Raw genomic sequence first — 230,686 nt, 5'->3', positions numbered from 1 at the left:
AAGATTTCAAGCCACCATCAGCCGTTCCATAAATGAGCGTATCAGTACCCGACAAACCTGATTTGGCATTTTTCAAGCGCGCTATTTCCCCAGGAATAAACACATCTAATGGCGCTCCGCTTTTTCCAAGCAATGAACTTTTAGTCCCGGAAATATTTGCATCGCCCGTTCCCACAAGTTCCATCAACCATCCCTTACCTCCGAATGAACAGCCATCAGTATTAGGAATGAGCGTGGAAAATATCACACGGTCATATGCCATGATTGCCTTGTTGGTAATGCGCTCACCAGGATCGAAATCCACGTACCACCCTAAATCTGTGTCTTCTTTCCACTTTGGAGCCTTTGCATCTTCACCTATATCATCAACGGTGCGCACAGCTTCAGTTTTCATGATTTTTTCATGAAGCGCCCCACTGCGATCACTCGAATAAGTTACCTTCGAACCAATATCAGCAATACCATAAAAACTTTGAGTAGACGTATTTATACTATCGGCGAGCGTCATGTAACTACCAGTACCGAAATAAACCATTACCGCATTACTTCCTCCGACCGAATCACCATTTTTATAACCCAATGTCGGGCTCGCAGTAATTGGTTGTAAATTTTTACCTTCAGCGGCAATAAATAAAGGCTCATACTTTTCTGACGAACCAAATGCAGGCGCCCACTTTGATGGTCCGCCGGATAAAGTAAACTTCCACATATTGCCTTGACGATCACCTGCATAGGCGGTCTCAACAGGCCCTGTATTTACAGCGCGGTACAAAGCAGGACCAGCCAATCCATTATCGGTTACGTCATTGGTCGGAATCGCTTTACTAAACTCCTTATTAAAAGGTTCCTCCAAATCAATCACCAGCAAATATGCTTGTCCATTTTTGCTGTTATATCCATTACCCACGACAATTTTCCAGCGCCCATCAATTGGGGCGATGTAAGGACGGCCAAATATATTTCCAACCTCTTCCATATCTAATGCTGTTACTTCGAAAAGTACGTTTTCCGTACCAAACCTATCAGGGTTAGTGACATCCAAAACAAATAGCCCTCGAGCACCTGCTCCCATAGTGCCAACTAATATATTGCGCCATTGTCGAGGTGAAGCACCCACTTTGATATAAGCATCCCCGATGGCAAGCGGACCATCCACCAAATACTCGTGTGCAATAGATTCTCCATAACCTGGCGAGGCCAATTTGGGGAATTTATGGTACACAGGGGATGGAATATAAGCGAAAACCTCTTTCCCACAATCGCCAATACTGCCACCTTTCACGCAATCGGCATTTATAGCGTGCAACATTCCATCGTTAGCACTGGCATACAATATTTTTGTACGCTTGCTTTTTACGGTATCGAGGTATGCCTTGTATTTATCGCCACCATAATCAGCACCGATCAACTTATCATGACCTTCATTTGCGCCGCCAGCAAATACTGGTGTTGAGGTAACAATATCTCCCAGTAAATTTTTGGTACCGTCCTTCAATTCGCGCTTACGATACCCAGACATACTGTCGACACCGCGAACCCAATTTATCAGTTGTTCTCGATTGGCAGCGGAGCTACCTAAATCATTTTTTTGCTGGTCACTCAGTAAATCAATGTTGCTGACATTAAATTCAAAGCTTTTCCTTGCAGCGGGATTAAAGCTATAAATTTTTCGCCCGCTTTCAGAAACAATTTTACCTTTTGTAGACCAGGCTTCCTTGAAATCTACATCTGCCTCACCTGATTCAGTAAAAGCTTTAATCTCACCAAACCAGCCCTTTGTATTAAACATGGCTTGGTAGATGTACGTTCCCTCATCCAGGCGGGTAGAGTTTGTTGCCACCCCGGAACCACTTGCGGTCTCGCTTGCTATATCGCTAAAAATGATCAATAAACTTTCTTCAAGCAATGATGGGTTTTTCATTAAAAAATAGTTGTCAGGTATCCCATCAGATCCTTTTTCACCCTTAATATTTCTTAAATCCCATTCACTATCTAACTTGAGTCCATCGTTTTTATCGTCAGGATAGCCATTGTTATTTCCGTCATTAAATTTGCCATATTTAGCGGCATAAAACAGCGGGCTTTTCAGGCCAGTCAAACTTGGCTCATCAGCAGCTTTAGCAGTATAAGTGTGTTCCCGGTGATAGTAATTCTCGCCTATATTCGAAGGCAGATCATCGGTGCCTTCGGGACGAATAGAGTTATACCAACTTAAACTCTTCAACGAAGATTCATAGCCCAAATTATGCGCATCATAGGAACCACGCGTTACCCATTGTGTGGTTTGCAGTCCGTTTGTGTCAGCCCCCTGGATGTTATAGCTCATATGCATCCTATGGGTACCTGTTGCCCAATAAGGAAGCGTATTAGTAATCTTAATTTGGTCGGTTCCAACACTGATTGCACAAGCAGAGCCGACACAAAACTCAAGCCGCTGTACCGCATCCATATCGTAATCAGATCCCCACCGCTTATCCTCCCAGAAAAACAGGTAAGAACCTGAGACAGGTTTACCATCATCGTCAACAGTAATTTTTTCTACGCGTACGCCAACCAAAGAACATGGATTGGAGTGGCTTTTTGCTGCTGTGCTATTAGTACAAACGGGCACAATAGAAACAACCTTGCCACCCACAGGTATATTAAAATTAGGCAAGCCTTCAGATAATTCGACTGCGTAAGTGGATATCGTTTGTTTTCCTGAATACCCACTGCGAATATCTTGTGTTCTCGCATAGTGTGCTAATCCGGCGATTGCATAGGTGCCCTCGCCATAAGCAAATTCAGGACATCTACCTAACAATGCAGATAGATTCAATGATTCAGATTTACATTGATTGGAGTAATCTGTTTCCCCTCGTTTTGCGCCAAAATAAAAAGGCTTGGTTACAGCACCAAACTCCTTGCTTCCTATAGCGTCCACATAATCATTAAGAATTGACTTCGTTAATCCTTCATTAATTGTCGTTAAGACCGAATCAGTTAGATCATCGCCATCATAAGAATTGGGCCCGCTGGACAAAACTACAATTGAACAATTTGCACACCATGAAGATTTTGGTACTGGGTCATCCCATTCGGTCACGCGGGTTAGCGAACTAGTCTCTGAAATTTCAGCCGCATCGAATAATGGGGATTTTGTACCCGCCAAATAACGCAAGGTTTCAGCGTAAATTTCACCAATGGGATTCTTCCAGTCAAGAGGTGGATCGCTAGGGTAACTCTTGTTGCTATCAGTAGGGGCAAAAGAGAATTGAGCAATACGGAATAAGCTCAAATTATGGATAATGCCTTTTACATTCGAATTAAATACACCTGTCGATGTAAAAAATTCATTTACAGTATCAGTGTCAGTTGTATAGCTTTGGCCGGCCAATGGTCCCGCTTTTTTTCGAAGAACACCACCATTGCCAGGCTTTCCCCATGAGCCGGTTACCAAACCGAAATTAATGCTATCGTATTTTTTTTGCAAAATGCCAATTGGTTTAAATGAATCTGCCTCATAAGAATGGCAACCTCCAGTTGGTTTGGTAATAGCATTATAAATATTACCTTCCGCATCTTTTCCAGGCACGCATACTTTAACTTTAGCAACCAGCTCTTCCAATTTAGAGCTTAACGTAGGTGATGTAGTGCGGGACACATCAAGATTTGTTTTATATGTGGCGTCAGAACGCCACTGGCATTGTTGAATCTCAGTGTGCGACCAGTTTGCCCACTTTCCAGGTGCAACACGAATAGTCGGATAACCATTAACACCAGACCGGTTAGACACATTACAAATAGTGATTCCATTTTTTATAGCCTCACCACTGTAAGGCGTATAATTGCTAATTGCCCCTGACGATCCATCATAGACTTTTGCGAACGCGTGACTTTCATTTGGTAGATATGACCGCTCAAGGATAGTAACGGCTGCAGACTTGACTCCCTTGCTGGTGGTGACAGCAGTATCCACCGCTCGCTTACCACCAAAAAGTACTTTACGTAAAATATCAATGCGTGTCATGGTGGCCCAGTTTAAAAAGTTCCCACTCCAGGCTTTAGTCACAGGCTCTTTATCTATTATCTGCTTCGGTGTTCTTTGGCTTTCCTGGTTGCAAGTGTGATTCACCGCTGCATAAATGGGATCAAAATAGCTTTCACTCATCGTACTGGCTGACTTATAAACGTAACACCAATTGGAATCATAATAACCGTAATAATTAAATGCATTACGGTAGGTAAGGTCTTCAGGGCGCAGAAGCCCTCCATCCAGGTTTGAATAATCCGGATATGCTTTGTAATAGAGTTCCTGGTCACGAGACATAGCTAACATCACTACAGGCTTCACTGCTTGCCCTACAAACAGGGGAGTTTGAGCCAGCTCAATAGAAAGCACATAAGGGCTCACACCTAATAACAATATTCCAAGCAATTTCTTTATTACTTGTGTTTTAGTCATGATCATCTGTTGAATACACATATAGTCACCTTTACTGACAATCTTTGCAGCCCAACAAATTGCTGAGGTTTACGATTAATGTTTTGCACGAAATGTGGATTGAAGAATTACCTCTGACTTTTCGCTACCACCGTAGCCACGAGCAGTAATTCGATAAATAACACTATTACCGGCCTGTTCAACATTGGCCCCGTATTCCGTAGACTCGCCCATTGCAGCAGCAGCAGGCCCCTCCACTTCAACTTTCTCAACAACATAGGCAGGCATTTTGGTTAGCTTTAAATCGATGTCAGATTTATTTATAGCGATCGAATTGGTGTCCCAAGTTGCGCCAGCCCATCTAGCAACAGGGCCAAAAGGCGCATCCTTTAAATTTTGATTTGTTAATAATCCATTTTTATTTTCAAACACCATTTTTGAACCGTTAGCAGCTACATTTAACTCCGCTGTGCGCAAAGCGGCTTCCGTTGCCTGAAATGCCTGATTTCGATCACGCATATTCCCCGCCATCGCCTCCTGGGTGTTACTGCCACGAATTGCGGCAACACCAATGATGGACATCAGTAACACCATAATTAAACCAACAATAAGCACCATTCCACGTTGCGATTGCACAGTACATACTGCCTTTCGTTTTGAAATAAATGGCTGTTTCATTATTAATTACCTGCAAATAGATTGCCCTAATCCAAACGACTACGAATACCTACCGTACTCACAAAAATCTGGCGCAAACGCAAGTCAGCAGCCTTCTTGGGATCACTACCTGCAAAACTATAAACTTGCTTTTCCGGCACAACATTATCATCTGTGCTTTGTACCAAAAGCTGCAAACGCACGCTGGAGACCGCCAACCAGGTAGTAGCGCCTGCGGAATTTATTTCTGCTGCAGTGTTATAAGTGTCTGGAACCTTGTCGCCATTAGTATCACGACCATAGGTTATAGCCATATCCTCAACACCTTCCAGAATCTCCAACGAGACCCCGCCGACATGCTGCCAAAGACTGGGACGACCAGAGCGGCCCGTTGCCAGGTAATAAATTACACGCTCCATTTTTAAAATTTGTGCCCCATCCTTGAAGTGGTCATCGGGACTTGACGCGCCCCCCCAACTAGTAGGGAAATTACCTGGTGTGCCAGAGCCGTCATGATTGATTTTGATTTCTCCTGATGCGTTATCCACTTTTGTAGCATGAAAAATACGCGCCTTTTTACAATCAGTGACCAGCAAAATGTCATTCGTGCACAACCCGTCAAGGCGAGCATCGCCATTTGGACATGCACCTGCTTCGCTAACGTTTAGTGTGGTGAAAAAATTGGCCGCTTCTTTATCTTTTGTGAGAGAAACATCGGCGTTTCGAGCGAGGGTAACAACAAATAAATCCGTATCGGGCAATGGATCCGGTGATAAATCATAACCGGCAGGCTCCGCTGTAAATCCATGTATTGCATCTAATGCAAAGACATCCGGAACCAATGTTTCATCTAGCATATCAAACTGAAAATTAGTGCCTTTAATTGTACTCTCAATACTACCAATACTACGACTGGCACAACCCATGTACCCGGCCATTCGAATATCACGAGTCATAAATTCCAATGCCAATCGCCCTGACTCTTGAACACTCGCTACTGCACGCTGGTTTGTATAGGCAGCCTTACTACCAATAAACATTTGAAGAACGCCAGCCATAAGCACAAGCCCCAGAGTAATGGCGATCATTAATTCAACGAGTGAAAAACCTTTTTGTATATTTGCCATAGTCGATTCACTAAATTCTCGTCGTATATTCAAAAGTGGCAATGTCTTCATCAGCTTCACCAGTTTGATTTTGTTCCGTCCAACGAATTGCGACAGCACAAATTCCCGCCCCGGTACACTGAATCTTTCCCAAACCTTTTGGTAAAACCTTACCAATGAGCTCACGCCACTCACGAATATCCACACTCGACAAATTAGAACCACCTGGTGTTGCTGTAGCAAAGTCCAGCGAGTATTCAGCAACACGATTACGATTAATCCGAATACGATCCAAAATATCGTAAGCAAGAATATTTGCTTGTGAGCGCAAATAAGCACTGTGATTAAATTGCAACGAACGCATTTGTAAAGCAGAAAGAGTTAGAAGTGCTGTTGCAATAATAAGTACAGTCACTAATACCTCTATAAGCCCCACACCTTTTTGTCTTTGATGAATTGTTTTCACGTATCCACCGTATACCTTATTCACACAAGATGTAATCAGTACTAATAAGCCCCGCAACCCCAATGGAAATAACACTAGTGTTAAATCCTGTACAACCTGTAATTTTTGCTTCAAAAGTGATGCTGGTATTTCCGGAAATAGCAGCCAGCAGCCCCGAGGAAGTAAAACGAACAAAATTAACTGCTGTTGTAGCTGGAATAGTCATGGCTCGCCCGGTTTTTACTTTTGCTGCCGCTACCGTTTTAGCTGGTGCAAAACCAAGAACAGCCATACGATCAGCTTGCTTCCAGTAACGAAGCACGGTATCGGTTCCTGCCGCCAATACAGGAGGTGTTGCACTATCAGTTGCTGCAGAATCGACAAACACAATCCATCCTTTGGCCCAATCAGTAGCGGTCGCACAAGTAGCTTTATCTATACTTGGACAAATAGAAACACGCCTTGCTCGCTTAATCGATTCTGTGCGTGCGTAATTCAGGGCAGATGCAAAATCGCCCCCAAAGGCTTGGGATTTATTATTGCGAATTTGTTCATTAAAACTGGGAATAGCAATACTTATTACTATGGCTAGCACAGCCAACGTAATCATGAGCTCTATTAATGTAAATCCGCGATGATAACTTCGCATAGCTAAAATCCTGCGATCCAAGCACGTCCACCAACAAATGGTAGACAGCCTTTTTATGGTTGATTATATTTTTGCAGCCTAACATGCTCTACCAAGCAAGCATGGTTAAGGTCGACATCCGGTCAGCGCCGCAGTATGAATGGCCGCGCGTGACGCGCACTTCAACATTACCAAGGACGGAAAATATGACCATGCGCGGTTATACACTTATCGAATTACTCGTTTCACTCGTCATCGTTGCCCTGCTTTTAACAATTGGACTTCCAGGCTTTAACAAAGTCATCAAACAAAATCGCACGAAAACAGCCGCCTTAACAATATTGGAAGCAATAGAAACCACACGCTCTACAGCTGTTTTTAACAATCAGCGGGCACTTATGCGCCCCATTGCAAAAGATTGGAATAATGGATGGATACTTTTCATTGATCTTAATGATGACGGAGAATTAAAGGAGCCTGAAAAAACGATCCAGAAAACCGAACGACAAGATGGGGTAACCATAAAGACTAATGCACCATTACGAGACTACATATCATTCATAGGCACAGGTGAAGGGAGAAAAACAGGCAAGCGCCATGGAGGCGCGATGCTAATTGGAACTATGGAAATTTGCCCTGATGATAAGAGCGAAGGCTATGTAATTATTTTATCTCGAGGAGGAAGGGCTAGACTTGCAACACTCTCGGCAGCCGAATGCCAAGACGACGAGGTGTGAATCAGCGTAAGAGCTAATTAAAATCGCAACGCCTTAGGCAAAGAAAAACTAATATTCTCGGGCGTGCCATCCATTTCCACCGGAACTTCTGCGCCGCAGGTTTTTAATTTATCGATAACCTGCTTAACCAGAATTTCCGGGGCGGAGGCACCCGCGGTAATGCCGATACTCGTACGATTTTTTATCCATTCCGGATTAATATCATCAGGCCCGTCAATTAAATAACTTTCTGTTCCGCAGCGCTCAGCAAGCTCACGCAAACGATTGGAATTTGACGAATTGGGTGAGCCCACAACTAAAACCAAATCACATTCCAATGCAAGTTGGCGTACGGCATCCTGGCGGTTGGTAGTTGCATAACAAATATCGTCTTTGCGAGGCCCCTGGATTTTAGGGAATTTATTGCGCAACGCTTCGATTACTTTGGCAGTGTCATCCATTGAAAGCGTTGTTTGGGTTACGTAGGCAAGATTTTCCGGATCATTAACAACCAGTGCATCAACATCGGATTCGTCCTCAACCAGATATATCGCACCGCCGCTCGCCGTATTGTATTGCCCCATAGTACCTTCTACTTCGGGATGGCCTTCATGGCCAATTAAAATACATTCTTTTCCTTCGCGACTGTAACGTGTTACTTCAATATGCACCTTGGTTACCAGCGGGCAAGTCGCATCAAAAATTTGCAGACCGCGATCTTCCGCCTCTTTACGCACTGCACGGGAAACACCATGGGCACTGAAAATTAAAATAACATCGTCGGGAACCTGATCAACTTCATCGACAAAAATGGCGCCGCGCTCGCGCAGCGAATCCACCACAAACTTGTTGTGCACAACTTCATGACGCACATAAATAGGCGCTCCAAAAACATCGAGCGCGCGATTTACAATATCAATCGCGCGATCAACACCGGCACAAAAACCACGAGGATTGGCAAGTTTGATTTGAGTCATGATTAATGCACCTGCACCGGTTCAATTTTGAGGATGGCAACTTCAAATAAAATATCGCGTCCCGCCAGCGGATGATTAAAATCGACAACAACGACCTCATCATCAAAACGTTGAACGACGCCAGGCAATTCAGTTTTTTGCGCATCGGCAAATGACAACATTAAGCCTTCACTTAACTCCAGATCCGGACTGAATTGACTGCGCGCGATTTCCTGGATGTTGTTCGGATTGCGCTGGCCAAAACCATCTTCCGGTTTAATCACTAATGTTTTGTGTTCACCTTCGAACATACCGAAAATTGCTTTCTCAAAACCGGGCAGCAAATTGCCATCGCCAACAGTAAATGTAGCAGGCGTGCGTTCGAAATTTGAATCGACTATATCGCCATTATCCAATTGCAATGAAAAATGCAAAGTGACTTTGGTTCCAGGCCCTATGGCTAACTCACGCATCGGCTTTCTTCTCTTTCACAAACAACATATCAATAATTAATACTGCCGCACCCAAGGTAATTGCCGAATCGGCAAGGTTGAAGGCCGGCCAGTAATTATCCTGGTAATGCACAACAATAAAATCCACTACGTGCCCATGCACAATGCGATCATAAAGATTGCCTACTGCACCACCCAGGATAAACGCGAGCGCAAAGGCCTCGCGCACTTTGGTTGCCGCAACACGGGCAATCCAGACAGTCAATAACACACTGGCGACTATGGCGATAATGCCGAAGAACCAGCGCTGCCAACCACCTGCATCCGCTAAAAAACTAAAAGCAGCACCCGTGTTGTATGCCAGCGTAAAATTAAAAAATGATGTAAATACTTTTGTTTCGCCATATTCAAATGCAGCTTCAATGGCATGCTTGCTCGCCTGATCCAACAGCACAATCACAATTGCCACTGCGTACCACAACCAGGCTTTTTGATAAACTTTTTCGGTCATTACATGATTACCTTAATCCCTCCCTGGCCTACCCTTTTTCAACGGGAGGAAGTTGATTGTGCGCAGACAGCATACGAACAAACAATCAATTCCTCCTTTTAAAACCAGGATGGGCAGCAGGGATTTTAATTACGCAAACGCGCGTTCTTCGCCCGCGCCATCCACATTGGTGACGCAACGCAAACAGACGGTTGGATGCATTGTATTTGCACCGACATCGGCGCGGTGATGCCAGCAGCGCTCGCACTTGGTGAACTCAGACTTTTTCACCACAACTTGCAAGCCATCCACATCTGTTACTTCTGCATTTTGCGCTGCACTCAATGGTTGTACTTTCGCAGTCGATGTAATCAAAACAAAACGCAACTCATCGCCCAGCTTTTGCAACTCAGATTGAAGTTTGTCATCAGCAAATAATGTTACTTCCGTACCAAGCGCCCCACCAACTTCACCTGCTGCACGTTTGGCTTCAATCACTTTGTTAACGGCTGTTTTTACTTGCGCGATTAATTCCCAGTAACTCTCTGGCAATGAATCCGCTGGCAACAACGGCAACGAATACCACTCAGCGATAAAGACATTGGCCTCGCGCTTGCCGGGTAATACTTGCCAGATTTCATCGGCGGTAAAACTCAGAATTGGAGCGATCCAGCGCACCAACGCTTCAATCACATAATACAACGCGGTTTGTGCAGAGCGACGTGCGCGCGCATCGGCTTTAACGGTGTACTGGCGATCTTTAATAATATCCAGATAGAAACCACCCAACTCTACTACGCAGAAATTGTGCAATTTCTGATAAATCATGTGTAATTCGTAGCTGTTGTAGTAGCTGATAATTTCCTGCTGCAATTTTGCGGTTTGACCAACAATCCAACGATCCAGTTGCACCATTTGGTCCATCGGCACCAGATCAGTTTCCGGATTAAAACCAACCAGGTTCGACAATATAAAGCGCGCGGTATTGCGAATACGACGATAGGAATCGGCTGTGCGTTTTAAGATTTCATCAGATACGCGCATGTCGTTACTGAAATCAGTTGCAGCGATCCATAAACGCAATACATCCGCGCCATATTCATTCATCACTTTTTGCGGCGGCACCACATTGCCCAGGGATTTGGACATTTTGTTGCCGTTGGCATCAACAGTGAAACCGTGAGTCAATACTGTTTTGTAAGGTGGAACTGCATTCATCGCCATAGACGTTTTCAGCGATGACTGGAACCAACCGCGATGCTGGTCAGAACCCTCCAGATACAAATCCGCAGGGAAACGTAACCCGGCGCGTTGCGCGAGCACCGCATAATGAGTAACGCCGGAATCGAACCATACATCCAGTGTGTCAGTCACTTTTTGATAAGCGTCTGCATCAGCGCCAAGCAATTCTTTTGCGTCCAGTTCAAACCATGCATCCATTCCACCCAGTTCAACTTTTTGCGCAACCGCTTCAATCAAGCGTGGCGTTTCCGGGTGCAATTCCCGGGTTTCTTTGTGCACAAATAATGCGATAGGCACGCCCCAGGTACGCTGACGGGAAATACACCAGTCAGGCGATGAGGCAAGCATGGAATCAATACGCGCTTTACCCCAATCAGGAACCCATTGCACGCTGTCTACGGCGGCAGCAACCTGGTCGCGCAAATTGTTTTTGCTCATGCTCACAAACCACTGTGGCGTTGCACGGAAAATCAATGGCGTTTTGGTTCTCCAGCAATGGGGAAAACTGTGAGTGATTTTGCCTTGCGCTAATAACGCGTGCTTTTCGATTAACAATGCGACAACTTTTTCATCCACTTTATACACGTGATCACCCGCAAAAATTTCTACGTTGGGGCGATAAGTGCCGTGGTCGTCGATGTAATTAAGAGTGCCGATACCATATTTCAAACCGACCGCAAAGTCTTCCGCACCGTGGTCCGGCGCCGTGTGTACAAAACCGGTACCCGCATCAGTTGTTACATGATCGCCGAGAATCACTGGCACCTGGCGATGATAAAAAGGATGTTGCACCAACAAGCGCTCCAGCGCTGCGCCTTTTACACGCCCAACAATTTCAGGCTCTTCCACATGCGCTCGCGACATCACACTATTCACCAGCGCTTCTGCAACCACTAAACGCTCAACGCCAACTTGCACTACAACATAGTCAACGTCAGCACCGGCAGCTACCGCCTGGTTCGCAGGTAATGTCCAGGGAGTAGTGGTCCAGATCACTACCGAAATTTTTCCGCAGCCAGTTAAACCTTCAATCACTTTTTCAACGGCATGCTGATCAACAAAAGGAAATTTTACGTCGATCGAAAAAGAGGTTTTATCGTGGTATTCCACTTCGGCTTCAGCGAGTGCGGAGCCGCCGACAACGCTCCAGTAAACAGGTTTAAAACCGCGCAACAAATGGCCGTTCTCGGCGATTTTTCCGAGTGAACGAATAATGTCGGCTTCAAATTTGTAATCCATGGTGAGATAAGGGTTTTCCCAGTCACCCAATACGCCCAAACGAATAAAATCCTTGCGCTGGCCTTCGAGTTGCGCAGCGGCATATTCGCGGCATTTTTGGCGGAAAGTTTTTACATCTACTTTATCGCCGGCTTTGCCGATTTTTTTCTCTACGTTGTGCTCAATAGGCAAACCGTGGCAATCCCAACCTGGCACATAAGGCGAGTCAAAACCACTCAGGGTTTTGCTTTTGATAATGATGTCTTTAAGGATTTTGTTAACCGCGTGACCGATATGGATATCGCCATTCGCATAGGGTGGGCCGTCGTGCAAAATAAATTGTTCACGACCTGCGCGCGCCGCGCGAATTTGTTGGTACACATTATTGGCTTGCCAGTTTTTTAACATCTCCGGCTCGCGCTGTGCGAGGTTCGCTTTCATCGCGAAATCGGTATTAGGCAGATTCAGTGTAGCTTTGTAATCGGTCATGATTCACGGTCAACTTTGTTAACAAATTAATAAGGAAATTATTTAGCGATTGCAGCAAAAAACTGTTTGGCTTGCGCAATATCCGTTTGCAGTTGCGCTTGCAATTCATCCAGTGAATTGAATTTTTTTTCATCGCGCAATTTGGTGTGGAAGGCAACATTGATCATTGCGCCATAAACGGTGCGGGCGAAATCAAATATATGCACTTCAAGTAGCGGTTTTTTAACACCGTTTACAGTCGGTCGCACACCGACATTGGCAACGCCATTATGAACACTGCCATCAGCAAAGGTTATGGTCACCGTAAACACCCCGTGCAACGGCGATTTATAACGGCGCAAATGGACATTTGCTGTCGGCACACCCAACTTGCGCCCCAATTGCTGCCCGTAAACGATACGGCCGCCAATGCTATAAGGGCGGCCCAGCAATTTTTCAACGCCAGCAAAATCACCTTGCTCCAGCAATTGGCGAATACGCGTGCTGCTCACGCGCACACCATCCACCTCCAATGTGCAGGTATCAGTGACCTCAAATCCGCGCTCAATACCTACGGATTGCAAGAGCGCAAAATTGCCGCGACGATCACAGCCAAAGCGGAAATCATCCCCGACAACCAGATGCTTGATTCCCAAACCATCGAGCAGGATTTTTTCGATGAATTCCTCGGCGGACAAACTGCGCAGCTGCTCATTGAATTGCAGGCAAAAAACCCGTTCTACGCCGGCAGCCAACAAGGCCTGGATTTTTTCGCGCAAGCGCATCAAACGTGCCGGGGCTTTATCGCCGGAAAAAAACTCGTGGGGCTGGGGTTCAAAGATGATGACAACAGCGGGCAATTGATGCTGGCGCGCAACGGCCAACAACTGGCGCAATATCGCCTGATGGCCAAGATGCACCCCGTCGAATGAACCTATGGTTGCCACACAGCCCCGGTGCCAGGGTCGCAGGTTATGTAACCCGCGAATAAACGCATGTGCCGCCGGATTCACGCTGGGTGCTGCTCCTAATCAAATCGACTGAAAAATGAGGCGGCAGTATACAGGAGCGGCGGCACCTGAGCCTAGCACGCAGGGAAAATGGCGCCGTTAGTGGTGGCCCTTGAAATCGCGCAAGCGGATACCTACAGCCAACAGGCCAAGCCCGTATGCCAGCAAGCCCGTGATACACACTACTGTAAGGCGGATAACGCGCTCCAGCAGATGCCATTCCGCCCATTGGGTCCAGAAATGTAGCAGGCCGAAAAGCACAGCGACCATAGCCAGATTAGCGGCTCCATAACGCAACCAAAGCCTGGGCCAATTGTTCGCAGGGCTATAAACACCGGCTTTGCGCAAGCCGCGATAGAGTAAATACGCGTTGACATAGGCCGCCATCGCCGTGGTGAATGCCAGGCCGACATGCCCCATTCCCCACAACATGACTAACGGGATCACCACCAGCGGTTTCATCAGGATATTGGCAAAAATAGCAATAATGCCGGTGCGCACCGGGGTTTTCATATCCTGCCGGGCAAAGAAACCGGGCACCAATACTTTAATCAACATGAAGGCAAACAACCCAAGCGCATAGGCTTTCAGGCTATAGGTGGACATTAGGATATCCTCATACTTCATCTCGCCGTGATAGAACAACGTAAACAGGATTGGCTCCGCCAGAATGACGAGCGCAAGTGTCGCTGGCAAAGCAATCAGCACCACAAAACGAATCGCCCAATCGAGCATATCGCTGAATTTTTGCGTGGATTGCCCGGCGCTAAGACGAGATAACCCCGGCATGATTACAGTGGCAATCGCCACACCGAATACCCCCAGTGGCAACTCCACCAAACGGTCCGAGTAGAACAACCAGCTCACCGCCCCATCGCCCAGCATAGTGGCGATAATGGAATCCAGCAGCAGGTTTAATTGGCTCACCGACACACCGAATAACGCCGGTGTCATCAACACCAGAATACGTTTAACGCCGGGATGCGACCAATCCAGTTTGGCCGATGGCAACAAATGAATTTGCCGCAAAAATGGCAGTTGGAACAGCAATGAGAAAACGCCGGCGGCGAGAATGCTCCAGGCCAGGGCATATGCAGGATTGGGGAAATAGTCCGCCACTAATAACGCGGCGGCGATCATAAAAATATTGAGGAATACCGGTGTCACTGCCGGTATGGCAAAGCGGTCATAACTGTTAAGGATGGCACCGGCAAAACCGGTGAGCGAGATCAACATCAGATACGGGAAAGTGATGCGCACCAAATCAACCAATAAGGAAAATTTCTCCGGTTGGTCGGCGTAACCAAACCCGAATATATAGGCAAACCCTGCAGCGCCGATAATCCCCAACACCGTAAATAACATCAGGATAGATCCCAGGCAACCCGCAACCCTATCCACCAGCTCTTTCACCGCATCGCGCCCACCCTTCTCTTTATATTCTGCCAACACCGGAATAAAGGCTTGGGAAAATGCCCCTTCGGCAAATAAACGCCGAAAGAAATTGGGAATTTTCTGCGCGATCGCAAACGCATCCATGGCGCCGCCCGCCCCTAACACAGCGGCGAGCACAATATCGCGCACCAAACCCAGCACGCGCGAGGTCATGGTCATAGAGCCGGTCAACAAGCTGGAGCGCAACAGGCTTTTGGGTTTGGCCGGCGCTTCAGGAGCTGGAGTCGAAGGAGTTTTGTTTTCGGATGGATCGGGTAAATCAGACACGGGCAAATCCTGCGCGGGCGAAAAGATGCGGCATTATCCACGGCTGATATACTCAGGCACAACACCCGTCCGCCGTTGAAACCGGGAGAATCATGATGCACACCAAATCAACCTTGTTTTTCGCCCTTGTTGCACTGGGTAGCCTGAACGCCTGTAGCCCGCGCGACACCACCGCGACAACAACAAGCCCCCCTGTTGCAATAGAACCAGCAGCAAAACCAATACATTCCAGTTGGGATGTCGATAACGACGGAATTAATGATTGCGAAAAAGATGGCAGTTGCAATCACAGCATTGATTACACCCAGCCTCGCCCTGCTCATAACCCATCATGTAACCAAGCCGAGGGCAGTATTGGGCAATTGGTGTGTACCACACCAGAGCTGGCAGCATTGGATAATCATCTCGCTGATATTTATTCCGCCGCACGCAATAAAGCAGTTAACGAGCAAGCGCCCCGACTTAACGCCGAACAACACGGCTGGCTTAAAGGCCGCGATGATTGCTGGAAAGCCGACGATAAAAAACTGTGTGTGAAAACCGAATACGAGCGCCGTATTAGCGAGCTGCAAGCCGTTTATCAATTAGTAGAGCACAACGGACCAATTCACTTTGAGTGCGATGGCTCTCCCATCAAGCAATTAACAGCCACTTTCTACCAAAGCGATACGCCCACATTAATTGCCAAATACGGCGATTCCGAATCCCTGATGTATTCAGCCGTTGCCGCCAGCGGTGCGAAATACGTGGGACGCAATGAAAGTTTTTGGGAGCACCAGGGCGAAGCCCGTGTTGTGTGGGGCTATAACACACCGGAGTTTGTGTGCAAAAAAGCAGAGTAGCAACAACGATTTTTTTAGCCGGCAGTATCGGTTTGTGCAACGTCGCACACGCTGACCAAGTACTGCTAATGAATGGCGACCACATCAGCGGCACTATCATTGAGCTCAATACTGAAACACTCAAAATCAATACAGATTATGCGGGTTTAATGACCGTGAAAGTTGGGGCGATAAAAAGTTTTCACACCCAAAAAAATGCGCAATGGCAGATCAACCTGAAAGAAAGGGACGCAACCATTCACGCCAGCAATAAACCTGGCCATGTTTTGGTCAACGAAAAAAATGTCGCTATTAACGAGCTGATTTTAAAACCGGCGCAAAAGCGCTGGAAAAAATCGGGCCTACTGGAAACATCGCTGGATGTAGATAACGATACTAATCGTAAAGAACAACTCCATATCAATACCGAATTCAACCTGGAATCCCGACATTGGCGACATGCGCTGAAAGCAGAATCAAAACGCGATAAGGAACGCAACCATGTTACTGAAGACACCCTTGAACTCAATTACTCACTGGATTATTTATTCGACACTCACTGGTTGCTGCGCGCGGATACAACTTATCGTGAAGAGGGGGCAGTAACCAACAATCAATATTGGTACCTGGGGCTTGGCCCGGGTTATCGCTTATGGGGTGAAGGCAAAGATAAGCTCGACCTGATCCTCGCATATAACCGCTTCTGGTTTAGTACCGACAAAGCGGACCTTGAATTAAGTGCCTGGGCGCTGGCGCTCGGTTACGAACAATTTTGGTTCGACGAAAAACTGGAAACTTTTTCTGATTCCCGCATCGCCTTTCCAACGGTTCCTGTCATTGATTACATAATCAATACCAGCAGCGGCTTACGTTATTACCTGGGCCACAACATCCACATTTCACTAAAATACGACTACAAGGAAACGCGTTATATACTTGGATCAATCAAGGACAGCAGTTATGTGTTGGGAGCGGGAGTTAATTTTTAATCCATTAGATATTTAATAAGCTATCATAATCCTGATCATCTGCTTCCGCGCCAAGTGCATCTATATTTTCAGGAAGCGCCGAGGATAATCCAGCCGCGAAATTTTCAATAAAAACCTGCGCAACATCCTCCTCTAACATCAATTTATCTTTGTTTCCATCTTTTTTCAGCAAAGCATAAATTTTTTCTGCGTAGGCGTTTGCATCAGATTTAATTTCGTGCAGTTCCTCTTTAATAGCTTGTAAAAGCTCGCCACCAATACTCATGTTTTGTTCAGAATCCAGGCCAATAATTGCACCAGTAATCAAATCGGTAAATACATTATTTAAATGTCCACTGTAACCGTTGCCTCGCCAGGGCAAGCGATCCGAATTACCGATTTTAATATCAGTTACATGCATAATACCCAGCGATTTTGCTGGCCCTGCCATCGTATTTTTTTCATTCCTGTTCATCGTGCCAAGCCCGGCACCGAGCGTTTCAATGTATTGCATTAATAAACATTCACCCAGCCCCTCAACCATCAACCAAATAGCGCCCGGCGTGGTAATTCCCTGGCTGGCCATTTCCTTCATTCCATTAAATTCACTTTTTCCGTCAGGTTCTTTTTTCAACATCATTTTTTTATTATCTACAGTTACCTCATACAATGGATGAGAACTTTGCTGACTACTTTTTACTCCTTTAAAAACACTCCCGTCTTTCAATTCAATCCCCGGATCTCCCAAAGTCTCTATCGTCATGCTGACCTGAAAAGTGATTTCATCAGATTCTTCTTCATAACCCAGCGAACTTAATAAAGTATCAATGTTGCTATGAGTATGCTCGCCATTTTCAATCAGAAATTTTATCTCATTAAATTTTGCTACCACACCTTTCGAGGCTTTACCAACGCCGTAAACATTTAAAAAGGTCATTACATCAGTAAATTCTTCATTTTTTTCGATAAAACCAATTTGCGCTGTACTGGGATATTTGCACATTGGACTGGCAAATTTTTTCTGTTCATGCGACCAGTATGCGCATTAGCCAGGTCGGTATTTGCCCGTAATTGCGCAGACTGCGGACTGTGCTGCAATAAATGCTTGTACCGCTGTTGCACCACCGACTCAGTGCGCAAATCAATGAACTGTGGCCGGGCAGTAACATTGTTCTGTGGCGGTAAAGAACTTTCCTGACGGTTTACATAAGTTGAGGCGATTGCGTTTTTTTTCATGTGTGATGCCTTGTATTTATTTTGTTCAGGGCGCTCAGTCATTTGAACATTACCGTTGTAATCAATAGGCAAGCCTTGGGATATAGTCAAGATTGATTATCAGCAAAGAAAGGTTGACAATCTTTATTACAACCAATACTGTATATAAAAACAGTAACAACACTTTCGAGGGTTTACCCATGGCAGTAGTCGCCGTATGGCTATGTGATCGGGATGGCAGTATGTTTGAAGATAGAAAAGTCGCAGAAGAGCACGATAAGTATCTGGAGCTGGCCGCCAATATCACTCAATTGATTGAAGAAAATATTCCCGGCATCGATGAACAACACAGTGAAGCCATAGGCTTGTTGTTAGCACAACGCCGCGAGCTTTTAGCCAAAGCCTGCAAAGGCAAGCCTGATGAATTATTACAGCCTTTTACTTACGAAAAGCCTGTAACCCTGAACAGCAAAGCCACCACCGCCAAGGAGTAGGAACGCCAGGCAGAGGTAGTTGCTGTAAGTACCGGTTCGCCCACATCAAACCGGTACAGTTAATGGCCGCCCACACAGCCATTAACACACAAACAATTGAATTCACCACCCTGTGGTAACTTCAGTGGTTTGTGACGTGTTTAAGTGGGCTTCCCGGATATTGGAATCACTTCTCCCCAGCGGTAATTCCGGCCTTCGGTTGGCTCACTTGCTTCCAATGACTCATTCTGGCCCAGGTCGTTCAGCCACACCTGATGTTGGTAATGAGCCACTTTCGCCACTGCACCTTTTCCTTATGGAACCTCAACGGGTGCAGTGGATTTTTCCCTTCCATACGACCCCATTCCTTACTTTGTTTCGCTTCTGCTTTTGCGTCTTCGATGAAACCGAAATCATTACCCCGGTGTCAGTTATTGGCGTGCAATTACCGAACTTTCAGCTAGAGTTAGGTGATTGTATACAAGTAGGTGGAACATAAAATGTCACTAATATCACCATTATTTATCTCGGTCCGCAGTACATTAATCGGCAGCTTGATTACCCTTTGTACCCTGATCCCCCTTTCCGCCCATGCGCAAACCAAGCAATTACGGGTTGTGCAAGGCAACAACAGTATTGAGGCCTATGCCAAAGGCTTGTTGCGCCTTGCCCTGAGTAAAGTGCAGGATAAATATGAACTGCAGGAAGCTATACCCAATACCAGTGAAGAACGAATGGTAAGCATGCTGATGGACAATCAGTTGGACGTTGTGTGGTATGCCACCACCAATGATCTGGAAGAGCGCTTACTCCCTGTTCGAATTTGCATCTACCGCGGCCTTCTGGGTTATCGCGCCTTAATGATCAAAAAAGGCACACAACATAAATTCGACGGCATAAAAAACCTGGAGGACTTGAAAAAAGTCTCCCTGGGCCAGGGGCGCTTCTGGGCAGATACCAACGTACTTACCGCTAACGGCCTCAACGTAGTAAAAGTACTTAAGTACGAAGGGATTTTTTATATGCTGGATGGCAATCGTTTCGATGCATTTCCGCGCGGTGTGCATGAGCCCTGGTCAGAAATAAACCGCTACCCGAAATTAGCGCTGGATGTGGAACAGAATTTATTAATTTCCTACATCAATCCATTTTATTTTTTTGTGAATAAATCCAATGCAAAACTTGCGAAAGATATTGAACGCGGCCTGCGTATTGCGCTTGAAGATGGCAGCTTTGATGAATACTTTTTTAATGATCCCACCGTCAAGGATGTCGTCGAAAAAGCCAACCTGAAAAACCGCACAATCATTCATTTGGAAAATCCGTCATTGCCGCCAAAAACGCCAGTCGACGACAAATCATTGTGGATTGATCCTTATTCAATGTAATAATCTTTCCTATCGCTACGGCCACGAAAATATTTCGTGGCCGCCTGTTTTTACCCTGCGCTTTTTAAAGGAATAGATTAAGGAGCGTACATATTGATGTATTGCACCATGCGCGGGAAGGTCGCGCGATTGGGGCTACTTCCATGCGGTAGCGCATGATGCCAGATAATTAAATCCCCCGCGCTGGCTGCAATCGGTTTTACCGGCCATTGCGTCCAATCCTGTTGCTGCACATCAATACCTTTCGGCTGCGCCATCAGCCAGTGATCAATTTTTTTATGGAAGCCAGGCACGCAGCTAAATGCCCCCTGATGCGCTGCAACATCAGTTAAATAAATTAATGCCTGGGTACCAAAAGGAATGGGAGCCTGGAGTTCCACATCCCAGTGAATGGATGGCCCGGGAAATTGCCATTGTGGTGTTTCCGGTGGGTTAAAACCGACCCTGTCAGTAGTCACAACCAAATCGTCACGTTGCCATAATTGCTGGAAAGCAGCGCGGATAAAAGGTGATTGCCGCGCAACCTCAAAGGCGGGATTCGCAAACAATTGCACCATAATTTTTTTCATTTCCCCGGCAGGTTTATACCAGCTTTCCGGATCGTCTTCGCGCATTTGCAAATAATCCCAAATCGCTGCGCGCGCGGCAGCAGTTTCCTGCGGCGATAAAACACCGGGGATAATGACATAACCATGTTCATCCCAATGAGATAATTGTGCATCACTTAAAGGCTGCTCAATATGCTCGTCCAATAATGATTTTTTATTTTCCAGGCAATCCAGCAATGCACGATTGGCACACTCGACGATTAACGGCTCCAGGGTTCCCCCGTGATTAAACTCAATCCAGCGTTCAAATTCGCTAATGTTGCGGGCGTGATACACCTGCGCTATTGCAGGCTCCAATCCCACCCCCAGCTTATCCAATAAAATACGATCCAATTGCCATTCGTTGTTCGCAAGTTGTGCGAGGCGTTCATTCGCGACAGCAGATGGAAGTTTTTTTTGCAACTGCGCTTTGTGCCAGAAACGCCGCAAGTGATAAACACCCAATGCAGATTTTTCAAGGGAGTCCGGTAACAATAATGTATCAATGTCCGCTTCGCGTTCATAAGCAAAGACAAACCGGGGATATTCACCTTGCTCATAACCATAACGCAATATACTGCCTGGTTTTATCCAGGCATTTTTTTCATAGAGCGGCAAGGTCAATTGGGATTGGCTTTCACGCAAGACGCAATCTTCAAATACACAAATTTCTGTCGTTAATTTTAAATCCTGCCAGCGACCAGGTGTTTGCGGAACCGCTAAAACCCCATGCAATATTGCGCTATCGCCATTGCCAATTTGTGTGGCACTGGTTTTATCGAGCTGAAAAATGTTGCCCAGATGCTGCAGTTTTTTCTGTGGTTCTTCAGCGTGCGTCAACCATAGGTCCAAACGAATTCTTTGCGGGATTAACCATCCATCTACCCGCAGGAATTGTTGCAGGTGCGCAAAAATACTGACTTGTGGTTCCTGTAATAATCCCTGGCGCATGGTTTCCGAAATAATCACATCGTATTGCTGCGGCGCTTGCCAATGGCAGGCATCCGCGCACACGATGTCCTCAATGATTTCACTGGAATCCAGTTGCAGCACCACGAGTAACCGCCGCAAGGATGCAAGTGATTCAGCATGGATATCAAGCAAGGTCACGCGCAATGCATCGCGGTTGAACAGCGGCAATAACGGAACCAATAGCAATGCAAACGGCCCGGTGCCGGCATAAAGGACACGCACCGGCGATACGTTTTCCTGCGCACATTTTTGCTGCAACGCCCTGTACACGCCCTGCATAAAAACGCGTGTACGCTCAACATCTTCCGCACATTGCGCTGCGGTCGTGGGTGACACCGCCTTACCTCGCGCAGTAATGCTTGCATTTTCATCCAGAAAAAATTCCGGATGCAAATCTATTCCAGTGATCGTGCACAGGTCCGCGACCAATTGATCCACAAGCGGTTTTGCCTGGCCGGCATTAGCGCAATCCAGCAAACGGGACACAAGGGCAACAACAGGATGGGGCATAGTCAAATCCTTACTATTTAAATAGGTATTTAATTCAAGCGGTTTCAGTCAGCAACATTTAATAATTCTATCAATTGCTGCCAGAGTAAATGTTTAGTGAGAGGCTTCAAGAGAATACGTGCAGGTGCGAGGGTATGCGCGATTTGCGAGTCCTGGTCAGTAATATTGGCAGTAAGGAATAAAATCGGTGTATTTTTCCAGCGCGTTGAACGCATATTTTTTGCCACTTCAAAACCATCCAGCTGCGGCATTTGCAAATCCAGGATAACCAGATCGACCAATGCTTGCTCCTGCAACATTTCCCAGGCTTTTAGACCATTATTTGCTTCCAGTAATTGTGCTCCGGTATGTTTTAGTTGTTTATATAAAATCATGCAATTAATAGTATCGTCATCGGCAAATAAAATAGTGCGCCCTTGCAAATCCGGCGCTCGCAATGGTGCCGCCGAAAGCGCGGCAGCGGCTTGCTGTTGTTCACCCGGCTCCGGTGCGGAAAGTGGAAAATTCACAATGAAGCGCGAACCTTTACCTAATGTCGATTCCACATAAATTTTGCCACCGTGTTGTTCAATTAAATAACGGGTCACTGTTAACCCGAGCCCGGTACCACCGGAACGCCGATTGGCAGAGGCCTCCAGCTGGCTGAAAGGTAAAAATAATTTCGGCATATCGTCGGGCGCGATACCTATACCGGTATCCTGCACAATTAATTGCAGTGCATCCGGTGAACGTTGGCTGATAACCGTCACATTGCCTTCATCGGAGTATTTAATACTGTTACTCACCAGATTTAATAAAATTTGTTCGAGCCGATCGGCATCAGCCCAGATACGTTCATCGGGCGTTGTACTGTTAATCAATTGCAAATGTTTGTTGGCCGCTAGTGGTTTGATGATTGAAAATACTTTTTCCACCAGGGGGTGAACCTCTACCCAGCTTTTAAACAATTCGATATTGGCTTCCACCATTTTGGTGTAATCGAGGATGTCGTTAATCAAATGGCTGAGCCGGCGCCCACTGGAAATAATCAAATCCAGTTTTTTGCGCGCATCGCCCGGCGGCAATTGCAATTCTTCCTCCAGCGCGGAGGCCAGGCCCACAATACCATTCAATGGCGTGCGCAATTCGTGCGAGGTATTTGCCAGAAACGCATCCTTCACCGCGTTAATACGCACCAGCGCGTGATTCAATTGTTTTTCTTTTTCCAACGCAACTTTTTCCCGCTGATGGCGATAAATCAAATACAAAACGCCAACAATTAATAACCCGTAAAGCACATAAGCCCACCATGTTTTCCAGGGCGCAGGCAGAATACGCACAACGATATCCAGTTGCTGGTTGCTCCACTGGCCACTGCTATTGGCAGCTTTCACCTGGAACCGATAAGTTCCGGGCGGAATGTTGGTATAGGTCGCACTGTGTTTGTTGTTGATGTAATTCCAATCCTTATCAAAACCTTGCAAGCGATATGCATATTGGTTGCGCGATGAAAAATGATAACTGAGCGCAGAAAATTCAAACGCGAACATGCTGTGCCGGTGTGTAAGCTCCAAACGATCAATAAGATTTACACTGTGCGCAATTGGTGATTCATTTTCAGCAGGCGTTACATCGCGATTGGCAATCTTTACCCGCGTGAGGCGCACCGGAAAATCGGCGTTCTGCTGGGTCATCCGTTCGGGATCAAATTGGCTCATGCCTTCCACACCACCCGCATAAATTTCACCGCTGTTGGTCACCCGTAGCGCACCGCGATTAATCGTCAATGCGGCAATGCCGTGGCTGGCATTAAACGCACTGATGGCCAGTGAATCCGGATCTACACGCGCAAGCCCTTGATGAGTTCCCAACCAGATATTGCCTGTTTTATCTTCACTTATGCCTGTCACCACCAAATCAGGCAACCCTTGTTGCAAACCTAATGAGATGAGCGGCTCACTATCATTTACCCAAATAAAAACACCGGCATCCAGGGTGCCAATCCATACACGCCCGCGCGAATCCTCAAACACATCGCGCACCATCAAGCTCGGGATATTGCGCACACCGGGATCATGGCGGCCAAAATGTACATAGGTATTGCTGGCAGGATCGTAGCGATCCAGCCCATTGGTTCCACCTATCCACAAGCGCTGCTGGCGATCGCGCAGCAAACTGTAAAGGTCGAGGCTGGAAATACCGGCAATATTTTTTTGCGGTACCTGCGCCGAAAATGTTTCACTCTTCGGGTCAAAACGATTAAGCCCTCCCTCTTGAGTTGCCAGCAATATTTCACCGTCAGCACCGGGCAAAATATCCCACACGATATTGGAATTGAGACTGCCGGGATTATTACCCGCGATAAAATGTTTCAAATTACCGTTCACATCCAAACGATAAATCCCGTCGCTCCAGGTTCCTACCCAGTAATTGCCCAGGGTGTCGCGCGCCAGTGCAGTGACCGGCTTTTCCGGCATAGGTTGCGGCAGGCCTGCGGCGGATAAATTACTGAACGACCCGGTCGCCGGATCAAATTGGTTCAACCCTTTTTCCGTACCTACCCAAATGCGCTTGTCCGGCAATTCCAGAAAACTGAGCACACCGTTGTCATTCAATTGCGGCATGGAGGGATTAATGGTTTGTTGGTAATTGTTCACCTTATCGCTGCTGCGATGATACAAGCTGATCCCGCTGGGGAAATGGGTAATCCATAAGTTGCCCTCGCGGTCTGCAAATAAACCCACGGTCTTATCGCTGGCCAGCGATTGCGAATTCCATTGTTGATGACGGTAACTGATCCAGGTTTTTTGCTTGAGGTTATAGCGCAACAAGCCGGCGCCATCGGTAGTAATCCACATATCGCCGGCGCCATCATCCAGCATTGTCCAGACAGAATTGCTCCCCACCGAATCCAGTGCGGGCAAATGGCTGAATTCACGCGAAAGCGGATTTAATAAATCGATTCCCGTCGTATGTTGCCCCAACCACAAATTACCTTCGGTATCTTCAGCGATAGCCTCAACCCGACGGCCAGCGGTACCGGTTGCATCGGCAGTATCATGGGGGAAAAAATGGAATTGGCCGGCGTGGACATCAAACTCTGCCAGGCCCGCATCACTGGTGCCGACCCAAATTCGCCCGGAGGAATCTTCATATAACGCGCGAATGCTGGTAGCAACGGCGGCAGTAGAAACACCTTCCGGCAAGATAAATTCCTGCGCGTTGGTGCGCTCGCGGTTAATGCGCACCAGGCGACCATTATCGCCAACATACAGATTACCGAGTTTATCCTCCATCAAGGCATACACAGAATTGTGTGTCCCCAGGGTTGCAGGTAAAAACGGCACAAATTCATCGCGGGCAGCGTCATAACGGCACAAGGCCTGCTCGGCACCCACCCATAGATCACCGCGGCTATCACTGAGGAGAGCCTGCACAAAACGCCCGCAAATATTTTGTGTATCAGCACCCACACCGGCATAGTTTTTCAATTCCATGCCATCGTAACGCAATAAGCCTTCGCCGCCGCCAAACCAGATAAATCCCTGGCGATCCTGGGCAATAGTGACAAGGTTATTCAATGCTTTTTGGTTAACCGGATCATCCAGCTCAACGTGTTGGAAACGAATATCTGCGGCCAATGATGGGCCTGCCGCAGTAGCAAGCAGCAGAATCAGGAGCGACAACCACACGCGGTTGATTTGTTGTTGGAATTGTGTGGACATAAAACCAATTTTAGCCCAGCACCCCGATTTTGCCCGCCATTACCACGACTTTACACATCCATTTCAATGCGCGCGAAAGGCTTCACAAATTCACCATTTATCGCCAGGCTGTCATCAAAACAGCAAATATCCTTAACAATGCGCCTATAGCGTGAGCAGGCACCTCCCCCATTTCACCATCCACTACAAAGGAGTTTCCCATGTTAAAACCTGTGCACCTGCTCGCGAGTGCCGCGCTGGCATTACTGATTCCGCTAACCGTCTTCGCCCATGGCGATAAATATGAAAACGACAGATACGATTTTCATAACAATGATAAAACCCCGAGTGTACAACTTGGCCCGCGCCCGTTTTATTTAGTCAATGATATGGATGAAAGCGCGCTCAAGAAAAAATTGCAGAGCTGCGTGAACGACACCTTTAAAAAAACCAACTTCTCGATTGGCCATCGCGGCGCGCCCTTGCAATTTCCCGAGCACACCAAAGAATCTTATGAGGCCGCCGCAAAAATGGGCGCCGGTATTTTAGAGTGCGATGTCACCTTCACCAAAGACAAACAACTCGTATGCCGTCACTCGCAATGCGATCTGCACACCACCACCAATATCCTTACCAGCCCGCTCGCCAGCAAATGCAGCCAACCATTTTCACCGTTTGATCCGGTCAGCGGCAAAGCGGCGAGTGCCACTTGCTGCACCAGCGATATTACCCTCGCTGAATTTAAAACCTTGCAAGGAAAAATGGATGCGTTCAATCCCAAAGCCACCACCGCTGCAGAATACTTGCAGGGAACAGCTAACTGGCGCACCGACCTTTACGCCAGCAAAGGCACATTGTTAACCCACGCAGAAAGTATCGATCTGTTTAAAAAGCTCGGTGTAAAAATGACACCCGAATTAAAATCCGCCAGCGTTGCCATGCCATTCAATGGCTACACCCAGGCACAGTACGCGCAACAATTGATTAACGAATACAAAGCAGCCGGCGTAAAAGCGCGCGATGTCTGGCCACAATCATTTGACATCCAGGACGTGCGTTACTGGATCAAAAATGAGCCGCAATTTGGCAAGCAAGCGGTTTATCTGGACGATGCCGATACGATCGCCGATGTTCCCACGGCGACTGATTTACAACTTTATGCAGACGAAGGCTTCAATATCGTTGCCCCGCCTATTTGGGTTCTACTCGCGCTGGATAAGAACAATAAGATTGTTCCTTCAGAGTATGCGCGCAATGCCAAAAAAGCCGGCTTGAAAATTATTACCTGGTCCTTCGAACGTTCAGGCCCACTTAAAAATGGCGGAGGTTGGTATTACCAATCCGTCAATCCAGCTATTAATAATGACGGTGACATGATGGATGCATTGCACGTGCTGGCGAAAGATGTTGGCGTAATCGGCATTTTCTCCGACTGGCCTGCGAGCGTTAGTTACTACGCAAACTGTATGGATTTGAAGTAATTGTTTGATGGCCCCGCTAATAGGCCCGGTTAATGACCGGGCTTGTTATTGGCCACTGCGTATTGATTAACACCAATTGCGAATCACACGGGGATAACACGCGCAAGGCTCAGGAATTTTCTAGCAGCCATGCTTGCGCCGCCGCCAGCGTTTGCTGCAATTCCTGTTGCAAGTGTTCCCAACCGGCAGCTGAATACTGCATTGTTTTTTGTTCCAGCAATTCGAACTCCAGGGTTCGTGCAGCATCAATAAAATCGGCAGCACCCAACATCCCGACTGTTCCGCGCAACGTGTGTAAGACGCGAGCACTGGCTTCCCAATCACCTTGTTGATACAGCTCTTGTAATTTGGCAATGGATTTTTCGGTGTTGCCCAATAAATTGGTTACGAATAAACGGGTTTTTTCCATGTGCGCACTATTAGCTGCCGACATCGCTAATAATTTTTCAATGTTAAACTTTTGCGATGCCAAACCGGCATTTGCTATTGCAATGGAATTTTCTGCAACCTGGTTCTGCTGGCGATGCGAAATTTTTTCTTCCGGTAAATAGCGTGCGATGGTCGCCATCATTATTTCTGCTTCAATCGGTTTCGCAATCAAATCGTCCATACCGGAAGCCACGCATTCATCGCGCTCAAATTCCATAACACCCGCCGTCATAGCCAGGACAGGAATGGTTAACGCCAGCTCGTTACGGATAATTCGTGTAGCTGTAAAGCCATCCATTACCGGCATTTGCACATCCATTAAAACCACATCGTAAGCCGTATTATTCTCTCGCAATCGATCTACCGCTTTTTGGCCGTTATCGACAATATCCAGCGTAATACCTGCCTGGGTTAATAAATCATGGGCAACAATCTGGTTAAACTCATTGTCCTCCACCAACAATATATGTCCGTGTAAATGCATATGCGAACTACGTAAATGCTGCGCAGAATCGGTATCGCTTGCCAACAATTCATGCAAGGTATCGAACACACTGGATGAGGTAAACGGTTTGAATAAATAAGCCGATGGGCGCTGTATTGTTGCCAGGGATTTTTCTTGTTGCATAATTTTTTCACGCCCGAAAGCATTAACCATCAGAATCATCGGTGGTGCAGCCTCGCCCAATTGCGCCCGCATTGCCTCTATAGCGTTGATGCCATTCATTCCAGGCATTTGCCAATCGACTAACATGGCATCGTAGTGTTTTTGTTTTAGTGTTGACTCACGCACGCGTTCGATAGCTTCTTTGCCAGAGGTCGCAACATCTACTTGCCAAAACCAGGTTTGCATAATTTTTTGCAAGGCTTCACGACTGGCCTGGTTATCCTCCACAATTAATAATTGCAACTTGCGCATAAATGCCGGTGAATTTTTTAATACTGCCGCCTCAGAAATCTGGAATGGAATCTGTACTACAAATTCGCTGCCCTGGCCATGGGTACTGCTCACATAAATATTGCCATTCATTAATTCCACTAAACGCCGCGAAATGGTTAACCCCAAACCGGTGCCGCCAAATTTACGGGTAGTTGATGAATCCGCCTGGGTGAATGGTGAAAATAAACGCGCAAGTTGTGCCTCAGTTAAACCTATGCCGGTATCGCGCACCAGGAATTGCAACCTGACTTCGTTAGCCCTTTCAGCCTCAACGCTTCCTTGCCTGACCACACTAACCTGCACGGAAATTTCACCTTGCTCGGTAAACTTGATCGCATTGCTCACCAGATTTACCAACACCTGTTGCAGGCGATGTGAGTCCCCCCACAAGAGGGGCGGGATTTTCTCGTCCGCACTGATAATCAATTCCAGGTTCTTATGTACGGCATTCACGCTCATTAAGTTAGCGAGCGTCGACAGAACATCATTCAATGCAAATTGTACCGGCGCAATTTCCATTTTCCCGGCTTCGATTTTGGAAAAATCCAGGATGTCATTAAGGATTCCCAGCAGGGATTTTCCTGAGGTGGAAATCATATCCAGATATTTTTTTTGTTCCGCCGAGAGAGGGGTTCTACCCAGCAATTGCGCCATCCCTAAAACGGCATTCATCGGTGTACGAATTTCATGGCTCATATTTGCCACAAAATCGCTTTTTGCCTGGTTTGCTTGTTCAGCCTGTTGTTTGGCGAGACGCAATTTTAATTCGGCGTGTTTTCGCTCACTGATATCGCGCGCAATGCCAACAAATAATGAACGTTCTCCCAGAGACATAACATTGATAGTCAGCTCCAATTGAAAAACAGATCCGTCCTTGCGCAAACCGGGTAGCTCCATACTCTGTTTTCCCGCAGCGGCTGGCTCACCATCGGCAAGAAAACGGTGCATGCCAATATTAAGCGCGTCGTGCATACTTTCCGATATCAGCAAGGTAATGTTTTTTCCAATAACATCTTCAGCGGTGTAGCCAAAAATCAGTGTGGCGGCGTGATTAAAAGATTCGATATTACCCAACTCATCCACCGTGATAATCCCTTCACCCACATTGTCCATTACGGTGCGCATACGCAATTCCTTTTCCAATGCCAGCTGTTCGGATTTGGTGATACGTGCGGTAACCGGCTTTATTTGCGAGTGCAATATCAACGCCCCGGCAATCACCAACAATAAAAATAATGGGATGCTCCAGCGGAATTGTTCGCGAATAGGATTTAACAGCGAGCGCATATCCTGTTTAACAACAATCCCCCAACCCTCACCCGGCAACGGTGCATACGCGGCTATTACATTGATTTTTTCTTCATCCAATCCCTGAAATAAACCTGAATGCCCGCGAGTGGCTAAATCCATCGGGGTCGGCTGGTTATAAACATTGGTGGTAGCCACTGGATAAAGCTGCGCGTGATTTTTATCCGGGAAACATTGCAATGCATTTTCTTGCCGTATACAGACACGTGTTTCATTGTGGTTATCCGGGTCATCGCTCAATAACTGGTGAACCAGATGCGATAAAGATTCTTCCAATTCCATAGTGCCCGGTTGCTCAAGGCCATCGCGAATTGGCAATTGCAGTTTTATCAATAACCCGTCGTCCCACGCGAGCCGGGCCGGCATATTTTCCAGCGTGATTGAAAATGATGGAGCGGTGGAAAAATTTCCCGCGTGTAGCAGCATTTCACCGGCGTTATCATAAATGGCAATTGCCTTGGTGCCAGAAATCAGGATGCCGTTGGTAATCACGGTTAATTCATTGCGCACCGCTGTATTGTCCGGCTCTTTATGCAGTGTATTGCTCAACTCATAAATGCGGATTCGACCGGCATTTAGCCGCGCCCTGGTAAGCAGTTGTTCAACCCCCAGATTAAAGGTTGCAGTTTGGGTTTTTAAGGTTTGGGTAAGGTTAATCCCCAGGTTTTTTCCAAAAGTAATTTGTTGCGCGGCAAAACCGGCCACACCAACAATCAATGTTGCGATGATTAATAAAGCAGTCCCTCCAAATACAATTTTATCGCCATCGGCTAAATGCTTGCGGTTAAGGTACCAGGGGTTTTTGCTCCAGTGACACCAAAGGCCAAAGCAAACAACTAATAAACCGACAGCCGTATGTACCGCCATGCGAGTCGCCGTAATGCCATATAAATGTTCAAGCTGGAGCAGGTGCCCGATTAGACCGCCCGCCCCCAACAAACCAATAACCAGCGTGAGAATTTGAACAACCAGGCCGCCCGCACGTGAACTCACTCGTTGTGAGAGCAATAACACCCATCCAGTGAGCCAAAATGACAGTACCGTATTAGGTGGCATGCGCCCGGGATGAGGATTTCCATCCAGCAACCAGGAATGGAAAGCGGTGAAATCCAGATGTAAATCAACACCGGTGATGTGCTCTACCAATTGCAGCGAACCCAGCACCAGTAGAAAACTGCCCGCCAGTTTTTGCACGCGTGCAGCGGTGGCTGGCGACACGAATGCCGGTGCCATCAGGGCTATACCTGTGACAGCAAAACAAATGGCGGTATTAATCACCATCGCGAGAAAATTTGAATGCAGCTGGAGCACCGCCGGATAATGCATTAACCAACCATAGATAACGATGACTGCCAACAGCACTACCAGGCCACCGGCACTTGTTTGTGCGCTTATGTGTTTAATTTGCATAGATCGAACAACCAATCCTTAAAAAAACAGATTCTCAACAAAATCGCTACTTAATGAAATACAGGGTAGCCCATGAGAGGGAAGGCACAACGGGACAGGCATGAGGAAGGCGATATAAAGATAAAAAAGCGCGCCAGGGAGCGCAGAAGTGTGACGCGGATGCGGTACGAGGAATCATCCCTGATTCCTCCGTATTTACGTGTTAGGGGAATGTGAAACCGGGGAGAGCGAGTTTTTTGTATCGTGTTTGAACACACGATTGATAATATCCAGCGCTGGCCCCGTCATGCAGGTAGTTACAATCGCCATGATCACCATCATGGTAAAGATTTCCGGGGAAATCACCCCCAGGTCATAGCCGATATTCAACACCACCAGCTCCATTAACCCGCGAGTATTCATCAGGGCACCGACGGACAAACTGTCCTTCCAGCTTTGGCCGACGGCTTTCGCGGCGAGGGCGCTGCCCGCGAACTTTCCAAGTACCGCTACAAAAATAATTAATGCAGTGATTTGCCATAGATACGGATCATTCAGCAAACCAATTTGCGTGCGCAAACCGGTAAATACAAAGAACAGTGGCAACAACAGTACCAGTGCGACATCCTGGACTTTCTCAATAAAGATTTGGCGGAATTTCTCGCTGTCCGGCATGATCGCACCGGCCATAAACGCACCGAAAAGCGCATGGATACCCACAATCTCGGCGGCGTAAGCAGAAAGAATCAACACTAAAAAGAAAATCGCCACAACCGGCCTGCTGATACTTTCCGATGTGGAATGTTTTTCACTGACGCGCTGTAAAAATGGACGTACCAATTTGATCATGATGATGACGTACACAATCGACAATCCAATCGTGTACAAACCATTAATAAAAGTGCCGGCTTTCACGAATGCAATCAGCGCGGCCAAGATACACCAGGCACTCACATCGTCTGCCGCAGCACAGGTCAAGGCTATAGTACCCAGTTTGGTTTTGTTGATGCCGCGCTCCTGCACGATACGCGCAAGCACTGGAAAGGCAGTAATACTCATCGCAACGCCGCTAAACAATGCGAACGCCGAAAAGGGAACATTCGCCGGTGCAAAATCCTGGTACAGGAAATACGCCAGGCCCACGCCGAGCGTGAACGGAAAGAAAATGCTGGCATGGCTGATGACCACCGCATCATAAGCTTTGTCTTTCAGGGTTTTTAAACTGATTTCCATTCCCACGATATACATAAATAAAATCAAACCGATCTGGCTGATGAATTGCAAGTTTCCCAATGATTGTTTAGGGAAGAGGCCCGCGAACAACTCAGGGAAATGCATTCCCAGGAATGATGGGCCAAGCATAATGCCTGCGATCATTTCACCAACCACCACCGGTTGTTTGATTTTGGTACAGACCCAGCCGAAGATCCGTGCCACCACAATAATGGTCGCAATCTGGGCCAACAATAGCGCCAGTGGATGCTGGAAGTTATGCAGGATAATACTGATGAAATCCGCCGATTGGCGAGCAGTTGCCGACGCGGCTGCTTTTGTCGCACTTTCACTTTGTTCCATTTTTGCCCCGAGGAAAATAATCCAGTACATCAAGGCAAACAGGCCGGCAGTAATCGTGAGGTAGGAGACCCCTTGTTTGAATTTGCTCATTTTTGCTCTCGCTTGCTAAATCCAATGTCGTTGTAGTAGTTAGCCCGCATCGCGGAGGTGCGTAAACTACCACGGCAAATTCCGCAACTTATAGTTGTAACAGATAGTTATTCACTATCGACTAACCGAGCAGAAAATCCTATTGCCTTAATCCACCAGCGAAAAGCGAATACCAGGCAAGGGGTTTTACACGGCTGGATTTAATGAAGTCACGGCATCATCCTTCGCCAATACTTAACAAATTTTTTTCATCATAAAAATCGCCGATCATGATCTGCTGTTGGCAACAGGCAAACGTCATATTTACCGAATAACTGATAGCGATTGAGCGCAATGCGGTCGTAACACCAATCGCGCAAGGAGCGCGGCAAAATGTTGGCGATGTAAAGCGCAGGCCAGGGAAATGGAAGCTGGCGGACAATGTCCAAAAATGCATCGCCTTTGGTGATCGCCTGGTTATCGCGGATCAACAACATAGTTTCAAAATGATCGAGCGGATAACCAAACCATTGCAGAATCGCCTGCCCTTGTGGCGATTGCACGGAACATAATTTGAATTTGTGTGCAGTATCAAAACGGATGATAAAACGGCTCCAGCGATTACAGAGTTTGCATACACCATCAAACAAAATTACCTGATCGCCATGAGTAAGGCCGGGGGGATAATTAGCGCTCATTATCGATACCTGTGTTCTGTGTGCGATCCAGATTCCATAACCATCTCAGTGGAATTACCAACATAAACACCGCAAATACATCGATCCATACATGGGGCCAGGCATCTTTTTGCAGCGAAATTACAATATCTTGCGGTACCCACCACAAGACGACCAATACCAACCCGCTCCAATAAGCGCCCCATCACTATCTGTTTATCTGCACCTGTTTTTTTAGCTTTCACTTGACCCAAGTCAATCATTTCTGTAATTTCAGAATATACTGAAAATTCAGGAATTCCAATATGCCCGAAAAACTCACACCCATGATCCAGTCCTTCATCCTTCACTTTGGTGAAATGGGCAGCCGTTGGGGGATTAACCGAACTGTAGGCCAGATGTACGCATTGCTCGTACTGAGTAAAGAACCGCTCTGTGCTGACGACATCACTGAGGCGCTGGGGATTTCCCGTTCCAATGTGAGCATGGGATTAAAAGAATTGATCTCATGGGAATTAGTGAAACTGCAACATCGTCCCGGTGAGCGCAAAGAGTTTTATTCAGCGCCGGGTGACGTGTGGGACATCGCCAAAACCCTGATCGAGCAACGCCGCAAACGCGAGATTGATCCTACACTTTCCACATTGCGCAATTTATTAATCGAAACGCCAGCAAATGATGAAGAGGCTTACGCGCAACAACGCATGCGCGAAATGCATGAACTTATTGAAATGCTGACACTCTGGACTCAAGAGATCCAGCGTCTGGACTCCGCGCAACTCGGCAAATTATTAAAGCTCGGCAACAGCATCGGCAAAGTACTTGACATGAAAGACCGCCTGCTCGGCTCCAGCAAAAAAGAATCAACAAAATGATTTGAACTAAACGTAGGTTGGGTTAGGCGCGAGTGAAACGAGCACCGTAACCCAACATGACCATGTAGCCGCACGCACAAAAAATTCTACAAGGTACATATTTTTACTAATTACCATCCAACCAAATTGACGTTTTACACAGAAAGGATTCAATACATTTTTTATCGAGGTATCTTTATGCTCGAAACACTCATGCTCTCCCGCATCCAGTTTGCGGCTAACATTTCCTTCCATATTTTATTTCCCTCTATTTCGATAGCACTTGCCTGGTTTTTGTTTTATTTCAAAGTGCGTTATAGCCGGAGTGGTGATGACGTATGGATGCGCGCGTATCGTTTCTGGGTAAAAGTATTTGCGCTCACCTTTGCGTTGGGCGTTGTCAGTGGTATCACCATGAGTTTTCAATTCGGCACCAATTGGCCGGGCTATATGGAAACTGTCGGCAATATTGCTGGCCCACTGCTAGGTTACGAAGTGTTGACGGCGTTTTTTCTGGAGGCGACATTTTTAGGCATTATGTTGTTTGGTATTAACAAAGTATCCAATCGCGTGCACACGCTCGCCACTTTTTTAGTGGCGTTTGGTACCAGTATGTCCGCGTTCTGGATTATCGCGCTCAACTCCTGGATGCAAACCCCCGTTGGTTTTGAGATGCGGCAGGTAGGCGATACCATGAAAGCATTTCCGCTGGACTGGTGGACGATAATTTTTAATCCGTCCATGCCTTATCGCCTTACACATATGCTGATTGCATCGGGATTAACCGCTGCATTTTTAATAGCGGGAATTTCTGCATATCGTATCTTAAAAGGCGATCATAAACCTGCCCCAAGGCTCACGCTCAAAAACGCCACGACTGCTGCTGCACTGTTAATTCCATTGCAAATATTTATGGGTGATATGCACGGGTTAAATACTTTGCACCATCAACCCGCAAAAATTGCCGCAATGGAAGCCGTCTGGCACACCGAAAAAAATGTTCCGCTGGTGCTATTTGCAATTCCTGATAAAGAAACCCAAAGCAATAAATTTGCAATCGAAATCCCCAACATGGCGAGCATTATTTTAACGCACACCACCGATGGTGAACTCAAAGGCCTCAATGAATTCCCCAATGCACATCCACCTGTTGCACCTTTATTTTATGGGTTTCGAATTATGGTTGGTGTAGGCATGCTGATGTTACTGGTGTCATGGATTGGTTGCTGGCAACTTTATCGCCGTAAAGAAGTGTCACCGCTGATGCTAAAAGTATTTGTTGGAATGACATTCTCCGGTTGGATTGCCACACTTGCCGGATGGTATGTCACCGAGATCGGCCGTCAACCCTGGTTAGTAACCGGCGTGCTAAAAACTGCTGATGCAGTTACCAGCACACCCGCAGGCAATGTTGGCACATCACTGGCAATTTATTTAACGCTGTATGCGGTGTTATTGACTGCCTACATACGCACACTGTTTGTGATGGCAAGAAAATCTGTGTTGGTGGATCGACCTGAACATGTTGATACATTGCAAGAAAAACTGGTCGAAAAAAATCTGTGAGGAAACATCATGACTGATATCAGCACGTTGTCCGGTGAAGCGTTTTGGTTACCCGTTATTTTTATTGGCCTGATGGGACTCGCATTATTTATTTATGCCATTCTCGATGGTTATGATTTAGGTGTGGGGATTCTATTACCCAAAGATTCCGATGCGCAACGCGATACCATGATCGCCAGTATCGGGCCATTTTGGGATGCCAACGAAACCTGGCTAGTGCTAGGCATCGGCTTATTGTTAATTGCGTTTCCGCTTGCACATAGCATGATCTTATTAAATTTATATCTCCCGGTGACCGCAATGCTTGCTGGGTTAATATTGCGCGGGGTTGCCTTCGACTTTCGCGCCAAAGCACCGGAGGATCATAAAGAAGTTTGGGATCGCGTATTTCAAGCAGGCTCCTTACTCGCCACCCTGGCACAAGGCTATATGCTCGGACTTTTTGTAATGGGATTTGAAGACACTATAGCCTCACACTTATTCGCGATTCTCAGCGCAATTTGCGTCACCGCCGGTTATACCTTTATTGGCGCCGCATGGCTGGTAATGAAAACGGAGGGTGAATTACAAAAACGCGCCGTGTGGTGGGCGCGCCGTTGCGCGTGGCTGATGCTCCTGGGAATTATTGCGGTATCCATTGTAAACCCACTGGTCAGTAGCACCATTTTTGATAAATGGTTTGGTTCACCACTGGTAATGGTGTTGTGGGTCATTCCGGTATTTTGTTTAGTGTTATTTTTTATCGCTGACCGATACTTGCGCCGCGCGCCCTACCCCAATGATTTCGGTTGCTGGATTCCCTTTGCAGCTGCCGCCATGATTTTCCTGTTAAGTTTCATTGGTTTGGCTTACAGCTTTTTTCCCAATGTAGTGCCGGGCAAGCTCGACATCTGGCAAGCCGCCAGCGCACCGGAATCGTTAAAATTTATTTTGGTAGGCACTGCAATCGTATTGCCAACCATTCTGGGTTACACATTCTTTGCGTATCGGGTTTTCCGTGGCAAGGCAACACAGCTCAAATACTATTAATCAATTTTTTTCCGATTTTTTTATGTTTTCCCGCGAAAGGATTCGCGCATAATTATTCCTGCCAATATTTAATTCCTTGTTATATTTTTCCCATCCAGCACCACCTCCCCTGCAAAAAAATTTCGCATAAATCGTCATTAATACCATTTATTAATTCTTGCCACCAAAAAACACACCTACAACTTTTTACAGTTTTCTGTACCCGCATCGCAGTACAACTGTATAACTCGGAGTATAAAAATCCCCTCGCCCGATGGCAGGTATAAAAATACAAATCCAGGCGACAAACATTTTAATAATGACAGCTTCACAGGGATCCAGCGAGAGACAGCATGACCCAGCCCCTTTTTCGTCAACAGGCAGTGCAATACCAACATCGCGGCTTACAAGGCGATATTTTGTTAACTGCATCGATGTCAACGATCCTGATCAGCAGTGCGTTGCTGATTTGGTTTATCGCTATGATCATCTGGTTATGCGTGAGCGAATATGCACGCAAGGAAACCGTGACCGGATGGCTGGAACCACCACAAGGCGTGTTGCGGGTTTACGCAAATAATAATGGTGTGATTAAAGAATTGCTGGTGCGCGAAGGCGAAGCGGTGAAGGAAGGCCAACCGCTCTTAATCATCCACGGTAATAATCTGCTCGCCAACGGCGATGGAATGGAAAATCAATTACTGCAAGAATTCGAACACCAGCAAAATTTATTACGTGAGCAACAGGTTCGCAATCAGGAACGATATGGCCAGCGCCTTGCGGAAGGATTACAACGTATTGCACGTATCCAGCAAGAATTGCAATTACTGGAACAACAGACCGACACATTACAAACCCGCCAGCAACTACTCGATAAACAACGCGAACGCCAACAACGTTTACGCGATAGCGGCCACGTTAGCGCAACAGAATTGGAAAACAGTCAAGCGCAAGCATTAACACTGAAAGCTGAACAACAAACCCTCGCACGGCAAAAATTGCAGCAGCAGCGTTTATTGGAAGATGCGCAAAGCGAGCAAGAAGAATTGCCGCAAACCCATGCGGACCAACAAACATTGCTCGCCACTGAAATTAGCGAACTCAGCCAGCAAATGACGCAATGGCAAAGCCGGCAAGCCTATGTCATCAAAGCAGCACGAGCAGGAATTGTGAGCAATTTGCGCGCGCGCGTCGGCCAGCAAGTTACCGCATCGCAACAAACACCCTTGCTAACACTGCACCCCGAACAAAGCACACTCAGTGTGCAATTATTAGTGCCCGCCCGCGCTGCCGGATTTGTCCAAATTGGCCAGCAGCTCGACATTCGCTTCGATGCATTTCCCTACCAGAAATTTGGTATTTACAGCGGCAAAGTCACACAACTTTCCGACACCGTTTTACTGCCAGGTGAATTACAACAAGTCCCTACGCCGGTAAAAGAACCGGTGTATTTGATTATCGCGCAACTTGATAGCGATAAAGTGCAAGCCTATGGCCGCGCTTTCGCACTCAAATCCGGCATGACACTGTCTGCAGATATTCGCCTTGAAGAACGCAGCCTGCTGCGCTGGTTGCTCGACCCCCTTTACAGCTTGCGCGGGAGACTCTAATGACAAGCGCAACCTCACCACAAACCAATGCGGCGCCCCCATCGCGCGCTGAAGAGCTGTTACGCTTTGGTCGCGGCCCGCAATTGCCGGTAATTTTGCAAAATGAATTGGCAGAATGTGGCCTCGCCTGTTTGGCGATGATCAGTTGTTATTACGGTTACCAGTGTGACCTCAGCAGTTTGCGTCGCCGTTTTTCAATTTCTGCACAGGGTATAAACCTCAAACAATTGCTGGATATGGCCAACCGTTTGCATTTGGCCGGGCGCGCACTGCGCGGCGACATTGATGATCTGGAGCAATTGCAATTACCCTGCATTCTCCATTGGGGCATGAATCATTTTGTCGTATTGAAAGAAATTAATCGTCGCGGTTTTCTAATCCATGACCCGGCACAAGGCGAACGGTTAATCAGCCGCGATGAAATCGGCAAGTTCTTTACCGGCGTCGCCCTGGAGCTAAACCCGACTACGGAATTTAAAAAAGCAGAAACGCGCGAACGCTTAACACTGGGACATTTCTGGTCGCGGCTGGTTGGCCTTAAACGCAATCTTGCCCACATCGTTTTCCTGTCATTGTTATTGCAAATTTTTATGCTGATAACACCGTTCTATTTGCAGACGGTAGTCGATGACGTAATCCTTCGTCACGATCAATATTTATTGCTGGTACTGGCATTGGGTTTTGGTTTGTTGTTATTGATCCAGCAAGGCACCAACGTTTTGCGCGATTGGGTTGTGCTGCATCTGTCCATGCGGTTGGGCATGCAAATGTCTGCCAATTTATTTCGCCATCTGATTCGCCTGCCGATGGATTATTTTTCCAAGCGCCATATGGGCGATATTGTTTCGCGCTTCGGCTCGCTGGACAACCTGCGCCAATTACTCACCACCGGATTAGTCACAGCATTGGTTGATGGCGTTATGGCTAGCCTCACGTTGATTGTGCTGTTTATTTACAGTGCCACACTCACGTGGGTAGTGATTGGTATTGTACTTTGCTATGCATTATTGCGCTGGTTTTTATATCGCCCACTCCATTTGCTAACCGAGGAAAGTATCGCCGCGCGCGCCAAAGAAAACAGTCACTTTATGGAATCGGTACGCGCGATACAAACCATCAAAATTTTTCATCGCGAAAGTGACCGCCAACATTACTGGCAAAATTACCTTGCCGAAGCCATGAATAAAGATATTCGCATCGCACGCTGGAATCTCGGCTATCAAACCGCGAAAGGTATTTTATTCGGCATAGAAAATATCCTGGTGATTTACCTCGCGGCCGATGCAGTGATGGGAAATATTTTTTCCATCGGCATGCTTTACGCTTTTATCAGCTACAAGGACCGGTTTGTGCGGGCGATGGATAACCTGATCACCCAGGGCATCGAATTTAAAATGCTCGGGTTGCATTTAAATCGCCTCGCGGATATTGCCTTTACCCCGACCGATCCGGTTGCAGACAACAACACCGCAACCATCACCGATCATTCAACCAGTGAAACACCTATTGCCGGTCACATCCGCGTACAAAACCTCAGCTTCCGTTACGGCGAAAGTGAAGCGCCAGTATTTAGCGGTGTTAATTTTGAAATTCAGGCTGGCGAAACCGTCGCCATTGTTGGCCCCAGTGGTTGCGGCAAAAGCACGCTGATTAAATGTTTGATGGGGCTGTTTACTCCCACCGGGGGAGAAATATTTATCGATGGGAAACCAATGCAGAAATTGCCGCAGTATCGTCGCCAGATAGCGGCGGTAATGCAGGATGATCAACTCATGAGTGGTGACATCGCCGAAAATATTGCGTGCTTTGAGCAGCCAATTGATCTCGCCCGCGTTTACCACTGCGCACAACTTGCGTGCATCCATGAAGACATTTTGAGCATGCCCATGCAATACAACACGCTGGTGGGTGATATGGGTGCAAGCTTGAGCGGTGGGCAAAAACAACGTGTGTTATTAGCACGCGCACTTTATCGCGCCCCGCGAATTTTATTTATGGACGAAGCCACCAGCCATTTGGACACCATCAATGAGCAACAAGTGAACCAACACATTCGCGAATTGATGATGACACGCGTGATAGTGGCACACCGACCGGAAACGGTCGCTTCTGCAGGACGCACAATTTACCTGGAAACTCCCAACAACATTCATTTTTAAGGAATTTTTATGCGTGAACTTAATGAGTCTGAATTAAAGGCAGTATCTGGCGGCGCAACAACAACTGAATACGCCATTTTGCTTCAACCGGCATCACCCACAGATATATCCATCGACGCAGCGATAAACCCGGCATTAAAAACAAAACACGATACCGCGAAAAATTCCATCGGAAATATTCGCTAATAAAAAGTGCGGAGCTCTGACTGGCTCCGCCTTAAAAAACTATTGCATAAATTATTTGCACACAGGCAAACAAGTACAAGGAGCCGATGATGATTCTGCTAATGGGCATTGCGGATGATCCGCAAATAATTACTGTCGCCGAAGCGCTAGCCAATTCAGGAAAATCATTCCTGGTTTTTGACAGCAGTTTATATCCCGTGCAACACCGGCTCAGTTATCGCCCACAGGATGACAGCATGCAATTGCAAATCGGCGAACATTGCCTGGCCCAAAGCGATATCCACTCACTCTATTGGCGCACACTAAGCCCGCCGCGTGAAGCACAGGAAAATCCGATTGCACTACGCGATAGCGCAAGCTTGTTGCGATCTTTTTTACATTCATTGGGCGACAAATCCAAAAACACCGCAGACGCGATAAATTTTCACCAGGAAAAACCCCGGCAATTAGCGCAAGTTGCCAAACTGGGAGTCAGTATTCCGGAAACTTATGTCGGTAACGATCCGCGCGCAGTACGCGCTTTTTGTGCGAGAAACAATGACGTTATTTTTAAACCGGTGACCGGTGGCGATTACGCGCAAATTGTAAATCAGGCCCATCTCACCGACGAACATTTAAATTCCAGCTTAAGTCAATCACCGGTAACACTGCAGGCCTACATCGAAGGCACCAACATTCGTAGCTACGTTATCGGCGATGCCGTTTTTTCAGCAGAAATTCGCAGCAGCGCCAAAGATTTTCGCACCGATGAAGGTGCTGAATTAATTCCCATCGCGATTCCAAATGAAATCACCGAACAAGCGCACGCTATTTGCCGTGTACTGGGCCTGGCCTGGAGCGGTATTGATTGGCGCCGTACACCCGCAGGAAATTATATTTTCCTGGAGGCCAATCCAAGCCCGATGTTTGTGAATTTTGAACAGCGCACGCGCTTACCGATTACACAGCATCTCGCACAATTGCTGGGTGCCTGAACCAGTTTCATCTCGATAGTTATCGAGTGAAAGCAACGCACCTTGTGTGCATTTTTTAACGCCGGTAATACTGGCATTACTAATGATAGAAGGAGTTCACAATGAATACGCAAGCTCAACACAAACATCCTTTTTCATTGCTGACCGATGACGAAATGGAACAAGTCAGCGGCGGCAAACCCGGCTGGGCAACAACCCTCGCTTTGGGTGAAGAAGGTGGTGGGTATACAACGCTCGCTGTCGGCGAAGAAGGCGGCGTGACCACACTTGCCGTTGGTGAAGAAGGTGGCGCTACTACCCTCGCGATTGGCGAAGAGGGTGGTGGCTATACTACCCTCGCTATCGGTGAAGAAGGCGGCGGCCTTGATTAATCGAAAGATTAATTACATCGATTGCGCGCAATAAATAAATTGCCGACGTCCGGGGTCGGCAATTTTTATTTTGTAAAAAAATTCCACCCGAAAATAATTCATTTTTTATATTTTCTCGTCCGGAATAAATCATCAAAACAATTTCAGTTTCACTGTTCGATGAATTTCGTTACTACAATAGCCTTCACCATAACTTCACAATGATTTTTGGTACCTTCAATTCCAATTTGCTATATCCATTTGCCAAACGAATAAAATACCTATAATCAGGTGGCGCCAAATTCATTCATGGTGTTTAATGAACATGCACACCTGAAGGTTTGCTTGTAGCAGCAAGGAAAAAGGATTAAGAGCGCTAGTGATTCACCACCTCAGCTACTCTCCCACCTCATCCTTATTTGCCAGCCCTTGCGTTAAGAAACCAGGCTCTGCATAAGCACATTCCTGTGTGTCTTTTTGATGTTATTAATATGAAATACGACAAGGACAAACGAATGAAAAATTTTATTTCAAAATTGGATCAACACCGGCATTTGAAAAAATATCGATTCATTAAATATTGTGCATTATTGGCGGGTTTTGCACTGGGGCTAACCAGCCTTTCCGCTGTAGCGCAAATTCCGCTAGCCAATGTTATTAAAGTTGAATCGGGACACACCAATGCATGCGCGTTAACCACGGCAGGAGGTGTTAAATGTTGGGGAAGCGATGCAGCAAACCCCGGCAACAACACAAATGCAGAACGAAATACTGCCGTTGATATCGCCGGATTAACCAGTGGAGTAAAAGACATCAGCATTGGTATGTCACACACCTGTGTGCTTACAGAAACTGGCGGGGTTAAATGCTGGGGAAACAATGACTATGGGCAATTAGGCAACAACACAACAATACAGCAACTGGCTCCTGTGGATGTTGCTGGATTAACGTCGGGAGTAGCCACAATCAGCGCAGGCGCCTTCCATACATGCGCGGCAACCTACACAGGAGAATTAAAATGTTGGGGACAAAATACCAAAGGGCAATTAGGCGATGGAACCACGGTTAATCAACTCATCCCGGTAAATGTGATAGGCCTTGGTGCATCCGCCATTTCGGTATCCGCCGGTCATTCACATACTTGTGCAATCACGGAGTTAAAGGGCGCAAAATGCTGGGGATGGAATTACTCTGGCCAACTGGGTGACAACACGACAGTTGATAGTCTCGCACCTGTAGATGTTTATTCATTATCAACAGGCGTTGCAAAAATTGATGCAGGCTATATTCACAGCTGTGCATTACTCACTAACGGCCAGATTAAATGCTGGGGCAACAACGCTGATGGCCGCTTGGGAAATAATTCAACATCGGCCTCTTCACCTATACCGGTTGATTTGGCGGGCACCCAACCATTATTCGTCGATGTAGAAGCTGCCGCATATAGTTCCTGCGGACTTACATACAATAGCGGCGTCATGTGTTGGGGTGCAAATGGAAGTGGTCAGCTGGCCACAGGTACAACCACACGCAGCTTGGTTCCTTTTCCAGCAGTCGGATTAACGTCGGAAGCCTCCTCGTTAAGCGTTAATTATGTAAGCGGCTGTGTGGTAAAAAATAATGGCGCACTCTGCTGGGGAAGCAACGCTAACGGCACACTTGGAGACAATACGACACTAAACAGAACTCTTCCAACCCAGGTATTGCAACCATTTTCTCCACGCATTACCAATGTAGTTGCAGGAGACTCCCAAGCTATTGTCAGCTTTATTCCACCGGTAGATGACAGCGGCCGCCCCGTCAACGGGTATACAGTAAAGCCATCCGGGCCAGGCACCGACATTTATGCAGGAACAACTTATAGCCACACTGGCCCGAATGAATTAAGCCATTTGGTTACCGGCCTGGTTAATGGTATCAGCTATACATTTACAGTCACTGCCACCAATGCGCTCGGTACCGGCTTGCCTTCACCCGCATCGACGACTGTGATACCTAGGGGAGGTAGCGTAAGCAGCAACAGCCAATTATCTTCAAGCAGCCAACAACCCGGTTCTATTTTTAGTTCAAGTATCAGCAGCATAATGCCCAGCTCCGCACACAGCAGTTCATCAGTTGCCAAAACAAGTTCACGCTCATCCAGTTCAACGAGCAGTGCAACTAACAACATCCCCTGCGATATCAACCCTGTGATATTTGGCACTACACAGTCAGGCGCATTAGCATCAACCGATTGCAGAGCTGGAGCTCGCGGCCAAAATTACTTTGTAGATCAATACGTCTTCAATGGTGTTGCAGGTCAACAAATTAATATTCAATTAGCATCCACTGCGTTTAACACTTACCTGATTCTCAAAAATGCCTCCGGTACTGTTATCGCCTCCAATGATAATAGTGGTAACAGTAACAACTCTCGTATTCCGGCATCATCCCCCACTTATACCTTGCCGGTTACCGGTAAATTCACCATTGAGGTTACGTCTTTCTCAACATTCAGCATGGGAGCGTACACCTTATTGGTAAATACGCCAGCACCTGTTAGCCCTTGCAGCCCTGTAATACCGATAACAGCGGGGATTGACACCTATGGAACACTGGAACCTGCCGATTGCACAAAAGGTGCGCGCGGCGCTGGCTATTACACAGATAGTTATTCTTTTATTGGGATCGCAGGGGCGCAAATTATTATTCACAATATAACGCCATTTAATTCCTATATTTATCTCAGGAATCCGGCCGGAAAAGTAATCGCTCACAACTTTGGTGGCGACATGTTGAATAATTCGCGCATTCCCGCCTCAGGAACTTTTACGCTACCTGAGTCCGGAATCTACGTTATTGAAACAACCTCGTATTACCTGGCTATAACAGGGGGATATCAGCTGCATTTAACATCATATTAATTCACAACGTAAAAAAACAGGCCGCTCAGAATCGGCCTGTTTTTTACGTATTCCAATAACTATTGGATCAATTAACGGTAGCGATAATCTACAAAAAAATTTCATCATGCGCAGATTAAACACTTGGTGTAAAAATTTTAATTCGCACTGTGCGCGTCGCCAAATGCACTTCACGCAAAAAGTAACCAAGCCCTACGATTAATGTCAGGGTCGATGCAGTAAATAATCCGCTGATAATCCATTTTAATTCCGCTTGCAATAACACTTGCAGAAAAATCACAGCAACAACCATACACACCAATAATGCCGAGCAGGTACACGCGGTAATGGCGGAGCTTGCATAGTGGCGGCGACGTTCAAGGCGATTTAATTCCTTGTGCAACGTATCCGCGCTTTGCAAATGTTGTGGCGGTAATGCTTGCTCTGTGAGGCTGCGCCCGCGATCAATAATTCGCGCAAGGCGCCCCGCCATTACATTCAACAAACCGGCAATTCCCGTCAACAGGAATACCGGTGCAAGCGCGAGCTGGATCGCATGGGTAATATCACCAAAACTCATAGCAACTTCGGACGTGGAACTCATTGGTTAACTCTCAAAAACAACTGGGGGGTCTGGTTAATAATCATTTGATTCTTACGCTTTATGCCGCTTGATCGCCTGCTGCAACTGGCTCAGCGTCACGCTACGCGCGAGCTCCTGGCTTTTGCGGATATGTTTGGTCATCGCTTTGCGGGCCTGGGTTTTATTTTTTTCGCGGATCAATTGGCAAATGGAAAAATGCTCATCGCAGGTTTCAATTACCGATTGTCGATCCGGAAATCCCAAACGGCGTAAAATGCGAATATTGTTATTGATATCACGCAAATAATTGGCGAGCACCGGGTTGCCGCTACCAATCGCAATACCGATATGAAATGCCTCCTCGCGCGCTTTGATTTCTTCCATATCCAATTCATCATCCAACCGCTCCGCATTCCAGTCTTCCTGTAATGCATCCAGGTCCTCATCTTCCATGTGATCGCACGCGAGTTCGACCGCGCTGGCTTCAAGCATGATACGTACATCGTAATACTGGCTTATAGTTTCAATATCCACTGAACGCACAAAACACCCTTGCTTGGGCATGATGGTAATTTGGCCTTCGGTTTCCAGGCGTTGTAACGCAGCACGTACCGGTGTGCGGCTTACCTGGAAATCCTCGGCGATCTCGGATTCAGTGATGCGCGTGCCGGGGTAGATTTCGAAATCGATGATCTTTTTCTTGAGCTGGTCGTAGACCAGTTGTGCGGCTGATTTGGGGGTAGTCAAAACACCTGCTCCATTTGCGGATTTGCGTCATTAATGCGCCTTGTTTGCATGGTAGGCGAGCCCTATTCCCTTGTAAACCAACCTCTATGCACAGGTTCAATTACCACTCACCCGCCCTTTACCGGTGCAATCAACAGTAGTGTCGCTACGTTTTGGAGCCTTCGTTAGTTATAGACACCTCGCAAATCATCCGGCCTTCCAGCTGCAAAATCCCCATTTTTCAACAAGTTAAAACCAGGAATGCAGGCTGTTTTATGCGCTGGCATAGCTTATGCAGAACTCAACGTTGTATACAACAATGTTCTAAAAAAATGACCCCTAGAGGAAGCAACCATGCCCAGCTTGAAGACCACTCCCGGATTCACCTGCAATTTGTCCCGAGGCTTATGCCGGAGCCTGATGGCCTTCGGCGCTTTTTTCCTTTTGTTTATGGCGGCAAATGTGCAGGCCGATGCGCGCTGGAGCAGCACCAATTTCCAATACCACTATGGCACTGACTACGAGCTGGGGGATGAAGAACGTACACTGATTACATTGGAGCATGCCAGCGGTTGGAAATACGGCGATAACTTTTTCTTTGTCGATATCACCAACCCGGACCGCACCGGCGAACTTACCCAAACCTCCTGGTACGGTGAAATATCCCCGCGTTTAAGCGTTGGAAAAATGACCGGCAAGGATTTATCAACCGGAATAATCCAGGATTTCCTAATCACATCCACCATGGAAATGGGCGAAGGTTTTCACACCTATCTTTACGGCCTCGCCGTGGATCTGAAACTGCCCAAATTCAATTTTTTCCAAATCAATTGGTACGCGCGCAACGAAGTTACCTTCGGCACCGATCTCGGCCAACAAATTACCCTGGCATGGGGAATGCCCTTCTCTATCGGCAAAGCCCAATTCAGCTTTGAAGGTTTTTTTGATTACGCCTGGGATATCGGCCCAAGCGAAGACAATATCGTCACCCAACCGCGTTTGCTGCTGGATGTCGGTTCACTGTTTGATTCACCCGGGGTGTTCCAGGCGGGCATCGAATACCAGATCTGGCGCAACAAATTTGGCATTGATGGTGTTGATGAAAATTTTCCCGAACTGATGGTGAAGTGGATTTTTTAACAATCAACAACGACATTGAGCGAGACATTTTTATGATCAGCCTGAGCGCACAACCCGAAGCCATTGATTTATCACTCGCGCAAACTGCGTTGATGATTATCGATATGCAACGGGATTTCCTCGAACCCGGCGGCTTCGGCGCGAGCCTTGGCAATGATGTAAGTTTGTTGCGCTCGGCAATCGCACCTTGCCAATCATTACTCGCGGCGGCGCGCGCGATTGGCATGTTGGTAATTCACACGCGTGAAGGTCACCTCCCCGATTTAAGCGATGCACCGCCCGCCAAAGTGATGCGCGGTAAACCTGAATTGCGCATCGGCAGCCTTGGTCCGATGGGACGCGTTTTAGTACGCGGTGAACCGGGCCACGGAATTATTCCGGAACTCGCGCCAATCAATGGCGAAATTATTATCGACAAACCTGGCAAGGGCGCTTTCTATCGCACTGAATTAAATGATGTGTTGAAAGATCAACGCATCGAAAATTTATTAGTGTGTGGTGTTACTACCGAAGTGTGCGTGCACACCACGGTGCGTGAAGGCAATGACCGCGGTTACCGTTGCGTTGTCGTCGGCGATGCCTGCGCATCCTATTTTCCCGAGTTCCACCGTGTCGCTCTCTCAATGGTTTCTGCGCAGGGCGGCATCTTTGGTTGGGTGAGTAATAGCACTGCTGTTGTTGCAGCGCTTTCACCCAAACGCATGTCCGCAGCAATAACGTAATTACTCACTATTCAATTTTTTAATTGTCATCCCTGCCAGCCAACCATACACCAGGAGAAGATAGGACCATGAACAGCATCGTAAATAGCAATGTAAAACTGTGGAAGCCCGGAGACTGGAATGCACTTTTTGGTTTCGGCACAAATATTCTGGTGAACTTGCTCGTGCTCACGGGACTGCTGCGTTTCGTACTGCAAATGCCTGACGATATTGTGTTTGGCCGCATTCTTCCCGCCGTGGGGTTGATGATTTGCTTGAGCACACTTTATTACGCGTATCTCGCTTACAAATTAGCGAAAGAAACCGGACGCACCAATGTGTGCGCATTGCCTTCGGGTATCAGCGTGCCGCATATGTTTGTGGTGGTGTTCGTTATCATGCTGCCAATATCGCTCACTACCGGCGATCCGATTAAAGGCTGGGAAGCCGGTTTAACCTGGGTTTTTGTGCAAAGTTTTGTGTTGATGCTCGGCGGTTATATCGCACCTTACATTCGCAAAATTACGCCGCGCGCCGCGTTGCTGGGAACACTCGCCGGCGTATCCATTGCATTTATTTCTCTGCGTCCCGCATTGGAAATGTTTATGACACCGGTGATTGGCGTCGTTTGTTTTGCGATTATTTTATTGAGCTGGTTCGGCGGCGTGCGTTATTTCAAAGGAATTCCGGCGGGCCTTGTTGCTATTGCCGTAGGCACATTAATCGCGTGGGGATCAACGGCCCTCGGATTAAACTTTGGTGGATTGAGTTTGGAAAAACTCACGCAATCGCTCACCAGTTTTGGTTTTTCTGTTCCTATTCCCGCTGTCGGCCATGTGTTTTCCGGTTTTGAATTTATCGGGATTATTTTAGTCACCGCAATTCCATTTGGTATTTACGATTTGGTAGAAGCGATGGATAACGTGGAAAGTGCAGCCGTCGCCGGTGACAATTATCCAACTACACGCGTACTCACTGCTGATGGTGTGATCAGTTTAATTGGCTGCTGCATGGGCAATCCATTTATCAACGCCGTTTATATCGGCCATCCCGGATGGAAATCCATGGGTGGGGGAATTGGTTATTCGGCGGCAACGGGAATTTCCGTATTGGTACTTTGTTGGCTCGGAATTATCGCGGTGTTTTCGTCAGCAATTCCTTTAGTCGCCATTTCTCCAATTTTACTTTACATCGGTATGTTAATCGGCTCGCAAGCATTTCAGGAAAGCCCAAAATCCCATGCGCCGGCAATTATTGTCTCGCTAATGCCGCACCTTGCAGCCTGGGGAAAATTACAAATCGATAATGTACTCGGTGCAGCCGGAACAAATGCCGCTGCGGTTGGATTGGATAAGCTCGCGCAAAACGGCGTGCTCTATGAAGGCTTATCAGTATTAGGTGGCGGTGCAATTCTGGGTGGATTGATGCTCGGCGCAATTACCGCATTTATTATTGATCGCAGTTTTAATAAAGCGGGCCTCTTTGCGTGTGCGAGTGCAGTGCTCACCTTTTTTGGATTAATGCACGGCGAAGCGATTGGAATTGCTGAATCACCGACTGTTGCATTCGCTTATCTCGCCGTTGCCGGTGTGCTGTTTGCCTGTGCGAAATTCAGTGTGGTTTCAAGCAAAGCACTGGAAGAAAATGAAAGTCACGAAGCAATAGAGCCGGCACATTAAGATTTTTTTCAAGGAGCAACCATGACAATGTATTTAAATAGTACGCCACAGTTTATTAACAGCACTCCGTATAGATGGCCCTACGATGGTGACTTGCGCGCGGAAAATACCGCGCTGCTCATCATTGATATGCAAACGGATTTTTGTGGTAAAGGCGGTTACGTGGACACCATGGGTTACGATATTAATTTAACGCGTGCCCCCATTGAGCCATTGCGAAAATTATTGCCAGCGATGCGCGCTGCCGGCTTCCATATTATCCACACCCGTGAGGGCCATCGCCCGGACCTCGCTGATTTACCCGCAAACAAGCGCTGGCGTTCGCGGCAAATTGGTGCAGGCATCGGCGACGAAGGGCCCTGTGGAAAAATATTAATTCGCGGTCAGCCGGGCTGGGAAATTATTCCCGAGCTAGCGCCGGTTGATGGCGAAGTCATTATCGACAAACCCGGTAAAGGTTCTTTTTACGCAACTGACCTGGAAATGGTGCTACACCTGCGCGGTATTAAAAATATTATCCTCACGGGTATCACTACGGATGTTTGCGTGCATACAACAATGCGTGAAGCGAATGATCGCGGTTTTGAATGTGTATTGCTTGCAGATTGCTGTGCTGCAACAGATCCCGCCAATCACCAATCAGCATTGGCAATGATCCACATGCAAGGCGGTGTATTCGGCGCAGTTGCAACATCCAGCGACGTGTTAGCAGTACTCGCGCAATAAATTCGAGCTTAAACAATGAATCAGATACAGGAGATGTATGTGGAAAAAAATCTGGTTTGGGCGGATTTGATCAACAGGAACTTTGATGATCCCGAATTACAGTGGCAGGATTTCCGCGATGGTGTTGATATCCTCCCACTGCATGGCGATCCAACACAGGGTTGTTCTGCAGCGTTACTCCGCTATCACCCCGGCGCACAAATTCCACGACACCTGCATGTTGGAATCGAGTTTTTATTAATCCTGCGTGGTAGCCAGCGCGATGAGCGCGGCGAATATCGCAAAGGGACGTTCCTAATTAATCCCGCCAACACCAGCCATGAAATTGCAAGCGAAGCAGGTTGTGTGGTGCTGGCGGTATGGGAAAAACCGGTGCGCTTTATTAGCAAAACCGATTAGAGTGGAAATAACGAAAGAATCCATTATCAGCTGGCGCGCGCCCATTTATAAATATATTCATCCAAACATGGGCGGCGTGTGAATAAACAATATTTCGTTTTTTTACAGCCATTTAATTTTACACACCCTGCGTGACCCGCATCACAACCAATAACATTTAAGATCGATAATTTTTACAGCATAACCAAATTGCACGTTTCACCCTACCCCTAACTGCCTGAACAAACACATTAAAAAATATTCCGCATATTTCTTGCTGTAAAAAGTGAACGTGCCCGTCATTACCTTTATTGTGATCTACTTTGCACAAGGACCCTACGAAACATCCCCCTATTTTTAAGGAGCGAACAATCCATGCAATTTCGAAAAATCCTGTTTACCGGCTTGCCGTTAATCGCGGCACTGGCCGCACCTGTTTCATATGCAGCAATCATCGATCTTACCATTGATGGTAGCGATGCCATTTTTCTCGCTGGTCGCACTGACCTGACTATTCCCGATGCAGACCAACCCTGGGCCGGGCCGGATGATCATCTCATTCGCCATGGCGGCGCCACACCGGAAGAAATTAAAGAGTCCCTTCCGCCAGAAATTGCGGTAACGGCAGGCGATATTATTCGTGCACTCGATCCGGCAGTTGGCGGTATCAGTTTCTTTAACGGCGTGGGCGATCCCTATTACGGACCGGGTGGCAACGGTCCTACCGGAAGTAGCCTGACATCATTGGGCGGCATCAGTGGTTACATCGGGCCACAAGGTGCTCTGGCAGGTGTATTCCTCAGCGACGCAATTCCTGTGAGCGGCGCGCCGGCAACACTGGATTTTAGCCCTGGAGGCTGGGGCATTGATTTCCTCACCATAACGCCGGAACTCGGCCAGATTTTTTATATTGGCGACGGCAAAACTGCGAGCGATATATTCCAGACATTTATCGCACCTGCGGGAGCAACACGTTTGGTTCTGGGGATTCCGGATGGTTTTGGCTTCAATGGCCCACCGGGAGCTTACGATGATAACGATGGTAGTTATCGCATACGCCTTGGCATCAATGAAATTCCAACCAAAGTACCAGAGCCAGGTAATCTCGCATTATTGCTAATCGGATTGGCAAGTATGTGGTTGGGCCGCAAACGCTCCCATTCACAGTAATATTTTTTTTGGAACAAACATTTACCAAAGCCAACTGTAGAACAGTTGGCTTTTTAATTTCCGGCAAGTGAATATTTGCAACACTAATCGCCCGTTGGCGATATGCGAAACTCGCGCACGCGCTCATGGGTACGCCATAACTCGGCAAGGCGCGATACATTTTTTGCATCTTCAGTTTTAATAATCATTCGATATTCAAAATAATTATCGTCCCTTACGCGGTAACTGATATTTAATACCTTAAAACCTTGCCGTTGTAAAAATTCATTTAATTCGTGTTCCGGCATTACCTGTTGGCGATCAAAACTGATCTGGTGATGGATATATGATTGGCTGGGCAACATTGCTTCAATAGAACGAAAGATTGATAACACACCCACCGTCAGCACCGTCGCGATTATTGCTGGTAAATAAAATTCTATTCCAATTAAAATACCAATGACCGCCGTGATCCAGATAGATGCTGCCGTGGTAAGCCCACGTACACTCAGGCCCTCCTTAAAAATAACGCCGGCACCGAGAAAACCTATCCCCGTCATAATTCCCTGAGCCATGCGCGTGGGGTCCGCACGAATAGTATCCAGCGGAACATCCGGTAACCATTTCCATTGGTAGTAGGTCACCATCATTAGTAACGTTGACGCAAGGCACACGAGTGCATGGGTACGAAACCCGGCAGGTCGCCCATGATAACTACGCTCCAACCCGATAATACCGCCGGCTACCAACGAGCCCAGGAGATGGGCAACAATTTGAATTTGATCGGCATTCATACCCTTCCCCAATAAATTCCAATACTAACGTTTAAATGCTAACGCTTATAAGTTCCTTGCTTTTCTGTCAGATATTTCCAGTAACGCCTTGGCATATGACGCAGGTGCAGTTTGGTGTTGTTGCGCTCACGAATATTCACCGCATGGAAATAATTTTCCCATAATGCCTGGTATTGTTTTTCCTTTTCATCCTGAAACGATTCATCTTGCAATAGCAGTAGATTTATCGAAAATACCGGATCATCTGCACAGGCAAACTTCATTACATCCTGATCGTAATACAAACCATAATGACGCCGGGTATCGAATATCAGCCAGGATTGATCGGCATAACGCTTTTCGAAATGCTCCCCAATTAATGGCAGCACATTAAAATCCGGATCTATGGCTGCATAAAAAAAGCCGTTGCGGCTTTTCTGGAAACGAACAAAAGCGTGCATACGATGCACTTCACGATGGATCATTTTTTCAATCTGCGCGGCTTTTAATATGTGCGGATTGGCAAAATTCTCCAATACCGTCCCATCGCCTTTTTGAATAATTGCCAGTACAAGCTGGTAGACCAGCATTTCACATAAAGGCAATTCCGATAAAAATATCTTATACATCAAACCAGATGCGCAAGAATGGGTTCGCTCATCAACCCCCTTCAACACGCGTACAGCCCATTCATCATTAGTAGTAATGCGAGTGGCAACATCCAGCAATGTAAATTGATGGTTCGCTTCAGCGTTAATTGCGATGGGCGTGATCCGGTCTTTAAAAATAGTGAAGATGCAACTGAGCAAACCTTCATAACTACCGTCGTAAACAAAAACCATAACAACATCCCGAAAAGCTAACGATCCAGCCCGCTACAATTTGACCAGCCATGTATAACGTAACCCGCCATTTAAATTTAAAAAGTCCTGCTACCCAAATAACCCCATCTGTGCAGCGGCAGGAGCCCGGTCACTTGCAATAATTGCCCGGCGCACATTTTCTACCTGGAAGTTTCCCGGCTTTACCACCAGGCCCGGACAACAGATGAAATAGCGCGCCCGCTTCAATACGACACCAATTTTTTGCAGATGATCAATATGTAAATACTGGTGACGGCGTGAACTAATAATTTTTTTTGCCGATTTGACGCCAATACCCGGAACACGCAATATCATTTCATAATCAGCGCGATTGATATCCACCGGAAATTTTTCCGGATGGCGCAGTGCATAGGCCAATTTGGGGTCGATTTCCAAATCCAGGTCGGGCGTCTTTTCATCCACAATTTCATCGACGGAAAAACCGTAAAAACGCAATAACCAGTCGGCTTGATAAATACGATTTTCACGCACCAACGGTGGTGCAGATAAATCCGGCACACGATTGTCCGTTGCGATGGGCACGTATCCTGAATAATAAACACGTTTTAATTTTTGCTTTTGGTAAAGGCTGTTAGCCAAACGCAAGATATGCCGGTCATTTTCCGGTGATGCCCCCACAATTAATTGCGTGCTTTGGCCTGCCGGTAAAAAAAGCGGTGTATTTTTGATATGGGGTTTTTCATCCACATATTTTTCTTTTTCGCTACGCAAATAATTCATCGGGGTAATAATGTCGCTGTAATTTTTTTCCGGTGCGACTTTTTGAAGGCTGGCTTCGGAGGGAATTTCAATATTTACGCTGAGCCGGTCAGCATAGAGGCCGGCCTCATGCAGCAATTCCGGGCTAGCACCGGGAATCGCTTTCACATGGATATAACCGTTGAAGTTATGCTGCGTGCGCAAGGTGCGTGCTACTCGTACCAGTCGCTCCATTGTGTAATCTGCATTTTTAAAAATGCCTGAGCTGAGAAATAAACCTTCAATATAATTGCGGCGATAAAAATTAATTGTCAGGTCAACTACATCCTCAACCGTAAAGGCCGCTCGCTTTACATCGTTACTACGTCGGCTGACGCAATAGGCGCAATCGTAAATACAATGGTTGGTAAACAGGATTTTAAGTAGCGAGACGCAGCGGCCATCTTCGGTATAACTGTGGCAAATACCCATACCCTCTGCATTGCCAAGCCCTTTTGTGGTATTAGCCCGTTTGCTTCCACTGGATGAACAGGATGCATCGTATTTGGCAGCGTCAGAAAGAATACGAAGTTTTTCAAGGATATTGCTCATGATGGAATTGCCAGAAAAAAGACAACCCAATCATACTGTATATAAATACAGCATTACAAGAATTCATAGCACCCGGGTAATAAGCAGATAAGGCAAGGCCATTGCCCGCATGCAAGCAATGGCCTCCACCCTACGGAATAGTATTTATTCGTCGCGACGGCTATTGGTCAGCAGGTAACCGGCCAGGAAGCCCAACGCCGCACCCGCCCCGATCACCGGCCATGGTTTTTCATGTACATAGTTGTTCGCTGCCGTTGCAGATTTGCTAGCGCGGTCAGAGATAGTTTCACCCCAACTTTCCAGCGATTTTTTCGCAACAGAAATGCGCTCGTTCAATTTGGCTTTTGCTTTTGCCAAATCTTCACCGGTTAAATCGGTGGTTGATCTGATCAGGCTTTCAATATCCTGCACGAAAGTACGGAAATCCTGCACCACTTCGGCGGATTTTTCCTGGATGGCTTCACCCCGGGCAGAATTAATTCCTAATTTTTTAACGATGCTGTCTTTATTGCTTGCAGTAGCTGTCATGGCAGATTCCTCTGGGTTAATAACATGCGGGTTGCTAGAAACTTGCTGATTAAAAAATGGGTGATCTGATGTATTTGAATGTAATGGATTTTCGTATTGGTCTTTATGGCTAAGCACAGAGGCATGGTTCGCCAGCTTATTGTTGCGATGCCACAACCAATCCGTTGCTAACCGATGAGGGACATACTTATGAAACATGAAAACCTCCAATCTTTTCTTCAAGATAACGGGCTTTCCTTCAATAATCTGGCGCCATTATCACGAGTATTATTGGCATCAAAAATTAAAAACATATTGACTCTTTAGCGATTAAAAATTATGGATTATTTAATTCAAATTAAAAGTCATAATGTAGTTTTTAATCATTCAGCCTGTATTATTCCAGACGTTTTGGTGAGGGGGTTAGTTCCCTTATTCATTAAAAAATCGCGAAGAATGTTGGAAAAATATCAGATGCCTACTGAATTTTTGATCATGCGTACAAATGAAATAGCCAAATGTAAAACTTACAAAAAATAATTTTCTTATAAAATAACTACATAATTCATTATTGAATTTAAAAAATTTTGGTAATGCTTTTCGGAACTATGAATTTTTAAAGGCTGGAAGGGGTGATGCACTGACCAGTACCATCACCTTTTTTAGAAATATGGGTTTGAAACATGACGGATTTACCACGAGGTGAAGCTATGAATCAGACGGTTTACCAGTATAGTTTTTTAAACCTAACCAATGGCCAATAGTATTTATGCGTCGCAGCAACAGGAATTCACATAACAACAGAGCGACAAGTGAAATAGCCATTAATGGTAAAAAGATGGCTAACGCGAACGTAATCACAATTACCGCGATACCGGAGCTGGCGGGCATAGCAGGTGGCGCACCCAATACACCATCCGGTTTTCTACGCCGCCATAAAACAAATCCGCTGACGCTGATTAAAATGAGTCCTGCACAGGTCAACACACCTAACACCAGGTTAAACCAACCAAACAAATAACCCTCGTGTGCAGCAATACCAACACCAATCGCTTTATCAATCAACTTCTTCTCCGCAAAGCCGGATTGTTTTTCGATAGAGCCATTGCTGCTTATCCAGACATCGGCACGTTGCGGGCGATTCTGGCTTTGCGATGACGCTTTCCAACTATTGTGATGGGAATTGGCGATGCTGAGCTCTACCGGTGCAGCGAGTTGTAGTGTTTCTGCGCGGGATAAAATATCTGGCGTTAAATCAAAACTGTCACTGGCTTGTGCGCGCCAGTGTTGATGTTCCTGTGCGCGACTTTGGGTCCAGTCCTGTTGTACGGGTGCAATTTCAAACGCGCGAACTTCTTTGAGTGCAGCCCCCCAAACCAGAGCCCAGGGCAAACCGGTAATTAATAAAAACAGTGCAAGCGTTGAAATCCAGATGCCGGTGACGGCGTGCAGGTCGCGCCAGAAAATGCGCTTGCCTTCGCGCAAGCGCGGATAAATTATGCCAGCCATGCCACTGGCATTGCGCGGCCACCATAAATATAAACCGGTGACAATTAATACAATGGCCCAGCACGCGGCGAGCTCCACCAGAATAGATCCGGTTGTGCCAAGCAGTAATTCACCGTGAATGGTTTTGACGATATTCATTAATTGCCAACCACTTTCTTGTTTGCCAACAACGCCGCCCGTGTAAGGATTTACAAATACTTGCCAGTTGCTTTCCGCTTGTACATTAACAAGCACAGCTTCATCAGGGTTTTGCGGGAGGCGATAGCTGAGAAATTTTCCGTTGGGAATTGAATCAATCGCCGCTTGTATTTGTTCATTAGCAGATAATCGATCACCACTCACAGGCAAATTATGGAATTGATTTTCCTGCCAACTTTCGTAATAGGGTTTGAATAAATAAATAGCGCCGGTGATGGAAAGTAAAATGACGAAGGGTATAGAAAAAATACCGGCATAGAAATGCCAGCGCCAGATGGTGCGGTAAAGGGCTCGGCTATTATTGGTGTTGGTTAACAGGGTTGATGTATTCATGTTTTCGCACCTGGAGTTGAATGTGCTTCGAATACGTTTGTCACGGGAGCAGGTCTTTTCGAAAACACATAAACCCATCCATGGGGTTCCGTGGCGGCATCCATGCCTTTACGGTTTCGAAAAGACCTGCTCCCGTGACAAACTCGCATCGTAGTAAATTTTAATTTTTATAAATCGTAAGAAAGACTCAAGTAATAACTTCTACCCGGCCATGGGTGGGCGACATAACTTTCTTCATTGGTTACGTTATCGATACCAAAACTGACTTCAAGTTCATCGGTAACATCAAAACTGGTTTTAGCGCCGAAACGTGTGTAGCCATCTTGCGCGCCCATAACTTGTTCGGCAGTGTCGGTATTATCCAGGCGACCAAAACTTTTATCGGCATATTGCACATTCGCACTCACGTCCCAACGATCACTGACATGGTAAGTTGCCATCAAGTTGCTGCGCCAGCGCGGCATGCGCGGGTAATCATTACCTTCAATGCTTTTGATATTCGCCGGGTTATTGGCTTCTACCGTGGAGTTGTCGGTGATGATTGATTTGGTGTAGGCGATATTGAAACGCAAATCCAATTGCGGAACGAATAAACCGTAGCGATTCAAAATTAATTCCACGCCATCAGTTTCCACTTCATCTACCGATGAAAACGTAGTGACCGAGGGTACAGTAGAACCGCTAGGTAAAAATGTGGTTTGTGATTCAATGGCATCCTGAATAGTTTCGGTGAAAATATTTACACGGGCATAACCGGCAGTGAATTCACGCTCAAACATTAAATTGTGATGCAAACCGTTTTCCGGTTTTAAATCCGGGCGCGCTTGTACGACAGATGAATAATTCTGGCTTTGGGTAAATAATTCTTCCACCACGGGAAAGCGATAGGCTTTAGCGAGTGAGTAGCGAACCAGCCAATTTTCACCGGGAATATAACCGACAGAAAATTTAGGTGAAAATTGATTGCGGTCTGCATCCGCCACTTTCACCAGATCAAATTCCGGTGTGATGGCTACATCTTTGCTGAAGTAACCGTTTTTACTTTCCCATTGTTCGTAACGGCCACCCAATGCGAGGTTCCAACGCTTGTTAATATCCCAATTCATTTGCGCATACGCAGCGGCAATACTGGTTTCACCGCCAGAGCGACTGGCAAAACCGGAATTATCACCTTGTTTCCAATTCGCGGAATTAAATACATCCAGATTTAATTCATAGGCTTCGTAACGAGCACCGGTAATTAATTCAATACCGTCAATGCCAAAATCGCTGAATACAAATTTGCCTTCCAGTGTTTGCCAACCGGTATCGTCGTAATCTGTTGTTTGTCCACGCCCTTTAAATAACGGATCTTGCAATGAATGACTGGATGCACGGCTGTTATCTTCCAGAATACGGAAATCACTGATGTTGGCTTCAAAGCGTGTGGATTCCGTGAGTTTGCCTTTAATGCGCAAGCCGGTGGATAAACTGCGGCGATCAAGTTCGCTTGCGCCCAAACGTGAACCGGGAATCGAGATCCATAAATTATTTTCAGTAAAGTTGCCAGACCACACTGTATTGCCCTGCGCATTTTTGATGTAGCTGTTAGGCGATGTGCGCAAGGTATTGCGATCTTCATAAGCAATATTTAATAGCGTCGACCAATCGCCAAAGTCATAACCCAATTTAATTTTGTAATTGTCAGTTGTCGCCTGCTCAACACCGGTATCGCCAAAATAATACGCGGGTTTACCGAAAACATCTTTGTCAGTAATTAAACCGGTAATGGGTGTAGCGCTGGCAAATTGTTGCTGGACTTTGGTATCGCTGTGATTTTTATCCTGATCGAAATAATAAGACTGCGGCTGGCTGTCATTTTCCAAACGGTTGTAAGAAAAATACACGCTCAAATCGCCGAGTTTGTCACCGTAGGAGAAAAATGTTTTGTAGCCGTTGAGTTGGTCGTCAAAACCGTAGCTGGAAAAATCTTGCGAGAAATAATCCAGGTCCACATGCACTTCGCGTGTTTGCGGAATGGCGGTTTCAATTAATACGACGCCGCCCATGGAGTTACCGCTGTATTCGGCGGAGAACGGACCGTACAGGATTTCTACTTGCGCAATTTCGCTGGCACTTACCATCGTCCAGCGCGGCGCGCCGCTCCAGCGGGTTTGCAGTAAATAATGCAGCGGCACACCGTCGGCAAATACCATGGAGCGCGCCGTGGCAAACATATTGGAACCGCGCAAACCGAGCGTGCCGTTGGAGTCGCCAATGTAACGTTTACGGATAACAATACTGGGTTCGTATTTCACCAGGTCTTCGGTGGTGGAGGCGTTGATCGCCACCATATCTTCTTGTGTTAATACGCTGGAGGGATTGGTATAACCAGCGCTGGCGCTATCGCGCGCCTCGCCCCATACGGTCACCACTTCAATTTGCGGATTTTTCGCGTTCTTTTTCTTCAGGACTTCGTCGTGCGCAAACGCCCCACACGAAAGATTGGCCAGTGCAATTGCCGTCGCCATTGCCGTTACTTCGGTTAACCGTCTCACCGGATCGCCCCTTCATCATTTTTAGGATTTTGGGAGCAGGGTAGGATTTTTAACGCCAGCGCAACAGTGACAAATTGTCGCAGGGGGGATGCGCCATCCCCCTTTATGACCTAATCCAGCCAGCGACGCATCGCCGGAACATGGGAGGGGTTTGCGCGCAGGTCTTCCAGATGATCGCCCACCAGCTCCGGGCAATTCGGCAATGGAGCTATGCGCAATAAGTATTCCTTGGGAGGACGGTGTTGATTGCGAATCATGGGCGTTACAAACGATTTGATGGGAATGGCGCCTATATCGCGGGCAAAACTATCAAACAATGACCAGGATACGGTGTTCTTAATAGCAATCGCCGTAACCATACGCGTGCAATGAACACTGTAGGGCTGGTCAACCAACCAATGCAGCATATGCTTGCCCAAACCGTGCTCGCGCCAGTGCGGGGCAACAACAACCTGCCACACAAATAAAGTGTGCGGCTCGCTGGGCGGGCAATAGGCGGAGACGAACCCAACCAGGTCATTATCCACGAATGCGGCAACAGAGGTTTTGGCGAAGTGACTGCATTGCAACAGAGTGCATTGCACGGAATTACCATCAAGCAAGGGGGTTGAGGCGAGCAGGCGATCCAGGTCATCGCCATCAGTGGGGAGCGGGTGGCGCAATTCAATCTTATCGAACAAAAGATCGTTTCTGGCGTTCATTCAAACCTCCATACAGCGTCTTTGTCTACACAGATGCAGACTTTCAGATCACATAGTTATCGTTCATAAATTTATAGGTGGAAAGTTCCGACCCCCGATTCTCGGCCGGGGTTCCCCATCTTTACATTTCCTGATTTCCTTCCTTCGCGAAGCCATCAAATTGGCAATCGCAGATGCCATTCATCAAAACATCACAGAAACGTCTAAATCCCGCCATGGCATCGTAACAATCATTCCCTAACCTCTGTGCTCATCAGCCATAACAGATATAGGGAGTTCTTCATGAAATTCATGTTCCGCCAGCCATTGGCTTTCGCCATTGCCAGCCTCTGCGCATTACCCGCCAGCGCCGATTTGTATTTTTCCGAATATGTTGAAGGCAGCAGCAATAACAAAGCGTTGGAAATTTATAACAGCAGCAGCTCGGCGGTTAACCTGAGCAACTATAAAGTGGAAATGTACTTCAACGGCAGCAACAGCGCTGGCTTGACGATTCCCCTCACCGGCAGCATTCCCGCCCGGGGCGTGTTCGTACTCGCACACGGCAGTGCCACTGCAACAATCCTTGCTACTGCCAACCAAACCAACAGCGCAGGCTGGTACAACGGCGACGATGCAGTCGTGTTGAAAAACGGCAATACAATTATTGATAGCATCGGCCAGGTTGGTGTGGACCCGGGCACTGAATGGGGCACAGGTTTGACCAGCACTGCTGACAACACCTTGCGCCGCAAAACATCAATCACCACCGGTGATACCAATGCCAGCAATGCATTCGACCCAAGCGCTGAATGGGAAGGTTATGCGCAAGATACCTTCGATCACCTTGGTACCTATCAAGGCAGCAGCAACGGTGGTGGTAATACTGGCGGCGGCGGTGAAACCGGTAGCTGCGGGCAAGCTGCAACCCTGATCAGCAGTATTCAAGGCGCAGGCGCTAACAGCCCGCTACTTGGCAATAGCGTCAGCATTGAAGGCGTAGTTGTTGCCGATTTCCAAAACGCCGATCAACTCGGCGGTTTTTTTGTGCAGGAAGAAGATGCACAAGCCGATAGCAATTCACAAACCTCTGAAGGTATTTATATCGCAAGCACTACTGCCGTTGCTGTGGGTGATCGTGTACGCGTGAGCGGTGCTGTTGCCGAAACCTTTGGCTTAACGCAATTATCCAGCGCAACCGTTACAGTGTGTGCGAGCGGTCAAACACTGCCAACACCGGCAACGATTTCATTGCCCGTCACTTCTCTGGATGCGTTCGAAGCGATTGAGGGAATGTCTGTTGCGATTACACAAACACTGACTGTTAACGAAACCTATCAATTGGGTCGCTACGGACAAGTGTTACTCGCCAATGGCCGCTTGCAACAACCGACCAATGTTGCCGAACCCGGCACTGCGGCCACTACACTGCAAGCACAAAATAATTTGAATAAATTAATGCTGGATGATGCCAGCAATATTCAAAACCCTGATCCGGTAATGTTCCCGGCACCGGGATTGTCTGCGGAAAACACCTTGCGCAGCGGCGACACAGTTGCAAATTTGCGCGGTGTAATTACCTATGATTTTGGTATTTATCGCATCCTGCCAACCGGCGCGCCGAATTTCGTCCACACCAATTCACGCCCGCTGGCACCCATTGCAGATTCAAACGCGAATTTAAAAATCGCCAGCTTCAACGTGCTCAACTTCTTTAACGGCAATGGCACCGGCGGTGGATTCCCGACTGCACGCGGCGCCAATACAGCAGCGGAATTCGCGCGGCAAAAAACCAAAATTGTTAGCGCCCTCGCCGGTTTGAATGCCGATGTCATCGGCGTGATTGAAATCGAAAATGATGGTTACAGTAACACCAGCGCTATTGCAGAATTAACCTCTGCATTAAATGCAGCCACCGGCACCAGTGTATGGAAATTTGTAAATCCCGGTGTGAATAAAATTGGTACCGATGAAATTGCCGTTGGCTTTATTTATCGCAGCGATAAAGCCACGGCCATCGGCAAAACGGCGATTCTGGATTCCAGTGTCGATGCACAATTTATCGATAATAAAAATCGCCCGGCATTGGCACAAAGTTTCCGCGTGAATAGCAACCGCGCGATTGCCACTGCTGTGGTAAACCATTTCAAATCCAAAGGTTCGGATTGTAATGATATCGGTGACCTGGATATCGGTGATGGTCAGGGTAATTGCAATATCACTCGCACCAAAGCCGCAACAGCATTGGTGAAATGGCTCAGCACTAACCCTACCGGCGTGAATGATCGCGACTATTTAATCATCGGCGATTTGAATGCGTACGCGAAAGAAAATCCCATCACCCAAATACTCAACGGTGGATACACCGATTTGATCCGTAAATTTGGTGGCGATGAAACTTACTCTTACGTATTTGATGGCCAGGCGGGTTATCTCGATCACGGCCTCGCCAGCGCCGCATTAACACCGCAAGTATTGTTTGCGGCGGATTGGCATATCAACGCCGATGAACCTATCAGCCTGGATTACAACACGGAATACAAATCCCCTGCGCAAATTAATGGCTTCTATTCACCGGATGCTTATCGCTCATCGGATCACGATCCACTGGTGGTTTCACTGAACCTGGTGCTGGATCTGGATGGCGACGGCGACGTGGATAAAAACGATGTGCAATTGGTGACTAACGCTCGCGGTGTAATACCAACCGCCTTTGATCAGCGCGATGTCAATGGCGATGGCCTCATCAATGCCCTCGATGCACGCGCACTCACTGCACAATGCACTCGCACCGGTTGTGCGACCAATTAAGAATATAGATGTACGTTTTTCAGGAGAAAAATATGAAACAGTTAAGAAAATTTTTAGTATCGTTGGCAGTATTATTTTCAGTGGATGCCTCTGCAATCAGCATCGATTTAATTGCGGATCACAGCAGCGTCGTTACCGGTGGCACTGTGGTAGTGCAAGCAAAAATCAGTGGCTTGGATGATAACGCTGCGCCATCACTCGGCGTTTACGATCTGGATTTTAATTTTGATAGTCGCTTATTCAGCTTTAAAAATTTGATCTGGGGCGATAGCGATAAAGGCAATCAACTGGATTTAAATGGTTTTGGCAGCTTTCAATCAGCGGGTTCGTCAACCGGTAGCATCAATTTGTTTGAGCTGTCATTCGATGACGCCGATAGTTTGAATACATGGCAAGCCGGTGGATTTACACTGTTCACCCTGGTGTTCGATGCTATCGCTACCGGCACTGGTAATTTCTTCCTGGGTATTAATAGTCTTGGCGATGCCGATGCTAACGCGTTGAGAGCAAGCGCTGGTAACACGCAAGTTGTTGTTGGCTCCGTTCCGGTGTCAGAACCATCCACTTGGTTGCTGTTATTGGGTGCACTGTCGGTTCTTATGCTGCGCGCACGTGCAGCCCAATCCACAAAATAATTACATAAAAAAAAGCCCTGTAAGATCGACACATCGTGTGGTTTTTACAGGGCCTTTCTATTTTTTGCTATCAAGTATCTACATTAATCCTGTTTCCTTGCAATCCCGTATCGTATCGTGATCCACGCCAACATCTTGCTGCACAAGAGTTGAGCAAAACCCCACCTGTTGCACCACAAATCACACCTGAAACAGCAGTAAAATTTTTCAATAATCCAACCCTGTCACACAATTTTACTTTTGTGGATAAATTCGGCGCCGCAATACCGCTTCGTAGCATTTTTATCAAACAGAGGCGCAACTCTTGCTTAAAAATTGGCGAATTTTAATCTGCGAGGGGAACAGCATGGATACCAAGCGTCTATCAGCACTGGATGGCTTACGGGGCATAGCGGCAATCGCCGTTGCGTGCTTCCATTATTTCTATCATTACCACCATGAATATGGCCACAGTTTTGAAGTGCCGGAATGGGTGAGGATTGGCTACTTTGGCGTACATTTATTTTTTCTGGTGAGCGGTTTTGTTATTTTCTGGACGCTTTCACGTAGTAACACTGCATCGACTTTTATCTGGTCGCGTTTCTCGCGTCTGTTTCCAGTGTATTGGGTGGCAGTCACCATCACTTTTCTTGTGATCAATACCATCGGCCCGGCTGACCGGCATGTTTCCGCCAGTGAATTACTGGTGAATTACACCATGTTGCAAGGCTATCTCGGTGTGCCGCATGTCGATGGGGTTTACTGGACGCTGACTCTCGAACTGTCGTTTTATTTCTGGATGCTCATGCTGATGTTATTCGGGCAGCTGCAACGCATTGAATATTGGCTATTGGGATGGATCGGGGTTGCGGTACTTGTTCAAGCCAGCGGGCTGAATGAAATGCTGCCGATGCGGGTTAAATTTGTTTTGCTATTGGATTACATCGGGCTCTTTGCGGCGGGCATTTGTTTTTATCGCATTAAATCCGGCACAGCCAATCGACTCAGTTATGCAGTGATCGCAGCATCCATTGTCAGTGCATTTGTTGCGTATCCAATGGAATTTGCTGTATTGATTGCCGGCTGGCATGCGCTGTTTTACCTGGCGGTGTCCGGCAAGTTGAATATATTTGCCAGCGCCCCGTTTGTATTTATGGGAACGATTTCCTACTCGTTTTATTTGATCCACCAGAATATCGGCTACACCATCATTAACTGGGGATATCAATTCAAAACGTCGCCGTTTATCAGTATAACGATAGCATTCGCAGTAGCGTTTTTCCTCGCCATAGCACTGACATTCCTCATTGAAAAACCGGCGATGAAATATTTGCGTAAACTGGATTTATCGTCGTTTACCGCGCAAAAAATTAGGGCAAAAGTGGGATTGCGCAGCAGCCGTTAAACGTATAACGGCTACTGCAAACAGGAAGGGATTAACTCAGTACAAGGTTATCGCGATGGATTAATTCGTTATCGTCCTGATAACCTAAAATTTCCGGAATCAAACTGCTGGGCTTACCGATAATTTTTTGCGCTTCTTCGGCGTGATAATTTACCAGGCCGCGTGCAATTTCTTTGCCGAGCGAATCTACACAAATCACCATATCACCACGGGTAAATTCACCGCGCACTTCTTTTACGCCGACAGGCAATAAACTTTTGCCTTGCTCGCGCACTACGCGCACAGCACCGTCGTCCAGCACCAAGGTGCCGCGCGTTTGTAATTGTCCGGAAATCCAGCGCTTACGCGCGGCTTGCGGTTGTTGATCGGCCCACAAAAATGTACCGATATTTTCGCCCGCCGCTATACGCAACAATGCATTGTCAATACGACCACCAACAATCACGGTATCCGCACCGGAGCGCGCAGCCACTCGTGCCGCACGCACTTTGGTAATCATTCCACCACGTCCAAGCGCACCGCCGGTTCCACCTGCCATTTGTTCGAGGCACGAATCTACCGCTGCGATTTCACTCAATAGTTGTGCATCAGGATTTGAGCGTGGATCGCTGTCGTACATCCCTTTTTGATCAGTAAGGATTACCAGCAAATCCGCCTCAATTAAATTGGCAACCAATGCACCAAGTGTATCGTTATCGCCAAAACGGATTTCTTCAGTGGTAACCGTGTCATTCTCATTAATCACCGGAACAACATTCAAACTCACCAATGTTTTTAACGTAGAACGTGCATTTAAATAGCGTTGACGCGAAGAGAGATCATCGTGATCCAGCAATACCTGTGCAGTGAGCAAACCGTAGCGCTGGAATTCTACTTCGTAGGTTTGCACCAGGCCCATCTGGCCAACCGCTGCTGCCGCTTGCAGCTGATGAATTTCTGTCGGGCGCGACGACCACCCCAAACGGCGCATACCTGCCGCTACCGCACCGGATGATACCAACACCAATTCAATGCCGCGCAAACGCAGTTCGGCCATTTGCTGCACCCAACCGGCAATCGCCGCAGTATCCAGGCCTTTACCATCGTTGGTTAATAACGCGCTACCAATTTTTACTACCCAGCGTTTCGCATGGGGAATAATGTCTCTTTTGCTCATGAAATAAATGCGCTCGAGAATAATGTGAGTTTTTATAAAGTTGTTTTGTGAAAACACCTGACCTTAATGCAACACGCCCGGAGCAGAGGCCGGGCGTGAGGTTACACTATTTTACGTCGCACCAATCATTAGGGATTAATGATTAACGTAAATAACTTCAACGTCGTAATCCTCCTCGTTGAAATTATCGTCATCGTCTTCACCGCGTGCACGACGTGCTTCGCGTTGGCGCTCACGTAATTCTTCAATGCGATCACGTGCCTCTTGCGCCATTTTTTCTTGCAACTCCAGCTCTCGCTCGCGAGCTTCAGGATTGGATTTTTCTTCTTCCCAGATTTGCTCCAGAAGGTCCATCGCCTTGCCCGCAAGCGGCATTGTGCCTTCGCGATTCAATGCGGAAATACGGAAGACCGGACCAGTCCAGCCCAACTCATCAATCACTGCCTGGCAGCGCGCTTCCACTTCATCAGGCGGCAATAAATCAATTTTATTCAACAATAACCAGCGTTCACGCTTGGCCAAGGTCGGACTAAATTTTTCCAATTCGTGGGCGATCATACGTACATTGTCGGCGGGGCTGGATTCATCAACCGGAGCCATATCCACCATATGCATCAGCACACGGCAGCGTGTCAGGTGCTTGAGGAAACGCACCCCCAGGCCTGCACCTTCGGCAGCACCTTCGATTACGCCGGGAATATCCGCGATCACAAAGCTGCGGTGTTGCTGTACTTTTACCACACCGAGATTTGGCACCAGGGTGGTAAAGGGATAATCCGCCACTTTTGGTTTTGCTGAACTCACCGCGCGGATAAAACTGGATTTACCGGCATTGGGCAAACCGAGCATGCCCACATCAGCAAGCACTTTTAATTCAAGTTTCAAATTGCGCATTTCACCTTCCGTACCGGGCGAGGTTTTGCGCGGGGTGCGGTTGGTACTGGTTTTAAAACGGGTATTGCCCAAACCGTGGAATCCGCCCTGGGCGACTTTGAGTTTTTGGCCGTGCTCCGTTAAATCGCCAAATACTTCTTCAGTATCCAGGTCGATAACCGTAGTGCCTACCGGAACCGGTAAAAATAAATCGGCACCTTTGGCGCCAGTACAATCCTTGCTGCCGCCCTTCTCGCCGTTTTCAGCGCGGTATTTGGGCACAAAACGGTAATCGATCAGCGTGTTCAGGTTTTCGTCGGCCACCAGGTAAACACTGCCGCCATCACCGCCATCACCGCCGTCCGGACCACCTTTGGAAATAAACTTTTCCCGCCGGAAGCTCATGAATCCGTTGCCACCTTTACCGGCTTCGACATGAATTGGGGCTTCATCAACAAATTTCACAACGCACTCCACAGGAAAAAAGAAAAACTGAAAAATAATCGCAAACTGCGAACAGGCTGTTATCAGCCTGAATATAAAAAAGCCCTGACGGAAACGGCAGGGCTTTTTTATTGTTCTTCATTGCCCGCTGCAAGCAGCAAGCCGGTCTATCGGTTTAGCGCAATATTAAACAGCAGGGATGATGCTGACGTATTGACGACCGAAAGCGCCTTTAATTTCGAACTTAACGGTACCGTCCACTTTCGCGAACAGGGTATGGTCTTTACCCAGACCCACGTTTACACCAGCGTGATACTTGGTACCGCGTTGACGAACAATAATGCTGCCACCAGAAATCAATTCACCACCGTAGGCTTTAACACCAAGGCGTTTCGCTTCTGAATCGCGACCGTTACGGGAACTACCTACCCCTTTCTTGTGAGCCATTTTCTAGCCTCCTCAATTAACCTTTGATTGCAGTGATTTTCACTTCAGTGAACCACTGACGGTGACCTTGACGCTTCATGTGGTGCTTACGACGACGGAATTTGATGATCTTCACTTTGTCAGCACGGCCATGGGCAACTACTTCTGCAGTTACGGTAGCGCCATCTACAACAGGAGCGCCAATCTTGACGTCTGCACCGTTGGCAACCAGGTAAACTTTGTTGAATTCAACAACGCCACCGGTGGCGAAATCGATTTTTTCGAGTTTGAGGGTTTCACCCACAACTACGCGATGCTGTTTGCCACCGCTTTCAAAAATTGCATATGCGCTCATTTAATGCTCCAAAAACAACGCTTGGACGACGCGAAGTAGCCGGGCGATATGCCTTGGCATTTGGGACTAGCGTCGTATACCTGATTTCAGGGGCGGCGATTGTATGCCAAGGGCGACTGTCACTGCAAGTCGAAACTGGATATTTTATAGGCAATTCAAGCTCTATTACCCAGCCAGCTCACCACATCTTCCGCCAACATGGGGCGGGCGATTAAATATCCCTGTAGATAATCCACCCCCATGGCAACCAGGAGGTTTTGCTGCTCTTCTGTTTCGACCCCCTCCACCACTACCTTAAACCCAAGACCGCGCGCCATGGAAAACAAGGCGAGCAGTAATTTGCGCGCCCCCTGGTCGAGGGACTGGATAAAGCAGCGGTCGATTTTGATTACGTCGACGGGTAAATAACGCAAATACGCCAGCGATGAATAACCGGTGCCGAAATCGTCAATCGCAATGCTCACACCCAAGGTGCGCACCTGCTCCAGCACGGTACAGATGGTTTCTATATCGCGTGAAAACACACTTTCGGTGATTTCTATTTCCAGTCGCTGCGGCGGCAACCCGGTCAATTCCAATACGCGACGCACATCATTCGCGAGGTCACCCGCCAGAATCTGCTGCACGGAAACATTGACGCTAACCACCGTAGCGCCCGGCCAGGACAGCGCCGCGCGACAGGATTCCAGCAATACCCAACGCCCCAATGGCAAAATCAAGCCACTTTCTTCCGCCACCGGGATAAACATGGCGGGTGATACCGTGCCAAGCTCGGGATCATCCCAGCGCAGCAAGGCTTCCATCTTGCGCGACACACGGGTCATACAAGGTTCAATTGGCTGGAACACCAGCGTTAAACTGCGCATTTCAAGTGCGGCATGTAACGCGAAGCGCAATTTCTGGCGACGACGGATTTCCACTTCCATCACCGCATCAAATAACACGACACCACCGGCACCGCGCTGGCGCAAATCCTGTTTGGCAATGGAAGCCCGGTAGTTAAGGGTTTCCAGGTCCTGCGCATCCTGATCAACCGTCGCAATACCGAGGATTACATCTACCGCAACAGGTCCAATATCCGTTTCGATAGTACTTTGCAGCGTTGCACGCAAAAACACCCCGCGGTCCTGCCAACGCTGCTCAGGATCGCAAAACACCATCGCAAACTCTGCGGTACCGGTGCGCGCCAGCAGGAGTTGGCCGCCACCAAAATCACGTAGCCGGTTGGCAATTGCTACCAACACTTGCTCGCTGGTGCGCGCCCCTTGCAATTCGATCAGATCAAAACGGCGGATTTCTACCGCGACCAGCGCAAGGGGCAAGTCCCTGGTTCGCTCCTGTAAGTGCTGGTGCAATTCGCGTTCAAAAGCGCTGCGGTTAAGCAAACCGGTAAGGCTATCAAGCGCAGCAACCCGCGCCAGTTCACGGGCGTAGCGCTCTTTAAGGGTCATCTCCTGCTCCAGGGTTTCCACCTTTTCATCAAGCTGGGATTGCAAGCTGGATTTATCCCGCTGCAAAGCCTCGCGCTGGGCGAAAACGCTGGCAATCTTGTGGTTGCGCTCCTGCGCCATCAGCAATAAGTGATTGGCGGTCTGGCTGGCTACCCGGGCAAAACCGGTAAGGCCAATAAACAAGGCAATCCCCAACGCCGCGATAACCAGCTCATCGCGCTCCCCCGTGCTGGCAAACATGACTACCAGCGGGCCGATTAATAGCGCGATAAACGCACGGCTCGCCCAGGGCGCCAACGCCAATACATTCACGCTGCCAGCGGCCACCGTCGCCATTACCAGCGCAATGACCAGCCGCTGGGAGGCAGTAGAAACTGGAAAAAAGGTGAGGGAGAAACAGGCCCAAAGTGCGCCCGTTACCAGGGATAAGGTAATGAAGATGCAGGTCGCACGCCGGGATTGCTGCAAATTATCCGCATTGCGCCAACGATAACGCCAGAAGAACCAGCTAACCAGGCGTAAACCACCTGCGCATTGCATCGCACCCCACCAGAACCAGAGTTGCTGGATTTCGCGGTAATACAGCATCAATGCCGAACTGGCAACAAAGGTAAAAACCAACACATTGGGCAGTTGGCGATACATCACCAGCGCTTTTTCATGGGTTAATTCCAGCGCCGCGCGCGATCGCCCAAGCACTGGGGATGAATTTGAGGAATTCATACATGCATCTCCCGATACCAGCTTCATCACTTCAGCAGTCTTACAACCGCAATGAAGATCCCTTGACCGATGCCACGCCTTAGGGCGCGAGCCAGCCCCGCTCACGCATCCAGGCTTCCAGGGCCAGAGGCCAACTGGAAATACTGCCTTGCCCCTGGATCATCCCCACGCCGTGAATGCTGGTTTGGTAGATGTGCAACTCGGATTGTTTATTGTGCTTTTGTACTTCGGTAAAGAAGGCGAGGCTGTTGGTGACCTTTACCGCCTGATCGCCTACGCCATGCAGCATAAACACTGGCGGCACCTTGTCGGTTACCTGAAATTGTAAGGAATTGTCATGCAGCAGCTTGGGATCGGGATTCTCCCCCAGTAATGCCTTGCGCGAACCGGCATGGGCATCAGGACCGTACAGGGCGATAACCGGGTAGCCGAGCACTGCAAAATCCGGGCGGGCACTGATATCTCCGAGGGGATCATTAAGCATATTGGTAAAGGCAGGGCGAGTGGCAATGCTGGCCGCCAGGTGACCGCCCGCAGAGAAGCCGATCACGCCGATCTTGGCGGGATCTATCCCCCAGTCTGCGGCGTTTTTGCGCACCAGACGCACCGCGCGCAAGCCATCCAGTAATGGTGCGGGGAAACCATATTCCTGCATCCGATACCTGGCGACAAATGCAGCTACGCCACGCTCCGCAAACCATTTGGCAATCTCATAACCTTCATGGTCAATCGCCAGGCGCACATACCCGCCACCAGGGAAAATCACGATCGCCGTACCATTAGGCTTTTCCGGCCAGAAAGGGGTAATGGAGGGGTTATCCACTGCATAAAGCCGCTGGTCTTTGATATGTTCGCGGTCAGGTTCAACCAAAGGCTTTTCGGCCCATAGATAAATAGGCTCAGTTGGTAACTCACTCACGGGATCGGCAACTCCAGGCAGGGGCAATAACAGCAATATCAATACACCCAAACGGGTGCGCAGGAATAAGGACATGGCTCTCTCACTTCGTATTGTTATTTGGTCAGGTGAGAGAGAGCTTAGCAAGCAGCCTGGATAAAGTCTGTATAACCCTTAGGCGATATTCACACTCAATGGAATTGGGACTCGTCATCCCCCCACCACTGATGTTCATGCCAATCAACGCGGGTAGGATCAGCGGCGGCGAGCAACAATTGGCCGGTGGCCAACTCCCAATAAACGAATTCCTGCTTCAGGTCGCTCCAGAAATGGCCGGTATCTTCTTTTACATATTCACGTGCAAGCCGCACTTCGTCCCCAAGCATTTCTTCGGCAGTGAGTTCGAGCTTGACCAAATCATCAACCTCGTGGGACAAACCTTCCCTAAATGTTCCCACCGCCCCGGTTTCTTCCGGACTAAATGGCAAATCCATCTGGTTCGTGTGATAGGGGTTGTTAGTGGTTGAAGCAGTTACGCGATCACCGGATTTCATAGAAACACCTCTCTGTTGTACATCAAGATATTTATACCCACACAAGCAATACAGCCTCTATAATCGCAACCTATTTACTTTTCGATATATTAAGTACCCATTTCCCTTTGTAATTAACCATTTATTTACTTTCCGTTATTTTTAAGTATAGGCCGCTAAATTAAATGCAAGAACAATACAATCCCGCCGAAGTCGAAGCCCAGGCCCAACAATATTGGGAAGCCAATGACAGCTTCAAAGTAATAGAAGATACCAGCAAGGAAAAGTTCTATTGCCTGGCGATGTTCCCCTACCCCAGCGGCAAACTGCACATGGGCCATGTGCGCAACTACACCATTACCGATGTAATCGCCCGCTACCAGCGTATGCAAGGCAAAAACGTACTCCATCCGATGGGTTGGGACGCCTTCGGCCTGCCTGCAGAAAACGCGGCGCTCAAGAACAACACCGCGCCAGCGAAATGGACTTACTCCAACACCGACCACATGCGTACCCAACTGAAGCAATTGGGTTTTGGTTTTGACTGGTCACGCGAACTCACCACCTGTACCCCCGAATACTACAAATGGGAACAATGGTTCTTCACCCGTTTGTATGAGAAAGGTTTGGTGTACAAGAAGATGTCCACCGTGAACTGGGACCCGATCGACCAGACCGTACTCGCTAACGAGCAGGTCATTGATGGCCGTGGCTGGCGCTCCGGCGCGCTGGTGGAGCGTAAGGAAATCCCCCAGTGGTTTATTAAAATCACCGATTACGCCGAAGAATTGCTCAATGACCTGGACAAGCTCCCCAACTGGCCAGAACAAGTAAAAACCATGCAGCGCAACTGGATTGGCAAAAGCCGCGGCCTGGAAATGCGTTTTGACCTGGCAGCACCTGTGGGTGAATTTACCGGTTTCGAAATTTATACCACTCGTCCCGATACCCTGATGGGTGTGACTTACGTAAGCCTTGCTGCAGAACATCCAATCGCCAAACATTTGGCTGAAAGCAATCCGGCACTTGCGCAATTTATTGCCGATTGCAAAGTGCAATCCGTGGCTGAAGCCGATATGGCGACCATGGAAAAGAAAGGCATGGATACCGGTATCAAAGCCCTGCACCCGATCACCGGCGAGCCGGTTGCCGTGTGGGTCGCCAACTATGTGTTGATGGATTACGGTTCAGGCGCAGTGATGGCCGTGCCGGCGCACGACCAGCGCGATTATGAATTTGCGCAAAAATATAACCTGGCGATTGAACAAGTGATCGCACCCGCGAATGGCGAAGAAATCGATCTCACCAAAGCCGCTTTCACTGAAAAAGGCGTGTTGGTTAACTCCGGTGAATACGACGGCCTGGATTTCAATGCGGCGTTTGACTCCATCGCCAGCACCCTGGAAATGGCCGATAAAGGCCGGGTAAAAACCAATTACCGTTTGCGTGACTGGGGTGTCTCCCGCCAGCGTTACTGGGGTGCACCGATTCCGATGTTTAACTTGCCCGATGGTGGTGAGATTCCGGTTCCCGCGCACAAGCTTCCGGTATTGCTGCCGGAAGATGTAGTAATGAATGGTGTGCAATCGCCGATCAAAGCGGACCTTGAGTGGAAAAAAGATGAGCTCGATGGCCAATACGTTGAGCGCGAAACCGACACCTTCGATACCTTTATGGAATCCAGCTGGTACTACGCGCGCTACACCTGCCCGAACTTTACAGAGGGCATGATCAACAAAGCCGCTGCCGATTACTGGTTGCCGGTGGATCAATACGTGGGTGGTATCGAGCACGCCATCCTGCACCTCCTCTACTCGCGCTTCTTCCATAAGTTAATGCGCGACGAAGGCCTGGTGAGCGGCGATGAACCTTTCGAGCGCTTGCTCTGCCAGGGCATGGTGAACTCTGAATCTTTCTTTATTAAAAGTGAAGGTAAGGAAAACTGGATTGAACCGGAAAACGTGGTTATCGAACGCGATGACAAAGGCCGGTTTATCGCCGCCAAACACAAAACCACCGGCGAAGCGGTGGAATTTGGTGGCGTGATTAAAATGTCCAAATCCAAAGCCAACGGTGTTGATCCGGAAAGCGTAATCAGCCAATACGGCGCCGATACCGTTCGCCTGTTCACCATGTTCGCCGCCCCGCCAGAGCAAAGCCTGGAATGGAGCGATTCCGGTGTAGACGGCGCGAGCCGTTTCTTGCGTCGCTTGTGGAAAGCGGTTGAAGGCCATGTGAACGCCGGCTCTCCGGGCACACTGGATGTTTCCAGCTTGCCGCAAGCACAGAAAGATTTGCGCCGCAAAACCCACGAGACAATCCAGAAAGTCAGCGATGATTACGGTCGCCGCCAAACGTTTAATACCGCCATCGCGGCAACAATGGAATTGCTGAACGAAACCAGCAAACTCGCCGACCGCGCCAACCCGCAAGGTTTGGCTGTTGAACGCGAAGCACTGGAAGCGGCAATTTTATTGCTCGCACCAATCGTTCCGCACATCACCCAGGCACTCTGGCAAGCACTCGGCCATATCACGATTCCGCTTAATGAGAGCTGGCCTACCCTGGACGAAAGCGCATTAGTGCGCTCAACCGTTGAAGTGGTTGTACAAGTAAATGGCAAGCTGCGCGGCAAACTGGATGTCGCCGTCGACGCGCCAAAAGAACATCTTGAACAATTGGCACTCGAACAGGAAAACGTACAACGCTTCCTTGATGGCTTGACGATCCGCAAAGTGATTGTGATTCCAAATAAATTGGTGAATGTCGTCGCCAGTTAACAAACGAATCCCCCGACGCCCCTGGCCGGGCGGGATTAAGAAACGAGAATGCTATGAAAAAAATTATCGCCAGTTTATTAATTCTTTCGCTATCCGCCTGCGGCTGGCATTTGCGCGGTTCTGCATCCGGTAGCGATAAACTGGCGATGACCCAACCGCTCAATTTAATTATTGAAAGCATCGACAATCACAGCCAACTGGTAAACGCCGTTCGCCAGGCGTTACCCGGTTATAAAATTACCGAAGTCGAAAAAAATACCGCGCAAACACTCACGCTTGATATCGGCAACGAACGCCTTGATAAACGCACCGCCGGTGTAGGCAGCGACGCATTAACCAGCGCGTATGAAATTATTTTGCAAGTGCCATATAGCGTGAGTAATAACGATGTCACTATCACGCCCAAAGATACGAGTGCCAGTATCACCCGCACATACAATTACAACGTGAACAATGCGAATAGTGCCGCACAGGAAGAGGAATTGGTATTGCGCGAAATGCGCCGTGAAGTTGCGCAAACGATTTTACGCCGCGTAAAGAACCTTGCCGCCAGGCAATCAACAACGGCAACATCTGCGCAATCATCTCCCGCTGTAGCGCAATAACATGCCCAAACTACGCGCCGAACAACTGGGGTCCGCACTCACCAAGCAATTGGCGCCGATTTATTTAGTTTCCGGTGAAGAACCATTATTAATCCAGGAATGTTGCGATCAAATTCGTGCGGCCGCACGCAAACACGGTTTTAGCGAGCGCGACCTTTATCACGCAGACACCAGTTTTGATTGGGGCCAACTGCTCGCAGCAGCAAATAGTTTGTCGCTTTTTGCCGAGAAAAAAATTATCGAATTGCGCATGCCTTCCGGCAAACCCGGCGATAAAGGCGGAAAAATTTTGCAGGAATATGCGGAATCGCCCGCGCCAGACAATGTGCTGTTAATCGTCACCGAAAAACTGGATAGCGCCACACAAAAAAGCAAATGGTTTAAAGCGATTGAAGATGCAGGCCAACACATCCAGATATGGCCAATCACCATCGCCCAATTACCGCGCTGGATTGGTTTACGCTTGCAATCAGCCGGCTTGCGTGCGGATAGCGATGCGATTGAATTATTGGTATCGCGAATTGAAGGCAACTTGCTTGCTGCTGCGCAAGAAATTGAAAAATTAAAATTACTCGCACACAACAATCACATCAGCTACGAATTGATGGCCTCCGTTGTGGCAGACAGCGCGCGTTACGATGTATTTGGCCTCGCCGATAAAGCGCTACATGGCGATGCACGTGCCGCCGTAAAAACATTGCAAGGTTTACGCAGCGAAGGCACTGAACCTATCAATGTACTCTGGGCAATCACGCGCGATATACGTACGTTAATTCAAGTTTCACAAGCGGTTGCGCAGGGTAAGCATTTTGATTGGGCAGCGAAACAAGCCGGTGTGTGGGAAAAACGCCAACCGTTAATCCAGGCAGCACTGCGCCGTTTAAAACCGGCACACCTGCAACAATTATTGCGCAAAGCCAACGGCATTGATAAGGCCGTGAAAGGCATGCGCAATGCCGAGCCGTGGGATGAACTACTGGATTTGATTCTGAATATCGCCGGGGTGCAAAGCTTGAATATGCACAATGAACGGCTAAGCTTGAAACATTAAAATCCGGCCCGTTTTTTACAAGAATATTTTTTACAACAACAAGTGCAAACCCGACTGCACAAAAAATATAAAAACACACAGCAAGCATAGATTTTCTGTTGCCGCCAAATCACGGGCAACATGTAACCTACTACAGGAATAACGACTATGACTCTGCGCCACAAAAAATTGCTTTCTGTTTTTACACCTATTGGCATTGGCTTGCTCTGCCAGACAGCTATTGCGTTTTCACCTGTTCCGCCATCTGCTACCCCTTCTGGAATTGTACCCAACAAACGTGCAGTGGATTACGATTGGATGTCGATTAAAACCTGGGACAAACAACACGCTGAAGACACACTGATTGCCACTTATGACCAAGTTGATGTGTTGTTCGTGGGCGATTCAATTACCGCGGGTTGGGATTGGCAAATCTGGGAAAAAAATTTCGCACCATTGAAAGCGGCCAACTTCGGTATCGGTGGCGATAATACCGGCAATGTACTCTGGCGCTTACAACACGGTGCCGTCGGCAATCTGCAACCCAAATTAATTGTGTTGCTAATTGGCGTAAATAATATCGGTGGACTGCAAGAATCACCCGAGCAAGCGGGCGATGGTGTTACGCGCGTAATACAACAGTTGCAATTAGCATGGCCTAACAGCAAGATTTTATTAAACGCCGTATTTCCATTTGACCAGGATGCCAAATCACCTAATCGCACCAAGGTTAAACAGCTCAATAAAATTATCGCCAAACTCGGCAACAATAAAACCATCTTCTTTAAAGATTACGGTCCATTATTGCTGGAAAAAGATGGCAGTATTTCACCTGAAATTATGAAAGACTTTTTGCATCCAACCCCAAAGGGTTACGAAGTCTGGGCCAACGCCATGACCCCGGACATAAACACTTTGCTCAAGCCTTGATGATTCCCCTGAAACGCAATACACATTGCGTTTCTGTTTTTGGAGGGATAAACACCCATGATGAAAACATTTTCTACTTTCACTTTATTGGCCACGACCATGCTTGGCTTAACCGCCTGTACCACCACGCCACCGCCTCCGCAAACCATTCATCTCACCGCCAGTGATAGCATGATTAGCCGCATGGGGCGCACACACACGAATGACGACAAGAGCCAGACTTTTGGTTTTCCCGGCGTTACTTTTGCTACCGAAGTAGAAGGTAAAAAACTGACTGCGCAATTGCAAAGCAGCGGCGGCAATTCCTGGGTTGATGTGATTGTCGATGGCGGCCCACCCAAGGCCGTCAAAATTGAACAGCAGCTAACTGACATCGAATTATTTAATTTTCCGGATGTAGCAAAGCATCGCGTTGAAATTGTGCATCGCTCGGAAAACTGGCATGGCGCGGTCACGCTTAAACAATTTTCGTTAACCAGTGGTGGTTTTTTTGTCGCACCCAAATTACCCAAACGAAAATTATTAATCCTGGGTGATTCCGTTACTTGTGGTGAAGCTATTGATAGAGTGGCGGGCGAACAAAAAAATACGCGCTGGTGGAACTCCCGTGAGTCCTACGGCATGCTCACTGCCAGGGCACTTAATGCACAGGTTAATTTGGTGTGCTGGGGCGGGCGCGGGCTAATTCGCAGCTGGAATGGCAAAACCGATGAAGCCAACCTGCCGGATTTTTATGAGTATGCCGTGGGCGATAATAACCCGGCGATGAAATGGGATCACAACCAATACCAACCGGATTTAATTGTGAGCGCCATCGGCACTAATGATTTCAGCTCCGGTATTCCCGACCGCGAAACCTACGTGACCGCGTACGTGAAATTGCTGAATAAATTATTGGCCAACCACCCGCAAGCGCATATCGCCTTGACCGAAGGCGCCATTTTAAATGGCGAAAAAAAAGCGGCGTTAATTGATTATATTCGTGAAGCTATTTCCCGCGTAAATGATTCACGCGTGCACCAGGTTACCTCCAATCATTATCCCGGCGATGCACAGGATGCACACCCCACCAAAGAGCAGCATGCAGCAATGGCAAAAGATCTGTCGCCGCAATTAAAGGCGTTGATGGATTGGTAAATGGAGAAACGTTGCCATTAAAAAGAGGCAATAAAAAAGGGCGCGATAAGTCGCGCCCTTACGAATACAACAAAATGTTAATCAGGGATTTTCGGGACCGAAAGGCTTCATGATTAAAATCAGTTTTGGCAGCAATGTCAGCGAACCAACAATTGCCATGAACATTGCAAATGCGGTCAACACACCAAAATAAATCGTTGGAATAAACTGCGACAGTACCAGAATCGAAAAGCCCACAACGATTGTGACCGAGGTGTAATACATCGCGCTGCCAATAGAAACATGGGAGCGATGCATCGCGGCAATATAATTTCTATCTACCGCAAACTCGGCGCGATAGCGATAAATATATTGGATCGACTGGTCCACACCCACACCCACAACAATGGCTGCAATTGTGGTCGTCATCATATCCAGCGGAATACCAACCAGCCCCATTGCACCCAACACAACACCAGCAGCAAGAATGTTTGGCAATATCGCGGTGAATGCAATGCTTAACGAGCGGAACAAAATCAGCATCATCACCATGATCGAAAAGAACACCAGGCCAATGGTGGAAATCTGCGAATCAAACAAGCTTTGCAACATATTGTTGTACAACACCAGCATGCCGGTGAAATGCACTTGCTCCGGTTTTATACCGAGATCTGTTGTCAGGTGCTCGCGAATACGCTCCACCAATTCCGCGCGCTTTAAATCCGGCGTCGTTTCAATCACGCGCAGTGTGATACGGGTTTGTTGCTTCTCATCCGACAAAAAAGGTTTGATCAAAAAGTTACTGATATCGGTTGAAAGCATATTGCGCAATACATTCAATTCGAAATCATTTAGTTTGCCTTTGTTAATGTCATGCGCCAATTGATAGACAGTAGCAAGCGATTGTACTTTTCCTACTTCCGGCAACGACTCCAGATAATTATGAACCTGTTTTACCTGATCAAGGCCTGCAACACTGAACCAATAACTTTGTGGGTTGCTTGCAGTTTTTGTTGATTCATCAAAAGATTCATCATCATATTCTGCAAAGGGATCATCTTCTGCTGCAGTGTCATCACCCGCAGACTCTGTAGCCGCATCAGCAACCGGCGCATCAAATGCATCGTCGGTTAACGCTTCACCATCAATTTCAACCGCGGCATTGTCATCAGCAGAAACAGTCGTTGCTGGAGCATCTTCTTTTTCTGCGTCGAGAATAATATCGAGGGTAACAGTACCGCCCAGCTCGCGGTCAATAACACTCAAGCCTTTATGGATTTCACTGTCGCTTTTGAAATAATCCACGAAGCGGTTTTCCACTTCCAAATGGCGAATACCGTAAACACTCACTGCGATTAATAAAAAAGCGACAACAAGAATTCCGCGCCCGTGATTTTCCGTCAAACGAGAAAAACGCCCGGCAATTGACAAGGAACCATCACTACTAACCTTGGGTTCACCTTTGGGCAATACCATTAACCCGGCGGGAACTACCAGGAAAGTAAGGAAGAATCCCACCACCAAACCAATGGTCATCATCCAGCCAAAATCGATTACCGGACGAATTCCGCTATCGACCAGCGACATAAAGGCAACGATGGCGGTAAGTGCAGAATAGAAACAGGGAACGACCATTGCGCGCACAGCAGCCATCACTAATTCGGATTGTTCAAGCTCGGGTGATTGCGCGTGGATTTCGCGATAGCGCACCACCAGGTAAATCGTGAATGCAAATACCAGGATTAATAATAACGCGACGAAGTTGGAAGAAATTACGGTCATCCGCCAATCAATCCAGCTTAACCAGCCGAGCATATAAATGACTGACATTAAACAAGCGGCGAGCGGTAAAATAACAAAACGCCATTGGCGGAATAAAAACGCGAGCACTGCGATAATAAAAATAATCAGCGCCCCGCCAAAAATCACCAGATCACTTTTGATGTAAGTGATCATGTCAGTGGTGATCATGCTCACACCACCTAAAAAGATCTGCGCTTTATCCTGATATTTGGCAACAATCTCGCGCACAATTTCTACACGCTGCCCGTCCCTTACTGCGGCGGCAGTGCGGTAGGCGAGGAAATCAGCGGACACTTTTTCCAATTCTGCCGCTTCCGCTGGCGTGAGTCCCTCTTGCGAATCGCGCTTCAAACGCAATGCATCGCGATGGCGAGCCATTTCAATATATTGCTCATTTAATTTCAGGTTGAGCAAAATCGCGGAGGTTTTCCCATCGTGGCTCAATAAGGTTTTACGATAGATCGGGCTATTCAGGAATTCCTGTTTGGCTTGTGCACGGTCAACACCAGGAGTCAGCAATGTGCGCGTCGATTCTTTTTGTTCCGCCAGCGAGCGCATCGGGCTGTACAACAGGGGAACATCAATCATGGAAGCTACACTGGCAACCCCATCTACCTTGGCCAACTCATCACTCAGCTGTTTGAGCGTATTGATGGATTCGTCAGAAAACATTTCTGCTTTGGGCGTGTAGGTGAGCACCAGAAAATCGCCACTTTGGTAACGCTTGGAAATTTCACGGAAAAAATCGATGGAAGTATCGTGTTCCAGCGTAAGCGAATCGGCAGAGGCATCCAGTTTCATATTCTGCATGGCGAATCCGGCCAGAACAGTGAGGATACCCAGGAAAATCAACGTGAGGCGGGGGCGATTGATAACAACGGCGAGGAATAGTTTTTCAAGTACAGCGTAAAAATTCGAGAGTAATTGCATGGAAAAATCCGGTTGGTGAATGTTCCCCGGGACCTACCTATGGCCAATTCAGGGACAGATTTGCTCAGAAGTTGCCAGCAAGGCAGGCGCTATTATGCCAGCCACCCCGGATGAATACAGTAAAAATGCCATCGGGGGGCAAAGAATGAAACGATTTGTTACAAAGGTCATGCGCTCTTTTTATGGCCCGCCACCCATGGCGACCACCTTTCGGGCCATCGCTACGCAATGTTAAAAACTCCTCCAGATCATTTTTTATGGCCATCACTATGCCCCAACGGGCGACCAGGACAAAGTAGATCGCGCACCCGTTGTTTAAGTTCCTTGGCTTCAGGGAATCCGCCATCAGCTACCCGATCCCATATGAGCTGGTCATTAAGCCAGACATGGAAAATCCCCCCCGTACCCGGATGCAGGCTGACTTCATCCAACTCTCCATCAAAAGTACTTAGTAACTCCTGTGCCAACCATGCCGAGCGAAGCATCCAGCGACACATATTGCAGTAGTGGATAACCACTTTATTGGCTGCCGGCGGCGGCGCGTGAAAACTAATATCGGTCATAAGATTGCCCTTTGGGGATTGAGTACATAGAATTCGAAATAAGGTTATTCAAACCACAGGATCTGCGCCAAAAGGCGACCAATTCAAGGTAGATAGATACAAAAAGATGAATTAAATGCCAAAATACGGAACCTGCCATGCTTAAACTTCACTTCAAGGACAATCGCCGCCCGCCATTGTGGGTGGTTGAGAAAATGTTCGCGATTGGCAGTGGAGCCGATAACCATTTAATCATTGAAGAGGGTGTGGATACCCACCACGCCAAAATTATCCAGGAAAACAATCGCTACCTACTCAAGGATAACAACAGCAGTTCCGGTTGTTTCATCAACGGCCAACGCATTACCCAGAAAGAAATCCTGCCCGGGGATATTATCAAACTCGGCACCACCGAGATTATCGTGCTTGATCCACGCAGTTTGCCGGACAAAGGGAAAGACACCTATATAGCACCCTGGCGCCTGGTGTCAGATTCCAGTTGGCTGGCTGGCAAGCATTTTATTATCTCCCCCGAACACAGCACAGTCATCGGGCGCGGCAACCAATGCGATATCGTGATCCCCGGCACTCATCTATCGCGTCGCCATGTGGAAATTACCATTGAGGGCAATCATTTACGTATCAAAGACCTGGGCTCCGCGAACGGCACTTACCTGAATGAACTGCGGGTCGATAATGCGACAGCCAATAATGGCGACCGTTTGCGCCTGGATGTCTACAGCTTCCGTGTCGTCGCCCCGGATATTGAGGATAACAAAACCCGTATTCGCAAACCTATTGATGAGCTGGCCAAACCCGTTGAACGCAAGCAAATCAGCAATGAGCCAAAACGCTGGAAAACCCGCCCCACCTCACCCGGCAATCGTATAGAACCCACGTATCATTCCGGCCGTCGCAATGCGTGGCTGGCACTGGCAGCAGCAGCACTGGTAGGCTGCGCGATTCTCGCGTTTGTGTTGTGGTAGAATCCGCCACCTGCTTTCTACACTCTTGTACTCAAACGATTTAACGCTTAATAATTTTTTAGCCAATACGTATTTAGTGACGCACTTTTTTATTAACCTACAAACTTTCAACCAATAAACCTCAGGAATGAACCATGAGTTTTGAACTTGTCCCCGCCGGCAAAAGCCTGCCTGATGATTTTTACGTTGTGATCGAAATCCCGATGAACAGCGGTATCAAGTACGAGATCGACAAAGACAGCAACAGCTTGTTTGTGGATCGCTTGGTTAGCACTGCAATGTATTACCCTTGCAACTACGGCTACATCCCCCAAACCCTGTGCGGCGATGGCGATGCAGCTGACGTACTGGTGGTGTTCCCACAGCCGGTACAAGCAGGTTCAGTAATTCGCTGCCGCCCGCTGGGTGTATTGAAGATGACCGACGAGGCCGGTGAAGATGCGAAAATCGTTGCCGTTCCGCACGATAAACTCACCACCATTTACAGCAAAGTAAAAACCCTGAGCGATTTGCCGGAAGTGACCATCAAACAAATCGAACATTTCTTTGAACACTACAAAGATCTGGAAAAGGGCAAGTGGGTAAAAGTAGCTGGCTGGGGCGACCTGGAAGAAGCACGCGCAGAAATTTTGAAAGCCGCTGAAACTTACAAAGCAGGCAAATAATTAAAAGGGGCTAACCCCTTACAACCGATAAAGCTGTATCAACCGCCTGATCAGGTGAGAGAGATCACAGAGGCCGGCTCCGGCCTCTGTTCCAAGCGGTAAACAATCAAGCAATACCGGTTTCCAATATCAAAAAAATAAGGCATGGAATAAGCCGACCATAATAAAACCAGAGGCAGTGAGTAGCGCCAGCAACCTGACCATACACGAGAGGCAGGGCGTTGCCACACACATAACAGCAAAAAAACCAAGGTATTTAGCATGAATTCTGCCCCTGATATCACTGCTGCTCCACCCAAAGTGAAACATCCCCTGCTCTGGGTGCCCACCGGTTATTTTACGATGGCCCTCACCTACAACATGCTCACTGCTGCAGCGGTGGTGATGTTCAGCAACCTCGGAATGGATAACGGCGAAGCGGCCGCCTATGCCAGCGCACTCGGCCTTGCCTACACCGTGAAGCCCTTTTTTGCCGCCTTCCTGGAAATGTACAAAACCAAAAAGTTTTTTGTACTGCTCAGCCAGGTGTTGTTAGGTATTGGTTTTATCGGCGTATCTTTCGCCATGAATATGCCCAACTACGTAACCATCATGCTCGCGTTTTTCTGGGTGCTGTCATTTATCGGCTCATCTCAGGACATCACCACTGATGGGGTGTATGTCACCGCGCTCGATGCAAAATCCCAGGCACTTTATTGTGGTTGGCAAAGCTTGAGCTGGAACCTCGGTAAACTCGCGATGATGAGTGTGATGGTAGTGCTCAGCGGCGTATTGCATGAACACTATTTCAAACACGATCCACACGTCTCCGGACCGGAATGGATTCAATCCTGGCAATTAGTCTTTGGTTTGCTCGGCATCATTATGTTGTTGATGGCCGTATGGCACTGGCGTGTTATGCCCGACGGTGCACGCGCCGAAAACACCCCAAAAAATCCGGGTGAAGCCATTTCAACCCTGATGGATGCATTCGTTACCTTTTTCCAGAAACAAGGCATCTGGTTAATGATTGGTTTCGCGTTGTTATTCCGCGTCAGCTTTGGTTTTTTAAACGCACCCAGCATGCTGTTTATGAAAGACACGGTTGAAAATGGCGGATTGAATTTAACCAACCAGGAATTTGGTTTGATCTACGGCACATTTGGTTTGGTTGCGCTATTGATCGGTTCCCTGGTCGGCGGTGCTTACGTTGCCAAAAAAGGCTTACAAAAAGCGATTTTCCCGTTGTGTTGTTGCGTCAATATTCCCAATATCACCTTTTTATTATTGGCAATTTACCAGCCGGAGAGCGCAACACTCATTAGCGTCGGCGTAATAATTGAGCAATTCTTTTTCGGTATTGGCTCGGTAGGTTTTATGATTTACCTGATGCAACAATTAGCACCGGGTAAATACGCCACCACACACTACGCCTTCGGCACCGCGTTGATGGGCCTGTGTATGATGTTGACCGGCATGGTGAGCGGACATTTGCAGGAACTCATGGGCTATACCGGATATTTTGTGTTTGTAATGGCTGCAACCATCCCTTCATTTTTAATTTGCTGGTTTGCACCTTTCCCGCATAAGCACGAATAAAACATTTTATCTGCAACAAAAAGAACGGCTTTTGGGTGAAATTCAAAAGCCGTTTTTTCCTACCCACGTAACATCAGCCTTGTGCCTGCTGGTCAAAATCCCCTGAATACCGCTCAATCCATTCCATTGCCGCCTGTTCACTTGTAAGCTGCCGCCCTTTCAACGCCAGGCGCTGGCGATAATCTTCTATCTGGCAAACCTGTTCTACCATCCGCGTACGAAAATATTCATCATCACTGGTAAAGCGCACACCCACTTCAAATTGTTTTTGCGCTTGTTCCCGTCGCCACACAATGACGCCGCGACCATGATAATCCGATTTGATTGCCGGAATTTCAAACTCCACTACAGTACCCACCTTCACCGGCTGATCCGTGACAAAACACAAACCACCTGCACTTAAATTGCGTACACGTACGCGCGATGCATCATCGCCACCGGCGCAGACCTGAATTGGAATAGAAGTCGGGTGACGGATATACGTACGCATAATTTCACTCCCATAAACATCCATGGATATAAAAAGTGTAATCCAGCACAACAAAGGGAACGGAAGCGTTTGTTATGAGCCGATAGACGCGTTAGAACAAATCATCAGGGTTTGATTAACCCTTCCGTCGCCACCGCCAAACAAACCCGGGATAATTATGTGGGCCTCGCACCATCTTTTCCTCAGCGGTAATACGTTCTACTTTTTACACTAGCGCCGCAAAGGTTGTGTTTCGCGATAAGCAAGCCAGCGCCACAAATATTCCATCGGGCCCTGATAAAAATAACGTAACCAACAATGAACCAATGCAATCTGCGCCAGCCAAAAAACTATTGCAAATAACATCAATTGCGAAAGGCTCAAATGCGCATACAACCCAGCACCGTAACCATAGAATACAAACGTACATACCAGGGTTTGCAGAATATATAAACTCATCGCCATTTTGCCAACCGGTGCCATCAAATATCGCAATGACGCCAATGAATTCGAATTAATGTAGCGAATTCCTATTAGCGCATAACCAATTGCCATCAGCATACTACCCAATAAATGCAAGGCACTGCCGGTAAGGAATGTGTAGGGTGCCGGAAAATTTTTTAGCCATCCGAGATAAACACTCATCACAACCAAACCAAAGCCAGGCAACAGTGTTACCAATAGCCACCGATTTATCGAATGGTTAACACCAGATGAAAACCAACCCAGCCGCGCCATTGCCATACCGATAAGCATCAAGCCCAAATTGCACCATCCGCTAATAATCACTGCCGCCTGCAAGCCAATATATTCACTCACGCGCGCAGAAAATTGCGCGCCCCATGGTTGTCGATATTGTTGGATCTCCTCGCTAACCAATTCAGGTGTAGCGTAAACGGCCCACTCCTCGTTAACACTTTCCGGCAGCAAAGCCATCAGCAATAACAAAATACTTTGCACACAAATTAACACCCCCCCCATTATCACCAACTGTCGCAGGGGCAACTCCCGCCATTGCCAGGCAACCCATCCCATCAACGCGTAGGTAAATAAAATATCACCGCTCCATAGCAAATAGCCGTGCAAACAACCAATGACACCAAGCCACCACAACCGACGTTCTTGTAAACCGGCTTGATCATGGCGCCGCGCAAAATATTCCAGGCTTGCACCAAAACACAGGCTAAGTAATCCAATACATTTGCCATCGACAAATATAAAAAGAAAATACCAACAGGTCGTATCAATCAGGGAAGGATCATCCAACTGCAAGGGACTCGCACGCACATCAGTTGGTAACGCGAAAGAATAGAGATTAATTAATAAAATGCCGAGCACGGCCATACCGCGCAATACATCCAGCGATAAATTCCTTTCATGGGATGAAGAAGAAAAAATCACAAACCCCCACCCTCCTAATATTTTTTTTGGCAACGCTCGCAAAAAAAAGTGCGGCGATTGGTTTTCCCCAAATACGCTTTACTATACGGAATATTGCAGCGCGGACAAATGCGCTTATTATGCGCTAACCAATGCTCTCGCAACACATAGGCTTTTTTCCATTCCAAAAATTCAAAACTGTATTCCCGCGCTTGCTCAACCATAGCGCGCAATTTGGGAGCCGGCAAATGTCCCAGCGTCGACAAAGGATGTACACGAATACGAAACAAGACTTCATTTTTTATAATATTACCCACACCGGCAAAAATACCCTGATCCAACAATGCATCACATACCAGCGTATCGGTTTGCTGACGCAATTTCTTCCGCGCAGCAGCCGGATTCCATTGATCGGACATTACATCAACACTCCAATCATAGAACTCGTCCAACTCACCCTCGATAAATTTTACCGAGCAGGCATAAAAATTTAATTCGCGCTTATCAGGAAATTGCAGGCTCAAGCGAGGCGACGCCGATTTTCGCGAATCGATGGTATAACTGCCAAACATCAAAAAGTGAATGCGCAACGCAAAGCCTGACAACTCAATCAAAAAATGCTTGCCCCAGGTACGCAAGGATTTGATTTTTTGACCAACCAGACGTTGTTTATCTATTTTGCTGTTGCCGTCGACGCCCGTGATGGTTTTACCGGAAAAATCCGCCGCCAACTCATTCAAAATAATTAAAGATGGACCTTCAGGCATAACATTCCCCTTTTCATTGGTTGCAAATTGCACCCTTTAAATAGAGACACGCTGTTGAAGGAAAAGTATGCAGCAATAAAAAACCCCGAAGTTCTTGCGAATTTCGGGTCAGAGGCATCTTGGTAAGATTCAGCAAAACCCAATAACAGCAAGGCTTTCGCTGGTTTGATTTTTTGATGTACCCCGAAATGTACCCCAATTAATCGAAACTGCCCCCTAATTTTGATATGCAGGCTACCACCACAACCCCCTATAGGCGATCAGCTTTGACGATTTAGTGCGAGGCAGTGCTCCGTGTGATTTAAATTGCCGGGAAGAACCTAAAGGGTGGGGGTGACTACCTCCCATGGAACTTAACCCCCCCTTATATTTTTATCCAGTATAAAAAAGCGATTGAGGGTGCGGTGTCCAGATGGCGCCCTTTAAAGTTTTAACTACCCCCTCCCTTACAGGTAATTCATGTGGTGAATTTGTATGAATTGGGTGTTTTTCCTTTTAATTCATCATCCGTAAAAATTTCATTGAAGGGGCGGTGTCCGGCCTGCCACCCCCAAGGTTTAAACCTACCCCCTAGCATTGGGGCTTTTTCAATTAATTCGGAATGCTCACGCACCAAGGAAGGAAGCCTATATATCACGGAGCTACACAGAAGATACGGCTCACTTCTCCACAACCAATGAGAGAACAGAAAGAACCTGCTAGCGTCCCACCAGATGCAAAGAAGCTATCCCATATAAACCTGAAAGCAATAATTCGCATGCTAATACCGTGGAACATGGCGCACTATTAGCACCACTTTAGGGGCGAGGGGAATGGCTATATTAGACACATATACCAGCTACCCTCTTTTTTGAGTGGGGAACGCGGGGAAAGTGGGGAACGATTTTTAACTGATTGATTTCATTAATATTAAATTACTAAAAGTTCCCCAAACACCGTGCCCCACTGGTTTACCAAAGTGGGGACTAAAGCCTAATAAAGACCATTGGCGAACTATTATTTAGGGGTATCACCAAACACGCATGCTCACCCCCAACATTACACAACCGTTGGGAAAGCCGTGGAACATAAAGCAAAACACTTTACCCCTGTACGCTCTAGGCGTACACTCTGCCAATGTATACGATTATCGAAACCCCAACCTTCCAGAAGTATGCAGCCGATATTTGGCAAGACGACGAACGGGAAGCCTTCATTGCATGGATAGCGGAAAACCCGCTGGCCGGTGACGTTATTCCAGGTACACACGGATTGCGCAAAATACGCTGGTCACGATCTGGAATGGGTAAGCGCGGAGGAACACGGGTGATTTACTACAACATGCTGGATGACGGACATATCTGATTATTGATCGCATACACCAAAGCCAAGTACGACAACCTGTCGACAGAGTTTTTAAATCAGTTAAGAGAGGCCATTGATCATGGATAAAGAATTAGCCCAGTTTCAGGCTGACTTGCTTCAATCCGTGAAGGAAATGAAAGCAGGCAAAGCAGCACGTGTTACCCAGGTACAAGTACCTACCGCTGTAGAAGCGCGTAACAAAGTAGGGCTTTCCCAGTCGGCATTTGCAGAGCTTTTGGGGGTGAGTAAACGCACCCTGCAAGAGTGGGAACAAGGCCGCAAGCAACCATCAGGCGCAGCGAAAACACTGCTGCAAATAGCCCTGAATCATCCTGAGACATTACGCGAACTGCGCCCGGCTTAATCACTGCCGGGCTTACTCCACCACCACCAAATAAACCCCATCAAGCCCATCAAAGCGAACCTTGCCGGTATCGGTAAACGCCTTGGCTATCGCCTGTAGTGTTCCTACTTGGGCACTGACTGGCACATTATCAACGGCCTCAAGCCTTTTGACTGTGGACAATCCCACGTCCGCACGTTCAGCAAGCTGTTGAACACTCCAACACAACAAACCTCTAGCCATTCGGCATTGAGCACCTGACAACATAACACCCCCAAATGATCTAAAAAAGCTCTCAAAAGAACAAATAATTATTGATTTATTTCTTTAATGATCTATATTAGTTCATGAGAGAGCAATAAAAAAGCCCAAGGGTGCGGCAACACCCTCGGGCTTCATCATTAACCGATTGAATGGGCATCAGCTAATGAGCAACAGCACTTTATCACAAGCCACTTTAACCACGCACCAAGCCGTTTTTACTATCCATACCGATGTTATTACCGACTGGCGCCGGAAGGTGCGGGACGTGCAGTTAATCGCCCGTGAATTCAGCAGCCAGGTAGAAGCACTCGCAACACTTGAGCGCGTGCGTAAAACCAACCCGAAAGCATTTATTAAAACCCGTGTTATTCACTGAATAATCTTTGAGGTAACTGAAATGCAACTTAAAAAATGCAAGACAAAGCAATACGACAATACTCGTCACGCTCTCCAAGCACCGATTTCACAAACAAAACTGAAGGTGATGTGGCTTGTAAATGGAAAAGAAAAACAATCGCCTTGGTTGTACAAAAGAGAACATGCACAAAGACTCCTATCGCTTATACAAACAAAGTACGGAGAAAAAAACGCAATTATTTTTCGAGATTAAATTTTCACCCCACCAAATAGGAAACCATCATGAGCCAATCTACCCAACAAAATGATTACTTGGACACATCAGAAGAGTTCATCACTCTACCCGACACTGAACGATTTCCAATCGATTCAATTAATTGTGCAAAGCTCAGAGCTAGCGCGATCTTAAGTATGCTAATTAATGAGTTCGGCTGTAATGAAGAACAGACATTAGGAACAAAAACGGTGGCTAATGCCCTATGGGCAATAGACGGCTATTTAAATCAAATAGAAATAATGATTAACCACAGCTATAAAACAATGCACCCCTATATTTACCTAAAACAACCAACTAACTAAAAACAAAAAGCCGGTGCAAAAAACACCGGCTTTTTTATCACTCACCCCAACTAAAACCCCGCTGCATCCTGATAGTTATTTTCCGGTTCTTCCTTCTCAGCCATTAATGCAGATAGCGTGATTTTGTAGCACCAAACCCGCTTATTTCCCATTTTGGGCAGCTTCTCTTTTCTGTCCATACGCTCCTTACCATTACCCTCAATTGTTGGCTGTAAGGCTCCCAAGGTGCGTAGTATTTTTGCTATGCGGTTATGGTCATAACCTTTGCAAATATCGCTTTTAAATGCGTCCTTAAACACATAAAAAATCACATCCGATGAATCGCCCTCTAAATAATCCTTGGTGCGTGACTCACGCCTAAAGCCCCAGCATTCAGCTGTAATAGCAACGTGAGAATCGATAACCGCATTTTTACTTTCTTCGGGATCATCCCAGCGTTTAAAGCGTGATTCACCGTATTTGGTAAATTGCTGGCGTATGTGCTCCAACATTTGCCGCTCTTCAAAATTACCATCGCCCCCACGGGCTCGACGCCAGGTACTAAAACAAATGGCCGCCGCACTAATCGCCTGCCCTTGTTGCCAACCGGTAATTTTCCAGTGGGTGGCCAGCTCACCAGCCCACCCCACTAACGCGAACTTAATCGCGGCCCTGTGCACTTGCCCGCTAGCATTATCAGTTAAACGTTCCTTCCCGAATTTTTCTAACCGCGACAACATGGACGCAATAAATTTACCTCGCTTGTCGCCTTCCAGCTCACGCACCAGCGCATTTAAAAACGAGGGAAAGGCTGAGCCGTGGTATTGCCCCATAGCGCCTTTAAGCAGCTCTGTAAGCACAGCCCCACCCATCAACCCATACGCATTGTTAAACACTCCCATGCGCTTAATATCAGCCTCAGAATCGTGCAACGTTGCGCGGATTTCCAAAAAGCGCATTTCCATTCCTGCCGTTTGGGTTTTACCGGCTTCCCCCATGTATTGCTCTAATGTTTTTTCACCATTGGATAAAAACGTAAAACGCCAGCGGTGCGAATCATCACGCGCACCGCCACGATCATTCGCACGGGTTTTACCGCTGCCATTACCCAACATATAAACCGCATCACCCAACTTGCGCGGGTCAAACTGGTTAATCTCATCCAGCGCTAACAACATTTCAGAATGCGAAGCGGCGAGGCTTTCCATTCCGTTATCGGTAGAACGCCACGCTTTTTTGTAATCATCCGGCTTACCAAATACCGAGCACGCAATATTTAACAATGTGGATTTGCCCCAAGAGCTATCACCATAAAAGTGAAAGCCCATTGTTTCTACACCGAGTAAATCTACCAAGGGCGCAGAGAAAGCCGCACTGACAGCAAACAATGCCAGGGGATTATCTACACAATACCGACTTACATTTTCTTGCCATTCCACCAAGGTGCCGCGCTCGGATAATTTGCACAGGGTTGCGCCTTCGCTATAAAACAAAAGCTGTTCATCGGTAGTACCAATAATGCGATCAGGCAACACAAACGCGCTTTTGTGCCAACCGGTTTTGTGCACCAGCCCGATACGTTCTTGGGTTTTATGGCCTTGCAAATACTCCAATACTTTGCGCTTGCTCTCGCGATGTGCGTCGTATTCCAACCCCATGCTTAATAAGCGTTTGGTTACTTCGGTTCCACCATCACTGCCAAATAATTCCAACGGAAAATTAAGCTGTTTTTCTTTGCCATCACGGTTTTTAAACCGAACCAATATCCCCCAGTTATCTCCGGCATCATTCGCATCACGGCAATAGGCCACCACATGCAAGCGCGAACAAATGCGGCGATGCTTTTCCGCTTTAGCGTCATAAGCCCACACGCCGGAATCATCGACTTTAAAGCCGTAGGGGATAGTGCTTGGTTTATCGCTGGTGACAGATTCAGCATTGGGGGTGATGTCAGGTGCTGGCGCTGGTGCATCGCCTTCCATCGGCTGCAAAAGTGCACCTTGTGTTTCCAGTGTGGCGAAGTGCTGCGCATTCCATCCCATTACTACTGCATCAAACGCATCGGCTTTTTCTGGCCATGTTGCGGGCCCATTGATTAATTGCCCGGATTCACCAGGTGATAAGCGAGAGAACACATTCAAATCAACTACGCGAAACGATTTAACACCTATCGCATTCAGCACAGGACGCAGCGCATCGATAGTTTTATCGCCGGCCAAATCATTATCCGGCCACAACCACACATCACGGCCAGCCAAAGGCGAGAAATCAGTTTTGCCAATCGCCTTACTGCCACCACTCCAGGTAGTGCAGGGATATGTATTAAATAATCCACGCGCCGCATCACATGCTTTTTCGCCCTCCACCAATATCACAGGGGCAGATACCGGCGCAGCGGCCAAATAATCCAAACCATAAAGCGGCCGGTTATTCGGTAATTGCCTCCAGTGCCAGCCGGTGCGCTCTTTGCCTTTAGCAGTACCTATGCCGTACACAACCGGACGGTATTCCTTGGCTCGCTCGCCTGCGCTTGTAGTGCGATCAAAACGACAAACACGCATCAGCAAATCACCAGAAGCACTTTTGTAATCCCAATAGTGCGATGCCTTACCGAATTGCGGAAAATTAACAGGGCAGCTTTTAGCGGCTTCTGGTGGGGGTGGAAATATCGCTTTGAAAGCGGGCTCTTTAGGTGACTTTGGTATTGTCGGTACCGCAGTGTTTACTTGTTCAAATTCCTGCAAGGGTTCAGCACTCACCCCCAGGTAATGTGCCAGCGTTTTAAATGCATCTCCCTGGCTTATGCGCAGCACATAGGCCACATAGCTAACCAAATCCCCGCCTTTGTCATCGGTAGCAAAATCGCACCATACGCCGGTATCCACGTTGATAGAAAACGAACCAGCCTTGCTATCGTTTCTGTTGGGATTGCGAGCTACCCACTCACGGCCATTTAATTTTCCATCTGGCGCATAGTGGCTAACGATGGATTCAGCTTGCGCCAAAGCCAGTGAATTTATTTTCTTGAAATCCAGTTTTTTACCCATTCTAAAAAACTCATTAGTTCAAATTTAAAAATTGATCCCCACACCCGATAGGGCAGCATTCAGCTAGCGGACTAAGCCAATACAAGGCGATGTTTGTGGAGGCGATCCAAATCAATTACACAAGGTGACCCAACGCAAACCGTCATATCCTCTTCACAAAGTGCCAATATTTGCATCAGTTCATAATCGCTAAAGTTGCACAGGGAAAATTTGGAATAACTAACCAACAAGACAAAATGGCAATCATCAAAAGCAGCAAAGGCTAAGTGTTTTTCTCTATACCAATTGTCATAAAGTGCTCGCAAAAATTCGCGCTTTATTGATTGAGAAAAGCCAGGTAAATCCATCATGCAGGGCGTCACTTCATGAAAGTAAAATCTGGCGTTTTGTAGTGGTATGCGCTCACCGATAAGTAAAGAATCATCGTTCATAGGCTACCTTTAGCGATGCAAAATCAGATCGCGAGCGGTATCAGTTTCAAGGTGATAAAAGTGCTTTGTTTCATCACGACTGGCGTAGTAGCCATTTTGAAATTGTCCGGGAGCAATTGGTGCTTCGCGATACACATAATCGTGAAAGCAAGCCCAATTACCATCCGGCCATACCGCGAGAATAGCGGTAAATGGCTTGCCTGATTGGAACCATCGATAAGCACAATCACACCCCGCTTTTTGCTGGCGATCCAAAAAAATATTTGATTGGCGTAAGCAATGAACTAATTCACTAACAGTGGCACAGATATACGGCCTACATATTTCCTCATCACTGATAGGGGCGTTGAAAAGCGGCAAGCTATGCGACATGACCAACACCTCCAAGATCACGATAAATCAGCCCGCCGCCACGCACCGCATAGTGATAAGCGGCAGTAATTGTGTCTGGCGATAATTGCGCAAACTCGCGAGCACTGTGACTAATCACCAGCACCAAGGAACCATCCGGCCACTCCAATAAATGCGCGCCACAATCGTAGGCAGTAGCGTTATTAATAAAGCTGGCGAGGCGTTTAAACATGGGGTTGCGTGAGTTGGCACCACGGGACAAAAGATCATCCAGGGTGATGCAGGTGCAGCGCTCAATGATTTGGTTTGGAGTGTATTGGGGGTCAGTGCGGGAGGTCATTTAAGCAGCCTCCGGTGGAGTAGTGGATTCACCCGGAGCAACGCTTTCACAAAATGCATGGATATCTGAACGCTTCCAAACCGTCACATTGCGAGCCAGTTTGTGTCCCTTCGGGGCTTTGCCATTCTGTACCCAAAGCCACCAGGTGCTTTTGGATATGCCAAGAAGCTCAATGATTTGATCAACGCGGTAAAAGCCAACGCTTGCGCTTTCAATGGGGGTGGGATTAGCCATCTAGTCGGACTCCTTTAGTCTTGTTTAGATTGGCTATGTATTTAATAGGCGTTAAATCGATTTAAAAACCTGAAAAAAACGCACAAAAATCTATTTTTTGCGGGTTGTTTTTTTATTATTTTTATGATTTTGACCTAAATAAATCAGCTACCCGCTTTGCATCAAGATCATAGGTATCAAAAAACACGTTAGCAATTTCCGCAATCTGAGCATCTTTTCTGGATCCGTAATGTTCTTCCATGAATTTGGCCATAACTCTAATAAAATAGCGCAACCTGCCAGACTCACTATTATTAGTCGTTATGGAATTAAAATTTGAACTTCTTAATCTACGCCCAACCCTTTTAAGTAGATCACCAAGAGAGGGATTCTTTCTCGAAAAATACAGATCACCATAATCACTAGATAGCGATTCGGCATGATCTTCTATTTTCAATAAAAAATAACTCGGGACTTTAGAGCGCATGTCTTGAAGAACATGCCGAAGAAATCTGTCCCTAAGCACCTTTAGTTCATCTGCATTAAACTCATCCAAAACACACTCAGAAACAGGAAACTCATCTAATACAGTTGAAAGTTTTTCGATTAGGCAAACAATCTCATCGAGCTTCTTTTCCCCTTGTTTTTGCGTCAATGAATTCCAGCTGTTCATTCCATGAAAGGCATGAAATAAGCACTTAGAAAATCGATATGCCAACACATCAAAATTAGGGATGGAGTCACTTTTCTGAAAATTTTTACCCAACCATATCCATATAGTCCTCATTCGATCATTAGTGCATAACAGCTCCAACACCTTTACATATTCACTCTGCCCGAGATTATCCCCAAGCTCTCCATCCAATATAGAGAGGCGATTCAAAAGAGATTGTGGCGCCCAATTGGGATAGTCATTTTTATTATCAGAAAAGCGATGCTCAGGTTTAGACAAGGAATGCCTAAGCTCATCTAAATAGTCAGCCTTCCACTCTTGCTGATTACGTTTTTCAAATGCTTCAGCTGCGCGCAACTGGCGACGTAGTTTTCTAAGGTCTTTGTCGCAACTTTTTTCAAGATACGCCGAAGCCTCATTAAGAAATTGATCTTCATCACTGCCCATGAAACTGCCATTGCCTTGTAATTAAGTTTGCGCAACGGGCATTTTTCATTCGAATGCTTATCATTATTGGAGTCTCGCCCGTTGCCGCAAAGCCGCCAATTGTTCCCCACATGCCCCACTCTTAAAAAAGTAAGTGGGGAACGATAAACACTCATATAACTATCTATAACTCTTTAGTTTTCTTACGTGAGAGAGTAACCGTTCCCCAGTGTCCCCACGTTCCCCACTGCAAAACCGCCGTAGCCGAAACGTTTTAACTCGCTTTACCGAAATTCGCGGTGATCACGTTAGGTGATTGGGCTTGCAGGCGCAGGGCATCAAGGTAATCGGCCCAGCGTTGCATCATTTCTTTGCGTTGGGGTAAATGAGTGGTGCGGTTATAGGCACGGCCCAATGCATCACGCACGGCGTGTGCAAGCTGGTGCTCGATCCATTCCACACGGAAGCCCAGCACTTCATCCAAAATCGTGCGAGCAGTGGAGCGAAAGCCGTGGGCGCAGTGAGCTTTATTGGTGTCGTATCCCATGATCTGCAAAGCCTTGTTGATTGTGCCTGCACTGGCGTGGCCGCCTTGCCTGCGCTCACTTGGGAATACATAAACACCATGGCCGGTTAACGGCTGCAATTCCCGTAGAACGCCCAGTGCTTGTTTGCTAAGTGGTACTGTGTGGGGTATGCCATCCGGGCAAGTGGTTTTCTTGATGGTTTTTGGTGGGATGTATCGCCATTCACCTAAATCAAAATCGATATCCTCCCAACGCATGGCAATCATTTCACCTGGTCGCTGGAATAACAGCGGGCATAGGGCAAGCAATGCACGAACGATATAGCTGCCGTTGTAGATTTCGATTTTTACCAGCATGCGGCCCAGATCGGCGGGCTCAGTAATAGCGGGCCGGTGATTTGCCAGCTTGGGAGCAAGGGCGCCTTTTAAATCTTGCACCGGGTCATTGCTGGTGCGTTGGGTAACGCGCGCATAGCGAAATATTTGCGATAACACTTGGCGAGCATTGTGGGCTGTGTCTTTGGCTCCACGGTTTTCAATCCGCTGCAAGCCTTCCAATAAATCCCGCGAAGTGAGTTCATCTATTTGACGCGCGCCTATCCACGGGAATAAATCATTTTCCAGCAGGGCAAGGCGCTTTTTCGCGGTAGCCGGTGCCCACGTAGGTAATTGTTTGTCGTACCACTCGCGAGCGATCACCGCAAAACTATTCACGCCTTGTTGCACGGCTTTGGCTGCGCGTTTTGTATCGTTGGGGTCAACGCCTTTAGCAACTTGCGAGCGGGCTGCATCGCGCAACTCGCGTGCATCTTTGAGGGAAATATCAGGATATACACCCAGGGCGAGCAATTTCTCTTTGCCGTCCTTCATGTATTTAAGCCGCCAGTATTTGGAGCCATTGGCTTTTACCAACACGAACAGACCGCGCTCATCGTAGAGCTTGTAATCCTTCTCGGCTGGTTTCGCGTTTTTTACTTTGGTATCGGTCAAGGCCATTCAAAGTACCCCATTTGTCCAATTGGGGTACATTCCGGTTGGGGTATCTCATGTACCCCAAAATGTACCCCAAAAAATTGTCGGATTCGGTTGGATTGATTCGGACTGAAATAGACGGAGTATAAACAAAAAACCCCGCAGTTACGCGGGGTTTCAGACGATATAGGACTATATCGGATTTTAAGATGGTGCCCAGAGGCGGAATCGAACCACCGACACGAGGATTTTCAATCCACTGCTCTACCGACTGAGCTATCTGGGCGTGTCGTCGCAGGTGGGCTGCGAGAGGCGCGTATTAAACCCGCTCGGGAGGGGCGAGTCAATAGTGGCTTTTAAAAAAATTCCCGTTTTATCAAGGGTTAACTGAAATCTGCGCAAGTTGATTATTTGTTGTCCTGAGCGGAAGGCGGAACGTAGCCATCGGCTTGATCATAACTTTCGCCGGAGAGGAATTTGGTCATTTGCTCGGTGAGGTAAACCTTGGTTCCCATATCCATAACGCTAAGGCGTTTTTCATTGATGAGCATGGTTTGGTGCGCCATCCACTCTTGCCACGCTTTTTTGGAAACATTGGCATAAATGTCCTGGCCTTTAACACCAGGATATGGCGGCACATCCAGCCCTTCCAGTTCTTGTTTGTATTTGCGGCAAAACACCATTCTGGCCATGACATCACTCACTTAAATTAGGAACTCACTGATGATTAATCAGGGTTTACGTTTGGGGCTGCGGGTTGCCGCAGCAGTGCGCGGGTCCAGTTGCGCCAGCTTTTCCAGTAATTTTTTCACTGGTGCGGCCAGCCCCAACGCATCAGGTTGATGGGGATTGTACCAGTGTGTCGCGACCTCACCGATAGCCTGCGGAGTTTTCGCCAGTTGGATCAGGACCGGCGTGATATCCAGGTGATAGTGACTAAAGGTGTGGCGATAGCTATCCCATACCTCATGCTCGATCACCTTGCCGAAATAATCCGCTGCATGTTCAACAGCATCAGCATCAATTGCCAACTCAGGGAAACTCCATAATCCTCCCCATATGCCTTGCGCGGGCCGTTGCTGCAAGAGCAAATCGCCGGCAGGATTACGCAACATCAGAAGTTGGACTGCTTTTTCCGGCAAGGTTTTTTTGGGCTTTTTGCCGGGATAATCCTGCGGATTTCCCTGTGCATAAGCGATGCAACCTTCGCGTAGCGGGCAAACCTCACACTTGGGTTTGCTACGCGTACATAAGGTTGCGCCCATATCCATCATTGCCTGGGTGTAATGGTTCGCGCGCGATTTGGGAGTGTATTGCCCGGCGATTTCCCATAAACGGGTCACCACATCCGTTTGGCCCGGCCAGCCGTCCACGGCGTGATAACGAGCCAGCACGCGTTTGACATTACCGTCCAGAATCGCAGCGCGCTGTTGGTAGGCGATACTCGCAATGGCACCGGCCGTTGAGCGGCCAATCCCAGGCAGTTCCGCCAGTTCATCCACAGTTACCGGAAATTCCCCACCGTAATTTTTCACTACCGTTTGCGCACATTTGTGCAGGTTACGTGCACGTGCGTAATAACCCAGGCCCGTCCATAAATGCAGGACTTCATCGATAGGCGCCGCCGCCAGGGATTGCACAGTAGGAAAACGCGCGATAAACCGCTCGAAGTAAGGAATTACGGTAGTAACCTGGGTTTGCTGCAGCATAATTTCAGACAGCCAAACACGATAAGCGTTGATGTCCTGCTGCCAGGGCAAATGTTTACGTCCGTGTTTATCAAACCATTTCAACACGCGGGCAGAAAACGATGTACTCATAAGTGCTACAGATTTGGCCAAATAAGGCAGAGAGAAAGGCGCGAATTCTAACGGTAAATTCGCGCCCTGCCCACAATAGAAAATAATCTGTTATTCAGGTGCAGTGACAGGTTCCGGAGCAGCTTCCGTTGCCGCCGCTGGCGTTGATGCAGAAGGCTCTACTGCCGGAGCGGCAACAGACGAGGCCGCTCCACGATTCAGCCGTTGTTGCAACTTATCCAGCAATTGTTGTTTTTTGTCTTCTATTTTTTGTTTTGCTTCCTGCTTTCTATCATCCAGCTTTTGTTCCAGTTCCTGTTTTTTTGCATCAAATTTCGCGCCGTGTTTTTCCTTGAGTTTATACACGGCAAAATCTTTGGTTAGCTGCACCAGCATATCTTTATCCGGCCGGCAATCATGCAACGGATTGATTTCATCGAGCGAACCTTTACAGCGCAATAATTCCAAACCACGCTCCAGCCAATAATAACTACCGACACTACAACCGTTGGCACTTGTTGTAACCGCAACTTGTTCAGCCGTTACCGTATCGGCTTTGCCTTTGACCAATTTCAATGGCAAGAAAATATCGTATTCATCACTGGCGAGATTTATTTTTCCTGTGGAGCCCAACTGCAACTTTTCCACGCCGGCTTTGAATGTGTCGATAGTAATAATTTGATCGCGCCATTTAACACTGCCAGATAATTCGGTTAATTCAGTGTATTCATTCCAGGCTGTTGCCGGATCTTCTGCCTTATTAACCAGATTCACCAGCTTGCAAAATTGTTGCTCAAGATTGATCGGGGAAACACGCACTTGTGCGCCGGAGAAATTGGCATTTGCACGCAATGCTTTGAATAAGGCATTAGTAGAATTGCCCTGGCTACTACCAATAGCCCTGGCCTGTATGGCCCCCTGTAAACCAAATTTTGAATCCATTTCCATTGTTTTTAATAGCGGCGCCAGTTCCAGTCCCTCTACACCCGCATCAAATTGCAATTGGCTTTGCTGTCCACGCGCATCCAGTTGGCCTTTAGTCGTAATTTTTCCACTGAATGCCGTTGCACTTAAACTTTGCTCAATCATGCCATTTTTCGCGAGCACTTTTGCATCTACATTTTCCAATGGAATTTTATTGACGATTAATTTTTTCAACGCAAGCTTTATATTCAAATTAAGTGTGCGCAATGAATCGACTGGCAACGGAGTATCTTGCGCCGGCACAGGTGCTGCTGTTGTCGCCGGCTCGTCTTTGACTGGAGGTGGTAAGTAATCATCAAGATTGAAAGTATCGCCGGTAAGCGATGCACGGATTGCGCCGGTTTCGAAATTATTTATAGCGGCCGAGCCATTGAAAGTGGTTTCATCCAATACCAATTTCAGGTTTTCCAATTTCACTTTTGCAGTGTCGCCGTTGATATCCGCTGACAAGCTGAATTTTCCCAACGCATCGCGCCGGGTTGTTTGGAGTTCAATACCAAACGCACCCAGCAATTTTTGCAGGCTGGTGTCTTTTAAAGTGATTTGCCCCTGATATGCCGGATTATTTTTTAGGTCAGTCACCGTTAACGCATAAGTTAATGCCAGAGTTGCAGCTTCTTTGCTAGAAAGATCCAGTTGCAATTGCCCATCAGTAAGACGAAGCGTATTCATGGACTGATCAACACTGAGCCCCGCATTCAGTTTGCCCGCGAGTGTTAATTTTTCAGTGTTCGCCTGAACCTGCTCCAGCACAAACCCCAAATCCACCGCAAACGGTTCCGCGCGGAGATTTACACCGCTCATGGTGAGATTAATATCGCGCAAGTTGATTGCACTTCCTGCTTGGGCATCGGCAAACGCGAGGCTGGCATTGGTGAGGCTGATGTGCTGGATATCCAGCGATAAATTGGATTCCGCATCGGCAACCGATGCTGGCGGCGTAGTGGTAGTGGCGGGTTTATTAAACGCCTCCCAATTGCCTTTGCCGGTCTGGTCGCGCTTGAGATTCAATTTCAAACCATCGACAGCAATATGATCCACTTGAAAATTTCCGCTAAATAGCGGAATCAACTTCAGCAACAAGCTGGCTTGCTGTAATGAAGCAATCGCTTGATTTGGCTCGGCAAGCGGGGCGACATGAACATCATTGACCGCAACACCGATGCTGGGCCAAAGATCCCATCCCAGATCCCCTTTAATTTGCAGGGCCACGCCCTGATCCTTGGCTAAAGCTTCAATACGCGGCTTGAAACGGTTGGCATCCACCAAAAAAACCAGGGCGAAAACCGCTAGAACAATTAACAGCAACAACACCGCCAGGCTTTTAAGCAGAATTTTCATAATGACTTCCTCTGTAAATGGACAGGCACAACAGCGATAAAAAACGCCTGTGTTAACTCAAGTTTAGAGGGAAGTGTATGAACAAAGTGCCGTAAGGGTTAATTAAAAGTGCCATAAGAGGCAATTAAAAGCTGATTCAAGTCACAAAAATATTTATGAAATCAGCAAAGCGGAAGGCACTATTTTGCCAAATACATATAAAAACAGGTGGGTAAACAATGCGCCAAGGACTAATCCGCAAGGCGCAGTTTGCTGGTATCAGGAGTAAGTGGTTTTACCGCAGGTTTGAGTTGACCGAGATCACTACCGGCAGGCGCCAGGCCAAAATCGCTATTGGCAACCGCTACGGGGACGATGAGCGGGCGCTCTTCCTGGGTGAGCAAATCGCTGCCGGCAGCGGCGATTTCCCAATCCTCCAATTCGATTTCGACCAAAGGCAGCTCCAGTTTTTCATCGGCGCTGATCAGGTTTTCACCTACCGCTGCCAACCCAAGGTCCGGCACTATGACAACCGCATCGATTGCGTGGTGAATCTCCGCACTGTCTACCAGATTACCTTCAGCCGGACGCAAACTCAGGCCACTGGTATCCACTGTAACAGCAGTCGGGGAGCGGGGACGCTCACTCGCAGGCAACAAATCTGCCCCGACCGGCGCCAGAGTCCAGGCGGCATAATCCGGTGCTTTGGCAACAGAGGCTGGAGCAGGAGCAACCACAGGAACTCCCGTTTTTTGAGGCGCATTAGCCTGGCTTTTATCGCTGGCGCAAACCTCAACCATAGCACCGGCTTTCAGCAATGCATCACGATATTTATTGGCCGTCGCCTCATCCAGGTTACGCTTGAGCGGAACCGCGCGACCGGTAAACAGCGCATCGATTTTGGCGGCATCAACCTTAAAGAGTTGCTGCAATTTGAGTTTAACGTCGGCCAGTTGATGGCCAAAAACGATGTCGCCGCGAAAGATAATATCGAAATCGGAATTGCTCATGGAGTTAACCGTTGATCGCTGGAACTCGCTTGATAATAGCACCGCCAGGCAATAATTCCGGTTTTTACCGACATCAGGCAAACAAAAGCGATAAACAGTGGACAGAATGTAACCAATCAATCTTTGGTATTTTTGGAATTCACTTCCATACTTCAGTGGTTTACTTCCGAGGGAGTGTGTCTATGTTGCCATTTATCGAAAAGAAACTGCAGGACAATCGCCTGGTCGTGGAAGGCGCGCTCAGCCAACATGGCAATGCGCGCTTGAAAGTAGAACAGGACATTGCCTTCCTGACTGATCGCATCACCGCCATGAAAGCACATCCGCGTCCCAACACTATGTTGATCGAGCATTATCAATCCATGCTTAAAAGTCGCGAATCTGTATTGAAGTGGTTGCTGGATGGTTGCGACGATGAGACCAGCACATTACCTGGTCAACGCAGCGCCTGAGTGGACTAGCAATCATCACCTTCGACAAGATGATGATCCATATCCAGCGCCGGTGACTCTCCCTTGGGCCTGCCAACCAGTTTGGCGGGCACACCGGCAACTGTTGTATGCGGCGCAACAGGCTCCAGCACCACACTCCCCGCGCCTATTTTCGCCCCCTCACCTACTTCAATATTGCCCAGAATTTTTGCGCCCACGCCAATTAGTACACCGCGACGAATTTTAGGGTGGCGATCAGTTTTTACGCAGCCACTACCGCCCAACGTTACGCTGTGCAACATGGATACATCATCTTCAATTACTGCCGTTTCACCAATCACAACTCCAGTGGCATGATCGATCATGATGCCTTTACCAATGCGCGCCCCCGGGTGGATATCCACATCAAAAGCCTGCGAAATTTGATTCTGGAAATAAAGCGCCAATGCATTGCGACCCTGATGCCACAACCAATGGGCAATGCGCCAGGACTGTAAAGCGTGGTAACCCTTAAAAAACAGAAACGGCATAAAAAATAATTTACAGGCCGGATCGCGTTCGCGATGTGCACGAATATCCGCGCGCATCGCTTCTTCAATACTGGCATCCGCCTTCATCGCTTCTTCAAACACTTCGCGCAACATCATCGCCGGCAACGCCTGGCTATCCAGTTTATTGGCGAGATGAAACGAAATCGCGGCGGCAAATGAATGGTGATTCAAAATACTGGCGTGATAAAAACTTGCCAGTACCGGCTCGGTAGCACTGGCATGTTGCGCTTCTGCACGAATTTCTTGCCAGGCGTCAACATGAGCGAAATTTTGAAGGGCGGTTTGCATAACAAAAGCTACCCGTTAATTTTCTACAGTGACGGTTTTCAAAATTAATGGAATCAATTCATCCATCGCGAAAAATACTTCCGCACCCAGGGCGCGCATTTCCGGCAATAAAATATTATCGCTGCCATTGGTATTGGGCGGGCAATAGCCGAGCGGGCGCATACCCGCCGCTAACGCCGCCTGGATACCGGTCAGCGAGTCTTCCACTACTATGGCTGTTGCCGGTTCTACATTCAATGTTTTTGCAGCATGCAAAAATAAATCCGGTGCGGGTTTGCCGCGGGTAACATCCTCGAAACTAAATACCCGGCCTTGAACGTAGGGCATGATGTTGGTCTTGGCGAGGGTCATTCGCATTTTTTCGTGTTTGCCATTGGAAGCAACACAGAAAGGAATGTCGTGATCGCGTAAGTAATCCAGCACCGGCATTATTCCTGTTATTGGCTCCAATTGCTGTTCACACACCACTAACGTTTGCAATTGAACATGACGCCAGAATTGCGCACCACGCTCTGCCCTTTCAGCATCATTCAAGGATTTCCAGGAGTCCTGGATGGATAATTCTTCGGTAATCATGAGAATACAATCAGCGACTGATTTGCCGCGATAGGTTTCCAAAAAATAATCCGCACTAATTTCAATACCAATTTCTTTCAAGCAATCACTGGTTACTTGCGCAGAGATAATTTCACTATCAACCAACACGCCGTCACAATCAAAAATTACTAACATATCTACCTCTGCGTTACATCAATTAAGCAAAAAAACGTACTTTATGTACGCGCCGGATAAGCCACGTTGGCCAGCAATAAAAATCCGGCGAGCAAAAATACAATGAGTGCAACCATTCCCAATCGAGCGGAATCAGTCATCACGGTAATTGTCGCTACCGCCATCGGAGCGAGAAATGACGTCGCGCGTCCGGCAAGCGCATAAATACCAAAATATTTTCCCGCCTCATCTACATCAACGCTACGCGCCATGTAAGAGCGGGACGATGCCTGAACCGGCCCAAACGCGATGCCAATTAATAAACCAAAGAAGATGTACGCTTTTTCTGCTGCGGTGGAAAATAAACCACCGGCATCCTGTGTTGATAATTGAATTAGCCCAAACAGGGTGTAGCCAGGGCCAGTAGAAATAATGCCGATGGTTGCCACAATCAAACACACCAAACTTAATTGCACTACTTTTTTAGAACCCAGGCGAACATCCAATTGCCCCGCATATGCACAACCACCAATGGCGACCACCAACAATAAAATTCCATACACACCCATTTCAATAGTTTGCCAGGCAAACATTCCGGCAGCAAAAGTCCCACCGAGCGCGAGCAAACCGTTAACACCATCCTGATAAATCATGCGCGCAATTAAAAAGCGCAACAAATTGCGGCGCTGTTTTAATTCGCACACGGTATTTTTTAAATCGCGAAAACTATTATTAATTGCTTGCCTCAAAGGTGCGCCTGTTCCTGCATCCGGTGTGAACAAAAACATCGGTAAAATAAATAATGCATACCACAGTGCAGCATAAGGACCCGTGATGCGAGCATCTTCACCCTGATTGGCGTCCAGCCCGAATAACGGCGTTATTCCCGCCAGCGTTTTACCTGTTTGCGGATTGCCCGCTAATAACAACAGCACGCTGAATAAAACGACTAATCCACCGGCGTACCCCAAACCCCAGGCGAGGTTGGAAATGCGGCCGATTTCTTGTGCAGGAATCAAACGCGGCATCATGGAGTCATTAAACACAATAGAAAATTCGGCGGCGACCATTGCTGCAATAATGCATAACATCGGCAACCATAACGGTGAACCGGGCGCGGCCTGCCACAACATAAGGAGTGCCGTAATCTTGATTGCTGCAAAAAACGCAATCCAGGGTTTTCGTTTGCCAGTTTCATCGGCAATCGCGCCCAGTAATGGCGATAGAACGGCGATAAGAATTCCAGCCGCGGTAATCGTACAACCCCAGGCGGCTTGTCCGGTTACCGGATCAGCGGCAAGCCGCGATACAAAATAGGGACCAAAAATAAACGTGATAATCACGGTAAAAAATGGTTGCGCAGCCCAATCAAATAACATCCATGAACGAATGCCGATTTTTGATACCGCAGGAGAAGTTGTATTCAAAGCAATGAGTCCCGGTTGAGAAATTTAATCGACGCGAATATAACGTTGAAAGATTTCATCCAGATTTTCCAACACAATATCTTTTAACTGCAACGATGTTTGTTCAAGCTGTTCGCGCAGTACATCCAGCGTAAAAAGTTGCGCATAATTTTTTGCCAGGGGCGCATAACTTAAATGCCACGGTTCAGGTGCAATACCACCAAGATCCAGCGTATATGGGCGATAGAAGTGACAATTAACCTGTTGCAATTCGGCATCCAGCCAACGATGAAATTCAGCAAAGGGGCCGCCGGTTTCGGTTTCGGCAACCGTGAGTTGTAATTGATAATTCGCATCAATGCACGACGCGCCATACACATCAAAATCGGTGCCCCAGTGATGACGGGAAGCCCCCGGCAACGCAGACCACCGCAAAATCGCAAATACTTTTTCACGATCCCCCAAACGGTGAATGTCTAACGGCTCGCCATGGGAATCAAGCACCGGACGCAACCCAAGTGCTTTGTTATTCCAGATCAATAATTGCCGCTCAAAGTTGCGAAAACTACTGGCAATGCGCAAATCGAAATCAAATGTTGCAGCGCGCGCGCGCAAATCCAAAACTGCTGCTAGAGTTTCTGGATGAAGCTGGCAATTCAGCTCTGGAGAGTGCACAAGAAAGCGCTCATCGAGGCCAAGTAATTGGCGTTGTATCGGGTCGAACACCTGATTTCTCCGGCGAATTGAATTCATACATAAAAATAATCGTTACCAGACGTGCCAGCAGAAAAAATAACTTTTCACCGCTGATCTTAAGTTTCTGCTCTTTCAGTCGAAAGGGATTGCACAAGAGAAGCAAGTATGTAAGATAAGCCTGCGCTGTAAAACAGGAATTTTAAACACAACATCCGATAATAATAAATGGAGATTGCATTGTATGACTGCCTGTCATAGTGAGTTATTGCAATTAAAGAACCTTGGAATGGCATCGGTAAACATCCTGCGTGCAATAGGGATTAATACCCACGCCGACCTGAAAAGAATGGGTGCTGTCGAAGCTTATCGACGCATCAAAGCTCGCGATATCAATGTATCCAAAGTCATGCTTTATGCTCTGCAGGGGGCGTTGATGGATGTACATTGGAATGACCTTCCCTCTGATTTGAAAGCCCGGCTTGTCTTTGAAGCGGAACTGCCAGAAAGTGGTGGCGGTTTCACCCAGGCGACTGCCTGAGTTCGCCAAAAACGACACAAGGGTCACAGACTGAAGCGGGAAATACAAATTTTCCGGTGACACAGGCTACACTAAAAAACGTGTTGTTTACGCCATTTAGTGACTAGAGGCCTTATGCACTTTCCCATTAAACAGTCTGAATTGATGTCCGACCTGGCCGCCAAATTGCGCGGCCTGAGCGAGCTACTGTGCACTCCCGTTAAACCCGCAGATGATCCCTTTGTTGTCAGTACCAGTAATGATATTTTTGCTGATATCGCACCAACGCGACTGCTGCGCATCGTCGAGGGCCAGGTCGATTACTACCTGAATGGCAAACTGGTAATGCATTTCAGTGAGGGCGACCTGCTTGGCCTGCCAAAGTCACTCAACCTCCCCCAAGGGCAATTTGCGTGCAAGCGCCCCGTTACATTTCTTGCTTATGAGCGTGATGAATTAGTCAGTGCCGCAAATAGCGATTTGAAAAGCCAACGTAATTGGGCTTATTACTTGTTATGCACCATCAGTTTTTATGAATTGGCCTTTACCCAGGAATTACGTAGCGAGTTCCAGCCGTCCGCCGGATTTATACATTACCGCAGCGGTGAAACCATTATCCAGCAAGGCGATACCGCCCATAAGGTATATACGCTGCTGGAAGGATCTGCTGATGCAGTATGCGATGGAATTAAAGTCGGGGAAATAAATGCCAACGAAATATTCGGGGCTCTCGCCGTCTTTACCCGTCAACCCCGCATAGCTTCCGTTGTTGCCACAAGCGATTGCACCGTTCTGGCAGTCAGGAAGGAAGAGTTTATTACGCTGATTGAACATCAGCCGCAGATTTGCCTGGGGCTCATTGAAGAGATGGCCGCCAAAATTAATCAACTCAATAACCAGTTATTGCAACTAAAGACAGCTAAAACATCATAAATAAGAATAATTCTCAAAAAACAATTGACTTATAGATGAGAAACATTATTATTAACTCACTGTTGCACGGTATCTCCCGTACAACAGTTGAGTGAAATCTTTAGTCGCCCTGCAAGTCGATTAACGAGTTTGCTCACCCCCTGGGGCTTTCCTCTCCGAAGGTCTCTCGGCTAACACGGTTGCTTGGGCCGCCCTTGGGCGGCCATTTTTATTTTCCTTTCTTAACACCCTTCGCGATTGAAATTTTCGCGCCTCATACACATATACTCCCGCGACACTGCGTATTATGCAGTGAACCTTACATAACTCATTGGGAGATAATATCGTGTTACGCATAGGCCTGTTTTTACTCACTAACCTCGCTGTGATGCTGGTGGCAGGTGTAGTTTTAAGCTTGCTGGGTGTTGGCAGTTACCGCACCGCAGGCGGCCTGGATTTGCAAAACCTGCTGATTTTCTGTGCTGTTTTTGGTTTTGTCGGCTCGTTTATTTCCCTGTTTTTGTCCAAGTGGATGGCCAAAAAAACCATGGGCGTGCAGTTGATCGAACAACCTCGCAACGCCGATGAGCAATGGCTGGTAGATACGGTTGTCGAGTTGTCTCAAAAAGCCGGAATCAAAACACCGGAAATCGGGGTGTTCGCGGCACAGGAATCCAACGCATTTGCTACTGGCTGGAACCGCAATGCCGCACTGGTTGCAGTGAGCCTTGGCCTGCTACAACGTTTTGAGCGCGATGAAGTTAAAGCCGTGCTGGCCCATGAAATTGGTCACGTTGCCAATGGCGATATGATTACCCTAAGCCTGATTCAAGGTGTAGTGAACACGTTTGTAATGTTCTTCGCTCGTATCATCGGTGACCTGGTGGACCGTGTTATTTTCAAAAATGAAGATGGCCGCGGCTTTGCATTTATGATTACCACCTTTATCGCTGAAATTGTGCTGGGTATTCTGGCTTCCATGATCGTGGCCGCATTCTCCCGTTATCGCGAATACCGCGCTGATGAAGCCGGTGCAACCCTTGCTGATCGCGGTGCGATGATCCGTGCTTTGCAACGCTTGCAAGCGGAAACCAACGCCGGGGCGGAAAGCCCGTTGCCAACCAGCATGCGCGCTTTTGGTATCAGTGGTGGTGTGCGTAATCTGTTTGCGAGCCATCCGCCATTGGAAGCACGTATTCAAGCATTACGTGACGCAGCCTAATCCTCGCTGGAGACCGTCACCATGAAACTCTGGCGCTGGCTTGTACTCAGTGTCCTGACCGGCGCCAGCGCCTTGAGCGCGACCGTTCAGGCATTTTCTACCGATGACGAAAAAAACAGCATGGAGGTCTTCGAAGTCTCCCGCCCCAGTGTGGTATTCGTCACCAATCAACAACTCGCCCGCGATCCCTATTCGTTCGATCTGGTTACCGTGCCACGCGGCTCGGGAACCGGATTTGTATGGGATGAAAAAGGCTACATAGTCACCAATTTTCATGTAGTTGAAGGTGCGCGCAAAATCACTATTACATTGCAGGACCAATCCAATTGGCCAGCAACCGTGGTGGGGCTTGCTCCGGAGCGCGATATCGCAGTCCTTAAAATCGATGCACCTGCCGCCAAACTCAAAGCACTGCCACTGGGCGATTCAGGCGACTTGCGCGTAGGGCGTAAAGTGTTGGCGATCGGCAACCCGTTTGGATTGGACGCCACACTCACCACAGGCGTAGTGAGCGCGTTGGGGCGGGAAATTGAATCGCCCAACCAGCGCAAAATCACCAATGTAATCCAAACCGATGCGGCAATTAACCCCGGAAACTCCGGCGGGCCATTGCTCAATTCCGAGGGAAAGCTGATTGGTGTTAACACCATGATTTATAGCCCCAGCGGTGCCAGTGCCGGTATTGGCTTTGCTATCCCGGTGAATACCGTCAAGGAAGTCGTACCCGAGTTAATTACCCATGGGCGCATTGTGCGTCCCGTTTTAGGCATTGCAGTGGCGCCGGATCAATGGGCGCAGCAAATCGGGGTTGAAGGTGTACCCATTTTGCGCATTGAACCCAACTCACCCGCGGCTGAAGCAGGCTTGCAGGGGGCAAAGCGCAATAATTGGGGCCAAATCAGTTTGGGCGATGTAATTGTTGCTATCGAAGATTATCCAGTCACTAACGACGACCAATTGCTCAGCGCATTGGAGCATTACAAACCGGGCGACAAAGTGAATGTCAGTGTAGTCCGTGAAGGTAAATTGCTGACCCGCAAAGTGCGTCTTATTGCTCCACAATGATCCCACCTGAAAACCCGGCAGCCCCCCAATTAACCTTGCTCTGCCCTTTGGATGCTTTACCCGAAGGCAGCAGCAAGGGTTTTAAAAGCAACAACATATTTGCTGTAAATCACAGAGGGAAGGTTTACCTGTATCGCAATAGCTGCTCGCACCTTGGTATTCCCCTTGAGTGGGTGGAAAACGAGTTTTTAGATAGTAGCGGCAGCATGATCCAATGTGCCAACCATGGCGCATTGTTTGTTATCCATTCCGGACAATGTGTTTCCGGTCCCTGTACAGGGCGAAGTTTGCAAGCTATTCCTTACCAGATAATCAATAACTGTATCTGGATCTCACAGCCGTAAATTTGCGTAAGCACCATTAATCCATCAGACTCGACAGAGTCGCACCCCACTAGTACACAACATCGGAGAGACCACTCATGCAAAATTTTATATTCTCCAATCCCACAAAAATCGTTTTCGGTGAAGGCCAGATCAAAGAACTCGCTGAGCTGGTTCCGGCCGATGCCAGGGTTTTAGTTACCTATGGCGGCGGGTCGATCAAGAAAAACGGTGTTTATGATCAGGTTACAAAAGCACTGGAAGGAAAAACCTGGTTTGAGTTTGGCGGGATTGAACCTAACCCTCACTATGAAACCTTGATGAAAGCGGTTGAGTTAGTGAAGAAAGAAAAAATCGATTTCCTGCTACCTGTTGGTGGCGGCAGCGTGATTGATGGTACCAAGTTGATTGCTGCAGCAATCGACTTTGACGGCGAGCCCTGGGATATCATGGCCAAACACCAGCCATTCCATTCGGCGCTGCCAATCGGTTGCGTATTGACCCTGCCGGCAACAGGTACGGAAAGTAATGGCAATGCGGTTATCACCAAAGCCTCAACACAGGAAAAACTGTCTTTCGGCAGCCCGCTGGTGTATCCGAAATTCGCCATTCTCGATCCAACTACAACCTACAGCCTGCCGCCACGCCAAATCGCAAATGGTGTTGTGGATGCGTTTGTCCATATTATGGAACAGTACCTGACCTACCCCGTGGACGCCAAAGTACAGGACCGTTTTGCCGAAGGTTTGCTGTTGACGCTGGTCGAAGAAGGCCCCCGGGCATTGAAAGAACCGACCAATTACCAGGTCCGCGCTAACGTTATGTGGGCAGCAACCATGGCACTGAATGGTTTGATTGGAGTAGGGGTACCACAAGATTGGGCAACCCATATGATTGGCCATGAACTCACAGCAATGCACGGGCTGGATCACGCGCAAACCCTATCAGTAGTGTTGCCGGCAGTTATGCAGCACCAGCGTGACAAAAAGCATGGCAAGCTTGTGCAATACGGCCGCCGCGTATGGGGGCTTACCCAATCCAATGAAGAAGAGTTGATCGATGCGGCCATAGCTGCAACCCGCCAATTTTTCGAACAAATGGGCAATCCGACAACGCTCAGTGGTTATGGTGTAGGACGCGAGTCCATTCCCAAACTAGTGGATATGCTGGTAAAACACGATCTGCTCGCGCTGGGTGAACACGGTGTGATTACCCCGGAAGCATCGCGCGAAATCCTGGAGCTTGCCGCCTGATCAGCACTCTCGGTTCCGCTATAAAAAAGCCCTGCAGAATAAAGCTGCAGGGCTTTTTTGTTGCACTGGCAATACGTATTAACGGAATTTGGTCAACGCATCCTGCAAATCATTAAATGCCGTGCTTAAATGCTCGATCATACGGGTGTTTTCCGCCACTATCTGCGCCGTTTCCCGGCTTGAATCATTCAACTGGCTAGTCTGGCGGGCAATAGATTCCGACGTTTGGGTTTGTTCTTCTGTCGCTTGCGCGATTTGCTGGCTGATGCGGTTAATCTCCAATACGGCGGCAGCGATACGTTCAAAAATCTGTTCCACCAATTGCGAATTGGCAACATTCTCCAACACCCTCGCCCGGCTTTCACTCATCGCTTCCACCGAATGGTTGGAGCCACTCACCAGGCGCGCCACCAGCACCCGGATATTTTCCGTTGACGTTTTGGTGCGCCCCGCCAAAGCGCGAACTTCATCCGCCACTACTGCAAACCCACGCCCCTGCTCACCCGCACGCGCCGCTTCAATCGCGGCATTGAGTGCGAGCAAATTGGTTTGCTCGGCAATCCCCTGGATCTCGGCAAGCGTACTTCCAATAGCCTCACAATCTTTGGCAAGGCTATCAATTGCAATCGCGGTATCACCCAGCACGGATGACAACGCCGCAATACCCTCGCGCGAATTCTTAACCGCTACTTTCCCTTCAGCCTGCGCAGTCGCCGTATCATCAGCTAACACAGCAGCACGCTGGATCTTGTCAGCCACCGCCACAAAAGACCGGTGCATATTATCCGTGGCAACACGAATAACCTCGGACGCATCATGGGATTTACCGGCGATCAAAACCAAATGGCGCGAGTTTCCAGCGAGGCCGCCAATGTTTGCATCAGCTTGCTCTTGCGCCGTCACCGCCGATTTAATTGCTCTGGCAATGTTATCCAACAACCAATTAAGGTGATCCAGAATCGCATTATTGTGCCCTTGCGCGCGAATCCCCAGGTCTACATGGCGCTCATCCACGATCATAGCTTCAGTCACAGCCACTAGCTCCTGGGCGACAACAAGAAGCCTGCTCGCCAGCCTTACCAACACCATCAATACCGCAGTTTCGATGACGACATAGAACGCGTGCATAGCCACAATACCCCAGGAATGCATGTGATCAGGGAATAAATAAATCGGTATACCCCCCTGCTGCATCATATGAATAACAACGTGTACAACGGCAGCTGCTCCCGCAGCCCACAGTAGAGGAGCCCAACTCAAATAGGTAAATAAAGCGGCGAGGAACACAAAATATCCGAAATGTGCTTCGATCATGCCGTGCAATTGGTGCACGTGCAGCGATACAAACAGCATGTAGACAACAGCGATGATGCACGGAGTTAATCCAGGCTGGTTGATAACCCGGATAGCAATCCAGTTGATTGCAGTAAAGAGCCCACCTACTACGATGGCCAACAACCAGGTGTCATAACGGGCCGCAAACAATAACGACATAACCCAGGCACCAAACGTCACCCGGAGCATGATTTGATCGATATAAAGATGATAGTTGATTACAAAATCAATCAGGCCATCGCGCTGTATGGCCTTGGGAGAGGAGTAATTGTTCACGTTCAGACCTTCGTATGGGGTTTCCCTGTACTACGAAGTCTAGACAACATTTTACTTACTGAATAATGGAAACACTGGCAATTTATTGGCGACGTATCTTATTAACAATGGATGTTGTCGAGCAGTTGTCGAAGAAACTAAGCACCTTCACCCTACCGCCATAGGCCTTCACGATATTGCCACCCACAACCTGGTCTTCACGGTAGTCACCACCTTTAACAAGCACATCGGGCTTGACCCGGCGCAGCAGGCGCTCGGGCGTATCCTCATCAAAAGACACGACCCAATCCACCGCTTCCAGTCCCGCCAATACTGCCATCCGACGATCCAGCGGATTGATGGGGCGGCCACTTCCTTTAAGGCGACGGATAGATGCATCTGAATTGACAGCCAGGATCAATCGGTCACCCTGTTTGCGCGCTTCTTCCAGATAACCAACATGGCCGGCATGGATGATATCGAAACAACCGTTGGTAAATACCAGGCGCTCGCCACTCGCACGCGCATCCTCGATTGCCAACAATAATTGTTCTTCAGTAACAACACCGCGCTGGGCGCCCTGCTCGGCAATAATCGCGCGGCGCAATTCCGGTGCATTAACCGCAGCGGTGCCCATTTTGCCAACTACAATACCAGCTGCAAGGTTTGCCAGCGCAGTAGCTTCAGGCATGGTTTGGCCAGCCGCAATAGCCGCAGCGACGGTTGCAATTACCGTATCCCCGGCGCCGGTTACGTCAAAGACTTCGCGACCACGAGCCGGCAAATGCAGTTCAGGCTGGTTCGGACGCAACAATGTCATCCCCTGCTCACCGCGAGTAATCAACAATGCTTGCAGCCCTAAATCCTGAATCAGGGCTTCACCCTTATTGACCAAATCCTGTTCGCTTGTGCACTTACCCACCACCGCTTCAAACTCATGGAAGTTAGGGGTGAGCATAGTAGCACCACGGTAGCGAAGGAAATCCTGCCCCTTGGGATCAACCAGTACCGGCACACCGGCTTCCCGGGCAAGGTGAATCAGGGCCTGACAATCGTGCAGGCTGCCCTTGGCGTAATCGGATAACACCAAAGCATCTGTGTGGTGAATCGCTGATCTGACTTTATTGATAAATTCTGCACTGTCGGAAAGATCAAACTTGTCTTCAAAGTCCATCCGCAGTAATTGTTGATGGCGACTAACCACGCGCAATTTGGTGATGGTCGGCTTGGTCAGGGAAATCTGGAAATCAACATGGATTTTTGCGGCTTTGAGGCGACTTTGCAAAATCTGGCCTGCCTCATCATTACCTACGACACCGATGAGCGAAACACTGGAGCCCAACGCCGCCATATTCAAGGCAACGTTTCCGGCACCACCCGGGCGATCTTCCGTCTGGCTAACTTTAACTACTGGCACTGGCGCTTCGGGTGATATGCGCGAACTCATGCCATGCCAGTAGCGGTCCAGCATGACATCACCCACCACCAAGATATGGGCCCGGTCAAAATTAGGCATAAATAGATGCATAGCTTTTACTCTCATTAAAATCCGTTAGAACCACGGGTCGTTGTGTGGTTATCCAGTTTCGGCTAGGTTGCCGGTACCTCTTGCAAGCCATCAGCATCATCGTGGAACTGCCGGGCATGCAGCCGGGAGTAAGCCCCCCTGGCAGCGAGCAGTTGCGCATGGGTTCCCTGTTCCACTATTTCACCATCCTCCAGCACGAGTATTCGATCTGCTTTTTCGATAGTTGATAAACGATGGGCAACAACAAACGTTGTACGCCCTTGCATTACTTGTTCCAACGCAGCCTGGATGTAATGCTCAGACTCATTATCCAGGGCGGAAGTTGCTTCATCTAAAATCAGGATCGGGGCATTTTTCAGAATTGCGCGGGCGATTGCCAAACGTTGGCGCTGCCCACCAGACAAGCGTGCACCCGACTCACCAATCAGTGTATTAAAACCGTCCGGTAATTGCTCGATAAATTCCGTAGCATAAGCTGCATCTGCGGCCTTGCGAATTTCATCCGGCGTTCGGGTGTGCAAACTGCCATAAGCAATATTGCCCGCAACCGTATCGTTAAACAAGGTGACCTGTTGGTTCACCAGTGCAATTTGCTCACGTAAGTTACGCAACTGATAATCGGTAATTGGAACATCATCGATAAGAATCTTACCACTGCTGGCATCGTGGAAACGATTTAACAAACTGACCAATGTTGACTTTCCGCTACCGGACTTGCCGACTAACGCAATCACCTCTCCCGCCTTTACCCGGAGATTAATCTTATTCAGTGCAAGCTCGGCCTGGCCTGGATAGGTAAAAACCACCTCGTTAAATTCGACTTCGCCATGCGCACGCTCAACCTGGTACTTGCCTTCATCTTTTTCGGTATCCGAATCCAGCAAGGTAAATACGCTGTCTGCGGCGGCAACACCTTTTAAAATTGTCGGGGCAACCTCACCCAGTTTACGCATGGCAGGAAGGATGCCCGCAACCGAAGTCATATATGCAACAAAACTTGCCGGATCTTTCAGCTCCATAAAACTCAGGGCAACAAAAATCAACAAGCCAATTGCACAAGCAATAATTAATTGGATCAGTGGCGTATTGGCTGCAGAAGTCACAACAATTTTCATATTTTGCTGCAGGTTTTTTTTACTCACGGATTCAAAACGCTGCTTCTCGTAATCTTCACCACCAAAGCTGCGCATTACTTTAAAACCGTTAATCATCTCACCGGTCACCTGGGTTAAATCCCCCACCGTGTTTTGCACTTTGTTACTCAGGCGACGCAAACGTTTTCCCACGATACCAACAATCCAGCCAATCACCGGCGCAATAACAATAAACACCAGCGTAAGCCGCCAATCGGTATAAAGCAGGTATCCAAACAACGCGATTACCGTTAGGCCTTCACGCAGGGAAATTTTCAATGCGTCAGTAGCGGCAGCGGTAACACCATTAATGTTGTACGTGATAATGGAAATTAAATTTCCCGAATTTTTTTCATCAAAGGTCGCATTGGGCAATTGCGTCATGTGATTAAAAACTTCTACACGCAAGCGATGAATAATGTTGAACGCGATGCGCGACATTAAATAAATACCGACGAAAGCCCCCACGCTCCGTAACAGTGTTGCACCGATGACTTGCAATGGCACAAGGTAACGATCGGTCGGGTCATTAGCAGCAACAACATTCACCAGGTTTTCCAAAATTTTTACAAATAAAACACTGGATGCAGCCAACAAGCCAAAACCTAAAATGCTCAACAAAAACCAGCCGGTGTATGGTTTTACATAACCCAGCAAACGTTTATATACCGACCAGGCTGACGCATCGCCTACATCAATATTTTTTTTCGATAGAGAACTCATAAATTATCCATTCAACCGGGTGCGAACTGGCAGCGTTTTACGCGGCATTAAACTGGCCGCGAGCAAGCCGGCAGGAATCCAATAGAGCAACCACTTCACATCAATTTCCCAAAATAAACTGCGCGAATCCACAAACAGGCAACCGCAGCCATAAATTAACCAGAGTGTTAGCGGCGCTAACTGCAAGTAGCGACGGGCCGACCACAGTAACAATCCAAGATGAATCATAGCCAAACTCGCACCGATTACGCCGGTGCGGTAAGCGATATCCAGCCAGGCATTGTGAGCATGATGATATTCACCAATGCTGGTCTGGATATCCGTCGCTTCGCTCATACCGGTGCCCCACAAAAACAGCGCAGGGTTTGCCTGCATTTGCTGGATTACATCCAGCCAGATTTGATCGCGAAACGAAGCACCGCGTCCCAACAACAATTGATCCAGGGGAAACACCAACGCGATTACCAACACCCCAAGCAAAGCCGCACAGACTTGCACCAGCAGGATTTTCCAGCCCGGGCGCAACCACAATAAACCGATGAACAACACCAGCACCAGCGACAACAACGGGCCGCGACTTTGGGATAAGCCTAGCGCAGCCAGCGCCGGAATACAGGCCAGCGACAAACCCAACGCACATTTAAAACAATCCGTTCGCCAGGACAACAAAATACCGATCAACACTACAGCACCATACACCTGCCCCACCAGGGTCGGTGCACGAGCAATAGTAATGCCCTCCATGCGCGCCGCTAACGGATGGCTCCAATAAAACACCGCAATATTCACTAACGCTGTCACAGCACCAATCAGTACGAACCAGCGCAAAAAAATATCCCAATCCATGGATTTTTTTTGCAACACCCAGGCTACACCCGCTAACCAAATTGCCAGTATCAACCATTGCAAAAATAAATAACCGACATCGCCACCCCAGAAGCCGGATAACAATGACCAACCCGCATAAGCAAGCGCAATGCCTGTGAACCAGCCACCATATTCTTGCAGATCAGGTTTGCGCCATGGCAACACCAATAACAGCGGAATAAAAACAGCGAGGGCGTAAATCCCCTCCAAACCATCGCGCGATGGCGCCCATAAAAATGCCGTGACAAAAACCCATAACCCGACATAAGCCCAGGCCAGCATTTTCTGTTCACGTTGCTCACGATTCACTAACATAAAATCCATAACATCCATTAAAGGTTTGGCTGATGGCCAAAATCGCGCTCATAGGTTTTACGCGCACGCTGTATTATTTTTTGCAATAGCGATGAATGTTCACCGAATATATTGCGTAAATCTGCGGCAAAATACACGGTCAAAAAGCGCAAATAATCGCGGCGACTAAATCCCAGGTTCAAACTGGAAAACAACAGTCCCCCGATATCTTTTACTCGCCAACGTTCAGGTACCCGGGCACGCAATTGGGCGCGATGTAAATCGACAAGCGTAATATCCGGTACGCCGGTAACAAGTGAAGCTTCGCGCAGCATAAAATGGCACAAATAAAAATCGCGATGGTTAATACCCGCTGCGTGCAATTCACGCGCAATCACCGCAACGCGCACAATCAGTTTGCGTTTAATAAGCGGAGCAACCTCGCGCTGTTCAAAAAAATGATCCAGCTGAATCACATCACGCAATTCACGTGTAACAATAAACGATTGCTGGCGCGCCGGATTTTTGCCGCGCACACCAAAAGCAACCGGAATCAAACCGGGAATGGCCAATGCGCGCATTTTATTCAAGGCATTCCACTCATTGCGCGCGCCCAATACCGGCAGCCGCAAGCGCACCAGGTTTTTAATAATTTCCATCCAGCCCACACCGCGATGCCATTTGCGGTAATACGCCTCACCGTTTACATCAAAACGTAAGGTTTGCCGATCCGGCATTTCACGCGCGACAGTGCCCGTCAATTGCTGGACATGATCAAACACGGGCTTTGCTTTCCATAAATCAATCAATTCATCACGCAATATCAGTGTTTCTTTTGGTGTGACGATTTTCCATTCATGATTTTTATTCCCGGATTTTTTTTGCTGGACAATTTTTTGCACAGCCGCAAGCGCATATTCAGCACGAGCAAAAAAAACAGTGTTGTTTTGTAAAGTATTTGCCCGCACGGCCCAGTGGCTTTTATCAACAGCCAACAGCCGTTGCAATTGCATGGCAATATCGGCAGGTGTTGCATTATGGGAAATCAATTCACCCAGCTGATGCTCGACAATAAAATGCGAATAACCGCAATGATCCGCCGCTAATACCGGGCAACCACACAACATCGCCTCCAAAATAACGTTGCCGGCCAACTCCTTGCGCGCCGGATGCAATAACGCATCGGCACCGTGTAATAAATTGCCAACAGGGCTGCGCGGCCCAAGAAAAAATACATTATCCGCAATGCCTAGCGCACGCGCCTGCTCACGGTATTTATCAGGGTTATCGTTACCAACAATTAACAGTGCAGTATCGCGCATGGCGTTATGCAGCGCGGCAAAACTATTGATACTGATATCCACACCCTTGGTATGAAACCCTGATCCCAGGCAGACAACCAGACGGGCATTAACCTCCAAATTTAATTCCTTGCGCAATGCGCGATAAGCAGTTTGCGGATCGGCACAAGCCACATGCTCGCGCACAATACCGGGAGGCAACAACTCAAAACGCTCGGGCCGGGTAGCATAAAAACGGGCAAATTGTTTTTGCTCGCTCGCGACCAGAGATAAAATGTGCGTATCACTTTGTTCATTAAATACTGCAGACTCATAGTGCAAATACAAGCGCGAGCGCGGCATTAATCGATATAGCCAATTGCGCTCACAAAACGCTTTATAAGCAAAACAGGTATCGCCGGCGAAATAGGCATCTAACCCCGGCATTTTGTTAAAACCGATTAATGCATCAAATTCCGCACGGGGAAATTGTTGCTCAAATCGTTCAACAAAATATTTCACACCCGCCACATTGAGCAAACCGCGAGCCGGAATTTCCACGACGGCAATCGATGGCGGTTTTTCGCCTTGCCAGCGTTCACAAAATACAGTGATCGAATGTCCTTGCTGCTGAAAAAATTGTGCCAGCGCCAGCATGTCGCGCTGCAATCCGCCGAACGGAAAATAACGAAAGATGACAAAAGCGAGCCGCATCTGCATCAATTAGCCACAGGATGCAAAGGTTGGGGAATAAGTGCATCCAATGCATCGAGCACTTGTTGCGGCATGAGGTCACGCAAACATTTGTGATGCACCTTTGGACACTCGCGCTCAAAACAGGGAGCGCATTCAATTTTTTTGCTGATGATCGTAACTCGCTCAGCTAAAGGTGGTGTGTGCTCGGGCGAGGTGGAGCCGTAAATAACCGCCAATGGTTTTTGCAATGCTGCGGCCACATGCATTAAGCCGGAATCATTACTCAATACCGCATCGGCACAATCCATTAAATCGATTGCTTCACCAAGATTGGTGCTGCCAGCGAGGTTAAAGCAATGCTCACGCTCGTCATCCAATAATAATTTACGAATTGCGTCAGTCACTTCGCGATCTTTTGCAGATCCCATTAGCCACACCTGCCAACCTGCGCGAATTTTTTCATCGGCCACTTCAGCAAAATAATGTTCGGGCCAACGTTTGGCCGGGCCATATTCAGCACCGGGACAAATTATTAACAGCGGGCGGTTCATCTGCAATGCAAATTTTGTTAACAATTGTGGACGCTGGTTTTTATCAACCGTTAACCGCGGATAAGGAAATTCCGTTAACGGAGCACTATTTCCAGGCAATGCCAATGCAGCGTAGCGTTGTACCATGAGTGGAAAACATTTTTTATCCAGCACACGAATATCATTGAGCAAACCATAACGCATTTCACCGCGCCAGCCGGTGCGCAACGGAATATTTGCAAAGAAGGGAATAAATGCAGATTTAAATGAATTAGGTAATAAGATCGCTTGATCGTAGTGATGCGCCGCTAACTCTTTTCCTTGCGCGCGCCGCTCGGCAAAGGCAAGGCTGCCATGGCCGATCGGCATATCAATCGCTTGATGGATTTCCGGCATGCGAATTAATAATTGCCGCGTCCAGCCTGAAGCCAATACATCGATTTGAACATGAGGGTTTCGCTGTTTCAATAATTGAAACAAGGTGTGCGCCATCATCATATCGCCAATCCACGCAGGCCCAACCACCAGAATTTTCCGGATTGTTTTTAACGTTGCGGGAAATTGAATTTCTGCCATAGATGATGATCAGTGCGATAAAGATAAATAGTTCACTTTCAGAAACTGACAGATTATTTTCAAGACTGCCGGAGACGTGGATGTCAACGACAAACCTACAGGGATGTATTCGCGGCGCGTCTTGAAAATAGATCTGGCGGGCTTGGAAAGTGAATCATACTGAAACAATAACGGAGCCAGTTGGCTCCGTTATGTGACTGTCATTAACAGTTACCTGGCAACCGGTGCTAACCAGTCGGTGTGCCCGGGCAATTCACCGCGCACAGATTTGAAATACAAATCCTGCAAGCGCGTAGTAATTGGACCACGGCGACCTTCACCAATTTGACGGCCATCAAGCTCGCGAATCGGCAATACTTCAGCGGCAGTGCCGGTAAAGAATGCTTCATCTGCAACATAAACTTCGTCACGGGTAATACGCTTTTCCTTGATGGTATAACCGCAATCGGCAGCCAAATGGAAAATTGTGTTACGAGTGATACCATCCAGGCAGGAAGTCAGTTCCGGCGTGTAGATGATGCCATCGCGTACCAGGAAGAAGTTCTCGCCGCTGCCTTCTGCTACATAACCTTCGTTATCGAGCAACAACGCTTCTTCACACCCACTGTCCAGTGCTTCTTGCAACGCCAGCAGTGAGTTGATGTAGTGACCGTTAGCTTTCGCTTTACACATGGAGATGTTCACGTGGTGGCGGGTGTAACTTGAGGTGCGGATGCGGATACCGAGGTCGCGCGCTTCCGGTGACATATAGGAAGGCCAGTGCCAGGCAGCAACCATTACATGCACCTTCAGGTTATCGGCGCGCAGGCCCATACCTTCAGAGCCGTAAAACGCCATCGGGCGCAGGTAGGCTTCGGCCAAGCCATTCTCACGGATAACTTGCTTGTGCGCTTCGTTAACCACATCTTTGGTATACGGCATTTTCATACGCATGATGTGGGCAGAGCGGAATAGACGATCAGTGTGTTCTTGCAAACGGAAAATACTGGTACCCAACGAATCGCTTTTGTAGGCGCGAACGCCTTCAAAAACGCCCATACCGTAATGCAGGGTATGGGTTAAAACGTGAACCTTGGCATCGCGCCACGGAATGAGTTCACCATCGAGCCATATGACGCCGTCGCGATCGGCAAAAGACATAGCTAACTCCAAATTCTTTATCAAAAAAAGTCTGTGTAATCAGGGGTGACCGATCAAGCGATCCCAAATCGCCGTGACCTGCGCACGTTCTTCAGTAAAGTGATTGTCACCTTCCAGCACTGCCTCCTGTCGCTGTAGCGCAAGGCTGTGCCCGGTGGATCGGTATGCTTTGTAAGCGGCGATCAGGTGGGCCACGGAAGCGGCATCGAGTAGGCCTGCCTCCTCCAGTGATCCGAGTATGCGAATGTTGTCCGTGTACCGGATGACGCCGGGCGATTTGGACGCCCAAGCCAAAGCCGCGTATTGAACCATAAATTCAATATCCACGATACCACCGGCATCCTGTTTCAAATTAAATAGGGGAGTGTTTTTACTCTTTGATTTTGCCTCGCTCCCCAGTTGTTCGCGCATTTTACGGCGCATATCAGCCACATCCTTGCGCAGTTGATCCGGATCGCGCTCGCGGCTGAGAATGCGCTGGCGCACAGCCTCAAACTGCTCGCCCAACGCTGCACTGCCCGCAACCACCCTGGCCCGCACCAGAGCCTGGTGCTCCCAGGTCCAGGCCTCGTTGGCCTGGTATTTTTCAAAGGCGACCAGCGAAGACACAAGCATCCCCGAATTCCCCGAGGGACGCAGGCGCATATCCACTTCGTAAAGCTTGCCGGTAGGGGTGTTGGTGTTAAGGATATGGATGATCCTCTGGCCCAGGCGGGTGTAGAAGGTCAGGTTATCGATACTGCGCTCACCATCGGTCGATAAGGTGGAATCACTGTTATGGATAAATACCAAATCCAGATCCGAGCCGTGACTCAGTTCGATCCCGCCCAATTTGCCGTAACCGACGATGACAAAATCCGCTGCGGTATCCACCGAACCATCCGCGCGGCGCGGGCGACCATGGCGCTCGACCATATGCTCCCAGGACAATTGCAACACATGTTCCAGTACCACTTCGGCGATATAAGTCAGGTAGTCACTTACTTTCATCAACGGTAAAGCGCCGGTGACCTCACTCGCGGCCACGCGTAAGCCGTGGGCAAGGCGGAAATAGCGCAAGGCTTCCATATGGCCTTCGAGATCATCCCAGGTCAGGCGCAGCACATCGCGGCGCAGTTCATCGCGTAACAGGGATTTATCCGGCGGCGCATACAGGCTTTCCGGCGTCAGCAATTCATCGAGCAGCGCCGGGTATTGGGTAAGCAGGTCTGCAATCCAGGGGCTGGCAGCACAAAGGCGTATCAACTGGTGCAAGGCTGTGGGATTTTCGACCAGCAACACCAAATATGCTGTACGACGGGCGACTGCTTCGATGAAAGGTGCAATCCTGGCGAAGGTTTCCGCAATAGTTAGTGGTAACTTACCTCGTCCCGCTTCAACAAATAACATGTGTAGTAGACGCGGCACAAAGCTATCCAGGCGGGTGCGTCCGCTGGCTTGCATGGAAAGAATCGCGCGACTAACGCGCAAATCGGCAAGGTTTTTCACCAATCCCGCAGCGCAATCCACATCGCGCATTTCCAGTGCCTGAACGGCATCCTCCCCCTGTAAGCTGCCCTCCCACAGACTGAGGCAAAACGTGAGGGCTTTTTGGTCGATGGACTCCTCCTCATCCGGTGCCGCAATCACCGCTTTAAACTCCGCATTCACCCGTTGGCGATAGCTACTTAGTGTGGCAAAAAAACCGGCCCAATCCTCAAACCCCATCACCCACGCCAAACGCTGCTGGCCCAGCGGATCGACCGGCAAGGCCTGGGTCTGTTTATCCTGGAAGCCCTGGATCGCATGCTCGGTATTGCGCAGGAAAATATACGCTTCCAGCAGCGCCGCTCCGGTTCCCGGTGGCAAGTAGTTCTCCTGTTCCAGCAATGGCAGCAACACCGGCACTTTGCGTTTGCGCAACAACGCATCGCGCCCGCCGCGAATTAACTGGAATACCTGCACCACAAATTCCACTTCACGGATGCCGCCCTCACCCAGTTTCACATCCAGGTTCATGCCTTTGCGTTGCACTTGCCGCGCGATCAAACCTTTCATTTCGCGCAGGGATTCGATCGCACTGAAATCGATATATTGGCGATAGGTAAACGGCTGCAACATTTTGCGTAAGGTTTTGCGCGCTTGTACCTGGTTTTCACCACCTGCCATCGCCACCGTGCGCGCCTTGATCATGGCGTAGCGCTCCCACTCGCGCCCCTGGGTTTGGTAGTAATCCTCCATCCCCACAAAACTCATTGCCAGCGCGCCACTTTCGCCATGCGGGCGCAAACGCATATCCACACGAAATACAAAACCATCCACCGTTACCGCATCCAGGCTTTTAATCACGCGCTGGCCAAGCTTGATAAAAAACTCCTGGTTGCTCACCGCACGCGATGCGTGATTGGTTTCACCACCCTCGGGAAAGGTAAAAATCAGGTCGATGTCGGAAGAAATATTCAATTCCCCCGCGCCCAATTTGCCCATTCCCAGCACCATAAACGGTTGCGCAGTAGCCGATTCGCGCCCGATCGGCGTGCCGTATATTTTTTCCAGCGCGCGATAGTGATATTCCGCTGTAAGTTGAATCGACTTATCGGCAAAACGAGACAACTCCGCTGTCACTTCGCTCATAGTGGCGAGGCGATTTAGGTCGCGCCAGATTATCCGGACCATTGCTTTATTGCGTTCGCGACGCAGACGCGCATCGACATCGGCATCGCTGGTCCCGGCATTAATAACTGCCGCAAATGTATCCAGGTCTGCATCCACTTGTGCGCGAAAGAGCACGCCGGAGTCAATTAACTCCAATAACAACGCCGGCTTTTGGGCCGCCGTTTTGGCAATAAATTCGCTTCCCACAAATGCGCGGGTCAACTGCGCAGAAAATTCATCAAGGCTGACAGAAGCCGGTAACAAGTCGCGTGGATGCGCCAGGTTTTGATTCTGCACCGAGGTTTCAAATTGCTCCCAAAAACGCTCGGCCGGAGCCTGTAACGCAGCAGGAATTCCGCTGAAATTCAACATAGATAAATAACTCGTCGGGATTCTGGAAATTGATTCGTTAATTGATGGGAATACTAGCAGCAATTAGACCCGCAATACCGCCAGATGATCGAAACTAAATCCGCGTATTGAGTGACCACCGGTTTGGAAAACACATTAATGACCACAGCACTGACGATAGTTAACCCTATACCGGCAAGCGCGGGGAAATCGAGCGTTTAACGCCCACCTTAAAAACAAAAGCCGCACAGAAGTTATCTGTGCGGCTTTTGTTGTGCGCGATAATTTATTTCGTCTCACGTTATTACGATCACTATTTAAACGCATCCCACACAGCAGTTGCCTTGCCGTTATTATCCATAGCGCCGAGAGTGTAACCCTTCCAACCCGGACGCGCTTCCGGCTCCCAGTAGAAAATCGCTGCGCCTTTGCCACCATTGACTTGCCCCACTTTGGTGATCATATCTTTAACAATCGTTTGTGCTTGTGAATGATCCCAGGGCACACCGATTTCGGAAATCATTACCGGCACACCGTAGCGGTTCACCATATCGTTCAAATTATTGAGGCACGCGATGTTGGCGTTTTGCCAGGTATAACCGGATGCGTTAGTGGGATAAGAAGATGCGCCGATAATATCGAACCTGGCACCGTTGTTTTTGAGCCCATCAAATATCCAGCGGAAGTTGGCGTTATCGTGGCAATTTGCCAAATGCACCACCACTTTTGCGCTGGAATAAATACTCTTCGTCGCGTTGTAACCGGTGTTGGTTAACCATGCATAATTTTGCATGCTGGTTGATGCTTTGCCGTCATTCCACAACATGCCATTATTGGTTTCATTACCAACTTGCACCCAATCGACGGTCACGCCCGCATCTTTAATGGCTTGCAATGTGTAGCGGGTTGAATTCCAAACGGCATCCATCAACTGCTGGAAGCTGTAACTGTTCCATGCAGCAGGTTTGGTTTGTTTACCAGGATCAGCCCAGCTATCACTGTAGTGGAAGTCGATCATCAACTTCATGCCCGCTGCTTTTACGCGTTTGGCTTTAGCAACCACATCCTGGGTCCCGCTATACCAACCATCGGCCGGATTAACCCACACGCGCAAACGCACGGCAGTCATGCCCTGTTCTTTCATAATCGCCAGAATGTCTTTTTTCACGCCGCTGCGGTTGTAATAGCTATAGCCATTGGCTTCGATTTCAGAGGTCCAGCTGATATCCGCCCCTTTGACGGGCGCTGCCGAACTGCCACTGGCAGCCGCGAACAACAAGGAGCCTATGCAGGCAGACAGGAGATGCTTAACTGGTTTCATAGTGGTATCCGTTTATTGTTATTGAATCACTCACTCGCCCAGGCAATGCCTGCGGCGGCCCATCTGGAGACTACCAACTCCAGAAATCAATTTATAATATAAATATTAATTTAAGACAAGTTAATCCTGATTACCGGTTGCGGTCTATAATTCCGGTTCGCCATTGCAGCCCATACAGGAATCATCCATGTTACGTATCGACTTTGTTTCAGATGTTAATTGCCCCTGGTGCGCATTGGGGTTAACCGCCCTGGATGCGGCAATTGCCCGTCTGGGCACAGATATAACCATTGCAGTACATTGCCAACCCTTTGAGCTCAACCCGCAATTACCTGTGGACGGTATAAAGCTGGTGGATTACCTGCAGAAAAAATACGGGATGAGCACGGAGCAAATTGCCCAAACGCATAACACTATCCATGCACGTGGCGCAGAGCTTGGCTTTGAATTTGCGCAACGGGAATTTATCTGGAACAGCTTCAATAGCCAACGCCTGTTATATTGGATTGAACAAGAATATTCCGCAGAAAAACAACTCGAATTCAAACGAGCTTTAGTTCACGCGTATCAGGGAGAGGGGCGCAACATCAACGACACAACTGTATTGCTCGATCTTGTGAACTCATTAGCGCTGGATAAAACTCGTGCGCAAAATATTCTCGCCAGCGACGAATTCACCACTGAAGTACGGGCAAAGCAGCAGCAATGGATTAATGCCGGTATCAACGCAGTGCCCAGTGTGATTATCAACAACCAGCATTTGGTGCAAGGTGCGCAATCACCGGAAACCTATGAGCAAATTTTTCGCGAATTGGCTGCTGCCGGCTAATTCCTGATAATTATTTTTACAGTGCATTTTTATTCCAGTCATTACTTTTACCAGAAAAATAAATTGGGCGGGAAAATCCTGTAAAGCCGAACCACATCACAATAGATCCACATTCTACGTCTCACCTTTAACACCCGGTGGCGCCAGTTAAGTTATTGTTCAGAAAAAACCTGCTTAAACTGGTCTCACGTAAAGTAGAGCGTGAACCGCAGGAGAACATCATGAACAAATCCATGTTAATCGGTACGGTACTGGGTGTAGGTATTGCCACTGCGGGTGGTGCGATTGGTAGTTACCAATTATTGAAAGAACCCAATTACGCAGAAGTTGTGCGCACAACCCCCATCACCAAACAAACTAAAATTCCACATCAGGAATGCCGCGATGAAACCGTCGTCAAACAAAGACCGGTAAAAGATGAAAACCGTATTGCCGGTAAAGCAGTCGGCGCTGTATTGGGTGGGGTCCTTGGTCATCAGGTAGGCGGCGGCAACGGCAAAAAAGTCGCCACAGTCGCAGGCGCAGTTGCCGGTGGTTATGCCGGTGATAAAGTGCAAAAAAATATGCAGGAAGGTGACACTTACACCACCGTTGAAAAACGCTGCAAAACCGTTTATGAGACGCGCGAAGATATTACCGGCTACAACGTGGTCTATCGCTTGAAAGGTAAGGAATCCAATATCAGATTGGATCGTGACCCGGGCGATAGAATCCCGGTACACGATGGCGAACTGGTAATTTCATCAAATGATAATTCGATGCGGTAAAAATAATCGTTAGATAAACAACTGTTCTTAAAAAAATCCGAACAGAAAATAAAAATGGCGACTTGATAGTCGCCATTTTTATTGTTGCATTTAATCATTACTATCCGGTTTTCGGACCGCACGTGGATGCGCCTTGTCATACACTTTGGCGAGATGCTGGAAATCCAGATGCGTATATACCTGGGTCGTGGAAATATTCTCATGGCCAAGTAGCTCTTGCACCAAACGCAAATCGCCACTGGACTCCAGCATATGGCTCGCAAAGGAGTGACGCAGCATGTGCGGATGTACCGGAGTATCCATTCCCTGTTGCACACTTAATTGTTGCAAACGAATTTGCACCGCGCGATGCCCGATGCGGCTGCCACGCTGGGTGATAAACAATGCTTGCTCCGCATCAGTGGTAAAAAGTTTGCGGGCGGGCAACCAGTTTTTTAACGCAACCATTGCAGCAGATCCAATTGGCAACACGCGTGATTTCCCACCCTTACCCGCCACCACCCGCAGCATCGCTTCCCCCCAATCAATGTCATTCAGATTGAGCGCAACCACTTCTGCCAACCGCAAGCCTGATGAATAAATCAGTTCTACCAACGCACGGTCCCGCTGCTGGATAAAATCATCACCTTCAACCTCAACAAATTGAATCGCCTGATCCACATCCAGGGTTTTCGGTAATTTTTTAGGTGATTTGGGCGCGGTAATACCATCGGCAACATTACTACCCATCCATTGGCGCTTGATACAAAACTGAAAAAAACTGCGCAGCGATGATAACCAGCGCTGCAAACTTTTTCCGCCCAAACCAGTGCGATGCAATTGCGCCACGGCGATACGGATATGGTTGGGTGCCAGCTTATCCAATTCCGTAATGCGTTTTTCCAAACAATATTTTTGGAATTTTTCCAGATCGCGCGCGTAATTGGTTTGGGTATGCAATGAAAGCTGTTTTTCGCTGCGCATGTAGACAAAAAAATCGTCCAGCGCCGCCGCAAACGGTAATGATTGATTAGATTCCGCCGACATAGCAGACGGAATTCGAGGTGCGTTATCAGGGGTTTCAGGCTGTGTCATATATAAATTCCTGCCCGATTAGCGCACGGAGTGCGGGGAATAAATTCAGCGCGGTAAATACTTTGGCAGCAAGCGGTTTAACACTTCCGCGATATAGCTCAAAAATAATGTGCCCATGCTGGAACGATAATATTGCGGATCGCGATTGCCAATAGTGAGCAATCCGAATGCGCTGCCATGCATTAATGGCACGGTAGCCACAGAACCAATTTCGTCGGCATGGCCACCAAACAAAAATTGCATCTCTTTCGTACCTAAAGTGCCGCAGACAGCGCGACTATTTTTTAACAGCGGGCCAATATATTCGCGCGCCTCAGACAGCGAAACTACGCGCGCCTGGCTACTGGGAACCTTATCGGGATTGCCAAATAAAATGACGCTGGTGAAATGGATATTGAAATCTTTATCGAAGCTGTAATGCAACGCATCGAGAATATCGCCCATATCCTGACCTTCGAGCAGGCTCAGCACCAGACGCTTGCTTTTATCAAACAGTTTGTCGTTGTCGCGTGCGTTATCGAGCAATTTGCTCAGGCGATGACGCATATCAATATTGCGCTCACGCAAAATCGCTACCTGCCGCTCTACCAATGACACTGCGGAGCCCGACTCATGGGGTAGCGTCAATTCGGCGAGCAGGTCCGAATGCTGTTCAAAAAAATCCGGATGCTCACGCAAATAAGCTTCGATTTGTTCGGGTTCCAGCGGATCAGCAAGGGTAGCGATGTGTTCGTTCATAACGGTCTGCTTATTGAAGAGCGTTCAAGTTGGAAAGCAATTAAATTGGAGAGCAATCAAATTTTTATTTGTCCATGAAATACAGTCACAGCGGGGCCGGTCATTATCACGGGTTGGCCATCGCCCGCCCATTGGATATGCAAACTGCCGCCCGGTAAATTGACTTTCACTTTTTCATCCAGCAAGCCGCGCAAGCGCCCCGCAACTACCGCACCACAAGCACCAGTGCCACAGGCTAATGTCTCCCCGGCACCGCGCTCAAATACGCGCAAATTAATTTCACTGCGCGAGACAACTTGCATAAAACCGACATTTACGCGCGCCGGGAAGCGTGGATGCTTTTCAATGATAGGCCCGATTTCTGCCACCGGTGCAGTTTTTACGTTATCAACGATTAATACACCGTGGGGATTACCCATGGAGACCGCAGAAATATCGTGGCTTTTTCCGTTAACCTCAATCGGATAAGTGATTGCACGCGCATCAGCAACGAATGGAATTTGTGCAGGCTCAAGACGTGGAACGCCCATGTTCACACTGACTTGTTCGTCATCCTGCACGCGCAGTTCGATCAAACCACCGGCAGTTTCGACATTAATCACACTCTTGCCCGTGAGTTTACGTTCGCGCACAAACACAGCAAAACAACGCGCACCGTTACCGCAGTTTTCTACTTCGCTGCCATCGCAATTAAAAATGCGATAGCGGAAATCCACATCGGGCGTATCGGGTGTTTCCACCAATAAAATCTGGTCACAGCCGATACCAAAATTGCGGTCGGCGATGGAACGAATTTTTTCCGGTGTCAAACGCACACTTTGGCTAACGCCATCAATTACAACAAAGTCGTTGCCCAAACCGTGCATTTTGCTAAAACGTAAACGCATCATAATTTCCGTCGCCTGTAGCCCGTATCAGCGTTGAAAAATACGGGGCAGAACTTCTCACCATTTAATATTTCAGCAATCGTAGCCCGTATGGGATGCAATGAAATACGGGAATCACTACTCAATCAATAACAGCGGCACATGTTGTCCAGGCTGTTTTTATTCAGGCAGCAGCGCCTCACCACGAATCATATCCTCAAACGTTTCGCGCGCACGCACCAGGTGCATCTGGTCACCATCCACCACAACCTCAGCCGCACGGCCGCGCGTGTTGTAGTTGGAGCTCATACTGAAACCGTAGGCACCGGTGGACATCATTGCCAACAAATCACCCGGCTCGATAACCAATTCGCGCGCTTTACCGAGGAAATCACCAGTTTCACAAATTGGTCCGACAAGATCCCATTTTTGCGCGTCACCATCACGCGGTTTTACCGCGCGGATGTCTTGCCAGGCTTGATAGAGTGACGGGCGAATATTGTCATTCATCGCCGCATCAATCACGGCAAAATTTTTGTGCCCGGTAGGTTTCAAGAACATCACTTTAGTGAGCAGCACACCAGAGTTCGCAGAAATTGAACGGCCGGGTTCAAACATCAAGGCCAGTTTGCGGTCGCCCAATTTGGCTTTGATTGCCGCCATATAGTCTGCCACCGGCGGCGGCGTTTCATTGCGATAAGTCACGCCCAGACCGCCACCCAGGTCGAGGTGGGAAATATGGATACCTTTTCCGGCGAGTTCGTCAACCAGAATCAATAAACGATCCAGTGCGTCCAGGAACGGGGTGAGTTGAGTTAATTGTGAACCTATGTGGCAATCCAAACCTTTAATCGCGAGGCTTGGCAATTCTGCCGCGCGCGCATAAACCGCAGGTGCACGCTCAATGGCAATACCAAATTTATTTTCTTTCAAACCGGTAGAAATATAAGGATGGGTATTTGCATCCACATCCGGGTTTACACGCAGGGAAATATTTGCCACTTTGCCTTTGGCGGCGGCGACGTGTGCGAGCAATTCCAGCTCCGCTTCCGATTCCACGTTAAAACAGAAAATACCAACATCGAGTGCACGCGCAATTTCTTCGGCCGTTTTGCCTACACCGGAAAATACGATACGCGATGGATTACCACCGGCACGCAGGACGCGCTCCAATTCACCGCCGGAAACGATGTCGAAACCGGCACCAAGCTTGGCGAGCATATTCAGAATCGCCAGATTGGAATTGGCTTTGATCGCATAGCAAATCATGCCCGGATGCGAACCCAGCGCCTGGGCGTAGGATAAGTACTGCTGCGTGAACGCCGCGCGGCTGTATACATAGCAAGGAGTACCAAAGCGTTCGGCAACGGCACTCAGGGGAGTATCTTCAACGTAGAGTTCGCCATTGCGTAGGGTGAAATGCTGCATAAACAATCTCGATCAACAATCAGATGGAAAATTCGGGTGGATGAACAATCAGGGAGTATCTGCCGGTTTCGGGGCACTCTCCGGAGCAGGCGTATCGGCTGGTGCAGGAACTGTAGCTGGCGCTTCAGATTTGCCGCCTTGCTCAGGTTGCTCCGACGGTAAAAACAGGGGGCCTTTCTGGCCGCAAGCACTTAACGCAACACAAAAAATACCGAGGCTGAGCAATAACCACACTGCAGGGAGCTTCATAGGCAAAAATCCGCTTACACCCCTGATATTGCCGCTACGGCAAGACGGGGCCTGGTAAAAGACGGGGCAGTATAACCCCGCCCCCGCAGGGGAACAACAAAACGGCGTCGGGGGATAGACCAGAAAGGAGGGCGAACGGGAATGGGGATAATTAATGCTGTTCCAGCAACGGTGCCAGCTCATCGGCGCTGATCAAATCAGCATCGGCAATCAATACCAGCTTTTTTATCAGTTGCTTTAGTTGTTCAACATTACCTGGCCAGGGGGCACTCTCAAGCAGGCACCAGGCACTTTCGGTTAAATCAAAGCCATCGCCAAAACCAAATTCACGGATAAAAAACTGCGCGAGGTCACGGATATCCTCACGTCGCTCATTCAACCCGGGCAACCTCAATTCCTGCGTATGCTGTGCCAACCACTGTTGTTGCGCTGAACCCAACGTGCAATCAATGCGACTCAGGCTCACAATTAATTTCAAACTGTAACTACCATCAAATTCTGCCTGCGAAGCGCGCCGCCAAAATTCATACAAGTGCTGAAAATCGGTGGCCGTTAATGCATCCAGGTTGCGCAAAAACAAAGTGCCGCCATTGGCAAAACTATGCAGTGATTGCAGGATGCTCGCGGCATTACCCTGCTCCCATTCAGTGCAATCGGACTCAATAAACGGAGCCAGCTCCGGCCTGCCCAAACAATGCAAGCTACGTGCAGCGATGACTTTGCCGGCACCTTTGTCGGCGCGGACCAGCACTGGCAAATTCCCTTTGGCCAGTAGATCCATCCTTTGATCCAGCTGGCGCAATGCTTTGCTGTTGCCAATCCAGTAACTTTGATCGCCATAGACATGAATAGCGCGATAACGTGTTTGATAACGGCCAATGGTGCGCACAATTTCATCAGCGACCAACGCCAGATCTTTAAGCAATTGTTCGCGCTTGATCACTGAACCTGGTCGCGACTGCGCCACCAGATATCCCAAGCGCTGCACACTGCCCTGCGGCGGCTTAAAATCAATCGGCAAACTGTATGCAGCATCTGCCTTAAAGTTTGCAAACGGTGCGCCGATAGAATCCTGCGCTGAAATAATAAATTCTTCTGTTTGCCCTATCGCCGCCAGTTGCAAGTCCCGCTCATCATTCACCAACAGCAAATGGCGATAGCCTTGATGAGTCACGCACCTAAGTGTTACCGCCAAATGGGCAAGATTTAAACGTTCGCTCGCCGCGCGCAGAATAATTTTGGTGAGGGTAATAAAACTTTTATTCACCGGCACCCACTTCGCCGTGGATGATTGATTGAATTTATGGATGGCCCGCGCAACTGGTTTGTGGGTGCTGGATGCTTTAAACAGGCCAATCATAGGAACGATCTCATGGTACTATTCAGGAAGTAATATCAGTAAGTAATATTCAGTAAGTACTATCAGCTGGTCAGTAGGCATATTTCAGCAGGCTATTGTCGAGTCATCCCACACATCAAGATAATGGGAAATCAACGACATCTTGTGGCAATCTATAGCCCGACCCGATAATTGCCTATTACACAGAATTACAACTAACCTGAAGAAATAAACAGAAAGCAGGCCTCCAGCGTTTCACATTAAAGGATCATCATCGGAGCCAGGAATCACGCCCCATCACGCTGCGCCTTTAATCGCACGGAAACTTTTATGGCCTATTTGCTGGATATAGCTGCAGAGACCTATTTTCCGCTGGCCCCCCACCACACTTTTGGTCGGTTGGCGGCCAGTGTGAATACCCACATCGATAAACCCTATGTGTCCAAATTGCATGCAGCAATTGAATGGAACGGTCGCCAATGGCGAATTAAAAACCTCGGCCTGAACGGCACCTGGATTAATGGCATTAGCCTGGGCCAGGGCGATAGCCGCGATTTAATAAGCGGCGATGAAATTCACTTTGCAGAACAGAGCGATCCTGGTTTTAAAGTGATCGATATTGCCGCACCTGCGGATATGCTCTGGCCGCTGGATCAAAGCCCGCAAGTTAACGCCCCTATTTACCTGAGCCGTTATCATTTACTGCCCGATATAAATTCCCCCGAGCTGGCGCTGTATTTCAACGAAGATTCGCAACAGTGGTTTCGTGAACCCTTGCACCAACAGCAAGAAGAACCTATCGAATTAAATGATGGTGACCTGGTGCAATTCAGCAACACCCACTGGCAATTTATGCGTGCGCAAATTTATGGCCCCACCGAAGCCAAAGCGTCGCGCCATATCAATGATTACGAATTTATTTTCAATATGAGCCTGGATGAAGAAACCACCCAGCTCGAATTGCATCACCAGCAAACGCTGGATCTCGCGGTGCGCACCCATCACTATCTGTTATTGCAACTCGCCCGCCACCGCGCAGAGGATGCAACGCGCGGACTGGACAGCAAAAGCCAGGGTTGGGTCTATGCCGATCAACTCGCGGCCGAATTGGGCCTGGATTCCACGCATATGAACATCCAGATTTTCCGCGCGCGCAAACAACTCGCGGACACCTTGCCTGATGCACTGGGCCAGCAATGCTTGCTGGAACGGCGCGGCGGCAAAATTCGTTTTGGCTGCGAAAAATTTAAAATTTATAAAGGCGATAAGCTCACGCTCGCCTCATCGTGCAAATCCTGTTAACTGTGTTGCGCGTTAATAGATGAATAATTCTCAACCCACTTCCCCCAACAATAATGCCCCGGTTCAACTGGGGCATTATCAATTGCGCGACTGCATCGGTCGCGGCGGCATGGGGTTGGTGTATCGCGCGCGCGACACACGCCTGGAGCGCGACGTAGCCATTAAATGTTTGCGCACCGAATTATTTGAAGCGCATTACATAGAGCGCTTCAAGCGCGAAGCATTATTGCTCGCCAAATTAAATCACCCGAACATCGTCCAGATTTACGATTTTATTGAAGCGCCGGAACAAGTCGCACTGGTGATGGAGTTGGTCGACGGCCAAAACCTGCAAACCTATTTGCGCGAACATATTGTGTCCATTTCGCAGCGTTTGCAGTGGCTCGCACAAATCAGTGAAGGCCTTGCTGTTGCGCACGACGCTGGCATTATCCACCGCGATTTAAAAACCGAAAATATTCTGATTAATAAACGCGGCCAGGCAAAAATTACCGACCTCGGTATCGCCAAATCGCAAGACTTCAATGCAACACTGACCGATCACGTAGCGGGCAGTTATTGTTCTATGTCACCCGAACAAGCCATGGGTGAAGCGATTACGTTTAAAAGCGATTTATTTTCGTTGGGGATTCTTGCCTATCAATTATTGTGCGGCGCGCATCCATTTGGTGATACCAACAACAAACTGCAAACCATGCAGCGGATTATCACCCATCCGCCCACATCGCCCCAACAACACAATCCGGATTTGCCCACAGAGTTCATCGATCTGCTCGGCCAACTTTTATCCAAAGACCCGGACAAGCGCCCGGACAATACCCACTGGGTAGCCGCGCAATTTTCCAAACTCAAAGAACTGAGCTGGAAAGAAGATTTACCCAACGACGATACACAAGCGATCCCGTCGTCTACCAACACCAAAGCGTCACGCACACAAGATCATCCGACCTTCGATACGCGCTTTGTCGCCGTAGCCGCAGCGCCTGGAGTTTCGCTATGGCAAAAACTCAAAATCTATATTGCTGCCAATAAAATTGTTGTCAGCTCAGCAGTAGCAAGTGTTTTAATTCTTGCGGGTGTTGTTGCGTGGCAATTACAACCAAAACCACCGAAATATGTGGCGGTGATTCCACCGAAGTTAACGGCAGAGGGAATGCAGGAATCGCAACAGGAGTTGGTGAAGGAGGCGGTTTATGATGCAATTCAACAAAGCATCGTCCAGTTAGATAATTACTACCTGATTCCAAGCAGTGAAATCATCAGCGTCAATGCGGATGAAAAGACCTTGCTACAGGCTACCGCTGCAGACGAAGTCATCAGCAGCGACATCTTCTGTAAGGTTGAGTCTTGTTCAATCACCCTATCGAGATCAGATAAGGAAAACTCCCAAAGGTTGAAAATAAAGAACACTAAAAGACTAGATGTACTAACAGATAATTACTTATCACTATCAGGGACAGTGCAAACGCAAATTAATGATTTTTACGCGTCAAACAACTTAAACGATTTCAAATCCATCGATGAAAAAGATTATTTTCTCTTTCTCAACCTAAATGCGAAATACAGAAAAGAAGGCGCAACAACCAGCCTGATAAATTCTTTAGATGAACTACACAAAAAAACCAAACTATTGCCAGCAGTACAAACTTTATATAAAGAAGTCGCCTTGGACCTATATCAACAGACCAAAAATACCGAATACTTAACAAGACTGGAAAATATTTTAGACCTACGCCCAACAAAAAAACCGACTGTCTCTGATTTGTATAATAGAAGTAGATTGCAAATTGATAAAGGTGACTTTAATGAGGCAGAACACACCATTGAACAATTAAAACTCATCAATGCGAGCAGTGCCGTTTTATATGAGCTTTTAGGTCATACTATGATGGCTCGAAACGACTATTCATCTGCTGTTGACAATTACCAACGATCCGTCCAATCAAAAAAAACTGCTGATAACCTTTTTAATATTGCCAACGCTTACTGGTATCAAGGGGATACCAGTAAGGCAAAAAATTATATTAACCAGTCTCTTGAGTTGGCCCCGAGCTTTCACAAATCACTTTCGGCCCTGGGCTTGATTGAGCTAATTGATGGAAACATTGAGCAAGCAAGCACCGCCTTTAAAAATGCACTTATCCAAAAACCAGATGACATTACCAATTTAAGCAATCTGGGATTGTGTCATTTACTTAATAAAGAGTATCAGCAGGCAGAGTCCATCTTTGAAAAAGTGGCAAAACTAGCACCCAACGTTTCTACTGTGAAATTAAACCTGGCGGACACAAAAAACCTTGCAGGAAACATAACAGATGCCAATGCTTTATATCGGGAAATTGCAAATACACATAATGCCCCCGGAGATGAGGCGTTACGAAATAAGGCTCAAGCTTACGCACACCTGGGGGATATCAAAGACTCACTCGTCCATCTTCAGGAATTAGAAAAACGTGACCCGCAAAATCAGGAAACTATCTATACTGCAGCCTTGGTCCATACACTGGCAAACAATAATTCTTCTGCAATATTAAATATAGAAAATGCACTGAAAGGAGGCATGCATAGAATATGGTTTAGTTTTTCATGGTTCGATAAGCTATGCAGCGATAACAATTTCATAAGTCTAATGAGAGAACATGGAGAGCCAAACAGATGCGCCCTCCAACAAAAAACACACCAGAATTAGCCGGCAGGGCGAATAGGAATAATCCCCGGATCTTGCGACTCATAAATAGAAACAACACCAGTGTCATTATCAGTAAACGAAGCAACAAAACCAAAAGGAATGTATTCCGCTGAATCTTCCAGTACTTGCACGTAAGCAACCAATGTGAAGCCATTGTCAATAATTTCTACAATCACATCGTTATTTGGGTCTTCATCGCCATGATCGGTCGCAACACCGCCCAATGCAAAGCGCCAGGTTCCATTAGCGGTAGGATTTTGCACCATAGTGATGACCAAAACAGCACGCTCAAGCTCCCTTTCTAACGGCGATGGATTATCTGCAAATCCAACGGTCAATGTTTCAATGTCCTGAGTTGAACCATCTTCAGTAAATATCCAATCACCACGACCAGTATCAGTTGGAAATGCCGGCGTTAAATTAAAATACTGGATAACCTGACCCCCCCTGGGCACCAGGATTGTGACATTTTCAGCCGTTAATTTTTTCTTACCTTTTTTCGCCGGCGCCTTTACAGCCGTTACTTTTTTTGCCGGCTTTTTTTCTGCGGTTTTCTTGCCACTGGTTTTCTTTTTTTCTGCTGCCATAACTAAATTCCTGTCATTAATAGGTGTGTGGAATCCCTAAATAGCCAAGCATTAAAGAACATTCTTTAATGCAGATCGCTCTCCTCCCAGACAGCGACCAACAAATTGATACCGGACAAGCATAGTTCAAGAATTGTTGTCACACTGATAAGAATTAACTATTAATATTTATAAGTTACCGATAAGCCAATAGTGCGCGGATGGGTAATGTATTCAAATTTCCCTTGATCGCCATAGGTTTCATCACTGCGCTTGCCAGTAATGCCCCGGGTATTTTCAATATTATTGATAAAAGCCCCCAAGCGCCAATTACTGCGTGTTACACCAATGCGGGCATTGACAGTGTTATAGCTTTTTAATTTTTGGTAATTGTAGAAATCCGGATTAAGCGCTGTATAAATTTCACCAATATGATTAATACCAACACGAGCATCCACATCAACACCCATGAAAGGTTCGGCATAATCCAGAGAAAGGCTCCATTGTCTGTCCGGTGAACCTGGCAGGGGATTGCCATCGTAGGCGCTAATCGACTCAACAGTTTCGGTGAGTTCTGCATCGGTATAGGAATAAATACCCTGCACACTAAATGCATTATTGATTTGCGCAATGAAGTCCAGCTCCACACCTTGCGAACGGGCATCTTCCGCGTTAATCCAAATTGGATAACGCCCTTCAACGGTATCCGCAACCTGGATTTTCCGCCAATCATTTACAAATAAGGCTGCATTTAATTTCAATCGTTGTTCAAACCAATTGGCGCGCACGCCAATTTCATAATTGACCGCCGTATCAGGGTCATATTCACGGCTGAAATCAATGCGCTCAGGCAATGCATTTGCGCCACCGCGACGATAACCTTCCGCAACGGTGAAATAAGCACTGTGTGTATCAGTAAATTTATAACGCGTGCTGAATTTACCAAGAACACCTGTACTGACATCATCACCTGGCCGGCAGCTTGGTGGACGCTCAGTCGGATAGCCAATAGTGCATACATTCAGTGTGTCGTCATAACGGAAATGACGCCCCCCAAGGCTTACTTCCCATTTCGGGGTGAAATCATAAGCAACTTCGCCGTACAGGGAATATTCATCCAGAGTTTCTGTTTGCGTGGAAAGATACTCAAGGCCGCCGGGTAATACTGCCCCTAAAAACTCGCCGAAGCCCGGCGTATAATCGCCCATATAAACATCAAGATCATCGCGGCTATAAAACCCGCCCACCAGCCAACGAATGGCTTGACCATCAGCAGAAGCCAAACGCAATTCGATACTATCTTTTACTACATCGACATCGCTGGCGTTATACGCAGAAAGGTCTTCATAGAGATTGTAGTATTCATTGGTCGGATCCAGCGCGATGTATAAATCCGTCTGATCCGCTCGCGAGTGATACGCGTAATCGTAATGGTTCACACTGGCGGTGAGCGTTGCAAATTCCAGTTCATATTCAGCATCAATACCCGCCAATTGCAATTCACCTTCCATCGGTTGTAAATAGCGACTTGATGCTGAATATTTATCACCAGTGAAACTCTCGTTAGTAGCCTGACGATCACCAACGTTTATTTCCTGATAGTGATACATAGTATTGAGCGAGAGATTTTCGGTGGGTTGCCATAACAGATTTATGCGCGCCTGCCTGGTTTCATCATCGTTGATATCTTTCGCAGGACCGGTGAGCAAATACTCATTGTCGATAAAGCCGGCGTTTTCGGTTTTGCCAAGCAGCAAACGCATACCAAGTATGTCATCGACCAAGGGCGCATTGACTACCAGGTCGGTATCGTAATTCAAATCATCACTGTGTTTGGTTTGTGATGCTTCAGCATTGACGCGCACTGAATATTTTTCCAAATCCGGTTTCGCGGTGACATAGCGAATCAAGCCACCGATAGATGCATTGCCATAAAGGGTTCCCTGTGGGCCACGCAATACTTCTACTTGCTGCAAATCTTTCACACTAAACGACGGCGGAACAAAAAAACCTTGTAGCGGAATATTATCTACATAACTGGCGACCGCAGAACCATCGCCCCCCAAATCATTGGAGCCAATTTCATCAATACGCAAACCGCGAATCACCAAACCGGCAGGGTTACGCGGGCCTGCATCCACAATATTAAAACCGGGAACCTGGCTGGCGATATCGCCAATATTTTTTACATTTTGGAAATTGGTGATTACGCTGACCGCGCCGGAAAAATCCAGCAGGCTTTGGTTGCGCTTGGACGCAGTGACAATAATTTCTTCGATTTTATTATCCGTGTCTGCTGCGAACGCCGGCACAGCCAATAAAGGTAAAAATGCACAGGCAATTGCCAATGGCCGCTTGAGTGAACGACGCAATGGCCTGTGGCGCGTTCGGCCTGTTTGCATGGTTATAATTGGTGGCTTGCTCATGAGTGTGTGTGCTCCAGTAGGCTAAATAAAATCTTATTGTGCGCTCGCCACTGATTCGGGCGATTGGCGGTATTCCGATGGGGTTTTACCAACCAGCTTTTTGAAAAAGGTGTTGAACACCGATTTGCTGTTGAACCCTACTTCCAGATAAATATCAGTAATAGTTTTTTCTTTATTGGCTGGGTCGGCCAAACACTTTTTGGCTTCTTCAATACGGTAGCCGTTTACAAATTCATAAAAATTCAAATTGAAATGGCGGTTGATAATCATCGATAAATCTTTCGCGGCAATGCCCAGGGTTTCTGCGAGCATGTCCAGGGTCAACTCCGGATTAAGGTAGGTTTTTTGGGCGCGCATGATGCTGTCGATTTTTTCGGCGTATTCGGGGTTGAGCAATTTTTCCTGGGTAGATTTTTTAGGTGGTTCTTTGGTTTCTTTTTGTTTGACCGATTCAAAATTACTAAAGTAACGCATGCTGGTGAACACCAGCGTACATACCAGGAAGAAAAGTGCGTAGTAACCACTCAAACCAATATATTCGATAACATTGCCTTTCGGGTCCGGATGCTGGAAGTCATAGCCGGCGATCACACCAATCACTTTGGAACTGGCGAGGAATGCCTCCATAATCGTGACGACTAAAAACCCGACCACCAGTATTTTTAACCAAAGGATGTCTACCTTTTCAATATTGGAATGGGTGTTCTTGAGGATGTCTTTGTATTTAAAGATGAGCAATAAACCCGCTGCGCAATAGACAACGCGCAGGCTTTTGCAGAAAAAATCCATACCTATATAGCCGGGGCTATATACGAAGGCTTCGGTGTTGATCCATTCCAGTCGCAATGCAAAGGGGAAACGGTAAAACGCCGCCAGCATAAAGATTGCAAAAAAACCGAACGGAATGAGATGCCATGCATCAACGGGGCGCAAATGGAAATCGCGAAACACCAACGACTTCACATAAAAATACAGCAACATTGCATCCAGGTAATAAGCAAAACCACCCACGAAATAGATCTCAGGCAAGTTCTGGCGAACCTGGATTTTGAATTCGGCCCCCCAGAGGATCAGTTCATGTAATGGGATAAATGCATGGGCAACCAGAAAAGCAGCGAGAAAATAGTTGCTGGTGTTTTTAGGCGGATTGGTCACGATCAATAATAGTGCAAATAAACAGCACAACGTGGCTGTCATTAGCAAGATTACGTCGTGGAAATTGAATACGACAAAGTTCATGGAGGCTCCCCGTGTTTCTTATTTTGCGCGTTGTTGTGTGGCCCATTGGAGGACCATTATGTGAGTTGATCGCGCTTTGGTGTTTTCACGGGGGATACTATAGAAGATAAATGACAGGGGCTAGGGAAAAAGGCGTTCGAGCATTTTTCCGGTTCTCGAACCCGTTCGCGTTGCTATTTTTTTAGTATCACTTTTACTCTCGAACGACACCCGGTAACACAAGGCCTAGATTGATACCAACGAAAACCAGACACAACAATAACGGAATGATGTAATCCACGGAGCGAGGTACTTCTTTAGCGCAATCACCCTATCGAAGAGCAATCGGCAGCAGGCTTTCGTACTCATGCGATAACAATAACTTTTTTATGGGTATCAATTATGAACACTTCCCTTAACGGCCGTTTGCCTGGCAAATGGTCAGCCCTCGCACTTGGGCTTAGCGGTGCACTCTTTGGTCAAATTGTATTAGCACAAGCCACATTACCGGTAACCATACAGGCAGAAGCCTACAGTCACATGAATGGCGTGCAGGTAGAAACCACCAGCGACACCGGTGGCGGCCAGAATGTAGGCTGGATCGATGCCAATGACTGGCTCGCGTACAGCAATAGCCCGGTTAGCATTCCCACTACCGGCGCTTACGATGTGGAATATCGTGTAGCCAGCCAAAATGGTGGCGGTACGATTCGATTGGAAGAAGCTGGCGGAGCGGCCAGTTACGGCACCATCGCGGTGCCGAATACCGGCGGCTGGCAAATCTGGACCACTATCAAACAACGCGTCAATTTAACCGCCGGCACCCATAACTTTGGTATCGCCATTCCCGCCGGTGGCTTTAACCTCAACTGGTTCCGTATCACGGCGGTGTCATCCTCCAGCTCAAGTTCATCCAGCTCGGTTAGCTGGGCGCGCTTGCCGGCGATCAAACAAAGCGGTCACCTGTGGGTTAATGCATCCACCAACCAGCGCGTGGATTTACGTGGTACCAACCTCGGCAACTGGTTGATCCAGGAATTCTGGATGATGGGCGGGATTATTTCCCACAACGGCGGCACGGTGAATGACCAATGTACGCTGGAATCGGTTCTGTCGCAGCGCTTTGGCAATACCGAAAAAGAACGCTTGATGAAGGTGTTCCGCAGCAATTACATCACCACCCGCGACTTCGACATGATGAAAGCGATGGGTATGAACGTGGTCCGCATTCCATTCCTTTACAGCCTGGTCGAAGACGAATACAACCCCTACAACCTGCGCGCCGATGCCTGGCAATACCTGGATTGGGCAATCGATGAAGCGGAAAAACGCGGTATGTATACCATCCTCGATTTGCATGGTGCGGTGGGTGGACAGGCGGCGGCATCCGAGCAACACGACGGCTGCATCGGCGCCGCACAACTCTGGACCAATGCCAATTATTGGGATCGCACCAAGTGGCTGTGGGATATGATCGCCCAGCGTTACAACGGGCGCGCGGCTGTCGCTGCTTACGATCTGCTGAACGAGCCCTGGGGCACTGACGCAACCACCCTCGCCAACCGCTCCTACGAGTTGTTCAACGTGGTGCGCGCGAAAGATGCCAATCACATCATTCTGCTACCTGGCCACAATTCCGGTATCGATGCCTACGGCAATCCGAATAGTCGCGGCCTGACTAACGTGTCCACATGGATGCATTTCTACCCCGGCTTGTGGGGCTGGAATGACACGGCTACTTACGGTGCCGGCCAAGCCAACATGCACGCCAACTGGCTGCACTGCAACCAGAACGGGACCGGCGAGAGTTGCGACTGGCGCAATAAAATCACTGGTATACAAACACCATTCCTGGTCGGCGAATTCCAGCCCTGGACACTACTCGGCAGTTACGGCGGCCAGATGACCCGCAAAACCTACGACATCTACAACAGCTACGGTTGGGCCGCGACCAATTGGGCGTGGAAAACCACCTCATCCGGTGGCTCCAATGGCGATACCAGCAGTTGGGCCTGGGGCATGATTACCAACTCCAGCAACGGCGGCGGCATGGGTGGCTTGAACATCAGCAGCGCCAGCGCGACCCAAATCGAAAACTGGTTCAAGCAATTCAGCACGCAACCGTTGGTGCGCAACGAAAGCATCGCTTACTGGATGAACTGGAAAGCGCAAGTTGGCCAGCGTATCGAAGCGGAAATGTTCAAGGATCACAGCGGCATCCGCATGGAAACCACCACGGATGCAGGCGGCGGGTTCAATGCAGGCAGCACCGACGATAATGATTGGGCGAGCTATCCAATCAATATTCCCACAGCCGGCAATTACACGCTGGAAGTGCGCGTAGCATCACCTTACAGCGGTGGCACCCTGGTGCTGAGCAGAAATGGAACGGACCTGGGTATAGTCACAGTGCCCAACACCGGCGGCTGGCAAAACTGGCAAACCGTGTCGATCACGGTGAACTTGCAAGCAGGTCAGCAAGACCTGGCGATCTTCGTAAGAAAAGGTGGCTGGAATATCAACTGGTGGCAACTCACCAAGCAATAGGCCAGCCCGGTTAGTGTCTACGAAGCCTTGGTCGGCGCAGCCATGCGCCGGCCTTTTTTAAAGCTCGTGTTTTTCTCCATAGCCTTTCATTACCGACGATTGACCCCAATCGTTTTGGTAATGAGTTCGCTTGCCGGTGCGTTTGCACCGGCTTTTTTATGTGTGCAGAAAATTAGCGACGGGATTTCCAGTAATTCGGTTCACGATGCAAGTTCATTACCGCAATTACGAGCAAGGATTTGCCATCAACGATGTAAATGGAAATCGGTTGAACAGCACTCGCCGGAATAGTGATTCCAATAGCGGCCAAGCCTCCGGGTACCGACTGGCACGATCTAAAGCCAGATTAGTTTCTATCGCAAAATCCAACCCCAAACCGGGATGACAAGCCTCGTAGTATTCAACAGCAGCAATTAACTCCGCTTCAGCATGCGGATGGAAAGCAACATTCATTTATCAAAACGATTCCATATTTTGGCAAACACGGCTTCTGCCGGAACGGGAATAACCTTGCCAGCGTTGATTTCATCTAATCGCTGCCGCGCAACATCCAGCCACTGACGGTCAATAGCCCCGGACGATGGATTCAAGCTATTCAATAATGAATTGACCACAAGCGCACGATCTTCAACGGGTAGCTCAATTGCTTCCGCTATCAATTGTTGGGTGTTCATACCGACTCCAAAAAAATATTGCCGGGACACTATAGGTAGCTCGCCCCAAGAGCACAAGTTTTAAGCACTGCCAGCCTGATTTCAATAGCGCAGAGACAATAAACCCAAGGTTCTGTTACCCCACACCAAACAAACCCACCCCAGTTTTGATCGGCAAGTTCGGTTGCCAGTGCTCGGACGCTTCAATTCATGATGTCAGCTGTAATACGCCCAGGATCGTTTGACATCCTCCCCGGGTTTCGGAAAGGTCAGTCATAGCGGCTGCATCCACAGCCCTCTTTTCCGGAAGCCAGTTCCTTGCCCCGTGTTGCCACGGGGCTTTTTTACTCATTTTTATCAAGGCGTTACGAAGCAGGTTCGGGGAAAAAGCTTCCCAGTTTAACTACATCAGAACCTGAGTCGGTTCGAGTAAATTTAGTCGGGCGCACAAGTGTGGCTTTTGGATAACCATGTGGCGGCAATAACAATAACCCTCGAGTTTTCAATAAAGATAAGAGAAACCGCTATGACTAAATCCAACAGCAAACATCCCCCTGTTAACAGCTCTTTTACCTTAAGCCTGCTCAGCGTTGCCCTGCTCGGCCTGGTCGCCTGCGGTGGTGGCAGTGACCACGGGGTTCGCGCTTCCAATAATGTGCACAGCTCAATCACATCAGTTTCATCATCGTCATCGTCGTCAGTTGCCCCCGTTGCAGTCTGTAACCCGGTAGCGAACGGCACTGAAGGCCTGACCATGCTGAAAACCGATGGTACCAAGTGGGTCAAGAGCAACGGCGACCAGGTTTGCCTCAAAGGTACCAACCTGGGTAACTGGTTAGTGCAAGAGTTCTGGATGATGGGTCAAGGTGGCAATGGCGTACACGACCAATGCACCCTCGAAGCCAAACTCACCGAGCGTTTTGGCTACTCTGAAAAAGAACGCTTGATCAAATTATTCCGCGACAACTGGATCAAAGAGCGCGATTTTGACCAGCTAAAGGCGTTTGGATTTAATGTTATACGCCTGCCAATCCTGTGGAGCGTGATCGAGGACGAAAAAAATCCTCGTACCCTGCGTGCCGATGCATGGCATTACATCGATTGGACGATTGCCGAAGCGAAAAAACGCGGCATGTATGTGATCCTCGATTTACACGGCGCCCTCGGTAGCCAAACGCCTAACGACCACACCGGTTGCTCCGGCCAAAACCAATACTGGACCAACTCCGAATACCAGGACCGCACCAAGTGGCTGTGGGAACAAATTGCCACTAAATACAAAGACGAACCTGCGGTCGCCGCTTATGACCCGCTCAATGAGCCATGGGGTTCAACTGCGGAAGATATGGCGGTGCGCGTCAATGAACTCTACGACACCATCCGCAAGATCGATGACAAACATATCATCATTCTGCATAGCCACTACGGCAGTATCGATGTGTACGGCGATCCGGCAACAACTGGCAAAACCAATGTCGCGTTCCAACTCCATCCCTACCCCGGCCTGTTTGGTGATCGCCCGGGCGACAGCCATTTCGACGTCCATCGCGATTGGCTCAAGTGTGGCAACGACGGTAAAGGCGGTGTATGCGACTGGAATAAGCGGTTAACCGCGCTTAAAACCCCGATGCTGATGGGCGAATTCCAACCATGGCAAGGTGCAGGCGCAGGTGTGGATGACCTCGGCGGTAAAATCGGCGCAGCCACTTACGATATCTTCGCCTCCTACGGTTGGGCATCGACCAGCTGGTCTTACAAACTCGTCACCGTTGCGGGTGGACAAGGTAAAGGTACCTGGGGCATGGTGACCAATGAAATCAACACCGACCTCGACACCGGTGTCGGCCTGATCACCAAAGCCAGCACCTGGGATTGCAACAACTGGGATTCTACCTTCGCTAATGCGTGCGCGAAAAAAGCTACCACCATCAAGGCGGGCGGTACTGGTGACAAGACTTACTACCTCGTCATCAAAACCGGCGCTAACGGCGGTGCGAATCCGGATGTAACCTTCGATAGCATCAGCTTGAAAAACGCTACGACTAACGAAGAACTGCTAGCGAACAGCAACTTCGGCGCAAGCGGCGGCTGGTCAGAGTTGGCCATCAGTGGTTCACTTGCCTTCAACTACAACAGCAACGATGCCACCAAAGCACCCACTGGCAGCAGCGGGCCGGTATTGCACATCACCCGCCCTGCGGGTGTAAATGGTGAAATCAACGGTGCACTTTACCAACAAGTCACCCTGAAAGGCGGCCAAACCTATAATTTCAGTGGGGTATTCAAAGGCAATAGCAGCGTGAATACCTGGGCAGAAATCTACCTGATTGAAGACGCACCGGTGGCGGGTAAAGATGTAGTTGATAATGCAGGTAAAGTGGATTTCACCACTGCACCTGTTGCTGCTATCGAGGCCCTGTTCAAGAGTTATGGCCAGGTTGGTTACGACGTAAACGCCGGTCTGGCCAAATGGCTGGTAACTGACGAACACAATAACGTGTTCGATTATCCGGTTCGCCCCGCTAACGTGAAACTGGCCCAAACCGGTAACAGCATTGCACTTACCTGGGATGCAATCGCGGGCAATGGCATTACCTATAACGTCTACCGCTCCAACCTGGCCGGCAGCAAAGGCACCCTGGTGGCAGAAGGCCTGACCGCACCGGGCTTTAGCGATTCCGGCCTGAATCCGGAAGAGACCTACTATTATGCGGTCGCCGCTAAAAACAGCATCGCCGAGGGTTACACCAGCGAGCAAGCCAACACCCCGCTGTTGTATCTACCTGTACCTGCAAAAATCGAGGCGGAGAAATTTACTGCCATGAGCGGCGTGCAGACTGAAAACACCGGCGACACCGGCGGAGGCCTCAATGTCGGCCATTTCGAATCAGGCGATTACATTGAATTCAAAATCAAAGCGGAAACTGGCGGTAGTTACACCATTGATTATCGCTTGGCGAGCCAAACCGGCAGCACCGGTTTTGAAGCGTTAATTGATGGCGTGGTGGTTGATACCCAAACCCTGGCGGCGACCGGAGGTTGGCAAACCTACATCACCCAAACCAGTGCCAGCTTTGCCTTAACGGAAGGCAACCACACCTTGCGTTTACGCTCCGTTGGCAAGGAATGGAATCTCAACTGGATTGAAATTAAAAAGCAATAAATAACCAATTAATATCAAACGTGCCTGGTGTAAAGCAACGCGCCTTTACATCCGGCCCGGTTGAACTACAAGTAAAATAGTTTTTTCACAACAAGAGAAACTCCAACATGCAAAAACAGTTGAAAAAATGGATGCTCGCTGTCGCGGTCACCGGTGCCAGCCTCAGCGCATTCGCCGCCGACAAACAAGTCAGCGTTTATACCACCGCCAAGGATTCCAACCAGCGTATCAGCCTGAGCGATACACTTAGCCTCAAACCTGCGCAGCAATATCCCGAGACTGACATCGCCGTCATCGTAAACCCGGAAATCCGCTATCAAAAAATCCTCGGTATTGGCGGCGCAGTCACTGACGCAAGTGCTGAAGTCTTTGCCAAATTAAATCGCAAAAAACAGGATGAATTCCTGAAAGCCTATTACGACAATCAACACGGTATTGGCTACACTTTGCTGCGCACCACGATTCACAGTTCGGATTTCAGTAGCGGCAGTTACACCTACATCAAAGAAGGTGATAAAGAATTAAAAACGTTCAGCATTGACCACGATCGCAAATACCGTTTGCCACTGGTTAAAAAAGTGCTCAAAGCCGCCGGCGGAAAAATTACGACGTATGTAAGCCCATGGTCAGCACCGGCGTTTATGAAAGACACCAACAATATGTTGCGCGGTGGAAAATTATTGCCGGAATACAACGCAGCCTGGGCGCTCTACTACACCAAATTTATTAAAGCCTACGAAAAAGAAGGTGTGCCTATCTGGGGCTTGACCGTACAAAACGAACCCATGGCAAAACAGACCTGGGAATCCATGATTTTTACCGCGGAAGATGAACGCGACTTTTTGAAAAATCACCTCGGGCCAACATTGCAAAAAGAAGGCCTGGGCGATAAAAAAATTATCGTGTGGGATCACAACCGCGATTTAATTACCCATCGCGCCCACACGATTATGAGCGATCCGGATGCCGCAAAATATGTGTGGGGCATCGGCTTCCACTGGTACGAAACCTGGACCGGCGGCCAACCGATGTATAAGAACGTAGCGGAAGTTAACAAGGCATATCCAAACGTAAATTTAATGCTCACCGAAGCCACTGTCGAAAAATTTAATCCGGAGCGTTACCAATACTGGCCCAACGGCGAGCGCTACGGCGATTCATTAATTAATGATTTCAACTCCGGCGCCGTCGCCTGGACCGATTGGAATATCCTGCTCGATGACAAAGGCGGCCCTAACCATGTTGGCAATTTCTGCTTCTCGCCCATCCATGCCAGTAACAAAGGTGAATTAATTTACACCCCGAGTTACTACTACCTTGGCCACTTTTCCAAATTTATTAAACCGGAAGCGCAACGCGTAAGCGCCGTAACCAGCCGCAGCGTATTGCAAACGACTTCGTTCATGAATGCGGATAATAAATTGGCAACCGTTGTCATGAATAATAGTGATGCCGCTGTTGCTTATCGTTACTACATTGGCGACCAGGAAACCAATGTGACCATTCCGGCGCGCGCGATCCAAACGTTGGTGTACTAATCGGTTTTTGTTTTACTGTTTAAAAAAACCCGCTTCGGCGGGTTTTTATTTTTAGATGAGGGATTTAAATTCTCCTGCGATACGTTAATACCAACATGATGCGAGCTGTAAAATAGCCCTTGCATCGTGACGGTAATGTACATTCACGGTATTCTTCGATACGCACCATGCGACCCCGACGTATTTCGGCTTTACAAAAAATAATCGTTTATTACACCCAACAACAACGATAACAGGCAAACTCCAACTCATTTCCAAAAACTACACTTTCCCATCGCCCTGATAAAGGAACATTACCATGAAAAAACTCGCCCTGATTGCGAGCGTAATCTTACTGGGTGCTTGCGCATCTCATTCGCAGAAAAACACATTAAACAAGGAAAATAGCGCGCGTTTGGTGAGCATCACCCAAAGCCTGCCAGCAGAACAGCAAGCGCGCTATGCAGCGCGTCACCCGGTAGAAACACTTTCATTTTTTGGGGTAAAACCCGGCGATACCGTCATTGAAGTTTTACCGGGCGACGGTTGGTATTCAAAAATCCTGGTGCCCTACCTGGGGAAAAACGGACAGTTGATTGGTGTGGACTACAATCTCGACCTATGGCCCAAATTTGGCAGTTGGGTGAATACAGAATTCATGGAAGGCCGTAAACGCTGGCCTGCTGAATGGAGCGGTAAAGCAAAAGCCTGGGGCGGTGCAGATGGCGCAACGGCACAGGCCTATACCTTCGCCACATTGCCGGCCGGCCTCACCGGCAAAGTAGATTCGGTTTTATTTATTCGTGCCCTGCACAATCTGGCAAATTTTGAAAATGATGGCGGCTACCTGACGCAAGCGCTGGCTGAAACAAAACGAGTACTAAAACCCGGCGGTGTTGTCGGTATCGTCCAGCATGCAATGAGTGAAGAGAAACCCGATGATTGGGCATCCGGAAAAAACGGTTATTTAAAACGCTCGCGTATTGTTAGCTTTATGGAAAAGGCTGGTTTTGAATTCGTTGCTGAAAGTGATATCAACAAAAACCCGAAAGATGACCCACAAGCAGGTGAAAATGTCTGGCGTTTACCACCCAGCCTGGATGCCAGGGACGCCGATAAGGAAAAATATCGCGCAATTGGTGAATCAAATCGCGTAACCCTATTATTTAGAAAAAAGTAATTTTTAAATAATCGGCTTTAAAAAAGTTTTTACCTCGACGAAACAATCTCGCAATTATCTATTAGCGATACAGAAAAAGGTTTTGGTGTTTCACCAAAACCTTTTTCTTTTTTAAACACAACGGCTGAAATGATCCAGGGCGATTAGGTTGCCGCGAATCATGGATTCGGTTTGCCCTTTGAACACCGGGTCCCAGCCAGGGCTGTCGATGGAATCAATAGGCAAAACCATAGATGAAAGTGGAATTCAGGAAAGTATCGGCAAACAGTGAATAAGTGCAGATTCCTTGTGAATGTGCGCTAATTGGCGGATTTTCTGCTTGTGTACACGGTTACATAGGAATAATATGTAACCGATTACAAATCATGCCCACCCGCTTTTATAATAATTATCGCCGCGATGTTTCCGGGATTTTTCTCTCCAAAAATCCTGCGCGAGCCAGGGTCATGATTGCAATTACCAGCAAAGCTGTTCATCTCCCAACGGATTTCCCGGTGCATTGCACTGGTTAAACTGACGGCAGTGCGCACGCAATTTGATAACAATAACCACGCTCGCCCGACCCGGCGCCACCAAACCGCCGCTCGCGCAAGCCCTCTCTGCAAGGAAACCACTCTATGAAACAATTCGTCACTAACGCCAGAAAACACCTGCAACGCACAGCGCTGGCAATCCTGGCGTCTGCGATGGTCGCTCCGGCATTTGCCGGCTGGAGCGTCAGCGGTTCGCAAATCCTGGATCCCAACGGCAATCCGTTTGTATTCCGCGGTGTTAACCACGCCCATGCCTGGTATCCGGATCGCCTTAACCAGTCACTGCGCGATATCGCCGCCACGGGCGCCAACTCGGTACGCGTAGTCCTGGCTAATGGTACCCAGTGGACACGCAACAGCGGTGCTGATGTAACTAACGTAATTAACCAATGCAAGGCCAACAAACTGGTGTGCGTACTGGAAGTGCACGACTCAACTGGCTATGGAGAAAGCGCGGCAGCTACCCATATCAGCCGTGCGACCGAATATTGGTTAAGTGCAGATATCAAAGCCGCGATCATCGGCCAGGAAGATTATGTAATTGTGAATATTGCCAACGAACCCTTCGGCAATAGCACTTCCGCGACTACCTATACCAACGACACCATCACCGGCGTGCGCGCATTACGCAGCGGTGGTTTAACACATCAGTTAATGGTCGATGCCGCCAATTGGGGACAGGATTGGCAAAATGCCATGCGCGATAACGCCCCCGCCATTTTCGCCGCCGATACCCTGAAAAACACCGTGTTTTCCGTGCATATGTACGAGGTGTACAACAGCGCGAGCATTGTGCAGAGCTACCTGAGCAGCTTCCAAACCCGCGGTTTGCCGATTGTGGTGGGTGAGTTCGGTGCAGAGCACAACGGCAGCAATGTGGCGGAAGAAGCGATTCTCCAATACGCGCAGGATATGCGCATCGGTTATCTGGGCTGGAGCTGGAGCGGTAACGGCGGCTGTTGTGTGCAACTGGATATCGTCAACAACTGGAACGCGGCTTCGCTCAGCACCTGGGGCAACTTCCTGATCAACAGTACCAACGGCATCAAGGCCACATCGCGCCTGGCGACGCACTTTGGTGCTACACCAAGCTCTTCGAGCAGCTCGCGTTCGAGCGTGGCTCCAGGCAGTTCTTCCGTGCCCTCTTCTACCCCGGCAACCAGTTCATCCAGTATTCGCTCCAGTTCATCGTCGGTGAACAACACTGGCGGGACTTGCAACTGGTATGGCAATCGCTACCCGATTTGCGTCAGCACACCGTCAGGCTGGGGCTGGGAAAACCAGCAAAGTTGTGTGGGCCGCACCAGTTGTGCCGCGTTACCGGCGCCGTTTGGAATCGAAGGCAATACTGCGTCCAGCACACCGTCTACCAGCAGCAGTTCCAGCAGCACACCGGCAACATCGAGCAGTCGCAGTAGCGTGACACCACCGTCCAGCAGCTCAAGCAGTGTGAATAACAACACCGGAGGATTGACCTGTACTTACGTGGTTTCCAATTCCTGGGGCTCGGGTTTTACCGGTGCGATTCGCGTCACCAATTCCGGCACCAGTGCGAAATCCGGCTGGACCGCGAGCTGGCAATACAGCGGCAATAATCGCCTCACCAGTTCATGGAATACGACCCTCACGGGAAGCAACCCTTACAGCGCCACCGGCCTTGGCTGGAATAGTAATATCGGCGCAGGTCAAACCGTGGAGTTTGGTTTCCAGGGCAATACCAATGGTGGCAGTGTAGAAACACCGGCAGTGACCTGTCGTTGATTTTTTGCGGCAAAACAATCGCACACCTGATGTGAGCGATGTGTTGACCTGATAATAAAACCCCGCTTTTTACAGCGGGGTTTTATTGTTTACGCAGGGGTTTTCTACACGCAAAACTTACTCAACCAGGCGCAAGGAGCCAAATACGCTGGCATCCAGGTAACCCTGATTATTTTTGTGGCCCGGGGTATTTACCGAACCCATCATGCTTTCGCGCTGCGGGCTGCCATCGTTATCGATGTAACACGCGGAGAATCCCATGAGTTTTCCGGAGAAAAGTTTGAGCGGGGTATTGGTTTTCCAATCGGCATAATCCTCGCCATAAATACGCACGCGAATTTCCCACAAGTGTTTACTGCCAACACTCACCAATCGGGTATCGATATGGTCATTCAGCAATTTCGGACCAGAGGTGGTGTAATCCACCACATCGCCATAGGTGCTGATGTGATACGCCCAGGCACTGGTGTTGTAACCGTGCTGGCCGCCGTTTTTGTTTTCATCGATAAACAATTCAACGGTGTCATCTTCCCAATAGCGATCCAACGCATCGCGCACGCCGTCGTAAATGCGGTCATCGGTGATATCGAACAACAGGTACAGATAATCCTCATCCCACAAGGCTTTGTAACGACCACTGTAATCCTGTGCCGATGGATTGGGTTGCGTACCGAGCCAGAACACATCGATGGGTGCCCATGAAGCGCGATCCCACACAGCATCGGCGCTGCCATCAATGACCGGCGCGGTCGTTGCGCGGGGTGCATCGTAATGATTGGGTACACTGCTAACGCTTGAACTGGATGAACTGCGAATACTGCTGCTGGACGATGATGAACTCACCACCGTACCCACCGTCACCGGAATGGTTTTAGTGCCGTCACCCCAATCCCCGTGAGCCGTGAGCTGAATGTTGTAGGTTCCCGGCGCGGCGTAAGTGTACGACTCCAGCAAACGACCCGCCCCCACACTGCTACTGCCGCCACTACCGGCACCACCAAAATTCCATTCCAATGAGCGGGCTTGAGTAGAGCCACGCGCATCCACGTTTACCTTCAAACCATCAATCGTATAAGTGAAGCTTGCATTGCCAACAGTGTCCTGGAATACACCACAGCGGTATGCGACATAGCCCTGCACGGTATCTGCTAATTGGCCATCCGATACCGTGAGGGTCACCGGTGTAGACGTGGTGGTATTGCAATCGTTGAACGATTGCCTGGTAGAGCCCATAAATTGCCCCTCACCAAAATCCCATAAGTAACTGAGCCCGCTTTCCGCATCGTAAGAGGTATTGGCGTAAGCGATGATGCGCTGGTTATCGCGCACGAGGTTGAGCACCGCAATAGGCGGCTGGTTGCTACCGGAGCCGGTGAGCGTGACGGATTCCTGTTTTTCACTGCTGGCGGTGCCATCGTCCACGGTCAATGTCACCGTGTAGGTACCGGGTGTTTTATAGGTATGCCAGGCATCGCCATAACTGATTGCCGCTCCATCACCAAATCCGATGGAGTATTTCAACTTATCGCCATCTTCATCAGTAGATGCCAACGCGTTAGCACGCACCGTTAACCCCTCTGCCGTCAGCGCCAGGCGTGCAACCGGTGGATGATTAACACCTTTGGAACTGCTCGAACCTGCTGAAGAGTTAGATGAAGGTTGTGAACTCGCACTGGAAAAACTGGAATTCGAATTGCGCACACTGCTGGAAGAGCCCGCCGAAAAACTGCTCGCGCTGCGGCTGGATACACTGTGGAAACTGCTGTAACTGCTTGATGACAAAATATCAATCGGCACACTGCTGGAGCTCCGGCTTGATGAACTTCTGGCGCTGCTGTAACTGCTCGACGATAAAATATCGATAGGTAAACTGCTCGAACTTCTGCTGCTCGGCACACTGGATCGACTGCTAGTCGACGGGTTGCTCACTGGCGACGAACACACGTTGCCAGTCACTACCGGGCGCGCTGCCGGCGAATTCGCAACACCTTTATTGCCTTGCACACCGAACTCAATTGTTTGCCCGGGGTTAATCTGGTTATTCCAGCCAACGCTGGTTGCGGTGTAAGGATTGTTGCCACTGATGTTGGCATTCCAGCCGCCGGTGCGCGTTGAACCATCAGTATAAGACCAATTAACCGACCAGCCATTGATGGGTGTGCTGGTGTCATTGGTGATACGCACAGCGGCCACAAAGCCGGTGTTCCAATCGCTTTGGATGACGTATTCACAACGCGCCGCAAAACTGCCGGAGGCGTGTAACGTTAAGCCTGCGCCTAACACAAAAGCTGACTGCCGAAATATTTTTTTTGAGATACTCATTATTCCCTCGACGATGAATGGATTGAACGCGTCCCCCTATAGGGAAAAGCGTCGCATTGTCGAGGGAATAAACAATCAAAAAAGGAAGGACATCTCTTTTTACAAATTACTGGCATCCAAATTAAATAAAATACCCGTAATTTTTTTTGGTAAGAATGATTGCGAATGGTTAACCATATAAATGCCGTTGTTTTATCAACGCCGTAGCAAAAACGCCATTACAGCAATCATTATTGATTGTTCATGACGATATTTTTCAAGTACCACTTTTACATCATTTTCAAGAGGTCTTTCAGGTCACTCACGTGCCGGCGGCTAATAACCGGGCGCATATCGGTATCAGCAAGCCGCACCTGGTATTGGCCCTGGACGGTGCGTTCCAGTGCTTCAATATGTTTGGCGGACACTAATGAGTTGCGATGGATACGCACAAAACGCCCGGAAAATTCTTCCTCCAACTCCTTCAAGGTTTCATCCAGCAAATGTTCACCACTGCGATGATAAACCGTCACATATTTATGGTCTGCCAAAAAGTAACGTACATCTTCCAGCGGAATTAATTCCACCCCGCGCCGGGTTTTGGCACTGATATGTGTACGCTGGTTTTCTTTTTTGGGCGTTGGATTTTTTTGCGCTGCCACGCGCTGGATTTTATTGAGCTTGGTTGCCTTTTCCAGCACTTGTAATAATTGCTCGGCCTTGACCGGTTTGAGCAAATAACCTACCGCATTGGTACCGAATGCATCCAGCGCATATTGATCGTATGCCGTGCAAAAAATTATCGCCGGAGGATCTTCCAATGCAGCAATATCGCGCGCAAGTGAAAGCCCGTCGCGGCCCGGCATCTGGATATCCAGCAAGACGATGTCCGGATCATGCGCCGCAATGGCAACCATGGCTTCATCGGCACCATCCGCTTCAGCGACTACCGAAAAGCCATCAATTTTTTCAACCATGCGTACCAGCCGCTGCCGCGCCAGTGCTTCATCGTCGACGATCAATACATCCATAATTATTTTCCTGGTGGATGATGTTTAAAAATATTTAATTGCGCAGCTCTCACACTGCCAGCGGACAAAATATATAGGTGGTAAATATGCCGTTTTCCGCACTGCTGGATAAACGCGCAGCACTGCCAAAATGCGCAGTCAACCGACGACGGATATTATCCAATGCCATGCGGTTATGGCGCTGGGAATGCTCGTGGTTTTGCACATTCTTTTTTGCCAGCATATAAGGGTTACAAATAACAATGCTGAGTTGCTTATCGTTTTGCGAAACCTTGATCGTAATTTTCCCACCCTTGGGCATAGGTTCAACGCCGTGGAAGATCGCGTTCTCGACCAGGGGTTGCAACATCAGGCTGGGAATTTTTACATCACTATTGTAGCTGCCAATCTGCCAATCCACCTGCAACCGACGCCCCAAACGCAGCTGCTCAATTTCCAGGTAATGTTTACATAAGGTGAGCTCGCGCTCCAGCGGAATCAATGTCGGTTCCGCCAGGCTCGCGCGAAACAATTCCGATAAATCCTCAACCACACGTTCGGCGGTATCGGGATCAGTGCTGATCAAACTGGCAATCGCATTCATACTGTTAAATAAAAAATGCGGACGAATACGCGATTGCAACGCCTGGATGCGCGCCTGCATTTCCGCTTGCTGCTGGTTGCGCAATTGCTGCTGCAAATAGAGGTAACGCAACAGGATGCCGGAGAGAATCGCTGCAATCACAAGGTTGTCTAACAACAACCAGTAATCAAATGTGAAGTGTTGATCATCGACAAATAACAAACCGCTTGCGCCGTAAATAATCCATTGTCCCAACGTCGACAACACCAGCGTAATGACCAATACCAACACATAACTGGCGGTACCCGCTTGCACCTGGGTTTGCTGCCCCAGCCAAAAACGCATCCGGCATAACGCCATCGCACTGAACAATACAATCCATTGCACCTGGACCGAGATTAGCGCGAGCTTGTCCCAGCTGAAATCCCGCAGGCCGGATGAGGCGCTGATGGTCAGCAATAACGCCAGCAATTCCGCAACCAATACCAGCAGGAACAATGCCTGGCTATTACACAAATCCGGCAAAAACGGGTTAATGGGCTCGCGCGCTTCAACGCGGGTATTTTTGACCCTGGGTGCAGGCATAAATCCTCTATCGTTCACGGGATGGTTTTTACAGGTTCGATCACGCCGCAGCGCACCTTATTGGCTATGCCTTGGGCTATAATGCGCGGCCTGCGGCGCAGCAGCCGTTTTTATATCCGCACAAATCGCGAATCTTAGCCTAGCTGCACCTGCCATCTCTTTCATTATTTAAAGTTTGTGGACACTTCCTCATGAGCCAGAATGACCAGCCCATCAAACCCTGGGGCGGCCGCTTCAGTGAAGCTACCGACGCCTTCGTCGAGCGTTTTACCGCCTCCATTGGTTTTGATTACCGCCTTTACCACCACGATATCAATGGCTCCATCGCCCATGCGACCATGCTCGCCAAAGTCGGCGTACTCACCGACGCCGAGCGCGACCAGATCATTACCGGCCTGGAAGAGATTCGTGCGGAAATCGTCGCGGGCAAATTTACCTGGTCTGTGAGCCTTGAAGATGTGCACATGAACATCGAAGCACTGCTCACCCAGCGCATCGGCATCACCGGAAAAAAACTTCATACCGGACGCTCGCGCAACGATCAAGTTGCCACCGACATCCGCCTGTATTTGCGCGACGAAATCGATGCAATCGCCAAAGAACTTACCCGCTTGCAACAAGGCTTACTGCAAGTCGCCGAAGCCAATGCCGATACCATCATGCCCGGCTTCACCCATTTGCAAACTGCCCAACCAGTGACCTTTGGCCATCATTTATTAGCCTGGTTTGAAATGTTGCAGCGCGATTATGGCCGCCTGCAGGATTGCCGCAAACGCGTGAACCAATCACCGCTTGGCGCCGCCGCACTGGCAGGAACTACCTACCCGATTGATCGCGCTTACACGGCACAATTGCTGGGTTTTGATGCACCGACCGAAAACTCGCTCGATTCCGTCAGTGACCGCGACTTTGCCATCGAATTCGCCGCCTTCGCCAGCTTGCTGATGATGCACTTGTCGCGCGCGAGCGAAGAGCTGGTGCTGTGGACTTCATCGCAATTCAGCTTTATCGATTTGCCGGATCGTTTCTGCACCGGTTCATCCATCATGCCGCAAAAGAAAAACCCGGATGTACCTGAGCTGGTGCGCGGTAAAACCGGCCGCGTCTACGGTCACCTGACTGCACTGTTAACCCTGATGAAATCCCAGCCATTGGCGTACAACAAAGACAACCAGGAAGATAAAGAGCCGGTATTCGATGCGATCGATACCGTAAAAGATTGCCTGCGCGCTTTCGCCGATATGGTGCCTGCAATCCAGCCACGCAAAGAAAAAATGTACGAAGCGGCCAAACGCGGCTTCTCCACGGCCACCGATCTGGCGGACTACCTTGTCCGTCGCGGCGTACCTTTCCGCGATGCGCATGAGATTGTCGGCAAGTCAGTTGCCCACGGCGTGCAAACCGGAAAAGATTTATCGGAAATGAGCCTCGCTGAATTGCAGCAATTCTCTACCGTGATTGAACAGGACGTATTTGCCGTGTTAACACTGGAGGGTTCAGTGGCTGCGCGCAACCACATCGGCGGCACTGCACCGGCACAAGTCAAAGCCGCTGTTGCGCGCGCGAAAGACAATCTCGCCAACCGCAAATAAGTTTTTACCCGCCCAACTAAAAACGCCGCATCGTTTAACGGTGCGGCGTTTTTTTACCCCGTGATAATTAACGTTCCCCCGGCAAAGAAACCTCCTTCTCATTCATTTATTGATACGTCATTGCAGCTCATCGCCACTTGGCGCATTTTTCATTCTTTATTATAGTTGTCGCTGGTATTTGCACAGCCATGGGCTAGGCTTTGAGTCTGGCAGTGTGTTTTTTGTCCAGATCACCAACGAGGCATGCAGATCAAGCATGGGTAAAAAATCTTTGCATTCAGGCGATTCTGAAGAGGCACTAGCAGCAAAAATTCAGCTGCTGGAGGAGGAGCTCGCATCCCTGAAACAAAGCCTGCAAGCCAAACACGCTATTAATACCTTACGCACCAGCGCGCAAAATCCCCTCATAGATTCCGATCAGGATGCACCGGGCCCACTCAATAAAAGTGAAGGTGCGATTTTTGATGAGACCTGGGTCCAGGAAACCCTGAGATACCTCGTCAAGCAACAGCACCCACACAGTATCCAGCAAGTCCTGCGCAAAGTTGGCAGCCTGCTCGGGCTGCGCGAAATCGGGATTTGGAACTGGGATCAGCAAGACGCACAACTCTATCTGCTCAGCCAATGGTGTGTATCTGACTTAAACGTTACCAGTCGCAACTACTTGCAAGCACCCGCATGGCTGCACTTCGCGATTAAAGCCGGCTCCGCCGAACGGCGCCTGCTGGAAGAAAATCAGTCACTGATATTGTCGGCAACTGATCACGACCAAACCCAAGCCACTGAACCTTTGCGGCAGCTAGGCATTTTTAATAGCCTGATAATCCCGCTCTCGGAACAAAACCAATTACAAGGCTTAATGACCTTGCATCGCGATAATCCTTGCACCTGGCACCAGCAAGATACCAAAGCACTTGGCAGTTTGCTCGGTTGGTTATTTCGCTTTATGCAACAACACGAACAACTGCGCCTGATGAATGATCGCGATACTCGCTATCAATACGCAATGGAAGCAAGCAATGATGGTATTTGGGACTGGAATTTACTCACCAACAAAATTTATTTCAGCCGCAGTTATTTGCGCATGCTCGGCTACGATTACGAAGATTTACCGGGAAACCTGAAGACCTTGCAGGATTATTTTGTCCACCCCGATGATTTGGACAATATGTTGCTGGAATATCAAACGTCTATCGACAACAAGCGTGATTCACTGCAATTGCAGTTCCGCTTGTTGCATCGCGATGGGCATATTATTTGGGTCAATTCCAAGGCCAAGTTTTTTGAGCGGGATCATTTGGACCGCCCCACACGTTGCGTCGGCGTAAATACTGACATTACCGATTTTATAAACTCGCGCGAAGAATTATTGAACGCGAAAGCACAAGCCGATCTTGCCAGTAAAACCAAAAGTGAATTCCTCGCGCGCGTCAGCCACGAAATTCGCACCCCGATGAATGCCATTATCGGTATCGGTTACCTATTACATGACACCCGATTGGATGAGCAACAACAAAGTTATTTAATGAGTGTTAATTCGGCGGCGGATTCGCTACTACAAATCATTAACCAGCTGCTCGACTTTTCCAAAATTGAAGCGGGCCGCGTCATCCTTGAATATGCCCATTTCGACCTTGATCAATTATTTGAAAAAATTTCGCGACTATTTGAAATCAGCGCACTGCATCGCGCCGTAGATATTGTGTATGACATCAAGGCTGATGTGCCGCGCTTTCTGCGAGGTGATGCCTCGCGGCTCAGCCAGATTCTCAGCCATTTACTCAGTAATACATTCCAGTATTCCAATACCAACCAGGTAGTCGTGCGTGTAGCCCGTTTGGCGCAACAGCAAAAACAGAAGCAAGTCGTGTTGCAATTTACCGTAGAAGATAATGGTTTAGGCATGACAGCAGAAAAACTTGCCCACATACGCGAACGCCTGGTCTTCAATAAGTATCATGCCGACACCGAAAAAAATTCTTACGGCTTGGGGATTTGTAGCCACCTTGTACATTTGATGCAAGGTGATTTCCAGATTGATTCCAGTTTAAATAAAGGTTGTAAAGTCACTTTTACGGCTGTATTTGAGCACAGTCACCTGGGTGAAAAAACATTGGTCAATCATCCGCGCGATCTAAATAATATTCGTGTACTGATTGTGGATGACAACACCATTGCGCGCACTATCATCGCTAGTACTGCACGCAGTATCCATTTACAAGCGGATGAAATAGACAACCCGTTCAGCGCTATTGAGCGCATTCGCCAGGCAGATAACCTGGGCCAGCCGTATCATTTTATATTGCTGGATTATCGCATGCCCAACATTAATGGCTTGCAACTTACCGGCTTGATCAAATCAGACAACAGCTTGAAACAAAAACCCCGGGTATTTTTAATTTCAGCCTATCATCGCGATGAAATCTCCAGCGCTGATCCCAACGCTATTCTGGTGGATGAATTTTTAAGTAAACCGGTGAGTGAGTCGCGGTTATTTGATGCGATTAGCCAGGCAATCGGGCGCGAACAGTTATTGCAACAAATCAGCCCGGAAGTGCTCATCCACGATGAATCACTCGACATCCTGGAAAATACCCGCATGCTGGTAGTAGAAGACAATATTGTGAACCAGCAAGTTATCCGTGGCATCTTGAAAAAGAAACATATTCACACCAGTATCGCCGGCAATGGCATTGAGGCGTTGAAGATATTGGAAAATACTACTGAATCCTTCGACATTATTTTAATGGACCTGGAAATGCCGGAGATGGATGGTTTGGAAGCAACCAAACGTATTCGCGCAGGCCAATTGCGCAACAACAATCAACCACAATATATCCCTATTGTTGCTGTGACAGCACAAGCCATGCGCGGTGATCGCGAACGTTGCCTGGCAGCAGGTATGAATGGTTATTTATCCAAACCGGTTAATCCTGAATTACTTTACAATACACTCGCCGATATACTACGCAAAAAAAAAGTCACTAACGATAACCTGCAGCGCTAACTCCAAGGCCATCAACGTCCATGCACTCTCGTCCGATAGATATTCATGACATTGATGAAGGTATTGACCGCAAGCAATTAACCCAGCTCAAACAACGCTTTCTCGATTTAAATCGTGTGCGCTATGAGCGGACCTGTGCTGCATTGTCTGACCGCCAGCAACATTTTTTACAATTATTGCCGCTGCTTTTTCATGTGAATCATCCGATGCTACCGGGTTATATCTCCCATTCAACACCGGCAGGAATCTATCAATACCAACCCTCCGCGGATGAGCTACGCCAGGCAAAAATCCTCGCACGCAGTTTTCAATACAATCGCGATCTCACTGAAAAAACCTATTCAATAGATGCATTGTTTATCATGGGAAGCGTCGGCACCATCGCTCAAAGTGGCGCCAGTGATTTGGATATCTGGGTATGCCATAGCTTGGTTGGCAACGACAGCGCATTGCAGGAGTTGGAACGAAAATGCCAACTGATTAGTCAATGGGCTGAACAACAAATTCATTTGGAAGTACATTGTTTCCTGATGCATAGCGATGATTTTGCCAACCAGCGCGGCAAGCGAATGAGTAGTGAAGGCAGTGGCTCAGCGCAGCATTTTTTGTTGTTGGATGAATTTTACCGCACCGCATTGTGGTTAGCAGGAAAGGTTCCGCTCTGGTGGTTTATACCTGCAACACAGGAAGACAATTACAGTGTTTATCGCGAAAAATTGCTGCGCAAACGTTTTATCAAAGAAGAAGATGTTATTGATTTCGGTGGCCTGCCTGAAATTCCGGCCAACGAATTTGTAGGTGCCGGCGTATGGCAATTGTATAAAGCGATTGAGTCCCCTTATAAATCAGTGTTAAAACTACTATTGCTGGAAGCTTATGCCAGTAATACCGCACGAGTCGGTATCGATAATGAAAACGATATTGCCGACGCAATTAAAAATACCAGCGAGCCATTAGCCCTTCGCTTCAAGCGTGCAATTTATGCCGAAACACCGGACGCCAATGCATTAGATCCCTATGTAATGGTGTATCAACGGCTGGAAGATTATTTATATTTACACCATCAGCTTTTGCGCCTGGAGTTAGTGAGGCGCTGTTTTTATTTTAAAGCCAATAACGCATTATCGCGCACCCATCGCCAGACCAATAAATCCTGGCAACGGGCATTATTAGAACAATTGGTAAAAAACTGGAATTGGTCGACGCACCAGCTGCACATGCTCGACAATCGCGCATACTGGAAAGCGCCCCATGTCATCAGCGAACGGGCATTGTTGGTCAATGAATTGAACCAAAGCTACCGCTTGCTGAATGAATTAAATAAACACCACGGCCACGATATTGCGATTAGCAATGAAGAATTAATGATCCTGGGGCGCAAGCTTCACGCGGCGTTCGAGCGCAAGGCAGGGAAGATCGAATGGATTAACCCCGGCATCTCACGTGATCTAAGTGAAGAACATTTATGTTTCATTCTGGAAAAAACAGATGATGGCGAAAGCTGGCAATTATTGCGCGGTAGCTATCATGATCTCGGTGTGCGCAACATCAACGTAGAGCCTATAAAAAGATCACGCAGCTTATTGGAATTATTGCTGTGGTGTCACGCTAATGAAATTCTTACAGGCATAACCAAAAGCGATATTGTCGGCAATGGCTTTATACTGAGCAATCTGCAAAAACAACAACTGATACAGGCACTGCAGCAATGGTTACCCTTGCCATTGGCGATTGATCATCAACAATTCACCCGCCCCGCGAATGTTGAGCGGTTATTATTTATTATTAATATTGGCGTTGAACCCCAGGCTGATCTGCATAAAAAGGGAATGCAAATGCTCAGCAGCCAGAAAGATGCATTGGTGTACACCGGTATGCGTGAAAATTTGATCATCAATGCGGATGTCATTCACCTTAATTCCTGGGGTGAACTGGTGTGCAGGCATTATGCAACCGATGCGCTGGTAAATTGCTTGCAACATTATTTCCGCCTGTTGCCACCCGGAAAAAATTTCAGTATGCCCGAGCTGAGTATTCGTTGTTTCAGCGCCGGCCAGGGTAGCAATATCGCCCAGCGATTAACCGAACTCTGGCGCGATTTGATCAGCTGCTATTACTCAGGTACACGGCCACGCACCAGCCGTTATATTCTTGAAATGGGCGATGAATATTTATTGATACAGATTATCCAGCAGCAACCGCAAATCCAGCGCTTTAAAAGTTATGAAAAACTGCTGGAAAAGCTCGGCCAGGCGCAACCGGAATTCAGCCCGATCGTTATTGATCGTTATGGATTGCGCGACAAACCGCTACGCCTTATTTGTAACACAATAAAACGCAACGGCATTTATGTTTTTTATCAACTGGATAACAACAAAGCCAATATTACGCTTGTCGATGAAAAAGGCTCATTGTTCAACACCATTAGTGAATTTCACAACCAACAAACATTATTGCGCCCGCTGGTTAATTTTATTCGCGCCGCACTACAACGATTGCAATTGGATGGCGACCACGCGGGAAACACATTGGAGCAAGATACCATCTACCTTTATGAACTCACGGGCAATATAAAACTACAACAGGGCCTGGTTGAGGCACGGCATCTCAACAGTGAAATCAGCCAACTGCATTTTATTAATATCAAAGCTATTGCCGAGATGGACCAACAACAATTGCGCTTTACTATTTTTTGCGATGAACAAGAGTTTTCTACCCTTGCTTATGGCGATGATTTATTTAAAGCCGTTGCCAGTTATATTGTGCGCCGTCGCCAGCGCAATGAACGCTATCCGTGCTATATCACCGACCTGGACCTTTCACTTTGCCGCGACATTATTGCCCAACAAACAGGTTTGCAACTGGGCCATTACCTGCAATTAAAAGCAGAGCTGGAACATAAACTTAATAACGCATTGTCCCTTATTTAAGCGCAATATTTATAACTGTTGTTGCTCTGCAACAAATGCATCTTGTAAGTTCCTGCCAATTTATTATTAAGCATACTTATTAATTATTAATTTTTGTTTAGCCCACTGGCTACGGGTAAAAGCTGAGGCATAATCCAGCGGCAGCCATACCAGGCCGCGCATTTAACCTGAACGATCAAACACAACAGAATATAAAGAGAGAGCAATGGCAATGAAAAAATTATTTACAGGATTGGCGCTGTTATTATTTATGCTCAGCCCTTGGGCGAATGCAGGCAAGTTGACCGGTGCATGGGAATTGGAATACGCAATTTATAAAAATGATAAGGGCGAAGTCGTCGGTGAAATTAAAGATAAAGCGACGCTCTCACGCAAAGTGTTATCCGATAATCATTTCACGTTTATTACCTGGGGCAAGGACGGGAAATTTACGGTTGCAGGCTCAGGTACCTACACATTAAAGGGTGAAAGCTATAAAGAGACCGTAGACGCCACTTCCGAGGCAAGGCTCATGGGGAAGACCTACGATTTCAACTGCACCGTTAAAAATGGATTATGGATCCATAAAGGTTTGGAAGACGGTATTTTAATTGAGGAGCATTGGCGTAAGGTTAATTAACCTCATTGTCATTTTTTAGCCCTTCAACATCAAAAAGCAGTAATTAATCATTATCACTGCTTTTTGATTATTTAATTATTGATGACGGATTTTTTTACGCATACCAACGACGCCTAACATCACCAGGCCGGTAAGCAGTAATAAATAACTACTGGTCTCCGGCACCGGGGCAGACTTAATAATCCAGTTATCCGGGTTTGAATCTGCCTGATATAGGAACCCGAGTTCACCAATCACCTGCCATTGTTCATACGCCCTGGGAATTACCAGATCGTATCCCCAGAAATATTTGTCACAATTACAACGATTTTCACCATAAGAGGATTGAATACTGGTAGTTATTCGTTGCGGGCCATCTGATTCAGAAAAAGATTTTTCTTCCACAAAAAAGGAAAGGTCCCAACCAACAATATTACCCGCCAGGTCCCAATCAATAACATTATTAATTGGTGTGAGGTGGAAATTACTCAATACACCAGCATCATTAATGGCGATATCAGCACCCTCGCTCAACGTATTTCCAAAAAACGAAATACTGAACACAGCGGGAGGAGCATCCGCCGAGCCGACACTGTCGTCAGGGTATCCATTCAGGTAACCCTCCTTAAAAAATAAATTATCACTGGTATAGGTAAGCAAGGGATGGGCGCTGGCAATTTGCGCTAGAAATGTCATGAAAGCGGCAACAAAAAGCTGCCGATAGACGCGATGTAGTTTCATATATTCTCCTTAATGCTATTGAGGTGCGATAGTTAGTAATGTTTCATAAAGCAATCAAGGTTGGCGCAACTCACGGGTTATAAACAACCGCATGCAATGTTTAAATATCGAAGCGCCACGACCCGCTATCTATCCGCAAAGATTGCGCCAATCAATTCATGCACAAATAATTTCATGCCAGAAATTTCCAGGATTGCGCAGCAGGTATAAAAAAGCTGCAGGCTGTAACACCGGCAGCTTTTTAATATTGAAGAGCGATTAACATTGAGGAGTAATTAACTTAACGCCAATTGAATGTTGAAACAGGTTCCATGTTCATCATCTGATGTAACTGCCATTTCACCGCGATGGTGATTGGTAATAATGAAATAGGAATACGACAAACGATGCTCCACCGGAAAACTTGAATTGCGGTCGGTGAGCGAAAAGAAGGGTTGGAAAATATCCAGTTGCTCTTCATCCGTTAAACTTTTCCCATTATGCTCAAGTTTGATCCAGAGCGAATCGTAGAATTTTCCGATTTCAATATTAATCCAGGGCTTACTGTGCTCATCCCAGGTTTTTGCATTGAGCGCATAAAATGCATTGCGCATCAAACGCACGAATACCTGCTCCAACTCGGTAGGGAAACACGGAATTTGCGGCAAGTCACTGGCGTAGTTGCGACGGATGTTAATGTATTTAAAGGTCAAACCATTTACATCGGTAAATAAATCGCTCGCCAATTCAATTGCACGATCCATAATCGGCGGAACATCAGCAGATTGCTTGCTGTCGCGATGGCTGCTGGCAAGATCCAGCAAGTTGTGCGCAATAGCCGTGGCTTGTTGCGCACTCAAACGTACCGTTTCAACTTCCTGTAATAAAAATTCTTTTACATTACCCAACTCGGCATTTTCAATTTCCTGGCGCGCACTGGAGACCCGCGCAAAAATAGTATTGATGGGCAAACTGATGTCATAGGCCATCGCCGATGCCAGTTCCCCCATGGCCGATACTTTATCGCGTTCAGCCAATTTATTTTCTGCACTCACCAGCTTGGTCACATCCGAAATCAAAATCACAATGCCGGTATTTTGATTATCGAGCGGATACAGGGTGATGTCGAACGTATATTGGCCGCGCTGGGTATGATTGAGATTGGTGGTCTCACCGCTGGCCAACACCGCCTTCACTTGTTCAACAGTAAGGGTGATTGCCGAATAGGCTTCCCATAAATTTTTTCCGATCACATCCTGCAACGGGCGCCCGGTAATTTCCTCCGCTTTTTTATTCCATTGCGTAATCTGCAATTGCTGGTTCAAACCAATCAACATCACTGGCATGGAATTAACAATACTGCCGATATACGCCTCGCGCTCCTGTAATTGTTCGGTGGTTTGTTGCAAAACCGCAGTGCGCTGGGCGACGCGTTGTTCGAGGTTGGCTTTGATATCAGTAAGTGCGCTATTCCAACGCATGGCACGGCGGTGAGCGCGGATCAGGAAAACCAGTACTATTACCAGGGTAATAATTAAAATCCCGGCCGAGGTGTTTGCAACGTACTGCCATTTAGTGCTGCCATCCGGCTCACGGAAGATGGCGAAAATATCGGCGCTGGCACTAACGCTGGTCAGCGCTAGCGCACAAAAAAGCAGGAGTTGTCTCATCAGGGGAAATCTCATAGCGGCCCGGGGCAAATTCGGCGATAGTTCGCCAGTATTCGGAAATCCGAATCAAGGGCGTGATTTTACTCGATCCCCCCGCGAAAGGAACAGCTTCATTCCGGTATCAGTATCCGCTGGCCACGTTATCCTGGCGATGGCAAGCCGATTGCACCCTGGGGAGGCGATTACCGATCAATGCAGCGTCAGGAACAAACTCAAAGACGCTGCCTTTTTTTGTGGTCATACGCAGGGATTTTTTATACATCCAGGATTCATCAATCAACCCCTCCCGGATACGAAACAGAATGTGCGAGCTGAATTCCAAATATGCGCCGGTCGCGGGCAACCCCATAAATTCTTCATGGTGATAACCACTGATGCGAAAACGCACCAGCACTTGTGAATCGCTGGTGAGCAATGGCTCGATAGTCCATTGCCGCTGCGCAAATACATCGATGAGATAATTAAAAAAACCCTGGTATTCGGCGCGGTTGGCGGGATCAAATTCGGGAAACCCCCAACAGCGAATTTGTGTTGCCAATAGCTTGTCAGGCTGGATAGAAGAACCTGCTAACGCGCTATTCAGAAATTGTTTGACCTGTGCGGCCAGATGTTGGTGATGGTGCATACTCACTCCTTCCCTTGTGGGGATTCTATTAATGCGCAGCCCGTTTGGTAGCACGGGCTGCAGTCTGAAACCTTCCGTTAAGGTAAGGTCAAGCACCGGCAAATTATGTCAGTAGCCTTGCAGCGAATTGCCACGATGGTAACTGTCAGCAGCGGCGGCTGAACCGGTTTTCACCAGGTGACCATAACCAATGACTAAACAGTTAATAAGGGCTTTGGGTCGGACGGATAATAATTTCACTCACATCAACATCGGCCGGTTGCTCAATCGCGTACACAATTGCCCGTGCGATGGCGTCCGGCTTAAGCGCGATCTGGCGAAATTCATTCATCGCCGCGCGCGCCGCCGGATCGGAAATGGAATCTGCCAATTCCGATTCCACCACACCGGGGGAAATAATCGTAACGCGAATATCGCCCCCCAATTGCTCCTGGCGCAAGCCCTCGGAAATCGCACGCACTGCATATTTGGTAGCGCAATAGACGGCGGCTGTCGGGTAAACCGCATGACCGCCAATCGACGATATGTTGATAAAGTGACCCTGCCCCTGCGACTTCATCACCGGCAAACCGGCAGCGATTCCATAGAGCACGCCTTTAATATTGACGTCCACCATATGCTCCCATTCATCGATCTTTAATTCTTCGAGAGCAGAAAGCGGCATTACACCGGCGTTATTTACGATCACATCCACGCGGCCAAATTGTTCGCGCGCCAAATAGATTAACGCATCGACCTGCTCTTTGCGGGCAACATCAGTTGCCAGGAAAGCCACAGAGCCGCCCGTTGCGCGGATCTTTTCCGCCAACAATTCAAGACGCTCCTGGCGACGCGCGCCCAACACCACGGTGTGGCCAGCCTGCGCTAACGCCAGTGCGGCAGTTTCGCCAATACCACTGCTGGCACCAGTGATAACAATGATTTTTTTCTGACGGGTAGGTTGAAAATGTGACATGGATAGCTCCTTAACTAAGGGCCGGTGAATTCCGTCCCGATGGAGCCACTATAGGGAGCAGGGTATTTTTGCCGGTAGCCGATTCCTCGCCAGTCATTGCCTAAAACTCCAGACTCAACGCCGATCGGTTCAACCATTAATCGCAAGCAGTTACACTCACATGCATCAAATTGGTAATGGCGAACCACGAGAGAGACACCCGATGAGCAATCAAATGGACCATCTTGTAGCCGAACTGGCGATGCGTGCGCGCCGCCTGGCATTGAATGAAGGTATGACGCCCACCGCCCTCGAATGCTTGCAATTATTTCGCAGCGACCAGCCCACCGAAATAACCCATAGCATTTATGAACCCTCGGTGTGCATCATCGCACAAGGGCAAAAGCAGGCGCGCCTGGGCGACGAGACCTACGTGTACAACCCATCGCATTATCTGGTAGCGGCGGTGGACTTACCGGTACGCGGCCAGGTGATTGAAGCTACTCCGGAACATCCGTACCTGTGCATCCGGTTGGGATTAAAACCGCAAAAAATTAGCGAGATGTTTATTGAAAACCGCCAACTATTGCGGCCGGAAAAAACACCCGCGCGCGGGCTGTTTGTGAGCCAGGCGAATTACCAATTACTCGATGCGGTACTGCGCTTGATGCGCTTGCTGGATACTCCAGAGGACCTGCCAATCCTGGCGCCGATGGTGGAGCGGGAAATCCTGTATCGACTACTGCAAGATGAACAAGCCATTACCCTGCAACAAACTGCACAGACAGATAGCCACGCACAACAAATTGCACGCGTCATCACCGCATTAAAACGTGATTTCCATAAAAACTGGCGAATTGAGGATCTGGCGCAAATGGCCTGTATGAGCAACTCGGCACTGCATGCGCATTTCAAAAGCATCACCAATATGACGCCGCTGCAATTTCAAAAACAATTACGGCTGCAAGAAGCGCGACGTTTATTGTTCAGTGAAAACCTGGATGCGGCAACCGCAAGCCATCGCGTAGGCTATGAAAGCCCTTCACAATTTAATCGCGAATATCACCGCCTGTTTGGATTACCACCAGTGCGCGACCTTGCGCGTATACGCAACACCGCACCGGAATTATTAAATGCGTAACGAGGATGAATCACGTAGCGTCTATTTCTTACAGATCATTACTTGAACAGGGAAGTGGTTGCCAAATAAATAGAAGAGTTACTTCGAATAATTATTTACAACCGGCGCTGGCGTTGCCTGTTTCGATGAAACTGCTGAAGAATTTTCATGCGGCTGGATTTTATTGAGCACAGAGGAATTGCTGGTTGAAAATCCAGCAGGCGATGCTTCCTTTCCAGAAAAAACATCGCCCCACCAGGATACACAAAACAGCGCAAACAAACTGGCTGATGCCAGCATCACCACCGCAAACGCCTTATTCATCGTTATTATCTCTGAGGTGATGGGCAATCGAAAAACACACGCCGGCCATCTTCTGCAATAACAGAAATGGCTGCCAGGTTTGCCCGGACAGAACTCCAGTGAGGTTTAACAATCGCCGAGGGAAAATAATTTATTGTGCGTTATTGTGGGTGCTATTTTCCGCGAGTGGAGTGAAGAAAAAATGAACGGGCTTCACAAGTTTTTTTTGCATAAAAATTTGTTTTTTAGAACTGTGATAAAGGTCGCCGGAAAAATAAACCTTGGTCAAATCGGTTTTCTTTACAATTTTTTGTAATTAATCAATTACCGCAAATCAATAATGCCAAGCAGATACAGGTTTTATCTGCTGCCAATTCGCAAAATTACATGTCAGGCACAGTTATTGCCCGTTAATGCGAATACCTTAAGCGCCTGTTCGCAATCGTTCGCGAAAAAGACAACCTTCGGGCAAAGCTGCCACTACACTCAGACGTATCTTTTTAAGGAGTTTTATTGCGATGACATCGGATCCATTTTTTAAGGCCGCCATCGATGCAAACAACGGAGTGGCCGCAGGCGGTGGTCCCATTGGTTTGGTGGATATCGGTGAATAACGTGCGTAAGGTTGCAGCCGGTTTTTTAATGACCTGTGCGGGTGGATTGATTGCGCACAGTGTTCACTCCGCCGTAACGGCCCCCGTCACCAATACCGATTGGCTTTATGTGGGGATCGCTATTTCCAGCGGCCTCCTGCTTATTTTTGCAGCAGGTTTACACACCTATCGCGTGAACAGCAAATTGCACAATATGGTGCGCTTGATGCGCAGTGCCGATGTACAGCAACGCAATCACAATCTCGTGCTAGCCCAAATCGCCGCGGATGACCCACTCGACGAAATCCTCACCAGCCTTGTGCACGGCGTGGAGCATATCAAGCCCGAGTTAAAGTGCAGTATTTTGCGCATCAACCAGGAACAACAGCATTTTCTCCTCGCCGCTGCGCCTAGCTTGCCGGATATTTATAACCATGCCCTCGACGGCCTGCCCATCGATGAAACCCTGGGGGCATTTGGCGAAGCAGCCGTAACCGGCAAGCGGGTGATCAATGCAGATATTCAATCGCATCCCAACTGGTATGGTTTGCGTGAGGTAGCCGCGCAAGCCGGGCTCGCTTCGTGCTGGGCCGAGCCGATTCACAACCACGGCCGTTGCCTGGGAGTATTTGTAATCTATAAAGCCACGTGCGGTGAGCCGGATAGTGATGAAATTAAATTGATTGAAGAATCGGTTTATCTCGCGGAGATTGCCATCGAACGCAAACTTTCGCTGGAAGCGTTGCGCAAAAGCGAAGAGCTTCATCGCATTATGGCGCAGCACGATAGCCTGACCGGATTGCCTAACCGCGCATTGTTCGCGGACCGTTTGCAACAAGCTCTCAGTTATTGTAAACGACACCAACGTGTACTTGCCGTGATGCTCCTGGATCTGGATAAATTCAAACCAGTTAACGATCACTATGGCCACGCCGTTGGCGATGAGCTTTTAAAACAAGTGACCCAGCGTTTGCTCACTTGCGTGAGGTCATCGGACACAGTAGCGCGCATCGGTGGTGATGAGTTTGTAATTTTATTGCATCAAATTGATGATATGGCGCAAGCCAATATCGTGAGTGAAAAAATCCAGCAGTCCCTCACCAAACCATTTTCACTGGATGGCCAGACAATCCATATTGGTTGCAGTATTGGTGCAGCATTTTATCCGCAGGATGCGCAAGAGACACATGAGCTGACCCAGATTGCAGACCAACGCATGTATCTCAATAAAAGCGCTTCATCCAGAGTTACCCACTCGATTTGATAGCAGGCCGATCGTTCATTTTAAAACCAGCACACTTAACAGGCGCGCACTCAATGTGCGCTCCACAGTACCCTGTTTAATCCAACTGGTAACATCAAAGTATCCATAGCGCCGGTTAAACTGTTTTGCGCCATCAATTAACTCGTCAGAATTTTCCTCTCGCATCCATGGAATGCAAATGTGCCCGGGAGCGGGAAAGGGGTGGATTCCCAGTGACAATTTCATTTTTTGCGGCAGTGCATGGAAGCGTTGTAATTGCTCATAGGTGCAGCCTTCACGGTCGCACAATTTAAAATAGCAATCTACTCCCTGGGCACGGGCCTGGTTCATTCGCGCCAGGCGACGCTGCCATTTGGCCAGCGCTTCTTCTGCTGACTTGTAGTGCAGAAAATGAATTTCGACATCGCGCAGATAACCTACCGGATAATGCGTTTGCCGGGTTGAATACCGGGTGGTATTCCCGAATGAAAGTTCAGAGCCCAAATATTCATCGAAGTTTTCCAACAATCGCAAATAACATTCGGGATGCAAAAATAATCCCACAAACGGCGTGTTGTATTCACGCCCTAACGACTCATACAAATTGTAACCCCAACAATTGTTAGCCACCAAAATAAATGGCTTGTTACGCAATTGTTTTTTTTCATAGCGTGAATACACCCGTGCCCGAGTGCGTTTTAAAAACTCTCGTAGCTGTTTCATAATAATTTCCCCAAGCTGCCTGATCAAAGTCCGGTCTCGTATTGACAGTTAAACACCACCAATAAAAAAGGGCAACCCATAGGATTGCCATTAAGCCGACTCATGAAGCAGTCGAAGAAGGGGCCGCTCACGCATACAATAAATTATTCCCAACTCATGCAATCACGCCTGAATTTGCACCAAACCATCATCCAGTCGCACCGGAAAAACCGGAATTTTGTACCCGGGTTTTTCCAGGCACTCCCCGGTGCGCAGGTTGTAATGCTCCTTATAAAGCGGCGATGCCACAACCACTTCATCACCTATAGAACCAATCATTCCTCGCGATAGGACATTGGCCTCACCAACAGGATCGTAGTTGGACACCGCAAAAACTTCATTCAACCGGCGCGAACGAAAAATCGCTACCTGTTGTTTGTTCACCAGCGCGCACACACCGGTGTCTGGTAATAAATCATTAATTTCGCACACGCTGATCCAGGGTTTTTCGCTCATGATTTTTTCTCGCTAAATCGTGGATTAAACCAACTTTTCGTAGCCCGTATGGGCTTTGCGCAATACAGGATCGTTAAGTTATTTACCGTCCCGTATTTCGTTACACTCCGTACGGGCTGGATTGTTAATCAACTAATTCTACCAATTGGATATTGTTGCTCTTGCGCTCCAGTGCCGTCGCCGGGCGAATTTGTTCACGCTCTACCACGTATGCAAGGTTGTCATCCCTGGCTTCGCTATTAATGAAATGTTTGAAACGTTTTTGCAATTCTTCATTTTCAACCGTGGTTTTCCATTCGCATTGGTATTGGCTGATGTTGTAATTCATTTGCGCTTCAAGTTCTTCACATAAACCCAGTTTATCGTCGATAACTACTTTCTTCAGGTAATCCAGGCCGCCTTCCATGTTTTCCATCCACACCGATGTACGTTGCAAACGATCAGCAGTGCGAATGTAGAACATCATTACGCGGTCGATATATTTAATCAGCGTGACGTCATCCAGGCCGGTAGCAAATAAATCCGCGTGGCGCGGGCGCATACCCCCATTGCCGCACACATACAAACTCCAGCCGGTTTCAGTCGCAATTACACCAAAATCTTTTGACTGCGCTTCCGCACATTCGCGCGTACAGCCCGACACAGCGAATTTCATTTTGTGGGGCGAGCGCACACCTTTGTAACGGTTCTCTAACATTACTGCCATACCAACGGAATCCAATACACCGTAACGACACCAGGTAGAACCCACACAAGATTTCACCGTACGCAATGATTTTCCGTAGGCATGGCCGGTTTCAAAACCGGCATCAACCAGTTTTTTCCAGATGGCAGGCAATTGATGCAATTGTGCGCCGAATAAATCGATACGTTGTCCACCAGTAATTTTGGTGTAGAGCTTGTATTCTTTCGCCACCTCACCGAGCACAATTAATTTTTCCGGAGTGATCTCACCACCGGCAATACGCGGCACAATGGAGTAACTACCATCTTTTTGCATATTGCCAAGGAAAATATCGTTAGTGTCTTGCAGGCCGATATGTTTTTTATCCAGAACATATTCATTCCAGAAACCGGCAAGGATTGAACCCACCGCCGGTTTACAAATATCGCAACCTAAACCGCGACCGTGTTGATCGAGCAAATCATCAAAGGTTTTGATTTGTTTGATGCGGACGATATCCGCCAATTCCCGACGTGAATGGGGAAAGTGCTCGCAAATATGATTACTGACTTCTACGCCGATTTTTTTCAACTCGGAATCCATTACTTGTTTGGCCAGCGCGGAACAACCACCGCAACCGGTAGACGCTTTGGTGATGGCTTTGATATCGCCCATGGTGCGTGCACCGTCTTGCACTGCGCAGCAAATTGCACCTTTACTCACATCGTAACAAGAACACACACACGCAGACTCAGGCAACGCATCCACACCGATTGCAGCACCGCCACCATCAACATTGGGTAGGATCAAACAATTGGGATCTTCCGGTAAATCCATGCCGTTAACGCACATGGATTGCAAAGTACCGTAGGCTTCTACATCGCCCACCAATACTGCGCCCAATAATTTTTTATTGTCCGCAGAAACAATAATACGTTTATAAACTTCTTCTACATCGTTGCTATAGGTGTAACTGAGTGAACCGGGAGTATTGCCATGTGCGTCACCAACAGATGCCACATCAACGCCGAGCAATTTTAATTTAGTGCTCATATCGGCACCCGTAAATTGATCCTTGCCGCCCGTGATATGGGACAAAGCCACTTTCGCCATTTGGTAACCGGGCGCAACCAAACCGTAAATACGATTATTCCATAGCGCACATTCGCCAATTGCGTACACATCTTTAACCGTTGTCTGGCAATTGTTGTCGACCACAATACCGCCGCGCTCACCCAAACCTATACCACATTTGCGCGCAAGTTCATCTTGCGGACGAATACCTGCAGAGAACAAAATCATATCGGTTTCCAGATGACTGCCATCCGCAAAATTCATGCGGTAGCGCGACTCGGCACCAGCAACAATTTCATTGGTTGCTTTTTGCGTGTGAACGCGCACACCAATGCTTTCAATTTTACGACGCAGCAATTTACCGCCACCTTCATCCAATTGGACGGCCATCAAGCGCGGTGCAAATTCCACCACGTGGGTTTCAAGGCCAGCCGCTTTCAAGGCAGCCGCAGCTTCCAATCCCAACAGGCCACCACCAACAACCACGCCAATTTTGCTTTGCTGTGCCGAAGCAGTAATGCGCTCCAGGTCTTCAATCGTGCGATATACCAGGCAATGCTCACCGTTGTTACCCGGGATTGGCGGAACAAACGGAAATGAACCGGTGGCCAGGATTAACTTGTCGTAAGCTTCGCGGCGGCCTGATGCAGTAATGATTTCCTTGTTATCAAAGTCCAGATCGATAACTTTATCACCCAGGATATATTGCACACCTTTTTCATTGTAATAATCTGTGCTGGTCAGCATCAGGTCTTCAGCCGTGGAACCGGAAAAATATTTTGAAAGCTGTACACGGTCATAAGCAAGGCGCGACTCTTCCGAGAACGTAATAACCTGATATTGATCGCGGTCAGCGTGATTCACCAGGTTATCAATAAATTTGTGGCCAACCATTCCATTGCCAACAACAACAATACGCGTCTTCATATCTGCCTCACGGTCGTAAAATTTTTGTATTAGTTAATTCGTACAGAAATTAAAAACATCACGCCAATAAATAGTGTGCTTCAGCGGCATGCGCCTTAACGGTAGATTGTAATTTTTCTTTCATACGCACCACTTCACCCACAATAATTAGTGCCGGTGATTGCACTTGCTCGCGAATGACATCTGCCGGCAATTCACTTAACGTAGAGATAATATTGCGCTGGTCTTTACGGCAGCCGTTTTCGATAATCGCCACCGGAGTATCCGCCGCCAAACCACCGGCCAATAATTTTGCAGAAATATCATTAGCGCGTGTCAGGCCCATATAAAAAACCAGGGTGTGTTTTAATTGCGCCAACGCATCCCAATTCACATCCAGGTTTTTTTCCGCGTGGCCGGTGACGAATGTACAGCCCTGGGATAAACCGCGATGGGTTAAAGGAATATCAGCGTAGGTACTGCATCCCGATGCGGAGGTAATACCGGGAATAACGTCTGCATCGATACCTGCCGTACGCAGCGCCAATAACTCTTCACCCCCGCGCCCAAATACAAAGGGATCGCCACCTTTAATACGGCAAACGTTTAACCCCAGTTGCGCCTGGCTGACTAATAATTGGTTTAAATTTTCCTGGGCAATACTGTGTTTATTTTTTGCTTTGCCAACATAGAAAGAGGGAATATTTTTAGGAAAGAGCGCGCGAATTTCTGCGCTCACCAGATAATCGTAAAAAATAACATCGGCAGAATTGATAGCTCGCAGTGCTTTCAGCGTAAGCAATTCAGCATCACCTGGACCTGCGCCGACGAGCCACACTTTTCCTGCGCGGATTTTCTTACCCTGACCATCCATTTTTTTAGCCTGTCCATCGCCACCGCTCCGCGCTTTCAACATCGTGGAAGGAAGACCTTCAACATTGGCTTTAAAAAAATCCGGAGCTTTAAGAAAATTATTCATGGCGACACCTGCATTTTGATTACACAGGGGTAATTGCAAGGCAAATGCCACAAAATAATTTTAACGGAAAAATAATTTTTTCTTTATGTGGATCAGTTACTTATTGGCAACCAACACGCATTATCCGGCGCAGCTTTGAATTGCCTGCCTGCACTATCAAACCATTTTGTGTTTTCTGTTGGTGCAAAGTCGCACCAATTGATAGCAAAAAATGATTTTCCGATTTTGCAAAAACGCACCACTTAAAAACAAAGAGGTGGTGCATTGCGCACCACCAACAAACATATTTGATTTTTTGGCCCGTAATTTCACCAATGCAGATTCCCGCATCAGCCACCAACACACAGAAAAGTGCCCTCCTAGTCCGGATTGGCGGTGTAAAATTAAAAAAATCACCATTTTGGATCAAGGTTTTCGCCACCAGCTGATAACCATAAGTCCAACCTGGCAACTGGTTTGCTAGCCTCAATGAAAACCCTTGAGCCAACCCTACGGCAGGGTTAGAGTGGCCGTATTGCAGGACAAACATCTTATATATGCCATTGATCGATAGCTTCGGCCGCACCGTTAATTATGTACGCTTGTCAGTCACTGACCGTTGCGACCTGCGCTGTATTTATTGCATGGCCGAAAACATGACCTTCCTGCCCCGCCACGAAGTCTTGAGCATTGAGGAGTTCACCAGCCTCGGCCAGGCCTTTGTTGGACTGGGTGTCACCAAGCTGCGCATTACTGGCGGTGAGCCACTTGTACGGCGCGGCACTATCGAGCTGTTACAAAACCTCGGCCAATTGCGCGGCCTGCATGAGCTGTGCCTCACCACCAATGGCACCCACCTGCCCCAATATGCCCAAGCCATCCGCGACGCTGGAGTGCAGCGTATCAATATCAGCCTGGACAGCCTCAATCCCGAACGCTTTCGCCGGCTCACGCGTTTCGGAGACCTGAACCAGGTATTGGATGGAATCACGGCCGCGCAAAACGCCGGGCTGAAAATCAAATTGAATTGCGTTGCCTTGAAACATTACAACGCCGATGAAGTTCCTGCGCTGGTGCAATTTGCTCTGGATGAAGGGCTGGATATCAGTTTTATCGAGGAGATGCCGCTCGGCAAAATCAATGACCATGGCCGCGCTGCCGAATATGTCAGCAGCGATGATTTGCGCAACCAATTGGCGCGCGACTACAGCTTGTTCCCACAAGAAAACTCACATTCAGATGCAGGGCCTTCGCGTTACTGGCGGGTGGCAGGATTTAATTCACGCATCGGTTTTATCTCGCCCCACTCACACAATTTTTGCGGCAGTTGCAATCGCGTACGCGTCACCGCGACGGGCCGATTGCTTTTATGTTTAGGCAATGAACACAGCGTGGATCTGCGCACGCAACTGCGCGCTGCAAATTATTCAGAAGCCGCACTACGCGAAGCCATCATCAATTCCATGCAACACAAACCGGAAAAACATTTTTTCGATTTACATGAAGAGCCGCAGATTGTGCGGTTTATGAATATGACAGGTGGATAATTTTACTCAGGGATAGTAATGGCAAAAAAACAACGCCATTTTTTTGATACGGGTAAATACAACCTGGCAAACCCGATAATATTTTTTGGATCTTAATTATGTCAGCCCAAAAGCCATTTGAACCACTAAACATCTGTGTGCTCACCGTATCGGATACACGCAATTTTGAAACCGATACTTCCGGCCAGAAATTGCAGGATTTATTAACAACAGCCGGGCATAAATTGCATGATCGCAAACTGGTAACGGATGATATTTACCAAATCCGTGCCGTGGTTTCCAATTGGATCGTCGATTCACAAGCACAAGTGGTATTAATTACTGGCGGCACCGGTTTTGCGGGGCGCGATTCAACTGTAGAAGCCATGACACCGCTGTTTGATAAAACCGTAGTAGGTTTTGGTGAATTATTTCGCCAGGTTTCCTACGAAGAAATTGGTACATCTACCATTCAATCGCGCGCAACAGCGGGCCTCGCCAATCGCACATTGATTTTTTGTTTGCCCGGCTCTACCGGCGCGTGCAATACCGCCTGGACTAAAATCATTGAAGCCCAACTCGATGCGCGTAACAAGCCCTGCAACTTTGTTGGCCAACTACAAATCACACAATAAGAACATAAAAATGAGTGAAAAAAATAACACAATTTTGCACGCCTGAAAATTCAGGTGCGCGTCATGCTGGATGAGGAAATTGCGTTTTTATGCAAGCCGCCATCGCGAACAACAAAACGTTGCGACGTTAAAAATTCCAATTCGCTAAACGCGTGAGTGACATAAATCATAGGTATTTTACACTCATCGTAAATGCGCAAAAAAAACGGCAGGATTTGCTGCTTCAAACGTTCATCCAGTGCCGAGAGCGGTTCATCCAGCAATAATAATTCCGGTGAATAAAGTACCGCGCGCCCAAGTGCAACGCGCTGTTTTTCGCCGCCCGACAAATGTGCGGGCTTGCGCTCCAGCAGTTGACCAATCTCCAATAACTCCACCACCGCATCCAGTGAAAACCGGCGCTGTTCGGGTGCAATATTGTTATAGCCGTACAATAAATTATTGCGCACGGATAAATGCGGCAACAGCTGACCATCCTGAAATACCAAACCGATGTGGCGCTGGTGTGGTGGAACCCAATTGCGGGAGTTAGTATCGCATAATGTTTTTCCATTCAACGCGATAGTTCCTTGTTGCGGTTTTAACAAACCGGCGACCAACGCCAGCAATGTACTTTTACCACTACCGGAGGCGCCGAAAATTCCCGTGACAGGCGCAGGGAATTGTTGATGTATCGTTAGGGAAAATTCATCGCGTTGAAAATAAATATCCAATTCAAGCACGGCGTACTCCTAACCAGCGCTCTGCGCGACGGGTTAATAAATTGCTGACCAGCAACGAAAAGAACGCGAGCGATACACAAATTAAAATCAACCGTACCGCCATCGCATCGCCATCGATTTGATGAGTAGCAGAATAAATGGCAAGCGGCAGTGTGCGCGTTTCACCGGCAATATTGCCCACAAATGTAATAGTCGCGCCAAATTCACCGAGCGAGCGACTGAACACCATGATCGCGCCAATTAAGATACCCGGCAACATTAATGGCAACGTAACCGTAAGCCAAACTTTAAACGGGCTTGCTCCCAACGTGCTGGCTGCCAACTCCAAACGGCGATCAATCATTTGCACCGATAATTTTGCGGCCTGTACCATCAACGGAAACGCGATAACAGCAGACGCTAATACCGCGCCTTTCCAGTTAAATGCAAATTCAATATCGAAATGGGTTTTTAACCACTGCCCCACCGCGCCTTGCGAACCAAACACGACCAGTAATAAATAGCCCGGTACTGTGGGCGGCAACACCATCGGCAAAAACAACATGGCTTCCAATACCGGTTTGGCAACAAATTCCTTGCGCGCCAGCAACCAACCAAAAAAAACGCCGGGGAAAATACAGAGGAAGGTTGCCCACAAACCGACTTGCGCCGATAAACCAAGTACCTGCCATTCAGAGTTTGTAAGCATAAAAATAAACGGTGTTAATTGTTGGTGGGTTAATTATTGATGAATTCGTTATTGATAGGTTCGTTATTGATAGGTTCGTTATTAATGTGCAGGCTTAAATCCATACTGTGAAAAAATTTCCCGTGCAGTCGCTGATTGCAGGAACTGCCAGAAAGCCTGTGCATCAGGGCTGGCATTTTTGGTTAATCCACCGGGATACACAATAGGCAAATGGCTTTCTGCCGGAAATGCAGCAACAACTAATACGTTTTTCGTCAGGAGCGCATCAGTTCTATACACGATTCCCAACGCACATTCGCCACGCTCCACAAATGCCAGCGCGCTGCGTACATCTTCAGTGCCGACAAGGCGCGCATGTATTGCATCCCACCATCCGTAATAACTTAAAGCTTGTTTCGCATATTTTCCTACCGGGACAGAGGCGGGTTCACCGGTGCATAATTTACCGCTAAAACCGGCCGCCAAATTGCTACTTTTCTCCAGTTTAATTTGCAGCGGACGGCTTACCGGCGCAATCAATACCAATTCATTTGCCAGTAAATCCACACGGCTTTTAACATCCAGCAGGTTGCGCGCTTGTAGATAATCAGCCCAGTCTTTATCAGCAGAAATAAAAATATCGGCAGGGGCGCCGTTTTCGATTTGCCTGGCCAGGGTCGATGACCCTGCAAACACCGGTTTGATGGGTAGCGCTGGATGGGTTTGTTGATAGGTTTTTACCAACGCCGTAATTGCATCGGTCAAACTTGCCGCCGCATATATTTTTACATCGGCCGCATGCACTGCGTTAGCGATGAACAGTGTACATAACAATACGCCTGTTTTTAATGAATTGAGAATCGACGCCCGGTTATGCACAGCCTAGCCTCCTTAACGTGTAAATTCAGATTTCGCTGTATATGCTTGTATACAAAGAAGTGCAAGTCAACAATGATCGACTCACGAATTATTTCTCCATACTGTAAAAGCTCAGGATAAAAACCAGGCTACCATTCAATCTGCAGAGCGAGTTGTATCCTATTACGATATGGCAAAATCCAATTTTATGGACGCACCAAAAATAAACAATGCCAAATAATTTCGCCCCGCATTGGGGAGACGAACCTGTTTTTTTGATCTGCTTCGCGATTTTTCTAGTGATTTTGTCATAAGGCACCGCAACGTTTAGTCATTTTATTAAGAACCCTTAAAAAAACCTTTCGCTGGCAAGCATATTGCTAAATACGCTTGCCATCCACCTATCGGGTTTATTTTCCATCCGGTTTGCTGGTTTTTGATTGCTATTTTATGAGACGTGCCACTGGGCCAAGCCATGAATCAATTGTTGTTACACACGGCGGTGCCCTCGCTGCTCGCCGCAATGGACGCATTGACCCTGGAACCGGATTTTCAAGTATTTTTTAAAAAAGCGGCTGCCGCTGTGCGCAATTTATTGGGCGCGGACGGTACAGCGTTAATTTTATTGGATGAAGAAACCCAGACGTTTGAATACAAATTATTTGAAGGTGAGCACCAACATTTATTAGATGCCTTCAAAGGTTTTCGGTTTTCGGCGGCCAATGGTATTTCCAGCCGGGTTTTAACCAGCAAGACCAGCATATTTACGCGCAATTATCCCGCCGCCCCCGATGCTATGCCGCAATTGGTAAGCGCCGGTTTGCAATCCAATCTGGTGATCCCATTAATTTCTTCTGACCAGGTATTAGGTGTACTTGCCTCATCCTGGTTTAAACATACGAATAGTGTTGCGAATATTTCCCCGCAATTACTAACACTCGCCGAGCGTATCGCAAGCCAGATTGCAGTGGCTTGCCATCGCGAAAAACTGGAAGCGCAATTGCGCTCGCTGGTGACCATTGATCCGCTGACGAAATTACTAAACCGGCGCGGCATTCTGGATTGCCTTGAAAACAGTTTGGAAAAGTTGCACCGTTACAACCGCCCTTTCGCCTGTTTTTTTATTGATGTCGACGGATTGAAATCCGCCAATGATCACTGGGGCCATGAGACTGGTGATTTATTGTTGCGCGATTTAGCCCAACGCCTGGCCGATGTCGTGCGCAAGGGCGATCAGATCGGCCGCTTGGGTGGCGATGAGTTTTTAATTATTGCCGAATGTGATGAATCACATATCGATATCCTGGCTAAACGTTTTTTACAGGCATTACGTATTCCTTACGGGTTTGGGCGCAAGCGTGGTCGCTTGAGTGGCAGTATCGGTATTGTCATGGCGCCACAAGATGGCGTTGATGAAATTAATTTGCTACGCAAGGCCGATGCGGCCATGTATATCGCCAAAAGCCAGGGCGGCGATAGATTCCAGCGCGCTTCGGTGAAAACAGAATTAGCGCAAGAAACACAAATTTCTATTGTCGATGTTGAAGGTGCATTGGAACGCAATGAATTACAGTTGTGGTATCAACCGATTTGCCAATTAAGTGATTTGCATCCGGTTGGCTTTGAAGCGCTGTTGCGCTGGTGCAAGGCGGACGGTGAAATTATCAGCGCAGGCCCGCTTATCCAGGCATTCGAATCGGCGCGCGGCGACCTGGAGTTTCGCGTTGGCAACTGGGTATTGCGTGAGGCTGCGCGACAATGGTGTTTATGGAACATCCATTCATTAACACCGGATATTCATATTAATATTTCACCGCGCCACTTTTTACATCCTACGTTTTTAAATGAATTGCAAAATATTTGCGCTGAGTTTTCTGCATTTGGTCGCGCATTGATTATTGAAATTACCGAGACGGCAATGCTGGAAGATCTTGAGCGTGCCAAACGCATTATGCTGCGTTGTCGCGATCTGGGTGTGCGTATGGCAGTGGATGATTTTGGTACCGGCTATGCATCACTGACATACATAAAACGTTTACCACTCGATATTATTAAAATTGATCGCTCGTTTGTCGCCGAACTGCCGGGCAATAAAGTGGATTGGGATATTACTAAAGGTGTCGTGTCAATTGCTCATGCAGTGGGATTATCAGTCGTCGCAGAAGGTGCAGAGGTATTCGAACAAATTGGCAGCTTGCGCGAATTGGGATGCGATCAGGTGCAAGGTTATTTTATCCATCGCCCCATGCCGTTTACTGATGCGAACGATTGGCTCGGACAACAGATTGCTATGCTCAGTGAAAAAAAATCCATGGAAAAAAATACGCAAGCAGCTAACGAAAGCAGCATGCAACCTATCCACCAGGAGCATGCTGTTAATCACTGGCAACCGGCAAATCACCGGACATTCGCTACCGCGACACGATTACAGCAAGATTTTTTTGATCCGCGTTTTACGCTTGCAAACCCTTGCCGCAATCGCTCTGCATAGATGAAGACTAGTAATGCACGGGCAGGCGGCGCAACATTGCCTGACGTGCATTGATTAACTCCTTGTAAGTTTGGATCATGGTGAAATTCACCTGGTTGCCGTTAAGCTTCAGCTCGGCCAATTGACGCTCGTAATCGGAAATTTCACGTAAGAGTTTATCGCGCAACATATCCGAACGGCTGGTATTAAAATCGGCTTTCAAATTTTTGTTTTGCTTTCTCATCAGTAACACTCCCTAAGAATAACTTCAGCGCAATGAAAAACATTGGCCACCACAAAAAAAACAGAACCGTGGATGCCATAACATAGCATCCGTGATTTAAAGACTAGACCAGATACATCCGCACAAGGTTCAGTGAAATTAGAATATTTTATTCTCTAGGAATTATAACTTTGGTTATAAAACCAGCGGTATTGCCGCTAAGTGAAGCACACGAAATGTTATGAAGGCGGGAGTCAAACGGAACATTAATCCATTTAGCTAACTAACTCTTCTAAGCCGAGCAACCATTCCCAACAAAAACTTTTATCGCCCAACGCATAGAAATGGGGATTTAATAAATCTTCATTGGCGTTGTAGCGCAGCGAGACCAAACTTCGCGACGCATTTGGTTCTGCATGTACAACCCGGCCACCCGCCGCTTCAAGCACTGCTTGCGCGGCCGCAGTATCCCATTCAGACGTTGGTGCGAGGCGCGGATAAAAATCCGCATTGCCTTCAGCAATCACACAAAATTTCAGTGAGCTGCCGGCATTGGTGGTTTCGATAGGCCCCATCCAACGGGATTTAACAGTTTCCATTAAATCCACCGTTGCCTGTGTGCCATGGCGATGACTCAGCAACACCGTGAATGCCTGATGGCTGGCATAACGTTCATTCAGATTGCGCACATGAATACGTTCAGGATTTTGCCCGTGTTGATATTTCCACGCACCGAGGCTTGCCGGACTGCGCGCATCCAGAACGCCGAGATAAGTGACATCAGTTGCAGGCACATGCACTACGCCTAAAATCGGGCGATTATGTTGCACCAACGCGATATTCACGGTGAACTCACCATTACCCGCGATAAATTCCTTGGTGCCATCCAGTGGGTCGACCAACCAGAAATTTTCCCACAGACCGCGATCAACAAATTCCGGGATTTCCCCTTCTTCAGAAATAATAGGTAACGCCAACAGCCGCGGCAATTCTGCGGCAATAAGGTTATTAGCAGCCAAGTCAGCTGCCGTGAGCGGCGATTCATCAGTTTTGTGCTGGATTTGGTAATTATCCCGATCGCGATAAATCACCATAATTGCATCACCGGCGCGGCGCGCCAGATCAACCAACTGTTCAATTAATTCCGGGCCAAGGGGGTGAATCATAATAAATCCTTAAACAGCAGGAGTAGTATCAATCAAGTTTCCAGCCAACCACTCGCGCGCCATAAACAGCGCAGCGATACTGCGCCCCTCACAAACATCGGCGCGGGCAATCAGCTGCATCAGGTCAGCTAATGGATATGGAACCACTTCTATGGGCTCAGGCTCATCGCCTTGCAATCGTTCCGGGTATAAATCCCAGGCAATAACAATATTGATCCCATGTTCCATGTAAGATGGGGAAAGGTTAATGCGCTTGAGGAATTGCAGGTTGCGCGCGCCATATCCCACTTCTTCTTTCAGCTCGCGATTGGCCGCATCCAACAGGGTTTCCCCCTGATCGATGGCACCTTTTGGCAGCGCGAGGTGGTAATCCTCCAATCCGACCGCATATTCACGTACCAAAAGCACCGTATCGGGGTCCAGCAAGGGTACAATAAGCACCGCGCCGGGTCCGCCGGAGCAGAGTTTTTCGTAGGTGCGCTCTTCGCCATTGCTGAAACGCAGGTGGATTTCGTCGGCGCGAAACAGCCGGCTGCGCGCCACGGTAGCGCGCTTTAAAATACTGGGCTTGACGGGCATATGATGTCTACAGGCTAGGCAAATCGTGGTAGAGATGATTTTATGATTAATTGGGACTCAATAGATACAGTCATGTTGGATATGGACGGCACTTTGTTGGATCTCCATTTCGACAACCACTTCTGGCTGGATCACCTGCCCCAACGCTATGCGCAAATCCACAATATCGACCTGGCGGCCGCCCGCCAGAAATTGAGCGAGGCTATCCGCCAGTATGAGGGCACCCTGCAATGGTATTGCCTGGAATTCTGGTCCGACGCATTGGCTCTGGATATCCGCAGTTTGAAAGAAGAAATCAAACACAAAATCCAGATCCGTCCTTATGTGGGAGAGTTTTTAACGCGCCTGCGCAAACTCGGTAAAAAAGTGTTGCTGGTGACTAATGCTCATCCGCAAAGTTTGTCGCTGAAACTGGAAGTCACACAGATCGATCGATGGCTGGATGTGATTATTTCGTCGCACCAATTTAATGAACCCAAAGAATCGCAAAAATTCTGGCAGCAATTGCAAGCCGCTGAACGTTTTGATCCGGCGCGCACCTTATTTATTGATGATACGGCGCGCATCCTGGATTCAGCAAAAGTGTTCGGGATTCATTATGTGCTAGGTATTCATCAACCGGACAGCCAGATCCAGCGCCGTATGGACCAGCACCCGGCGATTTACCATTTCGATGAAATCATGCCACCGCTCAACGCTGAAAATAGCGCAAGCGGCTAAACCAAAAACGGGTACTTCATTAATGGCCAAGCAACAGATTCAAGACGATGACGACGATAAAATCCGTATCGACAAATGGTTATGGGCGGCGCGTTTTTTTAAAACCCGCAACCTCGCCAAAGAAGCCATTGATGGTGGCAAAGTACATTGCAACGGCCAGCGCGTAAAACCCAGTAAAGAAGCGCTGGTTGGAATGGAATTAACCATTCGCCAGAATTGGGATGAAAAAACGGTTGTTATTAAAGCGTTATCCGATCAGCGTCGCGGTGCGCCGGAAGCCGTGCTGTTGTATGAGGAAAGTGACGCAAGTAAAGAGCTGCGTGAAAAACGCGCAGCCGAGCGCAAAGCCGGACTGGGTGCATTTATCGTTAGCGACCACAAACCCAACAAAAAAGAACGCCGCCACATCCATCGTTTTCAACGAATTAATTTATTGGGAAGTGATGAGTAAGTTCATCAAACTATTTTTTTGCAAGATCATCAAAAGTGATTATTTAGTTTACCAAGAGATGTATTAACAATGCCTAGCAATGATTTATTGCACCGTTTTTTATTTGATGACTCCGATATTCGCGGTGAAATAGTAACGCTGAGCGACAGCTATCGCGAAGTGCTCAGCCACAACCAGCAAGCGCCCACCATTCGCCAGCTGCTAGGGGAATTCCTTGCAGCCGTCAGCCTGCTATCCAGCACATTAAAATTTGATGGCCGGATTATTTTGCAAGCGCGCGGTGACGGATTGATCTCCACGATTATGGCCGAATGCAATCATCACAATGACTTGCGCGGCATAGTGCGGATTAATGACGACGTAGAGCTAACCGAAGAACTCGCATTACACGGGACCATGCAACAATTATTAGGTAACGGGGTACTGGTTATCAGTATTGAACCGCAGCGCACTGAAAATTTTGGCGGCAAACTTGAGCGCTACCAGGGCATAGTTCCTATGGATGCAGAGAATCTCGCAGGTTGCCTGGAACATTATTTCCAGCAGTCCGAACAACTCGCAACACGCTTGTGGTTTGCGGCTAATGAAATTTATGCGACCGGTTTTTTAATCCAGGCACTACCACAACAATTAAATACCAACCCCGATGATAATCGCGATAAATGGGAAACCATTATTACACTTGCCGAAACAATTACACCGGAAGAATTGTTGGAACTGGATCATGCTACGGTGCTTTATCGCTTGTTCAACGAACAACCTGTGCGCGTTTTCGAACCAAAAAAATTGCGTTTCTCTTGCAGCTGCTCCAAAGAGCGTTGTGCCAGTGCACTGCTAACCATTGGCAAAGACGAAGTGGAAGAATTGTTAATCGAGAAAGGCCGTATCGATATCGACTGCCAATTCTGCAACCAGCATTATTATTTTGCTGCTGATGAAGTGCGCAAGCTACTGGGCGGAAATGTACTCCACTGATTCGCAAGCGCCGGAATATTTTGTTTCGGCGCATTAATAAATACATAAGTAATATAACCATTTATACTGCCAGCCCGCCATTGCAAAATTCATCTCCGGGAAAATCCACAAAATAATGAAATCAGCTGACTTTTGTCACTGGAGCAATAGGTGAATGAGTCGCTATTTTAAGTGCTCGCTCAAGATTCCGACAAAAACGATAGCTTCACATATCCATATCCGGATTTATGCTTCAGCTTTCATACTTGAAGCGAGCAATTGTTTTCGGAAAACAATGTCACAAATCAATCACGTTATACAAAGAACACACGTCCCACCCACTAAATAGTTAGACAAAAATCAGATTGATCGATTTATATAATCGTCACTTCTCGTTATAGATCATTGCCTTTTTTCGAGTACTTATGAATCACACAACTCCGCAACCGTTCAATGCGTATCAAAAACGCATACTGCTATTAATGGCCTTTATCCAATTCAGTATTATTCTGGATTTTATGATTATTTCGCCTATTGGCGACATCCTGATGAAGACCCTCTCCATTAACACGACCCAGTTCGGATTGGTCGTTTCTGCTTATGCTTTCAGTGCTGCCATCGCCGGTATCGTTGCCGCCGGTTTTATGGATAAATTTGATCGCAAAAAATTATTCATTTGGTTTTTTAGCGGTTTTATTATCGGTACCCTGGCGTGTGCGCTTAGCCATACTTATTGGCAATTGGTATCCGCACGTATTGTGACTGGTGTTTTTGCCGGTGTTTCCAGTGCAGCATTGTTTACCCTGGTGATTGACCTCTTTGCACCACAACAACGCGGCCGAGCGATGGGCGTGGTGCAAATGGGTTTTGGCGTTAGTCAGGTGTTGGGAATTCCATTAAGCCTTTTTATCGCAACCCATTTAGGTTGGGAATTCAGTTTTATCGCAATTGTTGTTTTGGCCTTGGGAATTTTGTTGGCAACCGGATTAATATTGCAGCCGGTCACTGCCCATCTGGCACAACAGCACGATAAAAATCCGTTTGCACACTTTCTGAAAGTGTTATCCCAATCGGATTATCGAATCGGCTTCGCCGCCGTCATGTTTTTACCCATCGGCGGATTTATGCTGATGCCTTTTACTGCACCTTTTTTAATTAACAACGTCCAGGTCACCGCTGAACAATTACCCCTTATTTATTTGAGTACAGGTTTGCTTTCACTAATCGTAATGCCATTGATGGGAAAATTTTCTGATCGTTATGACCGTTTTACGTTATTTACGTTTGGCTCGCTCGGCGCCGTGGTGATGGTATTTATCTATACCCATTTATCGATAACACCACTTTGGTTAGTGATCGTTATTAACATACTGTTATTTACCTGCATCCTTTGCCGTATGACGCCAGCAATGGCTCTCAACTCCATGGTGGCCAAACCGGAAGATCGTGGGGCATACATGGCAATATCCAGCTCACTGCAACAAATTGCAGGTGGACTGGGGGCATTTATCGCGGGAATGGTAATCCTCCAGCAAGACGCCCACAGCCCACTGCAACATTTCGATTGGCTCGGTTATATTGCGATGGGGATATTTATTCTGTGTGTGTTTTTAGTGGGTCGAGTGAGCAAACTATTGGAAGCGCGCAAACTTGCGCAGGGACATTAACCGATACGAGCTTATTCGCCAATAATAAATGCCCTCGGAAAGAGGGCATTTTTATTTAAACAAACATATCCAAAACCAACACACCAATTAATCCGGCTACGCCAATAATTGTTTCCATTAATGACCAGGATTTAAACGTATCTTTTAAACTTAAATTAAAATATTCCTTGTACATCCAAAAGCCGGAATCATTAACATGCGAGCACATGAGACTGCCTGCACCGATTGCCAATACCATTAAGTTAGGATCAGCACCGGTTAATGGAATAATAGGAGCAACAATGCCCGCTGCGGTTAAACCAGCAACTGTTGCCGAGCCGAGCGCAATACGAATTACGGTGGCGATTAACCACGCAAGAATCAATGGATTAATGGCGATATTTTCCAGCGAGTGTGCAAGCTGCTCGCTAACACCGCTCACGACCATCACCTGCTTTAGTGCACCGGCACCAGCGACAATTAATAAAATGACGGCGATATCTTTTATGGCATCGCCGTAAATAGCCATGACTTTACTAATCGTCATGCCCTGCTTTACGCCTAATGAGTAAGTTGCAATAGCTAAAGCCACCATCAATACCAGCATGGAATTACTAAAAAATTTGGTGATAGGCGCCTCTGCAATCGGTGCCGGCATTGCGTATACCGCAATGCTGCTCAATGCAATTAACAATACTGGCAACAGCGCAGTGATAAAACTATTAGCAATACCGGGCAATTTTTCTGCAGGCAAATCGGTCGGTTTAAATGTAGCGAGAGGAACACTGTGGATGTTTTTTAATGTCGACGAAAAAATAGGACCAGCAATAATCATCGTTGGAATTGCCACTAAAAAACCGTAGAACAATGTCGTTCCCATATCTGCGCCGAATTGTGGAATTAGCGCAACGGGTGATGGATGGGGCGGCAAAAAACCGTGCGTCACGGAGAGTGGCGCGAGTAGCGCAATGCCCAAATAAACCGCAGGTAGTTTGGTTTGGTGCATCACCGAAAAAACCAACGGCACTAACAACACAAAACCAACATTGTAGAACAGCGGAATGCCGACAATAAAACCCGTTAGCATTAATGCCCAGGTTATGTAATTCCTGCCGCACCAGCGCATCAAACTGCTACTGATTTGCTGCGCAGCCCCCGATTCAGCAACCAGTTTTCCGAACATTGCGCCCAGGCACAAAATAATTGCCAGCGAACCGAGCATACTGCCAATTCCGGTTTCGATAGTTCCGGGAATTTTATCCAACGGAATACCGAGCATAACGGCGGCGCAGATCGAGGAGACCAAAAATGCGAGGAACGGATTGAGTTTTACACCGGTGATCAAAACCACCAGGATCAGGATTGCGATAATAACTGCAGCTATAGCCATGGTCTTTTCCTTTTTTATTTCTTGTTATTTTTTATGTTGGAGTATTGAATTAATTCCTGCCAGGCTTCAAGAAGTAAACACGCTTTTACAGCAGGGAAATGTTTACCTATTGAAGGCCGACAGGAATCAGTTTTCCGGAACGGTGACTAGAATAAGAAAAAACTATTATTATGTTTTTAAATTTAACAGTATTTAACGTCTGCCTGTTAATTACCGCTTTTGTTCAGAGCCTTCTCGCCCTGAATTTCCTGCCTTTTAGTTTGCCATCGGATAACTGTTGCAATGCCGCACGCGCAATACTTTTATCTACCGCCACATAGGCCGCAAAATCAAACATATCGATTTTGCCAATCTTCTCAAACGGCAACCCTGCATCTTTGGTCAGCGCGCCAATAATATCGCCAGGGCGCAATTTATCTTTTTTTCCTCCATCAATATTCAACGTTACCATGGTTGGTGAAGGCAGGGATTTTTTATCACTGCGTGGTAATGCTTCAAGATTAATGGCTTGCCCCATGTAATCTTCCAGGCGATTAATCTTGTGAACTTCTTTTTGCACAACCAGATTCAATGCAAGACCCGATTCACCCGCACGACCAGTACGGCCAATGCGATGCACATGGACTTCGCTATCGCGCGCGAGGTCAACATTGATTACCGCATCCAGGCCTTTTATATCGATACCACGCGCGGCAACATCGGTAGCGATTAATACCGAACAACTTTTATTGGCGAAACGCACCAATACCTGATCGCGTTCGCGTTGTTCCATATCACCGTGCAATGCCAATGCGCTTACACCCTCATCACGCAAATAAGTTAACAGTTCATCGCAACCTTGCCTGGTATTGCAAAATGCAATTGAACTGGCGGGGTGAAAATGCGCCAGCAATGTTAACACCGCTGGATGGGTTTCATTGCTGTCACGCAACTCGTAAAAGTGCTGCGCGATTTTTTGTTGATCGTGAATAGTTTCAACCACAACCATTTTCGGGTTGCGCTGGCAACGCGCACTGATTTTTTTAATATTGTCGGGGTAAGTTGCAGAAAATAATAATGTCTGGCGGTTTTCATTACAGGCCGCGAGCACGGTATCTATATCGTCCGCAAATCCCATTTCCAGCATGCGGTCAGCTTCATCCAGCACTAGCTGGTTAAGGTTATCCAGTTTCAATGTGCCTTTATTAATATGATCCACAATGCGCCCCGGCGTACCTACCACAATATGCGCACCGCGTTCCAGCGAACCAATTTGTGGCCCAATGGAAACGCCACCGCAGAGCGTTAAAATTTTTACGTTGTGCGTAAGGCGCGCAAGGCGGCGAATTTCTTTAGCAACCTGATCAGCCAATTCGCGCGTCGGGCAAAGTACCAACGCTTGTGTACCAAAAAAGCGTACATTTAGTTTTTCCAGGAGCGCGATACCAAATGCGGCCGTTTTTCCGCTGCCGGTTTTTGCTTGCGCAATAATGTCGTCACCGCGCAGGACAATCGGCAAGCTTTCTGCCTGAATTTGCGTCATCTCCTTATATTCAAGTGATTCCAGATTGGCGAGCATTGCCTCGCTCAATGGCAGTGAAGAAAATAATAGAGACTCAGACATAAATTAACTCAATTAAAAAACAAAAATAAATTACAAACGTTTTAACAGGCCCAGCGTTTTTATTAACGGCAAGGCTTCAAACAAACCGGATTCCTGGGCGAGCTTCCAGATTTCGTAAGGCGGGCGACCACCATCCGCGGGATTTGGAAATACATCGTGAATCGCCAGCCAGCCGCCGCGTTTTACATGAGGCGCCCAACAACGATAATCATTAAGTGCAGCCTCCATACTGTGGCCACCATCAATAAACACCATGGATAACGGCGTAGCCCAAAAACGTGCCGCTAACGCCGAGGACGCCACAACAGGAACTACCGTGGCTTCAAGTTCTGCACGCGCTAATGTATGGCGAAATTCGCGAAAGCTATCCATCTTGCCGTGGCCGGCATCATAGAGTTCGGGGTCGTGATATTCCTCGCCTAATTGATGCTCTTCCGAACCGCGATGATGATCTACGGCAAATAAAACAGACCCTGCTTTTTTACAGGCAGCGCCCAGGTAAACTGTGGATTTACCACAATAACTGCCAATTTCCAGGCATGGCCCTTGTGCAGCACTTTGCAGGGCATATTCATACAACGCGCGCCCTTCTTCATCATCCAGAAAACCTTTCACCGTTTCTATGGCAATTGGCAGCATCTTGTTTCTCACTCATAATCGTTGCACGAATTCTAACAGACACAGGGCCACCATGCGCCGCAGTAATACGCCTTATCCGGTCAAAAAACTTTATAAGACCATCAATCACTGGTATGTCGCCCGTTTTGTAGCCCCGCAGTTCGATAGCCTGGGTACTATTCCCGAGATTGCGCACCCGCGCAGCCTGGTGATTTTTGGTCGCAACATTCATGTGGGAAAATATGGGCAAATTATTTGTGCCAGTGATAATTGCGTGCGCTTTACCAGTTGGCCAGGCAAGCAAGGCAGTGCGGAAATTGTGATTGGCGATTACTGCCTGATCGCACCGGGCGTGCGAATTTCTGCGGCGAAATCTATTCGCATTGGCGATAACTGCATGCTCGCTGCCAATGTGATTATCAGCGATAGCGACTGGCATGGTATTTACAATCGCATTCGCCCGTTTCGCTGCACCAAACCGGTAGTCATTGAAAATAATGTATGGCTGGGTGAACGCGTGATTATTACTAAAGGTGTAACCATCGGCGAAAATTCTGTTATCGGTGCCGGTGCAATTGTTACCAAAGATATTCCCGCAAATTCGGTTGCAGTGGGAAATCCCGCGCGCGTTGTTAAAACCATTAATCCCAACCGGCGCATGTTAAAACGCGAATTATTATTTAGCGATCCTGAACATTATTTTTATAATCAGGATCAGCTGGATAAATATATGCTTGGCAATAACAGTTGGCTCAATTGGTTTCGCAGCTTGTGGAAACCCAATCAGCTGGATTGATCGAGAGAGTCCATATGCGTAATCTGATCACCCCAACGCCATTTAATAGCCAGTTTGTCGATAACCTCGGGCATTTGGGTTTTCGTAGTTTTATGCCACATCCTTATTTACAAACCTGGGTGCAACGCTATTGGATCGCGCGACAACCGCGTATTCCCGAACAAGGTTTCACCGAAAAACTGTATCCTGACGGCGGCACCAATATCAATTTTCGTTTTATCGATAATCAATTGCCCGAAGTCAGTTTCAATGCATTCGCAACGCTGAGCACCATGGAGTTTCAACGCAATGTGGATTTAATGGGTATACGTTTTCACCCTGGTGGTGCATTCCAATTATTTGGTTTTGATATGCCCGGCCTGATTGGAAATATTTATAGTAGCGATGATCTGGATACCGATATTAATAACCAGCAATTGCACGATTTGCGCGATCAATTAAATACAGCGACGAGCATTGCAGCACGCATCGGTTTAATTGATGACTGGTTGTTGCAACAAGCCGCACAGCAACTTGCCCATGCCGGTCCGATCCAACATTTATTACCGCGTCTGCCGAATTCCTCCGATTCTATTGAAACTATGAGCGCGCAGGTTAACCTGAGCCGCCGCCAACTGGAGCGGCGCTTCCAACAGGAAGTGGGCCTCACTATGGTGTACGTCAAACAACTGCAACGAATAAAAAAGGCGCGCCAATTAATCAGTCTCAATCCGGAACGACCATTAGTGGATATTGCTCATGAAGCCGGATTTTATGATCAAGCCCATTTCAATCGGCAGTTCCAGAAAATTAACGAGCAAACACCAGGACAATATCGGGATCGCAAGCTCGCAAATAAGAAAACTCCGCCCACATAAATTTCGCTCTAAATATAAAAATGTCGCAAAAATACAATCGCGACAAAATCCCACACGGCACAATGACTCCAACAACCTGACTGAGGAGTCCACCATGAAAGAACGCATCGCCTATCAACAAACCTACAAACTGCAACCCGCACTGGCAAAATCGCTGATTGATTTAGGTGAAGCTGCCGCACAAAAAATTGAACACTCACTTATTCATCTTATTAAATTACGCGTTTCGCAGATTAATGGCTGCGGATTTTGCCAACACATGCATGCCAATGAGGCACGCAAAGATGGTGAGAAACAAAGTCGCCTGGACGTATTACCGGCATGGAAAGAAGTGCCGGTATTTACTGCCCGCGAGCGCAACGCACTGGCTTGGGCAGAAAAATTAACCTTAGTGGCAAACGACGATATTCACGATGAAGATTTTGCAGCCGTACGCGAGCAATTTAATGAAGAAGAAATTGTGAACCTTACAGCGGTAATTGTTGCTATCAATGCATGGAACCGCATTGCCGTCGGCTTTCACTTTATTCCTGTTATCAAAGACGTGTAATTCAATGAGAAATAAAAAAACGCCACATGTGGCGTTTTTTTATTGCAACTGAATATTTTTATAAATCCAATGCGACGCGCAACAAGGCAGCGACAGAAATACCGTCTGTAATTTCGCCCCGCTTAACCATTTCAATCGCTTCATGTAACGGCAGCTTTCTGTATTCAATATCTTCTGTTGCTTCCAATTGCTGCTGACCGGCAAATAAATCACGCGCAACAAACACTACACAAAATTCATCTGTAACCGAATTGGATAAATGCATTGTCATTAACTCTTGCCAGCTATTTGCTTGTAAGCCAACCTCTTCTTCCAATTCCCGCTTCGCCGCAGCCAATGGACTTTCGCCTTGCGGACAACCACCCTCCGGAATTTCCCATGTGTATTGATTAAGGGTATAACGGCTTTGTTTTACCAACCAGGTGTTGCCTTCATTATCGATAGGTACTACACCTATCGCCGTATTTTTAAAATGCACAACACCATAAATGCCATCAGTGCCTTTGGGGGTAATCACTTCTTCGTGGAAAATTTTTATCCAGGGATTTTCGTATACCGTAGTTGCTGTTTTGGTTTTCCAGCCACCGGTTTTTTCAGCAAGATATTTTTCAATAGGGCGCTTGTCACTCATGGGTGCATCTCAATAATAAAACAGATAACTCAATAATTGCTTTTTAACATCCACGCCCGCGGGTTGTGGGTAAAACCTAATTTTGGATAATAATCATTGGCAAGTGGTGCGGCGAGCAATACCATCATGCAATCCGGTGAGGTTTGCGCTTGCGTTAACTCGATGAGTTGTTTGCCAATTCCCTGGTGCTGATAATTTTCATGCACAACGAGATCCGCAAGATAAGTTACATACACCAGATCACTCATTGCACGCGCAATACCAACCAATTTTTCATTATCCCATGCAGTAATAACAATATTTGCATTATCAATCATACCCCGGAATACATCGGGATTATTTACCGGGCGACGCTCTCCGAGCGTTGAGCATTTGTATAATTCAATAACTTGATGCACATCCAACACAGCATCGACACGATATTTAATTGCCATAAAATTAACTCATTAATGCACGCGATGCGGATCAAGTTCTACGTGGGTAATGTTTCGGCCCAGCATAACTACGCGGCCAAAATATCGATCAGAACCACTCACGGTGAATTCAAAATAAAATGCACGCCAGAGTGAAAGCACGCCCCGGTCATTTCGCCTAAACCAGATGCGGCGTAGATAAATTGTTTCATCCAGTAATTGCACTTCCATTTCTTCACAGCGTCGCTGCGCTGCAACAAATGCACGCTCTTTTACCAACAATGCACCGCGCCAGTAATAAACGGAAAGAACTATCAGGGTGAGCCAGAGAATAGATTGCAAATCAAACATGGAACCAGAGCCATTGAGGGATATAAAAATTCATCGCCCACATGCAGGACGGAGGGAACATAAGAATAAGAAAAATGCGGACACCCAAAGTACTAAGGGGCGATTGATTACTCAATCACCCCTTAGTTGAAACTCGCACAGATTAGAGTGGAGTTACGTTTTCCGCTTGCGGGCCTTTTTGACCCTGGGTTACTTCGAAAGTGACCTTTTGGCCTTCTTTCAAGGTTTTACGGCCATTGCCGTTAATTGCACGGAAGTGTACGAATACATCTGCACCACCTTCACGCTCAATAAAACCATAACCCTTGTCATCATTGAACCACTTAACAACACCAGAGACTAGATCTGACATAGTTTCCTCATCTTGCATCTAAAACGTCAGCGTAGCTGACCGAACAAAAAAACCGACTTTACTAAAAGCCAGAGTGAAATAGCTTGAAATAAAGCTATTGCTCAGGTCGTGGTACGTCCAAGTGTCTTGAGCAAGCGGTTGTCTTACAAAAGCCTAGTCTTGGGGCGGATCTCAATCTGTAGCGGATCAAAATTAAAGCACTTGGGCGCGTCGAGTCAAGCGGTTATCAGTGAATTTGGAGAATATCGACACTTTTTGTAATGCTGTGTAATGAGGACACATTTAATCGGGCATTTTTGAATCACGATTGTCATTGTTGCCATCATTTTGTGCAGATTTTGCAGCAGCCTTGCCCAAGGTTTCGTGCAAAAAAATTGCAATCGGTACCAAAATAAAACCCACCATCATTACGTGGCGCTTAATGCTTTGAAATTCATAACCTTGTTTTGCCAATTGGTAACAAGCCAATGCCCACGCGGCCGCAGCAAAATAGCCCCAGCGATTGTGTTTATAACAAAACCAGGCAATTGCAGCAGTAACAGCGGCGAGAAAAAATCCGTAAGCATTTGCGAATGAAATAAACCCGGCTATGGCAACAAAAAATACCAACAACAGCATCCAATTTAATACGCGTGCAACAATCATTAATTTAGCCATAAAACCTTCATTATCAGTGTTACTTTTCTACACCCCGGTGCAGGGTTAATCCGAACTGTTTTTGTTTTTTCCACGCCAGTCCTGATATTTTTTATGCACACCCCGGGTAAATGCTTGCGAATAATCTTCTAATAAATCCACACCGACCAGTACGGCGATCACCACCAGCGATAATTTTATCGCGACCAGGTTGTAACCTATCGCGATCACAACACCGATAGAAGCCAGCGCCCAGATAGTTGCCGCCGAGGTAACCCCCAATACAAAACCATCGCGCGCCAGCATTACGCCCGCACCTAAAAATCCAATACCGGTAATTACCTGCCCGATAATCCGCGAAGGATCTGTAACAACTTTTTCGGGGCCTGAAAAGTGCGAGGCCGCAAACAGCGAGGCGGCGATAAAAATATAAGTTCCCAGGGTTATCAACGAGGAAGTACGTATACCGACCGGTTTGCCGCGCAGTTGCCGTTCCATCCCGATGATACTGCCGCACAATAACGATGTACCTATGGAAGCCCAATCAAAAGGGGCAATATCGACCAACACATCAAATGACACCATCTTGTTCCACTCACTGAGACACGGCGCCTCAATTGACTCCCAGTGCCGTATTAACGATGAATTTTTTTACTGCCGGAATGGAGTTTAGCTGGCGCATGCCGGTATTGCGCAGCCAATTAATGCCGAGGGAACGACTACCAAACAATTGCTTGAAAGCTTCCATGGCAGACATCATCCCCAGGTTGCCCGCCAACCGTTGGCGTTGATAGCGACGCAAAATAGACTCATCGGTAAGGGGAATGCCACGGGTTAATGCACGCTCAATTTCTTCGGCAAGCGCGATCACATCCAGCAGCCCCAGGTTAACACCCTGGCCAGCCAATGGATGGATGTTGTGGGCAGCATCCCCCACCAACGCAATATTTTGTTGGATGTAATGAACCGCGTGACGCTGGCGCAATGGAATTGCATAGCGCTTATCGCAAGCCAACACGTTACCAAGGCGCGCCTCAAATGCTTCCGTCAGACGTGCACAAAATGTTTCGTTATCCAATGCCATCAGTGTTTGTGCAACGTCATCTTCTGCAGACCAGACAATAGAGCATTGGTGCGCATCGCCATTATTTTGCAGCGGCAAAAATGCCAGGGGGCCGGTGTTCATAAAACGCTGCCAGGCCGTAAATTCGTGCGGTTTTTCTGTACGCACGGTAGTGATAATCGCCTGTTGGCCATAATCCCATTCGCGGGTTTTAAAACCAGCGAGTTCACGCACTCGAGATTGCGCACCATCAGCGGCAATAATTAACGAAGACATCAGGGTAATGCCGCTATTTAGTTTTACACTCATGGATGAATTTTTATCAGCGGCCGGAATTAATTCAATGACGGTTGCCGGCTGGACAAGGGTAATATTTGATAGCTGTGCCATGCGCACACGCAATTGGTTAACGATGACTGAATTTTCCACGATATGGCCGAGGTGGGTTCGCTGCACTTCAGCACAATCAAATTCAATGGCTGCAGTGCCCTCGCCATCCCACACTTTCATTTCGCGATATGCACATACTCGCTCGCGGGCAATTGCATCCCAGCATCCAATACTGCGCAGCAATTTTTCCGATGCGTGTGTCAGTGCAACCACACGCGGGTCGAAATATTCTCTGGAAAAATGCTGCGCATCGCCGCCAGCTTCAATCACGGCAATACGCAACTGCTGCGCCGCATCAGTTTGGGCAATAGCGCATGCCAGTGACGCACCAACCAAACCTGCACCTACAATAATGACATCAAATTCCGTTGCATTTAAAACAGATGCCTTCGCTGTTAACACTGTCGGATGATTTTCTTCTGCCGAACCTACAACCGAATCGCGCAACCAACGATATTGGCGTCCGGCGGTTCCCATAGTTTGCGCAATAAATTGATCTTTTATTAACGGTAAGGATTCCAGGCTCAGCAAACCTAAATGGCGCAATGCAATCAAGGGCAACTGATTATTGGAAAAAAGACGGACCAGCTTATCACTAAATTCAATCGTTAATTGTTGATCCAATGCCTGGGTTTCAAGATAAGTTTGCAGCACCGATAAATCGCCAGGCGCGTGCCCCTGCGCAACTGCATCACCCAGGGTTTCCACCAAACAGGCGCAATCGCGTAGTGCGAGGTTAAATCCTTGCCCCGCAACAGGATGCAAAAAGTGCGCAGCATTTCCCAACAAAACCACATGGGAGCGAACTTGTTCTTGAGCCAGTACCAGTTGCAATGGATATGCAAAACGTTTGGCAACGCATGTGAATTTCCCAACTCGAAAACCAAACCGTGTTTGCAAATGTGCGAGGAAATCGGCATCACTCGCCAATAACATTGCGTCTGCCTGATCAGCCGGCAAGGTCCACACCAGCGCAGATTTTTGCGCGTGGACAGATTCCCCCAATGGCAATAATGCAATAGGCCCCTGATCAGTGAATCGTTCAAATGCTATGCCCTGATGCGCCCCGGAAAATTCCACATTGGTAATAATCGCGGTTTGCCCGTATTCGCGAATGTGTGTTGCAATTCCAAGATCGCGACGCACAGCAGAATCACCACCATCAGCTACGACAGCAAGCGCGGCATCAATTAAAAATTCCTGAGCATTCATTTGCACACGCAAGCGCGCAGAGTTTTCTTGCGGAATTAACTCCAACACTTTTGCCGGCGCGAAACAATGGATGGATTCCAGTGATTGAACCTTTGCGAGCAGGACGTTACCCAACCATGCGTTTTCCACTACATAACCCACGGCATCAAGGTTATTGGCCGCCGCATCAATAAGGCCGCCAAGAAAATGCCCGCGATCCGAAACATGCACTTGTGCAATTGGCGTTATGCGCTGCCGCAATTTGCCCCACAAACCAAGCTCTTGCATGATTTTCGCAGTGCCGTAGGACAGTGCGGTAGAGCGCGCATCGAAGCTTGATTGATAGTGGGCTTCATCGGCGCGCGCAAATGGTTGAGCTTCAATTAACGCAATACGCAATTGTGGTTGGCTCGCTGCTAACATACTGGCGAGACTGGTACCAACCATACCACCACCAATAATGGCGATATCAAACTCAAGAATTTCAGACATGGATTTAACCAGCCATTAACGCTTCAATGTCAGCAACGGTTTTGGGAACATCTTTCGTAAGGATTTCATTGCCATCTTTGGTAATGACAACGTCATCTTCAATGCGAATACCAATACCGCGCCATTTTTTTGCAACGCGTTCATTATCCGGCGCAACATAAATTCCCGGCTCAACTGTCATTACCATACCGGGTTCCAGCACTCGCCATTCACCGCCGACTTTGTAATCGCCAACATCGTGCACATCCATGCCCAGCCAATGGCCAGCGCGATGCATATAAAATTCTTTGTAAGCTTCGGTTTTAATTAACTCACCTACATCACCGTCAAGCAGACCAATTTTCACCAGCCCTTCGGTGATCACACGCACGGTTGCTTCGTGCGGATCATTCCAGTGATTACCCGGTTTTGCCACAGCGATGGCCTCAAGTTGCGCTTGCAGACAAATTTCGTAAAGCGCTTTTTGTTCCGGCGAAAACTTTCCGTTGACGGGAAATGTGCGGGTGATATCTGCTGCGTAATAATCCAGTTCGCAACCGGCATCAATCAAAACCAGATCGCCATTTTTTAGCGGCGCCGAATTTTCAATGTAATGCAGGATGCAACCATTTTTTCCACCGCCAACAATAGAGTTGTACGCCGGAAAACGTGCACCGCTCATTTGGAACTCATGGATAATTTCTGCTTCGAGTTGATATTCCATAATTCCCGGTTTGGAGGCTTTCATCGCGCGCACATGGGCGCGTGCAGAAATTTCACCAGCTTCTTTCATAACACGCAATTCAGCTGCACTTTTAAATAAACGCATATCATTGAGGAAATGGCTTAAATCAAGAAACTCACCGGGTGGCGTTGCACCGGAACGAACTTTCGCGCGAATGGTGTTTACCCAATCCATTACATGCTTATCGAATTCGCTGTCTTTACCCATGGAATAATAAACGCGTTGCTTGCCTTCAAGCAGGCCAGGCAGGATTTCATCGATATCATCAATCGGAAATGCATCGTCCGCTTCAAATTCACTGCATGCACCTTCAGGCCCGGCGCGATAACCATCCCAAATTTCGCGCTCACGATTACGCTCGCGCACAAACAACACAAATTCACCATGTTCACGCCCGGGAATTAACACCAGCACGGCTTGCGGTTCTTCAAATCCCGAGAGATATAAAAAATCACTGTCCTGGCGATAGTGGTATTCCGTATCGCGGCTGCGCGGTCGCTCCGGTGCTGCTGGCACTATGGCGATGGAATTAGGCTCCATCTGCGCCATTAATTGTTTACGACGGCGGGCAAATTCAGGCTTGGTTATTCTCATAATGCTCTCTGCGGCAGACGTGTTTTGAAAAAATTAATGCAATTGATGGGATACAGGTGCGGTGGTAGACGGGTCGGGCACAGTGGCCGGATCCGCAGCAAATTCAAAATACAGTGAACTCACAACTACACGAACATATTCAGTTACTTCCATATAATCAGCTTCTGCACCGGGCTCGGCTTCTTCATCGTCAGCTTGTATTTGTACGATGTCCGCGAGGTCGTGCAACATCTCTTCGGCTTCTTCAGAAATTTCGCGCTTGCCCTGATGATCAACACTGCCGAAACCCGATAAAAATCCATGGCACCATTCACTCAGCGCACGCACGCGCTCGCTAATCAGGTTGTCATCATCCGGCAACATTAATTTCAAGTTCAGCTCGCCCTGCAATTGGCTGGCAGTGCTATGGTAGAGGCGACTTAATGCATGGCGTACATGTTCATCGGGTGCAGCGATAAAATCGAGAAATTCAACCGCGTCCAGCAGCCAGTTTATTTCTGTCAGCTGCGCACCGCCGGCCAGTTTACCGCACAATAATCCGTGCAATTCAGAGGGGCTGTTTAATGTGCCTAACGGCGCTAAAAGGTTGGCAAGGTCATCGAAATTCAGGGGGGATTGCAGGTAATCTTCTGGAGTTTGGGTCATGGAAAGCCTCTCTATTACATTAGGCGAATGCTACCACGATTGACCTGTGCGGCTCCGCAAAGTTTTTATATAGCAAATTTGATGGTTAAAGGAACTTAAGTAAAACCTGTTTGTTTATCATTAATAACAATCAACTTCTCGAATTCACATTAACTTGGCCTGTTCGATTGACCACCTGCCGAGGGCACAATATAGTGGGCGACCTGCGCTATTTATTGGTTATTGATAATCATGTCTGACGATCTTTTACTCGCCCTTGAAACCAAGCTGGATAAACTGATTCTGTTGTGCAATCGCTTACAGCAGGAAAATGCCGATTTAAAAGCCCGCGAAAGTGAATGGCAGCGCGAGCGGGTGCGCCTGATTGAGAAGAACGAGCTCGCGCGCAGCCGTGTGGAAGCAATGATCACCCACTTACGTAATCTGGATGCCGAGTAAACGGCCAAATAATCGGGAATACCAATGAGCAACGAAACCGTTTTTGTAAAAATCCTCGATAAAGAATATCAAGTAGCTTGCCCGCGCGAAGAGCGCCAGGCATTGATTGAATCGGCCCAATTGCTGGATGAGCGCATGAAGGCGATCCGAGGTACGGGGGCGATCATTGGTTTGGAGCGCATCGCGGTAATGGCAGCCCTCAACCTGAGCCATGAGTTGTTGCAAGCGCGCCAGGCTGGAAGCGGAGGCGGCACGTCTGCAAGCCAGGTGGATTTACTGCGTTTGAATGAGAAACTGGATCGCAGTTTGGCAAACCTTGGTTAATCGGCAACGTTAAAGATTATGAGAAAGCCCGCAATAGCGGGCTTTTTGTTTTTTAATACGCAGGATGGTTTTATGGATGGACGTAGTTATCCCCCTAAGGGCAACGAACAAACAAATCGATCACACAAAAACCACAAGCAAATAATTTCGTTTTTACCAGCGCCGTTTAAGACGAATATTTGCTAAACGGTTATATAACCCAATCATAATTTCATTTGCGGAAGGCTAGTAACCTTGGGTTATACTGGCGCCACGCCCTGGAATGTTCGCAAACCGACAAGTCCTTGAGCCGATTTCCACAAAACTGGTGGTGTCTCGTTGTGTTTGGTGTGCATGTCCGCTTGACGGAAAGCCTTAAAAACCACAGGTGCTACCTCCTTGAACCTATGGGTTCAAGGCCAGCTTGGTAGCGGCATTTCGGGGTCTCTTATTTCCGTTCTGTTTTCCCTCGTTATTTTGTTCAAGGCTGCTTATGGCCGATTCACCCGATTTCCCCCCATCCAGCTACGCCCAACAAAAAACCTTGTTACGTAAAGAGTTGCGCCAGCGCCGGCGTGCACTTACACCGGCACAGCAAGCACAAGCATCCGCTCTCGTATTGCGACATTTGTTGCGATTCCCGGCATTTATGCGCGGTAGCCGGGTTGCCCTCTATATTGCCAATGATGGTGAAATTGATCCGACCCCGATTGCCCAACAACTCTGGCACATGGGCAAGCATTGTTATTTGCCGGTATTGCGCCCGGGCACTAAGCGCGAATTATGGTTTGTGGAATTCACTCCCAACGCCCAATTAATTCCCAATCGTTTCGGTATTCCCGAGCCGGATCATGGGATTGCCCACAAATTGCCTACCCACTTGCTGGATGTTGTATTAATGCCACTGGTGGGGTTTGATCGAACAGGCTCGCGCCTGGGAATGGGTGGCGGCTTTTACGATACAACCTTCGCCTTCAAACACGATAAGCCGCACGGAAAACCATTACTTATTGGCCTGGCCCATAGCTGCCAGGAAGTTGATTCGTTGCAGGTGGACAATTGGGATATTCCACTTGCAGCCATTGCAACCGAAAAGGAAGTTTTAAACATTTCCCCGCTATAAATGACAAATCCCGCCGAAGCGGGACTTGCTTTTAAATTCCGTTTTCTGCGTTCTTACTCCGACATGGAATCAACAGCTGCCTCGGCAAACGACACCAGGGCATTGACATCCACTACCGTGACGCAGACTCCCAGGCAGAACAAAAAAATCACTACTGAGAGAACATCGACTTTCATGGTGATACCTTATTCATGACTGAAAAATGGACAGCCATACCTTGCGTATTGTTATTGAGAACCACACAGCGAGATCAGTAACCACAAAACAGCACAGATGCAACACACACCGGCTGTGGTGTGTATTAATAATAGGCAGGGAATTTCAGGAATGAAATGAGCGACAAGTTGAAAGTGGCGACAAAATGCAAAAAAGATTAAAAAAATCAGCACTTTTCCCGATTTTCTTCGCACTTCACATGAAGAAGGTGGCAATTCATCGATAACAATTACCACCCTATGCAACCCATCCTTGCGTTGCGGTTTTCTATCAAGTACTTAAACGGCGATTATTTAGTGGCATTAGTCGGGCGACTGGTAGCATTGCCTAAACGACTGCGCACCAGAGCATTTGCATCGCGTACACGTTCATCACCACTGTAGGTGGCCCAATTAGTGCCGTTATCGATACTGTATTCAAGCTTGAGGCCTGGCAACGCAGTATTTGCTTTCAACACACCGTCATCGACAACTGCACCCGGTGGAGGCAGATAGAAACTACCGCCCAGGGCGGCGAGTTTAGGCAACTCCTTAACCGCTAATTGCACCGCGAAGGCTGCCCATTCAGCATTGCGCGCCTCAATATTTGGCTTGTCGCCTTCCCATGACGCTTTGTGCCATGCGCGTTCAGCCAATGGAATCAGGCGCGGATAAATCATCTCTTCCATTTGCTTGCCGGTACGGATGGTTTCGCTCCACACCTGGCCTTGCAGGCCGCGCAGGTTTTCCGGTTTTTCCAATGCCGGCAACGCACGCCCAACTAACGCCTCGAGATTTTTAATCGGTGCGCCCATGCGGGTTTTATCGGCGTTGGCGTAGAGGTTATCCGGCATAAAGCCAAATACTTTGGCGGTATCGGTATAACGCGCTGCCCAGTAGTAACCGCGCTCTTCCGCATTGGTTTCATAGGGATGATCGAAATACAAATGGGTTGCCGGCGATAAAATCGGCTCATAACCCGCGTTAGCTAAACGATAAGCACGGTCAGCAACACCCCATTCCCAAATATTATCCCAGGCATTCGCCAATACATGTTTGTTAGCAAACTGGCTGCGGTTGAAGGTGTTATTGGGATCGTACATCAAACCATCTTCCCAACCGGCCAGATCCAGACCACGCAGGGAACTGATGGCTGACACTTTGCTGACAAAATACGGCTTGAGGTCAGCAACGCCGGCAACACCTTGCTCACCCTTCGCAAACAAGGTGTCACATGCTGGTGATGCAGTCCATGAGCCCGCGCCCACTTCATCACCCCCCATATGGAAGGTTACGAGTTTTGTTCCCGCTTTGCGATACATTTGCTGCAATTCATAAATCACTTTATCAACAAAGGCATAGGTCGATGGCAAGCACACGTTGATGGAGTTGTCGGTATAACTTTGTACGGTAATGTATTGCGATTTGTCTTGCGGGTCCGATAACAAATATTGCTCGGCTTCTGCTTTTTTGCCCGCCTTGATCAATTTTTTGTAACGCGCTTCCATGGATTTCACGGCGGCGCGCGCGTGGCCGGGCATATCAATTTCCGGAATGACTTCGATATGACGCGCGCTCGCATATTTTAAGATTTCAATAAAATCTGCGGTGCTGTAATAACCATTTCCTGATCCGGTTTTGTGCGGGCCAGTGCCGAGTTGGGTCAGCAAACAGGTTTGTTCGGTGAGATCAAAACAGCGGTGCGCGCCGATATCCGTCAATTCCGGCAAGCCGGGAATTTCAATCCGCCAGCCTTCGTCCTCGGTTAAATGCAGATGCAATTTATTAAGTTTGTAGCGCGCCATTTGCTCGATCAAACGCAAGGTGTATTCCTTGCCGTGGAAATTGCGGCCCATGTCGTAGTGCATACCACGCCACTCAAAACGCGGCGCATCTACTGCCGACAGTTGCGGAATGTTGTAACTGCTCGCGGTTTGCGCCGGCAATAAACTCAATACACTTTGGATACCGTAGAAGGCACCGGCGTTATCACCGCCCACAATAGTAATTTTGTCAGCAGCAATATTCAGTGTGTAACCCTCGGCATTACCGATTGATTTATCCACTTTTACTTCGATCACTTTGCCCGACACAGGCAAATGTTCCGCAACGGTTTTTACCGTTAAGCCATACGCTTTTAATTGGTCGGCGAAATATTTTGCCTCACCGGTCAACCGCCCGGCGAAATGGATTTGCCAGTTGCTGTCGAGCGTAACAGCGTCTTTGCGGTATTTAACTTCGGCAGGTGTTGGAATAATTTTCGGGCTGCTATCCACTTTGATGGCCGCCGCATTTACGGCGAGGTTATCCTGGTAGCGCGTTGCGGCAGTCGCTATTGGATATTCATCATTGCTCGCCCGCAATTGCTGTTCGGGCTTGCTGAATGGCTCGACAAATTCACTTAAATTTTCGGTGTCAGTATTAACAAAAACTTCCGGCTGCAAACCTGCCTGGGCGATAAATGCACGCGGCATAAAATCGGTGTAGCTCACCAGATGGGCACCTGCGGTATAGGGAAAATCCAGCTTCGCATTTGCTGCCAGGCCTTTAAAGGCAGCGGTGGGTGATAACTCATGCAAATCGCCCTGTACATGGCGCAAGCTCAAACCTTCGACTTGCGCAGCATCCAGCTTGCGTACGGAATGAAAATAAATTCGCCAATCGCCCGCGCCCGCCGGCAAGGCCGATGAACCATTGGTGATGGTGACATGGGCTTGCGGCTTGGCGGCAAAATTGCTGATTACACCGAAGCCCACTTTGGTATTGCGGGCAATATCGTTGAGTTGTTGCTGGCTTAAATTAGCGGCACTGGCCCCCTGCGCAAGCCCAAGCGCGAGCGCGAGCAGCCCAAGGCGCACACTGATTGGTTGACGGGGTTGTTTTATTGGGGGTTGTTTCATAATTGGACTCCAGCCGCATAGATTGGGGTTGATTAGTCATCCAATAGTTGTTATTGGCGTTAGAATTTTTCTGACAACGTTGTCCAGATTACACCAAAATCAACAGACCGCCAGTGTCTGAACATAAATTAACCCTGAGGATTAGAACGCAGGTTTAAGAATAGCCGCTGCAGTGCAAAATGCCGGGGAAAGAAAAAAGGGCGCCGAAGCGCCCTTTTCATTGGATCGCGAGGTTTTTAGCTCAAGAAAAACTTATACGCCTCGTTATTGGTTTCATCCCAGTAGGGATAATTCAGCTCGTTCAAAAACGCTTTTAATTCGGCGTATTCCTTTTTTGGAACTTGCATGCCTACCAGAACACGCGCGGACGCTGAACCGTGGTTGCGGTAGTGGAACAGGGAGATATTCCAGCGGCCCGCCACCTTGGTCAGGAAAGTCATCAACGCGCCCGGACGCTCCGGGAACTCGAAGCGATAGAGCACTTCGTCGGTGATTTGTGGGGCATGGCCGCCGACCAAATGGCGGATGTGCAATTTGGCCAACTCATTTTCGGTCATGTCGACCAAATCGTAACCCTGCGTTTTTAACTCGGCGACCAGATCCGCGCGATCATTACCGCCGGCGCCAACCTGTACGCCGACAAAAATCTTGGCGTTGGTCGGGTCCGCATAGCGGTAATTGAATTCGGTGATATTGCGCTTGCCGAGCGCTTTGCAAAATTCCTTATAAGCACCGGGGCGCTCGGGAATGGTCACCGCCAGAATCGCTTCGCGCTGCTCGCCAATTTCGGTGCGTTCGCTGATATAACGCAAACGGTCAAAATTGATGTTTGCACCGCAATCAATCGCCACCAGCGTTTGGCCGGTGATGCCGTATTTGGCTACGTATTTTTTCAAGCCAGCAACACTGGTTGCGCCGGCCGGTTCAGCGATGGACCGGGTGTCTTCAAAGATATCCTTGATACCCGCGCAAATCTCATCGGTCGTTACGGTGATGCATTCATCCACCACTTTGCGCAGGATGCGGAACGTTTCCTCGCCGATTTGGGCCACCGCAATACCATCGGCAAAAATGCCGACCTGCGGCAATACCACGCGTTTTTTCTTTTCCATAGCCGCCATCAAACACGCGGACTCATCGGATTCCACCGCGATAATTTTGGTTTCCGGACGCAGGTATTTCACATAGGCACCGATACCGGCCGCCAAGCCGCCACCGCCAACCGCGATAAAAATTGCATCGATCTTGCCCGGATACTGGCGCAGGATTTCCATCGCAATAGTCCCCTGGCCCGCGATAACTTCCGGGTCATCAAACGGGTGGATATAAGTCAGGCCTTTTTCTTCCACCAGTTTTTTAGCGTGGGCGGAGGCTTCATCGTAGTTATCACCGTGCAGTACGACTTTCGCACCGCGCGCTTTTACGGCATCAACTTTAATCGCCGGCGTTGTGCGCGGCATCACGATGGTGGCTTTGATGCCCAAATGCTGGGAGCCGAGCGCAACACCTTGCGCGTGGTTACCGGCCGAGGCGCAAATCACACCGCGATTGCGTTCCTCTTCGGTCAACTGCTGCAGCTTGTTGTAAGCGCCGCGCAGTTTGAACGAGAACACCGGTTGCAAGTCTTCACGCTTGAGCAACACGTTATTGCCGGTGCGCGCTGAGAGCAAACGCGCTTCATCAAGCGGGGTTTCTATCGCCAGATCGTAGATGCGGGCGTTGAGGATACGTTTTATGTAGGATTCAGGCATGGTGCTTCTTGCTTTTGCAGAGTGAAAAAAGTCGCCGCAGTGTAAACAATTTGGCCGCCGCTGGCACGGCGATATCCGTATAATGCGGCAAGTTTTTTGGCGATCCCGCCCGAATTTCACAAGTAGCCAGACGCAAGTGGTTCGGGGTTCGAGACTGTTGGAGACAGGGATGTCGGTGACAAGCCCCCATGGATGCTTTCCTTAATGGAAAGTACGGCGTATCCCGAACCCCAAACCGTTTGTGACTGGCGGGCTCACTATTAGCACGAGACCACTATGACCCAGGATCAACTCAAACAAGCCGTCGCGCGTGCCGCGATTGAATACATCAAACCCAAATTGTTCAGCGATTCGATTATCGGTGTGGGCACCGGTTCGACCGCGAATTTTTTTATCGATTACCTGGGCGAGATCAAATCCCTGTTTTCCGGGGCTGTTGCCAGTTCCGATGCGTCCGCCGAGCGTTTGAAAAAACTCGGGATTGACGTATTGGACTGTAACTCGGTCAGCGAGCTGGTGGTGTATGTGGACGGCGCCGATGAAAGCAATCCGTATCTGCACCTGATCAAAGGTGGCGGTGCAGCCCTGACGCGCGAGAAAATCGTGCGCGCCGTTTCAAAGGAATTTGTGTGCATCGCCGACGAAAGCAAGTGGGTTGATGTGCTGGGTAAATTCCCGCTGCCGGTGGAGGTGATCCCGATGGCGCGCTCTTACGTCGCCCGCGAACTGGTCAAGTTGGGCGGCGCACCGGTTTATCGCGATGGCGTTGTGACCGATAACGGCAACGTGATCCTGGATGTTTTCAATTTGCAGATTGTTGATCCGGTCGCGCTGGAAAATCGTATTAACCAGATAACTGGTGTAGTTACGAACGGTTTATTTGCAGCAAAACCGGCGGATGTTTTACTGCTCGGCACCAAAGACGGTGTAAAAACCCTGCTGCCACGCTAATTCCTTTTCCCAAAAAACGCGGCAGATAAATACACACTCCGCTGCGTTTTCTTTACCTATACTCAAAGAACCGTCCACTCTCCCCGGTTTTTTTTGAGGCATTTCCTATGTTTTCCTTTTCCAGTATCCAGGGCCGCCTGGTTGTCGCTGTCGGCGCTGGTGTGATTTTGTTCGTAATTATCAGCGGCATCGCCATTTCGCTGTTAAGCCGGACTATCACTGATTACAACCAACTGATTGCTGGCGCCGTCGCACAAGAGCGCAGCATTAACGCGATGAATTTCAAATTCAAAGTCCAGGTCCAGGAATGGAAAAACGTACTGTTGCGCGGTAAGGATCCGGTGAAACTCAACCAGCATTGGACGCAATTTGAAACCTTGCACAAAGAGATCCAGCAACAAGGTGCCGAACTGGACAGAACGCTGAGTGGAGTGAGCCACCAAAAAGTTGATGCCTTCCTCAAAGCCCACGAGCAGGCATTTGGCCGTTATAAAGCCGGGCTGGAAGCCTTTAAAAGTGCCGATTTTGATCCAACTGCCGGCGATAAAGCCGTAACCGGAATAGACCGCGAACCGAGCGCCTTGCTGGAAGAATCGGCGAAGCTGATTAGCGAAGCAGTAGCCAGGGATACCGAGCACAACCTCACCGTTAGCAGCAGCGTGTCCCTTTGGTCCAATGCATTGATTATCCTCGGCGCAATTTCAGTGGTGTTCCTGGTGCTGTTTATCTTGCGCAAAAGTTTGATTTTGCCGCTGGCACAAATTAATTCCCATCTATCCCTACTGGCTGAAGGCAACTTCCGCCAGCAATTGCGTTTTTCCGATTCCGGTGAGTTAGGGCGTTTGAGCACCAGTATCCAGCAAGTGCAGCAAAGCATCGTGGATGTGGTAACGGCAGTGCAAAATTCCATGAACAGCTTGAGCCAGGCATCGAATGCGATTACCCAGAGTTCATCATCATTGGCGACTTATGCCGATGACACCCATCACGCTACCGATCAGGTGTCGGCGGCTATCACCGAAATGAGTGCGACTGTGCAGGAAGTTGCAGGCAATGCCAGCGGCGCGGCGGATGCTGCACAATCGGCTGATAACAATGCGCGGCAAGGTTTGAGTGTGATGGACAATACGCTCGATGCGATAAACCAATTGAGCCATGAAGTAAACCACGTGGGCGCGGCCATGACGCAACTGGAGAGCGACACCTTGCGCATCGGCAGCGTGCTCGACGTAATCAAAAGTGTTGCCGAGCAAACCAACTTGCTCGCATTGAACGCCGCGATTGAAGCGGCGCGCGCTGGCGACCAGGGCCGTGGCTTTGCGGTGGTGGCCGATGAGGTTCGCTCGCTGGCGAAACGCACGCAGGATTCGACAGCGGAAATCCAGCAGATTATTGAAGCAGTGCAACAAGGCGCGACCAAAGCCATGACTGCGATGAAAGTCAGCCAGGAAAAAACCGGTGTTACCCTGGAGATGGCCGGGCAAGCAGGCCAGGCAATTAATCAAATTACCCAATCGATTTCAGCGATTTTGGGTATGAATATGCAAATTGCCACCGCCGCTGAGGAGCAGAGCTATACCGCCGAAGAGATCAATAAAAATATCGTGAAAGTGGTGGGATTAATCAGCAGTTTGAATCGCGATGCACAAAAATCTGCGCAAATCGCCCAACAATTGGATGGTACAGCGAAAGGGCTCGAAACCCAGATTGCGCATTTCGCTATTTAAAAAAGCAAAATATCAAACGAAAAAACCGGGCCAACTGAACTGCATTTCAAAAGTTACCCGGTTTTTTTACAACAAAAAATCAGCAATTTTTCGGTTGTGGTTTTACTTGGCGCGACGACGGAAACGGCCCAAACCAACCAGTCCCAAACCGCTCAACAACAATATCAATGCTGATGGCTCCGGAACTTCGGTTTCAGTTTCCGGAGGAGTCCAGAAGAAACCGTGGATTTCACGCAAGGTGGTGTTAGTGTATGACTTGGCGTAGAGCGAGCCATCAAAACCTGCTGCATCAAATACGTCTGCATTGGCTGCCAATACTGAACCCCTTACCGCCATGTAATTGAAATCAAGGCTGGTCGCGTCATAGAAATTCCACAAAGTGTTGGAATAATTCCAGCCGCCGTTGAGGTTGGTATTGATCACATCCACGTTACCGGACACGTTGATAATAACTTTAGTGGCAGAGCCCAACAGCAATTCAATGCCGGAATTCTGGAAGAAAATATCCGCGGCATTCAGATTAAAAATCGCCAAATCATCGCTACCGGTGTATTGCAGTTTGACCTGGTTGCCGCTGATGTTAGCAGTAGCGTTGCTGATCAAATTTTTGTAGCTGTTTGACAGGCTGCTTATCTCTCCTGCCAGCGCTGTTTTTTTCGCTGAAAGGTCCACACCGCCTGTGGTGCAGTTAGAACTACCTACACATTCGATCACAGTGCCAGCACTTTTAGTGTTATACACCGCCGTTTCACCACCCAAAATTTTCATTTGGCCGCTGACATTACCGGCGACTTCAAGACCGTCAAAGCTAACCGGGGTGTAGCCTTTATGGTTGAATTCGGATAACTCGGGCGAATGCAGGTTGCCGCCAACAAAAGTAGCGCCTTCGACGTGAACGGCACCGGAGAGGTTGCCGGTTAACACCAGGTTGTAATCCAGTACGCCGGCGCTGGCCGCCAGCGAACATACACTTAAACTGGATGCTGCGAGCAGCTTGGAATAAAAATTCATAAAGATCTCCTTGCTTGTAGTAATCGTCTTATTTTGCTTTTCGCTTAAAGCAGGAACCATGCCTGTTTGGATTTTTCGTTTAAGATCAATTATGCGTGCCATTTAATGAAAACCACATCACAAAAACCTGTCAATTTAGCCGACAGTCATAAAATGACAGCGATGGACATTATTTCATTGATAAAAATTATCAATGAAAAAAGCCCGATATTTGAAACCAAATAGCGGGCTTGAACGGCATATTAAAATCTTAAAAAAACATTCAGATTTTAATAACGGTTAAAACGAAAGCGTAAGCGTTCCAATTCACAACCACTTTGGTAGAACGCATTTGTACCGTCCTGTGGTGCCGAGAAGCCACCTGCCGGGTGAACGCATAATGCGGTCAGCTTATTTCTGGTATTACTGTCATTATTGATTTCTATTGGCAAATCCACGTGGCTGGTACAAGAAGAAAAGGAGCCTTCCGGCTCCTCCCATCAAATATTATTAATCGCGTTTTATTGATATAACGCTGGCAGTTCACTCTCAAACATCACCACCGGATTTTCAAAAAATGCTTTGAAATTCCCTGCAGTTGATTGACCTGTGTAAGGAGCATAAAACTGTTCGGTCTTTTCGCGCGCGGTATTGGCGTTGCGCCATACCAGAACGTAGGTAATTAATTGCGCGTCCGGGTCTGCCAATACCGGGCCAAGAATACGGTCGGTCCAAATGTTGGGAATTTTCAAACCGTTATTGCCGGTTTCAGTAAGCGCTGCAATTTTGTGGCGCACCTGGGCGATTTTGGAAATACCTTTCAACGCAGCAGTAAAATTGGCTTTTTGTTCATCGGCATTGGCAGTATTGGATTCGTGCCCCAAATCCCAATAGTTATCCAAACCTATTACATCTACATATTCATCGCCGGGATACCCGTAAAAATAATCGCTTTCAAATTTCGCCAGGTCGATGCGACTGCGATCCGGTGAGTAGGCGAAAATCAAATTGTGCTGGTTTTTTTCATCGCGCAAATATTTCACCGTGAATTGATACAGGCTGATGTAATCCTGTTCGCTGGCGTGGCCTTTGCCCCACCAGAACCAATCGCCGTTGTGTTCATGCCAGGGGCGAAAAATCACCGGGACCTGTTGCTGTTTGCCTTGCGCATCGGTAACTACTAATGCTTTATTGAATGCGACAAACGTATCCAGATATTTTTTAAGCTCTTCATGTTTTGCCCCACCGGGAACCAATTCGTGAACAGTGGGCGTTTTATCCCAGGAATTGCCACCGGACACCGGGCTGTACATATGCCAACTGATGGTGATGACGCCACCGCGGCTGAAACCGGCTTTGATCCATTCCTGCATTTGTTTGAAATTAACACCGTCCAGGTTTTTTTCATGGCCGAGTTCCAAACCGCCAATTTCCCACCCGTATACGGCGGGGTTGGAGCCGGTCACATCGCGGATATCGGAGCGATCAAGTTCACCTTCCCACTTAACGCCATAGGCGAGGCTGTCCTGGTGACCGAACAAAAAATGCTTGCCACGCAATGCCGCGAGGTTGTTGTACAGCGCAACTGTTGCCGGCGTCGCATCTTTATCAATCAACTTAAATGCATGATTGGCAGAGGTAGATTCAGTCGCTGTGACTGTTTCCCCGGTAACCTGGGGCGGCGTAGTTGATGAGGATTGTTGTTCGCAACCAATCAGCACAACAGTGGTCAATAACAGCGCCGTTAAAGGGCGCACTATCGAAATAAATCCAGACATGGAGACTCCTAAGAACCCGTTATTTTTTATGTAACCGTTTTCACAACAAACATACTAACAGTCAGAAGCCTAAACGCCCACGACGATCAGGTAAATAAGTGTTGATCGTCGGTATCGCGTTATCTATCTGACCACCTTTTACCGCATCACATGGATGATCAACCAATGAAGTCCCTTCCCCAGGTTACGCTGTTGGCCGTCGACACACGACGTCCAGACTTGGCCTTGCAAGCATTACTCCGCTGTTCCCAACAATTACTTTTTGCCGATATTTTATTACTGTGCCACCAGGAGTTTTGTGATTCACCACTGGCGCAAACCGCGATCCAACAAGGTATCCGCTGCATTGCCATTCCCCCGCTTGATTGCGCCAAAGGCTACTCCACGCTCATGCTGAAAGGGCTTTTACCCTACGTGCATACCAGCCATTTACTGGTTGCCCAATGGGATGGTTTTGTAGTCAACGCAGATCAATGGGACGACGGTTTTTTGCAGTGGGATTACATAGGCGCCCCCTGGCCCACGGGTAAACCGGGAAAACAAGTGGGCAATGGTGGCTTTTCATTGCGTTCACGCCGGTTATTGGAGGCGCTGGCAACCGTGGACATCGAGAATCCCCACCCCGAAGACAAAGTATTGGTGCACTACTGTACTGAACAATTGGCCAAAACCTGGCAACTGCGCATCGCACCGGTCGAGATTGCCCAGCGTTTCGCGTTTGAACGGGGTAATTGGCGAGCCCATATATTTGGCATCCACGGTTTATTTAACTTGTGGCGTTTAATGCCGCCACAGGAGTTGCTGCCATTATTGCGCGGGTTGGACACCTGTATTTTGAAAGGAAAAGATGGCAAGGATTTATGTAAGGCCCTGATTCAACAAGGCCGCTGGGATGAAGCAGAATTAATCATCCAGCGCCGCACCCGGTTTGATCGATTCAAAGCCAGTACCCATCGCTTGCGCTTACGTCTCTTGCTGCAACGCATCATCTACAAATGGCGATTTGGAAAAACCCGCTTCAGATCTGCGCCGGAAGTGTCAAAATAGCGCCCGACGATTTTTAACCGGGCCCGTTTGATGAACTTTACGTTCCCTGCCATTGGCATTGTGCACTCCTGCTTCAAAGAGAAATTTGGTATTCCCCGCCAGCCGGGGCTTGCCCCTTTGGCCGAAGCCGAGATTGAGATGCTGCCCCCTTTTGATGATATCAATGCGTTTGAGGGTCTGATCAACGGGTTCGATGGACAGCAGGGAGCAACCCATTTGTGGGTGCAATTTGTCTTTCATGCCAATAAACGCGAGGCGTGGAAAGCCAAAGTAAAACCACCACGATTGGGCGGCAATAAAACCCTCGGTGTGTTTGCAACGCGCTCGCCTACGCGCCCGGCGCCTATCGGTTTGTCTGTCGTGCGCCTGCGCGGGATTATTGAGCGCGACGGGAAAGTATTTGTGCATATCAGCGGGGTGGATTTACTGGAAGGAACACCGGTATTGGATATCAAACCCTATGTTCCCTATGTGGATTGCGTATTGGCAGCCGAGAATTCGTTTGCCCCGGCCCCCCCCGAACCGGTTGCGGTAAATATTCCCGCTGAACTCATGGCACAGTGCATCGCTTACTGGAAAAAAACCGGTACCGATCTCGCCGGTTTAATCACCCAGGTATTGCAGCAAGATCCCCGTCCACAGTACCAACAACCGGAACCGGAGCGGGTTTATGGGATGAAGCTGCTGGACCTGGATGTGCGCTGGCAATATCGCTGCGAAAATGACGCCTACTCTATTTACCTGACCCAATTATTATTCCAGCCTGATTAGGAGACTCCATGAAACTGGCGCGCACATGTTTTTTATTAATACCGATTAGCCTGGCCGGTGGCCTGGCAGCCTGCAACGCCACCCTGCCACAAATTGCCGAAACGGGTGCGACCGTCGCCGGTGCGGCGGGCTATAACAACCAGGCCCAGATGATCCGGGCAATCAAAGAGGCATTGGAACTCGGCAGCAATCGCGCCGCGACCGGGCTGTCCGCGCCGGGCGGTTATGCCAATAGCTCACTGTATCGCATCGAGTTGCCCGCCAACATACAACCACTCGCCAGCAAATTGCGCCAATTTGGTTTGGGTTCGCAGTTGGATAAAGTGGAAGCGCTAATGAATCAGGGCGCAGAAAAAGCGGCGGTGGAAGCCAGGGGCGTATTTGTCGATGCGGTGCGCAACATGAGCGTCACCGATGCGCTGGGGATTATTCGCGGCGGCAACACAGCCGCGACTGATTATTTCCGCGTCCAGACCGAGGCCAGCCTGCGCCAGCGTTACCAGCCGATTATCCAGCAAAACCTGGAACAAATCGGTTTTTACGCCCAGTACAAACAATTGCTTAACACCTACAACATGCTCCCACTCGCCAACAAACCCGGGCTGGACCTGGAACAACATGTCCTGGATATGGCGCTGGATGGTTTGTTCAAGCAGGTGGCGGTAGAGGAACAGCAGATCCGCAAAGATCCGGTAGGACGCGGCAGCCAGATTATCGGCGCGGTATTCGGGAAAAAATAAATCGGGAACAAAAGCGCGGTTAATGACTAACCGCGCTTAATGATCAGGAGGATACCCGGCTGTGACCACCCGCAGGAATACCGGCGCGGCGGGCATCAATGATCATCCAATAGAACATACCCAAGCCGGCAAACGACAGCATCATGCCCACCCAGCCGGTTGATGCGTAACCCAGGCCGGCGTCAATCGCGATCCCCCCTAAAAACGCACCCGCCGCATTGGCGAAATTGAACGCCGAATGATTCATGGCCGCAGCCATGGTTTGGGCTTTTCCGGCAACGTCCATCAAGCGAATTTGCACTGCCGGGCCAATCACCACCACAGTGCCTACACAAAATACCGCCACACAGGCAAGCCAAAGGTAAGGCGCAACCAGCGCAAACGCGGCGCAGACAATCATCGACCAGATCAGGCAACGCTTAATAGTGCCGAGCAAATCGCGATCCGCCATGCGCGAACCCACGATATTCCCCGTCACCATCCCGGCACCAAACAGCGCCAGTACAAAAGGCACCCCCATTTCGGTTAAACCGGCGAGGCTCATCAAGGTGGGTTTAACGTAAGAGAAAATCGAAAACAGGCCGCCAAAACCAATCGCACCGATTCCGAGCGTGATCCACACCTGGCGATTGGTGAACATGGACAGTTCATGGGCAATACGCACGCCGGTTTGTGGCGGTTCCTTAGGAACAAATTTCGCGACACAAATGGCCGACGCCAGCGCGATCAAGCCCACCAGAATAAACGCCGAGCGCCAACCCAGCCATTGCCCAAGGCCGGTGGCAGCCGGCACGCCGATCAATGTTGCAACTGATAGTCCCAACATCACATAGGCGACTGCGCGGGCGCGCATATTGGGTGGTGCCAGCGAGGCGGCAACCAATGAGGCGATCCCGAAAAAAGTGCCATGGGGAAATCCGCTCAGCAGGCGTAACACCAATAGCAATTCGTAATTGGGCGCCAGCGCACTGGCAATATTGGCCACCGCATACAACCCCATCATCACCACCAACATACGTGTGCGCGAACGCCCGGTACTGAGGATAGCCAGTAGCGGCGCGCCAATCACGACGCCCAATGCATAAGCACTGATGGCGTGACCGGCCTGGGGAATCGTAATTGAGAGAGAGGAAGAAATTTCGGGCAGCAGCCCCATGGAGATAAATTCGCCAACACCTATCGCAAAACTCCCTAATCCTATGGCTAACAGTGCGATATAAAATGCCGGGGAAGGTGCTTCGTTCGATACCACTGAAGACGATGACAAACCTTGAACCTCAAAAATGACGGGGTTATCCACAACAGACAACCGGCGGCGCCATTATACGGAGTCGATCCCTCCCCAGTAATATAAAAATTGACTATAAGACGAGTAAAAATACGTACTGGCGGCGAGCAATGGCCCGGAATTACCGGGCCATCAGAGAGCTAGTTCAAGGCTATCGCATAAATGTACCAGGCGGTATGTGGCAACCACTGTTCCGCCCAGCGCCAATCGATATCTTTACCGGTTTCCGCATAGCTGCGATTCAGGTCGATATCCCGTTCATTGTCCAGGCCACCGGTAATCCCGTTCACAATCCCGCCGGGCGCATTGGTGTATTGGAAAGTTGCGAAGAAATCGTACTGGACATTATTGCGCCCGGTACCTTCCAGCATTGAGGCATCAAACGGATTCAGCCCGATGATCCAGTTAAGCTGGTTCCAGGCGTAGGCTTCAAGTCTGGCTTTAAAAACAGCATCATCAGTATATTTTGCCGCCAGGCGTGCGGCGGCAGCCAGGGAGCCCAAGCGCGCATTTTCCCCCTGCCACCAGGGTGCGGTTTCAGTGTCGTGGGGATAGAAAAACGCGCTGCGCCGTTCGCCTTTGGTGTTCTGCACATACTGGCGGGCCAAGCCAAATGGATTGTTTACTTCAGCGGCCAGGGCCAACTCAAACTCCAGATGCTTACGCACCGCCGCCAGCAAGGTTTTCTGCTCTTTCTTGCTCGCCAGCGGGTAATAGTTCATCAGGCTCACCACCGGGAAACCCGCTTCTGCCGCATGGAAGAAAGGCCGGTTTTTATCGTCGGCGCGCCAGTAGTTGCGATAGTGTTTATCGCCCGTCAAACGCTTCACCAACGCGTTCGCCCGCGCACTGGCAGCTTTACGGTATTCTTCCTTGCCCGTTGTTTTCAGCAGCTCGGTCGCCGCAGTCAAGGCAGTGTAGTCATCGACAATATTGTTGATACCGTCATTGGTCAGCTTCAGGTTATTAGCCTGCAAAAAACGGAAGGCATCTTCGGCGGCTTGCAGGTATTGCGCCTGCGTGTAGTCGCCCGATGATTCCTGCCGTGCGGCAGCGGCTAACGACGCAATTGCCACCCCGCCACCCTCGCGGAAACTGGTTTCATAGAGGTGCCCCTCCATCATTTCGTGCATCTTGCCGGAGCCGTGTTTCCAGTCGGAATCTTTGGTTTCCTTTAAGGCGAACGCTTTCATCGGCGGCATCAGGCGGCGATCTTCCGGTGCCTTTTTGGGGCCGTTGCCACCCACACTGCGATAGAAGGAGCCGCCCGGGACATGGACGCGCACCAGGTAATCCGCACCAAACATCGCTTCATCCAACAATCGACGGCGATATTGACTGAAGTTTTCATCCTTCTTTTCAGTCAGGGCTTCGTACACCAGCAGCAGGTTAAGTGGCACCAGCGATAACTGCTGGGGATTGAAATACGTGGAAAAAGACAAGTGCGACAAATGTTTGCCGTAGTCGCCAGTGGCGTCATACCAGCCGCCGTGGGCGTCGACTTTGGGTTTTTCCGGATGTTCGGCGAAGCTTATCTGGCTATCGGCCTTATCCAGCAAACCGGATGAGCGCTGGCCTTTGAAGTAATAGAGCACATCGGAAAGGGTATTGCGCTCCAGCAACTGGCGCTGGATCACAAAGGGGTAGGACTCCAGCCAGCCATTATCCTGCTGGCAGCGAATGCGATAATTGCCCTCGGCAGTCACCTGGCTGAATTCCCAGGTCCAGAAATACCAGTCGCGCCATTGGTCTACCTTACCGACCGTGACGGGCTTGGCAGTATGCAGGAGCGCACCGGTTTTGGTATCCAGCAACTGGCACTGTTCAAATTTATCGCCCTCGTGCCCTTTGATAACCGCTTGCTTCCACGCCTGGGTGTCATATCCCAGATGGTTGGTAAGTATCACCAAATCACTTGCGGTAACACTGCTTGCAGCACATAAACCGGTGAGCCCCAGTGCGCCAAGGGCACTGCGGGAATAACGAAAAAAATGGCGGAACATTCCGTCCTCCTATTGAGAGGTGATAGGTGAAATGTTCTCCAGGATATTGGTAATAGTGGTGTTTCTTATGCCGTTATATTTTTGGGTCATTCCGGGGCCGGATGTTTTTGTAAAGCCACAGGCAGCGGATCGGCTATTCCATACTAGGCGATAGGCCTGCCAAATACTGTTCGCAGGAAGTAAAGATTTATCAAGTCTGGCGCCCTGCCAGCGCCGGCCTTTGTGGTATGATGCGCGCCTTTTCAGCCCGCCGATGCTTCTGATCCGGCCCATTTCGTCTCCCGTTTGATGCCATTGCTCCCGGAGACGCTGCTGCCAGTTTTCAAACTTTAGGAGTTGTCCCCATGAGCAAGACCTCGTTAGACAAAAGCAAGATCAAATTCCTGTTGCTGGAAGGCGTCCACCAATCCGCAGTAGACACCCTGAATGCACAGGGTTATACCAATATCGATTACCTGAAAACTGCATTGGCGGAAGATGAATTGATCGCGCGCATCCAGGACGCACATTTTGTTGGCCTGCGTTCACGCACCCAATTGACCCGCCGCGTATTTGAAAACGCGCCCAAGCTGATCGCTGCCGGATGTTTCTGTATCGGCACCAACCAGGTAGATTTGAAAGCCGCGCAAGAACACGGTGTAGCAGTATTTAATGCGCCCTACTCCAATACCCGTTCCGTTGCCGAACTGGTAATTGCTGAAGCAATTTTGTTGTTGCGCAACATCCCGCAGAAAAACTTTGTCTGCCATCGCGGCGGTTGGGATAAGTCAGCCGTTGGTTCTTACGAAATCCGCGGCAAGACCCTGGGCCTGATCGGCTACGGTTCTATCGGCAGCCAAACCAGCGTATTGGCTGAATCACTGGGAATGAAAGTACGCTTTTATGACGTAGTCACCAAACTGCCACTGGGCAATGCATCGCAAGTGCGCAACCTGGACGAACTACTCGCTACCTCGGACATTATCAGCCTGCACGTACCGGAAACCCTGGCGACGCAAGACATGATCGGGGCACGTGAAATCGGCCTGATGAAAAAAGGCGCGATCCTGATCAACGCCTCGCGCGGCACGGTGGTGGATATTGATGCGTTGGCTGAAGCGGTTAAGTCCGGCTATATCGCCGGTGCCGCCATCGACGTATTCCCCGAAGAACCCAAAGCCAACGGCGACGAGTTCATCAGCCCGTTGCGTGGTTTGGACAATGTAATCCTCACGCCGCATATCGGCGGTTCCACCATGGAAGCACAGGAAAATATCGGTATTGAAGTGGCCGAGAAGCTGATCAAGTATTCCGATAACGGCACCACTACCAGCTCGGTTAACTTCCCGGAAGTGGCCTTGCCCGGACATCCGGACGCGCACCGTTTGTTGCACGTTCACGCTAATGTTCCCGGCGTATTGTCGAAGATCAACAAAATTTTCTCCGACAACCAGATCAATATTTCATCCCAGTACCTGCAAACCAACGACAAGGTTGGCTATGTAGTGGTTGATATCAATTCACCTTACAGCGAAGTGGCGTTGGAGCAGTTGAAGAATATTGAAGGGACTATTCGTTGCCGCGTATTGTTCTAAGTCGTTGCCGAGTGTTGTTCTAACCGACAGCAGATATTGATAGACGAATAAAAAAACGCCGCACTTAATGCGGCGTTTTTGTTTTCCATGGCATCAATTTGGCTATGCCGCTGGACTTGCCTTGCTGGCTTTACGTGCTTTCCAGGCTTCGAACACGATTGGCAAAATCGACAACACCAAAATACCCAGAATCAACAGCGTGAAGTTTTTGCGCACTACCGGCAAATTGCCAAACCAGTAACCGGCATACAGGAAAATTCCCACCCACAACACAGCACCAATAACGTTATACGCCATAAAACGCTTATACCCCATGCTGCTCATACCCGCCGCAAACGGCGCAAAGGTACGGAAGATCGGCACAAAACGAGTCATTACAATCGTTTTACCGCCGTGTTTCTCATAAAACGCATGGGCTCGATCCAGATAATCGCGGCGGAAAATTTTGGAATTGGGATTGCGAAACAAGCGCTCGCCAAAGAAGTGGCCAATCGTATAATTCACCGTATTGCCCAGGATTGCCGCACTGACGACCACCAACGCCATCAAATTCACATCCAGCGTTGTGCCCACCACCAACGCGCCAGTGGCGAACAACAGTGAGTCACCCGGCAGGAATGGTGTTACTACCAAACCGGTCTCACAGAAAATAATCAGGAACAGAATGCCGTAAATCCACAATCCATATTGGTTAAACAGCTCGGTGAGATGCTGGTCCACATGCAAGATAAAACTGATAGCTAACTGGATAAGTTCCACGGTAATTCCTTAGTCGTCGCTGATAATGAAATGGGTTCAGGGCAGTGTACAAAAATAATCACGCAAAGTTACAAAGACTTGTTCACGAAAATCGTCACGCTCGTTCACTAATTGGTGACCGGCCCCTTCAATAAATTGCACGTTGGCATTTGGCAATTTGTGTTGCAGCTGGTTCAGGTTATAGCGCCAGGCCACCGTTTGATCGTCGGTTCCCTGAATAATAAGCATGGGTTTATCCAGCGGTTGCCAACGCCGGAATTGCGCGTCCCAGTTCTTCATGGCCCCCACCCAACGCACAGAAAGGAAGCGCGATTGCAGGCAATCCTCCTCATCAAGGAAACGGATAAAGTTTTCATCATGGGAGCTGCGTGAAGGGCCCCGGGGTAATTGGCGAACAAACCGATGGAGGAGCATATAGAGCCAGCGTCCACGCGTCCATCCACGCGGCAGGATCAGCGGAGCGCACAGCGCAGTTTTGTCCAGCAAGGGTTTGGAGCGGCGGGAATCATAACGCCATAAATGGTTGAGCAATACCGCGCCGCCAGTGCTCTGGCCTACCGCGTGCCAGGGTGCGGGCAAGCGTTGTTGCGCATGCAGAAGGATCGCGTCCAGCACATCGCCATATTGGTCAAAGGATTCTATTGTCGCGCGCTCACCGTCGCTTAAACCATGGCCCGGCAAGTCAAATGTCAATACCGCAAGGCGCTGTGCCAGTGCAAAGGCAATGACCTTATCGTAAATTCCCATATGGTCGTAATAGCCGTGTACCACCACCAGCGTGCCGCGCGCTTGCGCCGGAATCCAGTACTGGGTGGCGATACGAAAATTGCCCGTCGTTACCACTCCCAAGGCATGCACAAGCCCCGGGTATTGTGCGGAAAAATCCAGCCGGTAACCCGTAAGATAACTTTCCAGTAACGGATTATCTGCACCAATGCCCTCGGGTTCGACGACAAACTCAAGCTCAGGCAATGCTGCTTGCAATGCATCGGCCTGGTTGCGGGTAAAACTCACAGATGGCATAAAAAAACCCATGATTTGGATGTGGTAGGTAACACAGCATGTAATCGATTGCTCAATAATAAATGCCAATGCTCACATAACACGCTGATGTAACGCCGGGTAAATCGGTGCGACACTCGCGGATGCTTCCACTATAATCACCCCCGTCAACCAAAAACACTAAAAACAGACCTAAAACCATAACAACGACAACACCAGGGTTTGAGCTCATGCAAAAACACATATTCAATATTCACGATGTCGTCCTGTTTATGACGGTAGCAGAATGTTTCCTGCTCGTTATCTTCCAGGCAATCCTTCCGGTCAAAAACCAGCTCGCCAATCGCCTGCTCAGTACGTTTTTAATTTCCATCGCCATCAGCTCCGCATGCATCATGGTGTTATGGAATGATGATGTAAGCCTGTTCACGGTCTTTGATGAACATTTACTACCTTACTTCCTCGTCATCGCCCAATTACTCAAAGGCCCGCTGTTATTACTTTACGTAGTCTCACTCACTGAAGACGCCTTCAAATTGATGCGCAGGCATTTGGTGCATTTGATTCCCGCAGCGCTTGCGGTGCTCTGGCTGGCAATATTTCAAATTAACAGCACCGATTTGCGCTTCAGGACGTTGGGCATGAGCGAAACGGATCGCCAGATTGCCAACGGCATTTGGCATTTCATTAAAGTCATGCCGTTTTTCTACGCACTCGCCGCCGTAAATCGCGTGCGCTTATATCGCATCGGCTTGCATAACCAGTATTCGAATTTTTCACCGACAGAACCGAGCTGGTTAAATATATTAAGCCTCGGCTTTTTATTCACCTGGAGTTTTTCCATCCTGGTGCACATTATCGCCAACACCATCGCACTCGCCGCACCACAGGTTTCGGACCTGTTTGGGATCACTGAAAATTACGTTATTTTTATTTTAATCAACGCACTGTTTATTAACAGCGTGGTGCATACCCACAAGTTGCTAACCACCAAACCGGAAGTAACCAAAGATAAAGTTGATGAAAAACTTACCGATACCGCGATCCAGAAAGTACAGCAGGGAATGGAAATCCAGAAACTGTTCCTCAAACAAAACCTGAATATCGATGAGTTTTCCAAACGTATTAATTTGCCAGTGAAAGAAGTGTCGGCGGTTATCAACAAACACTACGGCACCAACTTCTTCGAATTTATGAATTCTTATCGGGTCGAAGAAGCCAAGCGTTTATTAAGCGATATCCAACATGTCGATATGACTGTTATGGATGTATTGTTGCATGCGGGTTTTAACAGCAAATCAGCGTTTCACCGTTTCTTTAATCGGCTGGTGGGAATGTCGCCAACCGAATTTCGCAAACAAAATTTACAAAAAGAAGCAAAAGCGATCTAGTACATTCATCGCACTGGCAGGTTGTCGGTGCGACAGGTTCGCATTAGCCTTGGTGTAAGTCCACTTACCACTGAGGCATATAATTTCCAAAAAGCTAAAAATTAACGTCCCGAAAAAAGAAAAAGCCGGCAATATGTGCCGACTTTTTTCTGGTGTGAATACAGTTTTTCTTAGGGCTTCTCAACCAACCTCACATTATCAAACACCACATCAATTGCACCGGAAGGTTCGACAACAAAAATGTTGGTGATGGCATTAAGTTTGGCTATGCCCGGGCAACATGAAACCGAGTTGCCGTTATCAATTAAATCTGCAACCCCAATACGATATTCAGTCCAAACACCATTTGCAGGAAGGGGCACAGATACATCGCTCACGTTTGGCCAACCGCTGTCCATTTTAATTAGCAGTTTAGTATCATCAGCTTTGCTGTTAACCTTGAAATCAAACACCAATTCACCGCCGGAAGACCAGTGATTTAAATTGGCCGGGCCATCTTTTACGTTAAAAAATACATTGCCATCGCTACCGGTTTTTACCACTTTAAATACTTTGCCGCGATCCGCTTCGTCGACTTCAGACGCAGTAATATGGCCGGCCGGGTTATAACTTTGTATTTGCAAACCGGAAGCAATGCTGTTGTCATACAGTGTAAATAATGGCAATTTCGCAAACTCGTCGACACCACTGCTGGCTTTACCTTCGATGCGAATATTATCGAACGATACATTCATCGCCGCTGAAGGGTCCACAACAAATGTATTTACAATGGAAGCGAGCGTCGCTTTACCGGATGCCATGGAGTTGCCGTTATCCAATAAATCGGCAAGTGTGATGCGAAATTCTTTCCACACACCATTTTCAGCAACGGGGACCTCCACATCACTTACGTTGGGCCAGCCGCTATCGAGTTTCACCAATAATTTTGCACCATCGGCTTTACTGTTTACTTTTACATCAAAAATTAATTCGCTATCTGTGGCCCAGCCGCGCATATCGGTCGGATCTCCTGCCACTTTAAAATAAGCGTTGCCATTCGCACCGGTTTTTACCACATTCCACACTTCACCACGTCCCGCTTCTGCTATTTCAGAATGACTGATAACACCATCGGGATTGTAGGAATCAAAACCTAAACCGGTAGCAATATCATCACCGTACATTAAAAATAATGGCGGCCCCGGCAATTTCACATTACCAATAATCGGGCGCTGGTGACCAGGAACAATTTCTGCGTTCGCACCAATAGTTGCACAACCTTTTCCAGTTGACGGTGCAACACTGCATTGATAAACGCGTACGAAATCTACCAACATGGTTTGCGGAAATACGGATGCATCAATGCCCGTATTATTAACGTTGCCCGCCCAGTTGCCGCCTACTGCGAGATTCAATAATAAGTGGAATTTTGAAAAACGATCAAAAGGTGCACCGACAGGCGCATCCTTTAAGGTGCCATCTTGCATGTATTGTCCATACCAGCCGGTTTCACGTTGTGTTGCAAAATGAACGTCATCGACGTACCAGCGAATCTCACCTTCTTCCCATTCAACCGCATAGGTATGAAAATCATCCGCAGGGTTTGCATTATTGGGAAGCGTATATGCCGCGCCCGCATTTACATTGCCTGGCCATACACGACCATAATGCAACGTGCCGTGCACACGCGCTTCAGGCGCGCTGCCATTAGTGACGGTTTTTAAATTCACCGCTTCCATAATGTCGATCTCACCACTGGATGCCCACACGCCGTAGGGCGAGTTGGTTGGCAGCATCCAGATCGCCGGCCAGGTGCCCTGGCCTGCTGGCAATTTCGCGCGAATTTCAAAGCGCCCGAAGGTCCATTCCTGAATATTTTTAGTGCGCAAACGCGCTGAGGTATAAGGTAATGTTTTGGTGGTGGGGCTTTCACCTTCTGCTGAATCAGAACCAGTGAAGTCTTCACGTTTGGCAACAATATTTAAAACGCCATCGGCAACAAAAGAATTTACCGGGCGATCGGTGTAACACTGTTGTTCATTATTGCCGCCGCCCCAGCAATTTTTTTCATGGCTCCATTTGCTGGAATCAATTGTGGTGCCATTAAATTCATCGCTCCACACCAATTCCCATTTGCTGGCAGCCGACGAAGATGCACTGCTAACGCTGGAGGAACTGCTGGTGCCGGGCGCAATACTGGATACTGATGTTGCAGCGCTTGAATTATTTTTTTTGCCCTCATTACTGGAACCACCGCAACCTATTAAACCGGCGAGTGCGACACCGAGGAGAGTGTAGGATAAAACCGGCTTAAAGCCATACTCGTGATTTTTCATAATTACCTCTATTGTTATTGTGAAACCCAGGGTGTTATTGCTATTTAGTATTTGAAAAAGAGCTGTAGTAATTTAAAAAATAAACATCGGATAAAATTGCTCGGCAAACGTTGCGGTTATCCGCCAGTGAAAATGCAGTGAAGCTTTTTACTTCACTGCATTGGTTTTTTATTCGCCGCAAGCAGGTGCAGTGGCATTTTTTTCGATGCGTACATTGTAGAGCGAAATATCCAGGTTGCCCGCAGAACTGATCATAAAGGGCGCGAGCACCATATCCAGTTTGACGCGCTTTTTCGCGAAACAGTCCAGAGCAATACTGACGCTGCTCCACTCGCCTACCGGCGCGGCATTTAATTGCTCTGCAACGGAAATTTCGCCTTGGCAATCACTGCCGCAATACATACCTACAGTCACGTCAGCATCCGGTTTGGCATTTACTTTTACATCGAATACCAGCGCACCTTTTTCAGCGTAACTGCTGAAATCCGAGCGCAAGGTAGAGCCAAATACTGCGGTTGCTTTTGCGCTGCCATTAAATTGCAAACGGCGAGTGTCCTCTTGTACATGTTTATCTTGCGACGAG

196 protein-coding genes, 1 tRNA gene and 1 other RNA gene (2 of these 198 only partly in view) are annotated in these 230,686 nt (G+C 48.2%); 81 read left to right on the top strand and 117 right to left on the bottom strand.

What is annotated here, in order from left to right:
* The 5 genes from A596_RS02725 to A596_RS21860 form a co-directional block, all read right to left on the bottom strand.
* A protein-coding gene (locus A596_RS02725; RefSeq protein WP_039912472.1) for a pilus assembly protein crosses the window boundary here: on the bottom strand, nt 1-4,465 show its 5' portion. 65 nt of this gene lie to the left of the window's left edge; only the first 4,465 of its 4,530 coding nucleotides appear in the window; its start codon is at nt 4,463-4,465; the stop codon falls past the left edge of the window.
* Nucleotides 4,466-4,519: 54 nt separating this feature from the next.
* Nucleotides 4,520-5,059, bottom strand: a complete 540-nt coding sequence (locus A596_RS02720) for a pilus assembly PilX family protein (protein ID WP_160280066.1) — start codon at nt 5,057-5,059, stop codon at nt 4,520-4,522.
* Nucleotides 5,060-5,127: 68 nt separating this feature from the next.
* Nucleotides 5,128-6,258, bottom strand: a complete 1,131-nt coding sequence (locus A596_RS02715; RefSeq protein WP_084127960.1) for a PilW family protein — start codon at nt 6,256-6,258, stop codon at nt 5,128-5,130.
* Complete coding sequence (gene pilV, locus A596_RS22535) at nt 6,218-6,652, bottom strand: type IV pilus modification protein PilV (RefSeq protein WP_160280065.1); 435 nt, start codon at nt 6,650-6,652, stop codon at nt 6,218-6,220. Before pilV ends, A596_RS02715 begins: the two co-directional genes overlap by 41 nt.
* Nucleotides 6,653-6,668: 16 nt before the next feature.
* Nucleotides 6,669-7,280, bottom strand: coding sequence for a GspH/FimT family pseudopilin (locus A596_RS21860; protein ID WP_052417173.1), 612 nt, complete (start codon nt 7,278-7,280; stop codon nt 6,669-6,671).
* Nucleotides 7,281-7,363: 83 nt separating this feature from the next.
* Between A596_RS21860 and A596_RS02700 the strand changes: the two genes are divergently transcribed.
* The gene (locus tag A596_RS02700; protein WP_084127956.1) at nt 7,364-7,996 is read left to right on the top strand and encodes a GspH/FimT family pseudopilin; all 633 of its coding nucleotides are present in this window, start codon (nt 7,364-7,366) and stop codon (nt 7,994-7,996) included.
* Nucleotides 7,997-8,013: 17 nt separating this feature from the next.
* On the opposite strand, the gene ispH is transcribed toward A596_RS02700, so the two are convergent.
* From ispH to murJ, 6 genes are all read right to left on the bottom strand, one after another.
* Nucleotides 8,014-8,952: a 4-hydroxy-3-methylbut-2-enyl diphosphate reductase gene (gene ispH, locus A596_RS02695; protein WP_039912466.1), complete on the bottom strand. Its 939-nt coding sequence runs from the start codon at nt 8,950-8,952 to the stop codon at nt 8,014-8,016.
* Nucleotides 8,953-8,954: 2 nt separating this feature from the next.
* Nucleotides 8,955-9,404: an FKBP-type peptidyl-prolyl cis-trans isomerase gene (locus tag A596_RS02690; RefSeq protein WP_039912464.1), complete on the bottom strand. Its 450-nt coding sequence runs from the start codon at nt 9,402-9,404 to the stop codon at nt 8,955-8,957.
* On the bottom strand, nt 9,397-9,894 hold the full coding sequence (gene lspA / locus A596_RS02685; RefSeq protein ID WP_039912462.1) for a signal peptidase II: 498 nt from the start codon (nt 9,892-9,894) through the stop codon (nt 9,397-9,399). Before lspA ends, A596_RS02690 begins: the two co-directional genes overlap by 8 nt.
* A 129-nt stretch (nt 9,895-10,023) precedes the next feature.
* The gene (ileS, locus tag A596_RS02680) at nt 10,024-12,822 is read right to left on the bottom strand and encodes an isoleucine--tRNA ligase (RefSeq protein WP_039912461.1); all 2,799 of its coding nucleotides are present in this window, start codon (nt 12,820-12,822) and stop codon (nt 10,024-10,026) included.
* Between the two features lie 38 nt (nt 12,823-12,860).
* The gene (ribF, locus tag A596_RS02675; protein ID WP_039912460.1) at nt 12,861-13,814 is read right to left on the bottom strand and encodes a bifunctional riboflavin kinase/FAD synthetase; all 954 of its coding nucleotides are present in this window, start codon (nt 13,812-13,814) and stop codon (nt 12,861-12,863) included.
* Nucleotides 13,815-13,910: 96 nt separating this feature from the next.
* A complete protein-coding gene (murJ, locus tag A596_RS02670) occupies nt 13,911-15,533 on the bottom strand; it encodes a murein biosynthesis integral membrane protein MurJ (protein ID WP_084127954.1) in 1,623 nt (540 codons plus the stop codon).
* A 92-nt stretch (nt 15,534-15,625) separates the two neighbouring features.
* Here murJ and A596_RS02665 point away from each other — a divergent pair, with 92 nt between their 5' ends.
* Complete coding sequence (locus A596_RS02665; protein WP_084127952.1) at nt 15,626-16,375, top strand: MliC family protein; 750 nt, start codon at nt 15,626-15,628, stop codon at nt 16,373-16,375.
* The gene (locus A596_RS02660) at nt 16,357-17,343 is read left to right on the top strand and encodes a DUF481 domain-containing protein (RefSeq protein ID WP_039912459.1); all 987 of its coding nucleotides are present in this window, start codon (nt 16,357-16,359) and stop codon (nt 17,341-17,343) included. Before A596_RS02665 ends, A596_RS02660 begins: the two co-directional genes overlap by 19 nt.
* Before the next feature lie 4 nt (nt 17,344-17,347).
* On the opposite strand, the gene A596_RS02655 is transcribed toward A596_RS02660, so the two are convergent.
* Entirely contained in the window at nt 17,348-18,259 is a 912-nt protein-coding gene (locus A596_RS02655; protein WP_039912458.1) for a protein kinase family protein, read from the bottom strand.
* The gene (locus tag A596_RS02650; RefSeq protein WP_152600079.1) at nt 18,259-18,558 is read right to left on the bottom strand and encodes a hypothetical protein; all 300 of its coding nucleotides are present in this window, start codon (nt 18,556-18,558) and stop codon (nt 18,259-18,261) included. The genes A596_RS02655 and A596_RS02650 overlap by 1 nt, the downstream gene beginning before the upstream one ends.
* A gap of 179 nt (nt 18,559-18,737) precedes the next feature.
* Here A596_RS02650 and A596_RS02645 point away from each other — a divergent pair, with 179 nt between their 5' ends.
* On the top strand, nt 18,738-19,031 hold the full coding sequence (locus tag A596_RS02645; protein ID WP_039912454.1) for a YebG family protein: 294 nt from the start codon (nt 18,738-18,740) through the stop codon (nt 19,029-19,031).
* Between the two features lie 140 nt (nt 19,032-19,171).
* Here the strand turns inward: A596_RS02645 and A596_RS23060 are convergent, their stop codons facing one another.
* A complete protein-coding gene (locus A596_RS23060) occupies nt 19,172-19,312 on the bottom strand; it encodes a hypothetical protein (RefSeq protein ID WP_160280064.1) in 141 nt (46 codons plus the stop codon).
* A 198-nt stretch (nt 19,313-19,510) separates the two neighbouring features.
* Here A596_RS23060 and A596_RS02640 point away from each other — a divergent pair, with 198 nt between their 5' ends.
* On the top strand, nt 19,511-20,398 hold the full coding sequence (locus A596_RS02640) for a type 2 periplasmic-binding domain-containing protein (protein ID WP_235425602.1): 888 nt from the start codon (nt 19,511-19,513) through the stop codon (nt 20,396-20,398).
* Nucleotides 20,399-20,475: 77 nt separating this feature from the next.
* Here A596_RS02640 and A596_RS02635 read toward each other — a convergent pair whose 3' ends face one another.
* Both A596_RS02635 and A596_RS02630 read right to left on the bottom strand, forming a co-directional pair.
* Nucleotides 20,476-22,467 (bottom strand): phytanoyl-CoA dioxygenase family protein, encoded by a 1,992-nt coding sequence (locus A596_RS02635; RefSeq protein ID WP_039912452.1) that lies wholly within the window; start codon nt 22,465-22,467, stop codon nt 20,476-20,478.
* Between the two features lie 44 nt (nt 22,468-22,511).
* Nucleotides 22,512-26,171, bottom strand: a complete 3,660-nt coding sequence (locus tag A596_RS02630) for a hybrid sensor histidine kinase/response regulator (RefSeq protein ID WP_039912450.1) — start codon at nt 26,169-26,171, stop codon at nt 22,512-22,514.
* Between the two features lie 200 nt (nt 26,172-26,371).
* Between A596_RS02630 and A596_RS02625 the strand changes: the two genes are divergently transcribed.
* Nucleotides 26,372-27,631, top strand: a complete 1,260-nt coding sequence (locus A596_RS02625; protein ID WP_039912449.1) for a glycerophosphodiester phosphodiesterase family protein — start codon at nt 26,372-26,374, stop codon at nt 27,629-27,631.
* Nucleotides 27,632-27,740: 109 nt separating this feature from the next.
* Here A596_RS02625 and A596_RS21855 read toward each other — a convergent pair whose 3' ends face one another.
* The 3 genes from A596_RS21855 to A596_RS02610 form a co-directional block, all read right to left on the bottom strand.
* A complete protein-coding gene (locus tag A596_RS21855; RefSeq protein WP_052417172.1) occupies nt 27,741-31,718 on the bottom strand; it encodes a response regulator in 3,978 nt (1,325 codons plus the stop codon).
* 195 nt (nt 31,719-31,913) lie between these two features.
* A complete protein-coding gene (locus tag A596_RS02615) occupies nt 31,914-33,362 on the bottom strand; it encodes a cation:proton antiporter (RefSeq protein ID WP_052417171.1) in 1,449 nt (482 codons plus the stop codon).
* Nucleotides 33,363-33,613: 251 nt separating this feature from the next.
* On the bottom strand, nt 33,614-34,039 hold the full coding sequence (locus A596_RS02610) for a thiol-disulfide oxidoreductase DCC family protein (RefSeq protein WP_039912448.1): 426 nt from the start codon (nt 34,037-34,039) through the stop codon (nt 33,614-33,616).
* 284 nt (nt 34,040-34,323) lie between these two features.
* Between A596_RS02610 and A596_RS02600 the strand changes: the two genes are divergently transcribed.
* From A596_RS02600 to A596_RS21850, 9 genes are all read left to right on the top strand, one after another.
* Entirely contained in the window at nt 34,324-34,893 is a 570-nt protein-coding gene (locus A596_RS02600; protein ID WP_039912447.1) for a GbsR/MarR family transcriptional regulator, read from the top strand.
* A 177-nt stretch (nt 34,894-35,070) separates the two neighbouring features.
* Entirely contained in the window at nt 35,071-36,438 is a 1,368-nt protein-coding gene (locus A596_RS02595; RefSeq protein ID WP_039912446.1) for a cytochrome ubiquinol oxidase subunit I, read from the top strand.
* 9 nt (nt 36,439-36,447) lie between these two features.
* Nucleotides 36,448-37,467, top strand: a complete 1,020-nt coding sequence (locus tag A596_RS02590; RefSeq protein WP_039912445.1) for a cytochrome d ubiquinol oxidase subunit II — start codon at nt 36,448-36,450, stop codon at nt 37,465-37,467.
* 332 nt (nt 37,468-37,799) lie between these two features.
* Entirely contained in the window at nt 37,800-39,056 is a 1,257-nt protein-coding gene (locus tag A596_RS02585) for an HlyD family secretion protein (RefSeq protein WP_039912443.1), read from the top strand.
* Nucleotides 39,056-41,215 carry a peptidase domain-containing ABC transporter gene (locus tag A596_RS02580; protein ID WP_084127950.1) on the top strand — a complete coding sequence of 720 codons (2,160 nt, stop codon included), beginning with the start codon at nt 39,056-39,058 and terminating at the stop codon, nt 41,213-41,215. The genes A596_RS02585 and A596_RS02580 overlap by 1 nt, the downstream gene beginning before the upstream one ends.
* 9 nt (nt 41,216-41,224) lie before the next feature.
* On the top strand, nt 41,225-41,401 hold the full coding sequence (locus tag A596_RS22865) for a bacteriocin (protein WP_152600078.1): 177 nt from the start codon (nt 41,225-41,227) through the stop codon (nt 41,399-41,401).
* An 89-nt stretch (nt 41,402-41,490) separates the two neighbouring features.
* Nucleotides 41,491-42,375 (top strand): ATP-grasp domain-containing protein, encoded by an 885-nt coding sequence (locus A596_RS02575; protein WP_052417170.1) that lies wholly within the window; start codon nt 41,491-41,493, stop codon nt 42,373-42,375.
* Nucleotides 42,376-42,476: 101 nt separating this feature from the next.
* The gene (locus A596_RS02570) at nt 42,477-42,746 is read left to right on the top strand and encodes a bacteriocin (RefSeq protein WP_152600077.1); all 270 of its coding nucleotides are present in this window, start codon (nt 42,477-42,479) and stop codon (nt 42,744-42,746) included.
* A gap of 494 nt (nt 42,747-43,240) precedes the next feature.
* Nucleotides 43,241-45,628 carry a pre-peptidase C-terminal domain-containing protein gene (locus A596_RS21850; RefSeq protein WP_052417169.1) on the top strand — a complete coding sequence of 796 codons (2,388 nt, stop codon included), beginning with the start codon at nt 43,241-43,243 and terminating at the stop codon, nt 45,626-45,628.
* A 115-nt stretch (nt 45,629-45,743) separates the two neighbouring features.
* Here the strand turns inward: A596_RS21850 and A596_RS02560 are convergent, their stop codons facing one another.
* On the bottom strand, nt 45,744-46,211 hold the full coding sequence (locus A596_RS02560; RefSeq protein WP_039912441.1) for a DUF2721 domain-containing protein: 468 nt from the start codon (nt 46,209-46,211) through the stop codon (nt 45,744-45,746).
* Nucleotides 46,212-46,262: 51 nt separating this feature from the next.
* The gene (locus A596_RS02555) at nt 46,263-46,937 is read right to left on the bottom strand and encodes a GntR family transcriptional regulator (protein WP_039912440.1); all 675 of its coding nucleotides are present in this window, start codon (nt 46,935-46,937) and stop codon (nt 46,263-46,265) included.
* Between the two features lie 399 nt (nt 46,938-47,336).
* Between A596_RS02555 and A596_RS02550 the strand changes: the two genes are divergently transcribed.
* The 6 genes from A596_RS02550 (at nt 47,337) to A596_RS02525 (ending at nt 52,710) form a co-directional block, all read left to right on the top strand.
* Entirely contained in the window at nt 47,337-48,056 is a 720-nt protein-coding gene (locus A596_RS02550; RefSeq protein WP_039912439.1) for an outer membrane protein OmpK, read from the top strand.
* 32 nt (nt 48,057-48,088) lie between these two features.
* Nucleotides 48,089-48,778 (top strand): cysteine hydrolase family protein, encoded by a 690-nt coding sequence (locus tag A596_RS02545; RefSeq protein ID WP_039912544.1) that lies wholly within the window; start codon nt 48,089-48,091, stop codon nt 48,776-48,778.
* 68 nt (nt 48,779-48,846) lie between these two features.
* On the top strand, nt 48,847-50,436 hold the full coding sequence (locus tag A596_RS02540; RefSeq protein WP_052417168.1) for a hypothetical protein: 1,590 nt from the start codon (nt 48,847-48,849) through the stop codon (nt 50,434-50,436).
* A gap of 21 nt (nt 50,437-50,457) precedes the next feature.
* The gene (biuH, locus tag A596_RS02535) at nt 50,458-51,162 is read left to right on the top strand and encodes a biuret amidohydrolase (RefSeq protein ID WP_200882847.1); all 705 of its coding nucleotides are present in this window, start codon (nt 50,458-50,460) and stop codon (nt 51,160-51,162) included.
* A gap of 39 nt (nt 51,163-51,201) precedes the next feature.
* Complete coding sequence (locus tag A596_RS02530) at nt 51,202-51,561, top strand: cupin domain-containing protein (protein WP_200882846.1); 360 nt, start codon at nt 51,202-51,204, stop codon at nt 51,559-51,561.
* A gap of 354 nt (nt 51,562-51,915) precedes the next feature.
* Complete coding sequence (locus tag A596_RS02525; protein ID WP_039912437.1) at nt 51,916-52,710, top strand: PEP-CTERM sorting domain-containing protein; 795 nt, start codon at nt 51,916-51,918, stop codon at nt 52,708-52,710.
* A gap of 83 nt (nt 52,711-52,793) precedes the next feature.
* Here the strand turns inward: A596_RS02525 and A596_RS02520 are convergent, their stop codons facing one another.
* The 7 genes from A596_RS02520 to A596_RS02490 form a co-directional block, all read right to left on the bottom strand.
* Nucleotides 52,794-53,483 (bottom strand): MgtC/SapB family protein, encoded by a 690-nt coding sequence (locus tag A596_RS02520; protein ID WP_039912436.1) that lies wholly within the window; start codon nt 53,481-53,483, stop codon nt 52,794-52,796.
* Between the two features lie 38 nt (nt 53,484-53,521).
* Nucleotides 53,522-54,304 carry a TIGR03915 family putative DNA repair protein gene (locus tag A596_RS02515; RefSeq protein ID WP_039912434.1) on the bottom strand — a complete coding sequence of 261 codons (783 nt, stop codon included), beginning with the start codon at nt 54,302-54,304 and terminating at the stop codon, nt 53,522-53,524.
* A 90-nt stretch (nt 54,305-54,394) separates the two neighbouring features.
* Nucleotides 54,395-55,636 (bottom strand): putative DNA modification/repair radical SAM protein, encoded by a 1,242-nt coding sequence (locus A596_RS02510; protein WP_039912433.1) that lies wholly within the window; start codon nt 55,634-55,636, stop codon nt 54,395-54,397.
* Between the two features lie 144 nt (nt 55,637-55,780).
* On the bottom strand, nt 55,781-56,164 hold the full coding sequence (locus A596_RS21845; protein WP_160280063.1) for an ElaB/YgaM/YqjD family protein: 384 nt from the start codon (nt 56,162-56,164) through the stop codon (nt 55,781-55,783).
* Between the two features lie 687 nt (nt 56,165-56,851).
* Nucleotides 56,852-58,183, bottom strand: coding sequence for a PepSY-associated TM helix domain-containing protein (locus A596_RS02500; protein WP_039912432.1), 1,332 nt, complete (start codon nt 58,181-58,183; stop codon nt 56,852-56,854).
* A gap of 167 nt (nt 58,184-58,350) precedes the next feature.
* A complete protein-coding gene (locus tag A596_RS02495) occupies nt 58,351-60,720 on the bottom strand; it encodes a TonB-dependent receptor (RefSeq protein WP_235425601.1) in 2,370 nt (789 codons plus the stop codon).
* A 110-nt stretch (nt 60,721-60,830) separates the two neighbouring features.
* Nucleotides 60,831-61,421 carry a GNAT family N-acetyltransferase gene (locus A596_RS02490; RefSeq protein WP_039912431.1) on the bottom strand — a complete coding sequence of 197 codons (591 nt, stop codon included), beginning with the start codon at nt 61,419-61,421 and terminating at the stop codon, nt 60,831-60,833.
* A gap of 282 nt (nt 61,422-61,703) precedes the next feature.
* Here A596_RS02490 and A596_RS02485 point away from each other — a divergent pair, with 282 nt between their 5' ends.
* The 3 genes from A596_RS02485 (at nt 61,704) to A596_RS02470 (ending at nt 66,230) form a co-directional block, all read left to right on the top strand.
* Nucleotides 61,704-64,211: an ExeM/NucH family extracellular endonuclease gene (locus tag A596_RS02485; RefSeq protein ID WP_152600076.1), complete on the top strand. Its 2,508-nt coding sequence runs from the start codon at nt 61,704-61,706 to the stop codon at nt 64,209-64,211.
* 32 nt (nt 64,212-64,243) lie between these two features.
* Entirely contained in the window at nt 64,244-64,846 is a 603-nt protein-coding gene (locus tag A596_RS02480; protein ID WP_039912430.1) for a hypothetical protein, read from the top strand.
* 346 nt (nt 64,847-65,192) lie between these two features.
* On the top strand, nt 65,193-66,230 hold the full coding sequence (locus A596_RS02470) for an acyltransferase family protein (RefSeq protein WP_052417165.1): 1,038 nt from the start codon (nt 65,193-65,195) through the stop codon (nt 66,228-66,230).
* Between the two features lie 31 nt (nt 66,231-66,261).
* Here A596_RS02470 and proB read toward each other — a convergent pair whose 3' ends face one another.
* The 7 genes from proB to A596_RS02435 all read right to left on the bottom strand — a co-directional run bounded on the left by proB (nt 66,262) and on the right by A596_RS02435 (nt 73,110).
* A complete protein-coding gene (gene proB, locus A596_RS02465) occupies nt 66,262-67,386 on the bottom strand; it encodes a glutamate 5-kinase (protein WP_039912536.1) in 1,125 nt (374 codons plus the stop codon).
* A 135-nt stretch (nt 67,387-67,521) separates the two neighbouring features.
* Nucleotides 67,522-68,724 carry an Obg family GTPase CgtA gene (cgtA, locus tag A596_RS02460; protein WP_039912427.1) on the bottom strand — a complete coding sequence of 401 codons (1,203 nt, stop codon included), beginning with the start codon at nt 68,722-68,724 and terminating at the stop codon, nt 67,522-67,524.
* A 165-nt stretch (nt 68,725-68,889) separates the two neighbouring features.
* Nucleotides 68,890-69,150, bottom strand: coding sequence for a 50S ribosomal protein L27 (gene rpmA, locus A596_RS02455; RefSeq protein WP_039912425.1), 261 nt, complete (start codon nt 69,148-69,150; stop codon nt 68,890-68,892).
* Between the two features lie 16 nt (nt 69,151-69,166).
* Complete coding sequence (gene rplU / locus A596_RS02450) at nt 69,167-69,484, bottom strand: 50S ribosomal protein L21 (RefSeq protein WP_039912424.1); 318 nt, start codon at nt 69,482-69,484, stop codon at nt 69,167-69,169.
* 155 nt (nt 69,485-69,639) lie between these two features.
* Nucleotides 69,640-71,658 carry a putative bifunctional diguanylate cyclase/phosphodiesterase gene (locus tag A596_RS21840; protein ID WP_052417164.1) on the bottom strand — a complete coding sequence of 673 codons (2,019 nt, stop codon included), beginning with the start codon at nt 71,656-71,658 and terminating at the stop codon, nt 69,640-69,642.
* 79 nt (nt 71,659-71,737) lie between these two features.
* Nucleotides 71,738-72,652 carry an alpha/beta hydrolase gene (locus A596_RS02440; protein ID WP_039912423.1) on the bottom strand — a complete coding sequence of 305 codons (915 nt, stop codon included), beginning with the start codon at nt 72,650-72,652 and terminating at the stop codon, nt 71,738-71,740.
* A 95-nt stretch (nt 72,653-72,747) separates the two neighbouring features.
* Nucleotides 72,748-73,110 carry a zinc ribbon-containing protein gene (locus tag A596_RS02435; RefSeq protein ID WP_039912422.1) on the bottom strand — a complete coding sequence of 121 codons (363 nt, stop codon included), beginning with the start codon at nt 73,108-73,110 and terminating at the stop codon, nt 72,748-72,750.
* Between the two features lie 164 nt (nt 73,111-73,274).
* Between A596_RS02435 and leuS the strand changes: the two genes are divergently transcribed.
* From leuS to axe2C, 5 genes are all read left to right on the top strand, one after another.
* Complete coding sequence (leuS, locus tag A596_RS02430) at nt 73,275-75,869, top strand: leucine--tRNA ligase (protein ID WP_039912421.1); 2,595 nt, start codon at nt 73,275-73,277, stop codon at nt 75,867-75,869.
* Between the two features lie 53 nt (nt 75,870-75,922).
* On the top strand, nt 75,923-76,474 hold the full coding sequence (locus A596_RS02425; RefSeq protein ID WP_039912420.1) for an LPS-assembly lipoprotein LptE: 552 nt from the start codon (nt 75,923-75,925) through the stop codon (nt 76,472-76,474).
* Nucleotide 76,475: 1 nt separating this feature from the next.
* Nucleotides 76,476-77,525: a DNA polymerase III subunit delta gene (gene holA / locus A596_RS02420; RefSeq protein WP_039912419.1), complete on the top strand. Its 1,050-nt coding sequence runs from the start codon at nt 76,476-76,478 to the stop codon at nt 77,523-77,525.
* Nucleotides 77,526-77,672: 147 nt separating this feature from the next.
* Complete coding sequence (locus A596_RS02415) at nt 77,673-78,434, top strand: GDSL-type esterase/lipase family protein (protein ID WP_235425600.1); 762 nt, start codon at nt 77,673-77,675, stop codon at nt 78,432-78,434.
* A gap of 57 nt (nt 78,435-78,491) precedes the next feature.
* Nucleotides 78,492-79,571, top strand: coding sequence for a bifunctional acetylxylan esterase/glucomannan deacetylase AxeC2 (gene axe2C / locus A596_RS02410; protein ID WP_235425599.1), 1,080 nt, complete (start codon nt 78,492-78,494; stop codon nt 79,569-79,571).
* Between the two features lie 81 nt (nt 79,572-79,652).
* Here the strand turns inward: axe2C and A596_RS02405 are convergent, their stop codons facing one another.
* Entirely contained in the window at nt 79,653-82,283 is a 2,631-nt protein-coding gene (locus tag A596_RS02405; RefSeq protein WP_039912418.1) for an MMPL family transporter, read from the bottom strand.
* Nucleotides 82,284-82,531: 248 nt separating this feature from the next.
* Nucleotides 82,532-82,846: an Rdx family protein gene (locus A596_RS02395; RefSeq protein ID WP_052417163.1), complete on the bottom strand. Its 315-nt coding sequence runs from the start codon at nt 82,844-82,846 to the stop codon at nt 82,532-82,534.
* A 137-nt stretch (nt 82,847-82,983) separates the two neighbouring features.
* On the opposite strand from A596_RS02395, the gene A596_RS02390 reads away from it, so the two are divergent.
* From A596_RS02390 to A596_RS02375, 3 genes are all read left to right on the top strand, one after another.
* Nucleotides 82,984-83,811 carry an FHA domain-containing protein gene (locus tag A596_RS02390; protein WP_052417162.1) on the top strand — a complete coding sequence of 276 codons (828 nt, stop codon included), beginning with the start codon at nt 82,984-82,986 and terminating at the stop codon, nt 83,809-83,811.
* Nucleotides 83,812-83,945: 134 nt separating this feature from the next.
* Nucleotides 83,946-84,476, top strand: coding sequence for an inorganic diphosphatase (gene ppa, locus A596_RS02385; RefSeq protein ID WP_039912416.1), 531 nt, complete (start codon nt 83,946-83,948; stop codon nt 84,474-84,476).
* 261 nt (nt 84,477-84,737) lie between these two features.
* Complete coding sequence (locus A596_RS02375) at nt 84,738-86,054, top strand: MFS transporter (protein ID WP_052417161.1); 1,317 nt, start codon at nt 84,738-84,740, stop codon at nt 86,052-86,054.
* A 73-nt stretch (nt 86,055-86,127) separates the two neighbouring features.
* Here the strand turns inward: A596_RS02375 and A596_RS02370 are convergent, their stop codons facing one another.
* From A596_RS02370 to A596_RS02360, 3 genes are all read right to left on the bottom strand, one after another.
* Nucleotides 86,128-86,544 (bottom strand): PilZ domain-containing protein, encoded by a 417-nt coding sequence (locus A596_RS02370; protein WP_039912530.1) that lies wholly within the window; start codon nt 86,542-86,544, stop codon nt 86,128-86,130.
* A 210-nt stretch (nt 86,545-86,754) separates the two neighbouring features.
* Complete coding sequence (locus tag A596_RS02365) at nt 86,755-87,924, bottom strand: DUF418 domain-containing protein (protein ID WP_039912414.1); 1,170 nt, start codon at nt 87,922-87,924, stop codon at nt 86,755-86,757.
* A gap of 14 nt (nt 87,925-87,938) precedes the next feature.
* A complete protein-coding gene (locus tag A596_RS02360) occupies nt 87,939-88,670 on the bottom strand; it encodes a DNA-formamidopyrimidine glycosylase family protein (protein ID WP_039912412.1) in 732 nt (243 codons plus the stop codon).
* A 1,116-nt stretch (nt 88,671-89,786) separates the two neighbouring features.
* Here A596_RS02360 and A596_RS02355 point away from each other — a divergent pair.
* Together A596_RS02355 and A596_RS02350 are read left to right on the top strand one after the other, a co-directional pair.
* The gene (locus tag A596_RS02355) at nt 89,787-90,014 is read left to right on the top strand and encodes a transcriptional regulator (RefSeq protein ID WP_200882845.1); all 228 of its coding nucleotides are present in this window, start codon (nt 89,787-89,789) and stop codon (nt 90,012-90,014) included.
* A gap of 79 nt (nt 90,015-90,093) precedes the next feature.
* A complete protein-coding gene (locus A596_RS02350; RefSeq protein WP_039912411.1) occupies nt 90,094-90,378 on the top strand; it encodes a helix-turn-helix domain-containing protein in 285 nt (94 codons plus the stop codon).
* Nucleotides 90,379-90,390: 12 nt separating this feature from the next.
* On the opposite strand, the gene A596_RS02345 is transcribed toward A596_RS02350, so the two are convergent.
* Entirely contained in the window at nt 90,391-90,600 is a 210-nt protein-coding gene (locus tag A596_RS02345; RefSeq protein WP_052417160.1) for a helix-turn-helix domain-containing protein, read from the bottom strand.
* A gap of 184 nt (nt 90,601-90,784) precedes the next feature.
* Between A596_RS02345 and A596_RS02340 the strand changes: the two genes are divergently transcribed.
* Genes A596_RS02340 through A596_RS02330 form a run of 3 tightly spaced genes read left to right on the top strand, consistent with a single transcriptional unit; the run spans nt 90,785 to nt 91,557 of the window.
* Nucleotides 90,785-90,997, top strand: coding sequence for a hypothetical protein (locus tag A596_RS02340; RefSeq protein WP_039912409.1), 213 nt, complete (start codon nt 90,785-90,787; stop codon nt 90,995-90,997).
* A gap of 21 nt (nt 90,998-91,018) precedes the next feature.
* Nucleotides 91,019-91,231: a hypothetical protein gene (locus A596_RS02335; RefSeq protein WP_039912408.1), complete on the top strand. Its 213-nt coding sequence runs from the start codon at nt 91,019-91,021 to the stop codon at nt 91,229-91,231.
* Nucleotides 91,232-91,260: 29 nt separating this feature from the next.
* Nucleotides 91,261-91,557 (top strand): hypothetical protein, encoded by a 297-nt coding sequence (locus A596_RS02330; protein ID WP_039912407.1) that lies wholly within the window; start codon nt 91,261-91,263, stop codon nt 91,555-91,557.
* Nucleotides 91,558-91,607: 50 nt separating this feature from the next.
* Here the strand turns inward: A596_RS02330 and A596_RS02325 are convergent, their stop codons facing one another.
* The 12 genes from A596_RS02325 to A596_RS02270 all read right to left on the bottom strand — a co-directional run bounded on the left by A596_RS02325 (nt 91,608) and on the right by A596_RS02270 (nt 103,628).
* Nucleotides 91,608-94,583, bottom strand: coding sequence for a DUF927 domain-containing protein (locus A596_RS02325; protein ID WP_052417159.1), 2,976 nt, complete (start codon nt 94,581-94,583; stop codon nt 91,608-91,610).
* Between the two features lie 71 nt (nt 94,584-94,654).
* Nucleotides 94,655-95,014: a hypothetical protein gene (locus A596_RS02320; RefSeq protein ID WP_039912406.1), complete on the bottom strand. Its 360-nt coding sequence runs from the start codon at nt 95,012-95,014 to the stop codon at nt 94,655-94,657.
* Nucleotides 95,015-95,023: 9 nt separating this feature from the next.
* Complete coding sequence (locus A596_RS02315) at nt 95,024-95,386, bottom strand: hypothetical protein (RefSeq protein WP_039912405.1); 363 nt, start codon at nt 95,384-95,386, stop codon at nt 95,024-95,026.
* Nucleotides 95,376-95,705, bottom strand: coding sequence for a hypothetical protein (locus A596_RS02310; protein ID WP_039912404.1), 330 nt, complete (start codon nt 95,703-95,705; stop codon nt 95,376-95,378). Before A596_RS02310 ends, A596_RS02315 begins: the two co-directional genes overlap by 11 nt.
* Nucleotides 95,706-95,939, bottom strand: coding sequence for a helix-turn-helix transcriptional regulator (locus A596_RS02305; RefSeq protein WP_052417158.1), 234 nt, complete (start codon nt 95,937-95,939; stop codon nt 95,706-95,708).
* Between the two features lie 121 nt (nt 95,940-96,060).
* Nucleotides 96,061-97,038, bottom strand: coding sequence for a hypothetical protein (locus tag A596_RS02300; protein ID WP_039912403.1), 978 nt, complete (start codon nt 97,036-97,038; stop codon nt 96,061-96,063).
* A gap of 253 nt (nt 97,039-97,291) precedes the next feature.
* A complete protein-coding gene (locus A596_RS02295; RefSeq protein WP_039912402.1) occupies nt 97,292-98,539 on the bottom strand; it encodes a tyrosine-type recombinase/integrase in 1,248 nt (415 codons plus the stop codon).
* 186 nt (nt 98,540-98,725) lie between these two features.
* A tRNA-Phe gene (locus tag A596_RS02290) sits at nt 98,726-98,801 on the bottom strand.
* Between the two features lie 121 nt (nt 98,802-98,922).
* Nucleotides 98,923-99,207 carry an oxidative damage protection protein gene (locus A596_RS02285; RefSeq protein WP_039912400.1) on the bottom strand — a complete coding sequence of 95 codons (285 nt, stop codon included), beginning with the start codon at nt 99,205-99,207 and terminating at the stop codon, nt 98,923-98,925.
* Between the two features lie 39 nt (nt 99,208-99,246).
* A complete protein-coding gene (mutY, locus tag A596_RS02280) occupies nt 99,247-100,335 on the bottom strand; it encodes an A/G-specific adenine glycosylase (protein WP_039912399.1) in 1,089 nt (362 codons plus the stop codon).
* Between the two features lie 90 nt (nt 100,336-100,425).
* On the bottom strand, nt 100,426-102,639 hold the full coding sequence (locus tag A596_RS02275) for an AsmA family protein (RefSeq protein ID WP_039912398.1): 2,214 nt from the start codon (nt 102,637-102,639) through the stop codon (nt 100,426-100,428).
* A gap of 230 nt (nt 102,640-102,869) precedes the next feature.
* Nucleotides 102,870-103,628 (bottom strand): hypothetical protein, encoded by a 759-nt coding sequence (locus A596_RS02270; RefSeq protein WP_039912397.1) that lies wholly within the window; start codon nt 103,626-103,628, stop codon nt 102,870-102,872.
* A 182-nt stretch (nt 103,629-103,810) separates the two neighbouring features.
* Between A596_RS02270 and A596_RS02265 the strand changes: the two genes are divergently transcribed.
* Entirely contained in the window at nt 103,811-104,080 is a 270-nt protein-coding gene (locus tag A596_RS02265) for a hypothetical protein (RefSeq protein ID WP_039912396.1), read from the top strand.
* A gap of 5 nt (nt 104,081-104,085) precedes the next feature.
* Here A596_RS02265 and cysE read toward each other — a convergent pair whose 3' ends face one another.
* The 4 genes from cysE to A596_RS02245 are packed head-to-tail and all read right to left on the bottom strand — an operon-like array spanning nt 104,086 to nt 107,741.
* On the bottom strand, nt 104,086-104,898 hold the full coding sequence (gene cysE, locus A596_RS02260; RefSeq protein ID WP_039912395.1) for a serine O-acetyltransferase: 813 nt from the start codon (nt 104,896-104,898) through the stop codon (nt 104,086-104,088).
* A 15-nt stretch (nt 104,899-104,913) separates the two neighbouring features.
* Nucleotides 104,914-105,630 carry an HAD family hydrolase gene (locus A596_RS02255; protein WP_039912394.1) on the bottom strand — a complete coding sequence of 239 codons (717 nt, stop codon included), beginning with the start codon at nt 105,628-105,630 and terminating at the stop codon, nt 104,914-104,916.
* A 41-nt stretch (nt 105,631-105,671) separates the two neighbouring features.
* On the bottom strand, nt 105,672-107,036 hold the full coding sequence (locus tag A596_RS02250) for an MFS transporter (RefSeq protein WP_235425598.1): 1,365 nt from the start codon (nt 107,034-107,036) through the stop codon (nt 105,672-105,674).
* Between the two features lie 24 nt (nt 107,037-107,060).
* A complete protein-coding gene (locus A596_RS02245; protein ID WP_039912392.1) occupies nt 107,061-107,741 on the bottom strand; it encodes a M15 family metallopeptidase in 681 nt (226 codons plus the stop codon).
* A 211-nt stretch (nt 107,742-107,952) separates the two neighbouring features.
* Here A596_RS02245 and A596_RS02240 point away from each other — a divergent pair, with 211 nt between their 5' ends.
* From A596_RS02240 to A596_RS02215, 6 genes are all read left to right on the top strand, one after another.
* The gene (locus tag A596_RS02240) at nt 107,953-108,249 is read left to right on the top strand and encodes a TfoX/Sxy family protein (protein ID WP_039912391.1); all 297 of its coding nucleotides are present in this window, start codon (nt 107,953-107,955) and stop codon (nt 108,247-108,249) included.
* Nucleotides 108,250-108,363: 114 nt separating this feature from the next.
* Nucleotides 108,364-109,161 carry a cyclic nucleotide-binding domain-containing protein gene (locus A596_RS02235; RefSeq protein ID WP_039912390.1) on the top strand — a complete coding sequence of 266 codons (798 nt, stop codon included), beginning with the start codon at nt 108,364-108,366 and terminating at the stop codon, nt 109,159-109,161.
* Between the two features lie 325 nt (nt 109,162-109,486).
* Nucleotides 109,487-110,362, top strand: a complete 876-nt coding sequence (gene htpX, locus A596_RS02230; RefSeq protein ID WP_039912389.1) for a protease HtpX — start codon at nt 109,487-109,489, stop codon at nt 110,360-110,362.
* 21 nt (nt 110,363-110,383) lie between these two features.
* Nucleotides 110,384-111,427: a S1C family serine protease gene (locus A596_RS02225; RefSeq protein ID WP_039912388.1), complete on the top strand. Its 1,044-nt coding sequence runs from the start codon at nt 110,384-110,386 to the stop codon at nt 111,425-111,427.
* A complete protein-coding gene (locus A596_RS02220; protein WP_052417156.1) occupies nt 111,424-111,771 on the top strand; it encodes a Rieske (2Fe-2S) protein in 348 nt (115 codons plus the stop codon). The genes A596_RS02225 and A596_RS02220 overlap by 4 nt, the downstream gene beginning before the upstream one ends.
* A gap of 77 nt (nt 111,772-111,848) precedes the next feature.
* Entirely contained in the window at nt 111,849-113,003 is a 1,155-nt protein-coding gene (locus tag A596_RS02215) for an iron-containing alcohol dehydrogenase (protein ID WP_039912387.1), read from the top strand.
* 78 nt (nt 113,004-113,081) lie between these two features.
* Here the strand turns inward: A596_RS02215 and A596_RS02210 are convergent, their stop codons facing one another.
* From A596_RS02210 to A596_RS02170, 9 genes are all read right to left on the bottom strand, one after another.
* Nucleotides 113,082-114,614, bottom strand: a complete 1,533-nt coding sequence (locus tag A596_RS02210; protein ID WP_039912386.1) for a methyl-accepting chemotaxis protein — start codon at nt 114,612-114,614, stop codon at nt 113,082-113,084.
* Nucleotides 114,615-114,696: 82 nt separating this feature from the next.
* Nucleotides 114,697-116,136, bottom strand: coding sequence for a bifunctional D-glycero-beta-D-manno-heptose-7-phosphate kinase/D-glycero-beta-D-manno-heptose 1-phosphate adenylyltransferase HldE (hldE, locus tag A596_RS02205; protein WP_326979650.1), 1,440 nt, complete (start codon nt 116,134-116,136; stop codon nt 114,697-114,699).
* Between the two features lie 47 nt (nt 116,137-116,183).
* A complete protein-coding gene (gene msbA / locus A596_RS02200; RefSeq protein WP_039912384.1) occupies nt 116,184-117,977 on the bottom strand; it encodes a lipid A export permease/ATP-binding protein MsbA in 1,794 nt (597 codons plus the stop codon).
* A 3-nt stretch (nt 117,978-117,980) separates the two neighbouring features.
* Nucleotides 117,981-119,168, bottom strand: a complete 1,188-nt coding sequence (locus tag A596_RS02195) for an O-antigen ligase family protein (RefSeq protein ID WP_160280062.1) — start codon at nt 119,166-119,168, stop codon at nt 117,981-117,983.
* An 8-nt stretch (nt 119,169-119,176) separates the two neighbouring features.
* Complete coding sequence (rfaP, locus tag A596_RS21835; RefSeq protein ID WP_052417155.1) at nt 119,177-121,138, bottom strand: lipopolysaccharide core heptose(I) kinase RfaP; 1,962 nt, start codon at nt 121,136-121,138, stop codon at nt 119,177-119,179.
* Complete coding sequence (waaF, locus tag A596_RS02185) at nt 121,138-122,220, bottom strand: lipopolysaccharide heptosyltransferase II (RefSeq protein ID WP_052417154.1); 1,083 nt, start codon at nt 122,218-122,220, stop codon at nt 121,138-121,140. The genes rfaP and waaF overlap by 1 nt, the downstream gene beginning before the upstream one ends.
* A gap of 210 nt (nt 122,221-122,430) precedes the next feature.
* Complete coding sequence (locus A596_RS02180; protein WP_039912382.1) at nt 122,431-123,360, bottom strand: branched-chain amino acid transaminase; 930 nt, start codon at nt 123,358-123,360, stop codon at nt 122,431-122,433.
* Between the two features lie 39 nt (nt 123,361-123,399).
* Complete coding sequence (gene glnE / locus A596_RS02175) at nt 123,400-126,366, bottom strand: bifunctional [glutamate--ammonia ligase]-adenylyl-L-tyrosine phosphorylase/[glutamate--ammonia-ligase] adenylyltransferase (protein ID WP_039912381.1); 2,967 nt, start codon at nt 126,364-126,366, stop codon at nt 123,400-123,402.
* A 292-nt stretch (nt 126,367-126,658) separates the two neighbouring features.
* On the bottom strand, nt 126,659-127,666 hold the full coding sequence (locus tag A596_RS02170; RefSeq protein WP_039912380.1) for a glycoside hydrolase family 53 protein: 1,008 nt from the start codon (nt 127,664-127,666) through the stop codon (nt 126,659-126,661).
* 187 nt (nt 127,667-127,853) lie between these two features.
* Here A596_RS02170 and A596_RS02165 point away from each other — a divergent pair, with 187 nt between their 5' ends.
* Complete coding sequence (locus tag A596_RS02165; protein WP_039912379.1) at nt 127,854-128,495, top strand: DsbA family oxidoreductase; 642 nt, start codon at nt 127,854-127,856, stop codon at nt 128,493-128,495.
* Nucleotides 128,496-128,716: 221 nt separating this feature from the next.
* A complete protein-coding gene (locus A596_RS02160; RefSeq protein WP_039912378.1) occupies nt 128,717-129,262 on the top strand; it encodes a glycine zipper 2TM domain-containing protein in 546 nt (181 codons plus the stop codon).
* Nucleotides 129,263-129,352: 90 nt separating this feature from the next.
* On the opposite strand, the gene xerC is transcribed toward A596_RS02160, so the two are convergent.
* The 6 genes from xerC to A596_RS02130 all read right to left on the bottom strand — a co-directional run bounded on the left by xerC (nt 129,353) and on the right by A596_RS02130 (nt 134,977).
* Nucleotides 129,353-130,336 carry a tyrosine recombinase XerC gene (gene xerC, locus A596_RS02155; RefSeq protein WP_084127939.1) on the bottom strand — a complete coding sequence of 328 codons (984 nt, stop codon included), beginning with the start codon at nt 130,334-130,336 and terminating at the stop codon, nt 129,353-129,355.
* A 45-nt stretch (nt 130,337-130,381) separates the two neighbouring features.
* Entirely contained in the window at nt 130,382-131,074 is a 693-nt protein-coding gene (locus A596_RS02150) for a DUF484 family protein (RefSeq protein ID WP_039912377.1), read from the bottom strand.
* A gap of 56 nt (nt 131,075-131,130) precedes the next feature.
* Entirely contained in the window at nt 131,131-131,961 is an 831-nt protein-coding gene (dapF, locus tag A596_RS02145) for a diaminopimelate epimerase (protein WP_039912523.1), read from the bottom strand.
* A 159-nt stretch (nt 131,962-132,120) separates the two neighbouring features.
* Nucleotides 132,121-133,368: a diaminopimelate decarboxylase gene (lysA, locus tag A596_RS02140; protein ID WP_039912376.1), complete on the bottom strand. Its 1,248-nt coding sequence runs from the start codon at nt 133,366-133,368 to the stop codon at nt 132,121-132,123.
* Between the two features lie 48 nt (nt 133,369-133,416).
* Nucleotides 133,417-133,617 (bottom strand): LPS translocon maturation chaperone LptM, encoded by a 201-nt coding sequence (lptM, locus tag A596_RS02135; protein ID WP_039912375.1) that lies wholly within the window; start codon nt 133,615-133,617, stop codon nt 133,417-133,419.
* A 151-nt stretch (nt 133,618-133,768) separates the two neighbouring features.
* Nucleotides 133,769-134,977: an AAA-type ATPase lid domain-containing protein gene (locus A596_RS02130; RefSeq protein ID WP_039912373.1), complete on the bottom strand. Its 1,209-nt coding sequence runs from the start codon at nt 134,975-134,977 to the stop codon at nt 133,769-133,771.
* A 309-nt stretch (nt 134,978-135,286) separates the two neighbouring features.
* Here A596_RS02130 and A596_RS02125 point away from each other — a divergent pair, with 309 nt between their 5' ends.
* Nucleotides 135,287-136,258 (top strand): FHA domain-containing protein, encoded by a 972-nt coding sequence (locus A596_RS02125; RefSeq protein ID WP_039912371.1) that lies wholly within the window; start codon nt 135,287-135,289, stop codon nt 136,256-136,258.
* Between the two features lie 19 nt (nt 136,259-136,277).
* Nucleotides 136,278-138,947, top strand: a complete 2,670-nt coding sequence (locus A596_RS21830) for a serine/threonine-protein kinase (protein WP_052417153.1) — start codon at nt 136,278-136,280, stop codon at nt 138,945-138,947.
* Here A596_RS21830 and A596_RS02115 read toward each other — a convergent pair.
* From A596_RS02115 to A596_RS02105, 3 genes are all read right to left on the bottom strand, one after another.
* Entirely contained in the window at nt 138,944-139,534 is a 591-nt protein-coding gene (locus A596_RS02115) for a DP-EP family protein (RefSeq protein WP_039912370.1), read from the bottom strand. The two genes, A596_RS21830 and A596_RS02115, sit on opposite strands and share 4 nt — an antisense overlap.
* Nucleotides 139,535-139,695: 161 nt before the next feature.
* Nucleotides 139,696-141,939, bottom strand: a complete 2,244-nt coding sequence (locus A596_RS02110) for a TonB-dependent receptor (protein WP_235425597.1) — start codon at nt 141,937-141,939, stop codon at nt 139,696-139,698.
* 33 nt (nt 141,940-141,972) lie between these two features.
* Nucleotides 141,973-143,178, bottom strand: coding sequence for a helix-turn-helix domain-containing protein (locus A596_RS02105; RefSeq protein WP_039912368.1), 1,206 nt, complete (start codon nt 143,176-143,178; stop codon nt 141,973-141,975).
* Between the two features lie 381 nt (nt 143,179-143,559).
* Between A596_RS02105 and A596_RS02100 the strand changes: the two genes are divergently transcribed.
* Complete coding sequence (locus A596_RS02100; RefSeq protein ID WP_052417152.1) at nt 143,560-145,704, top strand: carbohydrate-binding protein; 2,145 nt, start codon at nt 143,560-143,562, stop codon at nt 145,702-145,704.
* A gap of 449 nt (nt 145,705-146,153) precedes the next feature.
* Here A596_RS02100 and A596_RS02095 read toward each other — a convergent pair whose 3' ends face one another.
* Nucleotides 146,154-146,378, bottom strand: a complete 225-nt coding sequence (locus A596_RS02095) for an addiction module protein (protein WP_039912367.1) — start codon at nt 146,376-146,378, stop codon at nt 146,154-146,156.
* A 505-nt stretch (nt 146,379-146,883) separates the two neighbouring features.
* On the opposite strand from A596_RS02095, the gene A596_RS02090 reads away from it, so the two are divergent.
* From A596_RS02090 to A596_RS02075, 4 genes are all read left to right on the top strand, one after another.
* On the top strand, nt 146,884-149,520 hold the full coding sequence (locus tag A596_RS02090; protein WP_235425596.1) for a cellulase family glycosylhydrolase: 2,637 nt from the start codon (nt 146,884-146,886) through the stop codon (nt 149,518-149,520).
* A gap of 107 nt (nt 149,521-149,627) precedes the next feature.
* Nucleotides 149,628-151,058, top strand: coding sequence for a glycoside hydrolase family 30 protein (locus A596_RS02085; RefSeq protein ID WP_039912366.1), 1,431 nt, complete (start codon nt 149,628-149,630; stop codon nt 151,056-151,058).
* Between the two features lie 298 nt (nt 151,059-151,356).
* The gene (locus A596_RS02080) at nt 151,357-152,217 is read left to right on the top strand and encodes a class I SAM-dependent methyltransferase (RefSeq protein WP_039912365.1); all 861 of its coding nucleotides are present in this window, start codon (nt 151,357-151,359) and stop codon (nt 152,215-152,217) included.
* 617 nt (nt 152,218-152,834) lie between these two features.
* Nucleotides 152,835-154,511 (top strand): cellulase family glycosylhydrolase, encoded by a 1,677-nt coding sequence (locus A596_RS02075; protein WP_039912364.1) that lies wholly within the window; start codon nt 152,835-152,837, stop codon nt 154,509-154,511.
* Nucleotides 154,512-154,628: 117 nt separating this feature from the next.
* On the opposite strand, the gene A596_RS21825 is transcribed toward A596_RS02075, so the two are convergent.
* From A596_RS21825 to A596_RS02060, 3 genes are all read right to left on the bottom strand, one after another.
* On the bottom strand, nt 154,629-156,833 hold the full coding sequence (locus tag A596_RS21825) for a sugar-binding protein (protein ID WP_052417151.1): 2,205 nt from the start codon (nt 156,831-156,833) through the stop codon (nt 154,629-154,631).
* Nucleotides 156,834-157,102: 269 nt separating this feature from the next.
* The gene (locus tag A596_RS02065) at nt 157,103-157,843 is read right to left on the bottom strand and encodes a LytR/AlgR family response regulator transcription factor (protein ID WP_039912362.1); all 741 of its coding nucleotides are present in this window, start codon (nt 157,841-157,843) and stop codon (nt 157,103-157,105) included.
* Nucleotides 157,844-157,892: 49 nt separating this feature from the next.
* Entirely contained in the window at nt 157,893-158,990 is a 1,098-nt protein-coding gene (locus A596_RS02060) for a sensor histidine kinase (RefSeq protein ID WP_084127937.1), read from the bottom strand.
* 191 nt (nt 158,991-159,181) lie between these two features.
* Between A596_RS02060 and argH the strand changes: the two genes are divergently transcribed.
* The 4 genes from argH to A596_RS21820 all read left to right on the top strand — a co-directional run bounded on the left by argH (nt 159,182) and on the right by A596_RS21820 (nt 167,138).
* Nucleotides 159,182-160,582, top strand: a complete 1,401-nt coding sequence (gene argH / locus A596_RS02055) for an argininosuccinate lyase (RefSeq protein ID WP_039912361.1) — start codon at nt 159,182-159,184, stop codon at nt 160,580-160,582.
* A gap of 256 nt (nt 160,583-160,838) precedes the next feature.
* Complete coding sequence (locus A596_RS02050; protein ID WP_235425595.1) at nt 160,839-163,589, top strand: hybrid sensor histidine kinase/response regulator; 2,751 nt, start codon at nt 160,839-160,841, stop codon at nt 163,587-163,589.
* 20 nt (nt 163,590-163,609) lie between these two features.
* Nucleotides 163,610-166,519 (top strand): class I adenylate cyclase, encoded by a 2,910-nt coding sequence (locus A596_RS02045; protein ID WP_039912360.1) that lies wholly within the window; start codon nt 163,610-163,612, stop codon nt 166,517-166,519.
* Nucleotides 166,520-166,730: 211 nt separating this feature from the next.
* Entirely contained in the window at nt 166,731-167,138 is a 408-nt protein-coding gene (locus A596_RS21820) for a DUF4488 domain-containing protein (protein ID WP_152600075.1), read from the top strand.
* A gap of 75 nt (nt 167,139-167,213) precedes the next feature.
* Here the strand turns inward: A596_RS21820 and A596_RS02035 are convergent, their stop codons facing one another.
* From A596_RS02035 to A596_RS02020, 4 genes are all read right to left on the bottom strand, one after another.
* Complete coding sequence (locus A596_RS02035) at nt 167,214-167,858, bottom strand: PEP-CTERM sorting domain-containing protein (protein WP_039912359.1); 645 nt, start codon at nt 167,856-167,858, stop codon at nt 167,214-167,216.
* Between the two features lie 275 nt (nt 167,859-168,133).
* The gene (locus A596_RS02030; protein ID WP_052417149.1) at nt 168,134-169,507 is read right to left on the bottom strand and encodes a sensor histidine kinase; all 1,374 of its coding nucleotides are present in this window, start codon (nt 169,505-169,507) and stop codon (nt 168,134-168,136) included.
* Between the two features lie 121 nt (nt 169,508-169,628).
* Nucleotides 169,629-170,132 carry an ester cyclase gene (locus A596_RS02025; RefSeq protein WP_039912357.1) on the bottom strand — a complete coding sequence of 168 codons (504 nt, stop codon included), beginning with the start codon at nt 170,130-170,132 and terminating at the stop codon, nt 169,629-169,631.
* 202 nt (nt 170,133-170,334) lie between these two features.
* Entirely contained in the window at nt 170,335-171,087 is a 753-nt protein-coding gene (locus tag A596_RS02020; protein ID WP_039912356.1) for an SDR family oxidoreductase, read from the bottom strand.
* Between the two features lie 214 nt (nt 171,088-171,301).
* Between A596_RS02020 and A596_RS02015 the strand changes: the two genes are divergently transcribed.
* The 3 genes from A596_RS02015 (at nt 171,302) to A596_RS02005 (ending at nt 174,346) form a co-directional block, all read left to right on the top strand.
* A complete protein-coding gene (locus A596_RS02015) occupies nt 171,302-172,207 on the top strand; it encodes an AraC family transcriptional regulator (RefSeq protein ID WP_039912513.1) in 906 nt (301 codons plus the stop codon).
* A 163-nt stretch (nt 172,208-172,370) separates the two neighbouring features.
* Nucleotides 172,371-172,571 carry a hypothetical protein gene (locus tag A596_RS22860; RefSeq protein ID WP_152600074.1) on the top strand — a complete coding sequence of 67 codons (201 nt, stop codon included), beginning with the start codon at nt 172,371-172,373 and terminating at the stop codon, nt 172,569-172,571.
* A 533-nt stretch (nt 172,572-173,104) separates the two neighbouring features.
* The gene (locus A596_RS02005) at nt 173,105-174,346 is read left to right on the top strand and encodes a sensor domain-containing diguanylate cyclase (RefSeq protein ID WP_160280061.1); all 1,242 of its coding nucleotides are present in this window, start codon (nt 173,105-173,107) and stop codon (nt 174,344-174,346) included.
* Nucleotides 174,347-174,361: 15 nt separating this feature from the next.
* Here A596_RS02005 and A596_RS02000 read toward each other — a convergent pair whose 3' ends face one another.
* The 5 genes from A596_RS02000 to A596_RS01980 form a co-directional block, all read right to left on the bottom strand.
* Nucleotides 174,362-175,048, bottom strand: a complete 687-nt coding sequence (locus A596_RS02000; RefSeq protein WP_052417147.1) for a DUF1919 domain-containing protein — start codon at nt 175,046-175,048, stop codon at nt 174,362-174,364.
* A 162-nt stretch (nt 175,049-175,210) separates the two neighbouring features.
* Nucleotides 175,211-175,543 carry a nitrite reductase small subunit NirD gene (gene nirD, locus A596_RS01995; protein ID WP_039912354.1) on the bottom strand — a complete coding sequence of 111 codons (333 nt, stop codon included), beginning with the start codon at nt 175,541-175,543 and terminating at the stop codon, nt 175,211-175,213.
* A gap of 124 nt (nt 175,544-175,667) precedes the next feature.
* Nucleotides 175,668-178,208, bottom strand: coding sequence for a nitrite reductase large subunit NirB (gene nirB, locus A596_RS01990; RefSeq protein WP_039912353.1), 2,541 nt, complete (start codon nt 178,206-178,208; stop codon nt 175,668-175,670).
* Nucleotides 178,209-178,266: 58 nt separating this feature from the next.
* Nucleotides 178,267-179,061: a uroporphyrinogen-III C-methyltransferase gene (gene cobA / locus A596_RS01985; RefSeq protein ID WP_039912510.1), complete on the bottom strand. Its 795-nt coding sequence runs from the start codon at nt 179,059-179,061 to the stop codon at nt 178,267-178,269.
* Between the two features lie 205 nt (nt 179,062-179,266).
* Nucleotides 179,267-179,695 (bottom strand): hypothetical protein, encoded by a 429-nt coding sequence (locus A596_RS01980; RefSeq protein WP_039912352.1) that lies wholly within the window; start codon nt 179,693-179,695, stop codon nt 179,267-179,269.
* Nucleotides 179,696-179,702: 7 nt separating this feature from the next.
* Between A596_RS01980 and moaA the strand changes: the two genes are divergently transcribed.
* Together moaA and moaB are read left to right on the top strand one after the other, a co-directional pair.
* A complete protein-coding gene (gene moaA / locus A596_RS01975; RefSeq protein ID WP_039912350.1) occupies nt 179,703-180,692 on the top strand; it encodes a GTP 3',8-cyclase MoaA in 990 nt (329 codons plus the stop codon).
* Nucleotides 180,693-180,790: 98 nt separating this feature from the next.
* Entirely contained in the window at nt 180,791-181,306 is a 516-nt protein-coding gene (gene moaB / locus A596_RS01970) for a molybdenum cofactor biosynthesis protein B (RefSeq protein WP_039912349.1), read from the top strand.
* 50 nt (nt 181,307-181,356) lie between these two features.
* Here moaB and A596_RS01965 read toward each other — a convergent pair whose 3' ends face one another.
* The 3 genes from A596_RS01965 to modA all read right to left on the bottom strand — a co-directional run bounded on the left by A596_RS01965 (nt 181,357) and on the right by modA (nt 183,574).
* Nucleotides 181,357-182,028, bottom strand: coding sequence for an ATP-binding cassette domain-containing protein (locus tag A596_RS01965; RefSeq protein WP_039912348.1), 672 nt, complete (start codon nt 182,026-182,028; stop codon nt 181,357-181,359).
* Nucleotides 182,021-182,716 (bottom strand): molybdate ABC transporter permease subunit, encoded by a 696-nt coding sequence (gene modB, locus A596_RS01960; RefSeq protein ID WP_039912347.1) that lies wholly within the window; start codon nt 182,714-182,716, stop codon nt 182,021-182,023. Before modB ends, A596_RS01965 begins: the two co-directional genes overlap by 8 nt.
* An 81-nt stretch (nt 182,717-182,797) precedes the next feature.
* A complete protein-coding gene (gene modA, locus A596_RS01955; protein ID WP_052417146.1) occupies nt 182,798-183,574 on the bottom strand; it encodes a molybdate ABC transporter substrate-binding protein in 777 nt (258 codons plus the stop codon).
* A 454-nt stretch (nt 183,575-184,028) separates the two neighbouring features.
* Between modA and A596_RS01950 the strand changes: the two genes are divergently transcribed.
* Nucleotides 184,029-186,044: a putative bifunctional diguanylate cyclase/phosphodiesterase gene (locus A596_RS01950; protein ID WP_235425594.1), complete on the top strand. Its 2,016-nt coding sequence runs from the start codon at nt 184,029-184,031 to the stop codon at nt 186,042-186,044.
* A 7-nt stretch (nt 186,045-186,051) separates the two neighbouring features.
* On the opposite strand, the gene A596_RS01945 is transcribed toward A596_RS01950, so the two are convergent.
* From A596_RS01945 to nudE, 3 genes are all read right to left on the bottom strand, one after another.
* Nucleotides 186,052-186,267: a hypothetical protein gene (locus tag A596_RS01945; protein WP_039912346.1), complete on the bottom strand. Its 216-nt coding sequence runs from the start codon at nt 186,265-186,267 to the stop codon at nt 186,052-186,054.
* A 254-nt stretch (nt 186,268-186,521) separates the two neighbouring features.
* Nucleotides 186,522-187,412, bottom strand: coding sequence for a 3'(2'),5'-bisphosphate nucleotidase CysQ (cysQ, locus tag A596_RS01940; RefSeq protein ID WP_039912345.1), 891 nt, complete (start codon nt 187,410-187,412; stop codon nt 186,522-186,524).
* A gap of 9 nt (nt 187,413-187,421) precedes the next feature.
* Nucleotides 187,422-187,991 carry an ADP compounds hydrolase NudE gene (gene nudE / locus A596_RS01935; protein ID WP_039912343.1) on the bottom strand — a complete coding sequence of 190 codons (570 nt, stop codon included), beginning with the start codon at nt 187,989-187,991 and terminating at the stop codon, nt 187,422-187,424.
* A gap of 42 nt (nt 187,992-188,033) precedes the next feature.
* Here nudE and yrfG point away from each other — a divergent pair, with 42 nt between their 5' ends.
* From yrfG to A596_RS01915, 4 genes are all read left to right on the top strand, one after another.
* Nucleotides 188,034-188,711: a GMP/IMP nucleotidase gene (gene yrfG / locus A596_RS01930; protein WP_039912341.1), complete on the top strand. Its 678-nt coding sequence runs from the start codon at nt 188,034-188,036 to the stop codon at nt 188,709-188,711.
* A gap of 22 nt (nt 188,712-188,733) precedes the next feature.
* Nucleotides 188,734-189,162, top strand: a complete 429-nt coding sequence (locus A596_RS01925; RefSeq protein WP_039912340.1) for an RNA-binding S4 domain-containing protein — start codon at nt 188,734-188,736, stop codon at nt 189,160-189,162.
* A gap of 69 nt (nt 189,163-189,231) precedes the next feature.
* A complete protein-coding gene (hslO, locus tag A596_RS01920; protein ID WP_039912339.1) occupies nt 189,232-190,137 on the top strand; it encodes an Hsp33 family molecular chaperone HslO in 906 nt (301 codons plus the stop codon).
* 404 nt (nt 190,138-190,541) lie between these two features.
* Nucleotides 190,542-191,783, top strand: a complete 1,242-nt coding sequence (locus A596_RS01915) for an MFS transporter (protein ID WP_039912338.1) — start codon at nt 190,542-190,544, stop codon at nt 191,781-191,783.
* 55 nt (nt 191,784-191,838) lie between these two features.
* Here A596_RS01915 and A596_RS01910 read toward each other — a convergent pair whose 3' ends face one another.
* The 3 genes from A596_RS01910 to A596_RS01900 form a co-directional block, all read right to left on the bottom strand.
* Entirely contained in the window at nt 191,839-193,152 is a 1,314-nt protein-coding gene (locus A596_RS01910) for a gluconate:H+ symporter (RefSeq protein WP_039912337.1), read from the bottom strand.
* A gap of 223 nt (nt 193,153-193,375) precedes the next feature.
* Nucleotides 193,376-194,755, bottom strand: coding sequence for an ATP-dependent RNA helicase DbpA (dbpA, locus tag A596_RS01905; RefSeq protein WP_039912336.1), 1,380 nt, complete (start codon nt 194,753-194,755; stop codon nt 193,376-193,378).
* A gap of 30 nt (nt 194,756-194,785) precedes the next feature.
* The gene (locus tag A596_RS01900; protein ID WP_039912335.1) at nt 194,786-195,394 is read right to left on the bottom strand and encodes a class I SAM-dependent methyltransferase; all 609 of its coding nucleotides are present in this window, start codon (nt 195,392-195,394) and stop codon (nt 194,786-194,788) included.
* Nucleotides 195,395-195,446: 52 nt separating this feature from the next.
* Between A596_RS01900 and A596_RS01895 the strand changes: the two genes are divergently transcribed.
* The 3 genes from A596_RS01895 to A596_RS01885 all read left to right on the top strand — a co-directional run bounded on the left by A596_RS01895 (nt 195,447) and on the right by A596_RS01885 (nt 197,576).
* Nucleotides 195,447-196,169 (top strand): acyltransferase, encoded by a 723-nt coding sequence (locus tag A596_RS01895; RefSeq protein ID WP_039912334.1) that lies wholly within the window; start codon nt 195,447-195,449, stop codon nt 196,167-196,169.
* Nucleotides 196,170-196,183: 14 nt separating this feature from the next.
* On the top strand, nt 196,184-197,026 hold the full coding sequence (locus tag A596_RS01890) for a helix-turn-helix domain-containing protein (protein WP_039912333.1): 843 nt from the start codon (nt 196,184-196,186) through the stop codon (nt 197,024-197,026).
* Between the two features lie 94 nt (nt 197,027-197,120).
* Nucleotides 197,121-197,576 (top strand): carboxymuconolactone decarboxylase family protein, encoded by a 456-nt coding sequence (locus tag A596_RS01885; RefSeq protein WP_039912332.1) that lies wholly within the window; start codon nt 197,121-197,123, stop codon nt 197,574-197,576.
* Between the two features lie 58 nt (nt 197,577-197,634).
* On the opposite strand, the gene A596_RS01880 is transcribed toward A596_RS01885, so the two are convergent.
* The 9 genes from A596_RS01880 to A596_RS01840 form a co-directional block, all read right to left on the bottom strand.
* Nucleotides 197,635-198,207, bottom strand: coding sequence for an NUDIX domain-containing protein (locus tag A596_RS01880; RefSeq protein WP_052417145.1), 573 nt, complete (start codon nt 198,205-198,207; stop codon nt 197,635-197,637).
* A 29-nt stretch (nt 198,208-198,236) separates the two neighbouring features.
* Nucleotides 198,237-198,641 (bottom strand): GNAT family N-acetyltransferase, encoded by a 405-nt coding sequence (locus A596_RS01875; RefSeq protein WP_039912331.1) that lies wholly within the window; start codon nt 198,639-198,641, stop codon nt 198,237-198,239.
* Between the two features lie 12 nt (nt 198,642-198,653).
* A complete protein-coding gene (locus A596_RS01870; protein WP_039912330.1) occupies nt 198,654-198,971 on the bottom strand; it encodes a DUF3301 domain-containing protein in 318 nt (105 codons plus the stop codon).
* A gap of 142 nt (nt 198,972-199,113) precedes the next feature.
* On the bottom strand, nt 199,114-199,323 hold the full coding sequence (locus A596_RS01865) for a cold-shock protein (protein WP_039912329.1): 210 nt from the start codon (nt 199,321-199,323) through the stop codon (nt 199,114-199,116).
* A 282-nt stretch (nt 199,324-199,605) separates the two neighbouring features.
* Nucleotides 199,606-199,980, bottom strand: coding sequence for a hypothetical protein (locus A596_RS01860; RefSeq protein WP_039912328.1), 375 nt, complete (start codon nt 199,978-199,980; stop codon nt 199,606-199,608).
* A 45-nt stretch (nt 199,981-200,025) separates the two neighbouring features.
* Complete coding sequence (locus A596_RS01855) at nt 200,026-200,544, bottom strand: MgtC/SapB family protein (RefSeq protein WP_039912326.1); 519 nt, start codon at nt 200,542-200,544, stop codon at nt 200,026-200,028.
* A gap of 28 nt (nt 200,545-200,572) precedes the next feature.
* Nucleotides 200,573-203,095, bottom strand: coding sequence for a 2-octaprenyl-6-methoxyphenyl hydroxylase (gene ubiH / locus A596_RS01850; RefSeq protein WP_039912324.1), 2,523 nt, complete (start codon nt 203,093-203,095; stop codon nt 200,573-200,575).
* Between the two features lie 4 nt (nt 203,096-203,099).
* Nucleotides 203,100-204,413 (bottom strand): Xaa-Pro aminopeptidase, encoded by a 1,314-nt coding sequence (gene pepP, locus A596_RS01845; protein WP_039912323.1) that lies wholly within the window; start codon nt 204,411-204,413, stop codon nt 203,100-203,102.
* Between the two features lie 33 nt (nt 204,414-204,446).
* A complete protein-coding gene (locus A596_RS01840; RefSeq protein WP_039912321.1) occupies nt 204,447-205,058 on the bottom strand; it encodes a UPF0149 family protein in 612 nt (203 codons plus the stop codon).
* Between the two features lie 231 nt (nt 205,059-205,289).
* On the opposite strand from A596_RS01840, the gene A596_RS01835 reads away from it, so the two are divergent.
* From A596_RS01835 to A596_RS01825, 4 genes are all read left to right on the top strand, one after another.
* A complete protein-coding gene (locus A596_RS01835) occupies nt 205,290-205,496 on the top strand; it encodes a TIGR02449 family protein (RefSeq protein WP_039912319.1) in 207 nt (68 codons plus the stop codon).
* Between the two features lie 24 nt (nt 205,497-205,520).
* Nucleotides 205,521-205,820, top strand: a complete 300-nt coding sequence (locus A596_RS01830) for a cell division protein ZapA (RefSeq protein ID WP_039912317.1) — start codon at nt 205,521-205,523, stop codon at nt 205,818-205,820.
* A gap of 251 nt (nt 205,821-206,071) precedes the next feature.
* Nucleotides 206,072-206,248, top strand: a non-coding RNA gene (ssrS, locus tag A596_RS22525) — 6S RNA.
* 44 nt (nt 206,249-206,292) lie between these two features.
* A complete protein-coding gene (locus tag A596_RS01825; RefSeq protein ID WP_052417144.1) occupies nt 206,293-206,922 on the top strand; it encodes a 5-formyltetrahydrofolate cyclo-ligase in 630 nt (209 codons plus the stop codon).
* Between the two features lie 53 nt (nt 206,923-206,975).
* Here A596_RS01825 and A596_RS23710 read toward each other — a convergent pair whose 3' ends face one another.
* The 3 genes from A596_RS23710 to ilvA form a co-directional block, all read right to left on the bottom strand.
* Nucleotides 206,976-207,098: a hypothetical protein gene (locus tag A596_RS23710; protein ID WP_268745674.1), complete on the bottom strand. Its 123-nt coding sequence runs from the start codon at nt 207,096-207,098 to the stop codon at nt 206,976-206,978.
* 329 nt (nt 207,099-207,427) lie between these two features.
* Nucleotides 207,428-210,016 carry a family 20 glycosylhydrolase gene (locus A596_RS01820; protein WP_052417143.1) on the bottom strand — a complete coding sequence of 863 codons (2,589 nt, stop codon included), beginning with the start codon at nt 210,014-210,016 and terminating at the stop codon, nt 207,428-207,430.
* A gap of 236 nt (nt 210,017-210,252) precedes the next feature.
* On the bottom strand, nt 210,253-211,887 hold the full coding sequence (gene ilvA / locus A596_RS01815) for a threonine ammonia-lyase, biosynthetic (RefSeq protein WP_268745673.1): 1,635 nt from the start codon (nt 211,885-211,887) through the stop codon (nt 210,253-210,255).
* 156 nt (nt 211,888-212,043) lie between these two features.
* Here ilvA and rpiA point away from each other — a divergent pair, with 156 nt between their 5' ends.
* Nucleotides 212,044-212,718 (top strand): ribose-5-phosphate isomerase RpiA, encoded by a 675-nt coding sequence (gene rpiA, locus A596_RS01810; RefSeq protein ID WP_039912312.1) that lies wholly within the window; start codon nt 212,044-212,046, stop codon nt 212,716-212,718.
* Nucleotides 212,719-212,825: 107 nt separating this feature from the next.
* A complete protein-coding gene (locus A596_RS01805; protein WP_039912311.1) occupies nt 212,826-214,445 on the top strand; it encodes a methyl-accepting chemotaxis protein in 1,620 nt (539 codons plus the stop codon).
* Nucleotides 214,446-214,547: 102 nt separating this feature from the next.
* On the opposite strand, the gene A596_RS01800 is transcribed toward A596_RS01805, so the two are convergent.
* Together A596_RS01800 and A596_RS01795 are read right to left on the bottom strand one after the other, a co-directional pair.
* The gene (locus A596_RS01800; RefSeq protein ID WP_039912309.1) at nt 214,548-215,456 is read right to left on the bottom strand and encodes a choice-of-anchor A family protein; all 909 of its coding nucleotides are present in this window, start codon (nt 215,454-215,456) and stop codon (nt 214,548-214,550) included.
* A gap of 500 nt (nt 215,457-215,956) precedes the next feature.
* Nucleotides 215,957-217,213, bottom strand: a complete 1,257-nt coding sequence (locus A596_RS01795) for a glycoside hydrolase family 26 protein (RefSeq protein ID WP_039912307.1) — start codon at nt 217,211-217,213, stop codon at nt 215,957-215,959.
* Nucleotides 217,214-217,378: 165 nt separating this feature from the next.
* Here A596_RS01795 and A596_RS01790 point away from each other — a divergent pair, with 165 nt between their 5' ends.
* The 3 genes from A596_RS01790 to A596_RS01780 are packed head-to-tail and all read left to right on the top strand — an operon-like array spanning nt 217,379 to nt 219,771.
* A complete protein-coding gene (locus A596_RS01790; protein ID WP_052417142.1) occupies nt 217,379-218,260 on the top strand; it encodes a DUF5672 family protein in 882 nt (293 codons plus the stop codon).
* Between the two features lie 30 nt (nt 218,261-218,290).
* The gene (gene tsaA / locus A596_RS01785) at nt 218,291-219,031 is read left to right on the top strand and encodes a tRNA (N6-threonylcarbamoyladenosine(37)-N6)-methyltransferase TrmO (protein ID WP_039912306.1); all 741 of its coding nucleotides are present in this window, start codon (nt 218,291-218,293) and stop codon (nt 219,029-219,031) included.
* Nucleotides 219,032-219,039: 8 nt separating this feature from the next.
* Nucleotides 219,040-219,771, top strand: a complete 732-nt coding sequence (locus A596_RS01780; protein ID WP_039912304.1) for a DUF4197 domain-containing protein — start codon at nt 219,040-219,042, stop codon at nt 219,769-219,771.
* Between the two features lie 43 nt (nt 219,772-219,814).
* Here the strand turns inward: A596_RS01780 and A596_RS01775 are convergent, their stop codons facing one another.
* Together A596_RS01775 and A596_RS01770 are read right to left on the bottom strand one after the other, a co-directional pair.
* Nucleotides 219,815-221,071, bottom strand: a complete 1,257-nt coding sequence (locus A596_RS01775) for an MFS transporter (protein WP_039912503.1) — start codon at nt 221,069-221,071, stop codon at nt 219,815-219,817.
* Between the two features lie 128 nt (nt 221,072-221,199).
* Nucleotides 221,200-223,062 (bottom strand): glycoside hydrolase family 9 protein, encoded by a 1,863-nt coding sequence (locus A596_RS01770; protein ID WP_039912302.1) that lies wholly within the window; start codon nt 223,060-223,062, stop codon nt 221,200-221,202.
* A 344-nt stretch (nt 223,063-223,406) separates the two neighbouring features.
* On the opposite strand from A596_RS01770, the gene serA reads away from it, so the two are divergent.
* Nucleotides 223,407-224,636, top strand: coding sequence for a phosphoglycerate dehydrogenase (gene serA / locus A596_RS01760; protein WP_039912300.1), 1,230 nt, complete (start codon nt 223,407-223,409; stop codon nt 224,634-224,636).
* 102 nt (nt 224,637-224,738) lie between these two features.
* On the opposite strand, the gene A596_RS01755 is transcribed toward serA, so the two are convergent.
* Nucleotides 224,739-225,395, bottom strand: a complete 657-nt coding sequence (locus A596_RS01755) for a DedA family protein (RefSeq protein ID WP_039912299.1) — start codon at nt 225,393-225,395, stop codon at nt 224,739-224,741.
* A gap of 36 nt (nt 225,396-225,431) precedes the next feature.
* A complete protein-coding gene (locus A596_RS01750; protein WP_039912502.1) occupies nt 225,432-226,418 on the bottom strand; it encodes an alpha/beta hydrolase in 987 nt (328 codons plus the stop codon).
* Between the two features lie 209 nt (nt 226,419-226,627).
* Between A596_RS01750 and A596_RS01745 the strand changes: the two genes are divergently transcribed.
* On the top strand, nt 226,628-227,788 hold the full coding sequence (locus A596_RS01745; protein WP_039912297.1) for a helix-turn-helix domain-containing protein: 1,161 nt from the start codon (nt 226,628-226,630) through the stop codon (nt 227,786-227,788).
* A 170-nt stretch (nt 227,789-227,958) separates the two neighbouring features.
* Here the strand turns inward: A596_RS01745 and A596_RS01740 are convergent, their stop codons facing one another.
* Complete coding sequence (locus A596_RS01740) at nt 227,959-230,103, bottom strand: glycoside hydrolase family 16 protein (RefSeq protein WP_084127929.1); 2,145 nt, start codon at nt 230,101-230,103, stop codon at nt 227,959-227,961.
* A 168-nt stretch (nt 230,104-230,271) separates the two neighbouring features.
* Nucleotides 230,272-230,686, bottom strand: partial view of a glycoside hydrolase family 3 protein gene (locus A596_RS01735; RefSeq protein ID WP_039912295.1) — the end only. Its footprint extends 2,141 nt past the window's final position; 415 of the gene's 2,556 nt are visible here — the last part of the coding sequence; the start codon falls outside the window, past its right edge; it ends in the stop codon at nt 230,272-230,274.

It is taken from the genome of Cellvibrio mixtus subsp. mixtus J3-8, from assembly GCF_000766945.1.
Classification (GTDB): Bacteria; Pseudomonadota; Gammaproteobacteria; order Pseudomonadales; family Cellvibrionaceae; genus Cellvibrio; species Cellvibrio mixtus_A.
The sequence above is the reverse complement of the archived record's forward strand: the minus strand, read 5'-3'. Positions and strand labels throughout refer to the sequence as shown.

Bases quoted from the DNA above. Each gene is read 5' to 3' on its own strand.
- tsaA (WP_039912306.1), top strand. From the start codon at position 218,291: ATGAACTTTACGTTCCCTGCCATTGGCATTGTGCACTCCTGCTTCAAA.
- A596_RS01915 (WP_039912338.1), top strand. From the start codon at position 190,542: ATGAATCACACAACTCCGCAACCGTTCAATGCGTATCAAAAACGCATA.
- A596_RS21855 (WP_052417172.1), bottom strand. From the start codon at position 31,718: ATGCAAATTAAACACATAAGCGCACAAACAAGTGCCGGTGGCCTGGTA.
- A596_RS02225 (WP_039912388.1), top strand. From the start codon at position 110,384: ATGAAACTCTGGCGCTGGCTTGTACTCAGTGTCCTGACCGGCGCCAGC.
- A596_RS02110 (WP_235425597.1), bottom strand. From the start codon at position 141,939: ATGAGCAAGCCACCAATTATAACCATGCAAACAGGCCGAACGCGCCAC.
- modB (WP_039912347.1), bottom strand. From the start codon at position 182,716: ATGCTTACAAACTCTGAATGGCAGGTACTTGGTTTATCGGCGCAAGTC.
- A596_RS02020 (WP_039912356.1), bottom strand. From the start codon at position 171,087: ATGTCACATTTTCAACCTACCCGTCAGAAAAAAATCATTGTTATCACT.
- A596_RS23710 (WP_268745674.1), bottom strand. From the start codon at position 207,098: ATGAAAGTCGATGTTCTCTCAGTAGTGATTTTTTTGTTCTGCCTGGGA.
- A596_RS02665 (WP_084127952.1), top strand. From the start codon at position 15,626: ATGATGCACACCAAATCAACCTTGTTTTTCGCCCTTGTTGCACTGGGT.
- A596_RS01830 (WP_039912317.1), top strand. From the start codon at position 205,521: ATGAGCAACGAAACCGTTTTTGTAAAAATCCTCGATAAAGAATATCAA.
- proB (WP_039912536.1), bottom strand. From the start codon at position 67,386: ATGAGCAAAAGAGACATTATTCCCCATGCGAAACGCTGGGTAGTAAAA.
- A596_RS02600 (WP_039912447.1), top strand. From the start codon at position 34,324: ATGCCCGAAAAACTCACACCCATGATCCAGTCCTTCATCCTTCACTTT.
- A596_RS02540 (WP_052417168.1), top strand. From the start codon at position 48,847: ATGAACAGCATCGTAAATAGCAATGTAAAACTGTGGAAGCCCGGAGAC.
- A596_RS01880 (WP_052417145.1), bottom strand. From the start codon at position 198,207: ATGAGTGACAAGCGCCCTATTGAAAAATATCTTGCTGAAAAAACCGGT.
- lspA (WP_039912462.1), bottom strand. From the start codon at position 9,894: ATGACCGAAAAAGTTTATCAAAAAGCCTGGTTGTGGTACGCAGTGGCA.
- A596_RS01745 (WP_039912297.1), top strand. From the start codon at position 226,628: ATGCAAAAACACATATTCAATATTCACGATGTCGTCCTGTTTATGACG.
- A596_RS02045 (WP_039912360.1), top strand. From the start codon at position 163,610: ATGCACTCTCGTCCGATAGATATTCATGACATTGATGAAGGTATTGAC.
- A596_RS02105 (WP_039912368.1), bottom strand. From the start codon at position 143,178: ATGAACTTTGTCGTATTCAATTTCCACGACGTAATCTTGCTAATGACA.
- argH (WP_039912361.1), top strand. From the start codon at position 159,182: ATGAGCCAGAATGACCAGCCCATCAAACCCTGGGGCGGCCGCTTCAGT.
- A596_RS21850 (WP_052417169.1), top strand. From the start codon at position 43,241: ATGAAAAATTTTATTTCAAAATTGGATCAACACCGGCATTTGAAAAAA.
- A596_RS21840 (WP_052417164.1), bottom strand. From the start codon at position 71,658: ATGAATTCCTCAAATTCATCCCCAGTGCTTGGGCGATCGCGCGCGGCG.
- A596_RS02150 (WP_039912377.1), bottom strand. From the start codon at position 131,074: ATGAACGAACACATCGCTACCCTTGCTGATCCGCTGGAACCCGAACAA.
- cysE (WP_039912395.1), bottom strand. From the start codon at position 104,898: ATGCAAACCGCCCTTCAAAATTTCGCTCATGTTGACGCCTGGCAAGAA.
- ppa (WP_039912416.1), top strand. From the start codon at position 83,946: ATGAGTTTTGAACTTGTCCCCGCCGGCAAAAGCCTGCCTGATGATTTT.
- A596_RS02655 (WP_039912458.1), bottom strand. From the start codon at position 18,259: ATGACCTTTTTAAATGTTTACGGCGTTGGTAAAGCCTCGAAAGGTGTG.
- A596_RS01865 (WP_039912329.1), bottom strand. From the start codon at position 199,323: ATGTCAGATCTAGTCTCTGGTGTTGTTAAGTGGTTCAATGATGACAAG.
- A596_RS02270 (WP_039912397.1), bottom strand. From the start codon at position 103,628: ATGAGCAATTCCGATTTCGATATTATCTTTCGCGGCGACATCGTTTTT.
- A596_RS02375 (WP_052417161.1), top strand. From the start codon at position 84,738: ATGAATTCTGCCCCTGATATCACTGCTGCTCCACCCAAAGTGAAACAT.
- pepP (WP_039912323.1), bottom strand. From the start codon at position 204,413: ATGAGAATAACCAAGCCTGAATTTGCCCGCCGTCGTAAACAATTAATG.
- A596_RS01740 (WP_084127929.1), bottom strand. From the start codon at position 230,103: ATGAAAAATCACGAGTATGGCTTTAAGCCGGTTTTATCCTACACTCTC.
- A596_RS02590 (WP_039912445.1), top strand. From the start codon at position 36,448: ATGACTGATATCAGCACGTTGTCCGGTGAAGCGTTTTGGTTACCCGTT.
- A596_RS01870 (WP_039912330.1), bottom strand. From the start codon at position 198,971: ATGTTTGATTTGCAATCTATTCTCTGGCTCACCCTGATAGTTCTTTCC.
- A596_RS02090 (WP_235425596.1), top strand. From the start codon at position 146,884: ATGACTAAATCCAACAGCAAACATCCCCCTGTTAACAGCTCTTTTACC.
- A596_RS02275 (WP_039912398.1), bottom strand. From the start codon at position 102,639: ATGAAAATTCTGCTTAAAAGCCTGGCGGTGTTGTTGCTGTTAATTGTT.
- A596_RS02500 (WP_039912432.1), bottom strand. From the start codon at position 58,183: ATGAATACATCAACCCTGTTAACCAACACCAATAATAGCCGAGCCCTT.
- A596_RS02390 (WP_052417162.1), top strand. From the start codon at position 82,984: ATGCTTAAACTTCACTTCAAGGACAATCGCCGCCCGCCATTGTGGGTG.
- A596_RS02480 (WP_039912430.1), top strand. From the start codon at position 64,244: ATGAAACAGTTAAGAAAATTTTTAGTATCGTTGGCAGTATTATTTTCA.
- A596_RS02700 (WP_084127956.1), top strand. From the start codon at position 7,364: ATGCTCTACCAAGCAAGCATGGTTAAGGTCGACATCCGGTCAGCGCCG.
- lptM (WP_039912375.1), bottom strand. From the start codon at position 133,617: ATGAAGCTCCCTGCAGTGTGGTTATTGCTCAGCCTCGGTATTTTTTGT.
- A596_RS02320 (WP_039912406.1), bottom strand. From the start codon at position 95,014: ATGAACGATGATTCTTTACTTATCGGTGAGCGCATACCACTACAAAAC.
- A596_RS01910 (WP_039912337.1), bottom strand. From the start codon at position 193,152: ATGGCTATAGCTGCAGTTATTATCGCAATCCTGATCCTGGTGGTTTTG.
- A596_RS01860 (WP_039912328.1), bottom strand. From the start codon at position 199,980: ATGGCTAAATTAATGATTGTTGCACGCGTATTAAATTGGATGCTGTTG.
- A596_RS21845 (WP_160280063.1), bottom strand. From the start codon at position 56,164: ATGACAGCTACTGCAAGCAATAAAGACAGCATCGTTAAAAAATTAGGA.
- A596_RS01795 (WP_039912307.1), bottom strand. From the start codon at position 217,213: ATGTCTGGATTTATTTCGATAGTGCGCCCTTTAACGGCGCTGTTATTG.
- A596_RS02170 (WP_039912380.1), bottom strand. From the start codon at position 127,666: ATGAAACCAGTTAAGCATCTCCTGTCTGCCTGCATAGGCTCCTTGTTG.
- A596_RS02580 (WP_084127950.1), top strand. From the start codon at position 39,056: ATGACAAGCGCAACCTCACCACAAACCAATGCGGCGCCCCCATCGCGC.
- msbA (WP_039912384.1), bottom strand. From the start codon at position 117,977: ATGAGTTCTCTATCGAAAAAAAATATTGATGTAGGCGATGCGTCAGCC.
- A596_RS02080 (WP_039912365.1), top strand. From the start codon at position 151,357: ATGAAAAAACTCGCCCTGATTGCGAGCGTAATCTTACTGGGTGCTTGC.
- A596_RS02305 (WP_052417158.1), bottom strand. From the start codon at position 95,939: ATGGCTAATCCCACCCCCATTGAAAGCGCAAGCGTTGGCTTTTACCGC.
- leuS (WP_039912421.1), top strand. From the start codon at position 73,275: ATGCAAGAACAATACAATCCCGCCGAAGTCGAAGCCCAGGCCCAACAA.
- A596_RS02095 (WP_039912367.1), bottom strand. From the start codon at position 146,378: ATGAACACCCAACAATTGATAGCGGAAGCAATTGAGCTACCCGTTGAA.
- A596_RS02520 (WP_039912436.1), bottom strand. From the start codon at position 53,483: ATGAATGCCGATCAAATTCAAATTGTTGCCCATCTCCTGGGCTCGTTG.
- A596_RS02645 (WP_039912454.1), top strand. From the start codon at position 18,738: ATGGCAGTAGTCGCCGTATGGCTATGTGATCGGGATGGCAGTATGTTT.
- A596_RS01925 (WP_039912340.1), top strand. From the start codon at position 188,734: ATGGCCAAGCAACAGATTCAAGACGATGACGACGATAAAATCCGTATC.
- A596_RS02370 (WP_039912530.1), bottom strand. From the start codon at position 86,544: ATGCGTACGTATATCCGTCACCCGACTTCTATTCCAATTCAGGTCTGC.
- cysQ (WP_039912345.1), bottom strand. From the start codon at position 187,412: ATGATTCACCCCCTTGGCCCGGAATTAATTGAACAGTTGGTTGATCTG.
- A596_RS01900 (WP_039912335.1), bottom strand. From the start codon at position 195,394: ATGCTGCCAATTGCCATAGAAACGGTGAAAGGTTTTCTGGATGATGAA.
- A596_RS02255 (WP_039912394.1), bottom strand. From the start codon at position 105,630: ATGTTAGTAATTTTTGATTGTGACGGCGTGTTGGTTGATAGTGAAATT.
- xerC (WP_084127939.1), bottom strand. From the start codon at position 130,336: ATGACACAGCCTGAAACCCCTGATAACGCACCTCGAATTCCGTCTGCT.
- A596_RS01855 (WP_039912326.1), bottom strand. From the start codon at position 200,544: ATGGTGTCATTTGATGTGTTGGTCGATATTGCCCCTTTTGATTGGGCT.
- A596_RS02015 (WP_039912513.1), top strand. From the start codon at position 171,302: ATGGACCATCTTGTAGCCGAACTGGCGATGCGTGCGCGCCGCCTGGCA.
- A596_RS02425 (WP_039912420.1), top strand. From the start codon at position 75,923: ATGAAAAAAATTATCGCCAGTTTATTAATTCTTTCGCTATCCGCCTGC.
- yrfG (WP_039912341.1), top strand. From the start codon at position 188,034: ATGATTAATTGGGACTCAATAGATACAGTCATGTTGGATATGGACGGC.
- A596_RS02415 (WP_235425600.1), top strand. From the start codon at position 77,673: ATGACTCTGCGCCACAAAAAATTGCTTTCTGTTTTTACACCTATTGGC.
- moaB (WP_039912349.1), top strand. From the start codon at position 180,791: ATGTCAGCCCAAAAGCCATTTGAACCACTAAACATCTGTGTGCTCACC.
- A596_RS02525 (WP_039912437.1), top strand. From the start codon at position 51,916: ATGCAATTTCGAAAAATCCTGTTTACCGGCTTGCCGTTAATCGCGGCA.
- rfaP (WP_052417155.1), bottom strand. From the start codon at position 121,138: ATGCAGATGCGGCTCGCTTTTGTCATCTTTCGTTATTTTCCGTTCGGC.
- rpiA (WP_039912312.1), top strand. From the start codon at position 212,044: ATGACCCAGGATCAACTCAAACAAGCCGTCGCGCGTGCCGCGATTGAA.
- A596_RS02610 (WP_039912448.1), bottom strand. From the start codon at position 34,039: ATGAGCGCTAATTATCCCCCCGGCCTTACTCATGGCGATCAGGTAATT.
- A596_RS01750 (WP_039912502.1), bottom strand. From the start codon at position 226,418: ATGCCATCTGTGAGTTTTACCCGCAACCAGGCCGATGCATTGCAAGCA.
- A596_RS02690 (WP_039912464.1), bottom strand. From the start codon at position 9,404: ATGCGTGAGTTAGCCATAGGGCCTGGAACCAAAGTCACTTTGCATTTT.
- A596_RS01805 (WP_039912311.1), top strand. From the start codon at position 212,826: ATGTTTTCCTTTTCCAGTATCCAGGGCCGCCTGGTTGTCGCTGTCGGC.
- A596_RS01890 (WP_039912333.1), top strand. From the start codon at position 196,184: ATGCGTAATCTGATCACCCCAACGCCATTTAATAGCCAGTTTGTCGAT.
- A596_RS21830 (WP_052417153.1), top strand. From the start codon at position 136,278: ATGAATAATTCTCAACCCACTTCCCCCAACAATAATGCCCCGGTTCAA.
- A596_RS01980 (WP_039912352.1), bottom strand. From the start codon at position 179,695: ATGTTTGTCCTGCAATACGGCCACTCTAACCCTGCCGTAGGGTTGGCT.
- A596_RS01945 (WP_039912346.1), bottom strand. From the start codon at position 186,267: ATGAGAAAGCAAAACAAAAATTTGAAAGCCGATTTTAATACCAGCCGT.
- A596_RS02240 (WP_039912391.1), top strand. From the start codon at position 107,953: ATGACTGCCTGTCATAGTGAGTTATTGCAATTAAAGAACCTTGGAATG.
- A596_RS02640 (WP_235425602.1), top strand. From the start codon at position 19,511: ATGTCACTAATATCACCATTATTTATCTCGGTCCGCAGTACATTAATC.
- A596_RS01950 (WP_235425594.1), top strand. From the start codon at position 184,029: ATGAATCAATTGTTGTTACACACGGCGGTGCCCTCGCTGCTCGCCGCA.
- A596_RS02215 (WP_039912387.1), top strand. From the start codon at position 111,849: ATGCAAAATTTTATATTCTCCAATCCCACAAAAATCGTTTTCGGTGAA.
- A596_RS02195 (WP_160280062.1), bottom strand. From the start codon at position 119,168: ATGGATTTTATGTTAGTGAATCGTGAGCAACGTGAACAGAAAATGCTG.
- A596_RS01800 (WP_039912309.1), bottom strand. From the start codon at position 215,456: ATGAATTTTTATTCCAAGCTGCTCGCAGCATCCAGTTTAAGTGTATGT.
- A596_RS02405 (WP_039912418.1), bottom strand. From the start codon at position 82,283: ATGCAATTACTCTCGAATTTTTACGCTGTACTTGAAAAACTATTCCTC.
- A596_RS02060 (WP_084127937.1), bottom strand. From the start codon at position 158,990: ATGCCTGCACCCAGGGTCAAAAATACCCGCGTTGAAGCGCGCGAGCCC.
- A596_RS02180 (WP_039912382.1), bottom strand. From the start codon at position 123,360: ATGTCTTTTGCCGATCGCGACGGCGTCATATGGCTCGATGGTGAACTC.
- A596_RS01820 (WP_052417143.1), bottom strand. From the start codon at position 210,016: ATGAAACAACCCCCAATAAAACAACCCCGTCAACCAATCAGTGTGCGC.
- A596_RS01885 (WP_039912332.1), top strand. From the start codon at position 197,121: ATGAAAGAACGCATCGCCTATCAACAAACCTACAAACTGCAACCCGCA.
- dbpA (WP_039912336.1), bottom strand. From the start codon at position 194,755: ATGTCTGAGTCTCTATTATTTTCTTCACTGCCATTGAGCGAGGCAATG.
- A596_RS02585 (WP_039912443.1), top strand. From the start codon at position 37,800: ATGACCCAGCCCCTTTTTCGTCAACAGGCAGTGCAATACCAACATCGC.
- A596_RS02165 (WP_039912379.1), top strand. From the start codon at position 127,854: ATGTTACGTATCGACTTTGTTTCAGATGTTAATTGCCCCTGGTGCGCA.
- A596_RS02510 (WP_039912433.1), bottom strand. From the start codon at position 55,636: ATGAGCAATATCCTTGAAAAACTTCGTATTCTTTCTGACGCTGCCAAA.
- A596_RS02570 (WP_152600077.1), top strand. From the start codon at position 42,477: ATGAATACGCAAGCTCAACACAAACATCCTTTTTCATTGCTGACCGAT.
- A596_RS02630 (WP_039912450.1), bottom strand. From the start codon at position 26,171: ATGTCCACACAATTCCAACAACAAATCAACCGCGTGTGGTTGTCGCTC.
- nirD (WP_039912354.1), bottom strand. From the start codon at position 175,543: ATGAGCGAAAAACCCTGGATCAGCGTGTGCGAAATTAATGATTTATTA.
- A596_RS01895 (WP_039912334.1), top strand. From the start codon at position 195,447: ATGCGCCGCAGTAATACGCCTTATCCGGTCAAAAAACTTTATAAGACC.
- A596_RS02330 (WP_039912407.1), top strand. From the start codon at position 91,261: ATGAGCCAATCTACCCAACAAAATGATTACTTGGACACATCAGAAGAG.
- A596_RS02125 (WP_039912371.1), top strand. From the start codon at position 135,287: ATGGCCTATTTGCTGGATATAGCTGCAGAGACCTATTTTCCGCTGGCC.
- A596_RS02065 (WP_039912362.1), bottom strand. From the start codon at position 157,843: ATGGATGTATTGATCGTCGACGATGAAGCACTGGCGCGGCAGCGGCTG.
- ispH (WP_039912466.1), bottom strand. From the start codon at position 8,952: ATGACTCAAATCAAACTTGCCAATCCTCGTGGTTTTTGTGCCGGTGTT.
- A596_RS02300 (WP_039912403.1), bottom strand. From the start codon at position 97,038: ATGGGCAGTGATGAAGATCAATTTCTTAATGAGGCTTCGGCGTATCTT.
- dapF (WP_039912523.1), bottom strand. From the start codon at position 131,961: ATGCGTTTACGTTTTAGCAAAATGCACGGTTTGGGCAACGACTTTGTT.
- nudE (WP_039912343.1), bottom strand. From the start codon at position 187,991: ATGCCCGTCAAGCCCAGTATTTTAAAGCGCGCTACCGTGGCGCGCAGC.
- A596_RS02560 (WP_039912441.1), bottom strand. From the start codon at position 46,211: ATGAGTTCCACGTCCGAAGTTGCTATGAGTTTTGGTGATATTACCCAT.
- axe2C (WP_235425599.1), top strand. From the start codon at position 78,492: ATGATGAAAACATTTTCTACTTTCACTTTATTGGCCACGACCATGCTT.
- A596_RS02000 (WP_052417147.1), bottom strand. From the start codon at position 175,048: ATGAAACAGCTACGAGAGTTTTTAAAACGCACTCGGGCACGGGTGTAT.
- A596_RS02295 (WP_039912402.1), bottom strand. From the start codon at position 98,539: ATGGCCTTGACCGATACCAAAGTAAAAAACGCGAAACCAGCCGAGAAG.
- A596_RS02595 (WP_039912446.1), top strand. From the start codon at position 35,071: ATGCTCGAAACACTCATGCTCTCCCGCATCCAGTTTGCGGCTAACATT.
- A596_RS02360 (WP_039912412.1), bottom strand. From the start codon at position 88,670: ATGCCTGAAGGTCCATCTTTAATTATTTTGAATGAGTTGGCGGCGGAT.
- A596_RS02075 (WP_039912364.1), top strand. From the start codon at position 152,835: ATGAAACAATTCGTCACTAACGCCAGAAAACACCTGCAACGCACAGCG.
- A596_RS02650 (WP_152600079.1), bottom strand. From the start codon at position 18,558: ATGAAAAAAAACGCAATCGCCTCAACTTATGTAAACCGTCAGGAAAGT.
- A596_RS02350 (WP_039912411.1), top strand. From the start codon at position 90,094: ATGGATAAAGAATTAGCCCAGTTTCAGGCTGACTTGCTTCAATCCGTG.
- A596_RS02035 (WP_039912359.1), bottom strand. From the start codon at position 167,858: ATGAAACTACATCGCGTCTATCGGCAGCTTTTTGTTGCCGCTTTCATG.
- holA (WP_039912419.1), top strand. From the start codon at position 76,476: ATGCCCAAACTACGCGCCGAACAACTGGGGTCCGCACTCACCAAGCAA.
- ubiH (WP_039912324.1), bottom strand. From the start codon at position 203,095: ATGTCTGAAATTCTTGAGTTTGATATCGCCATTATTGGTGGTGGTATG.
- A596_RS01790 (WP_052417142.1), top strand. From the start codon at position 217,379: ATGAAGTCCCTTCCCCAGGTTACGCTGTTGGCCGTCGACACACGACGT.
- A596_RS02335 (WP_039912408.1), top strand. From the start codon at position 91,019: ATGCAACTTAAAAAATGCAAGACAAAGCAATACGACAATACTCGTCAC.
- rplU (WP_039912424.1), bottom strand. From the start codon at position 69,484: ATGAGCGCATATGCAATTTTTGAAAGCGGTGGCAAACAGCATCGCGTA.
- A596_RS02395 (WP_052417163.1), bottom strand. From the start codon at position 82,846: ATGACCGATATTAGTTTTCACGCGCCGCCGCCGGCAGCCAATAAAGTG.
- A596_RS02285 (WP_039912400.1), bottom strand. From the start codon at position 99,207: ATGGCCAGAATGGTGTTTTGCCGCAAATACAAACAAGAACTGGAAGGG.
- A596_RS02715 (WP_084127960.1), bottom strand. From the start codon at position 6,258: ATGAAGACATTGCCACTTTTGAATATACGACGAGAATTTAGTGAATCG.
- A596_RS02345 (WP_052417160.1), bottom strand. From the start codon at position 90,600: ATGGCTAGAGGTTTGTTGTGTTGGAGTGTTCAACAGCTTGCTGAACGT.
- A596_RS02575 (WP_052417170.1), top strand. From the start codon at position 41,491: ATGATTCTGCTAATGGGCATTGCGGATGATCCGCAAATAATTACTGTC.
- A596_RS02160 (WP_039912378.1), top strand. From the start codon at position 128,717: ATGAACAAATCCATGTTAATCGGTACGGTACTGGGTGTAGGTATTGCC.
- A596_RS02325 (WP_052417159.1), bottom strand. From the start codon at position 94,583: ATGGGTAAAAAACTGGATTTCAAGAAAATAAATTCACTGGCTTTGGCG.
- A596_RS22865 (WP_152600078.1), top strand. From the start codon at position 41,225: ATGCGTGAACTTAATGAGTCTGAATTAAAGGCAGTATCTGGCGGCGCA.
- serA (WP_039912300.1), top strand. From the start codon at position 223,407: ATGAGCAAGACCTCGTTAGACAAAAGCAAGATCAAATTCCTGTTGCTG.
- A596_RS02435 (WP_039912422.1), bottom strand. From the start codon at position 73,110: ATGAAATCCGGTGATCGCGTAACTGCTTCAACCACTAACAACCCCTAT.
- hldE (WP_326979650.1), bottom strand. From the start codon at position 116,136: ATGAGAGTAAAAGCTATGCATCTATTTATGCCTAATTTTGACCGGGCC.
- cobA (WP_039912510.1), bottom strand. From the start codon at position 179,061: ATGGATGGTCAGGGTAAGAAAATCCGCGCAGGAAAAGTGTGGCTCGTC.
- A596_RS02440 (WP_039912423.1), bottom strand. From the start codon at position 72,652: ATGTCCTTATTCCTGCGCACCCGTTTGGGTGTATTGATATTGCTGTTA.
- moaA (WP_039912350.1), top strand. From the start codon at position 179,703: ATGCCATTGATCGATAGCTTCGGCCGCACCGTTAATTATGTACGCTTG.
- A596_RS02355 (WP_200882845.1), top strand. From the start codon at position 89,787: ATGTATACGATTATCGAAACCCCAACCTTCCAGAAGTATGCAGCCGAT.
- A596_RS02490 (WP_039912431.1), bottom strand. From the start codon at position 61,421: ATGAACGCCAGAAACGATCTTTTGTTCGATAAGATTGAATTGCGCCAC.
- A596_RS01840 (WP_039912321.1), bottom strand. From the start codon at position 205,058: ATGACCCAAACTCCAGAAGATTACCTGCAATCCCCCCTGAATTTCGAT.
- waaF (WP_052417154.1), bottom strand. From the start codon at position 122,220: ATGGCAGAAATTCAATTTCCCGCAACGTTAAAAACAATCCGGAAAATT.
- A596_RS02025 (WP_039912357.1), bottom strand. From the start codon at position 170,132: ATGCACCATCACCAACATCTGGCCGCACAGGTCAAACAATTTCTGAAT.
- glnE (WP_039912381.1), bottom strand. From the start codon at position 126,366: ATGTTGAATTTCAGCGGAATTCCTGCTGCGTTACAGGCTCCGGCCGAG.
- A596_RS02550 (WP_039912439.1), top strand. From the start codon at position 47,337: ATGGCCTTCGGCGCTTTTTTCCTTTTGTTTATGGCGGCAAATGTGCAG.
- A596_RS02220 (WP_052417156.1), top strand. From the start codon at position 111,424: ATGATCCCACCTGAAAACCCGGCAGCCCCCCAATTAACCTTGCTCTGC.
- hslO (WP_039912339.1), top strand. From the start codon at position 189,232: ATGCCTAGCAATGATTTATTGCACCGTTTTTTATTTGATGACTCCGAT.
- A596_RS02050 (WP_235425595.1), top strand. From the start codon at position 160,839: ATGGGTAAAAAATCTTTGCATTCAGGCGATTCTGAAGAGGCACTAGCA.
- biuH (WP_200882847.1), top strand. From the start codon at position 50,458: ATGACAATGTATTTAAATAGTACGCCACAGTTTATTAACAGCACTCCG.
- A596_RS02085 (WP_039912366.1), top strand. From the start codon at position 149,628: ATGCAAAAACAGTTGAAAAAATGGATGCTCGCTGTCGCGGTCACCGGT.
- A596_RS02115 (WP_039912370.1), bottom strand. From the start codon at position 139,534: ATGGCAGCAGAAAAAAAGAAAACCAGTGGCAAGAAAACCGCAGAAAAA.
- A596_RS21825 (WP_052417151.1), bottom strand. From the start codon at position 156,833: ATGAGTATCTCAAAAAAAATATTTCGGCAGTCAGCTTTTGTGTTAGGC.
- A596_RS02265 (WP_039912396.1), top strand. From the start codon at position 103,811: ATGTTGCCATTTATCGAAAAGAAACTGCAGGACAATCGCCTGGTCGTG.
- A596_RS01825 (WP_052417144.1), top strand. From the start codon at position 206,293: ATGGCCGATTCACCCGATTTCCCCCCATCCAGCTACGCCCAACAAAAA.
- A596_RS01770 (WP_039912302.1), bottom strand. From the start codon at position 223,062: ATGTTCCGCCATTTTTTTCGTTATTCCCGCAGTGCCCTTGGCGCACTG.
- A596_RS01875 (WP_039912331.1), bottom strand. From the start codon at position 198,641: ATGGCAATTAAATATCGTGTCGATGCTGTGTTGGATGTGCATCAAGTT.
- A596_RS02235 (WP_039912390.1), top strand. From the start codon at position 108,364: ATGCACTTTCCCATTAAACAGTCTGAATTGATGTCCGACCTGGCCGCC.
- A596_RS02310 (WP_039912404.1), bottom strand. From the start codon at position 95,705: ATGACCTCCCGCACTGACCCCCAATACACTCCAAACCAAATCATTGAG.
- A596_RS02315 (WP_039912405.1), bottom strand. From the start codon at position 95,386: ATGTCGCATAGCTTGCCGCTTTTCAACGCCCCTATCAGTGATGAGGAA.
- A596_RS02340 (WP_039912409.1), top strand. From the start codon at position 90,785: ATGAGCAACAGCACTTTATCACAAGCCACTTTAACCACGCACCAAGCC.
- nirB (WP_039912353.1), bottom strand. From the start codon at position 178,208: ATGAAGACGCGTATTGTTGTTGTTGGCAATGGAATGGTTGGCCACAAA.
- A596_RS02635 (WP_039912452.1), bottom strand. From the start codon at position 22,467: ATGCCCCATCCTGTTGTTGCCCTTGTGTCCCGTTTGCTGGATTGCGCT.
- A596_RS02030 (WP_052417149.1), bottom strand. From the start codon at position 169,507: ATGAGACAACTCCTGCTTTTTTGTGCGCTAGCGCTGACCAGCGTTAGT.
- A596_RS21860 (WP_052417173.1), bottom strand. From the start codon at position 7,280: ATGCGAAGTTATCATCGCGGATTTACATTAATAGAGCTCATGATTACG.
- A596_RS21820 (WP_152600075.1), top strand. From the start codon at position 166,731: ATGAAAAAATTATTTACAGGATTGGCGCTGTTATTATTTATGCTCAGC.
- A596_RS02615 (WP_052417171.1), bottom strand. From the start codon at position 33,362: ATGAGCAAATTCAAACAAGGGGTCTCCTACCTCACGATTACTGCCGGC.
- A596_RS02545 (WP_039912544.1), top strand. From the start codon at position 48,089: ATGATCAGCCTGAGCGCACAACCCGAAGCCATTGATTTATCACTCGCG.
- A596_RS02515 (WP_039912434.1), bottom strand. From the start codon at position 54,304: ATGGTTTTTGTTTACGACGGTAGTTATGAAGGTTTGCTCAGTTGCATC.
- A596_RS02130 (WP_039912373.1), bottom strand. From the start codon at position 134,977: ATGATTGGCCTGTTTAAAGCATCCAGCACCCACAAACCAGTTGCGCGG.
- A596_RS02470 (WP_052417165.1), top strand. From the start codon at position 65,193: ATGGATACCAAGCGTCTATCAGCACTGGATGGCTTACGGGGCATAGCG.
- lysA (WP_039912376.1), bottom strand. From the start codon at position 133,368: ATGCAGCATTTCACCCTACGCAATGGCGAACTCTACGTTGAAGATACT.
- mutY (WP_039912399.1), bottom strand. From the start codon at position 100,335: ATGAGTACATCGTTTTCTGCCCGCGTGTTGAAATGGTTTGATAAACAC.
- A596_RS01835 (WP_039912319.1), top strand. From the start codon at position 205,290: ATGTCTGACGATCTTTTACTCGCCCTTGAAACCAAGCTGGATAAACTG.
- A596_RS02485 (WP_152600076.1), top strand. From the start codon at position 61,704: ATGAAATTCATGTTCCGCCAGCCATTGGCTTTCGCCATTGCCAGCCTC.
- A596_RS02100 (WP_052417152.1), top strand. From the start codon at position 143,560: ATGAACACTTCCCTTAACGGCCGTTTGCCTGGCAAATGGTCAGCCCTC.
- A596_RS02625 (WP_039912449.1), top strand. From the start codon at position 26,372: ATGTTAAAACCTGTGCACCTGCTCGCGAGTGCCGCGCTGGCATTACTG.
- ileS (WP_039912461.1), bottom strand. From the start codon at position 12,822: ATGACCGATTACAAAGCTACACTGAATCTGCCTAATACCGATTTCGCG.
- rpmA (WP_039912425.1), bottom strand. From the start codon at position 69,150: ATGGCTCACAAGAAAGGGGTAGGTAGTTCCCGTAACGGTCGCGATTCA.
- A596_RS01780 (WP_039912304.1), top strand. From the start codon at position 219,040: ATGAAACTGGCGCGCACATGTTTTTTATTAATACCGATTAGCCTGGCC.